This window comes from Psychrobacillus sp. NPDC093200, from assembly GCF_050280345.1.
GTDB classification, from domain to species: Bacteria; Bacillota; Bacilli; order Bacillales_A; family Planococcaceae; genus Psychrobacillus; species Psychrobacillus faecigallinarum.
In genome coordinates this window covers 70,383-301,068 of the sequence record NZ_JBNNVC010000003.1, presented here as the reverse complement: position 1 = coordinate 301,068, position 230,686 = coordinate 70,383, and the positions used below count along the sequence as shown (strand labels likewise).

Annotated in this window: 225 protein-coding genes, 1 tRNA gene, 1 other RNA gene and 3 pseudogenes (1 of these 230 running past the window's edge); 159 read left to right on the top strand and 71 right to left on the bottom strand. The window is 36.3% G+C overall.

The annotated features are described in order from the left end of the window. Window positions 1-929: the 3' portion of an MFS transporter gene (locus tag ACQKNZ_RS15040; protein ID WP_427660479.1), read on the top strand. The gene continues 325 nt to the left of window position 1, outside the view; 929 of the gene's 1,254 nt are visible here — the last part of the coding sequence; its start codon lies beyond the left edge, outside the window; its stop codon occupies window positions 927-929. Window positions 930-1,095: 166 nt separating this feature from the next. On the opposite strand, the gene ACQKNZ_RS15035 is transcribed toward ACQKNZ_RS15040, so the two are convergent. The 4 genes from ACQKNZ_RS15035 to ACQKNZ_RS15020 all read right to left on the bottom strand — a co-directional run bounded on the left by ACQKNZ_RS15035 (window position 1,096) and on the right by ACQKNZ_RS15020 (window position 5,557). Then, window positions 1,096-2,820: a GMC family oxidoreductase gene (locus tag ACQKNZ_RS15035; protein ID WP_427660477.1), complete on the bottom strand. Its 1,725-nt coding sequence runs from the start codon at window positions 2,818-2,820 to the stop codon at window positions 1,096-1,098. Between the two features lie 23 nt (window positions 2,821-2,843). Further along, a complete protein-coding gene (locus ACQKNZ_RS15030; RefSeq protein WP_427660475.1) occupies window positions 2,844-3,611 on the bottom strand; it encodes a gluconate 2-dehydrogenase subunit 3 family protein in 768 nt (255 codons plus the stop codon). A 74-nt stretch (window positions 3,612-3,685) separates the two neighbouring features. Continuing rightward, window positions 3,686-3,943, bottom strand: a complete 258-nt coding sequence (locus ACQKNZ_RS15025) for a hypothetical protein (protein ID WP_151112998.1) — start codon at window positions 3,941-3,943, stop codon at window positions 3,686-3,688. A gap of 975 nt (window positions 3,944-4,918) precedes the next feature. After that, on the bottom strand, window positions 4,919-5,557 hold the full coding sequence (locus ACQKNZ_RS15020; RefSeq protein ID WP_144541743.1) for a GntR family transcriptional regulator: 639 nt from the start codon (window positions 5,555-5,557) through the stop codon (window positions 4,919-4,921). Window positions 5,558-6,098: 541 nt separating this feature from the next. On the opposite strand from ACQKNZ_RS15020, the gene ACQKNZ_RS15015 reads away from it, so the two are divergent. Both ACQKNZ_RS15015 and ACQKNZ_RS15010 read left to right on the top strand, forming a co-directional pair. Further along, window positions 6,099-7,517: a YfcC family protein gene (locus tag ACQKNZ_RS15015; RefSeq protein WP_427660472.1), complete on the top strand. Its 1,419-nt coding sequence runs from the start codon at window positions 6,099-6,101 to the stop codon at window positions 7,515-7,517. A gap of 33 nt (window positions 7,518-7,550) precedes the next feature. After that, complete coding sequence (locus ACQKNZ_RS15010) at window positions 7,551-8,726, top strand: M20 metallopeptidase family protein (protein ID WP_427660470.1); 1,176 nt, start codon at window positions 7,551-7,553, stop codon at window positions 8,724-8,726. Window positions 8,727-8,838: 112 nt separating this feature from the next. Here the strand turns inward: ACQKNZ_RS15010 and ACQKNZ_RS15005 are convergent, their stop codons facing one another. Continuing rightward, entirely contained in the window at window positions 8,839-9,042 is a 204-nt protein-coding gene (locus tag ACQKNZ_RS15005; RefSeq protein ID WP_144541784.1) for a YheE family protein, read from the bottom strand. 73 nt (window positions 9,043-9,115) lie between these two features. On the opposite strand from ACQKNZ_RS15005, the gene ACQKNZ_RS15000 reads away from it, so the two are divergent. From ACQKNZ_RS15000 to ACQKNZ_RS14975, 6 genes are all read left to right on the top strand, one after another. Then, the gene (locus ACQKNZ_RS15000; RefSeq protein WP_151113004.1) at window positions 9,116-9,505 is read left to right on the top strand and encodes a ferritin-like domain-containing protein; all 390 of its coding nucleotides are present in this window, start codon (window positions 9,116-9,118) and stop codon (window positions 9,503-9,505) included. Between the two features lie 65 nt (window positions 9,506-9,570). Then, the gene (locus tag ACQKNZ_RS14995) at window positions 9,571-10,713 is read left to right on the top strand and encodes a DUF445 domain-containing protein (protein WP_427660468.1); all 1,143 of its coding nucleotides are present in this window, start codon (window positions 9,571-9,573) and stop codon (window positions 10,711-10,713) included. A 41-nt stretch (window positions 10,714-10,754) separates the two neighbouring features. Further along, window positions 10,755-11,099 carry a YlbF family regulator gene (locus ACQKNZ_RS14990; protein ID WP_151113008.1) on the top strand — a complete coding sequence of 115 codons (345 nt, stop codon included), beginning with the start codon at window positions 10,755-10,757 and terminating at the stop codon, window positions 11,097-11,099. 118 nt (window positions 11,100-11,217) lie between these two features. Then, complete coding sequence (locus tag ACQKNZ_RS14985) at window positions 11,218-11,997, top strand: enoyl-CoA hydratase (RefSeq protein ID WP_191697590.1); 780 nt, start codon at window positions 11,218-11,220, stop codon at window positions 11,995-11,997. A 704-nt stretch (window positions 11,998-12,701) separates the two neighbouring features. Continuing rightward, complete coding sequence (locus tag ACQKNZ_RS14980) at window positions 12,702-13,256, top strand: sigma-70 family RNA polymerase sigma factor (protein WP_427660465.1); 555 nt, start codon at window positions 12,702-12,704, stop codon at window positions 13,254-13,256. After that, window positions 13,243-14,259: an anti sigma factor C-terminal domain-containing protein gene (locus ACQKNZ_RS14975; protein WP_427660463.1), complete on the top strand. Its 1,017-nt coding sequence runs from the start codon at window positions 13,243-13,245 to the stop codon at window positions 14,257-14,259. Before ACQKNZ_RS14980 ends, ACQKNZ_RS14975 begins: the two co-directional genes overlap by 14 nt. A gap of 45 nt (window positions 14,260-14,304) precedes the next feature. Here the strand turns inward: ACQKNZ_RS14975 and ACQKNZ_RS14970 are convergent, their stop codons facing one another. Further along, window positions 14,305-14,490 (bottom strand): YhzD family protein, encoded by a 186-nt coding sequence (locus tag ACQKNZ_RS14970; protein WP_144541759.1) that lies wholly within the window; start codon window positions 14,488-14,490, stop codon window positions 14,305-14,307. Between the two features lie 139 nt (window positions 14,491-14,629). Between ACQKNZ_RS14970 and ACQKNZ_RS14965 the strand changes: the two genes are divergently transcribed. The 6 genes from ACQKNZ_RS14965 (at window position 14,630) to yhaM (ending at window position 20,299) form a co-directional block, all read left to right on the top strand. Next, window positions 14,630-14,830 carry a helix-turn-helix transcriptional regulator gene (locus tag ACQKNZ_RS14965; RefSeq protein WP_144541761.1) on the top strand — a complete coding sequence of 67 codons (201 nt, stop codon included), beginning with the start codon at window positions 14,630-14,632 and terminating at the stop codon, window positions 14,828-14,830. Next, the gene (locus ACQKNZ_RS14960) at window positions 14,831-15,142 is read left to right on the top strand and encodes a DUF3796 domain-containing protein (protein WP_151113014.1); all 312 of its coding nucleotides are present in this window, start codon (window positions 14,831-14,833) and stop codon (window positions 15,140-15,142) included. It begins immediately after the preceding gene. A 17-nt stretch (window positions 15,143-15,159) separates the two neighbouring features. Beyond that, on the top strand, window positions 15,160-15,348 hold the full coding sequence (locus ACQKNZ_RS14955) for a hypothetical protein (protein ID WP_151113016.1): 189 nt from the start codon (window positions 15,160-15,162) through the stop codon (window positions 15,346-15,348). A gap of 89 nt (window positions 15,349-15,437) precedes the next feature. Continuing rightward, complete coding sequence (locus tag ACQKNZ_RS14950) at window positions 15,438-16,643, top strand: metallophosphoesterase family protein (protein WP_427660460.1); 1,206 nt, start codon at window positions 15,438-15,440, stop codon at window positions 16,641-16,643. Between the two features lie 3 nt (window positions 16,644-16,646). Continuing rightward, window positions 16,647-19,364 carry an AAA family ATPase gene (locus tag ACQKNZ_RS14945; RefSeq protein WP_427660458.1) on the top strand — a complete coding sequence of 906 codons (2,718 nt, stop codon included), beginning with the start codon at window positions 16,647-16,649 and terminating at the stop codon, window positions 19,362-19,364. After that, window positions 19,361-20,299, top strand: coding sequence for a 3'-5' exoribonuclease YhaM (gene yhaM / locus ACQKNZ_RS14940; RefSeq protein ID WP_144541771.1), 939 nt, complete (start codon window positions 19,361-19,363; stop codon window positions 20,297-20,299). Before ACQKNZ_RS14945 ends, yhaM begins: the two co-directional genes overlap by 4 nt. Window positions 20,300-20,568: 269 nt before the next feature. On the opposite strand, the gene ACQKNZ_RS14935 is transcribed toward yhaM, so the two are convergent. Further along, window positions 20,569-21,504 (bottom strand): peptidylprolyl isomerase, encoded by a 936-nt coding sequence (locus tag ACQKNZ_RS14935; protein WP_144541773.1) that lies wholly within the window; start codon window positions 21,502-21,504, stop codon window positions 20,569-20,571. A gap of 139 nt (window positions 21,505-21,643) precedes the next feature. Here ACQKNZ_RS14935 and ACQKNZ_RS14930 point away from each other — a divergent pair, with 139 nt between their 5' ends. Then, complete coding sequence (locus ACQKNZ_RS14930) at window positions 21,644-21,757, top strand: YjcZ family sporulation protein (RefSeq protein WP_144541775.1); 114 nt, start codon at window positions 21,644-21,646, stop codon at window positions 21,755-21,757. Window positions 21,758-21,857: 100 nt separating this feature from the next. Here the strand turns inward: ACQKNZ_RS14930 and ACQKNZ_RS14925 are convergent, their stop codons facing one another. The 6 genes from ACQKNZ_RS14925 to ACQKNZ_RS14900 all read right to left on the bottom strand — a co-directional run bounded on the left by ACQKNZ_RS14925 (window position 21,858) and on the right by ACQKNZ_RS14900 (window position 25,132). After that, window positions 21,858-22,043 carry a hypothetical protein gene (locus ACQKNZ_RS14925; RefSeq protein WP_090570160.1) on the bottom strand — a complete coding sequence of 62 codons (186 nt, stop codon included), beginning with the start codon at window positions 22,041-22,043 and terminating at the stop codon, window positions 21,858-21,860. A gap of 68 nt (window positions 22,044-22,111) precedes the next feature. Further along, the gene (locus ACQKNZ_RS14920; RefSeq protein ID WP_144541776.1) at window positions 22,112-22,657 is read right to left on the bottom strand and encodes a DUF3267 domain-containing protein; all 546 of its coding nucleotides are present in this window, start codon (window positions 22,655-22,657) and stop codon (window positions 22,112-22,114) included. A 121-nt stretch (window positions 22,658-22,778) separates the two neighbouring features. After that, window positions 22,779-23,312 (bottom strand): HTH-type transcriptional regulator Hpr, encoded by a 534-nt coding sequence (locus ACQKNZ_RS14915; protein WP_144541778.1) that lies wholly within the window; start codon window positions 23,310-23,312, stop codon window positions 22,779-22,781. A 273-nt stretch (window positions 23,313-23,585) separates the two neighbouring features. Further along, window positions 23,586-23,963 carry a YtxH domain-containing protein gene (locus ACQKNZ_RS14910; protein ID WP_144541780.1) on the bottom strand — a complete coding sequence of 126 codons (378 nt, stop codon included), beginning with the start codon at window positions 23,961-23,963 and terminating at the stop codon, window positions 23,586-23,588. 105 nt (window positions 23,964-24,068) lie between these two features. Further along, window positions 24,069-24,593, bottom strand: a complete 525-nt coding sequence (locus tag ACQKNZ_RS14905; protein WP_191697595.1) for a tryptophan transporter — start codon at window positions 24,591-24,593, stop codon at window positions 24,069-24,071. Between the two features lie 110 nt (window positions 24,594-24,703). Continuing rightward, window positions 24,704-25,132: an HIT family protein gene (locus ACQKNZ_RS14900; protein ID WP_151113022.1), complete on the bottom strand. Its 429-nt coding sequence runs from the start codon at window positions 25,130-25,132 to the stop codon at window positions 24,704-24,706. Window positions 25,133-25,279: 147 nt separating this feature from the next. Between ACQKNZ_RS14900 and ACQKNZ_RS14895 the strand changes: the two genes are divergently transcribed. Continuing rightward, window positions 25,280-26,029, top strand: coding sequence for an ABC transporter ATP-binding protein (locus tag ACQKNZ_RS14895; protein WP_144539150.1), 750 nt, complete (start codon window positions 25,280-25,282; stop codon window positions 26,027-26,029). Next, window positions 26,013-27,209, top strand: a complete 1,197-nt coding sequence (locus ACQKNZ_RS14890) for an ABC transporter permease (protein ID WP_191697597.1) — start codon at window positions 26,013-26,015, stop codon at window positions 27,207-27,209. Before ACQKNZ_RS14895 ends, ACQKNZ_RS14890 begins: the two co-directional genes overlap by 17 nt. Before the next feature lie 317 nt (window positions 27,210-27,526). Here ACQKNZ_RS14890 and ACQKNZ_RS14885 read toward each other — a convergent pair whose 3' ends face one another. Both ACQKNZ_RS14885 and ACQKNZ_RS14880 read right to left on the bottom strand, forming a co-directional pair. Next, the gene (locus tag ACQKNZ_RS14885; protein ID WP_427660452.1) at window positions 27,527-27,832 is read right to left on the bottom strand and encodes a 2TM domain-containing protein; all 306 of its coding nucleotides are present in this window, start codon (window positions 27,830-27,832) and stop codon (window positions 27,527-27,529) included. A 658-nt stretch (window positions 27,833-28,490) separates the two neighbouring features. Beyond that, window positions 28,491-28,979 (bottom strand): antibiotic biosynthesis monooxygenase family protein, encoded by a 489-nt coding sequence (locus ACQKNZ_RS14880; protein WP_144539144.1) that lies wholly within the window; start codon window positions 28,977-28,979, stop codon window positions 28,491-28,493. 293 nt (window positions 28,980-29,272) lie between these two features. Here ACQKNZ_RS14880 and hemE point away from each other — a divergent pair, with 293 nt between their 5' ends. From hemE to ACQKNZ_RS14845, 7 genes are all read left to right on the top strand, one after another. After that, window positions 29,273-30,325: a uroporphyrinogen decarboxylase gene (gene hemE / locus ACQKNZ_RS14875; protein WP_144539187.1), complete on the top strand. Its 1,053-nt coding sequence runs from the start codon at window positions 29,273-29,275 to the stop codon at window positions 30,323-30,325. 17 nt (window positions 30,326-30,342) lie between these two features. Next, window positions 30,343-31,275 (top strand): ferrochelatase, encoded by a 933-nt coding sequence (gene hemH / locus ACQKNZ_RS14870; RefSeq protein WP_144539186.1) that lies wholly within the window; start codon window positions 30,343-30,345, stop codon window positions 31,273-31,275. A gap of 163 nt (window positions 31,276-31,438) precedes the next feature. Then, a complete protein-coding gene (locus ACQKNZ_RS14865; protein ID WP_144539142.1) occupies window positions 31,439-31,918 on the top strand; it encodes a FixH family protein in 480 nt (159 codons plus the stop codon). Window positions 31,919-32,011: 93 nt separating this feature from the next. Next, on the top strand, window positions 32,012-32,581 hold the full coding sequence (locus ACQKNZ_RS14860; RefSeq protein ID WP_151113030.1) for a TetR/AcrR family transcriptional regulator: 570 nt from the start codon (window positions 32,012-32,014) through the stop codon (window positions 32,579-32,581). 67 nt (window positions 32,582-32,648) lie between these two features. Continuing rightward, complete coding sequence (locus ACQKNZ_RS14855) at window positions 32,649-34,838, top strand: YhgE/Pip domain-containing protein (RefSeq protein ID WP_151113032.1); 2,190 nt, start codon at window positions 32,649-32,651, stop codon at window positions 34,836-34,838. A 301-nt stretch (window positions 34,839-35,139) separates the two neighbouring features. Then, window positions 35,140-35,880, top strand: coding sequence for an alpha/beta hydrolase (locus tag ACQKNZ_RS14850; protein ID WP_225216120.1), 741 nt, complete (start codon window positions 35,140-35,142; stop codon window positions 35,878-35,880). A gap of 105 nt (window positions 35,881-35,985) precedes the next feature. Next, on the top strand, window positions 35,986-36,540 hold the full coding sequence (locus ACQKNZ_RS14845; protein WP_225321642.1) for a GNAT family N-acetyltransferase: 555 nt from the start codon (window positions 35,986-35,988) through the stop codon (window positions 36,538-36,540). A gap of 360 nt (window positions 36,541-36,900) precedes the next feature. On the opposite strand, the gene ACQKNZ_RS14840 is transcribed toward ACQKNZ_RS14845, so the two are convergent. After that, window positions 36,901-37,953: an LLM class flavin-dependent oxidoreductase gene (locus tag ACQKNZ_RS14840; RefSeq protein ID WP_427660448.1), complete on the bottom strand. Its 1,053-nt coding sequence runs from the start codon at window positions 37,951-37,953 to the stop codon at window positions 36,901-36,903. Window positions 37,954-38,143: 190 nt separating this feature from the next. After that, window positions 38,144-38,269, bottom strand: a complete 126-nt coding sequence (gene yhfH / locus ACQKNZ_RS14835) for a protein YhfH (protein WP_144539133.1) — start codon at window positions 38,267-38,269, stop codon at window positions 38,144-38,146. Between the two features lie 122 nt (window positions 38,270-38,391). Between yhfH and ACQKNZ_RS14830 the strand changes: the two genes are divergently transcribed. Further along, complete coding sequence (locus tag ACQKNZ_RS14830) at window positions 38,392-39,384, top strand: lipoate--protein ligase (RefSeq protein ID WP_144539131.1); 993 nt, start codon at window positions 38,392-38,394, stop codon at window positions 39,382-39,384. A 531-nt stretch (window positions 39,385-39,915) separates the two neighbouring features. After that, a complete protein-coding gene (locus tag ACQKNZ_RS14825) occupies window positions 39,916-40,167 on the top strand; it encodes a DUF3006 family protein (protein WP_144539129.1) in 252 nt (83 codons plus the stop codon). Window positions 40,168-40,238: 71 nt separating this feature from the next. Here the strand turns inward: ACQKNZ_RS14825 and nadR are convergent, their stop codons facing one another. Both nadR and pnuC read right to left on the bottom strand, forming a co-directional pair. Continuing rightward, window positions 40,239-41,318: a multifunctional transcriptional regulator/nicotinamide-nucleotide adenylyltransferase/ribosylnicotinamide kinase NadR gene (gene nadR, locus ACQKNZ_RS14820; RefSeq protein WP_191697602.1), complete on the bottom strand. Its 1,080-nt coding sequence runs from the start codon at window positions 41,316-41,318 to the stop codon at window positions 40,239-40,241. Further along, window positions 41,296-42,018, bottom strand: coding sequence for a nicotinamide riboside transporter PnuC (gene pnuC, locus ACQKNZ_RS14815; RefSeq protein ID WP_144539126.1), 723 nt, complete (start codon window positions 42,016-42,018; stop codon window positions 41,296-41,298). The genes nadR and pnuC overlap by 23 nt, the downstream gene beginning before the upstream one ends. Before the next feature lie 222 nt (window positions 42,019-42,240). Here pnuC and ACQKNZ_RS14810 point away from each other — a divergent pair, with 222 nt between their 5' ends. The 6 genes from ACQKNZ_RS14810 to ACQKNZ_RS14785 all read left to right on the top strand — a co-directional run bounded on the left by ACQKNZ_RS14810 (window position 42,241) and on the right by ACQKNZ_RS14785 (window position 50,607). Next, complete coding sequence (locus ACQKNZ_RS14810) at window positions 42,241-42,945, top strand: response regulator transcription factor (RefSeq protein ID WP_144539124.1); 705 nt, start codon at window positions 42,241-42,243, stop codon at window positions 42,943-42,945. 1 nt (window position 42,946) lies between these two features. After that, the gene (locus ACQKNZ_RS14805) at window positions 42,947-43,972 is read left to right on the top strand and encodes a sensor histidine kinase (RefSeq protein ID WP_144539122.1); all 1,026 of its coding nucleotides are present in this window, start codon (window positions 42,947-42,949) and stop codon (window positions 43,970-43,972) included. After that, window positions 43,953-44,723: an ABC transporter ATP-binding protein gene (locus ACQKNZ_RS14800; protein WP_144539120.1), complete on the top strand. Its 771-nt coding sequence runs from the start codon at window positions 43,953-43,955 to the stop codon at window positions 44,721-44,723. Before ACQKNZ_RS14805 ends, ACQKNZ_RS14800 begins: the two co-directional genes overlap by 20 nt. Window positions 44,724-44,761: 38 nt before the next feature. Next, complete coding sequence (locus ACQKNZ_RS14795; protein WP_144539118.1) at window positions 44,762-46,696, top strand: FtsX-like permease family protein; 1,935 nt, start codon at window positions 44,762-44,764, stop codon at window positions 46,694-46,696. Between the two features lie 176 nt (window positions 46,697-46,872). Continuing rightward, window positions 46,873-48,426, top strand: a complete 1,554-nt coding sequence (locus ACQKNZ_RS14790; RefSeq protein ID WP_151113042.1) for a fatty acid--CoA ligase family protein — start codon at window positions 46,873-46,875, stop codon at window positions 48,424-48,426. A gap of 204 nt (window positions 48,427-48,630) precedes the next feature. Continuing rightward, a complete protein-coding gene (locus ACQKNZ_RS14785) occupies window positions 48,631-50,607 on the top strand; it encodes a S9 family peptidase (RefSeq protein WP_151113044.1) in 1,977 nt (658 codons plus the stop codon). 324 nt (window positions 50,608-50,931) lie between these two features. On the opposite strand, the gene ACQKNZ_RS14780 is transcribed toward ACQKNZ_RS14785, so the two are convergent. Further along, complete coding sequence (locus tag ACQKNZ_RS14780; protein WP_144539114.1) at window positions 50,932-52,299, bottom strand: amino acid permease; 1,368 nt, start codon at window positions 52,297-52,299, stop codon at window positions 50,932-50,934. Window positions 52,300-52,425: 126 nt separating this feature from the next. Here ACQKNZ_RS14780 and ACQKNZ_RS14775 point away from each other — a divergent pair, with 126 nt between their 5' ends. Genes ACQKNZ_RS14775 through ACQKNZ_RS14765 form a run of 3 tightly spaced genes read left to right on the top strand, consistent with a single transcriptional unit; the run spans window position 52,426 to window position 54,417 of the window. Continuing rightward, window positions 52,426-52,971, top strand: a complete 546-nt coding sequence (locus tag ACQKNZ_RS14775; RefSeq protein WP_225216122.1) for a GNAT family N-acetyltransferase — start codon at window positions 52,426-52,428, stop codon at window positions 52,969-52,971. Continuing rightward, entirely contained in the window at window positions 52,955-53,674 is a 720-nt protein-coding gene (locus tag ACQKNZ_RS14770; protein WP_427660441.1) for an ABC transporter ATP-binding protein, read from the top strand. The genes ACQKNZ_RS14775 and ACQKNZ_RS14770 overlap by 17 nt, the downstream gene beginning before the upstream one ends. Continuing rightward, window positions 53,671-54,417, top strand: a complete 747-nt coding sequence (locus tag ACQKNZ_RS14765) for an ABC transporter permease (protein ID WP_427660439.1) — start codon at window positions 53,671-53,673, stop codon at window positions 54,415-54,417. The genes ACQKNZ_RS14770 and ACQKNZ_RS14765 overlap by 4 nt, the downstream gene beginning before the upstream one ends. A 418-nt stretch (window positions 54,418-54,835) precedes the next feature. On the opposite strand, the gene ACQKNZ_RS14760 is transcribed toward ACQKNZ_RS14765, so the two are convergent. Beyond that, the gene (locus ACQKNZ_RS14760; RefSeq protein WP_144539106.1) at window positions 54,836-55,837 is read right to left on the bottom strand and encodes a S66 family peptidase; all 1,002 of its coding nucleotides are present in this window, start codon (window positions 55,835-55,837) and stop codon (window positions 54,836-54,838) included. Between the two features lie 143 nt (window positions 55,838-55,980). Here ACQKNZ_RS14760 and ACQKNZ_RS14755 point away from each other — a divergent pair, with 143 nt between their 5' ends. The 8 genes from ACQKNZ_RS14755 to ACQKNZ_RS14720 all read left to right on the top strand — a co-directional run bounded on the left by ACQKNZ_RS14755 (window position 55,981) and on the right by ACQKNZ_RS14720 (window position 63,590). Beyond that, window positions 55,981-56,484 (top strand): GNAT family N-acetyltransferase, encoded by a 504-nt coding sequence (locus ACQKNZ_RS14755; protein WP_191697610.1) that lies wholly within the window; start codon window positions 55,981-55,983, stop codon window positions 56,482-56,484. Window positions 56,485-56,668: 184 nt separating this feature from the next. After that, window positions 56,669-58,513, top strand: coding sequence for an SLC13 family permease (locus ACQKNZ_RS14750; protein ID WP_154310067.1), 1,845 nt, complete (start codon window positions 56,669-56,671; stop codon window positions 58,511-58,513). A gap of 51 nt (window positions 58,514-58,564) precedes the next feature. Then, a complete protein-coding gene (locus tag ACQKNZ_RS14745; protein WP_154310068.1) occupies window positions 58,565-59,047 on the top strand; it encodes an NUDIX hydrolase in 483 nt (160 codons plus the stop codon). Window positions 59,048-59,310: 263 nt separating this feature from the next. Continuing rightward, window positions 59,311-59,952, top strand: coding sequence for a class I SAM-dependent DNA methyltransferase (locus ACQKNZ_RS14740; RefSeq protein ID WP_154310069.1), 642 nt, complete (start codon window positions 59,311-59,313; stop codon window positions 59,950-59,952). A gap of 13 nt (window positions 59,953-59,965) precedes the next feature. Then, window positions 59,966-60,436 carry an S-ribosylhomocysteine lyase gene (locus ACQKNZ_RS14735; RefSeq protein ID WP_427660435.1) on the top strand — a complete coding sequence of 157 codons (471 nt, stop codon included), beginning with the start codon at window positions 59,966-59,968 and terminating at the stop codon, window positions 60,434-60,436. Continuing rightward, window positions 60,437-61,366: a PLP-dependent cysteine synthase family protein gene (locus ACQKNZ_RS14730; RefSeq protein WP_144539093.1), complete on the top strand. Its 930-nt coding sequence runs from the start codon at window positions 60,437-60,439 to the stop codon at window positions 61,364-61,366. Between the two features lie 3 nt (window positions 61,367-61,369). Beyond that, window positions 61,370-62,503: a bifunctional cystathionine gamma-lyase/homocysteine desulfhydrase gene (locus tag ACQKNZ_RS14725; RefSeq protein ID WP_154310072.1), complete on the top strand. Its 1,134-nt coding sequence runs from the start codon at window positions 61,370-61,372 to the stop codon at window positions 62,501-62,503. A gap of 334 nt (window positions 62,504-62,837) precedes the next feature. Further along, window positions 62,838-63,590 carry an SDR family NAD(P)-dependent oxidoreductase gene (locus ACQKNZ_RS14720; RefSeq protein WP_427660432.1) on the top strand — a complete coding sequence of 251 codons (753 nt, stop codon included), beginning with the start codon at window positions 62,838-62,840 and terminating at the stop codon, window positions 63,588-63,590. A gap of 374 nt (window positions 63,591-63,964) precedes the next feature. On the opposite strand, the gene ACQKNZ_RS14715 is transcribed toward ACQKNZ_RS14720, so the two are convergent. Next, complete coding sequence (locus tag ACQKNZ_RS14715; RefSeq protein ID WP_144539087.1) at window positions 63,965-64,216, bottom strand: hypothetical protein; 252 nt, start codon at window positions 64,214-64,216, stop codon at window positions 63,965-63,967. 163 nt (window positions 64,217-64,379) lie between these two features. Here ACQKNZ_RS14715 and ACQKNZ_RS14710 point away from each other — a divergent pair, with 163 nt between their 5' ends. After that, on the top strand, window positions 64,380-65,228 hold the full coding sequence (locus tag ACQKNZ_RS14710) for a DUF2268 domain-containing protein (protein WP_342577354.1): 849 nt from the start codon (window positions 64,380-64,382) through the stop codon (window positions 65,226-65,228). Between the two features lie 7 nt (window positions 65,229-65,235). On the opposite strand, the gene ACQKNZ_RS14705 is transcribed toward ACQKNZ_RS14710, so the two are convergent. Continuing rightward, a complete protein-coding gene (locus tag ACQKNZ_RS14705; protein ID WP_154310074.1) occupies window positions 65,236-65,940 on the bottom strand; it encodes a class I SAM-dependent methyltransferase in 705 nt (234 codons plus the stop codon). Window positions 65,941-66,070: 130 nt separating this feature from the next. Here ACQKNZ_RS14705 and ACQKNZ_RS14700 point away from each other — a divergent pair, with 130 nt between their 5' ends. From ACQKNZ_RS14700 to ACQKNZ_RS14665, 8 genes are all read left to right on the top strand, one after another. Continuing rightward, window positions 66,071-66,616, top strand: a complete 546-nt coding sequence (locus tag ACQKNZ_RS14700) for a GNAT family N-acetyltransferase (protein ID WP_151113062.1) — start codon at window positions 66,071-66,073, stop codon at window positions 66,614-66,616. 13 nt (window positions 66,617-66,629) lie between these two features. Further along, window positions 66,630-67,034 carry a hypothetical protein gene (locus tag ACQKNZ_RS14695; RefSeq protein ID WP_427660428.1) on the top strand — a complete coding sequence of 135 codons (405 nt, stop codon included), beginning with the start codon at window positions 66,630-66,632 and terminating at the stop codon, window positions 67,032-67,034. A 236-nt stretch (window positions 67,035-67,270) separates the two neighbouring features. After that, window positions 67,271-68,578 carry an aspartate aminotransferase family protein gene (locus ACQKNZ_RS14690; RefSeq protein ID WP_427660426.1) on the top strand — a complete coding sequence of 436 codons (1,308 nt, stop codon included), beginning with the start codon at window positions 67,271-67,273 and terminating at the stop codon, window positions 68,576-68,578. Between the two features lie 22 nt (window positions 68,579-68,600). Continuing rightward, entirely contained in the window at window positions 68,601-69,401 is an 801-nt protein-coding gene (locus ACQKNZ_RS14685; RefSeq protein WP_144539075.1) for a transporter substrate-binding domain-containing protein, read from the top strand. A gap of 46 nt (window positions 69,402-69,447) precedes the next feature. Beyond that, window positions 69,448-70,104 (top strand): amino acid ABC transporter permease, encoded by a 657-nt coding sequence (locus ACQKNZ_RS14680; protein ID WP_427660424.1) that lies wholly within the window; start codon window positions 69,448-69,450, stop codon window positions 70,102-70,104. Further along, window positions 70,097-70,819 (top strand): amino acid ABC transporter ATP-binding protein, encoded by a 723-nt coding sequence (locus ACQKNZ_RS14675; protein ID WP_144539071.1) that lies wholly within the window; start codon window positions 70,097-70,099, stop codon window positions 70,817-70,819. Before ACQKNZ_RS14680 ends, ACQKNZ_RS14675 begins: the two co-directional genes overlap by 8 nt. 185 nt (window positions 70,820-71,004) lie before the next feature. Continuing rightward, the gene (locus tag ACQKNZ_RS14670) at window positions 71,005-71,424 is read left to right on the top strand and encodes a DUF2262 domain-containing protein (RefSeq protein ID WP_144539069.1); all 420 of its coding nucleotides are present in this window, start codon (window positions 71,005-71,007) and stop codon (window positions 71,422-71,424) included. 53 nt (window positions 71,425-71,477) lie between these two features. Then, window positions 71,478-72,236, top strand: a complete 759-nt coding sequence (locus ACQKNZ_RS14665) for a hypothetical protein (protein ID WP_144539067.1) — start codon at window positions 71,478-71,480, stop codon at window positions 72,234-72,236. A gap of 129 nt (window positions 72,237-72,365) precedes the next feature. On the opposite strand, the gene ACQKNZ_RS14660 is transcribed toward ACQKNZ_RS14665, so the two are convergent. After that, window positions 72,366-72,737, bottom strand: coding sequence for an MFS transporter permease (locus ACQKNZ_RS14660; protein WP_427660421.1), 372 nt, complete (start codon window positions 72,735-72,737; stop codon window positions 72,366-72,368). A 234-nt stretch (window positions 72,738-72,971) separates the two neighbouring features. Continuing rightward, complete coding sequence (locus ACQKNZ_RS14655) at window positions 72,972-73,955, bottom strand: C39 family peptidase (protein WP_340844768.1); 984 nt, start codon at window positions 73,953-73,955, stop codon at window positions 72,972-72,974. 212 nt (window positions 73,956-74,167) lie between these two features. On the opposite strand from ACQKNZ_RS14655, the gene ACQKNZ_RS14650 reads away from it, so the two are divergent. The 5 genes from ACQKNZ_RS14650 (at window position 74,168) to ACQKNZ_RS14630 (ending at window position 78,041) form a co-directional block, all read left to right on the top strand. Next, window positions 74,168-74,863, top strand: a complete 696-nt coding sequence (locus ACQKNZ_RS14650) for a response regulator transcription factor (protein WP_154310080.1) — start codon at window positions 74,168-74,170, stop codon at window positions 74,861-74,863. Between the two features lies 1 nt (window position 74,864). Next, entirely contained in the window at window positions 74,865-75,800 is a 936-nt protein-coding gene (locus tag ACQKNZ_RS14645) for a sensor histidine kinase (protein ID WP_427660418.1), read from the top strand. Window positions 75,801-75,900: 100 nt separating this feature from the next. Further along, window positions 75,901-76,821 carry an ABC transporter ATP-binding protein gene (locus tag ACQKNZ_RS14640; protein WP_427660416.1) on the top strand — a complete coding sequence of 307 codons (921 nt, stop codon included), beginning with the start codon at window positions 75,901-75,903 and terminating at the stop codon, window positions 76,819-76,821. Then, window positions 76,814-77,509 (top strand): ABC transporter permease, encoded by a 696-nt coding sequence (locus tag ACQKNZ_RS14635; RefSeq protein WP_340844765.1) that lies wholly within the window; start codon window positions 76,814-76,816, stop codon window positions 77,507-77,509. Before ACQKNZ_RS14640 ends, ACQKNZ_RS14635 begins: the two co-directional genes overlap by 8 nt. 49 nt (window positions 77,510-77,558) lie before the next feature. Further along, a complete protein-coding gene (locus ACQKNZ_RS14630) occupies window positions 77,559-78,041 on the top strand; it encodes a DMP19 family protein (RefSeq protein WP_427660414.1) in 483 nt (160 codons plus the stop codon). A gap of 39 nt (window positions 78,042-78,080) precedes the next feature. On the opposite strand, the gene ACQKNZ_RS14625 is transcribed toward ACQKNZ_RS14630, so the two are convergent. Further along, window positions 78,081-78,713, bottom strand: a complete 633-nt coding sequence (locus ACQKNZ_RS14625) for a GntR family transcriptional regulator (RefSeq protein WP_370455706.1) — start codon at window positions 78,711-78,713, stop codon at window positions 78,081-78,083. 226 nt (window positions 78,714-78,939) lie between these two features. Between ACQKNZ_RS14625 and garR the strand changes: the two genes are divergently transcribed. The 4 genes from garR to ACQKNZ_RS14605 all read left to right on the top strand — a co-directional run bounded on the left by garR (window position 78,940) and on the right by ACQKNZ_RS14605 (window position 83,814). Further along, window positions 78,940-79,833 (top strand): 2-hydroxy-3-oxopropionate reductase, encoded by an 894-nt coding sequence (gene garR / locus ACQKNZ_RS14620; protein ID WP_340844763.1) that lies wholly within the window; start codon window positions 78,940-78,942, stop codon window positions 79,831-79,833. Between the two features lie 2 nt (window positions 79,834-79,835). Beyond that, window positions 79,836-81,275, top strand: a complete 1,440-nt coding sequence (locus ACQKNZ_RS14615) for a four-carbon acid sugar kinase family protein (protein ID WP_427660411.1) — start codon at window positions 79,836-79,838, stop codon at window positions 81,273-81,275. Between the two features lie 15 nt (window positions 81,276-81,290). Continuing rightward, on the top strand, window positions 81,291-82,127 hold the full coding sequence (locus ACQKNZ_RS14610; protein WP_427660409.1) for a class II fructose-bisphosphate aldolase: 837 nt from the start codon (window positions 81,291-81,293) through the stop codon (window positions 82,125-82,127). Window positions 82,128-82,494: 367 nt separating this feature from the next. Beyond that, complete coding sequence (locus ACQKNZ_RS14605; RefSeq protein ID WP_144539045.1) at window positions 82,495-83,814, top strand: gluconate:H+ symporter; 1,320 nt, start codon at window positions 82,495-82,497, stop codon at window positions 83,812-83,814. A gap of 84 nt (window positions 83,815-83,898) precedes the next feature. On the opposite strand, the gene ACQKNZ_RS14600 is transcribed toward ACQKNZ_RS14605, so the two are convergent. The 3 genes from ACQKNZ_RS14600 to ACQKNZ_RS14590 all read right to left on the bottom strand — a co-directional run bounded on the left by ACQKNZ_RS14600 (window position 83,899) and on the right by ACQKNZ_RS14590 (window position 86,554). After that, entirely contained in the window at window positions 83,899-84,684 is a 786-nt protein-coding gene (locus ACQKNZ_RS14600; RefSeq protein WP_427660406.1) for a M15 family metallopeptidase, read from the bottom strand. 69 nt (window positions 84,685-84,753) lie between these two features. Continuing rightward, window positions 84,754-85,836 carry an ATP-binding protein gene (locus tag ACQKNZ_RS14595; protein WP_427660404.1) on the bottom strand — a complete coding sequence of 361 codons (1,083 nt, stop codon included), beginning with the start codon at window positions 85,834-85,836 and terminating at the stop codon, window positions 84,754-84,756. A gap of 19 nt (window positions 85,837-85,855) precedes the next feature. Then, window positions 85,856-86,554 carry a response regulator transcription factor gene (locus tag ACQKNZ_RS14590; protein ID WP_427660402.1) on the bottom strand — a complete coding sequence of 233 codons (699 nt, stop codon included), beginning with the start codon at window positions 86,552-86,554 and terminating at the stop codon, window positions 85,856-85,858. Between the two features lie 345 nt (window positions 86,555-86,899). Here ACQKNZ_RS14590 and ACQKNZ_RS14585 point away from each other — a divergent pair, with 345 nt between their 5' ends. Continuing rightward, entirely contained in the window at window positions 86,900-87,775 is an 876-nt protein-coding gene (locus ACQKNZ_RS14585) for a DMT family transporter (RefSeq protein ID WP_427660400.1), read from the top strand. A gap of 98 nt (window positions 87,776-87,873) precedes the next feature. Further along, window positions 87,874-88,962, top strand: coding sequence for a mechanosensitive ion channel family protein (locus ACQKNZ_RS14580; RefSeq protein ID WP_427660398.1), 1,089 nt, complete (start codon window positions 87,874-87,876; stop codon window positions 88,960-88,962). A gap of 37 nt (window positions 88,963-88,999) precedes the next feature. Here ACQKNZ_RS14580 and ACQKNZ_RS14575 read toward each other — a convergent pair whose 3' ends face one another. Further along, window positions 89,000-89,539 carry a 2'-5' RNA ligase family protein gene (locus ACQKNZ_RS14575; RefSeq protein WP_427660396.1) on the bottom strand — a complete coding sequence of 180 codons (540 nt, stop codon included), beginning with the start codon at window positions 89,537-89,539 and terminating at the stop codon, window positions 89,000-89,002. 338 nt (window positions 89,540-89,877) lie between these two features. Here ACQKNZ_RS14575 and ACQKNZ_RS14570 point away from each other — a divergent pair, with 338 nt between their 5' ends. The 3 genes from ACQKNZ_RS14570 to ACQKNZ_RS14560 all read left to right on the top strand — a co-directional run bounded on the left by ACQKNZ_RS14570 (window position 89,878) and on the right by ACQKNZ_RS14560 (window position 91,428). Beyond that, window positions 89,878-90,054, top strand: coding sequence for an asparagine synthase (locus ACQKNZ_RS14570; protein ID WP_144539033.1), 177 nt, complete (start codon window positions 89,878-89,880; stop codon window positions 90,052-90,054). Between the two features lie 76 nt (window positions 90,055-90,130). Continuing rightward, window positions 90,131-90,520, top strand: coding sequence for a DUF378 domain-containing protein (locus ACQKNZ_RS14565; RefSeq protein WP_427660394.1), 390 nt, complete (start codon window positions 90,131-90,133; stop codon window positions 90,518-90,520). A 137-nt stretch (window positions 90,521-90,657) separates the two neighbouring features. Next, window positions 90,658-91,428, top strand: a complete 771-nt coding sequence (locus ACQKNZ_RS14560; protein ID WP_427660392.1) for a class I SAM-dependent methyltransferase — start codon at window positions 90,658-90,660, stop codon at window positions 91,426-91,428. Between the two features lie 219 nt (window positions 91,429-91,647). On the opposite strand, the gene ACQKNZ_RS14555 is transcribed toward ACQKNZ_RS14560, so the two are convergent. From ACQKNZ_RS14555 to ACQKNZ_RS14545, 3 genes are read right to left on the bottom strand one after another with little or no spacing between them, the layout of a single operon-like run. Continuing rightward, window positions 91,648-93,204 carry a YndJ family protein gene (locus ACQKNZ_RS14555; RefSeq protein ID WP_427660390.1) on the bottom strand — a complete coding sequence of 519 codons (1,557 nt, stop codon included), beginning with the start codon at window positions 93,202-93,204 and terminating at the stop codon, window positions 91,648-91,650. After that, window positions 93,194-93,802: a DUF4166 domain-containing protein gene (locus ACQKNZ_RS14550; protein WP_427660388.1), complete on the bottom strand. Its 609-nt coding sequence runs from the start codon at window positions 93,800-93,802 to the stop codon at window positions 93,194-93,196. Before ACQKNZ_RS14550 ends, ACQKNZ_RS14555 begins: the two co-directional genes overlap by 11 nt. A gap of 11 nt (window positions 93,803-93,813) precedes the next feature. Beyond that, on the bottom strand, window positions 93,814-94,716 hold the full coding sequence (locus ACQKNZ_RS14545; protein WP_427660386.1) for a DoxX-like family protein: 903 nt from the start codon (window positions 94,714-94,716) through the stop codon (window positions 93,814-93,816). Between the two features lie 90 nt (window positions 94,717-94,806). Here ACQKNZ_RS14545 and ACQKNZ_RS14540 point away from each other — a divergent pair, with 90 nt between their 5' ends. The 6 genes from ACQKNZ_RS14540 (at window position 94,807) to ACQKNZ_RS14515 (ending at window position 97,986) form a co-directional block, all read left to right on the top strand. Beyond that, window positions 94,807-95,280, top strand: coding sequence for a GyrI-like domain-containing protein (locus tag ACQKNZ_RS14540; RefSeq protein WP_427660384.1), 474 nt, complete (start codon window positions 94,807-94,809; stop codon window positions 95,278-95,280). A gap of 10 nt (window positions 95,281-95,290) precedes the next feature. Then, on the top strand, window positions 95,291-96,310 hold the full coding sequence (locus ACQKNZ_RS14535; RefSeq protein ID WP_427660382.1) for a serine hydrolase domain-containing protein: 1,020 nt from the start codon (window positions 95,291-95,293) through the stop codon (window positions 96,308-96,310). A 7-nt stretch (window positions 96,311-96,317) separates the two neighbouring features. Next, window positions 96,318-96,848: a GNAT family N-acetyltransferase gene (locus ACQKNZ_RS14530; RefSeq protein ID WP_427660380.1), complete on the top strand. Its 531-nt coding sequence runs from the start codon at window positions 96,318-96,320 to the stop codon at window positions 96,846-96,848. After that, window positions 96,841-97,008 carry a hypothetical protein gene (locus ACQKNZ_RS14525; RefSeq protein WP_191697627.1) on the top strand — a complete coding sequence of 56 codons (168 nt, stop codon included), beginning with the start codon at window positions 96,841-96,843 and terminating at the stop codon, window positions 97,006-97,008. The genes ACQKNZ_RS14530 and ACQKNZ_RS14525 overlap by 8 nt, the downstream gene beginning before the upstream one ends. A gap of 181 nt (window positions 97,009-97,189) precedes the next feature. Then, window positions 97,190-97,516, top strand: a complete 327-nt coding sequence (locus ACQKNZ_RS14520; protein ID WP_427660378.1) for a hypothetical protein — start codon at window positions 97,190-97,192, stop codon at window positions 97,514-97,516. After that, window positions 97,513-97,986, top strand: coding sequence for a GNAT family N-acetyltransferase (locus ACQKNZ_RS14515; protein WP_427660376.1), 474 nt, complete (start codon window positions 97,513-97,515; stop codon window positions 97,984-97,986). Before ACQKNZ_RS14520 ends, ACQKNZ_RS14515 begins: the two co-directional genes overlap by 4 nt. A gap of 53 nt (window positions 97,987-98,039) precedes the next feature. Here ACQKNZ_RS14515 and ACQKNZ_RS14510 read toward each other — a convergent pair whose 3' ends face one another. The 3 genes from ACQKNZ_RS14510 to ACQKNZ_RS14500 form a co-directional block, all read right to left on the bottom strand. After that, window positions 98,040-98,576: an MFS transporter gene (locus ACQKNZ_RS14510; RefSeq protein WP_427660374.1), complete on the bottom strand. Its 537-nt coding sequence runs from the start codon at window positions 98,574-98,576 to the stop codon at window positions 98,040-98,042. Beyond that, window positions 98,573-100,009, bottom strand: coding sequence for an FAD-binding oxidoreductase (locus ACQKNZ_RS14505; protein ID WP_427660529.1), 1,437 nt, complete (start codon window positions 100,007-100,009; stop codon window positions 98,573-98,575). Before ACQKNZ_RS14505 ends, ACQKNZ_RS14510 begins: the two co-directional genes overlap by 4 nt. Window positions 100,010-100,076: 67 nt before the next feature. Then, window positions 100,077-100,853, bottom strand: coding sequence for an enoyl-CoA hydratase-related protein (locus tag ACQKNZ_RS14500; protein WP_144539011.1), 777 nt, complete (start codon window positions 100,851-100,853; stop codon window positions 100,077-100,079). Between the two features lie 151 nt (window positions 100,854-101,004). Here ACQKNZ_RS14500 and ACQKNZ_RS14495 point away from each other — a divergent pair, with 151 nt between their 5' ends. Together ACQKNZ_RS14495 and ACQKNZ_RS14490 are read left to right on the top strand one after the other, a co-directional pair. Further along, window positions 101,005-102,237 (top strand): EAL and HDOD domain-containing protein, encoded by a 1,233-nt coding sequence (locus ACQKNZ_RS14495; protein ID WP_144539009.1) that lies wholly within the window; start codon window positions 101,005-101,007, stop codon window positions 102,235-102,237. 121 nt (window positions 102,238-102,358) lie between these two features. Next, the gene (locus ACQKNZ_RS14490; RefSeq protein WP_144539007.1) at window positions 102,359-102,712 is read left to right on the top strand and encodes a hypothetical protein; all 354 of its coding nucleotides are present in this window, start codon (window positions 102,359-102,361) and stop codon (window positions 102,710-102,712) included. Here ACQKNZ_RS14490 and ACQKNZ_RS14485 read toward each other — a convergent pair. Then, window positions 102,709-103,218 carry a competence protein ComK gene (locus ACQKNZ_RS14485; protein WP_427660527.1) on the bottom strand — a complete coding sequence of 170 codons (510 nt, stop codon included), beginning with the start codon at window positions 103,216-103,218 and terminating at the stop codon, window positions 102,709-102,711. The two genes, ACQKNZ_RS14490 and ACQKNZ_RS14485, sit on opposite strands and share 4 nt — an antisense overlap. Before the next feature lie 212 nt (window positions 103,219-103,430). Here ACQKNZ_RS14485 and ACQKNZ_RS14480 point away from each other — a divergent pair, with 212 nt between their 5' ends. The 4 genes from ACQKNZ_RS14480 (at window position 103,431) to ACQKNZ_RS14465 (ending at window position 110,213) form a co-directional block, all read left to right on the top strand. Beyond that, window positions 103,431-103,661 carry an IDEAL domain-containing protein gene (locus ACQKNZ_RS14480; protein ID WP_144539003.1) on the top strand — a complete coding sequence of 77 codons (231 nt, stop codon included), beginning with the start codon at window positions 103,431-103,433 and terminating at the stop codon, window positions 103,659-103,661. Between the two features lie 463 nt (window positions 103,662-104,124). Then, window positions 104,125-106,107: an excinuclease ABC subunit UvrB gene (gene uvrB / locus ACQKNZ_RS14475; RefSeq protein ID WP_427660371.1), complete on the top strand. Its 1,983-nt coding sequence runs from the start codon at window positions 104,125-104,127 to the stop codon at window positions 106,105-106,107. Between the two features lie 6 nt (window positions 106,108-106,113). Next, window positions 106,114-108,984: an excinuclease ABC subunit UvrA gene (gene uvrA / locus ACQKNZ_RS14470; RefSeq protein ID WP_144538999.1), complete on the top strand. Its 2,871-nt coding sequence runs from the start codon at window positions 106,114-106,116 to the stop codon at window positions 108,982-108,984. A 101-nt stretch (window positions 108,985-109,085) separates the two neighbouring features. Further along, window positions 109,086-110,213: a DUF4097 family beta strand repeat-containing protein gene (locus ACQKNZ_RS14465; RefSeq protein ID WP_144538997.1), complete on the top strand. Its 1,128-nt coding sequence runs from the start codon at window positions 109,086-109,088 to the stop codon at window positions 110,211-110,213. Window positions 110,214-110,357: 144 nt separating this feature from the next. Here the strand turns inward: ACQKNZ_RS14465 and ACQKNZ_RS14460 are convergent, their stop codons facing one another. Next, on the bottom strand, window positions 110,358-110,909 hold the full coding sequence (locus tag ACQKNZ_RS14460; RefSeq protein ID WP_191697631.1) for an N-acetylmuramoyl-L-alanine amidase family protein: 552 nt from the start codon (window positions 110,907-110,909) through the stop codon (window positions 110,358-110,360). A 119-nt stretch (window positions 110,910-111,028) separates the two neighbouring features. Between ACQKNZ_RS14460 and hprK the strand changes: the two genes are divergently transcribed. The 20 genes from hprK to ACQKNZ_RS14360 all read left to right on the top strand — a co-directional run bounded on the left by hprK (window position 111,029) and on the right by ACQKNZ_RS14360 (window position 128,102). Then, window positions 111,029-111,958 carry an HPr(Ser) kinase/phosphatase gene (gene hprK, locus ACQKNZ_RS14455; protein ID WP_144538993.1) on the top strand — a complete coding sequence of 310 codons (930 nt, stop codon included), beginning with the start codon at window positions 111,029-111,031 and terminating at the stop codon, window positions 111,956-111,958. A 28-nt stretch (window positions 111,959-111,986) separates the two neighbouring features. Then, the gene (lgt, locus tag ACQKNZ_RS14450; RefSeq protein WP_144538991.1) at window positions 111,987-112,796 is read left to right on the top strand and encodes a prolipoprotein diacylglyceryl transferase; all 810 of its coding nucleotides are present in this window, start codon (window positions 111,987-111,989) and stop codon (window positions 112,794-112,796) included. A 23-nt stretch (window positions 112,797-112,819) separates the two neighbouring features. Continuing rightward, window positions 112,820-113,758 (top strand): nucleoside recognition domain-containing protein, encoded by a 939-nt coding sequence (locus tag ACQKNZ_RS14445; protein WP_144539179.1) that lies wholly within the window; start codon window positions 112,820-112,822, stop codon window positions 113,756-113,758. Further along, window positions 113,755-114,411 carry a pyrophosphatase PpaX gene (gene ppaX, locus ACQKNZ_RS14440; protein ID WP_154310098.1) on the top strand — a complete coding sequence of 219 codons (657 nt, stop codon included), beginning with the start codon at window positions 113,755-113,757 and terminating at the stop codon, window positions 114,409-114,411. Before ACQKNZ_RS14445 ends, ppaX begins: the two co-directional genes overlap by 4 nt. Next, window positions 114,408-114,917, top strand: a complete 510-nt coding sequence (locus tag ACQKNZ_RS14435) for an acyltransferase (protein ID WP_144538987.1) — start codon at window positions 114,408-114,410, stop codon at window positions 114,915-114,917. The genes ppaX and ACQKNZ_RS14435 overlap by 4 nt, the downstream gene beginning before the upstream one ends. Before the next feature lie 202 nt (window positions 114,918-115,119). Next, entirely contained in the window at window positions 115,120-115,554 is a 435-nt protein-coding gene (locus tag ACQKNZ_RS14430; RefSeq protein WP_151113113.1) for a MarR family winged helix-turn-helix transcriptional regulator, read from the top strand. A gap of 62 nt (window positions 115,555-115,616) precedes the next feature. Further along, entirely contained in the window at window positions 115,617-116,243 is a 627-nt protein-coding gene (locus ACQKNZ_RS14425; RefSeq protein ID WP_427660366.1) for a nitroreductase family protein, read from the top strand. A 347-nt stretch (window positions 116,244-116,590) separates the two neighbouring features. Next, entirely contained in the window at window positions 116,591-117,778 is a 1,188-nt protein-coding gene (locus ACQKNZ_RS14420; RefSeq protein ID WP_427660364.1) for an ATP phosphoribosyltransferase regulatory subunit, read from the top strand. Next, a complete protein-coding gene (gene hisG / locus ACQKNZ_RS14415; protein WP_154310100.1) occupies window positions 117,771-118,400 on the top strand; it encodes an ATP phosphoribosyltransferase in 630 nt (209 codons plus the stop codon). The genes ACQKNZ_RS14420 and hisG overlap by 8 nt, the downstream gene beginning before the upstream one ends. Before the next feature lie 11 nt (window positions 118,401-118,411). Beyond that, window positions 118,412-119,698 carry a histidinol dehydrogenase gene (hisD, locus tag ACQKNZ_RS14410; protein WP_427660362.1) on the top strand — a complete coding sequence of 429 codons (1,287 nt, stop codon included), beginning with the start codon at window positions 118,412-118,414 and terminating at the stop codon, window positions 119,696-119,698. Continuing rightward, window positions 119,691-120,287, top strand: coding sequence for an imidazoleglycerol-phosphate dehydratase HisB (hisB, locus tag ACQKNZ_RS14405; protein WP_151113122.1), 597 nt, complete (start codon window positions 119,691-119,693; stop codon window positions 120,285-120,287). Before hisD ends, hisB begins: the two co-directional genes overlap by 8 nt. Window positions 120,288-120,299: 12 nt before the next feature. After that, entirely contained in the window at window positions 120,300-121,037 is a 738-nt protein-coding gene (hisA, locus tag ACQKNZ_RS14400; protein ID WP_191697637.1) for a 1-(5-phosphoribosyl)-5-[(5-phosphoribosylamino)methylideneamino]imidazole-4-carboxamide isomerase, read from the top strand. A 29-nt stretch (window positions 121,038-121,066) separates the two neighbouring features. Continuing rightward, on the top strand, window positions 121,067-121,693 hold the full coding sequence (hisIE, locus tag ACQKNZ_RS14395) for a bifunctional phosphoribosyl-AMP cyclohydrolase/phosphoribosyl-ATP diphosphatase HisIE (RefSeq protein WP_144538971.1): 627 nt from the start codon (window positions 121,067-121,069) through the stop codon (window positions 121,691-121,693). Between the two features lie 76 nt (window positions 121,694-121,769). After that, window positions 121,770-123,299: a tetratricopeptide repeat protein gene (locus tag ACQKNZ_RS14390; protein WP_229654023.1), complete on the top strand. Its 1,530-nt coding sequence runs from the start codon at window positions 121,770-121,772 to the stop codon at window positions 123,297-123,299. 68 nt (window positions 123,300-123,367) lie between these two features. After that, complete coding sequence (gene trxB, locus ACQKNZ_RS14385; protein WP_144538969.1) at window positions 123,368-124,318, top strand: thioredoxin-disulfide reductase; 951 nt, start codon at window positions 123,368-123,370, stop codon at window positions 124,316-124,318. Between the two features lie 196 nt (window positions 124,319-124,514). Continuing rightward, the gene (locus ACQKNZ_RS14380; RefSeq protein WP_144538967.1) at window positions 124,515-124,985 is read left to right on the top strand and encodes an NUDIX domain-containing protein; all 471 of its coding nucleotides are present in this window, start codon (window positions 124,515-124,517) and stop codon (window positions 124,983-124,985) included. 3 nt (window positions 124,986-124,988) lie between these two features. After that, the gene (gene rapZ, locus ACQKNZ_RS14375) at window positions 124,989-125,873 is read left to right on the top strand and encodes an RNase adapter RapZ (protein ID WP_144538965.1); all 885 of its coding nucleotides are present in this window, start codon (window positions 124,989-124,991) and stop codon (window positions 125,871-125,873) included. A gap of 4 nt (window positions 125,874-125,877) precedes the next feature. Next, the gene (locus ACQKNZ_RS14370) at window positions 125,878-126,840 is read left to right on the top strand and encodes a gluconeogenesis factor YvcK family protein (protein WP_427660357.1); all 963 of its coding nucleotides are present in this window, start codon (window positions 125,878-125,880) and stop codon (window positions 126,838-126,840) included. A gap of 43 nt (window positions 126,841-126,883) precedes the next feature. After that, window positions 126,884-127,825 carry a DNA-binding protein WhiA gene (gene whiA, locus ACQKNZ_RS14365; protein WP_144538961.1) on the top strand — a complete coding sequence of 314 codons (942 nt, stop codon included), beginning with the start codon at window positions 126,884-126,886 and terminating at the stop codon, window positions 127,823-127,825. Window positions 127,826-127,844: 19 nt separating this feature from the next. Next, on the top strand, window positions 127,845-128,102 hold the full coding sequence (locus tag ACQKNZ_RS14360) for an HPr family phosphocarrier protein (protein ID WP_144538959.1): 258 nt from the start codon (window positions 127,845-127,847) through the stop codon (window positions 128,100-128,102). Window positions 128,103-128,513: 411 nt separating this feature from the next. On the opposite strand, the gene ACQKNZ_RS14355 is transcribed toward ACQKNZ_RS14360, so the two are convergent. Both ACQKNZ_RS14355 and clpP read right to left on the bottom strand, forming a co-directional pair. Further along, complete coding sequence (locus ACQKNZ_RS14355; RefSeq protein WP_427660355.1) at window positions 128,514-128,798, bottom strand: hypothetical protein; 285 nt, start codon at window positions 128,796-128,798, stop codon at window positions 128,514-128,516. A gap of 57 nt (window positions 128,799-128,855) precedes the next feature. Further along, on the bottom strand, window positions 128,856-129,452 hold the full coding sequence (clpP, locus tag ACQKNZ_RS14350) for an ATP-dependent Clp endopeptidase proteolytic subunit ClpP (protein ID WP_144538955.1): 597 nt from the start codon (window positions 129,450-129,452) through the stop codon (window positions 128,856-128,858). Window positions 129,453-129,627: 175 nt separating this feature from the next. Between clpP and ACQKNZ_RS14345 the strand changes: the two genes are divergently transcribed. Next, window positions 129,628-129,699, top strand: a tRNA-Arg gene (locus ACQKNZ_RS14345). 98 nt (window positions 129,700-129,797) lie between these two features. On the opposite strand, the gene ACQKNZ_RS14340 is transcribed toward ACQKNZ_RS14345, so the two are convergent. Further along, the gene (locus ACQKNZ_RS14340; protein WP_427660352.1) at window positions 129,798-130,739 is read right to left on the bottom strand and encodes a catalase family peroxidase; all 942 of its coding nucleotides are present in this window, start codon (window positions 130,737-130,739) and stop codon (window positions 129,798-129,800) included. Between the two features lie 198 nt (window positions 130,740-130,937). Between ACQKNZ_RS14340 and ACQKNZ_RS14335 the strand changes: the two genes are divergently transcribed. The 3 genes from ACQKNZ_RS14335 (at window position 130,938) to ACQKNZ_RS14325 (ending at window position 132,316) form a co-directional block, all read left to right on the top strand. After that, on the top strand, window positions 130,938-131,597 hold the full coding sequence (locus tag ACQKNZ_RS14335) for a TPM domain-containing protein (protein ID WP_427660350.1): 660 nt from the start codon (window positions 130,938-130,940) through the stop codon (window positions 131,595-131,597). A 66-nt stretch (window positions 131,598-131,663) separates the two neighbouring features. Further along, on the top strand, window positions 131,664-132,110 hold the full coding sequence (locus ACQKNZ_RS14330; RefSeq protein WP_191697643.1) for a GNAT family N-acetyltransferase: 447 nt from the start codon (window positions 131,664-131,666) through the stop codon (window positions 132,108-132,110). A gap of 59 nt (window positions 132,111-132,169) precedes the next feature. After that, window positions 132,170-132,316: a hypothetical protein gene (locus ACQKNZ_RS14325; protein WP_427660348.1), complete on the top strand. Its 147-nt coding sequence runs from the start codon at window positions 132,170-132,172 to the stop codon at window positions 132,314-132,316. Between the two features lie 72 nt (window positions 132,317-132,388). Here the strand turns inward: ACQKNZ_RS14325 and ACQKNZ_RS14320 are convergent, their stop codons facing one another. Both ACQKNZ_RS14320 and ACQKNZ_RS14315 read right to left on the bottom strand, forming a co-directional pair. Beyond that, window positions 132,389-133,141 (bottom strand): hypothetical protein, encoded by a 753-nt coding sequence (locus ACQKNZ_RS14320; RefSeq protein ID WP_427660346.1) that lies wholly within the window; start codon window positions 133,139-133,141, stop codon window positions 132,389-132,391. Beyond that, window positions 133,119-133,640: an RNA polymerase sigma factor gene (locus tag ACQKNZ_RS14315; RefSeq protein WP_144538800.1), complete on the bottom strand. Its 522-nt coding sequence runs from the start codon at window positions 133,638-133,640 to the stop codon at window positions 133,119-133,121. The genes ACQKNZ_RS14320 and ACQKNZ_RS14315 overlap by 23 nt, the downstream gene beginning before the upstream one ends. Window positions 133,641-134,053: 413 nt before the next feature. Here ACQKNZ_RS14315 and ACQKNZ_RS14310 point away from each other — a divergent pair, with 413 nt between their 5' ends. The 8 genes from ACQKNZ_RS14310 (at window position 134,054) to ACQKNZ_RS14275 (ending at window position 141,971) form a co-directional block, all read left to right on the top strand. Continuing rightward, window positions 134,054-134,287: a glutaredoxin family protein gene (locus tag ACQKNZ_RS14310; RefSeq protein ID WP_154310109.1), complete on the top strand. Its 234-nt coding sequence runs from the start codon at window positions 134,054-134,056 to the stop codon at window positions 134,285-134,287. A gap of 136 nt (window positions 134,288-134,423) precedes the next feature. After that, window positions 134,424-135,461 carry a sugar-binding transcriptional regulator gene (locus ACQKNZ_RS14305; RefSeq protein ID WP_427660344.1) on the top strand — a complete coding sequence of 346 codons (1,038 nt, stop codon included), beginning with the start codon at window positions 134,424-134,426 and terminating at the stop codon, window positions 135,459-135,461. Between the two features lie 13 nt (window positions 135,462-135,474). Then, window positions 135,475-136,482 (top strand): type I glyceraldehyde-3-phosphate dehydrogenase, encoded by a 1,008-nt coding sequence (gene gap / locus ACQKNZ_RS14300; protein ID WP_144538794.1) that lies wholly within the window; start codon window positions 135,475-135,477, stop codon window positions 136,480-136,482. Window positions 136,483-136,661: 179 nt separating this feature from the next. Next, window positions 136,662-137,828, top strand: coding sequence for a phosphoglycerate kinase (locus tag ACQKNZ_RS14295; RefSeq protein WP_427660524.1), 1,167 nt, complete (start codon window positions 136,662-136,664; stop codon window positions 137,826-137,828). 16 nt (window positions 137,829-137,844) lie between these two features. Further along, entirely contained in the window at window positions 137,845-138,606 is a 762-nt protein-coding gene (tpiA, locus tag ACQKNZ_RS14290) for a triose-phosphate isomerase (protein WP_427660342.1), read from the top strand. Next, entirely contained in the window at window positions 138,599-140,137 is a 1,539-nt protein-coding gene (gene gpmI / locus ACQKNZ_RS14285; protein ID WP_340863631.1) for a 2,3-bisphosphoglycerate-independent phosphoglycerate mutase, read from the top strand. Before tpiA ends, gpmI begins: the two co-directional genes overlap by 8 nt. Window positions 140,138-140,139: 2 nt before the next feature. Next, window positions 140,140-141,432, top strand: a complete 1,293-nt coding sequence (gene eno / locus ACQKNZ_RS14280) for a phosphopyruvate hydratase (RefSeq protein ID WP_144538786.1) — start codon at window positions 140,140-140,142, stop codon at window positions 141,430-141,432. A 71-nt stretch (window positions 141,433-141,503) separates the two neighbouring features. Continuing rightward, entirely contained in the window at window positions 141,504-141,971 is a 468-nt protein-coding gene (locus ACQKNZ_RS14275; protein WP_427660339.1) for a hypothetical protein, read from the top strand. Between the two features lie 141 nt (window positions 141,972-142,112). Here the strand turns inward: ACQKNZ_RS14275 and ACQKNZ_RS14270 are convergent, their stop codons facing one another. Further along, a complete protein-coding gene (locus tag ACQKNZ_RS14270) occupies window positions 142,113-143,627 on the bottom strand; it encodes a hypothetical protein (protein WP_427660337.1) in 1,515 nt (504 codons plus the stop codon). A gap of 196 nt (window positions 143,628-143,823) precedes the next feature. Between ACQKNZ_RS14270 and secG the strand changes: the two genes are divergently transcribed. From secG to ACQKNZ_RS14230, 8 genes and pseudogenes are all read left to right on the top strand, one after another. Further along, window positions 143,824-144,051 carry a preprotein translocase subunit SecG gene (gene secG, locus ACQKNZ_RS14265; protein ID WP_144538782.1) on the top strand — a complete coding sequence of 76 codons (228 nt, stop codon included), beginning with the start codon at window positions 143,824-143,826 and terminating at the stop codon, window positions 144,049-144,051. Between the two features lie 147 nt (window positions 144,052-144,198). Next, the gene (locus ACQKNZ_RS14260; protein ID WP_427660335.1) at window positions 144,199-144,945 is read left to right on the top strand and encodes an alpha/beta hydrolase; all 747 of its coding nucleotides are present in this window, start codon (window positions 144,199-144,201) and stop codon (window positions 144,943-144,945) included. Window positions 144,946-144,988: 43 nt separating this feature from the next. After that, window positions 144,989-147,301: a ribonuclease R gene (gene rnr, locus ACQKNZ_RS14255; RefSeq protein WP_427660333.1), complete on the top strand. Its 2,313-nt coding sequence runs from the start codon at window positions 144,989-144,991 to the stop codon at window positions 147,299-147,301. A gap of 51 nt (window positions 147,302-147,352) precedes the next feature. Beyond that, complete coding sequence (smpB, locus tag ACQKNZ_RS14250; RefSeq protein WP_144538776.1) at window positions 147,353-147,820, top strand: SsrA-binding protein SmpB; 468 nt, start codon at window positions 147,353-147,355, stop codon at window positions 147,818-147,820. 272 nt (window positions 147,821-148,092) lie between these two features. After that, window positions 148,093-148,447: a transfer-messenger RNA gene (gene ssrA / locus ACQKNZ_RS14245) on the top strand. A gap of 985 nt (window positions 148,448-149,432) precedes the next feature. Continuing rightward, a complete protein-coding gene (locus ACQKNZ_RS14240; protein ID WP_427660331.1) occupies window positions 149,433-151,205 on the top strand; it encodes a diadenylate cyclase in 1,773 nt (590 codons plus the stop codon). 885 nt (window positions 151,206-152,090) lie between these two features. Continuing rightward, a pseudogene (locus ACQKNZ_RS14235) lies at window positions 152,091-152,357 on the top strand (IS21 family transposase); the annotation flags it as partial. After that, window positions 152,354-152,560: pseudogene (locus ACQKNZ_RS14230) on the top strand (ATP-binding protein); the annotation flags it as partial. The pseudogenes ACQKNZ_RS14235 and ACQKNZ_RS14230, both read left to right, overlap by 4 nt. A 2-nt stretch (window positions 152,561-152,562) precedes the next feature. On the opposite strand, the pseudogene ACQKNZ_RS14225 reads toward ACQKNZ_RS14230, so the two are convergent. Then, window positions 152,563-153,199, bottom strand: a pseudogene (locus tag ACQKNZ_RS14225) (ATP-binding protein); the annotation flags it as partial. A gap of 394 nt (window positions 153,200-153,593) precedes the next feature. On the opposite strand from ACQKNZ_RS14225, the gene ACQKNZ_RS14220 reads away from it, so the two are divergent. Together ACQKNZ_RS14220 and ACQKNZ_RS14215 are read left to right on the top strand one after the other, a co-directional pair. Beyond that, window positions 153,594-154,742, top strand: a complete 1,149-nt coding sequence (locus ACQKNZ_RS14220) for an FRG domain-containing protein (protein ID WP_427660329.1) — start codon at window positions 153,594-153,596, stop codon at window positions 154,740-154,742. Beyond that, entirely contained in the window at window positions 154,743-156,869 is a 2,127-nt protein-coding gene (locus ACQKNZ_RS14215; RefSeq protein ID WP_427660327.1) for an AIPR family protein, read from the top strand. A gap of 203 nt (window positions 156,870-157,072) precedes the next feature. On the opposite strand, the gene ACQKNZ_RS14210 is transcribed toward ACQKNZ_RS14215, so the two are convergent. From ACQKNZ_RS14210 to dndB, 5 genes are read right to left on the bottom strand one after another with little or no spacing between them, the layout of a single operon-like run. After that, window positions 157,073-158,191 carry a cysteine desulfurase family protein gene (locus ACQKNZ_RS14210; protein ID WP_427660325.1) on the bottom strand — a complete coding sequence of 373 codons (1,119 nt, stop codon included), beginning with the start codon at window positions 158,189-158,191 and terminating at the stop codon, window positions 157,073-157,075. A gap of 9 nt (window positions 158,192-158,200) precedes the next feature. Then, window positions 158,201-158,572: a DNA sulfur modification protein DndE gene (gene dndE, locus ACQKNZ_RS14205; RefSeq protein WP_427660323.1), complete on the bottom strand. Its 372-nt coding sequence runs from the start codon at window positions 158,570-158,572 to the stop codon at window positions 158,201-158,203. A gap of 3 nt (window positions 158,573-158,575) precedes the next feature. Continuing rightward, a complete protein-coding gene (gene dndD, locus ACQKNZ_RS14200; RefSeq protein ID WP_427660321.1) occupies window positions 158,576-160,582 on the bottom strand; it encodes a DNA sulfur modification protein DndD in 2,007 nt (668 codons plus the stop codon). Further along, a complete protein-coding gene (dndC, locus tag ACQKNZ_RS14195; RefSeq protein ID WP_427660319.1) occupies window positions 160,579-162,171 on the bottom strand; it encodes a DNA phosphorothioation system sulfurtransferase DndC in 1,593 nt (530 codons plus the stop codon). The genes dndD (ACQKNZ_RS14200) and dndC overlap by 4 nt, the downstream gene beginning before the upstream one ends. Before the next feature lie 4 nt (window positions 162,172-162,175). Continuing rightward, window positions 162,176-163,273 (bottom strand): DNA sulfur modification protein DndB, encoded by a 1,098-nt coding sequence (gene dndB / locus ACQKNZ_RS14190; protein ID WP_427660317.1) that lies wholly within the window; start codon window positions 163,271-163,273, stop codon window positions 162,176-162,178. A 198-nt stretch (window positions 163,274-163,471) separates the two neighbouring features. Between dndB and dptF the strand changes: the two genes are divergently transcribed. The 3 genes from dptF to dptH are packed head-to-tail and all read left to right on the top strand — an operon-like array spanning window position 163,472 to window position 172,493. Continuing rightward, the gene (dptF, locus tag ACQKNZ_RS14185; protein ID WP_427660315.1) at window positions 163,472-165,805 is read left to right on the top strand and encodes a DNA phosphorothioation-dependent restriction protein DptF; all 2,334 of its coding nucleotides are present in this window, start codon (window positions 163,472-163,474) and stop codon (window positions 165,803-165,805) included. A 3-nt stretch (window positions 165,806-165,808) separates the two neighbouring features. Further along, window positions 165,809-167,224 (top strand): DNA phosphorothioation-dependent restriction protein DptG, encoded by a 1,416-nt coding sequence (gene dptG, locus ACQKNZ_RS14180; RefSeq protein ID WP_427660313.1) that lies wholly within the window; start codon window positions 165,809-165,811, stop codon window positions 167,222-167,224. Then, window positions 167,205-172,493, top strand: coding sequence for a DNA phosphorothioation-dependent restriction protein DptH (dptH, locus tag ACQKNZ_RS14175; protein ID WP_427660311.1), 5,289 nt, complete (start codon window positions 167,205-167,207; stop codon window positions 172,491-172,493). Before dptG ends, dptH begins: the two co-directional genes overlap by 20 nt. A gap of 52 nt (window positions 172,494-172,545) precedes the next feature. Here dptH and ACQKNZ_RS14170 read toward each other — a convergent pair whose 3' ends face one another. The 4 genes from ACQKNZ_RS14170 to ACQKNZ_RS14155 form a co-directional block, all read right to left on the bottom strand. After that, on the bottom strand, window positions 172,546-172,914 hold the full coding sequence (locus ACQKNZ_RS14170; RefSeq protein WP_427660309.1) for a hypothetical protein: 369 nt from the start codon (window positions 172,912-172,914) through the stop codon (window positions 172,546-172,548). Between the two features lie 5 nt (window positions 172,915-172,919). Then, window positions 172,920-174,932 carry a DNA sulfur modification protein DndD gene (dndD, locus tag ACQKNZ_RS14165; RefSeq protein ID WP_427660307.1) on the bottom strand — a complete coding sequence of 671 codons (2,013 nt, stop codon included), beginning with the start codon at window positions 174,930-174,932 and terminating at the stop codon, window positions 172,920-172,922. Between the two features lie 3 nt (window positions 174,933-174,935). Further along, entirely contained in the window at window positions 174,936-175,133 is a 198-nt protein-coding gene (locus ACQKNZ_RS14160) for a hypothetical protein (RefSeq protein ID WP_427660305.1), read from the bottom strand. 287 nt (window positions 175,134-175,420) lie between these two features. After that, on the bottom strand, window positions 175,421-177,349 hold the full coding sequence (locus ACQKNZ_RS14155) for a DNA/RNA helicase domain-containing protein (RefSeq protein ID WP_427660303.1): 1,929 nt from the start codon (window positions 177,347-177,349) through the stop codon (window positions 175,421-175,423). Between the two features lie 679 nt (window positions 177,350-178,028). On the opposite strand from ACQKNZ_RS14155, the gene ACQKNZ_RS14150 reads away from it, so the two are divergent. After that, window positions 178,029-178,319, top strand: coding sequence for a T7SS effector LXG polymorphic toxin (locus tag ACQKNZ_RS14150; RefSeq protein ID WP_427660301.1), 291 nt, complete (start codon window positions 178,029-178,031; stop codon window positions 178,317-178,319). A gap of 198 nt (window positions 178,320-178,517) precedes the next feature. Next, entirely contained in the window at window positions 178,518-178,940 is a 423-nt protein-coding gene (locus tag ACQKNZ_RS14145) for a T7SS effector LXG polymorphic toxin (protein WP_427660299.1), read from the top strand. Between the two features lie 146 nt (window positions 178,941-179,086). Here ACQKNZ_RS14145 and ACQKNZ_RS14140 read toward each other — a convergent pair whose 3' ends face one another. Further along, on the bottom strand, window positions 179,087-179,671 hold the full coding sequence (locus ACQKNZ_RS14140; RefSeq protein WP_427660522.1) for a 2OG-Fe(II) oxygenase: 585 nt from the start codon (window positions 179,669-179,671) through the stop codon (window positions 179,087-179,089). Between the two features lie 599 nt (window positions 179,672-180,270). Next, on the bottom strand, window positions 180,271-180,657 hold the full coding sequence (locus tag ACQKNZ_RS14135) for a hypothetical protein (protein ID WP_427660297.1): 387 nt from the start codon (window positions 180,655-180,657) through the stop codon (window positions 180,271-180,273). A gap of 391 nt (window positions 180,658-181,048) precedes the next feature. Here ACQKNZ_RS14135 and ACQKNZ_RS14130 point away from each other — a divergent pair, with 391 nt between their 5' ends. The 5 genes from ACQKNZ_RS14130 to ACQKNZ_RS14110 all read left to right on the top strand — a co-directional run bounded on the left by ACQKNZ_RS14130 (window position 181,049) and on the right by ACQKNZ_RS14110 (window position 184,830). Beyond that, a complete protein-coding gene (locus ACQKNZ_RS14130) occupies window positions 181,049-182,050 on the top strand; it encodes an ABC transporter substrate-binding protein (RefSeq protein ID WP_427660295.1) in 1,002 nt (333 codons plus the stop codon). 14 nt (window positions 182,051-182,064) lie between these two features. Continuing rightward, window positions 182,065-183,054: a FecCD family ABC transporter permease gene (locus ACQKNZ_RS14125; protein ID WP_427660293.1), complete on the top strand. Its 990-nt coding sequence runs from the start codon at window positions 182,065-182,067 to the stop codon at window positions 183,052-183,054. 1 nt (window position 183,055) lies between these two features. Then, window positions 183,056-183,835, top strand: coding sequence for an ABC transporter ATP-binding protein (locus ACQKNZ_RS14120; RefSeq protein WP_427660291.1), 780 nt, complete (start codon window positions 183,056-183,058; stop codon window positions 183,833-183,835). A gap of 34 nt (window positions 183,836-183,869) precedes the next feature. Next, window positions 183,870-184,379 carry a heme iron utilization protein gene (locus tag ACQKNZ_RS14115; protein ID WP_427660289.1) on the top strand — a complete coding sequence of 170 codons (510 nt, stop codon included), beginning with the start codon at window positions 183,870-183,872 and terminating at the stop codon, window positions 184,377-184,379. Window positions 184,380-184,473: 94 nt separating this feature from the next. Continuing rightward, complete coding sequence (locus ACQKNZ_RS14110) at window positions 184,474-184,830, top strand: DinB family protein (protein ID WP_427660287.1); 357 nt, start codon at window positions 184,474-184,476, stop codon at window positions 184,828-184,830. A gap of 248 nt (window positions 184,831-185,078) precedes the next feature. On the opposite strand, the gene ACQKNZ_RS14105 is transcribed toward ACQKNZ_RS14110, so the two are convergent. Then, window positions 185,079-185,465 carry a hypothetical protein gene (locus ACQKNZ_RS14105; RefSeq protein WP_427660285.1) on the bottom strand — a complete coding sequence of 129 codons (387 nt, stop codon included), beginning with the start codon at window positions 185,463-185,465 and terminating at the stop codon, window positions 185,079-185,081. A 311-nt stretch (window positions 185,466-185,776) separates the two neighbouring features. On the opposite strand from ACQKNZ_RS14105, the gene ACQKNZ_RS14100 reads away from it, so the two are divergent. From ACQKNZ_RS14100 to ACQKNZ_RS14080, 5 genes are all read left to right on the top strand, one after another. Continuing rightward, window positions 185,777-187,132 carry a spore germination protein gene (locus tag ACQKNZ_RS14100; RefSeq protein ID WP_427660520.1) on the top strand — a complete coding sequence of 452 codons (1,356 nt, stop codon included), beginning with the start codon at window positions 185,777-185,779 and terminating at the stop codon, window positions 187,130-187,132. Further along, complete coding sequence (locus ACQKNZ_RS14095) at window positions 187,129-188,223, top strand: GerAB/ArcD/ProY family transporter (protein ID WP_427660283.1); 1,095 nt, start codon at window positions 187,129-187,131, stop codon at window positions 188,221-188,223. Before ACQKNZ_RS14100 ends, ACQKNZ_RS14095 begins: the two co-directional genes overlap by 4 nt. Then, window positions 188,223-189,326 carry a Ger(x)C family spore germination protein gene (locus tag ACQKNZ_RS14090; protein ID WP_427660281.1) on the top strand — a complete coding sequence of 368 codons (1,104 nt, stop codon included), beginning with the start codon at window positions 188,223-188,225 and terminating at the stop codon, window positions 189,324-189,326. Before ACQKNZ_RS14095 ends, ACQKNZ_RS14090 begins: the two co-directional genes overlap by 1 nt. Before the next feature lie 307 nt (window positions 189,327-189,633). Then, window positions 189,634-190,368, top strand: a complete 735-nt coding sequence (locus tag ACQKNZ_RS14085; RefSeq protein WP_427660279.1) for a glucose 1-dehydrogenase — start codon at window positions 189,634-189,636, stop codon at window positions 190,366-190,368. Between the two features lie 231 nt (window positions 190,369-190,599). Then, window positions 190,600-190,833: a hypothetical protein gene (locus ACQKNZ_RS14080; protein ID WP_144538729.1), complete on the top strand. Its 234-nt coding sequence runs from the start codon at window positions 190,600-190,602 to the stop codon at window positions 190,831-190,833. Between the two features lie 116 nt (window positions 190,834-190,949). Here ACQKNZ_RS14080 and ACQKNZ_RS14075 read toward each other — a convergent pair whose 3' ends face one another. The 5 genes from ACQKNZ_RS14075 to qoxA all read right to left on the bottom strand — a co-directional run bounded on the left by ACQKNZ_RS14075 (window position 190,950) and on the right by qoxA (window position 196,084). Then, a complete protein-coding gene (locus ACQKNZ_RS14075; protein ID WP_427660277.1) occupies window positions 190,950-191,405 on the bottom strand; it encodes an AraC family transcriptional regulator in 456 nt (151 codons plus the stop codon). Window positions 191,406-192,240: 835 nt separating this feature from the next. Beyond that, window positions 192,241-192,522 carry a cytochrome aa3 quinol oxidase subunit IV gene (qoxD, locus tag ACQKNZ_RS14070; protein WP_144538725.1) on the bottom strand — a complete coding sequence of 94 codons (282 nt, stop codon included), beginning with the start codon at window positions 192,520-192,522 and terminating at the stop codon, window positions 192,241-192,243. A 1-nt stretch (window position 192,523) separates the two neighbouring features. Continuing rightward, window positions 192,524-193,120: a cytochrome aa3 quinol oxidase subunit III gene (gene qoxC / locus ACQKNZ_RS14065; protein WP_427660274.1), complete on the bottom strand. Its 597-nt coding sequence runs from the start codon at window positions 193,118-193,120 to the stop codon at window positions 192,524-192,526. Beyond that, window positions 193,117-195,066 carry a cytochrome aa3 quinol oxidase subunit I gene (gene qoxB, locus ACQKNZ_RS14060; protein ID WP_144538721.1) on the bottom strand — a complete coding sequence of 650 codons (1,950 nt, stop codon included), beginning with the start codon at window positions 195,064-195,066 and terminating at the stop codon, window positions 193,117-193,119. Before qoxB ends, qoxC begins: the two co-directional genes overlap by 4 nt. Before the next feature lie 61 nt (window positions 195,067-195,127). Then, complete coding sequence (gene qoxA, locus ACQKNZ_RS14055; protein WP_427660272.1) at window positions 195,128-196,084, bottom strand: cytochrome aa3 quinol oxidase subunit II; 957 nt, start codon at window positions 196,082-196,084, stop codon at window positions 195,128-195,130. Between the two features lie 1,523 nt (window positions 196,085-197,607). Between qoxA and ACQKNZ_RS14050 the strand changes: the two genes are divergently transcribed. Together ACQKNZ_RS14050 and ACQKNZ_RS14045 are read left to right on the top strand one after the other, a co-directional pair. After that, the gene (locus tag ACQKNZ_RS14050) at window positions 197,608-199,062 is read left to right on the top strand and encodes an aldehyde dehydrogenase family protein (RefSeq protein ID WP_427660270.1); all 1,455 of its coding nucleotides are present in this window, start codon (window positions 197,608-197,610) and stop codon (window positions 199,060-199,062) included. Window positions 199,063-199,080: 18 nt separating this feature from the next. Beyond that, window positions 199,081-199,920, top strand: coding sequence for a methyl-accepting chemotaxis protein (locus tag ACQKNZ_RS14045; RefSeq protein WP_427660268.1), 840 nt, complete (start codon window positions 199,081-199,083; stop codon window positions 199,918-199,920). Between the two features lie 81 nt (window positions 199,921-200,001). Here ACQKNZ_RS14045 and ACQKNZ_RS14040 read toward each other — a convergent pair whose 3' ends face one another. Both ACQKNZ_RS14040 and ACQKNZ_RS14035 read right to left on the bottom strand, forming a co-directional pair. Continuing rightward, entirely contained in the window at window positions 200,002-201,018 is a 1,017-nt protein-coding gene (locus tag ACQKNZ_RS14040) for a zinc-dependent alcohol dehydrogenase (RefSeq protein WP_427660266.1), read from the bottom strand. Window positions 201,019-201,167: 149 nt separating this feature from the next. After that, window positions 201,168-201,740, bottom strand: a complete 573-nt coding sequence (locus tag ACQKNZ_RS14035) for a TetR/AcrR family transcriptional regulator (RefSeq protein ID WP_427660264.1) — start codon at window positions 201,738-201,740, stop codon at window positions 201,168-201,170. 145 nt (window positions 201,741-201,885) lie between these two features. Between ACQKNZ_RS14035 and ACQKNZ_RS14030 the strand changes: the two genes are divergently transcribed. The 4 genes from ACQKNZ_RS14030 to ACQKNZ_RS14015 all read left to right on the top strand — a co-directional run bounded on the left by ACQKNZ_RS14030 (window position 201,886) and on the right by ACQKNZ_RS14015 (window position 204,006). Further along, window positions 201,886-202,365: a hypothetical protein gene (locus ACQKNZ_RS14030; protein WP_427660262.1), complete on the top strand. Its 480-nt coding sequence runs from the start codon at window positions 201,886-201,888 to the stop codon at window positions 202,363-202,365. Window positions 202,366-202,568: 203 nt separating this feature from the next. Further along, complete coding sequence (locus ACQKNZ_RS14025; RefSeq protein ID WP_427660260.1) at window positions 202,569-203,087, top strand: hypothetical protein; 519 nt, start codon at window positions 202,569-202,571, stop codon at window positions 203,085-203,087. A gap of 37 nt (window positions 203,088-203,124) precedes the next feature. Beyond that, window positions 203,125-203,664, top strand: a complete 540-nt coding sequence (locus ACQKNZ_RS14020) for a hypothetical protein (protein WP_427660258.1) — start codon at window positions 203,125-203,127, stop codon at window positions 203,662-203,664. 132 nt (window positions 203,665-203,796) lie between these two features. Next, window positions 203,797-204,006, top strand: a complete 210-nt coding sequence (locus ACQKNZ_RS14015) for a hypothetical protein (RefSeq protein ID WP_144538705.1) — start codon at window positions 203,797-203,799, stop codon at window positions 204,004-204,006. Window positions 204,007-204,178: 172 nt separating this feature from the next. Here the strand turns inward: ACQKNZ_RS14015 and ACQKNZ_RS14010 are convergent, their stop codons facing one another. Continuing rightward, complete coding sequence (locus tag ACQKNZ_RS14010; protein WP_427660256.1) at window positions 204,179-205,066, bottom strand: zf-HC2 domain-containing protein; 888 nt, start codon at window positions 205,064-205,066, stop codon at window positions 204,179-204,181. Then, window positions 205,056-205,538 (bottom strand): RNA polymerase sigma factor, encoded by a 483-nt coding sequence (locus ACQKNZ_RS14005; protein ID WP_427660254.1) that lies wholly within the window; start codon window positions 205,536-205,538, stop codon window positions 205,056-205,058. The genes ACQKNZ_RS14010 and ACQKNZ_RS14005 overlap by 11 nt, the downstream gene beginning before the upstream one ends. Window positions 205,539-205,794: 256 nt before the next feature. Between ACQKNZ_RS14005 and ACQKNZ_RS14000 the strand changes: the two genes are divergently transcribed. Next, on the top strand, window positions 205,795-206,646 hold the full coding sequence (locus ACQKNZ_RS14000; protein ID WP_427660252.1) for a hypothetical protein: 852 nt from the start codon (window positions 205,795-205,797) through the stop codon (window positions 206,644-206,646). Between the two features lie 60 nt (window positions 206,647-206,706). On the opposite strand, the gene ACQKNZ_RS13995 is transcribed toward ACQKNZ_RS14000, so the two are convergent. Together ACQKNZ_RS13995 and ACQKNZ_RS13990 are read right to left on the bottom strand one after the other, a co-directional pair. Beyond that, the gene (locus ACQKNZ_RS13995; protein WP_427660250.1) at window positions 206,707-209,724 is read right to left on the bottom strand and encodes an efflux RND transporter permease subunit; all 3,018 of its coding nucleotides are present in this window, start codon (window positions 209,722-209,724) and stop codon (window positions 206,707-206,709) included. Window positions 209,725-210,678: 954 nt separating this feature from the next. Beyond that, entirely contained in the window at window positions 210,679-211,110 is a 432-nt protein-coding gene (locus ACQKNZ_RS13990) for an N-acetyltransferase family protein (RefSeq protein WP_427660248.1), read from the bottom strand. Between the two features lie 151 nt (window positions 211,111-211,261). Here ACQKNZ_RS13990 and ACQKNZ_RS13985 point away from each other — a divergent pair, with 151 nt between their 5' ends. The 14 genes from ACQKNZ_RS13985 (at window position 211,262) to ACQKNZ_RS13920 (ending at window position 225,374) form a co-directional block, all read left to right on the top strand. After that, entirely contained in the window at window positions 211,262-211,726 is a 465-nt protein-coding gene (locus ACQKNZ_RS13985) for an SAM-dependent methyltransferase (protein ID WP_340863572.1), read from the top strand. Window positions 211,727-211,791: 65 nt separating this feature from the next. Further along, window positions 211,792-212,142 carry a VOC family protein gene (locus ACQKNZ_RS13980; RefSeq protein WP_427660246.1) on the top strand — a complete coding sequence of 117 codons (351 nt, stop codon included), beginning with the start codon at window positions 211,792-211,794 and terminating at the stop codon, window positions 212,140-212,142. Window positions 212,143-212,204: 62 nt separating this feature from the next. Further along, window positions 212,205-212,693, top strand: a complete 489-nt coding sequence (locus ACQKNZ_RS13975) for an MgtC/SapB family protein (RefSeq protein ID WP_144538689.1) — start codon at window positions 212,205-212,207, stop codon at window positions 212,691-212,693. A gap of 491 nt (window positions 212,694-213,184) precedes the next feature. Continuing rightward, window positions 213,185-213,766: a sugar transferase gene (locus ACQKNZ_RS13970; RefSeq protein WP_427660244.1), complete on the top strand. Its 582-nt coding sequence runs from the start codon at window positions 213,185-213,187 to the stop codon at window positions 213,764-213,766. Window positions 213,767-213,816: 50 nt separating this feature from the next. Continuing rightward, window positions 213,817-214,575 (top strand): YveK family protein, encoded by a 759-nt coding sequence (locus tag ACQKNZ_RS13965; protein WP_340863569.1) that lies wholly within the window; start codon window positions 213,817-213,819, stop codon window positions 214,573-214,575. After that, entirely contained in the window at window positions 214,544-215,236 is a 693-nt protein-coding gene (locus ACQKNZ_RS13960; RefSeq protein ID WP_340863568.1) for a CpsD/CapB family tyrosine-protein kinase, read from the top strand. Before ACQKNZ_RS13965 ends, ACQKNZ_RS13960 begins: the two co-directional genes overlap by 32 nt. Before the next feature lie 93 nt (window positions 215,237-215,329). Beyond that, window positions 215,330-216,367, top strand: a complete 1,038-nt coding sequence (locus ACQKNZ_RS13955; protein ID WP_427660241.1) for a glycosyltransferase — start codon at window positions 215,330-215,332, stop codon at window positions 216,365-216,367. 43 nt (window positions 216,368-216,410) lie between these two features. After that, window positions 216,411-217,685 (top strand): hypothetical protein, encoded by a 1,275-nt coding sequence (locus tag ACQKNZ_RS13950; RefSeq protein WP_427660239.1) that lies wholly within the window; start codon window positions 216,411-216,413, stop codon window positions 217,683-217,685. Between the two features lie 51 nt (window positions 217,686-217,736). Next, window positions 217,737-219,245, top strand: coding sequence for a murein biosynthesis integral membrane protein MurJ (gene murJ / locus ACQKNZ_RS13945; protein ID WP_144539160.1), 1,509 nt, complete (start codon window positions 217,737-217,739; stop codon window positions 219,243-219,245). Further along, a complete protein-coding gene (locus ACQKNZ_RS13940; RefSeq protein WP_427660236.1) occupies window positions 219,233-220,942 on the top strand; it encodes a GNAT family N-acetyltransferase in 1,710 nt (569 codons plus the stop codon). The genes murJ and ACQKNZ_RS13940 overlap by 13 nt, the downstream gene beginning before the upstream one ends. A gap of 27 nt (window positions 220,943-220,969) precedes the next feature. Continuing rightward, complete coding sequence (locus ACQKNZ_RS13935; RefSeq protein ID WP_427660234.1) at window positions 220,970-222,067, top strand: glycosyltransferase family 4 protein; 1,098 nt, start codon at window positions 220,970-220,972, stop codon at window positions 222,065-222,067. A gap of 144 nt (window positions 222,068-222,211) precedes the next feature. Further along, window positions 222,212-223,624: a hypothetical protein gene (locus tag ACQKNZ_RS13930; protein ID WP_427660232.1), complete on the top strand. Its 1,413-nt coding sequence runs from the start codon at window positions 222,212-222,214 to the stop codon at window positions 223,622-223,624. 24 nt (window positions 223,625-223,648) lie between these two features. Further along, window positions 223,649-224,383 carry a hypothetical protein gene (locus ACQKNZ_RS13925; RefSeq protein ID WP_427660230.1) on the top strand — a complete coding sequence of 245 codons (735 nt, stop codon included), beginning with the start codon at window positions 223,649-223,651 and terminating at the stop codon, window positions 224,381-224,383. A gap of 34 nt (window positions 224,384-224,417) precedes the next feature. Continuing rightward, a complete protein-coding gene (locus tag ACQKNZ_RS13920; RefSeq protein ID WP_427660228.1) occupies window positions 224,418-225,374 on the top strand; it encodes a polysaccharide deacetylase family protein in 957 nt (318 codons plus the stop codon). Window positions 225,375-225,473: 99 nt separating this feature from the next. Here ACQKNZ_RS13920 and ACQKNZ_RS13915 read toward each other — a convergent pair whose 3' ends face one another. After that, window positions 225,474-226,688 carry an NAD(P)/FAD-dependent oxidoreductase gene (locus tag ACQKNZ_RS13915; protein ID WP_427660226.1) on the bottom strand — a complete coding sequence of 405 codons (1,215 nt, stop codon included), beginning with the start codon at window positions 226,686-226,688 and terminating at the stop codon, window positions 225,474-225,476. 99 nt (window positions 226,689-226,787) lie between these two features. Here ACQKNZ_RS13915 and ACQKNZ_RS13910 point away from each other — a divergent pair, with 99 nt between their 5' ends. Next, entirely contained in the window at window positions 226,788-227,669 is an 882-nt protein-coding gene (locus ACQKNZ_RS13910; RefSeq protein WP_151113284.1) for a 5'-3' exonuclease, read from the top strand. Here the strand turns inward: ACQKNZ_RS13910 and ACQKNZ_RS13905 are convergent. After that, window positions 227,662-228,180, bottom strand: a complete 519-nt coding sequence (locus ACQKNZ_RS13905) for a C39 family peptidase (RefSeq protein WP_427660224.1) — start codon at window positions 228,178-228,180, stop codon at window positions 227,662-227,664. The two genes, ACQKNZ_RS13910 and ACQKNZ_RS13905, sit on opposite strands and share 8 nt — an antisense overlap. 221 nt (window positions 228,181-228,401) lie before the next feature. On the opposite strand from ACQKNZ_RS13905, the gene ACQKNZ_RS13900 reads away from it, so the two are divergent. Next, window positions 228,402-229,658 (top strand): GNAT family N-acetyltransferase, encoded by a 1,257-nt coding sequence (locus ACQKNZ_RS13900; protein WP_427660222.1) that lies wholly within the window; start codon window positions 228,402-228,404, stop codon window positions 229,656-229,658. Window positions 229,659-229,697: 39 nt separating this feature from the next. On the opposite strand, the gene ACQKNZ_RS13895 is transcribed toward ACQKNZ_RS13900, so the two are convergent. Then, on the bottom strand, window positions 229,698-230,174 hold the full coding sequence (locus tag ACQKNZ_RS13895; protein ID WP_260866628.1) for an STAS domain-containing protein: 477 nt from the start codon (window positions 230,172-230,174) through the stop codon (window positions 229,698-229,700). Window positions 230,175-230,686 lie beyond the last annotated feature (512 nt).

The following is a 230,686-nucleotide window of genomic DNA, read 5'->3' as shown; positions in this document are numbered from 1 at the left end:
TCTATGCAGCTTTTTTCACCGGCCTTTTTATGGCACTCGTCCAAGTATCAGGAGTTCCTTTTTTGGCGGAGAACTCCAAAGCGAGTGAGCGGATGCATCTCTTTAGCATTCATTTTTCTCTTATGACGGTAGCTGGTGTTATCGGAAGTCTTGGTGGAGGGATTATGGCAGATATGCTCCATACTTTTGGAGATATTTCAGTTGTCAATTCCATTAAATACGTGTTAATTTTAGGGGCTGTTATATTCACACTTGGTCTCTTGCCACTCCTACGATTACAGACAGTGAAAGAAAAGGAAATGGCTGCTGACCTGGTAGCGGATAGCAAAGAAGGGCCAAGTGGCTTTCGTAAAAATTTAAAGATAATCATATTGTTTGGCTTTGCCAATCTACTAATTGGTACCGGCTCTGGATTGGTTATCCCGTATTTAAATTTATATTTTTCTAATCGTTTTGGAGCATCCAATTCGTATATAGGTCTTATTTTGTCGTTAGGTTCTGCTATGACTGCCATAGCTATGTTACTAGGGCCAGCTTTAGTCAAACGGGTGGGTAAGGTAAAGGCATTAGTTATCTTTCAACTGTTATCTATTCCCTTCTTATTTATAACTGGCTACACTAATTCTCTTGTGATTGCTTCTATTGCCTTTCTCATGCGCCAAGCGCTTATGAATGCTGGAAATCCTATACAGAGCGCAATAGCGATGGATTTGGTCCAGGATAAATATAAAGGTCTGGCGAATTCGGTAAACCAAATGGTCTTTAATGTTGGGTGGGCCAGCACAGGGGCAATTTCAACAGGATTAGTGATGACCTTTGGATTCTATTGGGGCTATGCCTATACATTTACAATTACAGGCATTTTGTATTTAATCGCCTCCACTTATTTTTTTATTGTATTTGGAAGAAAAAAACTAGATAGTACATAAAATAAAACAACCTATGGAAATTTCCAATAGGTTGTTTATTCTTTTTATTTTAATGAGGCATTGTTAAAGGTGAGGGAGGCAGCTCTTCGCTCGAACGTTATTTTGTAGAAATATAAAAAGCCCCTGAGCGCAAATTGTATGCGAGTCAAGAGCATATTTATAGTTATTATGCTTTAACTAGTATTCCGCCTTCTTTTAGGTATTTTTGAATTCCTTCAGATGCACGATACGAAAGAGCACCAAGTGTGCCAGTTGGATTGAAGCAACTATTATGTGGGAATGCAGATGAACCTACCACAAATACGTTTTCAGCTTCCCACATTTGTAGATATGTGTTAAGAGCAGATGTTGCTGGGTCAGCACCCATAATAACACCGCCTGTGTTATGTGTATTGGTATCTTTGTTTACGTTAAATGGAGCTTGTTCTTCACTTGTATCAATAATATCTGCACCAATTTCTTCTGCAATTTTGCGCGTGATTGTTGACATGTATTTACCCATCGCACGATCATTATCTGTATACTCATATGTCATACGTAGTAATGGATATCCAAATTCGTCTTTAAATTCTGGGTCGAGATCCAGATAATTTTCTTTATGTGGTAAAGAAGCACCTTGTGTTTTAACTGGGAAGTTCGAGTTAGCGTATTTAATAGATTTTTCTTTAAACTCCGCACCCCAGGTTGGTGTTCCAGCAGGTACACGGTTTACTGCAATTGGACGGTCCCCATATTGTGTTGAACGAATGCCAGCACCGTGTATGAAGTCCACTTCAGAATGGTCAAAGTTATCACCCATATATTCAGCAATCTCCATGCCTAATGCTCCGGCACCACCGTATAGATTAAACTCTCTGTCCTCAAAGAATAGCTGAGAACCTCCAGCTGTTATTTGATAACAGTAGTTTTTACCAATTGTTCCTTTACCTGTTTTTGGATCATAAGGAGTACCTAGACCAGAATTTAGAAGTAAACGAGCATTGTTGAATACATAACTTGCAACTACAACTACATCGGCAGGCTGTTCAAATTTTTCTCCCGTTAGCATATCAACGTAAATAACTCCGGTTGCTTTGCCACCATTATTGGTTAATTCTAAGACATTGGAATGTGTACGAAGTTCTAGCTTACCTGTTTGTTTTGCAACCGGAATCACTGTTACAGCAGGGTCACCTTTTGCTCCATATTCACATCCAAAGTTTTCACAATATGCACAGTATTGGCATGCGCCACGAGAGATACCATCTGGATTTGTATATGCTTCAGAAAGGTTGGCTGCAGGCATAACAAAAGGTTTGTATCCTAAGCTTGTTGTTGCTTTTTCAAATTCCTTCATTAAAGGTGTTTTCACTAAAGGAGGGGTTGGATATGGATTAGCACGTTTCCCCCATAGTTCTACTGTTTCCCCTGAAATACCAGCCATTTTTTCGAATGTATCATAATATGGTTCCATCTCATCATAAGTTAGACCCCAGTCGCTTAGACCTTCCATCCAAGCAGGAATTTTATCGATTCCGTAACGCTCAATTGTTTTCGTACGAATTTCGAAATCATAGGGTAGGAAGCGATAAGTTTGTCCATTCCAGTGACTACCTGCACCACCAACTCCGTCTCCTACTATGAAAGTACCGTATTGACGCATCGGTAAAGCTTTTCCTGCTAATGTATTACGATAAGTAATCGTTTCTTTTGAAAGATCCTGCATTAGCTCTGTTCGATGTTGGTAACGAAGTTCATCATGTCCCATTATATAATCAGCTGTTGTCCGGTCTTTACCACGTTCTAATCCAACAACACTTATTCCTGCTTTCGTTAGTTCAGCTGAGACGATTCCACCAGCCCATCCCATCCCTACTACTACGACAGGTACCTTAGGTAATTTTGTAACCATTTATATGTCAATCCCTTCAATTATTAATGTCCCATATGAGAATTTAAACTTTGTGGTTCAAGTTCGATAAATTTGTCATCTTGTATTTCAGCCACGTATTGCATACGAGATCCTGGATACTTACGCATACTCCAGCCCTCCATTTTATTATTACCACCATACATTGGGTCTGCATATACACCCTCAAGAGTTAATGTACGTAGCAAACTGAAAAACTGGGAAGAAGAAACTTTTCCGTATAATTCAACTTTACCTTCACTAAAAGCAAGAAGAACTTCATCTTGTTGAATAGCTTCTAAATCTTTAAAGTCAACTTTATATTGTTCGTTACTATAGGTGTTTAAGCTATTTAAACCAGCTAGGAATAGATCTTTACGAAGAATCTTCGTTTGTGGACCTTGGTTTTCTTCAGCTTTATAAAAAGCACCTAAACGATAATCTTTTACGTTAGAACCCCATGGACCAGCCAATTGGTGATCAATATAAATAGCAGCGTTCAGTTCTTTGGCTCCAGGGCCATTTGCATCTTCAGGGAAAATACGTTCCACAGCTGCTTGAGTAACTTGGTATTGGTTTGGTGTGAAGAACATTAGAGCTACATTTGGATTAGCAGTAGGCGTTGCTGCGTGATTATGAGTTTCAGTAGTTGTTGATTTATCATCTTTTATTAAAAGACTTCCTAAAGCTCCACCTAAAACAACACCACCAACCGTCAAACCAGAATTTTTGATAAACGTACGTCTAGAAGAACGTTTGTCTAAAACGGAATTTTTATTTTCTTGTTCTGACATAATAATACCTCCCATAAATTTATGATTTTTTATTTAACTAATTAAATAAAAAAAGTGCAAAAATTATTCTTCTTTTAATGCACAATAGAGCTCCAATTATAAACAATCGTATGAAGAGCTGAAAAAACAAGTAATGAAGCTATAAAAATAGTGTATTTTCTTCCTGCCCAACAAAAAACAATGATGGCTAAACCAATTCCAGAACCTATTAGGGCAAACCAAGGGAATGGACTATTATAAAAAAAGAGTAAAAGTGCAAAATCAGCTACGAGAAAAAGGGCAAGTAGCACTTGATTGAGCATCCTCAATTCTTCTAAATTGTACTGCGTCATACTTATTCTCCTTTCTTATGCGATAATTAGCACTAATTAAAAAAGATATTTTTGCATACAAAATAAACTTTTTTGTATGCAAAACAACATTATTCATTCTACTACAATCTTTAGTTGTTTGTACACATTAAAAATTATACATATGAGGATATATAATCATTAACTATTTTTGATCATCAAATTGATTGTTAATAAGAAATGTTGAAGAAAAATAAGTTATTCTTAATGACTGAGACAATAAATTAAGTTATTCCAGTAAAGGTCGCATTTCCAGAGTATGGCTCAGCTTTTTTTGCAATGGCCATTTTCTTAGAGGAATAGATAATTTAGAAGAGGTGAAGGTTACTTAAAAACCTTTTAAAGGGGGACTATTGCTTTGGAATATAAAGAAGTGAACTGTGAATATGAATAAGAGATTTTATAGAAAATTATTAAAGGGATTTAGTTTGTTATTTATCGAATTGGTCGGGAAGGGGTTTATTGGCATCCTATGATGTGAATAGGTTACCGTAGAAGAATAGTTCACGGAGAGACATCAACTCTGTAAAAGGAAATGCGATAGAGGTGAATTATCGAGAAAGTACTGCAAATATAACTTGGACGGGCAATGGTACAGTAATGCAACAGACAACATTAGATGTACCAAATGATCAATTTGATTTTAGCAATCAATAACAAGTTACTCAATTAAAGCTCTCTTTTTTCGATGGCCCTTTAGTAAATTAAACAGACTATTTTTATACGAATATTGTCATTAATTCTTATTGATTTTAAGGTATCATTATAAAGATATTTTTCGAAGGACTCGAAACATTAAACTATAATATTTCATTAAGAAGTACAGAATTTTAAAGGGATATTTTGAAGGTAAAGAGCCATTCCATAAAGATAAGCATTTGAATATTATTGTCAAAGACATTTCAAATAATATCTGGCTTTGATAGAGCGATTCAAGCGTTTAAAGTTTGAATCGCTCTAATACTGTCCTTTTCTGCCGATAATCTCCAGTGTGAAATTCATGTCTTTATATAAATGTTTGGTCATGAGTTCACCGGCAAGTTGTTCATTCTTATTCTTAATCGCATTGTAAATTTCTTCATGCTCATCTATTAAATGCGGACGATTATATATATCAAGCTTTAGGCTAAACAAATAGAAAACTGTCTGGGCTTTTTCTAATCTTTCAATCATTAAAGGATTTTGGCATTCATGTATAATTAGTTCATGAAAGCGTTGGTTTGAAGTGTATATTTTTTTTGACTGCCCTTCCATAAGCGAATTACGAGATTGCTTTATGGTGTTCTCGAGTTCTATTAACTTTTCTGTTGTCATATTTTTCGCTGCTCTTTTTGCTGCAAAACTTTCTAGTACAATGCGCATCTCATATATGTATATTAAATCTTGTGCAGTAGGACTATAGATATGTTTATTTTTAATTAAACCTTCTTGCTCTAATCTTTTAATTGCTTCACGAATTGGTGTGCGACTAACACCGATCTCTTCTGCAAGACGTTCTTCTACGAGTTTCATGCCGCCTTTATAAGTACCATCCAGCATACGTTCTTGAATGTACTCATAAGCCAGTTTTTGTGCATTCATTTTGTTGGAAACCATATCTTAACCCCTTGAAATTAATTTAATTAATACACATCTATTATACTTTATAATTTATTTTTTTTGAATAATATTACATCCTCCGGTACAAATTGCTTTTTTAGACTAGCGTTGAGTTACATAAGTATTGCAAGAAGGTGCTTATTTGCTATTTATTGCTTGATGGAGTTTATGTTTTTTTAAATAGATACCTTAACTAGATTAAAGAATCTCCTAATTTTTTCATTTTACTAAAAAACAAATTTTCTGTACAATTTGAAAAATAACATAATTTCATCAGGGTAAAATTTTGGTGTAAAAAGGAGGGATGCGATTTGATTAGATTAGCTGCAGTCAGTTTATAAAAAGCAAATGATCAAATCTTTTACTAGGTTTAAGGCTAAAATAGTTTTGCCCAACGGGATAGTATATAAATTATTTCTGTCACTATGGGTACATGTATATCGCTTTATTCCCCAAAAAATTTTGGAATTCCATCTTAGAAACTTTGCTCATTTACTAAAGAAACGAATATTTAAATTATATTAAAGGGGAATTAGACATGACCACAGTTATTAAAGAAGAATCGGTTAAAAAGAAAAAATTTAGAGAAGCGCCACATCCATTTGTCATTCTGTTTACAGTTGTTATTATTATGGCTGCTTTAACTTACCTCATTCCAGCAGGGCAATACGACCGAGTAGAGGATGCGGATGGTCGGACAATTGTTGTAGATGGTTCTTACCAAACAATTGATTCAAGTCCAGCAGGTTTTTTAGATATATTTAATGCTATACATAAAGGAATGGTTCAAGCTGCTCCAATTATTTTCTTTATTTTTATGGTGGCTGGCTCATTCAATCTATTTAGAGAGTCCAAGGCAATTGAAGGTGCATTTGGTTCCTTGTCTACTAAAATGAAAGGGAAAGAAATGCTAATTATCCCGGTAGTGATGATGTTTTTTGGAGTTGCTGGGGCAGCTGTAGGAATGTTTGAAGAGGCACTTCCCTTTATTATGATTTTAGTACCAATTGCAATAGTTATGGGATTCGATTCAATTGTAGGAGCAGCAATGGTTATTGTTGGCGTATCTGCTGGTTTTACAGCAGCATTCATGAACCCATTTACAATAGGGGTTGCTCAAGGAATTGCAGAGGTTCCAATTTTTTCAGGAATGGGCCCACGTATAGGCTTTTGGGTTGCTTTCATGGCTATATCCATTGGATACGTTATGATTTATGCAAATAAAATTAGGAAAGATCCAACGAAGAGTATTATGTATGAGGAAGACAAAAACAGAAATATTGATATAGAAGCTATGCAACAGGATAAAATTACTAAAACACAGGGAATTATTATAGGGGTTCTAGTGTTAACACTGATAGTTCTGGCATTTGGAGTATTAAAATTTGGATGGTTTATAACGGAGATTTCAGCTTTATTTTTGATAATGGCAATTGTTATAGGTTTAATTAATCGATTGAATTTTAATGAGATTACTAAATCCTTTGTTCGAGGCTGCGAAGAAATAGTAGTAGGGGCATTAGTGGTTGGTTTTGCTTACGGGGCATTAGTCATTTTAAACGATAGTAACACCATTGATACTATCTTATATGGAATTACTAATTTAGTAGAGAAATTTCCTTCAAGCTTAACAGCAATCGGTATGTATATCATGCAGACCGTGTTAAATCTTATTGTTACGTCCGGGAGCGGTCAAGCAGCATTAACTATGCCGATTATGGCGCCTCTTTCTGATTTGTTAGGTGTGAGCAGACAAACTGCAGTATTAGCTTACCAAATGGGAGATGGCATCACGAATATTATCGCACCAACTAGCGGACTTATATTGGCAGCCTTAGCTATGGCTAAGATTTCTTACGGTAAATGGGTTCGCTGGCTATGGCCACTAATTTTGATTCAATTTATAATGGGAGCAATATTTATAACTGTGGCACATATTTTCTTTTGGCCAGCTTGATGTAGTGCGTTTGTTATTTAGGAGGATTAAGAAATGGAAAAAATATTTAATAGATTAGAAGAGATTTATCCTGAGTTAGTTGATTTTCGAAGAGATTTACATATGCATCCAGAGCTTTCTCATGAAGAGGTAGAGACACCAAAAAAAATTGCTGCTTACTTAAGAGAACTAGGGTTAGAGGTTAGAACCGAAGTGGGCGGAAGAGGAGTTTTAGGCTTTTTAAAGGGAGGTAAACCGGGTAAAACTATTGCACTTAGAGCAGACTTTGATGCTCTTCCAATTCAGGACGAAAAAGAAGTAGCATACAAATCGAAGGTACCAGGGGTTATGCACGCATGCGGGCACGATCTTCATACATCTGCTCTTTTAGGTGTAGCAAAGGTACTAAGTGAGCGGAAAGAAGAGGTTCCAGGTACTGTTGTTTTCTTACATCAATTTGCTGAGGAGGTCACCCCAGGCGGCGCCGAATATATGATTAAGGATGGTTGTTTGGATGGTGTGGATGTTATCTATGGAGCACATGTAATGTCATTGCAGCCCTATGGAAAGTTTAGCGTAATAGAGGGGTATGCTTCCTCTGCCCAGGATGATTTTTATATAACTATCCATGGGAAAGGAGGACATGGGGCTTCTCCTCATGAAACAATTGACGCCTTAGTGACAGGGAGCCAGCTAGTAGTAAATTTACAACAAATAGTAAGCCGTAGAGTCGACCCTTTAAAGGCTGCAGCTATCACAGTAGGTTCATTTCAAAGTGGAAGCACTACCAATGTTATTCCCGATACTGCCTTTATCAAAGGTACAGTTAGGACCTATGATGAGGATGTTCGTGTCATGATAGAGCAAAAACTAGAACAGATAGTAAAAAGCACATGCGAGGCTGCTGACGCTACATATGAGTTAAAATATGTGAAGGATTGCCCTTCCATCTACAACGATCCAGCCGAAACAAAACGCGTGGAGAAAGTGGCAGGCTATGTCGTCGGAGAGCAAAACATTATTCCAGGAAAACCGATGAATGGCAGCGAGGATTATGCCTACTATCAACAAAAAATTCCGGGAGCCTATTTTATCATTGGCGGTGGTAACGAGGAACTGAAGGCAACTTACCCACACCATCATCCTAAATTTGATGTGGATGAGCGTGCAATGATAGATATAGGAAAGATGTTTATTGGAATAATTTTCGAACAATCGGACAAAAAATAAATCATATTAAAAGCCTATGCGATAAAAAGCATAGGCTTTTATATAGACCAGAAAGGAAGTCCTAACTTTCCCCTTTTGTATTTCGGAATAGACATAGGTGCTTGTGCTTTTCTTAGTCGTATACGTGGAAGAGCATTAGCTCGTGAATCATTTTTTTTACTGTTTCTTCATCAGATGGTGTCTCACCATTCCACTTAATAGAACCATCTGGCTCGTAGTTTGCTGAATATCTTTTTTGTTTGTAGAAGAAAGAAAGTGACCAGCCAGGTAGTTGTTTGTTTTCATAGAGTGGCTTAAAGCTGAAATGCTGTAACAAAGAAATCATACCTTTCATGTGAGTGAATTTGCGCGCATATACTAGTATAAATGACTAGTGAAGGAGCATCTAATTGTTTATTGAAAAGCTTGAACAAGCAATCAAGAACGAGTACGCTGATTATCATCATTATATGGATATGTATAAGCTGACAGACGATCCGTATTGGAAGGAATTCATCGAGCATGTTTATGAGGATGAAAAAAGCCATTACGAAATGTTTCAACAACTCTATTATATGCTTACAGGGAGTTTTGTTCAAAACTTACAAAAAGTACCCCCATGTACAGAATTAAAATCCTGTGCCAAGCAGTCTGTGAAAGATGAATTGGAAACAGCAGAAGTATATAAGGAAATGCTGCTTCAAATTCCTATTCAACAAGCCTATGCTCCTCTATTTTGCGCTATGCATGATGAGACGGAGCACGCAATCCGATTTTCGATGATGTACAATGCACTCTAATTGTTTTTGTGTTTCATACTCCTCTGCTATAATAATCTAGAAGCTAGAGGAAAAAGGTGAGATAGATGGGTTTTTTATGGACAATCATATTCATGGCAGTCGTTGGAGCAGCAATTGGAGCGGTTACAAATCACCTCGCCATTAAAATGCTTTTCAGACCTCATGAAGCAAAGTATATAGGATCATGGAGAGTACCGTTCACTCCAGGCTTAATACCAAAGCGTCGGGATGAGCTTGCTAAACAATTAGGAATTACTGTTATCAAGCATTTACTGACACCTGATATTTTTAAAAAGAAATACTTCAATGATTCGATGAAAATGAAAGCTAATGATTTCATTGTAAAACAGCTTAATAAAAATATATTTCAGTCAGAGAAGACGATAGACGATTGGCTAAAGCTTGCAGGTATAGAATCTGTGCCTTCTCTTGTAAATGAAAAAATAGAAGAACAGGTTGATATACAATTTAATCGGGTTATGACGAAGTTTGAAAAGGAAACAATACGTCAAATTGCTCCACTAGATTGGCAGCTGAAGGCTGATAGCAAGGTCGGAGATATTGTTTCCTATATTCTTCAAAAGGGCGAGGAATTTTTTCAATCAGATGAAGGTAAAAGTGCAGTTAAAAAACTGATTGATGATTTCCTATCTACCAAAGGAACATTAGGTAACATGATTCAAATGTTTATGGGAGAGTCTTCTTCACTTGCTGGGAAGGTACAGCCTGAAATATTAAAGTTTCTTCGTGCCCCAGGAACAAAAGTAATGCTTGAAAATATTGTTCAAAATGAGTGGGAAAAGCTTAAGGACCGACCTTTGGCTGAGATGATGGCAGGCTTTGATTTTGATCCATTGGTGGTCAATGTAAAAGCATACTTAAAGGAACAACTTGCAATTGAAGAAAGATTAAATTATAGTTTAAACCATTACTTCCCTGGTGCCTCAGATTGGTTAGAGACTCAAATGGTACCAAAAGTAACTAATTTTGCTTTTGTCGAAGCAGAGGCAAAACTAGAGGAAGTATTAAGTAAGATGAAGCTTGAGGAAATGGTTAAAGAGCAAGTTGACTCTTTCCCAGTAGCGCGATTAGAGGATATCGTACTTGGAATCTCCAAAAGAGAGTTCAAAATGATTACTGTTCTCGGTGGTGTGCTCGGGGGGCTTATAGGAATCATTCAAGGCCTAATCGTATTTCTAACTAGCTAACAAAAGGCTAGGACAATGCCTAAATAAAGGAGCTTACAAACATGATTAACATTTACGATGATATTAACAAACTAGAGGCATCACTTCGCCAGACCGATCAATTCGCAAACGTAAAAGATGCAATAGAATCAGTAAAGGCCGACCCAGAAGCACTTGCTTTATTTCAAAGCTTCCGTAAAATTCAGCTTTCTTTACAAGAGAAACAAATGCAAGGTGAGGAAATCTCTGGTGAAGAGATCGAATATGCTCAAAAAACAGCACAGCTTGCTCAAACAAATGAAAAAATATTCCACATGCTACAAGCGGAAATGGCACTTAGCCAGATGATCGAAGAGATTAACCGTGTGTTGCTTAAACCTGTCCAAGAAATGTATGAAGGAATATAACATGAGAAGGCTCTAAGCTCTTTAGCTTAGAGCTTTTTTTATTAGCTTAAAAAGAAGGAATATATGAATAAATGCCGAATTATAAAAATGAATGACTATTCACAAAGGGGATTTAATTATGTATAAAACTTTATTATTTGAACAAGAGGGTCGTATTGCAACATTAACTTTAAATAGGCCAGATGCTATGAATGCAATGGATGAAACTATGATGGAAGAATTAGCGGAGTTATTGGAGGATTTAAAAGAAAATAAATCTATTCAAGTCCTTATCATTAAAGGGGAGGGTCGTGCTTTTTCAGCTGGTGGCGATATTAAAGCAATGCTTAACGATGAAAATCCTTTAGACATAGATGCAGCAATGGATTATTTAACTCGTATCGCACTAAACCTTTATACTTTGCCTCAAATCACCATTGCTTCCGTTCATGGAGCTGCGGCAGGTCTTGGATTTAGCATGGTTCTAGGTTGTGATATTATAATCGCTGAAGAAAATAGTAAGCTAGCGATGAACTTCATAGGAATCGGACTAATACCTGATGGAGGGGGCCACTTCTTCCTAAAAGAACGAGTAGGGATACCAAAGGCAAAGCAGCTTATGTGGAGTGGACAATTGTTTAACGGCAAGGAAGCACAAAAGTTAGGACTAGTAGACGAGGTAGCACCAGACGGAGCTGGTCATGCAACAGCCGCAGCCTATGCACAAAAACTTATTGAATCACCGGTTGCAGCAATGATCACCTCTAAAGAAATTTTACACTTATCCAAAATTCATGACTTACAAGCAATATTAAAAGGAGAATCAAAAGGTCAATCGGCAATGCGTAAAACAGCAGATCATAAAGAAGGTATTCAAGCATTCGTTGAAAAACGTAAACCGACGTTTAAAGGAGAATAATGAGTGTGAAAGAGTCAAGGTTAGCTAACCTTGGCTCTTTTTTATTGGAGAGCTTGGTTACGGGGAAATGTTTCGCCGCTAAACGGTTGAATGTGTGAGCATACGCTCGTAAAAAATGCGAATGCGCTCCTAAAAGTAGAATAGTGTCTCCTAAAGTGAGCGAACCCGCTCCTAAACGGGTGAAAAGTGCCCGTAAAGTGTATTTCCGCCCCTAAATCATCAAAAGGCGCTCCTAAAAGTAGAAAATTGTCTCCTAAATGAAGAGGAACCGCCCCTAAACGGGAGAAAAGTGCCCGTAAAGTGTACTTCCGCCCCTAAAAGATCAAAAGGCGCCCCTAAAAGTAGAAAAGTGTCTCCTAAAGTGAGCGGGCCCGCCCCTAAACGGGTGAAAAACGCCCGTAAAGTGTACTTCCGCCCCTAAACGATCAAAAGGCGCTCCTAAAAGTAGAAAAGTGTCTCCTAAAGAGAGCGGAGCCACCCCTAAACGGGTGAAAGGCGCCTCCTAAAGTGTACTTCCGCCCCTAAATCATCAAAAGGCGCTCCTAAAAGTAGAAAAGTGTCTCCTAAATGAAGCAGAAGCTCCCCTAAAATACTATCAAATCCGCACCACTTAATCCCAACACCTATATATTTTACAAATAAATTAATTTAGACTGTAACAATATGCATGTCTAAACGTTTTAGGTTAGAAGGGAGGCAAGGAAGTGAAGAAACAAAGGAAAGATGACTTAGAAACAGTCTATTTAGCTTATGCTAAGCCTCTCTACTTCTACTTACTTAAGCTAACGGGATCCGATTCCATTGCGGAAGAGCTTGTTCAGGAGACCTTTTATAGAGCGACTTTGTCCTTGGATTTATATGACGGCAGGCAAGTTAAAAGCTGGCTATATAAGGTAGCAAGAAATACATATATGGATGAATGGCGAAAACGGAAGAGGTGGAAGTGGGTACCGCTCTACGATTATCTCTCTAATTCCGAGGAATATGTTAGCCCATATGGAGTGCCAGAGGAGGATTTATTGAATCAAGAAAAATCCGGTGAAATTCAAGATATATCACTGCTCCTTCCGGAAAATTATCGGACTATATTATATTTAAGAGAGTATGAGGAGTTTTCATACGAAGAAATTGCAAAGACATTAGAGATTACATTAGATCAGGTTAAAGTAACAATACATCGGGCTAGACAGAGATTTAAACAGCTGGCAGATCGCCTTGGAAAGGATTTTGATAGGAGTGGAAAAGATGGAATGGAATGATGAGAAAGCAAAAGCAATTGTACAAAAGCATAAAAAACGTTTTTCATGGAAATTATCTTTCAATGTCATTCGTGTACTTTTAGGGATTTTTCTTGTATATGCTGTTTATATGATCTCAGTATCAATCATTTATGAAGCTACTAACGTAGGTAAGCGAACGGAATTTTATCAGAAATTAGCCGTTGATTGGACTTATCCAGGATATATCTCCACAAATTCAAGAAGTGGGACAAATGAAATTACTCCCTTTTTAACACAGAAGATTGACTTCCCTTTGATGAAAATAATAGGTAAAGAGGAGTTTGCTATAACAAAGGTTAGCCTAAATAAACCTCTTATAGACGCTTATAGCACGACTACTGTTAATGAGTATTTTCCCTATAATAGTGACAAGGGCTTTAATTTTTCTTTACCCTATAATCCTGTAACGAATGAGAAGTTAGACGAAACTCAGACACCGAATGTTTGGAATCAGTTAGAGCAAATACATGAAGGAAATGTGGCTCAACTAGCTTTTTCCATAAACGATTACTACTCTCCAGAGGAATTATTAGAATTAATTTCTCCTTATCAAATAGATGTTTTATGGATGCCAATTTATATGGGGGAATTAAAGAATTTCACTGAAGGCGGCTGGAGTGGCAGTGAAAACGATATATCATTAGCAAAACCTTGGGGATTATCAGGATTTAAAAAGGTAGATGCAGACTTTAATATCAATTATTCAACTAGCATTTTAAACAATCATTCAGTAAGGGAAAGCCAATCATCAATGCTTAGAAATATGAAAATGATGCTCGACAAAGATAAAAACCTAGCAGAAACATTGTTAGCAACAGATTATCTTCAAGAAAGACATGATTATCTTCAAAAAGAAGGATTCCAAGCTTACGGAGCAGTGGTGACAGGACCTGTGAAAGAGTTACTGAAGCTTAAAGAGGTAGAGGGCATTCATAGTGTTCAGCTAGGAGAAATTAAGCCGTGGAATTGGATCGAAGAATAGGAAAAGGGACTTAAACCGTTATATCGGGTTAAGTCCCTTTTTATATTACACATGAAACAATATAAGCTTGCCGGAGCTGTTAACTAAGCGATGTGTTTTGTTTCCGTAGCCTTTTTCGTGTATTGCTTCTTCCCCTTGTTTCTTTGCTTCGTCGTCGTTTTCATAATTCCATGTTTCCTCGACGATTAGTTCCCCTGTTGGTTCAAATGCTGTGAATTTGTATGCTTTCATGTATCATACACCCCTTATGTATTCTTAAAATTCATTATACAACAAAAATTAAAAAAAAAAAGTAAAGTCTGCTTGACATTTATTTAATAAGTAAAGTATACTTTACGTAAAGTTAGCTTTACTAAAAAGGAGGGTAACAGTGAAAAATTATGTTCGGGATAAACGAATGGAACTAGGGATGACACAGGACGAATTATCGGAAAAGTTAGAGGTGTCCCGGCAAACTATAATTTCTTTAGAAAAAGGAAAGTATAATCCATCTATTAATTTGGCTTTTAAGCTTTCCAAATTGTTTCAGTGCCATATAGAAGACATTTTCATTTACGAAGGGGAAGATTAAATGAGTGGAGAATTTGATTGGTTTACGTTTTTAATTGGATTGCCAGCGGCGATAGCAATCATGGGGATTACTTTTTTTATTTTTCGTAGAGTCGGAAAGAAGAAAAGATTATTTGATGAACGGTATAATCAAGTGCATTCAACTGCAAGATCTTATTCTTGGAAAGTCACAACAGCAGCCTTATTAGTAGCATGGATGATTATCATCATTGTGGAGGGGCCAGGATTATCATTTTTTATTATGACTGGCCTCTGGATTACACACATCGTCTCTTATGGAATAGGTGCTGCAGTAGCGGAAAAGAAAAACTAGCAAAGGAGGAATAAATCATGACTAAAGCTAAGTGGGCACTAGTGGCATCAATTTTTGCTTTAATCGGTTTACCATTAATTTTCTTAGGAATCTCTCTATATACAGGACAGTGGTATTACTTCCTATTTAGCCTACCAGCAGGGTTAACGGCAGGGATAACTGGTTTAGTTACATCTCTAGTACAAATACAAATGGAAAAGAAATAAAAAAGGGCTATTACACATTTATTTGTGTATAGCCTTTTCTATATGATAAAATAAGAACAAATATTCTATTTTTAGTGAGGTGTAGTAGAATGGCAGCTATTCGGTTTTTACATGTGGCAGATTTACATTTAGACAGCCCCTTTAAAGGATTATCATCTATCCCTAAAAATAGATGGCAGGAAATTAGAGAAAGTACATTTCATGCCTTTAATAATGTTATTCAGCATGCTTTGGCAACTAATCCGGACTTTGTTTTAATAGCCGGTGATATTTATGATGGAGAAAATCGTAGTCTGCGAGCTCAGCATTTGTTTCAAAAGGGAATGGAAGCTCTTGGAGAAGGCGGGATACCGGTTTTTATTTGTCATGGAAACCATGATCATTTGAGTGGAAGCTGGGTTCGTTTTCAGATGCCAGAGAACGTAGAGGTATTTGGACGAGATGTAGAAACAAAAACACTTAATGTTAAAGGCGAGACTGTACACATTTCTAGTTTTAGCTATAAGGAACGCCATATTCGAGAAGCAATGCATACCTATTTCCCAAAGGCAAATGGTCAGGACTTTCATATAGGAATGCTACATGGAAGTTTAGAAGGAAATAAAGAGCATGATGTCTATGCGCCGTTTCGTCAAAGTGATTTAATCGGGAAGGGGTATGACTACTGGGCGCTTGGGCATATACATAAGCGACAGGTTTTACATATGGATCCAGCAATCGTCTATCCTGGCAATATACAAAGCAGACATCGCAATGAAAGAGGGCTGAAAGGTTTCTATGAGGTAACTCTGACAAAGAACAATACAGACCTGCAATTTATCCCTTGTAGTATGTTTATCTACGATCAGCTAGAGGTTTCCTGTAAGGATATTGTCCACGCCAATGAATTGATTAGTCGGGTAGAACACCAGCTAAAAGATTATGTGGAAAGCAATGGAAACGCCATTATAGAATTAACGCTAACCGAAATTACAGAAGAGACCTTTGAAATGCTTGATACATCCTCGAGGGAGGAATGGCTAGCCATCTTTCAGGAATCTATGGATCAGCAAAATCCCTTTATCATCCTTAAGGATTTAGTTATTGACTTACCTATTAACCAACTCAATGAAACGCTGATGTTGACGGATATATGGGAAGAGTGGGACTTTACACATTGGAAGCTGGCTGTGAAGGAGTTATATCAGCATCCAAAAGGCAGTCGCTACCTTCCAAGCATAGATGAGGATTTTATTGAAGAGGTAAAAATGGAATCTAAGCAATTACTGAACAAGGCTGTAACGAGGGGAGTGTAACATATGAAAATAGAAAAGCTCCATATATACGGTTTTGGAAAGCATGAAAATATAGAAGTGGAACTTCATAAGGGGATAAATGTATTCTTTGGGGAGAATGAAGCAGGAAAGTCTACGATTCAGCAGTTTATACTGCATATTCTTTTTGGATTCCCACAGCGAAATGCACAGCTCCTTAGGTATGAGCCAAGAAGCAACACCACTTATGGCGGAAAGATACAAATCCAATCAGATGAAGGTAAGAGAGTCGTGATTGAGAGGGTAAAAGGGAAGGCGAGTGGAGATGTCACCTTATTTTTCGAGGATGGTACTCGTGGAGGAGAAAAGGAGCTTTCCACTATACTTCATTCCTACAGTCGAGTAGATTTTGAAGCTATTTTTTCATTTTCTCTGCTTCAGTTACAGGGCTTTGAAAAAATGACAGAGGAAGAGCTGACTCGTACACTACTCTCCTCTGGAACAACAGGAATGGATACGTTATCCAATGTGGAAAATCAGTTTGCAAAAGAAATGGGAGAGCTCTACAAGCCGACTGGTAGAAAGCCACTCATCAATCAAAAATTGGAAGAGTTAAGGCAGCTTGAAGTTGGGTGGAAGGAGCAAATGGAACAGGTGGAGAAATACGAGCCATCTATCCAGCGTCTAAATGAAATAGAGCAGCTCTTAAGTGAAATGATAGAGCGTGAGAAGGAGCTGGCGGGGCAACTACAGAATTATTCTCGTTGGAAACAATTAAAACCACTAAAAATAGCTGAAATCGAGCTTATCGAGGAGTTGGATAAGCTTCCAATACAATTATTTCCACCGGAAGGGATTCGCCGCTATGAGGCTATTAAGGATAAGCAGACAAATACACAAATTGCTGCAGAACAACTAAACCAGGAGTTGCAGCTAACGGTTCATGCTACTGAAACAATTTCACTAGAAAAGCTGAATGAAATTCAGGGATTTTTGAGTCAGGAATCTCATTGGCATCAGTTACGTGCCAAGCGAGTTCAGTTAGAGGAAGAACAGAACAAAACTCTACAGCAACAAATGCAACAGCTTAGCCTAATTGGCATGGAGTGGGAAAAAAGTTTAGTCAGTATTATTGACGCAGATATGTCTATGCAGCAAGAGGATCGGCTCGTGACAATGCTTCAAGAACAAGAGCAACTGGACCACCAACATCAGCAAGAAAGCCGTTTATTGAATTTGAAGAAACAGGATTCGGAGCAGCTACAAAAAAGGATACAGGAATCGAAACGCTCTCGGTCATCATCTAGTGGCCAAGGTAACTCAATGGGTATCTTATTTTCGGTAATAGGATTTATATTAGTTATTGGCGTTATCTTTAGCTTTCTTGCCTCTAATTGGTTAATTGCTCTCCTTGCTATTATTATAAGCGTTGTTGTCTATGGAGGCTTTAAATTGCTCGTTAGAGGGCTGAATAAAGAGAATGATGTCCGTCAATATACAAGCTTACTAGAAAACGAGCTAAGCGGACTCACTGAACAAATTACTCTGCTAGAAGAAACAGTGATAGAAACAGAACAGAGGAAGAGGGGCCTGAAACAAAGAATTTCAGCATTTTTAAAGAAATATCATATTAGTGAGGAGCTTTCTCCTAATTTATTAACGGACCTGTTTAATCGTTTGAGAATGATTCAGGATTACCAAATTCAACTGGACCAAATGGAAGGTAAGTTAGAGGAAGTTAGCAGAAGCTTGCGAGACTTGAAAAATCGTGCCCAACATTTAACGAACTTCCAGTTAGCAGATGACCTTCTATTCCACCAACTACGTGAAATTTATTTAACAGAAAAGAAAAAGTTAGAGGAAGAGCAGACGACTATTAATAAAATAACGAAACTCAAGGAAAAGCTTAAGGAGCTACAATTGTTATTAAAAGCTCAGGATCAACAGATGACATTGCTTTTCCAAGAGACTGGGGTTACAACAGAAAGTGATTATTATCAAGCTCATTTAGTGTCTCAGAAGAGAGCTACATTAGAAAGAGAATTAGAGCAAGTTAGGATACAATTAGGCGATAGTCAAGTAGGTATCGATGATTTTGAGGAAGGCTTTGAAGAAACAGCAAGAAAATCTCTAAATGAGATGAAAGAAAAAAGTCAGGTTCTTTTAGAGGAAAAGGCATCATTGCTATATGAAACGAGTCGCTTGCTCGAAAATGAGAAGCAAAGTGAAAAATTACAAGAATTAGAAGAAAAAAAATCCGAGCTGTATGAGCTAGTTAAAAAATGGGCTGCTTATAAAACAGTGACAGAAGCTATTAAACAGACATTGTTACAACTAAAAGAAGAAAGACTTCCGGAGGTTCTTGAAAAAGCAAAATGCTATTTTCGGATATTAACTAACGAATCCTACGAGCAGTTAGAGTTTACGCCTGACGGTCTTTTCGAAGCAGTCAAGCCTAGCGGAGAACGATTTAAGATAGCAGAGATAAGTCAGGCCACAAAGGAGCAGGCATATATTGCCTTAAGAGTTTCCTTAGCAGTTTCGTTAAAGAATAAAATTTCTTTTCCTATTATTCTGGATGATCCTTTTGTACATTTCGATCGAAACCGATTAAAACAAGTGGTACAATTAATGCAAGAGCTACAAGATGAACATCAACTATTGTATTTTACATGTCATGAGCATATGCGTCTTAGTTGGAATGAGGCTCATATAATAGAGGTAGCGACATTACAAGTTGGAAGTGGAGGGGTTTTGAGATGAAGGGAATTACACAGCTACGAGTAGGAGATCCTGTCGATCATTTCTTACTGATTAAACAATCAACTAAAGGTGTTACAACAGTTGGAAAACCATTTATGTCACTTGTACTGCAGGATAAAAGTGGAGATATCGAGGCCAAGCTATGGGATACCAACGAGGAGCATGAAAAACAATATGCTGCTAGTCAAATAGTGCGCGTTGGGGGAGAAATACAAGATTATCGTGGAAAGTTTCAGCTACGTGTAAAGAGTATTCGACCTGTTAAAGCAGATGAGACGATAACCATTCACGATTTAGTTCCATCAGCAGAAAAGTCAAAAGAAGAATTGATGGAGGAATTACTACAATTTTTCTTCGAGATGAAAAATCCTTTGATACAACGAGTAACGCGCCATTTACTAAAAAAACATCAAACAGCGTTTATGACTTATCCAGCAGCTACTAAAAACCATCATGATTATGCTTCTGGTTTAATTGATCATGTCGTTTCTATGCTAAAGCTTGGAAAATCCCTATGCGACCTTTACCCAACATTAAACAAAGATCTTCTTTATGCAGGAATCATCTTACATGATATAGGGAAGGTATTAGAACTATCGGGGCCAGTAGCTACTACGTACACAGTTGAAGGTAACCTGTTAGGACATATTACGATTATGGTGAATGAAATATCAAAAGCAGCAGAGGAGCTTCAAATTGATGGAGAGGAAGTAATGCTACTTCAACATATGGTGCTTTCTCATCATGGAAAAGAAGAGTGGGGTAGTCCGAAGCGACCGATGGTGCGTGAAGCAGAAATACTGCATTATATTGATAATATTGATGCTAAGATGAATATGCTTAATCGAGCATTGGATAAAACGAATCCGGGAGAATTTACAGAGCGTTTATTCCCGTTAGAAAATCGTTCTTTCTATAAGCCTACTTTTGAATAAAGAAAATCGTAGAGGCCATTGAAGGCCTTTACGATTTTTTTATGGAAAAAAAGCTCAAAATGATTATTAATAGTAGTGTTTAGCACAAGTTCCACGGTCTTGAGGGCAAATGGAGATGTACCCGAAAGAGAAACCTCCATACTTCCGTGGGTCATGTGTACACGATATTTTTATAGGTTTAACGTTTTTCATGTTTGTAGATATAAAAAAGGGATCACGGCATGAGCCGCGATCCCTTATAGCAAAATAGTTAATCCTGCTAGTTTGAATTATTTTTCGCTTTTTTCAGTAGAAGCATCGTCTTTTGTTTTTGATTCATCTGTAGTATCGGCAGCTTCACCAGCATTTAAAAATTCATCAAGGGCAGCTTCTAAATCTTTATCCTTGATATCAATTTTAGCATCCTTTAATAGCTTAGCGATTTTTGGTAGTAATGCAGATTGGTCTGCTTTTTCAAGCTTCAAGTTTTTCTCTATTTCAGCTTTTTTGTCTTCATATGATTCTTTAACTTCACGCTTGTCCGTTACTTCGATAATATGGTAGCCAAAGCTAGATTTAACTGGTTCACTAATTACATTAGGCTCTAAAGCAAATGCAGCTTTTTCAAATTCTGCGTCCATAGCACCTTTACCGAACCATCCAAGCTCTCCGCCGCTTTCTTGTGCAGCAGGTTCTGTAGAGTAAGCTTTTGCAACTTCAGCAAATTCTTTACCAGAATCTAATTCAGCTTTAACTTTTTTAGCTGTTTCTTCATCTTCTACAAGAACGTGGCGAGCATTAACTTCGTTTTTGGTATTTTCATATTCCGCTTTAATTTCATCTTCAGAAACCTTTACATCTTCGATCATAGCAGCTTCTTGTAAAAGATTAAGGCGTAAATATTTTTTGTATGATTCTTCTGTGTATCCTTGTTGAGCTAGCAACGTTTCAAAATTTTCTCCTAGCTGTTCTTTATCAGCTTTTAGCTGAGCGTCTACTTGTTTATCGGTAACATCGTACTTAGAGTCAAGTACTTTTTCAATCATAAGAAGTTGGAAAGCTTGTTCTCCAATGGAAGCTTTCATTTCTTCATATAAATCATTTTGCGTGATGTCGCCTACTTTAGATGTTGCAATTACTTCGCTGCTATCTGCAGAATCATTGCTACATGCTCCTAATGCAAGAACAGATGCTGCTAATGTTAATGATAAAACTGTTTTTTTCATGGAAATCTCTCCTAACTTCATCATGTTGCAAGTGTAACTATAACATAAACGAAACAAAAACAAAAATAGTTCCCGTTCATTTGCCTACCATATTTTGAAACCACAGCATAGGATAAATTAGAAAAGGGAGGTGTTCTAAATGGGTGGACAATATAACAACTATGGCGGTGGCTATGGATCAGGTTCAGGCTTCGCTTTATTAGTAGTTCTGTTTATTCTTTTGATTATCGTTGGCGCTGCATTCATCTACTAACGAAATCAAGAACTGAGATCGCTTAGGCGATCTTGGTCTATATTTCTTTCAGAAATAAGAAATGACCCAATCATTTTAATGATTTGGGTCAATTTTTCTCTTAAACTGCGTAAACCAACTCAACATAGAAAGATACAAGAAGAATCGTAATTAATATATTAATGGTTCTAAAAATCTTAGGATGTTTTTCTTCTGGGATTTCTTTTGACATTACAAGCGCATAAGTCATTCGATTAATTTGTAGCAAGTAAAATGCCGAGAATAGAACTAAAGTAAATATAATCATGTCTAAACTCCCTTCATATACACTAAGCATATCAAATAAGGAGCAGTAGTTACAAGTGTAACATATTGCTAATAATTCGAAACAGCTACTAAAATTTGATAACCAGCGTCAGTTTCTTCAATAAATGCACTTTTAGGTGACTTGCTTAAATTCTTTACATAAATTAAGTCTATAAAACACATTCCGCAGTGATAGGCAAAGAGCATCGTAAAATAATGTGCAAAGGTTGGTGCTAGCAATGCCCCTATTAAAATAGCAGAATTGATAAATATAAAAGGAGCAATTAATGAAAATAAAAATCTATTCTTATTGATTGGATCGCACACTCTAATAGAAACGATTGGAAGAATACCATACCGTCTCTTTACGGTAACTTTAATATTATTTCGAATTGTAAACAATGGAATAAAATGAATTATTTTATGAAGCGGATAAACCATTAATACCCCTATAGCGAATAGCCAAAAGAAGTCATCAGATTTATGAGAATCATTTATAATTCCTAGTAAGGCATATGCGATAGAAAAAACGGCAATTACCATAATAGATGATAGAAGAAATAAACGCTCCATGCCGTATTGTTTTTTGACATTAATGGTTTTCCAGCAATGCAAGATAGATGCATCTCCTATAAAATAAATTATATTTCAGATACATACAATACGATGTTTCTATAAAAAATACAAGCTTAATAAATATTAAAATTTATAGAGCGCTTACATTGCTGGTTTAACGCTATTCTGCCTTAGTAAAAGAATCATCAATGTTCTGAATAGAACGCTCAAATATCTCCATAAAATCGTCGCCATATATATTTCGGATTACAGCCATCACATCCATGAACTCTGGGAACCTTCCATAAAGATCCTTTACAGGACGAGAGCCTTCAATAACAGAATGAGGAGTTTCATGATAATTTTCATACATTTCCTCTAAAAGCTGCTGACCTTTTTCAGTTACATCTACGTATGTGTTACGCTTGTCCGTATCTCGTTTAGAAAAAGAAAGTAATCCTCTTTCCTCTAGCTTTTTGGAAAAGTTAAAGGCAGTAGACACATGCATTACTCCAAATTTTGCAACATCGGAAATAGTAGCGCCTTTAAGGTGATAAGAAATCCATAAAATATGATGCTCATTAATATTTAGATCATAGGGCTTAATCCAAGTTTGCCAATCTTTTTCGACTGCCTTCCAAAGAGCTTTTGAAAGTTGAGCTATTCGCTGACTATATAGCATTGCTTCCTTCATCGTATAAAATTGATCAGTCATCTCGTATGCCTTCTTTCTGAGTTATAATCTTTACACATTATAGCAATAAAGTAAGGAAGTTGAAATAAAATATTTAAAAATATTATTAATTTTATAATAATTTAATATAGAAAGAGACAAAGAGAAATACGATTTCGCAATGCCGAACAATCTATTAAAAAAGATCTTCCTATGCTTACAACAGAGAAAAATGAAAAAAGGAGGGGAAAGCACCTCCATATTCTTTTAAAAAAAGTATGCCTTTAATCTAAAAGACTAAATGCATACTTCTTTTTAGCGGGTTTCTGCAACCTCATTTTTCTTAGGAAGTGCTTGCTCAAGCTGTTCAATAGCTGATTGGATAGAAGAAATTTCATTTTGTAGTTGTTGCTGGAGAGGCAGTGTACCATTTTGCCACTTTTCGACGCTTTCTTTTACGTCCTTTACTGTTCTTGGAATCATTACCTGTGATTCTGCCTTTAAGCTTTGTATGGATACTTTTACTTTACGTAGCTGATCGTTAATATCAGAGAGCTTTTCTTTGTAATCGGCAGATACGGTTTTAATATTTTCCCTAACTTCTGTACCACTTTTAGGGGTGGATAAAAGTACGGTCGTAGCTCCTGTTAATGCTCCAAGAGCTACACCAATTAATAATTGTGATACTTTCATTCAAATCACTCCTTATATGTATATATTATTCCTTTCCTTTCCATTATTAAAACATAATATTGAATACAAAAAAAGCTTTCCTTGTAAAAGGAAAGCTTTTGGTATTTAAATAGTAAGTGCTGTCTTAAAATTGGAGCGTCTTACAAGTTTTCCGACAATCGGATAAATGATAAAAAACGCTATACCGTTTATAAAGACCGCTGGTAAAACGACAATTACGAAAAGTTCTGTAAAGACTGCGCCTGCATTGAAGATGAATATAGCAGTAGATAGGAATACAGTACCAGAGACTAATGTTCCAATACACGTTAAAACAATTGCAGTCGCTAATTTGTTTGCTAACTTTTTAAGTAATATCACTAATCCGAAGAAAACTAAAGCAGTTATTAACTTGTCAATAATATTAGGAACAAATCCTCCAGGGAAGGTAGAAAACAATCCCGATATAATTCCTGTAGATAGCCCTAGTAAAAAGACATTTTTAATTTCTGGGAATAATAATATTCCAATAAACATCATCGTCAACATAAAATCTGGCTTCATACCCCCATTAAAACCTGGAATAATAATATAAAGCACAGCTCCCACACCGACTAGCAACGACATTAGCACAAGATTTTTCGTATTCATTTCTCATCTCTCCTCAACTTTTCTCAACTATTTGGTTCTTCTAACGTATCCTCATGATCGTTAGCAAGAATCTTATTTATGATTGTAAGGCTTTTTCCTTATAAAAGCAATTAGTTGGACATTAATTTATCTGATAGTTCTTTGGCTAACTCTTGAATCATTTCTGATGAATAAGTTTTTTCTTTTGTGTTCCAAGTAAGCTTCAGTCCGTCTGTTTGATCGTAGCGTGGAATGAAATGCAAGTGAAAATGGAAGACGCTTTGCCCAGCTGGGGCACCGTTATTATTTAATAAGTTCATCCCAACGGGTCCGAATGTATCCTTCAATACAGTCGCGATTTTTGGGACTACCTTAAACAAGTTGCTTGCCTCTTCTTCACTTAAGTCATATACATTTTCCTTGTGACTTTTAGGAATAATTAAAGTATGTCCTTTAGTTAAGGGCATAATATCCATAAAAGCATAGACATACTCATCCTCATAAATTTTTGCACTTGGAATGGAACCATCAATTATTTTACAAAAAATACAGTTAGTCATGAAAAAACCTCCTATTCATTGTTAGGATGAGTTTAACATATAATAGGACAAGTTTGTTTTTCTTTTCTAAACATTGATTGAAATTGAAAGGAGATTTTTAAGGCAGGCTTTGGTAAAATTATAAATAAGAAGAATAGAGGTGTAGAAATGACTGTATTAGAAGTAAAAAATGTAACAGGAGGATACACAAGAAAGCCTGTATTACATGATTTAGACTTTTCCATTAATAAAGGGGAATTAGTTGGATTAATCGGATTAAATGGAGCAGGGAAGAGTACAACAATCAAACATATAATTGGAACAATGAATGCTGCAAAAGGGGAAATTCTACTTAATGGTAAATCATTAAAGGATGACCCAGCACTTTATCGCTCTTCTTTTTCTTATATTCCTGAAACCCCAGTGTTGTATGACGAGCTAACGTTAAATGAGCATTTAGAGCTTACAGCAATGGCCTATAATTTAGATAAGGACGTATTTGAGGCAAGAAAAGCATCTCTATTAAAAGAGTTTAGAATGGAAAAAAGGTTGAACTGGTTTCCAACCCATTTCTCAAAAGGGATGCGACAAAAAGTAATGATTATGTGTGCATTTTTAGTTAGCCCATCCTTGTATATTATTGACGAGCCTTTTGTTGGGTTAGATCCCCTAGGAATTCAGTCGTTGCTTGATCAGATGAAGTCAAGAAAGGACGAGGGCGCTTCTGTTCTAATGTCCACTCACATATTATCAACTGCCGAAAGATACTGCGATCGTATTCTTCTTTTGCATAACGGGAAAATTCGTGCACAAGGGACTATGACAGATTTACGAGCAGCATTTAAAATGCCTCATGCAACTTTAGATGATCTTTATATTGAAATGACAAAGGAACAACAAGATGAACAATTTGCGTGAGGTATGGAGTAAACGATTTGTTTTCTATATAAATGAGCTGCAGAAATATTTGAAGTTTATTGTTTCTGGTCATTTGGCTATTGTCATCGTATTTGCAATTGGCGCTTTAGGTTATACGTATAGCGAATGGCTAAACTCAGCTCCTAAGGATTTTCCCGCATATTTGGTTGTAGCTTTAATATTAAGCATCTTAGTTACATTAAGCACGCCGGTTACACTTTTGAAAAATGCGGACAGCGTGTACTTTTTACCATTGGAGACCAAGTTAGGGGAGTACATACGACTTGCTCTTCGATGGACTTATTTCTCCTCAATATTTGTCACCCTAGCAGCATTTGTCGTTGCTATACCTTTATTGACAAGAGTGGCAGGTAGTACAAAGGAAGAAATCATTGCTCTATTAATTTTTTTATTAATATTCAAGTATTGGAGTATCCATACTGAATTCAACTTTCGTTGGGCTTCAAATGGAAGAGGAGTATGGGGAGATCGTTTTCTTCGCTTCCTACTAATATTGGTATCATTGTACTTCCTATTGAATGGAAGCTATTTATTTATGATTTTAGTAGTTATTGTGCAATTCGTTTACACAATGGCATGGGTTAAAAAGAAAAAAGAAGTTCCATTTCCTTTCGAGCATTTTATTGTAGTCGAGCAATCTCGTATGATGAGATTCTATCGATTTGCTAATTACTTTACAGATGTTCCGCACATCCGCGGAATGACGAAAAGAAGAAAATGGTTAGATGCATTCTATAAACTTGCCGGATATGGACAAAGGAATACACAGCTTTACCTAGTTATGAGAACTTTCATCCGTACAAATGACTTCTTCTATTTATGGCTGCGTTTAACTGGGCTTGCAATGATTGGAGCTATATTCATCCCATTCCCAATCGTGTCTATTATATTTGCGGCTGCCCTTGCGTTTGCTACCGTTATTCAGATAAAGCACGCTTTATTGTCTGGACATGAGTTTAGAATGGACCTATTGTTTCCTATTGAAAAGGATGCAAGAAAGCATGCAGTAGCTCGTATGATTCGATTCCTTCAGTTAATTCAGGCGGTTGCTGTTTTAATAGGTGTTTTAATCCAAGGTGATTATGCTTCTGTAATGTTCTTAATACCAGTAGCAGTGCTAGGAATATCAGAAGTGACTTTACGTATGACTAAAATTTAAATTAAAACCTCAAGTAATTGAGTATACTGCCCCGTAAATGTTAGACACCAAACTAACAATTGCGGGTTTTTTTTGTTTATATTTTTTTACTAGATTCCTTATTAGTAACAAGTTGAGGATGAACAGCAGACAGCTTAAGATAGAGAAACTTCACTTTAATAAAATGGGTGTTTGTAATTATGTAGGAAATAAAAATACAATGAGCTGGAAAATGTATATTTCCAAGCTCATTGTATTTCGCTTTCTTTAAAGAACACAGCCAGTTTTAATGTAATCATTTACAAATTAAAAGTTGGTTAATTTCAAAAAATTTAAAACTACCTAAACTTACATGTCTTAAAAACATAGGTTTCAGATTTTATCTTCTCTATATACTCTTTAATCTTACGTTCTTCCCACTCTGCTCCTAGCTTCCCAAGGGAAAGAGTTGTAAAACCATGTATAGCAACACCTATTCCCCAACCTCCAAGAGGATATAAAAACCATAAATAACTTGGGTCAGATATTATATTTATCAAAAAGAGCATTAGGTTAACTAGTACATAGACCGTTAAATGAATATAAAACGATTTTAAATTCTCTACCTTCTTTTTAGCTCGTAGATAAATCTCATCTTGTTCCATTTTCTCATTTCCTCCATTACTGCATATTTATACCTAATTTAAATTTACCATAAATACCAAATATTAAATGGATTTTTAAAAATTATATATTCTCGTAAATATACAACTGTGGGGGAATCAGTATGATTTTTATCGGGGAGGTATGGCTATGTATTTTCCTCCCATCTACTTCTTTATAATCTCTTCTATATTAAAAGTAGGAATACTTTACTTAATATCAATTATTACCCGAACAGTTTGATATGGGGGTATAAATCTATGATAAAAATAAAAAAATTTTATAACTCAAAGTTCGGAGTGAAAAGAATGAGAAATGAACAAACTGCTAATAAAATTGAGACTTTGTAGTCCGAGGGAATATCAGCTTATGCTGAAAAGTATATGCAAATTACGTAATTAATGAAGCTACTCAGCTTACTAGCAAGATATATAATGGTAATTACTATTCATAGATTCTTTAAGGACCGGAATTCTTGGAACTCGGGAGCTTAAGTTAAACTGTGTAGGACAATGTGTGGAATATAGACTATTATCTTGTTGTTAAAGATTTATATAAGGAAACGCTAATTACTTAGGTGGTAAACTAATAATGCCAGTTACCACCTAAATAAAAACTTCTATAAGTACTCGCCTTCTCATTAATTTGCCTAATCGTTTATTACTCTTCCTCTGATTTGGAACGATAGGTAGATTTATATGGGGCGCTTGTGAAAAGCTGTTGCTTATCTGCTACGCTTGTGAAGTCTAGAGTAACTGATTTTTCCCATGTTTCGTAGCTGCTTGCTCCTGTCCATTCTGATAAAATGATGTACGTGTCTGATTTTAAAGGCTTTAGCACTCTTAATGCTATAAAACCGGGATTTGATTGCACTGTAGGGGATAAATTTGTATATTGGTACTCAAAAATAGACTTACCTTCGTCCGATACTGGTACATGCTGAAGGACAAAGTAGCCATTCTCACTAAAATTACCGAGCGTTTCTAAAATTTCATAAACACGAGGGACTTGGAAGACGGACTTTCCAGATGTTTCTTGTATGAGGACAGAGTTTCCTGCACCATGTAAAATATACAAATCCTCTTTTGGATTTTTATCTTTAATGGATTGCATGAATTCAGGTGTTCCAGATGTCATGTATAATTTCATATAATTTCCTCCTAAATATTTTGTATTTATACTTTTCCCCAATTTTGCAAATTTAAAAACTTTCATTTCAAAGTAAGGTTTGAAATCAGGACAAATTTATGACAATTACCGTATATAACTATACATTAATTAAAGAAACGTCTATAGTTGAATCGTATATTTGAAACGGGATGTAATCGTTATCAAAGCAATTAAAAAGATTTTTTTTTTACATTGTAGTAAAGTATGAAGAGAATTCATCGTAAAAACATTAGGTCTAAAATAACATGTTATCAAGAAAGGCAGGAAATGAAATGACGACTTTTAATGACACACTTTTACGTGCAGCGCGCGGGGAAAAAGTGGAACATACTCCTGTATGGTATATGAGACAAGCAGGCAGGTCCCAACCAGAGTACAGAAAAATTAAAGAGAAATACTCTTTAGAGCAAATTACTCACGAGCCAGAGCTTTGCGCGTATGTAACACGCCTACCAGTAGAAAACTATAACGTGGATGCAGCGATACTTTATAAAGATATTGTAACTCCGCTTGTAGGAATTGGAGTAGATGTAAAAATAAAATCAGGTGTTGGGCCGGTCATTTCAAATCCAATACGCACAGTGCAAGACGTGGCGAATCTAGGCGAGTTCTCTCCAGAAGATCACGTACCATTTGTACTAGATACTATTAAGTTATTGACTACTGAACAATTAAGTGTTCCTCTAATTGGTTTTGCTGGTGCTCCATTCACATTAGCGAGCTACATGATTGAGGGAGGACCTTCCAGAAGCTACAACAAAACGAAAGCATTTATGGTGTCTGAGCCACAAGCATGGTTTGCTTTAATGGACAAGCTTGCAGATATGATTGTTGTGTACATAAAAGCACAGGTTAAAGCGGGAGCTAAGGCTATTCAAATTTTTGATTCGTGGGTTGGTGCATTAAACGTAGCAGATTATCGTATTTTCATCAAACCGATTATGACACGTATCTTTTCAGAACTGCGTGAAACAGGCGTTCCTTTAATCACATTTGGTGTAGGAGCAAGCCACTTAGCAATGGAATGGCATGACCTACCTGTAGACGTGGTGGGAATCGACTGGCGTTTATCCATCGAAGAAGCCCGTGCAAAAGGACTAACTAAACCTTTAATGGGTAATTTAGATCCTTCTTATCTAATTGGGGAATGGGCGGAAATTGAAAAACGTGCAAAACTGATTATTGAACAAGGTGTGGCTCATCCAAGTCATATATTTAACCTTGGACACGGAGTATTCCCTGAAGTAGATCCTGATGTCTTAAAACGCTTAACTGCTCTTATCCATGATTATAGTAGAGAACTTATTTCAGCGAAATCTAATTAAAAAATTTAGAGGTGAGAATTATGAAGAAAACAATGGGACTATTAGTAATGGCATATGGAACACCATACGAGGAAGCGGATATTGAACGTTACTATACGCATATTCGTCATGGTCGCAAACCAAGTGAAGAACAATTAGATGATTTAACAGGTCGCTATAAAGCAATTGGAGGTATTTCTCCACTTGCAAAAATCACGGAAAACCAAGCAAAAGGTCTTTGCAACCGTTTAAATGAAGTACAAGATGAAATCGAATTTAAACTATATATAGGTTTAAAGCATATTGAGCCGTTCTTAGAAGACGCAGTTGCAGAAATGCATAAAGATGGAATTACAGAAGCAGTTTCCATCGTATTAGCTCCACATTTCTCTACGTTCTCTATTAAATCCTATAATGGACGTATTAAAGAAGAAGCAGAAAAACTTGGCAACCTAAAAATTACTTCAGTAGAAAGCTGGTATACAGAGCCTAAGTTTATCCAGTATTGGAGCGATAAAGTAAGCGAGGCATTTGCAAAAATGTCAGAAGAGCAACGTGAAAAAGCTTGTTTAATCGTATCTGCTCACTCTCTACCTGAAAAAATTAAGACAATGGGAGATCCATACGAAGATCAACTAAAAGAAACTGCAGAACTAATCGCAGAGGCTGCTGGCGTGAAAAATTATGCAGTGGGCTGGCAAAGTGCAGGTCAAACACCAGAGCCATGGATTGGGCCAGATGTGCAAGACTTAACTCATGATTTATACAAGGAAAAGGGTTACACAACATTTGTTTATACTCCAGTAGGATTTGTTGCAGAACACTTAGAAGTTCTTTACGACAATGATTACGAATGTAAAGTAGTTTGTGATGAAATTGGTGCTAATTATGTGCGTCCTGCTATGCCGAACGACCAACCTCAATTTATTGATGCGATGGCAGATGTAGTACTTAAGCATTTAAAAGCTTAGTCGAAAAAACGATAAGTAAATAAAATGCTCTAAAAGTTGATAGCTTTTAGAGCATTTTTAATAAGTGGAGTAGAAGAAACTACATATAACGGTATACGATCACTGGGGTAAAAAGAACAGCTGCTGTAAATAATTATATTGCCAATCTAGGAGGATTATACGAATGAAAAAGACAATTATGGTGCTTGCGCTACTAGTAGCTTTCACGCTAGTCGGATGTGGAGAGAAGGAAGAAACTCATACAAGTACGAGCCATCAAGGAACATTGGATGAGGTTATTGTAGAAATTCAAACACCTGAGAAGTTACAGGTAGGTGAAGAGGTAGTTCTTTCTGCAAAAGTGACACAAAGTAAGGAAGCCGTGAATGATGCAGACTCTGTGGAGTTTGAAGTTTGGGAATCAGGATTGCGTGAAGAAGGACATATGGTAGAAGGAATACTTACAGAAGATGGTGTTTATGAAGCGAATTTTACCTTTGATCATGACGGAGTTTATTATATGTTTGCTCATACAACAGCAAGAGGTCTTCACGTAATGCCAAAACAAGAGCTTACCGTTGGAAATCCAGATATGAGTAAAGTGTTACCAGATGATAGCGATAACTCGATGAATCATATGGAGCATAGTGATGGAAATCATTAAATAATACTTGCATAAATAAAAAATAGAGAGTATTATAATGACTAGTTGACCGAAATGGTTTTCTAGTCATTTTTTTAGTGAGGGGGTAACCAAATGGACCGTAAACAGGAAATTTTACTAGCTGCCAATAAGTCCTTTTCTCTTTTCGGATATAAAGCTACTACAATGGAGCAGATTGCAAAGATTGCAAATGTAGGAAAAGGTACTATTTATAATTTTTTTGAAAATAAGGAAGTCTTATTTCAAGAAATTGTTCTCCGCATGATCGAAGAGATGAAGCAGGAGGCTCTTAATGTAATTATTGAAGAAGCACCTTTCCAACAAAATGCTCATGCTGCTCTAATGAAGATGCTTGAGTTCCGAGAAACTCATCAATTATACGCTAAAATAATTGACGAAGAAACACAATGGAAAACCCCAGCAGTAAAACAAGTAATTGGACAAGTCGAACAAGCTATTGTTTCGTTCATAGGCGAAAAGATTAATAAGTATGTACAAAAAGGTGAAATCCGACAAGTAAACGAAGAACTTGTAGCATATTTATTATTAAAGGCATACGTTGGATTTGTGAATGACTGGAATTTAACCCATGATAATTCTTTAACCGAAGAAGAGATAGCTAACTTCTTTCAAGACACAATTTTTCGCAGTCTCGCAATTTGAGACTCATTTTTTTAGCATAAAATGACCGAATGGACATATCGGTCATACAGTATTAGGAGGTATTTAAATGATAAAATCGGAATGGAAAAGTATTTTTAAAAACAAAAAGTTATTGATTTCAGTAATTGCTGTTTTATTTATTCCAGTGATGTACGCTGGAATGTTCTTGTGGGCATTCTGGGATCCGTATGCTAATCTAAGTGACCTGCCTGTAGCGGTCGTTAACTCAGATGAGGGAGCGGAATTCAACGGGACTGAGCTTTCCCTTGGTAAGGAACTAACAGATAAGCTCCGAGAAAGTGGTCAATTTAAATTTGTATCTGTGTCTGAAAAAGAGGCTGATGAAGGCCTATTAAACCAAGATTATTATTTATTAATCGAGATTCCAGATAACTTTTCTGCACATGCAACAACTTTGTTAGATGAGAAGCCAGAGAAAATGGTGATCACTTATAAAGCAAATGAAGGATATAATTTCTTATCTTCGCAAATAGGAGAAACAGCTATGGATCGAATCCGAGCTGAAGTAAATGAACAAGTATCGGCAACCTATGCAGAGCAATTATTTGATTCCATTACTAAGCTAGGGGATGGATTTGCAGAGGCATCTGATGGTGCTGGTCAACTAAAGGACGGGGTAGTAGAAGTTAATAATGGTGCCTCCAATTTAAAAGGTTATCTTGAACAATTAGCTAGTAGCACGATTGAGTTAAGAGACGGCACTAGTACGGTTGTAGAGGGTATCCAGTCGGCTGCTAATGGTTCTGTAGATTTAAACAAAGGTTTAGCAACGCTTGCTGATGGATCTTCCCAGTTAACGAATGGTGTTAGTCAAACAGCATCAGGGGCTACTGCTTTAAATAGTGGTATCCAAGACTATACTGCAGGTGTAGATAAATTAAATGAAAGTTATCAATTACTAAGTGAGAAAGAAAAAGGTCTACTTGATTCTTTAACTAAGCTACAAGCTAGTAGTTCTAAATTGAACGACAGTACAAATCAACTTGCTCAAGGTTCTGCTAATGTAACAGCTGGCATTCAAGCATTGTCTCAACAATTAGGCCAAATAACAGCTGCTTTACCACCAGAACAGTCTGCTGCAATTACAGAAACCTTGGCAAAACTAGAAGCTGGTAGTACTTCTGTTTCCTCTGGCTTAGAGCAATTGGCTGGTGGAACAAAAAATCTAACTAGTGGAACAGCTCAAATAGTTAGTGGAGCAGAACAATTGAGTGGAGGTTACTCACAAGCTCAACAAGGGGTATCAAAATTAGCCTCATCTTCCACAGCTTTATTAGAAGGTTCAGCAAGTCTTGCTGGCGGTACTAAGACTTTAGAAGAAAAAATGAACGAATTTAACGCAGGTATCAATCAGGCATATTCTGGCTCATCAAGTCTAGTGAATGGCTTGAACGAATTAGCATCAGGTTCTTCTCAATTGAAAGAGGGAACAGGTACACTTGCTGAGAAGTCGGGAGAATTAGCGGATGGATCTACTAAACTAGTAGAAGGTACACAGTTATTAGCTGATGGAACTGACACTTTACAATCTAGTTTAAAAGAAGCGAGTGAACAAGCAGGAGAAGTAAATGCATCTGAATCTACTTATGAAATGGTAGCTTCTCCGGTAGATGTTGATGTTATAGGAGTCAATGAGGTACCTAACTATGGAACAGGATTCACACCTTATTTCTTATCACTTGGTTTATTTGTAGGTGCTTTGTTAATTTCTATCGTATTCCCATTTGTTCAGCCTGTTATTGCTCCTACAAGTGGGGCTAAATGGTTTACAAGTAAAGTAACAGTTCTTGGTGCAGTAGGGATTATTCAATCGTTGTTTGTAGTAGCAGTGGCACTATTTGTTTTAAAACTAGAAACTCAAAGTGTTGGATTATTCATCCTTTCTGCAGTTATTACAAGCTTCACATACTTAGCGCTAATACAGTTGTTAGTTTCTATACTAGGCGATCCAGGTCGATTTGTTGCAATCGTAATCTTGATTTTGCAGCTTACTACAAGTGCAGGTACATTCCCATTAGAACTAATACCAGCACCGTTACAATTCTTTAATAAATTGCTGCCAATGACTTATTCTGTTCAAAGCTTTAAAGCATCAATTTCTACAGGTGATTTAAGTCATTTCTGGCAAAATAACAGCTTCTTGCTTGGATTTATGGTAGTCTGCTTGGCGATAACATTTGGTTACTTTATGTTATTGTTTGCAAAACGCTATTCTAAACAACCAAAAGAAGCATAATATGAAAGCCCATCTCTGTAATGAAGATGGGCTTTTTCTTATTTATTGAATCAATTTCATAATTTCTATTTATGTGAAAAGATACGAACAATAATACCGCATAAGTCGTGTCCTGTCGTTCCACTCAACAGAGTGACAAATGTACATGTATTAATAGTATATGAAATTAACAAATATATGCTATGTTAAATGGAAAAGGTTTTTATCGTAAAATGGAACGGTGACACCTACACTATATTAGTTTCCGCTCTAATAGAATATTTAATAAAAATAAAAATAAGTTAGTGAGGAGCTCAAAATTATGATGAAAATAATACCTCCTAAGCCTTTTTTCTATAAAAGTGGGGACAAGGCAGTTTTACTATTGCATTCTTTTACAAGCAATACGAATGATATGAAAAAGTTAGGAAGGTATTTGCAAAAGAACAATTATTCTTGCTATGGACTATTGTACAGTGGGCATGGTTTAACAGCAGAAGAACTTCTGACATATAGACCATCAGATTGGTGGCAAGATGTGCTAAACGGCTACCAGGTATTAAAGGATGAAGGTTTTGAAAAGATTGCTGTGATTGGTCTCTCTCTTGGAGGTGTGTTTGCATTAAAAGTTAGTCAAGAGTTGGAGGTAAATGGTGTTGTGACAATGTCAGTTCCAATACATAGGGAAGCTAATTTTCTACAAAAGCGTGTCTTTCATTATGCAAAGAGATACAAACAACTAGAAGGAAAGAAAGAAGCCCAAATAAACTTAGAAATAAAACACCTTCAAAATATGTCTATCGATTCATTAGTTGAGTTCCAGCAGCTAATTGATATAACGATGGATAAATTATCACTTATAACGTCACCAATCAGTATTTTATATGGTGAATTGGATGAACTATTGTATAAAGAGAGTGCAGAGGTAATTTTTCAAAGCGTAGCGACGAACCAAAAAATAATGAAGGGATATCCGAACTCTAAACATTTAATGACATTAGGCGATGATATTAACGAAGTTAACAAAGATATTCTTACATTCTTAAATGATTTAACATGGTAGTTTTAATGAGCCTTCAACTTAACAGTAGCTTTCCTTCTAGATGGCGGGTGGAGTGCTTTATGTATTGTTTATTAAAAGAAGAATAGCTTAGAAGGGATATTTTATATGCATCCAGATAATATGAAGATAAAAAAGATTATAGAGTGCGATATTGACAATGAACTGACTGAAAATATTCAAGAGTTATTGACGGAGTGCTTTAAAGATATTTATCCAAATAATAGAATTTATTTTAAACAAGTGCCTCATTTTAGATTTTTAGTTTTTAATGAGGAGAAACACCTTCTGGCACAGGTAGGGTTAGATTACCGAGTGATGAATCTTAATGGAAAACGTATAAAAGTGCTAGGTATAATTGACTTATGTGTTTCACGAGAATACCGCTCCAAAGGAATTGCTTCGCTTTTACTTTTAGAAATTGATAAATACTGTGTAAAGAAAGATATTGATTTTTTACTTTTATTTGCCGACAACAAGACATTGTATTTAAATAATGGATACAAATCTGTTAAGAACAAATGTAAGTGGTTAAAAATCGATGACAGAAATCAAACTATTTTGGGTATAGGCTATGAAGAAAGAAGTGACTTGATGGTAAAGAATATTAGTACAAACGAATGGACAGAAGGAGACTTAGATTTTCTAGGATATCTCTATTAAATCTCGGTTCTACTTAAATTAAATTATTTTTATTACATATGAAAAGAGATTCGGATTTTGCGTCGCCTGTGCTAGGTTGTTATTGTACTAACCAGTAAAAAAACGATTGCAAATGTAATGAGCTTGGAAATATATTCCCAAGCTCATTAGTACTTTTAGAATTATGGTAATACTAAATTTTCAACAAGAAAGGAGAAATAGTAAAATGATTTTCGCTCTAGGCGAATGTGTTCAGAGGGAGAGCAATTAGCTAATCCATTATCCTAGCTCGGAGTCTTGTTTGTGAGTGCTAATTTGTCTCTCTTAATCCACATGAGTCATACTCAAGTATGAGTTGGTTTTTTATGAAGTCTTCAACTGTCAAACTTCTTGCTTTTCTCTCTTAAATTTCTCTACTAGCGGCATTACTTGTTCTGCGAAACGCTTCATTTCCGTAAGTTGAGGGGAAAATTGGAGAATTAATAGGTTTACGCCTATTTCCTCAAAGGCAATAATTTTCTTGGCAAGTTGTTCAGGAGTTCCTATTAGGTCTGGTCGCAATCCTCGGTTAGATACAGAGTAATCCTTGAGCTGTACTTCAACGTTAAGATGAGACTTGCTAACAAAATCCTTGTAACCATCATAACCCGGAGATCCTTCTTTTACTTCTGTGATACGAGCAAGCTCCAGTTGTACTTCCTCCTCAGTATCTCGACAAATAACATAAGCAGACATTCCAAATGATTCTAAAGGTTTATCGCCAAGCTTTTGACGTCTTTGTTTCATGTCCTCAATCTTTTCAGCGACTTCCTCTACTGTGCCCCCATGCATTACATAGGAATCACACGTTTTAGCAATTGTTTGCTTTCCAGTTTCGCTTTCTCCCCCGGCATATAAGGGAATATGTTGTTTCGTTGGCTTGGGTGATAAATAAGTATTTTCGTACTGATAAAACTGGCCTCTATAGGTAAAAGGGTTTTCCTTCCATAACCCTTTTAAAACGGCTATAAATTCCTCAGTTCGGGCATAGCGTTCATCATGTGCCGTGAAAATTCCTCCATATTGCTTAGCTTCACCCTCCCACCATGCAGATACAACATTAAGTGAAAAACGTCCACCGCTTATCTGATCAATATTAGTGGCAGCTTTGGCTGTTAAAGCAGGATTATGAAAGCCAGGTCGGATGGCAGTCAAAATTTCTAGACGTTTAGTTACCGCTGCAATAGCTGCTGCAGTTGACCACGCATCTAAGGAAGGGGATTCAATCCCTTTGATATCATTTAGATTTAACTCAGCTATTAGTGTTAAGTCATAGCCTAAAAATTCCGCTTGTTGTGCTAAGTCTTTGACATATCCAAATGTTGCCGGCATTTCTTCATCTTGTACATTACGTAACCATCCACCGAATACAGGTAACCAAAAGCCATATCTCATTTAATATCCAACCCTTCTTTAAATATTGTTAATTCAGAAAATTGTTAATATCATTAATCCTAGCATATTGCTTGGTTATAAACAATAATTCATTTCACTAAAGCGTTAAAATGATTTATTAGTTTCAGAGATCAAAGAACGCAAAAAAAACAGCTAGAAAGGGGAGTTTCTAGCTGGTAAATAAATAAAATTATAAGTTGTTGCATTTATCACAGTGGTTCCCATAGCATTCATGTTGCTCTTCAATTGGCTCGCCGCATGTAGCGCATTTCTTTTTGGGCAGGTTACGGAAAAATTCTAATACGTTTTCTAACATATAAATTCCACCTCCATCTGTTATATAACTGTTTGAATTGAATTCATTGTAATATAACACAGAATGTTTTGTCAACACATTCCCTTGAATTTTGTTAAAATAGGAATAAAGGAGTGATAATGATGTATTTTATTGATAATAAAGGAATTACAGATCCACGCATCAACCTGGCGATTGAAGAGTATGCCTTAAATACAATGGATGTAGAGAAGGATTCATTTCTTCTTTTTTACATAAATCAGCCATCGATCATCATTGGTAGAAACCAAAATACAATCGAAGAAATTAATACAGATTTTGTTGAACAAAACGGTATTATTCCAGTACGTCGACTTTCTGGAGGAGGAGCAGTTTACCACGATCTTGGAAATTTGAATTTTAGCTTCTTAACAAAGGATGATGGAGACAGCTTCCGTAACTTTAAAAAGTTCACACAACCCGTGGTAGATGCACTAAAAAAAATGGGTGTAGACGCAGAACTTTCAGGCAGAAATGACATCTTAGCTGAGGGGAAAAAAATCTCCGGTAATGCTCAATTCTCCACCCGTGGTCGAATGTTCAGCCATGGAACATTAATGTTTGATACAGAGATTGATGCTGTTGTATCAGCACTAAAAGTAAAAAAAGAAAAAATTGAATCTAAAGGGATTAAATCAATTCGCAGCCGCGTTACAAATATTGTTGATTTATTAGATGAACCGATGACAGTAGAGGAGTTCCGTTTAGCAATACTTTCTTCTATTTTTGGCGGAGAGGACAAAGTTCAATACTGGGAATTAACAGAAGAGGACTGGGCTAATATCCATAAGCTATCTGAGGAAAGATATCAAAAATGGGAATGGAACTATGGTAAATCACCGAAGTTTAATATCCAGCATTCCCACCGATTCCCTACAGGCAGCGTAGACGTTCGTTTAGAAGTGAACAAGGGAGTTATAGAAGAGGTTAAATTCTTCGGCGACTTCTTTGGAGTAGGAGAAGTAGAAGAGGTAGAGGTTTTACTAGTAGGAAAAAATTACAGCAAAGAAGCAATTGAACAAGCATTAGAGTCTGTAGACGTACCTAAATATTTTGGTGGGATTACCAAGGAAGAGTTAGTTCATCTTATATATTGATTATGTAGCTTGAAAATATCGATTAGTTTTAAGGGGAAAGCAGTCTATTTCTGACATGAAATAGACTGCTTTTTTTGGTACACTTTGAATCATCTCTGCAACAGTTCCGAGATTTCCCGCAACACTTCACCCCTTTAGCGCAACACTTTGCACCCTCTCCTCAACAGTTCTGAGATTTCTCGCAACACTTTTCGTAAACGCAACACTTTGAGCTATCTCTGCAACAGTTCCGAGGTTTCCCGCAACACTTTTCGTACCCGCAACACTTCGAACCATCACTGCAACACTTCACCCCTTTAGCGCAACACTTTGCACCCTCTCTGCAACAGTTCTGAGATTTCCCGCAACACTTCGAATCATCTCTGCAACAGTTCCTAGATTTCTCGCAACACTTTTCGTACCCGCAACACCTGGCTAATTCTCTGCAACATTTCTCCTCTAATAACGATGCATCTATCGTAATGAAATTAACATATAAAAATATTTCATTTCTCTTAACAGGAGTTGCAGATACTCAGGGAGTGAAGGTAAGTGAGCTCAAATAAAAAATATACACTTGATCGAATTGAAGAAGGTATGTACGTTTTTTGGGAATCACCAGAGGAAATGAATCAACTGGTTCTGCCAACTACTACTTTTGATGTCACAGTAGAAGAAGGAGATATTGTCTGTATCACCTTTGATGGCATCAAATATCACTTGGAAGTTTTCAAGGAAGAAACATTAGAAAAGCATAAAAAAGTAAGTGCTTTATTAGAGAAACTAAAAAATAAAAGTAATTAAACAAATCCCATTCCAATTTGGAATGGGATTTTGGATTTTACTTATTGTAAGAAGACTTTAGAGCTCTATGGTCATAACTTCAAAGAATTATTTACGATTTCTATACATTTCTGCAGGCGTTCTGTACGATTTTGTTCATCCACTATATGCAGGGTTATACCATAATCACGAAACAAAGCTTTTAAATAATCATTATCTCTTAATCTCATTTCTTCTTCCACAGGCAATCTCGTTCCATCCATTTCATAATCATTATGAGGCTCTAAGTATATATAAGTGTCAATTTGATTGACCTTATTTTTAATCATTTCCTCTAATACTGTGCTTTTTTCACCAAGTCCTTTCATCCGAAAAAATTGTGTATAAGTTTCCTCGGTATCGATGAATAGTACTTTATTGGAGGTTGGTATGGCTTGTTGAATAGCATGGCTATGTCCAAATGCAATTTGATGAAAATCCTCTGGCATATCAATATCGAAGCAACCGTTAATGTCATCGTAGAAAGTTCTACCATATTCTTCTATAAAGTTCGTAAGATAATGAGCAGCGAGCAGCTTGGTCATAGTGGATTTTCCGGTAGATTCTATTCCACATAAACAAATCCTTTTCACATACGATTCTCTCACAGCAGAAGGGAGCATATCCCAATATGAATAGACACCACTTGCTCTTATTTCTGTTGCTGAAATAGGAAACGGACTATTATTGCGGTCGAAAATAATATGCTGGCTAGCTGGAAAGTACTTGTTAAAGTATGTGTCATATTCTTGTTCGCTGCTAAACACATAATCTAGCCTTCCTCCAAGCTTTTGAAGCAAACTATCATTGGCTTGCTTAACTAAAGGGTCTGTCATATGATCAGGTGAGCGTCGTTCATAGTGAGATAACACTCGAACATTGGGCAAATTCTTAGTAGCTTTTGTTACCCAGCGCTCTCTTAGTCGGGAAGATACCCATTTAAATTTACTATGTTGGCAAAGCTTTTGCTCATACCCTTCATCATAACCAACTACCACGAACAGCACATCTACCATAGATGCTGCCTTAATAATGCAGCTTAGATGGCCCATGTGAAAAGGGAGGAACTTGCCTCCGTAATAGCCAAACGTTAAATTTGGATCATACTCACTAATTTGAATGCCGTAATTCATAAGCTTCTCCTTGTATATTATGCTGTTGCTTGTGCATTTTCAGCCAGTTTACATACCCATAAATGGAGTTAACTAAAAATGCTGACCACATAACAAGCATAGCCCAGTCATTACCACCAGTTTGTAATAACACAATAACCCATAACACAATGGTCAATCCATTTACCATAATCCATAAAACCCATTGCTCAGCAAAGCGTTTAAGCATCAAAATCTGAGCGATAACAGATAACACGACTGCTGCTGAATCCAAACGTACCTGTTGTCCGCCAATAGCATTTAGTAGGTACGCATATGCGATGGAACCTACTACGGCAGTCCCAATTACATATATCCAACCTTTTTGGTCGAGCCTTTTAACAGATACATCCTCCCCAATCGTCTGAACCTTTGTTAAATTCTTCTTCCACAAATAGATTCCGATAAACTGTATTGGAAAATAGAACAGCGCATTTAGCATAGACTCCCCATACAATCCGTACGTATAAGCAATATAAGCATAGCTCGAAGTTTGAACAATACCAAAATAATAATTACTGATTTTCCCTTTTGCGACTAATACAACGCAAAGCATACCTGTAATAGAGCTTATAAATCCTAATAACGAGTCTTTGAAAGCGAAAAAAAGATAAATATTTACTAAAGTAAATACACCCAACCAAACTTTTTCAAACAAAGTCCAGTCCTTGAACATTCCCATCACGCTCTTCCTTTTTAAATTTATAGAACAATAAAACAATAATTTATTTTGGAAATAAATTCAATATGCATACTAAAATGAAAATATTTGGGAGCAATACTAAAGACATTTATAGCTTGTAAAAGAAGAATATTATTATTGTATGAAATATTAGAGTGTATAAAGAATAATAAAGGTATTTTTGATATGATAAAGACAGAAAGATATAGGAGGAGGATTCCTGTGGAAACACACCGCGTGCTAGTAGTTGAAGATGACAAAAAAATTGCAGCTCTACTAGCTGATACTTTAAGAAAATACCACTATGAAGTGCATACAATAGAAGACTTTGATCAAATTTTGGAGGAGTTTACTGCCTTTAACCCTCACATCGTATTGCTGGATATAAACTTGCCATCCTATGACGGCTATTACTGGTGTCGTCAATTAAGACAGCTGACTACTTGCCCAATTATTTTTGTTTCTGCGAGATCTGGCGAGATGGATCAAATATTCGCTCTTGAAAATGGCGGTGATGATTTTATCACCAAACCTTTTCATTACGAAATCGTCCTAGCAAAGATAAAAAGTCACTTAAGAAGAACCTATGGTGAATATGCAACAAAACAAGAGGAAAGAGTAGTTAAGACAGGTAAGCTACAGTTGTTTTTGGAGCGCATGGAGCTACATATTGGAAACGAAGAAATTCCTTTACAAAAGAAGGAATGTACGATATTAGATTTACTTATCAGAAATCATCCAAAGGTCGTAACACGGGAACAGCTTCTGGAGGAACTATGGGACGATCAATCATTTGTGGATGAAAATACGCTGAATGTGAATATGACACGTGTTCGAAAAAAGCTAGCGGATTATCATGTTATTTCTACGATTGAAACTGTACGAGGAGCAGGTTATCGCTTAAACCTAAGTTCGGAGGAATCATAAGATGTTTCGTTTATTTATAAGAGAGCATTCCATCTTTATTATATTTCAGTTTTTTCTTGTGCTATTTATTATGCTCCTCTACTGGTTGGACGGCTTTCGCAACATAGATACTGCAGTTTATTCCATTGTTATTAGTACAATCCTTACACTAACCTTTTTAGGGACCCTTTTTGTAAAAAGGATGTCTTTTTATAAAAAGATTCTCTCTGTTCCCAACAAAATTGAGGTTGTCCTACAAAAAGAAGCTCATTCACCTGAGGTAAAGCAGGTTGAAATCTATTTACAGCATATTTATCGCTTGTACCAAAAAGAGGTCCAGCTCCTTTACGCTACTCAAAATAGACATCTGCAATTTATGAACAGTTGGGTGCATCAAATGAAAACCCCAATTTCAGTATTAGAAATGATGAGCCAAAATGGAGAGCAGGTAGATTCAAAAAGTGTTCTAGAAGAGACCGACCGGTTGAAGCGTGGATTAGAAGCGGTTCTCATGAATGCCAGACTAGACACATTTGAAGAGGATATGCATATCGAACAGGTTAATTTGAAGGAAGTTGTGACAGAAGAGGTTTCTAAAAATAAACGATTATTTATTAGTCATCGTGTTTATCCTGTCATTGAAATGGACGAGAACTGTGTAATAGCGACAGATGCCAAATGGATTCGTTTCGTAGTGGCTCAATTTTTGACAAATGCCGTTAAATATACGATGAATGAAAATAAAAAAATATTTTTTGAAACAACTATTGAAGACGACAAAGTAATACTGTGTGTAAGGGATGAAGGAATTGGCATACCGGCTTCAGACATTAAACGAGTAACCAAGGCTTTTTTTACTGGAGAAAATGGACGAAAAAGTGGAGAATCTACCGGTATGGGATTATATCTTGCGCAAGAAATTTGTAATCGTTTAGGCCATAAAATGAAAATTAACTCTAACGTAGGTGAAGGGACGACTGTTTCTATCCTGTTTGAAAAGCTAGAATCAATAGAAAGGACTGAAATGGATGTCGATATTAGTACTTGATGATATAACAAAGGTTTATGAAGGGAAAGTGGCTCACCTCGCCATCAATCAGCTGAGCTTTGAAGTGGAAAAGGGAGAATTTCTTGCGGTAATGGGACCTTCAGGAAGCGGAAAAACCACACTACTCAATATAATATCCACCATTGATCGCCCTACTTCAGGTGACCTTCTTATTAATGGTTTAAATCCTTTAGAGCTTAACAAGGATGATTTATCTCTATTTAGAAGAAGACAGCTTGGCTTTGTATTTCAAAACTTTAATCTGCTCCCAGCGCTCACTGTGGAGGAAAATATGGTCTTGCCTTTAACATTGGATGGGCAGCCAGTGGAAAAAATGAAGGAGAAAGTAGAAAAAATTGCGGAATCACTAGACCTGATGAATATTCTGGAGAAGAGACCAGCCGAAATATCTGGTGGTCAAGCACAAAGAACTGCAATAGGTAGAGCTTTGATACATAGACCTTCTATTATTCTTGCTGATGAGCCTACCGGGAACTTAGATTCGAAAGCTGCACGAGACGTGTTAGAAGTATTGACACAGGTTAATAAACTGAGTGACACGACCATTATTATGGTGACACACGATCCAATAGCGGCAAGCTACTGTGATCGAGTGTTGTTTATCAAGGACGGAGAATACTTCAATGAGATATACAAGGATGATCGTAGACAAACGTTCTTCCAAAGAATATTGAATGTTCTTTCTCTGTTAGGTGGAAACGTGAATGACCTGAATTCATTACGAATCTAATTTAAATTCTTGGAAATAAAAAATAGGTGGAAATGTAAATGACTTTTCAACAATTTGCTTATCATAATGTCATAAGGAACAGCAGAGTATACGCGGCTTTTTTTCTAGCTAGTAGCTTCTCTGTCATGGTGTTCTTCGTCTATACGATGCTAATGTTTCATCCAAAGATAGAAGACCAGTTTTTACGTGATATAGCATTTGGTGGGATGCTTATTGCCGAGATTATATTAATCATTTTTACTTTGTTCTTTTTGTTTTATTCGATGAGCGCATTTATTCAGGCTAGGTCACATGAATTTGGCGTCCTATTGAATCTAGGAATGCAAAAGCAACAGCTGAATCGTATGATTTTCATAGAAACGATGCTGTTAGGGCTAATATCAGTCACAGTAGGAATATTTTTTGGATTCTCCTTTTCTAAATTCTTTTTTATGGTTATCCGTGAGCTTTTCTTGCTGGATAGTTTGCCTTTATATTTGTCGTGGAAACCATTTGCACTGACAATTATTGTTTTTGTCACGTTGTTTGTTGTAATATCCATCAGTAGTGTAGTGTTTATTCGAAAAAGAGACATTATACAGCTGCTCAGAGGCTATAGTAATGATGAGGGACCTACCTCTTATAAGAAGTGGCGAGCAGTTTTAGGCTTTGTGCTCATTTTAACTGCGTATGGTCTAGTGATTTACTCCGCATTTCAAATGCATATTGCACTTAGCTTTGTTATAGTGATTCTCGCATTTTGGGGGACCTATTACTTTTACACGGACAGCATATTATATTTGTTACAGGTTATTAGGAAAAAGAAAAAACTATACTGGCATCCCTTTCGATTAATCGCTTTTGCAGATGCATCCATTAAAATACGAGAGAACGCTAAAATGTTCTTTGTAGTAACAATCGTTTCCTGTATAGCCTTTCTTTCAGTGGGAATAGTAACTTCTTTTACTTCTTTCACGACACAGTTTAGAGAGCTGAATCCCGTAAGTATCTTCTATTCAAGCGATTGGGACAACCCCTTTGAACAGCAGCATGTGATGAAACTTACAGGGGAACTGCAACGAGAAGGACTTTCCTATGATTTAGTTAAGTTTCATTTGAAAATACAGACTTCTTCTAGCACTAGAGATCCTATAAACATTATTAAAGAGTCTGAAGTGAATAGTCTAGCACTCGCTCTCGAGATTCCATTTATTGATTTACAATCGGGGCAGGCCTTGCTAGTGCCGAATACGAAAGAGGATTTTGGTAGCGTGCAGGTCGAAAATGAACAGACAGTCCTTGAGGAAAGTAATATTCCTATTCGCATTCAAGGCATTTATACAAAGCTAATATTCCCATCATTGGCTATTAAGAATAGATCCATAATAGTTAGCGATGAGGATTATATGCTTATAACCGAACCACTTACGGGCTATGGGATAAAGGAATCATCGATGACTTTTTATGCTTTTCACGTTTCTGAATGGCTTCGGACCAAGGATATAGGTACGGATCTTGATCGAATTATGAATGAGACGGTAAATGCAACAGGAACGAATCCTAATCCATTTTATTATGTAAATCCAGGTTTAAACTATTCTATTATTCGTGCAACCTTCTCCTTGCTTCTTTTTACGGGACTGTTAGTAGCAGCAGTGCTCATCCTTGCGGCAGGTAGCTTTGTCTACTTTAAGCTCTATACAGACTTAGAAAGAGATAAAAAGCAATATGATGTACTGAGAAGAATGGGAGTAACAGATCAGGAATTGGTTAAAATCGTCAATAGACAGCTTATTCCGCAATTCTTCTTACCATGGGGATTGGCAATGATTCATAGCACCTTCTCTTTTTTATTTTTACAGGCATTCTGGGTAGAGCTAGCTGCCGTATCTATAGCTAAAGAAATGCTATTAGTGTTAATAGCCTTCACGATTATACAGCTCTCCTATTTTTACTTGATCAGATGGAGATATATCGCGCATATTCTAGAATAAAATTGAAGTGGGAGTAAGGGGGATTTCCTTGCTCCTCATTTGATTAGTTGGCATATTAGATATCGCTCAAATGGTGCAAACCTTCATTTTATATTGAATTGTCAAAACTTTTCTTATATAATTAATATTGGGGATTATGAATGACCATTCATTCAAAATAGATGGGAGTTGTAAAAATGAGTTTAGTGACACACGTTCAACAAAGGGCATTAAAAAATCCGGACAAAATTGCATATCATTTCATGGGGAAAGATACAACATACGCAGAGTTCAATCAGTCCGTAGAACGTTTTGCGGCAGCTTTGAAATCATTAGGGGTAGAAAAAGGAGACAATATTGGCTTCTTGCTCGGAAATTCACCCCATTTTTTAATATCTCTTTATGCTTCGATGCGTTTAGGGGCAACTGCAGTACCGATCAATCCAATTTACACACCAGATGAGATTAGCTACATCGTAAAAAACAGTGACGCTAAAGCTATTATTGCGTTAGATGCTTTTATACCGTTAGTAGAAAAGGCAGCTGGTGTTTTTTCATCCGTGGAGAATTATATAATATGTGAGACTGATCCAACTACAGCTGAGAAGCTAGCGGCTCTTCCCTCTCTATTAAAGCCAAAGGTGAAATCGTTTACATATTTGATATCTACTCCGGCTGAAGCAGTGCCTCTAGTGGATGTAGATTCGGATGATACAGCTATTATTTTATATACCTCTGGGACAACTGGTCATCCAAAAGGTGCCATGCTGACATTTGACAATATTTATTCGAATGCTCGTGACGTGGCTGAGTATTTAAACTTTAGCACGGACGATCGCATAGTTGCGACTCTTCCAGTGTTTCACGTTTTTGCACTGACAGTTGTTGTGAATGCGCCATTATTAATGGGAGCTACTATTTTATTAGTTCCTAGATTCAGTCCACAGGAAGTTTTCCAAATCATTAAAGAGCAGAAGGCAACTGTGTTTGCAGGTGTGCCAACGATGTTCAACTTCCTATATCAATTCCCAGAAGGAAAAGTGGAGGATTTCTCTACAATCCGTTTAGCCATTTCCGGAGGTTCTTCTTTACCGGTTGCTCTTTTACACAATTTTGAGGACAAATTTAAAGTTCGTATTTCGGAAGGGTATGGTTTATCCGAAGCATCTCCAGTTACTTGCTTTAACCCAATCGATCGTGACCGTAAGGCGGGCTCTATTGGTACTTCTATCGTTAATGTAGAAAACAAAGTGGTTAACGAATTAGGGGAAGAGGTACCGGTGGGAGAGGTTGGCGAACTGATTGTACGTGGACCAAATGTCATGAAGGGCTATTATAAGATGCCTGAGGAAACGGAAAATGCAATCCGAAACGGCTGGTTATATACTGGAGACCTAGCTCGTCAAGATGAGGAAGGGTATTTCTATATCGTAGACCGTAAAAAGGATATGATTATCGTAGGTGGCTACAATGTTTACCCTCGTGAGGTTGAGGAAGTGTTGTTTGCGCATCCGGGTATTGTGGAAGCGGCAGTCATTGGAGTTCCAGATCCTAACTTTGGTGAAGAGGTTCTTGCTTTCGTTGTGAAAAAGGATGAATCCTTAACTGAGGAGCAACTTCATGATTATTGTGCTGAAAAACTAGCAAAATACAAAATACCAAAGAGTATAGAATTTTTAGAGGAGCTTCCTAAAAATACGACAGGTAAAATATTGCGTCGTACTTTGAAGCCAACATCTAAAACTAAATAAGCTGCCAAAGTGCCTCCTAAATAGGAGGCATTTTTTGTTCAATGAAATGCTAGAGTACTAGACACATAGTAGAATGTACTCTTAGTTTTCTTTGATATAATGTTAGGAAATTAAAAAATGATTCATTTTTAAGGTGAAATAAAGGGTATTGATTTCGAATGTCGAAATAAATGGAAATACAGAAATGAAAGAGAGGAATAATGAATGAATAAAAGAAAGCTAGAAGCAAAGGATTTATTCAAGCTACAGTCCATCACTAATCCTGTAATTTCTCCATCTAACAAGGAAGCAGTGTTTATCCGTACGGAGATGAGTGAGAAGGATAACAAATATTATGCATATTTGTATCATGTTAATTTAGAAACAGATGAGGTGACCCAGTGGACACACCAAAAGGAAAATATTTCGTCCCCTAGATGGTCCAACGATGGAAAATACATAGCCTTTTTGTCTAACCGAGAAGATAAAAATCAACTGTTTTTATTATCAACCAAAGGTGGAGAATCAAAAAAGCTAACTAATCTAGAAAAAGGAGTTACTAGTTTTAATTGGTCCCCTTGTGGCAAGAAAATATGGTTTGTTGCACCTTTAAAAGAGGGAGCAAACTGGGATGATGAGCCTAAAAAAGAAGAAAACAAGAAACCAGAAGCATACGTAGTAGATAAAATGAAATATCATGCAGACGGTGTTGGATTATTACCTCAGGACGTATATAGACAAATTGGAAGAATCGATCTTGAAACAGAAGAAATCGAACAGTTTACAAAAGGTAATCATCAACATAGCCTTCAGGCAGTCTCTTATGATGGCAAAAAATTAGTCATTGGAGTTAATAGAGAGGAAAATCAAGACTTTTCATTTAAGCAACCGATTTATTTGGTTGACACGGAAACAAAAGAAGAGAGCTTATTAGTGGATGAGGATGGATATTTCGGCGGAGCTTCTTTTTCCTATGACAATCAGTATATTGCTTTTGTTGGAGCGAATAGAACTTTTCAAAATGCTACCCATGCGGAAGTGTATGTATATAATACTCAAACTGGTTTAAAAGAAATACTAACAGAAGGTATTGATGCGCCAGTCGGTGATTATGCTGGAGGTGATTTACAACAAGGTTCCAGTGCACCGAATGTTGTGTGGACAAAGGATAACCATTTATATTTCCAGCTTTCTTCTATGGGAGATGTGCGGCTCTATTTTGCTTCTTTAGAGGGTGAACTATATCCAGCAACACCTGAAAATGAGCATGTATACGGCTACGATATTGCAAATGATGGCACTTTTGCGCTTGGTACAATTAGCAATTCAGTATTTCCCGGGGAATTATTTAGGCTTAATTTGACGACTGGTGAAAGAAAAGCACTTACTTCATTCAATGAAAAGCTTTTAGAGGAAGTAGAGCTTGTCGAACCGGAAGCGATTGTTTATAAAGGAGCGAAAGAATGGGATGTCCATGGCTGGCTTATTAAACCAGCAGGCTATGTAGAAGGGAAAAAATATCCGCTTGTTGTAGAGATTCATGGTGGTCCACATACGTTGTACGCAAATACATTTTTTCACGAACTGCAGCTACTGGCAGCCAAGGGATATGGTGTTTTATATGTAAATCCGAGAGGAAGCCATTCATATAGTCAAGAATTTGTAGATGCCGTAAGAGGTGACTATGGTGGAGGGGACTATGAGGACATTATGGCAGGTGTTGACTATGTATTGTCTGAATACGATTGGATTGATAAGGAACGATTAGGGGTGACTGGAGGAAGCTATGGTGGTTTCATGACTAACTGGATTGTCGGACATACGAATCGCTTTAAAGCAGCCGTGACCCAGCGTTCTATCTCCAACTGGATTAGTTTTTATGGAGTTTCCGATATAGGATATTACTTCACACCTTGGCAAATTGGTGCGGACATGACAGATATTGATAAGCTATGGGATGCATCTCCTTTAAAGTATGCTGTGAATGTCGAAACTCCTTTGCTTATTTTACACAGCGAAAATGATTATCGTTGTCCAATCGAGCAGGGGCAACAGCTCTATATCACTTTAAAGGGAATGGGGAAAGAAACAAGCTTTGTCCGTTTTCCTCAAGCAGATCATAATTTGTCGCGTGTTGGACTACCAAACCTTCGTCAAACAAGACTCGAACAAATTACTGGCTGGTTTGAAAAATATATCTAGAAGTAAGAAAAAGAGGCTGGGACGTAAGTAGATTCAGCAAGGTAAAAATGCTGTGAGTAGATTGATACTTTATTCTGAATGAATTTCGTTTTGGTAAATATAAATTTAACTAAAGATGTCCTCTTTCACTTGATATCGAAGAAATTTTAGTTGTTCGGAGCGAAGGTGCGACTCCTAGGGGATAAGCGCGTGGGAGACTCAACATGTACCCACAGGATAGCGTCTGCGGTTGCGGAGAACAGCGAAAAGAGTCCCGGAAATTTACTATTAGTAAATTTCCGGGACTCTTGAATTTATAAGGTGGGTTTTGTCCCGGCCTCTTTTTTACCGTTGATTTGACTTTTTATGAAAACCATTTTTGTAATAACTAAAAACTAAGCCGATGATCCAAATCGGTCCAACTATTACAGCAACTCTAGTGTCAGGAAAATATGCCATAAGACCAAGCACTAATATTAAAAAGGCTAGCACAATGTACGAACCATATGGATAAAATAATGCCTTATAGGAAAGCCTTGAGACTTCACCCTTAGTTAAGGATTTGCGGAATTTTAATTGGGATAATAATATAATTCCCCACGTCCAAACAGCTCCAAAGGTGGATATGCTCGTTACCCAAATAAATACCTTTTCCGGTACTAAATAATTTAATAATACGCCTACTAATAACAGCGTAGCTGAAAAAATAATCGCTTTAGAAGGAACGCCCGTGCCACTGATTCTTTTAAAGGATGCAGGAGCTTGCTTTTGCTCTGCCAGATTAAAGAGCATTCTTCCTGTGCTAAAAATTCCACTGTTACAGCTTGATAAAGCAGCAGTCAATACGACAAAATTAATAATACCCGCTGCAGGTCCAATACCGATTTGTTCAAACATTAAAACAAACGGACTACCATTATTTCCAACTTCGTTCCAAGGATAAATCGACATAATGACGAACAATGCTCCAACATAGAACAATAAAATACGCCAGAATACTGTATTGATAGCATTAGGAATAACTTTTTTAGGATTTTTTGCTTCTCCTGCAGTTACCCCGATCATCTCTACGCCTAAATAAGCGAACATGACCATCTGAAGGGACATGAAAATGCCGGAAATCCCATTCGGTGCAAAGCCACCGTTTGTCCATAGATTGCTAATACCTACGGCTACACCGCCATTCCCGATTCCAAAAATAATAACTCCAAGTCCGACGAAGATCATAGCAAGGATTGCTATGATTTTAATAAGCGCAAACCAAAACTCGAATTCTCCATATGCTTTAACCGCTATCAAATTAACTAATGTCATGATAACTAAAGCTGCTAATGCCCAAATCCATGATGGGGTATCTGGAAACCACATTTTCATGTATACACCAACCGCTGTAATTTCGGCCATACAGGTAACTACCCATAAAAACCAATAATTCCATCCGGTTATATATCCTGCTAGTGGACCCAAATAATCCTTTGCGTATCTGCTAAAAGATCCCGATACTGGGTTATGTACTGCCATCTCCCCAAGGGCACGCATGATGATGAAAATAGCTAGACCGCCAATAATATAGGAGATTAGGATGGCTGGGCCAGCTAATTGAATGGCTGTTGCGGAGCCTAAAAATAACCCCACACCTATTGCAGCACCTAATGACATTAAGGTGATATGCCGTTGTTCTAAGCCTCGTTGTAATTGCTGATTTCCACCCAAGAGAGTAGCACTCCTTTTACATATGTACTTTTTTACAAATAACACTCTACCACAATAGAAACTATTTAGGAAATATTCTTTAAAAAGAATAGTGTGATAAAATTATATGCAAGTATGTTAGGGGGCATGAAAGTGCAAGAGATTATTATAAGACCTGTAAAAGAAGATGAATTATATCGTTTATGGGAATTGAGCCTAAAAGAGGATTATCCAGAATGGAAAAAATGGGATGCCCCCTTTGAGCCCTACACTTCCATGACATATGAACAATTTATCCAGAAAAAAGACTATTTCATGAACCAAGAGGATTTTTGGGGGATATATGTGAACGACGATTTAGTAGGTTCGCTTTGTTATTATTGGGAGCATGAGGCTTCCCTGTGGTTAGAGATGGGGATCCTCATTTACGATCCAATGTTCTGGAATTCAGGCATCGGAACCAAAGCGCTTAAAATGTGGATTGATCATCTTTTTCACGAAATGCCCCTGATACGTGTTGGTTTTACAACATGGTCGGGCAATGAACGAATGGTCAAGGTTGGAGAAAAGTTAGGAATGACAATGGAAGCGCGCATGAGAAAGTGCCGTTTACATAATGGGGTCTATTATGATTCTATCCGTATGGGATTATTAAGAGAAGAATGGGAAGAACAAAATGAATCATTTACTTGAACTAAATAGTGTAACTAAAAATTACTGGAAAACAGAAGGGGATAGTCATCGTCCATTTTTGTTTGAAAATATCACTACTATTATTACCTCTCCGCAACGGGTGGTTTTATTGGGTAAGTCAGGTCAGGGAAAAAGCACTCTGCTACGCACAATTGGTTTAATGGAAGAATTTGACCAAGGAGAATTAAAGTATAAGGGTAATTCCTCCAAATCTCAGGATGCTCGTGAATGGAGAATGAACATCGCTTATGTGTCTCAGCATCCGGTTATGCTTCCAGGAACTATAGAGTATAACTTGAAAACAGTAAGTCGTTTACATGATAAACCCTTCGCAGAGAAATATGCAAAAAGTTTAATGGTGCAGTTGGGGCTCCAGCATCTCAGCTGGGACAAGCAAGCGAAGGATTTATCAGGTGGGGAAAAGCAACGAGTGGCTCTTATCAGATCACTTCTGTTAAGACCAACTATTCTATTATTAGACGAAGTAACCGCTTCTCTTGACCAGCAGAGTAAGGAATACGTGGAGGGTCTACTTCTAAAGCTTCACAAGGAAGAAGACATTTCATTTATTCTTGTCACGCATGATACCCAGCAGGCAAAGAGTATTGGTGAGCGGATATGGCTAATGGAGGATGGCAAGCTATCAATTGATACTGATGCTCGTTCATTTTTTGATGTTTCGATGGACGAGGTGTTCAAATGAGTTTTTTAGCGCTTAGTTTTACTCTTTTATTCGTGATTATTACGATGCTAGTTTCAGTTTGGCAAAAGCTTGATTTGGAGAAAGATATTGCAGTAGGAACGGTTCGTGCTGCAGTCCAATTATTAGCAGTCGGTTACGTCTTACAATTTGTGTTTCAGTCCGAGAATATATTTTTTATCATTTTAATAATATGTGTGATGATCGTAGTGGCAGCTATGAATGCGGCAAAACGTGCTAAGGGAATGACTGGCGTTGTCTGGAGAATCATTTTGTCGATCGCGACAATGGAGATATTAATGATGGGGTTGCTACTCAGCCTACATATTATTGAGGCGACTCCTCAATATATCATTCCACTAAGTGGGATGACCATCGGTAATGCAATGGTTGCTTGCGGGTTATTTTTAACTCAATTAAAACGGGAGACAGATACTTCAAAGGGAGAAATAGAAGCACTTCTTTCACTCGGAGCTACAAGCAGGCAAGCTGTACAAGACGTGCTAAAGCGTTCAGTTAAATTCAGTATGATTCCAACTATTGATGCCATGAAAACAGTGGGGCTAGTCCAGCTCCCAGGGATGATGACAGGAATGATTATTGCCGGAGCAGACCCAGTTGAAGCAGTTCGCTATCAAATATTAATCATTTTCGTATTTACAAGCTCCTCTGCCATCACAAGCATAATGCTAAGTATGCTTTGCTACAAAAACTTATTCACGAAGGACTTACGCTTGAAGAGTTAATATACTGGAAAATATAGAAGACATTGAAGGACGGGGAAAAGTTAGTGAACTTTGTGAATAAAACAGCATTAGTGCAAGGTTCGGCTCCGTCTCTGCAATGTTTCAATCGATTAGTGCAAGGTTCGGTCGCAACTCTGCAATGTTCTACTCCATCACCGCAAGGTTCTCTCAAGTCTACTTAATATTTCATGCTCTCTGCAACACTAAGCACCTTCTGCGCAACACTTGTCCACCTCACTGCAACACTTTCCGAGTTACACGCAACACTCCCCAAAGTTTTTCACAACACTTACTTCCATCTCCGCAACAGTGTCATTTCCCGTAACACTACGTCCCATCCACATCCACGGTCTCCACATCTGTACCTCCTAAAAGACAAACCCACACTAAAAGGGTGTAGCTCACGGGCTACACTCTTTTAGTTAATCCATTGTTCCATAATTGTTACTTCTTTGTTCGTAGCATCTAGCTTTACCTTGCGACCAATTGGCATCGTTAGCATCGGATGAGTGTGACAGCAGTCGAAGTCTGCTAGGATAGGGATGTTTAGGTCCCCAATGGTTTCTAAGAGAATGTCGTATGGTTGTCTTGCCGTTTCGGAATCATCAAATAGCTCATGCTTCCCTAAAATAATGCCTCCGACTCGGTCGAAAACGCCATTGACCTTCAATAAATTGAAGTTTTTTTCTACTATGGAGGCTGATTTCATGGTGTCCTCAATCATTAGGATATCGCCTTCTTTAATGCTTGGCATATAGGGGCTTCCCCAGAATCCATACATCGCGTTCAGGTTGCCACCGATGAGTCTTCCTTCGGCAATTCCTTTATTTATGCAGATCCATTGGTTGTCTCGCTGCTCTTTATCCTTTGTTTTATCCTCCCAATTGGCCATTTCGTCTGTCCAATACGGAGGAGTTGGAATAATGTACGGAGCTTGTTGCTGCTCGATTAGCATTTGAGAGAAGTAATCATATGTATAATCGACGAAAGGCTCAAATTCTCCAAAGGAAGGTACGAGTGCAGGTCCATAAAAGGTTGGTATTTCTGTCTTGGCATAGAGCGCCAAAAGGACGGCTGTTGCATCAGAATAACCGATTACTATTTTTGGATCCTTCTTAAATGCTTCATAGTCTATGTATGGAAGAATTGCATTCGAGTTCGTACCGCCAATAGTGGACATGATGCAACGGATTTCCGGATTTCGGATTAGCTCATTTAATTCCTCTGCACGATCCTTAATACTTCCTGAGCGATAGTGGTCGTGCTTTCCGGTCAAGCTTCCTTCAACTATCTCAAAACCCTTTGAGCGAATAAAAGCCTTTGACCTTTCGAAACGCTTAGGTGAGGAATAAGTAATAGGCGACGAGGGAGAATAAATTCCAATTTTATCTCCTTTTTCTAATCTGTTTAATAATGTCATTTAACTTCCACTCCTTTATACATACTATAAAAGAAATATAGAACGCTAACTATAACTTTTTTAAAATTTAGACAAGTATTTACAATTATATTTGGAAAAGAGTATATTTAAATGAAAATGAAGAAAATGGATGTGAATGAATAATGTTACATATTAAAGAGGCTATATTGATAGAAAAGAATGGTTTTTATATTAGTACGGATAAGAGTTTATTAGATATAGACGTCATTTATAATTTTTTAACGAATGATTCCTACTGGCTCAAAGGAGTAACAAAAGTTTTGGTCGAGGCCTCCATTGAGAACTCAATTTTATGCTATGGAATTTATGAAGGAAATCCTACATCTGGAACAGCGAAACTGGTCGGATTTGCTCGAGTAGTTTCTGACTTGGTTAGACATTCATGGCTAGGGGATGTTTTTGTTCTACCTGATTACAGAGGGAGAGGGCTTAGTAAATGGCTAATGAGCATTATTGTGAACCATCCATATTTGAAGGGGACAAACTTCCATCTGGCAACTAAGGATGCGCATACCTTGTATGAACAATATGGATTTCAGCCATTAGAAAGCATAGAAAAGAGAATGGCTAGACCACATGATTGGGATGCCATTCATGCGGCCTATAACAGTGTAAATAAAGGTTAGTAGAGATGTGAAAACGCTGGTTAGTTGGTAAACAAATCATTTTGCTCTTTCCCATCATTATTATTTACTCCTTCTTTAAAGCTCTGATATTAATTTGTAACAACCTTTGATTTATTTGGGGGTTACTTCGTCCATACTTTTTATATAATAAGAGGAGACGAAAACAGAAGGAGCTCACTTAGATATGCAGTTAGCAATAACATTTAGTATATTGGCGATTAGTATCGTTTTATTTATAAGCAATCGAATTCGAGCAGATTTAGTGGCGCTACTGGCACTATTGGCATTTGTTATTACGGGTGTATTAGACCCTTCAGAGGCGCTTGCAGGGTTTTCTAACTCCGTTGTAATTATGATTGCAGGATTATTTGTCGTTGGAGCAGGAATTGTAAGAACGGGACTAGCCCAAAGCGCAGGTAATCTTTTACTCAAGTGGTCTGGAAAAAGTGAACAAAAATTATTTATTTTGCTGTTACTTATTACAGGAAGTGTTGGGGCTTTCATGAGTAATACAGGAACGGTTGCATTAATGCTACCAATTGTCATCAGTATTGCAATCAGCATCAATAGCAGTCCGTCCAAGTATTTAATACCACTTTCTTATATAAGTAGTTTATCGGGTTTGCTAACCTTAATAGCGACACCGGCGAACCTGATTGTTAGTCAAGTGCTTGTTGACAATGGCTATGAAAAGCTTGGTTTCTTTGAAATAACTCCAGTTGGTGTGATTGCTATTATTGTAGGTATCTTATACTTTGTTGTGGCAAGAAATTGGGTTCTACCAAGAGCAAGTAAGAAGGATGCAGTCAGAGATGGTCATAAGCTTTCACCTAAACAGCTAGCTGTCGATTATGAGCTTGGGGGCAATCTGCATCGCTTGAAGGTTCCTGAGCATTCTCTAATGATTGGAAAGAAATTAACGGATTTAAAGCTACCTGCGAAATATCATTTAGCTATTTTAAAGATTGATCGTAAATCGATGGAAGGGATGAATCTTTTGCCAATGACGTACCAAGAGATGGCAGGTCCTCTAAGTACGATTCAGGCGAAGGACGTTCTCTATATTCAAGGTTCTTTGACAAACACCGAGGATTTGGCAAAGGATTATTTGCTGGAAGTGGATGATGACGATTCGATGCCAGACTTGCTAGTTTCTAAGCAGCTTGGAATTGCAGAGGTATTATTGACTCCACATTCTAGTCTGATTAATGAAACAGTTGCAAGCATCGGCTTCCGTGAAAAATATAATCTAAATATATTGGGGATAAATCGTAAGGGTGACTATGTATTGAGTGAGATGGCAAACGTACGACTGCGATTTGGAGATGCCTTGCTTATTCAAGGAGCCTGGGAGGAAATTGAGCTTTTAGCCAAGGCAACAAATGACGTAGTAGTGGTAGGACAGCCAAAAGAACACGCAAGTATGGCAGCAGCAAGCGGAAAGGCTCCTATTGCAGGAGCAATTATGGTGCTAATGATTGTATTGATGATTTCAGAAATATTCCCTGCCGTAATTTCTGTTTTAATAGGAGCAGTATTAATGGTCGTAACAGGATGCTTGCGTAATATGGATGATGCTTACGGGAAGATGAACTGGGAAAGTATTATTCTTATAGCAGCTATGCTACCTATGGCTACAGCTCTAGAAAATACAGGTGGTATGGTCATTCTGTCTAAAGGAATAATTGACCTCCTTGGTGGTTTAGGTGCATTGGGTGTATTGGCAGGTATTTATTTTATTACAATGGTATTTGGTCAGTTTATAAGTAACACAGCCACCGCCGTTCTTTTTGCTCCAATTGCAATGAATGCAGCACTTAGTATGGGTGCAAATCCTTATACTTTCTTAATAGCCATTGCCGTTTCATCTAGTATGGCGTTCGCAACACCTGTTGCGTCTCCGACTAATGCTTTAGTGATGACAGCCGGAGGTTATAAATTCTTCGATTTTGTAAAGGCAGGTATTCCTTTACAGTTAGTCATGTTCATCGTCATGATGATTTTTATTCCTATTTTCTTCCCACTGTAACATGGTAAAATACCCTTATATAGAAATTTTTTTCAAATAGGGGGTATGAAGATGAATATGCCAACGCATATTTTAGCTGCAGGCGGAATTGTAGAAGATGAAAAAGGCAACATTCTTTTAGTGAAAACAGAGCATGGTGGATGGGTTTATCCAGGGGGGCAAATCGAAAACGGAGAAAATGTTATCGAAGGCTTAATCCGAGAGGTAAAAGAGGAAAGCGGTATAGATGTGGAAGTATTAACGCTATACGGTGTATATTCCAACACAGGAACCTACAAATGGCATGATGGGGTAACAGATGTTCCGACTAAAATCATGATGGACTTTGTTTGTAAACCAATTGGTGGAAGTCTTTGTACCTCTGAAGAAACGTCTGAGGTAGCATGGGTGCCGAAGGATGAGGTACTAACTATGATAACTGCAGATGCAATTCGGTTAAGATATCAAGCTTATCTAGAATTCGAAGGAAAAGTAATTTACAAGGAATATGTAACCAACCCAACCTTTGAATTAAAACTAAATAGATATATTTAATGATTAGCATATTTTTTTGAGTTGATGTTTGTTGAAATTGTTTTAAAACATCAGTCAGCGATAGCTAAAATAAATTTACATTTCTATAAAAATTCTAGAGCAAACCTTTACATGGTTTGCTCTTTTTGTTTTTTTGTATAGAGAAGGGGTATAAAAATAGAAACATCTTCCTTTTATTCGTCTGCTGAATATGATATAAATAAAAGTGTTAAAACAAAGTAAACAACTTGGTTTAATATACTTATTAAAAGGGGTTTTAACGAATGGGTAGAGAATTTGTAGATATTTTTGATGGATGGGCAGATTCATACGAGGCTTCGGTTTCAGGAAAGGATCCCGAGTATCGTGATGTTTTTGAAGGCTATGACTCTATTTTAAATGAAGTAGTCAATCGTGTTTCTGGGAATTCTGTCGTTGAATTTGGTACAGGAACTGGTAACTTGACAGCAAAGTTAGTTGAAAAAGACTTTTCTGTCATTGGCATCGAGCCGAACGAAAAAATGAGAGAGATGACAGCAGAACGTTTCCCAAAAAGAGAAATAATTGATGGTGACCTATTACAGTTTGAAATAGGGAAATCTCATGTGGATTCTATTGTCAGCTCTTTTGTATTTCATCACCTGACGGATGAAGAAAAAGGAATGGCTCTAAAGCTATATTCAGCGCTTCTGAAGGAAAATGGCAAAGTCGTGTTTGCGGATACCGCATTTATCACAGAGGAAGCAAAGCAGGACCAGATAAAAAAAGAAAGATCTAGAAATTTTCATAATGTAGCGGATGATTTAGAACGAGAATACTATACGACCATTCCAATTTTAACGAAATTATTTGAAGAAGCAGGATTTCAGGCACACTTCTCGAAGATGAATGATTATGTCTGGATCATGGACGCAACGAAAAAATAAGGAGCGAATAATGATGAAAAAAATGAACGTAGAAAGCTTTAACCTAGACCATACAAAAGTAGTCGCACCATTCGTACGCCTAGCAGGAAAAAAAGAAGGTATCAATGGAGATGAAATATACAAATATGATATCCGATTTAAACAACCAAACAAAGAGCATATGGAAATGCCGGGATTGCACTCACTTGAGCATCTGATGGCTGAAAATATTCGCAATCATACGGAACAAGTGGTGGATTTAAGTCCAATGGGCTGTCAAACAGGATTTTACCTCTCTGTGATCAACCATGAGAATTACGAAGAAATTTTAGAAATTCTTGAAAAAACATTAGAGGATGTTCTTCAGGCGACCGAGGTCCCAGCTTGTAATGAGGTACAGTGTGGATGGGCTGCAAGTCATAGCTTAGAAGGGGCAAAAGAAATTGCTTCTGAAATGCTAGCGAAAAAAGACGAATGGCGACAAATTTACAAAGAGGAAGCATAAATGAATATTTATCGAAATGTCCAGGAGTTAATAGGAAATACGCCACTAATAGAAATAACAAACATTTCAATTCCAAACAATTGTCGTATTTTTGCAAAATTAGAATACTTAAACCCTGGAGGAAGCATAAAGGATCGATTAGGTTTGTCTTTAATAGAGGATGCCGAGAAATCAGGTAGACTTGTGCCGGGTGGGACGATTGTTGAGCCTACAGCTGGAAATACAGGGATAGGACTTGCACTCGCTGCCATTGGAAAGGGATATAATGTTGTATTTGTCGTTCCAGAAAAATTCAGCCAAGAAAAGCAAACGCTGATGCGGGCGCTAGGTGCAGATGTCATCAATACGGATACATCATTGGGTATGCAAGGAGCCATTAATAAAGCTCAGGAGTTGGTAGAGAAAACAGCTAATGCATTTTCACCGTCGCAGTTTTCCAATCCAGCTAACCCGAACACTTATGTTCAAACTCTGGGCCCAGAGCTTTGGAGGGATTTAGAAGGTCAAATCGATGTGTTTGTGGCAGGTGCTGGTTCAGGAGGTACCTTTATGGGTACTTCCATCTTTTTAAAGCAACGGAATGAAAAAATAAAAACAGTAATTGTTGAGCCAGTTGGATCCATCTTGAATGGAGGAGAAGCTGGTTCTCATACAACGGAAGGTATCGGTATGGAATTTTTACCGAAGTTTATGGATTCATCCTACTTCAATGCAATTCATACTGTAAGTGATAAGAATGCCTTTTCCGAGTTACGTAGACTATCGAAGAAAGAGGGTTTACTGGTTGGAAGTTCCTCTGGCGCAGCATTCTATGCAGCCATTAAGGAAGCGGAGGTAGCTAAAGAAGGAAGCCATATCGTAACCATCTTCCCAGATTCTAGCGAACGATATTTGAGTCAGAAGGTATATGAATTATTCAAGGAGGAATAAAATATGCGCGCAAAAACAAAGCTTATTCATGCAGGGATCGTTGGAGATGAAGCAACAGGGGCAGTGTCTACACCGATTTACCAAGTAAGTACGTATAAGCAAGAGGCAGTAGGTAAATTTAAGGGATACGAATATTCACGTACTGGTAATCCGACTCGTCATGCATTAGAAGTCTTGATTAGTGATTTAGAGGGAGGGGCAGCAGGTTTTGCTTTTTCCTCAGGCATGGCAGCAACAAGCTCTATAATGATGCTCTTTAGCAAGGGAGACCATGTCATATTAACAGATGATGTTTATGGTGGGACTTTTCGAGTTATTTCTAAAGTATTGAACCGTTTTGGAATTGACGCAACATTCGTCGATACTGGAGACCTTGCCAATGTGGAGGCTGCTATTACAGATAATACAAAGGCTATTTTCTTAGAAACCCCAACAAATCCTTTGCTTAAGGTTACTGACATAGAGGCAGTCGCAAAATATGCAAAGGAGAAAGGGCTGTTAACTATTGTCGACAACACGTTCATGACACCTTATTTCCAACAACCAATTTCTCTTGGTGCCGATATTGTTGTGCATAGTGCTACAAAGTATTTAGGCGGTCATAGTGACGTAGTGGCTGGCCTAGCTGTAGTTAATTCTGAAGAGTTAGCTAACGAACTGCATTTTGTTCAAAACTCAGTTGGAGCAGTATTAGGTCCACAGGATTCATGGCTATTGATGCGTGGTATTAAAACATTAGGGCTACGCATGGAAGAGCACAATGAAAGTGCCCAGCGAATTGCAGAATTTTTAAGTGAGCATGAGGCGGTTGGGAAAGTATTTTATCCTGGACTCTCTACCCATTCAGGGCATGAACTAATGAAAAAACAAACTACTGGCTTTGGAGGAATGATTTCCTTTGATGTCGGAAGTGCTGAAAAGGCAGATGAACTTTTAGCGAAGCTTCAATACTTTACACTGGCCGAAAGTTTAGGAGCAGTTGAGAGTTTAATCTCTGTGCCTGCTCGTATGACTCACGCATCAATACCGAGTGACCGCAGAGCAGAATTGGGCATTACCGATGGGTTAGTTCGTATTTCTGTAGGCATCGAGGATGTAGAGGATTTAATTGAGGACTTAGAGCAAGCATTAGCTTAAGTAAATAAAAAAACATACCACCTTTGTTATGAACTGCCCCGTAAAAGTTAGACACTAATCTAATTTTTACGGGTTTTTTTTATAGCACTTTGCCAAGAAATTAATTAAATTATAATTTTAGAAAATATTGCATATATAATTGTTCTCTTCTTAATTGTTCGTATGTCTTCATAAAAATAGGTGTTATGAAATTAACTCAAGTATGATGAAGGAATTTTATATCATAATAATACGAGAGACTTTATAGTTTCCCTACTATATTGAAATAATGTTTTATGAGTTTAGTTTAGGGAATTTAATAAGTGAAAGCTAACGTAAGAAGGGAGTTATGTATATGAGTACAAGTAAGACAGCAATCATTACAGGTGGCGGTGGCGGGCTGGGTCGAGCAACAGCCTTAAAACTTGCAGAGTCAGGCGTCAATATTAGCATTATTGATGTGTCAGAGGAGCAAGGGAACGAAACTGTTCGTTTGATTGAAGAAAAAGGAGCTAAGGGCATCTTTATCAAGGCAGATGTTACTAATGCTGAAGAGGTTAAGCAGTACGTAGACAAAACAGTGAGCACCTTTGGCTCGGTAGATATGTTCTTTAATAATGCAGGAATCTCAGGGCCAGGTAAAAAATTCTTGGACAATTCGATTGAGCAAATTGATCTTGTTTTGGATATTAACTTAAGAGGTGCCTTATACGGCCTATATTACGTACTACCGGATATGATTAAAAATGGGGGAGGTAGCATAGTTAATACTTCCTCTACGGCTGGATTGGTAGGACAGGACAGTGTAGTAAGTTATTCAGCAACAAAGCATGGTATAGTCGGTGTTACCAAATCTTTAGCAGCCGAATATGCAAATCAGGGAATTCAAATTAACGCAGTAGCTCCAGGATCTACTGAAACCCCTATGGTTAAACAATATAGAGAAATGAATCCAGATGTATTTAAGGCAGTTTCCGCTACAATTCCACAACGTCGTTTAGGACAACCAGAGGAAGTTGCTGAATTGGTTTCCTTTTTATTGATGAGCGAGGCTAAATACATTAATGGTGCTGTCGTACCAATTGATGGAGGATTTACTGCTATCTAGGTAACTTATTTGGACAATTGCATACTATAACATTAAGGCATACCGCTTATGTGGTATGCTTTTTAAATTCAAGAACATCTGTATCTTAAACGCCTTAAGATCAGCAACATCACTGTTCGGCAAACAGGAAGACATACTAATTAAGAGTATTCGAGTCAACAGCACTTTACCGGTAAAGCACTAACATTTATTAATATGTAATTGTAGTGGCAGGCATCAAATCCATCGGTATAAATCCGCGCGTAGAAAGCATTTATCACAAGAGAATCTGAATTTTCTTTTACATGCAACGGGCATTTAATACAATTTAATCTAAAATGAAAAAGGAATAGGTCCTAGCCCATTCCCTTTTTTAGAAGTATAAAAAAGAAGTATTACCAGAAAAAAGCCCCAGCTAAAGCAATTCCAGTAATTGCACCTAATGCAATACCGTAACCAAATCCTGGTCCGAATCCCCAGCCCCAACCTAAACCATATCCTCCAAAGTTATTGTTAGGCCGAATCCATACCATATCCCGATCAACCTTTGTAATTTGTCCTACATGTGTTCTACCTTGGTTGTCCGTAATTCTTACTCTTTTTCCATGGTATCTACAGCATAAATCATATGTTTGTGATTGATTCATTTTTTGTCCCCCTCTCTCAAAAAATTACATACAAGTATGTTCTATAACATATGCCGTATGGAAGTTTTCACAGTAGACAATCGTCTATGAATACTAGGCTTAATAGTTTTAAGATTTATACAAAACCTGAAATGATAATAGGAAATGAGAAAGGAATGATAGGTTGGCTGTTATCAAAACTTCTAGTTGGTTATATGAATTTATTGAATCCTGCGAAAAAGAAGAGAGGAAAGATGTCTATCAGCTTCAGGGTGAATTTCTATGTGAGCCGCTGATGGATATTTTTCCTAAGACAAATAGAGAAGCAATTCATTATGAACTTCTACGATTTGGATTATTTGAACCAAACGAATGGCAGGAAGTGAAAAGCATTGTAGAAAAAATGGAGGAAAGGAAAGTATGGGAGCTAGTAAATAATGAATATAAGCAGTTAAGAAAACTGTGGAATGGTCCCAAGGTGCCGATTTATATCTTCCCTATTAAAACAAGAGGCACAGGCCAGGCAAGAGAGCCCTTACCAGTTAAAAATGGCGTGGCATATAAAAAGGCATTGTTTTTATTTGTGTCTAAAGATCTTTCTGATGAGGAAATCAAAGCTTCCCTGGTACATGAATATAATCATGTTTGCAGGCTCCAATTTTTGAACCTTTCTCCTTTAAAAACAACCTTGGAGGATTCTCTCATAATTGAAGGTCTGGGGGAATATGCAGTAAAAGAGGTTTGTGGAGCAAAAAGGTTAGCCCCATGGATTGAACTCTATTCACACGATGAAGCACTAGAAATATGGAAAAAGCATTTTATTCCCTCTTTAAAAGTAAGGGATATAAAAAATCATCAGATCTTTCTATTTGGCCAACCTAGAAGTCCCTTTCCAAAATGGATAGGGTATCATATTGGCTTTCATTTAGTGGACTCCTTTGTAAAAAAACAGGGGCCATTCCCAAACGGGGAACTATACCGGAAAACAGCAAAGGAAATTATTGCAGGATCTAGTTTTTCAATTAAAGGTTAATAGATATCTATAGACGACATCTAAAAATCCGGTAGCCTACTACGTCACTATATTCATTTAGAAATTGGTTATGCTCATCCCAAAGATCATAAAGTGACATATCTATTTCGCTGGATGGATTTATGTCGTCGATGTCTATTTGTTCCATATTGACTGGAGGCTCAAGCATTTCAATATGCTGAAATCCTGCCTTTTGCAAACAATCTTTCCACTCTTCCTCACTAAATAGCTGTTGAACGCCATAGAGCTCCTTCACTTTCTCCTTTACTTGCTCCGAAAGATTGGAGGTGCCAGTCATTTCAATCAATAGTAGCCTGCCATCCTTCTTTAGCATTCGAGCTATTTCACTTAAGGTATTGCCTATGTTAGTAAATACAAGGACTGATTCGGAAATAATGACATCATAAGAATTCTCTTCTAAATTTAAGTGTTCGATATCCCCTTCGATTAAATGAATGGTACCCTCCAGTAAATCCAAACGCTCCCGAGCTTTTTTTATCATAAGTGGATGGTTATCAACAGCTGTTACACTGCAACCATACTTAGTAGACAAAAAAGCAGAGGTTTTTCCTGTTCCACAACCAATATCTAAAACAGACTCAGACGCTTGAATTTTCTCTTTTCTTAAAAGAAATTGTGTTAATCCAAACCCACCTGGATGAGCACTTCCAATTCCAAAATATGATAGTAAATCTAGGTATTTGTTTGACATGAAGCAACCTCCCGTTTTCATTATAAATAGCATATGCGTCAAATAACTAATTAGCTAGGTAGATTAAAGGGAAAATAACGTATAAAGGAGAATAACATAAGAAAGTAAATAGAAATAGGAGATTCCTCAAATGGAGAATGGACTAGAAAACAACACCATATACTTAACTGAAATGACAGATGGCTTTCTCATGGATATTCATGGTTATGCATCTAACGAAGAGGTTTGCAAATACCAGCCTTGGGGACCAAATAGTATCGAAGACACTAAAACTTACTTGAAGGAAGTCTTAGCTGACGTTATGAAAGATAAAAGAACTAGGTATGTGTTTGCTGTTGTAGAAAAGACAAGTAATAAGATGATTGGAGCTGGAGAACTATTTCATGTAGATTACGCCAATAAGAATGGAGAAATGGGCTATATAATACATCCAAACTTTTGGGGTAACGGTATAGCTACACAGGTTGCGCATTTACTACTTGATTTTGGATTTAAAGAGCTGAAGCTAAACCGTATTTCTGCTACTTGTGATGTCCGAAATATTGCATCAGAAAAGGTTTTAAAGAAAGTAGGTATGATACAGGAAGGATTATTAAGAGAAAATATTTTATTGAAGGACGGCTGGAGAGACTCTTTTCTCTATAGCAGTTTGAGCCGGGATAGGATGACAAAATAATAGGGGGGATTTGATGGCAGATGTTTTTCAAACGTCCGTAGAACAGTTCACACAAGTGCATGATGACTTTATTCAAGCATGGAATGTAGCAATGTCTACCGGTAAAACTGAAGGTCTTGAAATTATGACTCAAAATTACTATGTTACTTTTTTTAATGGTCATGTTGAAAGGCCAGAGTTCTTTGACCGTCCAGAAGCTGTACAGGGGATGAGGGAGTCAGTGGAAGCCTTACAGGGCGCCAAAAAAAGATTTGAATATCGAATTATTAGACAGCGTGATGCAGGTAGGTTCGTAGTATTTTATGAGATGATTATTGAAAAGAACGGACAAGAGTTAACTCGTTTTTTTACGTTAGAGGATTGGGAAGAGATAAAGGGACAATGGTTGTTGACACGAGAAATTACGGAGCATATTTGAGGTAAGCACTCTCTTCAGTAAGAAGAGAGTGTACTCTTGAAAATACTAATTATTTTTAATTTGAAAATTCGACATATTTAAACTTTTATTTTGCATAAATTTACTATTGTATAATTATACATAAAGGCATATATTATATAAATATTAGAAAAATCCATTAGCTAATAAATATTTAAATATATATTCTATGATTCTATCTGGAAAATGATAGTAGAAGAAAAGCGAAGGTGAGCAATATGAGTAATTGGTTGAATTTATATGATAATATGGAAGACTTTCTGGCACCTAGTATGGCAAAGGACCATCCTAATATCCCAATAGTCAAGGAAGAAGGCTGTTATTATTTTGGTGCAGACGGTAAAAAATATTTAGATTTTACTTCAGGTATAGCCGTAACGAATACTGGGCATCGTCATCCTAAAATCGTTCAAAGCATCAAGGATGCTGCCGATCAATTAGTACATGGTCCGTCAGGTGTCATCATGTATGAATCCATTCTCCAGCTTTCCAAAAATCTTGGTGAAGTGTTGCCTGGAGATTTAGATTGTTTCTTTTTTGCAAATAGCGGAACCGAAGCTATTGAAGGGGCTTTAAAGCTAGCGAAGTTTGTCACTGAAAGACCTTATGTGGTTTCGTTTACAGGCTGTTTTCATGGACGTTCACTTGGTGCATTAAGCGTTACAACATCCAAAAGCAAGTATCGGAAATTTTTACAGCCATCGCATTTATCCTACCAAATTCCTTATGCAGACGCGAAGAGCTGTCCAGAGGGTATGGACCCGGAAGTATACTGTGTAGAGCAGTTAGAAAAAGATTTCAAGCGGCTCTTTAAGCATCAGGTAACTCCTGAAGAGGTTGCATGCGTTATTTTAGAACCAGTTCTAGGCGAGGGCGGCTACATTATCCCTCCTAAATCTTGGGTAAAGAGAATCCGAGAGATATGTGATGAACATGGAATACTATTAATATTTGATGAAGTTCAAACTGGATTTGGTCGAACTGGTGAATGGTTTGCTTCCCAATATTTTGGAGTAACTCCCGATATCATGGCCATCGCTAAAGGAATCGCCTCTGGGCTGCCACTTAGTGCAACTGTTGCTTCTAAAGAGTTAATGAAGAAATGGCCAATTGGTATGCATGGAACTACTTTCGGTGGAAATCCGGTAGCGTGTTCTGTGGCATTGACCACATTAGAAATTTTTCACGAGGAAAACTTAGTTGAAAACTCTAAAGTGGTAGGGGCGTATGCAACGAAGAAATTAAATGAGCTAAAAGCAAAATACGCGATAATTAGTGATGTTCGCTCTGTCGGCTTAATGATCGGAATTGAAATCTCCAACCTTGAAACAGGAGAGCCAGATGGACAGGCAGTCATGAAAATTCTCGATTACGCATTAGAGGAAGGCGTGCTCTTCTATCTCTGTGGAAACGTGGGCGAAGTTATTCGTATGATTCCTCCATTAACAGTAACAAAGGAACAAATTGATGATGGATTAAAAATGCTTGAAAAAGCAATTATTCGATATACAAATGAAACAAAATAAAATAGAAAAAGGAGTAACAATCATGAAAAATAAATTACTTTTAGTTATATTAGCAATGATTATAGCAATTCTAGCAGCATGTGGAACAAAAGAGGATACGGCGAAAGATTCTGGTAATGCATCATCTCCTTCAGAAGAAAAACAAGTTTTAAAAATGGGTACTTCAGCTGATTATCCACCATTTGAATATGTGGACACTGCAAAAGGTGAAGAAATTATCGGTTTTGATATTGATCTAGCAAATTTAATCGGGGAAAAACTAGGATATGAGATTGAAGTGGAAAACATCGATTTTAACGGTTTAATCCCAGCGATTCAAGCAGGTAAATTAGACTTCGTATTATCAGGAATGACACCAACAGAGGAACGCGACAAAGTAGTTGACTTCTCTGTTCCTTATAACGAAACAGTGCAAATGGTCGTAACTAAAAAAGATAGTGGCATTAAATCAGTGGAAGATTTAGCTGGTAAAACAGTTGGTGTTCAAATTTCATCTATTCAAGAAGAGCTAGCGAATGAAGTAGCGCAAACAGTAGATATGAAAGTGGAGAGCCGCAACTTAATACCAGAGGTTATTCAAGAATTAATGACAAAGCGTTTCGATGGTGCAATCATTGAAGATATTGTTGCAGAAAACTATGTAAAGCGTAATGATGACCTTACATTCTTCCCAGTAGTAGTAGATGAAATCGATTATAAGGCAGCTGTATTTCCAGAAGGCAGTGAACTTAAAGAGAAATTTGATAATGCTATCAATGAGCTAATTGAAGAAGGAAAAATTGATGAGCTTAGAGAAAAATGGTTTGTAGTAGAAGCAGAATAATTTAGCATAAAAAATATAATAGTTAGATAGAAAGGAGGGTAACGATATGTTAGATTTTTCTGCAGTCGTTCCCTCTATTCCTTATATTGCAAAAGGAATAGGTGTTACACTTCAAATAGTTGTTGGAGCCACAATTATCGGATTAGTTTTAGGTATTTTATTGGCTCTATGTAAAATTGGTAAAATTACCGCATTGAGATGGTTTGCAGACTTTTATACGTCCATTTTTCGAGGAACTCCACTCGTTTTACAATTGATGATTATTTATTATGCAATTCCTAAGCTTTTTGATATTAATATTGAGCCAATGCCTGCAGCAATAATTGCATTTGGTTTAAACTCTGGTGCGTATATCTCAGAGATTATTCGTGGAGGTATCAATGCTGTTGATAAAGGCCAGTTGGAAGCTTCATTAGCTTTAGGCATTCCATACGCAAAGATGATGAAGGATATTATCCTGCCACAAGCTATGAAAAATATCATGCCTGCTCTTATGAATGAATTTATAACTTTAACGAAGGAATCTGCAATTGTAACAGTGATCGGGGCTTTAGATATAATGCGTCGTGCTTATGTCGTTGGTGGTTCTTCTTATCGTTATTTAGAGGCATTAATGATTGCCGGAGTGATGTACTATATTCTTACACTTATTTTATCATTCCTTGGCAAGAAGCTAGAAAAGAGGATGAGTAGAAGTGATTAAAGTAGAAAAATTATATAAATCATTTGGAAAAAATGAAGTCTTAAAGAACATTTCCACGGAAATAAAGGAACAGGAAGTAATTGCAATCATTGGACCATCCGGTTCTGGTAAGTCTACCTTTTTGCGTTGCTTGAATCTTTTAGAAATCCCAACAAGCGGTGTTATTAGTATTGGAAATGATGTCGTGACGGATAAAAAAACAAATATTATGAAGGTACGTGAAAATGTAGGAATGGTCTTTCAGCATTTTTATCTGTTTCCTCATAAAACGGTATTAGAGAATCTAACTTATGCACCAATGCAGGTTCAAGGGAAATCAAAGGCAGAGGCGACAGCCACTGCTGAGGACCTTTTAAGAAAGGTTGGACTCTTTGAGAAACGTTCAGAATATCCAAATCGCTTGTCAGGAGGACAAAAGCAACGTGTAGCTATTGCCCGTGCCTTAGCGATGAACCCTTCTGTGATGCTATTCGATGAACCGACATCTGCCCTAGACCCAGAGATGGTAAAAGAGGTTTTGGCGGTTATGAAGGATTTAGCTGAATCAGGAATGACGATGATTATCGTGACACACGAGATGAACTTTGCCAAAGAGGTAGCAGATCGTATTTTATTTTTGGATGGTGGAGTATTAGTAGAGGACACACCACCAAATGAATTCTTTAGTTCTCCAAAATCGGAGCGTGCAAAAGAATTCCTAGAAAAGGTTTTATAAGAAAATATGTATTCAAACGGCAGCAAGCTCAATAATTTGGAGCTTGCTGTCTTTTTTAGCATTAATAAATTGCAAGGATGACTGAAAAAGGTATTAGCGCTGTATTTGTAGAATTAAAGAGAATATTGTTATACATAAACTGAGTAGCTGTTAGATAGGGAAGAGTAATAATGGGAGGTAAAAATGTGGAAAATAAATGTATTTTTGATGTTCTAACCTTTGATATAGATAGGGGTAATTATGAGGGAAAAGTCGAAATACAGAAAGGTTATTTTATAGATGTAACTATATCTGTTGAGTCATTTGATAAAGATTTAGTATTTGAAGTAGCTGAAAATACCTTTGAAACAATAAAAGTCTCTGAGGAATTATATAAAGAAAAAATAGCAGAGGATTTACTGCAGCTACATAACGAAGTGTGGAATGAAGGAAGAATGACCAATAAGGATGAATTTAAAAAACGAATTAAAATGCAGGGAATGTTAATCTTTTGTGAGGGAAACGCAGAATTATATTATGACGATGGAGACTTATTTTGGGGACACACGATAGTAGTAGATATTGATGAGAACGGTTTATATCAAGATGCTCAAATTTTTGGATGAGATTAATTTGTTGTTGGGCGAGATGAATAAATAACTGAGAATAGAGGTTACATATGGAGGTTTTCGATAATATTAATTTAGAAAAGATACCTACAAATATAAGGATAAATGTTTTAGATAAGCAGGTAGATTTACCAGGAGAAATAAGAACAAAAATAAATCAATACTGGGAGAATATTAACAGAAAAGGCATATTCAATCGAGGAAAGGTTTTTAGTATTGAACGAGTTCAAGAGAATGAAAAGAATCTACTTATTTCCCTTACCCATACTGATTATGCCCATTTTCTTTATAGTAGGAAAATGGAATTACAATCTCAGTATGACTGTATTGTTGTCTACCCCGCTACACTCATCCTTACTTCGGACCAATATATAGTTTTTGGTCATATGAATGAAGGAACAGCTAATCCAGATAGAATTCAATTTGCCGCTGGTGGATTAGACGAAAATGATTTAGAAGAAGGGTATATCAATATACATAAAAACATTGAAAGGGAGATTCAAGAAGAGCTAGGCATTGACCTAACTAAAACGAAATGTAAATCTCCATTAAGACCATGGTTGATCAAACGCGGAGGAAAATCATTGGTTTTACTATATCAAGTAACTATCGATTTAACCTCTAAAGAAGTAAAAGAAATACATGAAAAATACAAAAATGATTTATATAGTTTAGGGAGTACTCCAGAGTTTAAGAGACTAGAAACTATAAAATATAACCGTACGGAGTTAACTAGATTGTTGTTAAGTGAACATCCAAAGGCCGATTATATAGACCCACTTTGTACGTATTTACTAAAACATTTATAAAAATAACAAGCTCTGAACATGAAAATAGTAAATGTTGAAGTTTGGAGTTAACGACCCACATAATCCTTTAAAAAATAGTAGAAGCACCTTCATTCACTTATTTGGATGATGGTGCTTCTTTTTTTTAGCTTACTCGACTATTTCAACTTGTGTCTGACGTTTTTTAGCTAACAGCATCCCGAAAAGGAAGGTCATGAAAATAACTCCCATAACAGTAATGACAATGCAGCGAAGGATATAATCAGAATCCATGGCAAAAATCACATCTTTGCGGAACCAGTTTTGGAAAGGTAGACCAAACCCTAGGAGAACAGCGAAGAATAGGAGTTTAGTCCAAATGCTTTTCCTCTTCATTTTTTTGATAGCACTATTCACTAATAAACGCAGTAAAGCTAGCCCTAATCCTACACAAAAGAATATCATTAGATAAGACACTATGTCGTCGTTGGTAATTACGGCTGCAAGGATCAATCCAATAGTTATAATTAATGAACCAAACATAAAAATATATTTTTTATTCATTTTACATTCTCCTTTACTTAATTACTGAACAATGTGTTGTCTATTTGCTTTATTATCATATAAAAACAGGATAATGAAAGCAATCGACAGATTTTTAGAAACTGTTCAGTGGTTAGTAGGAAGACCTTCGTATAGATGTATGGATGTTGATTTTGGAAGTTGGGGTAGCAAAAAAAAGAGAGCTTTGACGGTAGTCATTGCTCTCTTTATTATTTATTTTTTATAATCTACAACGATGTAAGGCTGTAATTGGAATGGTTTAGGTGCAATATTGCGATCATTCCATTGTCCAAACCATCTTTCTAAAGGATAGAAGTAATATCCATCCTGCCAATGGTCTGATGTATCATACGGGTCAGCAAAGATGAGCATGTCATCACCAATACCAGGTGTACCATTATTATCATAGCCAATGATTGCTTGCCAATGTCCGTCCCAATCTGCCCACTCAACCATAATTGGACGATCGTTGGAAAGGTGGCTAGTTAACCACTTAACAAAATAGCTATCCTTTGCATCTGAAACCCAAGCTTCGGTTGTATCGCTGTTTTCAGAAGCATATAAGCTATTCCACGTGAAGGTAGCAGGTAGGTTTCCTACGTTGTTTCCAGTTGCTCCATCTGTTTCTTGAATAATATCCTCTGTTGAATAATTCACTTTATAGCTTGTCTCAACAACTTCAAAGCCTTCTAAACTAGTAAAGAAGTTGTGAAGCTGGCTAACGTCAGTTCCATATTCAGGGAAGTTATTTGCTGAACCAGGTTTAGCCCCCGGAGTGTCTAAGTCGGTCATTGCTTTCATCTGCTCTGCAATATCCATCTCCGTCATTTCCGTATATCCAAAATGATTAGCAACCATTAAAGCTGTTGCTGGTCCACAAGACCATTCCGTTGTTTGCTGCATCGTTTGAAAATTTTCGATTAGTAGTAATTGATCATCTGATTTTATGTTATAAAAATCAGGTGCTTTGAAGTAACGAGACTCTGCATTGTCGCCTGCTTCTGCATATGCATCAGCACCGCCCATTTCATCATAGTCTTCGCCTTTAATCATTGTTGGTTTAACTGCCACAGTAGTTTCGGCTGACGCTTTTGTGTCTACTTCCTTGTTAACCTCCGCTTGTAAATCTGTGTTCTCTGAGCACGCAGATAATAATAGCATTGCGGATGCTAAAACTGCTGTAAGGGTTCTTTTCATTTATCCCCATCCTTTTCATATTTTTTTGAAACACAAGAATTTATTATATAGAAAGTAGGATACAATTCAATAGATAAATTTATATTATTTTTTTACTTTATTTTGAAGTGGCTTATTAAAATAAACATGGAGAAAAATTAGTTTATATATATATTTACTTCCATTAATTAGATATGATTAAGAGAAAAAGCGTATATAAGAGGTGTAAAGGAATGCCTAAACGTATTTTATTAGTGGAAGACGATGAATCTATTTGTGAGATGGTAGAAAAGTATTTAAGAAGTGAAGGTTTTCTAATTACTACTGTAAATAACGGAGAAGCTGCAGTCCAACAAAATGTGGTGTCAGCCTATGACTTAGTTATCTTAGATATTATGATGCCCAAATTAGATGGCTTGGAAGTGCTGAGAATTATTCGTGAGAAAAGCGCTGTACCTATACTAATCATGTCAGCAAAGGATAGCGATGTGGACAAAGCATTAGGACTGGGATTAGGGGCAGATGATTATCTTGCCAAGCCTTTTTCGTTACTCGAGCTTTCTGCCAGAGTTAAGGCTGCTATAAGAAGAGCCACAAAATATTCAAAGGAGCTAAATGTAAGCGAGGATGTCCTTATAATAGGAGATTTAAAAATAGATGTTAAGAATTTTACTGTTACTAAAGGAAATGAAAATTTAAAACTAACTGCAAAAGAGTTTGCTATCTTAAAGTTATTTGCTGCCAATCAAAACCGTGTATTTACTAAACAACAAATTTATCAGCTAGTTTGGAAAGATGAATATTATGGGGATGAAAATATTATTAATGTGCATATGAGAAGGCTTCGGGAGAAAATTGAAGTAGAACCCTCTAACCCAAGGTATATAAAGACTTTGTGGGGGATTGGCTATAAGTTGGAAGGTTTCTGATATGGTGCTTATATTATTTATCATAATTGCATTGTTAATTGGTCTCATTTTTTTCCAATACAAAGAAAAAAGAACTCTTACCTCTAACATTTCCTACGCACACCAAAAGCTTCAAATGATTGTTCAAGAAAACACTATAGAGAAAGTATTGGCACATACAGAACATAAAGAACTCATGCAATTGTTAAATATGATTAATGAGCTATTAGTCGAAAAACAAAAGGTTCTAGTAACCCATACAAGGTTAGAAGAGTCCATGAGGAAGATGCTCTCAAATGTATCCCATGATTTAAAAACACCGTTAACAGTGATTCTTGGATATATTGAAATGCTAGAAATTGACCACTCCTTGAATGAGGAGGAAAGAAGACAATTACTTTTTAAACTACATACTAAAACAAATGAAGTACTTAAAATTATTCATACATTTTTTGATTTAGCTAAAATAGAAGCGGGCGACCAGCACTACCCACTATCTAAGGTAAACATAAACGAAATATGCCGTAAGAACATTCTAACCTTCTACGATATGGTAACAGCGATGAATATGGATATTAAAATTGATATTCCAGAAGCCCCTCTTTATGCATTTGGTAATGAAGAGGCAATTGATAGGGCTTTGAACAATCTTTTATCTAATGCTCTAACATACGGTGCTGAAGGCAAGATAATTGGATTAGCTTTGAGAAATGACGAAGCTTTCATCTACATTGATATTTGGGATAAAGGAAAAGGAATTGATGAATACCATGTGGATCGGGTCTTTGAAAGAACATATACCATGGAGGATTCTAGAAACAAATCCTTCCAAGGCAGTGGTCTTGGCCTAACGATCACAAAGCGACTTCTGGAAATAATGGGAGGTTCTATTCAGCTTTCAAGTATTCCTTATGAAAAGACTGTCTTTACAGCTACCTTGAAACGAATAACATATTAAAAAAGCTAGAAGAACTTAAGAAATTCGTAAGATTGTATTAATAAAAAAGAGAGGTTCATTTCCTATACTAAGGATAGTAAGAAATAGGGAGAGGGTTCTAATGTCGTATATATTGAAAACCAATCATTTGACGAAAGTATTCGAAGGAAGGGAAGTTGTATCTTCTGTTAACATGCATGTGCAAAAGGGAGAGATTTATGGGTTTTTAGGTCCTAATGGTGCTGGTAAAACAACTGTCATGAAAATGATTACTAATCTTATAAAGCCAACAAATGGGGAAATAGAGATTTTTGGTGAAAAGCTAACAGATCGGTTATATGAGGTACTTAAAAGAATCGGATCAATAATTGAGTACCCTATATTTTATGAGAAACTAACTGCTAGAGAAACACTGGATCTTCATTGTGAGTACATGGGCTTTTACGACAAGAAGGAAATAGAGAAAGTATTAGAAATGGTGAATCTTCATACAGGAGGTAAACGAGTAAAAGAGTTTTCCCTTGGAATGAAGCAACGTTTAGGAATTGCGCGTGCCATCATCACAAAGCCAGAATTGCTTATTTTAGATGAACCAATAAACGGATTAGATCCCATTGGCATTAAAGAAATGCGAGAATTATTTGGAATGCTTTGTAAGGAATACGGAATTACGATTCTCGTCTCTAGTCATATATTAGGTGAAATAGAACAATTAGCAGATACAATTGGTGTTATTAATAATGGAAAGCTAATAAAAGAAATCTCTATGAATCAGTTAGCTCAAAGTCAATCTGACTATATAGAATTGGTCGTTCAGGATGGAAAAAAAGCCGCTTTTCTATTGAGCGACAAATTACAGCTAGTTAACTTTAAAATGGTTGATGATCATTGTATTCGAATATATGAATCGTCAGTCTCTCAACAAATGATTTCCAAAGTATTGTACGAACATGATATAGAAATTGAGGCCATTAGTAAAAAAACGAGCTCTTTGGAGGATTATTTCATGAAGCTTATTAATGGAGGTGTAGTAAGTGTTTAAACTGATGAAGCTAGAAATGAAAAAGTTTAAGTTGTCTTCCTATTCACGCAACGCGATAATTGCTAATTTTGTTATTCTCGGTTTTATGTTTCTTATTTCCTTTATATCTAAAATGGAGGGAGATACTGACTTTGTGAATTATCAGGAGGCTATAGGAGTTATCGAATCCTTTGTTCGAGCGACCTTTATCATCTTTGCCTCCACTCTAATAGCTAAGCTAATAATAGGAGAATTCAAAAAGAAAACGATTACTACTTTATTTATGTATCCAATAAGCAGAAAGAAACTTATAGCAGCAAAGCTGACAATTATAATTATTTTTACCTTTACATGGATTATTATTTCTAATGTTTTTATTACAACTGTCTACTACTTTCTAACCGTAAACTATCAGCTAATTCCAGGTTCGTTAACAGCTGACTTTTTGAAAGAACATAGTGTGAGTGTATTGATGAATGCAATTTCTGCCTCATGTATGGCGCTAATTCCGCTTTACTTTGGAATGAAGAAATATTCAATTCCCACTACTATTATCACTTCGATATTAATAGTAATGATTGTTTCCAACAATAATGGTAGCTTTTCATTAAACGATATAATTGTAATTCCGTTATCCTTGGCAGTGATTGGCCTAACCGTTGCGTATCTTGCTATTCGAAATATTGATAGGCTGGATATAAGAGTATAAGTAAAGCTTGAGAAGATATAGTTCAAAACCAAGTCAGGGGGCTCCAAACATGAAAATCAAGCGAAGTGAGATACTCACTAACGATGACATTTGGAATGCAGTTTTAGCCGCCTATGGAAACTACTCTTTTCCGACGGAAAATGAAAAAATGAATGATTTCTTTATTTTATTTAATTATTTTTGTGAGATGGAAAGCGGTGGACATGAAAGCTTGCTCAATTGGTTTTCACAGCCAATCCAACAGATGGGTACTCACGAATACTTAAGACGACTGTCTATAATGTTGGAGCAGATTGGCGCTAATGATTACGCTGAGATTGAGAAGGCTTATTTGAAAGAAATGGTGAATATTTTTGAGATAATAGAAAGCTGTGGATTTGAAGGTCCTAATTATGAAAGTCTAGAAGCAGATTTCATGAATATAATTGAAAAAGCCGATGAGGAATATAGAAGTTTAGATGAGCAAATAAATGTTCAAATATACAAATATGCCTTGATTATATATAAAGAGGTACTTGAGTTTGATAATTGATGGAAAAAGGATGGTGTGACATTGTCACAACCATCCTTTTTAATTTCTTGAAACATTGAGAATATGGAGACAAAAGTCTAAATCTGCTTGTAAATGCTTCTCCATCAACTCTTTTGCTTGTTCGGTATCCTGTTGGGAAATAGCCTTGTAAATTTCCTCATGCTCATCTATCAGTTGTGGTCGCTTATATAATACTACAGTTTTTCGGAACAAATAAATAATAGATTTCATCCGATCAATTGTTTCAATCATATGAGAATTACCACTAGAATTAACAATAATTTGGTGAAAGAGTTCATTTGCCTCCATAATTTCTTCGGGAGTTCCTTCCCTGCCAACCTTAATACAGTTTGCTAAAGTCTCCAAATCTTGCTCTGGTAAATAGGTAGCTGCTGTCTTTGCAGCAAAGCCCTCTAATAGAATCCTCATTTGAAAAAGGTTCCGTAGGTCCTTTTCGGAAGGTTGAACGACTTTTTTGTTTACGATGAGGCCTTCGTTCGTTAGCTGGCGAAGAGCCTCGCGAATAGGAGTGCGACTAAAGCCTGTTTCCGTAGCAAGTTTTTCTTCAACTACTTTTGTGCCTCCAGTAATTTCTCCATTTAAAATCCGATCCCTTATTTCCTCGTATGCTTGCTGGGAAGCTGTCCGACTATTTGAATGTAACATTCCCATTTAATTCACTCCTATAGTCCATTAATTCTCTACCATAAACTTAACAAAAATAAGGAAAGAAAGATAGTTTAGAAAAAATCTTGATTTTTTATGGATACAATTGTGTCTAAAATGTATACAAAAATAAAAAAAGAGTATACAATAGCTTTATTGAAATAACCTGCAAGCGGTTTCAATTATAAAAACTTAATAATTATTACAAAAACACTAGGAGGAAATATATATTATGGCTAAAAAAGTTGGCTTTATCGGATTAGGAATTATGGGAAAACCAATGGCGATAAATTTATTGTCTAAAGGTTTTGAAGTAATGGTAAATGATTTAAATAAAGAAGCAGTGCAGGCCTTAGTTGATGCCGGGGCAACTGCGGGAGATTCAGCAAAGGTCATTGGGGAAAACAGTGAAGTGATTATTACAATGCTTCCTGCATCTCATCACGTACAGCAAGTAGTGCTAGGAGAAAATGGAGTACTTAGTGGAGCTAAAGAAGGCTCTGTAATTATAGATATGAGTTCTATTTCTCCTGTAGTTTCTAAAGAAATTGCGGAGAAGGCGAGAAAACAAGGTGTAGAAATGTTAGATGCGCCTGTAAGCGGAGGAGAGCCAAAAGCAATCGACGGTACACTTGCAATCATGGTTGGTGGGAAAGAAGAAGCTTTTGATCAAGTGAAGGACGTTTTATATGCAATGGGAGCTGAAGTTACTTTAGTTGGTGGGAATGGTAGTGGTACTACTGCAAAATTAGCAAACCAAGTTATTGTGAACTTAAACATTGCAGCAATGTCCGAGGCATTAGTGCTAGCTGCTAAAGCAGGAATCGATGTAGAAAAAATGTACCAAGCAATCCGTGGTGGATTAGCTGGAAGTGCAGTGCTAGATGCAAAGGTTCCATTAATTCTAGACCGTAACTTTGTTGCTGGAGGAAGAATTGACATTAATCTTAAGGATATGACAAATGTGATGGAAACAGCGCACGAAATTGGTGTTCCTCTTCCATTGTCAAGTCAGCTAGTCGAAATTTTCCATGCTTTAAAAGTAGATGGAAAAGCAGCAGATGACCATGGTGGAATTGTTCAGTATTACGAAAAACTTGCGAATGTTGAAGTAGGGAGAGCGTAATGATGATAAACAGTAAAGAAGCACGCAATGCACAAGAGGTATTAGCATCTATTCCTTCAGTAGATACAAAATTAGTTCAACAAATGCTGAAAGATGAATTACGTGATTTAAATAAAAAAATTATCGTTTTAGATGATGATCCAACCGGTGTTCAAACCGTACACGGAATTTCTGTTTATACAGATTGGTCTTTAGAAAGTATTGAGATGGGCTTCAAGGAAGACAATACAATGTTCTTTCTATTAACCAATTCTCGAGGCTTTACTGCGGCAGAAACGGAACAAGCTCATATAGAGATTGCTGAAAATATTGTAAAGGTAGCCAATAAAGTAAACAAAGATTTTATTGTTATTAGTCGAGGAGATTCCACTCTAAGAGGTCATTATCCACTTGAAACGGAAGTATTAAAAAATACGGTTGAACAGAATTCAAATGTTCAATATGACGGTGAGGTAATCCTTCCTTTCTTTAAGGAGGGCGGCCGTTTCACAATAGACAATATTCACTATGTGCAATATGACGAACAATTGATTCCTGCGGGAGAGACAGAGTTCGCAAAAGATAGAACCTTCGGATATAAAAAATCTCATTTAGGTGAATGGGTAGAAGAAAAAACGGAAGGTAAGTATACTGCTGAAAATACAACTTATATTTCATTAACTAGCTTACGAGAATTGAATGTAGAAGGTATTACAAATCAACTGTTACAAGTTAAAAATTTCGATAAGGTAGTCGTGAATGCAGTAGATTACGTAGATGTAGAGATTTTTGTTATAGCCCTAGTGAAGGCCATGAAGGCTGGAAAGCAATTTATGTTTAGAAGTGCAGCAGCGCTCACAAAGGTTATTGGAGGAGTTAGCGATAAATCACTTTTAACAAGAGAAGAATTGATTAAGGAAGAAACAAATCATGGCGGGTTAATTTTAGTGGGATCTCATGTGAAAAAAACTACCGAGCAATTAGAAGTGTTGAAAACAAACGAATCTATTGAATTTATCGAGTTTGATTGCCATTTAGTTTTAGAGGCAAATAAATTCCAACAAGAAATTGATCGTGTGATTGAAACAACCGAAAGCCTTATTAAAGAAGGTAAGACAGTCACAGTTTATACAAGACGGGAACGACTAGATTTAGGCGAAGGTAAAAAGGAAGAAGAGCTAAAACTTTCTGTTCAAATTTCAGATGCAGTTACTAGAATTGTTCAACGTCTAAGTATTCGCCCGAACTTCATAATCGCTAAAGGCGGTATTACTTCGAGTGATATTGGTACAAGAGGTTTAGAAGTAAAAAGAGCTACAGTAGCTGGGCAAATCAAGCCAGGTATTCCAGTGTGGCTCACTGGTGAAGAAAGTAAATTTCCAGGAATAGCTTACGTTATTTTCCCAGGAAATGTGGGAGCGGTAACAACGCTAAAAGAGACAGTAGACATGTTGAATAGATAAGGGGAGATTCTAAAGATGATAGTGGATACAAAAAAAATACTAACAGATGCTCAGCGCAATCAATATGCTGTTGCTGCCTTTAATGTATATAGCTTAGAAACAGTCCAAGCAGCGATCAAGGTAGCAGAACAAGAAAATCAGCCTGTCATCATTGCATTAGGAGAAAGATACTTCCCGACAGTTGATGTAGAGGGATTTGCAGCAATGGTTAAAGCGATGGCTGAAAAAGCAACAGTGCCGGTTGCTTTACATCTAGACCATGCCTATGAAAAAGAATCTATTATCCGCGCTATTAGATGTGGTTTCACCTCAGTAATGTTTGATGGTTCTGCACATCCATTCGAGGAAAATGTCCGCCTGACAAAGGAAATAGTTGAAATTGCGCATATGGCAGGTGTATCTGTAGAGGCAGAAATAGGATCTTTAGCCAAAGGAGAATTTTCTGATGAGGAAGAGGGAACGGGAACTTTAACCGATCCAAAGGCTGCCAAAGCGTTTGTGGAAGCTACAGGAGTAGATTTCCTTGCTGCAGCGATAGGTACGGTGCATGGTATGTATAAGGGAGAGCCAAAGATAGATCTACCCTTACTAAAGAGAATCCAGCAAGCAGTAGATCTTCCGTTAGTCTTACACGGGGGCTCTGGTACTCCAGAGGCTGTAGTAAAAGAAGCAGTCCAACTTGGTATATGTAAAGTGAACGTCAATACAGAAGTATCAATGGCTGCCGTTTCATTTATGCAAGATTACTTAGCTTCTAAAGATATGGTTCATCTATCAATTGTTATGTCTGAAATGCAACAAGCAATGGAACCAGTAATGACGAAATTTGTTCGTCTATTTGCAAATAAATAAGTTTGTAAACTTTATAAGTAGTACTTTATCTATTTATTTCTAAAATTTTATCTTAATTAAGTTAACCTGAGCACTTTACTGATAAAAAATGTCTATTTAACACATGGTTGATTGTAGCGGCAGGCGGCGACTCCGGCGGGATGAGTGAGACAGATGAGACATCACACCCGACGCGTAAGCGACGGTGATGGCTTATCGCTCCCCCCGCGGAAAGCGTCCGCTTAGAGCGAAAATCAATTATACTTTATGATTAAAAATTATGTATTTCTATTTTTTATTTCCGTATTATCATTTTATATAATTATGACTTTTGAAATTGATTCAAATAAATAGAATTTAAATAACATATATAGGAATGAGGATTACAATGCCAATAGTATCTATTTGTATAGGGGTTGCCCTATTACTTTTATTAATGATTGTATTCAAGTTGAACGCTTTTATCTCATTGATTTTAGTTGCTTTAGTCGTTGGGATATTAGAAGGTATGACCCCTTTAGAAGCTATGACATCTGTTCAAGGCGGGCTAGGGGGAACACTCGGAAGTCTGACGATGATTATTGTATTTGGAGCAATACTTGGTAAGCTAATGACAGACTCAGGTGGTGCTCAGAAAATAGCCAATACTCTGATAAACTCTTTTGGTAAAAAGAGAGTCCAGCTAGCTGCGGTACTTACAGCTTCTGTAGTGGGAATTGCGTTGTTTTTTGAAACAGGAGTAGTAGTACTGATTCCTTTAGTATTTACAATTGCAACTGCCGCTGGAGTACCAGTCTTATACATTGGTATGCCGGTTATAGCCGCACTAATTACTATGCATGGCTTCGTACCACCACATCCTGGACCAACTGCTGTGGCAAGTGTGTTTGATGCCAATATAGGTAAAACAATGCTATATGGAATTTTAATTGCGATTCCAGCGATTATTCTAGCAGGTCCTTTATACACAAAGTTATTTAAAAAGGATTTTTTAGAGGTAGAGATTCCAAAGGGTTTATTTAATCCTAAAGAGTTCACGGAAGAAGAGATGCCAGGATTTGTTACAAGTATTATTACTTCTCTTATGCCGGTTATTTTAATAGGCTCTCAGGTAGTGGTCGAAATTATTGCACCTGATTCAGCTGTTATGCCGTTCTTTGATTTTATCGGTAATGCAAACGTGGCATTGCTATTGTCAGTAATTTTTGCATTCTTTACATTTGGTATAAACAGAGGCAAAAAGATGAAGGATATAATGCAATCTGTTTCTGATGCAGTTGGTGGGATTGCTATGATTCTTCTAATTATTGCTGCAGGCGGTGCGTTCAAGCAAGTGCTGATTGATAGTCAAATTGATGTGTATATCTCAGATATAATGGCTGGTTCTACTCTTTCACCATTGTTAATGACGTGGTTAATTGCTGCTATCTTAAGGATTTCAGTTGGATCTGCTACAGTTGCTGGTATGACTGCTGCTGGTATAGCAGCGCCTTTAGTTGGTATTACTGGTGTAAGTCCAGAGCTTATGGTATTAGCAGCAGGTGCTGGTAGTGTAACTTTCTCTCATGTAAATGATGCAGGGTTCTGGATTTATAAAGAATACTTTAACCTGTCTATCGGGAAAACGATTAAAACATGGTCTGTAATGGTAACGATTATCTCCTTAGTTGGATTAGCAGGAGTCTTAATATTAAATATGTTTGTTTAAGTATGTTAAAGGTTCTTAAAAAAGTGAAGACAAGCCGATTTTGGCTTTTCTTCACTTTTTTTTATTTTATAACCATGAATCGCATTAATTAATAACAGAAGTAATGATATACCCAGTATGATTGTCTCCAGAAATATTAACTTGATCAGTATTTGGTATGTGAGCAACCTCCATGTTTTCAACATACTGTACATAATAAGTAATACCTTTTATTTGTTTTTTATAATGTCGCTCTTCTTTTAAAAATAACAAATATTCCTCCAACGCAAAATCCTTTTTCTCCATCATGACACTATGAGGCAGACCAACATAGCGGAAATGCCAGGGCTCAAAAGCAATGCCCGTAACGTCTACTTTGTTTTTGGGGTAACGTAATATAAAGCCGTAATCAGCAGCATTCTTTGCCAGCCATTCACCTTCTAGCGTTTTCTCCATCGTACCTTGAGTGGATCCAATATCTAAGGAAAGGCCACTTTGATGTTCGCTATATCCTGCAGGAAGTGCATAACTAGCACCATTTTCCTCATAAAGTTGCTGTTGTAGATTTCCGCTTCGGTATGCACTATTGATTTTAAAGTGATGAATACCATCTTTAGCAGCTTCTTCAAACATTTTCTGTAAAGGTTCAATGACTTTCTTTTCAAGCAGGTACTCTGAATCTACGACGACATTACTCGATAGGTTTGATGGAATAACAGCTAAGTTTGTTGGGTCTTGCTGTAGTTTTGTTTCTTTATTGACTAAGATTAGCTCTCCATTGTGGACAGATTCATTATGCAACGGGATTTCCTGCTCTAGAGCTGGAGAATTCTTTAAAAAGAATTGAAAACCAATAATTATCAATACAATGGCCACTAATATTTTTTTCATGTAAACTCTCTCCTTTTCTAATAGTTCCTAGCTTAAGGAAGAGAGTTTAAATAGAAAGTGGGTAAAAGCTTAAATATTTCTTAAATCGAGAGGAAGCGTTACCTCAAAATGAATTCTCTGCTCTCCATTCCAAACATGGATGGACCCATGATGTTTTTCCACTATTGTTTTGGCTATATACAAACCTAGCCCCGTTTGCTTTTTTTGTAAACTTCTCGATTGATCTACTGTATAAAACATATCAAAAAGGTGAGGCAGGTCATCCTCAGAAATTGGTCTACCGTGGTTACTGAGGCGAATCTCGATTGTCTTGCTAGTTTTTTTGGCTATGATTTGTATAGGCTCTGTCAAGTCACCGTATCGTAGGGCATTACTTAATAAATTTTCAAAAACACGTGCTAGTTCCTTTCCGTTCCCCATAGTGAATAGATTCGGTTCAATACTTTCTTCGATTTTGGCATCCCTCTCATCAATGAGGGGATACATTTCATTAATCAATTGAAGAAGTAATTGTTGTATATTAATAGTCGTTTGTTCCGTTGTGTTTAAAGTTAAAGATAAATCTAATTTAGAAATATCAAATAATGTTTCAATGAGCTCCTCTAAATATTGTGATTTATTATAGGCAATTTTTGTGTATTCTTCTATTTGTGCAGGCGTTAAGTTGAGTTGATTTTGCAATAAGTTTAAATAACCAATGACAGACGTTAATGGTGTCCGTAAATCATGCGCTAAATTGGCAATCAATGTTTCTTTACTACTCTGAGACAATGCTTGTGATTCAATTGCTTGTTTCAATCGGGTGCTTGCCTCATCAATATCCTTCGCAATGTATTGGAATTCATCATTTGAGGAAATTTGTGTTTTGTAGGAAAAGTCACCATCTGCTAAATGACGGATGCCCTCAGAAATCTCCTTAAAATATTTTGTGTACGTCCTTGTTAACAAATAGAAAATGATAATGGCCAACGGTATATAAATGATCATGAATACATAGACATCGCCGATTTGTCGCATCAATTGACGGTAATACATATAGGTGTCACCGTAATAAACATTTTTTCGGTAATAAAGCTGCAATAGCTTATAAATAGAAAATGTAATAAATGCTGCAATGAGTAAGCTTTTTATAAACAAATAAATAATGCGCATGCGGAAGCTGTGTATAAATTTATTCATTGATTTTATAGCCTACTCCCCAAACCGTTTCGATGATTTTTTTAGCTTTGTTCGAATCATTTAGTTTTTTTCGCAACGTGCGAATATGAACCATGACTGTATTAGCCCCCTCAAAATATTGCTCCTTCCAAACCTTTTCAAAGATTTGCTCAGAACTAAATACTTGGTTAGGGGAGCTTGCTAACAATAATAAAATATCAAATTCCTTTGGGGTTAAATCAACTTTATCATCATTTACCGTGATGGTTCTTTCATTTGCTTTGATAATGAGATTTTGAAGTTGAATAATATCCTTCATGTTTGTCTGTTCAGTTTGACTCCACTGAAAGGCTCTTCTTAATTGTGCTTTAACCCGAGCGACTAACTCTAAAGGATTAAAGGGCTTTGTCATATAATCATCTGCGCCGATGACAAGCCCGCTGATTTTATCGAAATCTGATTGCTTGGCGCTTAAAAAAATGATCGGTGTTTGATGTGTTTGGCGTATTTGTGTAAGCACCTCATGACCATTTAAATGAGGCATCATAATATCTAAAATGACGAGATCAATAGGATTATTCTTAAATATTTCAAGACCTTCAAGGCCATTATGTGCCTGTAAGGTTTTGAATCCTTCGTTTTGCAAATGAATCGAAACAAGTTGGGCAATTTCTGTTTCGTCATCAATTATTAGTATTGTTCTTGTTTTCAAGGTGAAAATGCCTCCATTTCAATATTAATTGTTATAAATATAGGTCAATCTTAGCAAATATAATTATTATAGACGATAAATCTTAAATTTTTATGAAGTAAAGAGCTTAACATTTATTAGAAGAATTTGTTGCATCAAGCTGTACAGAGTGAGACAGATGAGCCATCACAGGGGCGATGGCTCATCGCTCACCTCCACGGAACGCGTCCGGCTAAAACGGAAATCAACCATTTTTTTGTAAACTATTCCTGCAAGAACTTGACTTGTTTTTTAAAGTAAAATAGTTATTTATTCAATCCATACGATATACTTACAGGTATGAAATTGGTTAGGTTGGTGAAGAGAATGCAAAGATACATAGGAGAAATATTGTTAATTGTTACCGCTATTATTTGGGGGAGCGGCTTTGTAGCAAGTGCGGTATCGTTGGAGCACTATACACCCTATCAAATATTGGCAGTGCGTTTTTTAATGGGCGCATTATTATTAAGCGTTTTGTTTTTTAAAAAGTTCAAAAGACTTACAAAGCGTTCTTTGTTAAGCGGAATAGTGCTGGGGGTATTTTTGTATGTTGCATTTGCTTTACAGACGGTGGGGCTTCAATTTACAACTCCGTCCAAAAATGCATTTTTAACCGCTGTAAATGTTGTAATTGTACCTTTTATCGGTTTTTTAATATACAAGCGGAAAATCGATATGTATGAACTAACAGGGGCAATATTAGCAATAGCTGGTGTTGCAGTTCTATCTTTAAAATTGTCTGCCGAGATTAATGTGGGAGATTTGCTAACGCTAGGCTGTGCAGTTGCCTTTGCATTTCATATTTTTTACACTGCTATCTTCGTTCAGAAAGAGGATCCAGTTGTATTAACGATAGTACAAATGGGTACATCGGCTTTAATTGCTTGGATTATTGTATTCTTTAGGGGAGAGACGACTTTTTCTGTTGAAACAGAGGGAGTTCTTTATTTGTTATACTTGGGTGTTTTTTCAACAACGATTGCTTATTTAATGCAGACGGTTGCTCAAAAGTACATAACAGAAACAAAAGCGGCTATTATATTATCAACGGAATCATTCTGGGGAATGGTATTCTCGGTCATCATATTAAGTGAAGTATTAACAGTTAAGATGCTTGTGGGAGCGATACTAATACTATTAGCTATTGTTATTTCAGAAACAAAGTTTAACTTATTGAAAAAAAGGCGAACCTCCATATAAGGGACATTTTCAATCTATCTAATAACAGCAAATCATTAAATTTTAGTAAGAATTTGTGTTATGATATGGATTGATTTTGTTAGGAGGTATTTTGTTTTATGGATTGGTCTATCTTTATCACGTATATTTTTTGGAAGAACCTTAGTATATCTATTGGTATACTATTAGTGTTTCTTATTTTGAGGAAAATTTTCTCAAAATATGTATTTAACCTGTTAATCAGGCTAAGCGATAAAACTCCGACCGATACATTGACTAATCTTTTTCGTTCTTTTGAAAAGCCTATTCAGTGGATGTTTATTACAGTCGGTATTTATGTAGCAGCTAGCTTCTTTCCACACTTTGATGAAACTAATAAATTCTTCCTGGTGCTTATAAGAGTTTCCTATATTATTCTTATTAGCTGGGGATTATATAATATGTCATCTGATTCTTCTACTTTCTTTACTAAAATGAGAAATAGATATAACCTCGATATCGATGATATACTCATTCCTTTTCTTTCAAAGGCTTTACGAGTTATTATTGTTGTCATTAGCTTTAGTGTTGTTGCTGAGGAATTTGGTTATAACGTAAGTGGATTTGTAGCAGGACTAGGTTTAGGAGGAGTAGCTATTGCTTTTGCTGCAAAGGATGCTCTTTCTCATCTATTAGGTGGTTTTGTTATTATCACGGAAAAGCCCTTCAGAATAGGGGATTGGATTTTAACTCCTGATGTTGAGGGAACAGTGGAGGATATAACTTTCCGAAGCACAAGAATACGAACCTTTGCACAAGCAGTAGTCACGTTACCGAATGCGACTATTGCAAATGGTCCTATTACAAACTGGAGTAAAATGGGTAAAAGACAAATTAATTTTAACCTACGAGTATCTCAAGAGACGCCTAAGGAAAAATTAGAGCTAGTAGTAAAAGAAATTGAAAAGCTAATAAATAAGCATTCAGGAGTTCACCCAGAAACGATTTTCGTAAAATTTGATGCATTTAAAGAAAATGGGTATGATATTTTCTTATATTTCTTTACTAATACAACTGTTTGGGCTGAGTTTTTAAAGGTAAAAGAAGATATTAACTTTAGTATAATGGAAATTTTAGAACGCGAAGGAGTTTCCATTGCCCTTCAAAGTCGAAAAGTTTATGTGGATTCTGAATTAGTACAGAATGAAACGATGAAAACAGAGGAATAATATATCCGCCAGAGATTATCTCTTGGCGGTTTTTTCTTTATATAATTTTTAATTTTTTGGAATATAAAATAGGTGCATATCCTACCATCGATGTGTCAATCAAGGCAATTTCTTTTATAAAACCAGAAATGGATGTTTGGTTATGTGAGCAATGATGCATGGCCTCTAATAGTTTTTCCTTAGTCAAACGATTAGCAATTGTACAATGGGGAATCCAACGACCTGGATTGTATAACGAGTCTTCTTCTTGAATTTTTTTGAAATGTTCGTGATAGTCCATATGAAAATCCATTAATTCTTTAGTAACTAGGGGAGAATAAAAAAGTGCTCCAGAATTGATAAATGACCCAATCGTTTCAAAAGAAATAGTTAATGAAACCTTCTCTTCCAAATAGCGATCCATTTCTTTTATATATTGTTCAACATTTAAGTTTTTATAGCTGGCAATAGTTATATGTGGTTTTCGGTCTTTGACTTCAGATGCATAGGAAGAGATGTTTTGATCTTTCAAATCATTCCATACCTCGATAATCTGTTGTTCGGTTTCTTCATCAAATAAAGCAATTATTCCATACATAATACACACACCTTTTTATTAGTTAACGCTCATTTCTTAAGCGTTCTACTTCTTTTTCTAAATTGTCCAGTCGTTTATGTATTCTATAAAAGATTGGTAAGTATGCCAATGCCATTATTACCAACAAGCCCAATCCTGTCAGCCTCTTCATATAGAGTATTTATTTGCACAATTATATCATATAGATACTTACTGAAAATCCAAAAGATGTAAAAATTTTAGAGCAAATGAAAACCATTCAAAATCATAATTTCCCTTGTATTCGATGAGTTGTATAAACAGATAGTTATTGCGAAAGATAAGAACGAATCATAGCAATTAATGAAAGGAGTGTTTTTATGGAGAGTATTCGCGAGGGATTAATCCCGACAGTGTTAGGGACAGCAGTAACTACAACTGGAGTAGCGTTGAGGAACAATAGAAGCATCTCACCATTAATAACGAGTTCAATTATCGGTTTTGGCCTGGCACATATAGTGTTAGGAGCAATCGATTTAGTTGAACACCGTCGCTAAGATTCAAATGGAGGAATTCGTTTTTCCTTTCTTATTACCTAGCTTCACATACACAAAATGAAGGAGGTGTTGGTCCATGTCAGTAATATCCCGAATTGCTTTAGCATTAGTTATTATTGGTGCATTAAACTGGGGTTTAATCGGATTCTTTGAGTTTGATTTAGTAGCATCTATCTTCGGTGGACAAACTTCTGCGTTTGCTCGAGTAGTGTACGCACTTGTTGGCTTGAGCGGAATAGCATGTATACCACTTCTGTTTGCCCAAGAGGACGAACAAAACAGTACGAGTTCTTCCAAAGACGGTAATCGTCAAGCTTACAGAAATTTAAGCTATGATACGGAATTTGCAGAAGAAGAGGAAATTATTGTTGCAGCAGATCCACAAACTAAAGCTTCGACTGGTAATTCAACAACAAACCCTCAATCGAATTATTATAAAAAAACTTCTAAGAAAAAGAAGAAATAATTCTGTATGAGAACTAGAACTAGGAAAACTGACGAACGTTTTAACGTTCGTCAGTTTTTTTATATGCAAACAAAAGGATAATAGGAGCAAATAGCGAATATTAAAAGAAAATAATTTGGATTATATGGAGGAAAAAGATGAATATTGAGTCATTGAAGATAAATAAAGAAAGCTGGGAAAAATCAGCAGAACGTTTTTATGGAAGAAACCCTCTTCCAGAGTATGGACCAATGGCTCCGCGTGAGGAGCAAATGAATCTTTTTGGAGAAGTAGCAAATCTCAAAGTATTGGATATTGGCTGTGGAAGTGGCCATTCCTTGCTGTATATGGGAAGGAGAGGCGCTGGAGAGCTTTGGGGTATAGATTTATCGGAAAACCAGATTAACGCTGCAAAAAAATTGTTAAAGACACAAGAAGTTTTAGTGAGATTATTCCAGTCACCAATGGAAACGAATCCTGGATTGCCACTAAACTATTTTGATGTAGTATATTCTATTTTTGCAATTGGTTGGACTACAGACTTAGATCAAACGTTAGAGAATGTCCATTCCTATTTAAAACCAGGAGGTATTTTTGTTTTTAGCTGGGAGCATCCTTTACATAGTAGAGTGAAACATGAAGAAGGAAGCTTTATTTTCAACAAATCCTATCAAGAGGAAGGTCCGTATGACCATGAATTTTGGGATACTCAAGCAATCATGCAACAATTTAAAGTTAGTACATATATCAATAAGCTTATAAACGCTGGTTTTAAAATCGAAGAAGTTATAGAAGAGGTGTATTCGGAGGAGGCAGATTTACAACGCCATGTGAATAGATGGTACTCATTTGAAAAAGCACAGCTTATACCGACTACTCTCATTATTAAATGTAGCAAATTACAATTCGATGAAGAACTTGAAAAGTAGTAAGTTTAATATATAGAAAGATAGTCTTTCATTCTCAACCTTCTATTATTTATTAATTGAAGCGACAGGCGACTCCAATGTGATGAGTGAGACAGATAAGACATCACCATACAACGCGCATAGCGACGGAGATGACTTATCGCTCTCCCAAAGGAAAGTGTCAGTATATAGTGGAAATTAAGCATGTATTGTCCCGTCAAAGGGAGCTTGCGCTTTTAACTATTTCCAAATAATTTTATATTTGATTGTCAGAAAGGGAACAGAAAAGATTCGCATCTGATGTCTTGCAGTTAGTACATCACTGTTTTCTTCTAAAAGAAATTGTTCCTCCAGAGGAAGCTTAAAGACATTATTGCTAAAGGCGAGGTAAATTCCAGCGTCAGAGGTTGATGCTCTCTTACTAGTTAACAGCAGCTTCCCGTTCTTTTCATGTAATTCCAATATGCCAATCATAGTCGACCAAGGGAGTGGTAAGGCAATATTCATATAGCTTTTGTCGCCTTTTTGGTGCAAGGAATATAAAGCGACAAAGATGACATCCTGCTCAACTTTGCGAATCCAAGCTCTCGTCTTCATTCGGCCATCTTCTATAGCTACAATGTTACCTGTCATTTCCATTTGTTTAGAGGAAATCGGTAGATTCAGCTGTTGCATTTTTTTACTAAAGACTTTGTAAATAACTGCAAAAGGCTTAAACCATGTATGCCAACTGACTTCAGAAAACAAACGATAGCGCTGAGTGTTTTCATAAAAGTCGATAATCCTTGAAGGTAGTGCTTTACTGTCCACATATACATTCATATCATCTACTAGTCCACTATAGCTGGAGTTTCCTTTATGGTTGGATAGTATTTTTTCTCCGACATTCCATTTCCCTCTAATATTGCTTACTGGAAAGCTCCAGCCTAAATGTCTGGTAGGAGGAGTCCAAATAGACCATCCGACGACTCCAATCGCGGCAAAGACCACACAGTTGAGAAATCCGTGAAACTTCAACATGAAGTCAATCGTGACTCCAAATAACCCAAAGGCATTTCCCATTGTATAGAGAAGAGAAAAAATAATAGTAATTCCTAAAGCTCCGAATGATGTCACGACACAACGTTTCTGTAAGCTATTTTTATATGTTGTCTTTAAGGACAAAATTATGAATCCGTAAATTCCAATGATATAAAGAATGACAGAGACAAATTCTATTAAGATGGAAAAAGTAATGCCAATCGCCACTACCATCGGTGATATTAAAATAATCGTAGTGAGTAGTTTATAGCCAATTGGTTTATATATTCTTCCTAAAAACCCGATGAAAATAGGCAAAAGAAAGGAGGAATAATGAAAGTGGATGCCTGTCAGCCAAGTCAAAATTGGTGAAAATCCTGTATCTAACTCGACTATAGAGGCAAAAAACCAAAGGCCACCGATAAATAAATACATGAACCCCATATCAATAGCAAACTCTTCTATGTGGGAAAATCCTCTTTGAACAAAGCGTTTAAATCCATGGGTAGCTACTACAAAAGTAAAAAGTAAATATATAAATGCTAGTAGAATATCAAACTTTGTTTCACCTATCATCTGTAACAAAGAAACTGCAATAATAGCAGGTATGACTAAAAAATAAATTCTCTGCTCTGTTCTTAAAACTAATCTCAATACAAGCGGCACAAATAAAATTTGTGCCACGGTCAACATTAGAAAATACCATGGAGTTACACTAAAGGTGGCGACAAATAGAAATAAAATAGTATGTAGAATGGCGGTCCATTTATAGGTCATCTGCCTGAAACACTCCTTCATATTCAAACAAGGTGCCTAGTATAGGATTGGTAATTAAAACATGGATGGAAAACGCATCTAGTTTTTCTAGATAGCTTTCTTTCACAAGAACATTCCCTTTTAATAGTTTAGGTAAAGAGACTTCTAGTTTTCCAATAACCAAGCGCTGTTTCCTAGATTCTATTTGCATACTACCTTCCTCTGTTACAAGGAAAAAAAGTTCAGAGTAGAACAAGCTAGGCTCGCCTAGATAATCCTTTACAAGACCATTTGGATCTAGGCTCATCAATGCATTAAAATATCTTGTTTTTTTCGGGAAAAAAAATGTTCTTTCCCAGACGACCTGTTGTTCTCCATTTGGACCAATTTGAACTTTGTTTACAATTCGAAATGGTATGTTTTTTCCTTGCTCGGGAAATAAAAACTTCCAGCGAGTAGCTAAAAGAAAGAAGGGGGATAGCCATCTAGGCCCACCCTTTATCTTCGTCATCACTCCTGTAGCCTTAAAGGTTGTATGGGGTGCAATAGTATATCGACTTTTAAGCATAGGATGGAGTCTATGAAATTGTTCTCCTAGCATTTCTTTGTAGATGGACATATTTAAGCTCCTCATCTTGAACGTTTACAGTTTTTTGCTGTAGGTATATCGTTGCTAACGAACAAACCGATAATCGTTAACGCAAACAAGGATAGGTTAAACGTTAATGGGTTAAATGGATCTCCGAAAACTGTAGCGTCTCCTATTATTGTAGTAAGCGTGAGTAAAGGAAAAATGATTAACTGGATTTTTAATAATCTTCTTTTATTTTTATATAGTAACCATAGGAGACCAAATACAATTTCTATTACCCCAGCTGTTGCTACTATATTTTGCGCTTCATTGAAGGTAAAGGGAAGCAAGCCTTGGGTCATCGATACTTCTTCAGGGTGCATTAGGATTAGCTTAGGAATTAGACCATGATATACCCACACTAAGAAGAACAAGATGGTGATAATCCAGTGACTGAAAAATCGTATAAACTGTCCAGATGGTGCATCACCTTTTTCTAGCCACCTCTTTAATACATCGAAGCTAAGCGCTGTTGCCCATCCCATCATTGGTCGAAAAAGCAGCCGATCGATTACTTTTCCTAGTCCTCCAAACCGTACATCATAATCATATTGAGTCAGAAAGGTAATCCCCTGTTTTTCTGGAATGTACTTCCAATAACCCTTTCCCTCGCTAATAGGAGAGATCCATTGATCGGTACCGAAATGGAGGGAGGATGTTCTAGAATCATCATTAGCATGAAAGGTACCGACACTTTTTCCCCAACCGGCAACGGCTAATCCAAATCCAATATTCGTTTTATATTCAAACAATTGTGGTTCATCTTCTTCTTTAGGTAAATAAGTGATAGAGGAAAAACGCAAATCCCATTGCTCATGTAGTGAGGGATCTTGAGATGCCTCCCATAATCTGTCCATATCTGTGTAAATTGTAGTCTCTACATAAATTGGTTTATTTTTCATATTACCACCTCTCCTTTAGAATATCATAAAGGACTTTGTACGAGGTATATAGAATAGGGATAATATATGGGCTTTCAAAGGAGGATCTAGATGACAATAGTACATGAATGGGTTAAGGATTTAAGGGAGCTGAAGTTAATCGGACTTCGCGTATTGTGTCCTGGAGAAGAATTTGGTAAAGAAATCCCAAAAGCTTCTCTAGAGCTAGACCGAAGAATAGGAGAAATTCGACTGGTTAAGAACCCATCAGTCCAAATAGGGGCATTCATAGTAGATGCTCAATCTGAGGAGGAAGATGGTTATTGGGTATGTGTAGAAGTAACGGATTTTGTGAATGTTCCAGAAGATATGATGGCTTTAACAATTCCTCCTCAAAGATATGGATCATATAGACATAGAGGACCGAATCATGAAATATTTAATTCCTATAACGTACTCCATAATAGAATAGAAGAAACAGAATATGAGAGAGCAAAGGAAAAATGGCATTTAGAGATATTTACTAGCTGGAAGGATAGTCACAACTTAGATGTAGAGCTATTAGATACATTGAAATGGAAATGAGGATAGAGGAATGCAACTAATAAATAACCTAACTAATCAATTCAGTTTAGTAGAGGAGCATGTTCAGCATACATATGAATCGGTTTTTGCATCTGGAGCAGCTGCTATCGTCATTTATAAGGATGAAATTGTATTAGAAAAATATTGGGGTACTCAATCGACTAGAACTAATTCCAGAAATATTCAAGTAGATACACAATTCCATGTAGCTTCTGTTCGAAAGAGCTACATAGGTTTCGCGGTAGCATATGCCGTACATCATGGCTATATCGCTTCGATTGATGACGAAGTGACAAAGTATATTGCAAATCTAGAGGAAGAGATTTTTCGTGGAACGACGATTAGACACCTATTGACACACACGCATGGGTTAACCGAGCAGGACGGGAAAATCGTGCGAGAGTTTTTATCCGGGGAAAGCTGGGCATATCGACAGACTAATATTAAATTACTAGCCGAATTAGTAAAAATAACGACAGGACAAACAGTAGCTGATCTACTAACGGAGCAGGTGTTTCGGCCTTTACAGTTAAACGAGACTGGCTGGTATACGGAAATCGGTCCAAAAATCGCCGAAGTAATTAGTGAAACCGGTCAACCAAAAAAAGTAGCTACAAGCAGTGCAGAAGGTGATCAAATCAATATGTTCATTTCAGCAAGGAACCTATCTTATTGGGGGTACCTTCATCTAAAGCAAGGATTTATAGACGGCAAGCAGGTTATACCAAAAGAAATTATTCAACTATCCACTTCCCTTATAAGTCCAGGTACAATAGATAAGGATCTGCCTCAGCACGGATTCCTTTGGTTTGTGAAGGATTTATTGGCGAAAAAGACGGAGATTGGGGAATTGGTCCCGCGTGGCTCCTATCAAATTTTAGGGTTTACAGGCGTTGCAGTGCTTGTGATACCCGATCACGATATAGTGGCAGTCCGAATGGTTAATAGCTACGGTTCTCCAGAAAACCATGATTTTCTAGCGGATATAAGGTCCTTTGGCGATAGTGTGATGAAGAGTTTAAAGGAGTGAACAATAAATGATTATTTTTAAGCAATTTGATCATAGCGTACATACCGCAGAGGAAATGGCTATGCTTTATCAAGTAATATGGAAAAAAGAAGAGGATGACTTTTTCGAACGAATTCAAAGGCATGCAGATTACGAAGGTTTTTTAGGAATTGTAGCTTACAGCGATACAAACGAGTGTGTGGGATTTGCCTATGGCTACAAGTCGGAGAAGGGGCAGTATTACCGCGAGCTTCTAGAAAAGGAGTTTACTTCTGATGAAATAGAAATGTGGTTAAGTGATTGCTTTGAATTTGTAGAGTTAGCGGTTCATCCCTCTTATCGGAAAAATGGTTTCGGTAGGAAAATGGCCGATAAATTGGTAAACAATTCTCATAGGAAAACGTCTATATTGACTACTCAGGTAATTAATTTAGCCGCTCAGACATTGTATACAAGCCTAGGTTGGGTAGTGGTAAAAGATAATTTTATTCCTTCTCCAAATGATGAGCCATATGTCATTATGGGGAAAGTGCTAAAAGGAGATAGATTTTATGAATAATTGGATATATATTTTGTATTTTATTGTGTTAGGAGTTGTTTCATTTTTTACAGGAGAAATTGTTACATTTGTTATGCTAGGGTTTATAATAATCAGTCTCACTAACATCCACAACACTTTAAAAGAAATTTTACACAAGAAGAAAACAGAAGATTATTAAGGTATGATGTGGCTCCTTATAATCATTCCGTTGCTTGGGGTTTGGTGGTTTTTAAATTTAATAGTGTTACTTGAGAAATTGAAGACAGGAAAAAACTATCAAAATCAAAAATTGTTGGGAGCAGTATGTACATTCTTTTTGTTGCTGTTCCTTATCTATTTCCTAATGGGGAGTGCCTCCTATGTATAGTTTTGAAGCTTTTAGTACGTTTACATTAATGAGACCTGTCTTTATCACGTTTCTACTTTTGTCTGTGATGTTATTTATAATAGTAGTTCTCCCTATACAAAGAAAATGGTTAACGAGCTTCACTATTTCTAGCATTTCTCTTGTTTCTATAGTTGCGTGTGCCCAAATGCTTTATATAGAAGGAATTATAGTAGATAAGCTTAATTTAGGAGGTGATATAGTTTCGACCTATATGTTCCTCGCTATAACTTTGTTGAGTTTATTAAACCCTATTATTTATTTTGTAAGACAGGGTAAGAGGGGAGGAAAAAGTGCTTGAACTATACACTTCAACCAATGACTCAAGATCAGGCGAATGTTATTGCCTATAGCTGGCATTATGAGGAACCATATTCCTTTTATAATATGGAGGCTGATAAAGAAGATTTGGAAGAATTTCTAAATCCGATAAGCCGCGGTGATTCTTATTTTGTCGTTTTGGAGCATGATGAAATCATCGGCTTCTTTGGCTTTACTTCCGTATCCCCTGGGGAAATTGATATTGGACTAGGCATGCGTCCAGATTTAACGGGTAGGGGAAGAGGATTAGATTTTTTGCAAGCAGGCATGCAGTTTGCACTAAATAGATTTCAACCGACAATCATTACTTTATCTGTCGCTGCCTTTAACAAGCGAGCTATAGCTACCTATAAGAAAATAGGTTTTGAAAAGGTTAGTAATTTTTCACAGGTTACTAACGGAGGAAGCTATGAATTTGTCAAAATGATTTATAAAACAGCCAAGGAGTAAATCTCTTTGGCTGTCTTGCTGTGGTTTTTCGTTGAAGTCTCACCAGTTAACTATTATTCTATTTTGAGCTTAAGAATATATAGACCGCTCCATGCAAAAATAATAGAGGCTAGGTAAAAGATAGTACCGATAGTTAAAAAGTCGACAAGATAGCCGGTGGCAATTACGGCTACTGCTGCAGCGATAGATGTCCAAATATGGTACGTACCAATTTCTTTTCCAGCAGATTCTTTTTTTACATTCCGAGCAAGTACTGTTTTTTCAGAGTTCTTCTGAACGGCGCCGAATATTCCCATAAAAATTTGAAGCATATATACATGCCATATCTCGTAGGCTAATGGGAAAATTAACAAAATAACAGCCATTCCCCATGAATACAGAATAAGCAAAAGCTTATCTCCAATTTTATCTGCAAGTTTACCGACAAATGGATAGGTTAATGCTGCAGTAAGAGCAAATAATCCATAAGCCCAACCGAACTGAGAATAGCTTCTTCCAACATTGTTTAATAGAAGAACATAAAAAGGAAAGATCATACTGGATGCCATTCCGATGATGCCTTGGTAGAGGATGAATTTTTTGTATTTCATTGGTGGTACTCCTTATAGAACATATTCATAAATTTATTTTCAGGGTCATATTTTTCTTTCATATAAAAAAACTCTTCTGTTCTCGGATAGGCTTCTATTAGTTGTTCCCTTGTTGGGAAATGATAATAGGGTAAATAATAGCTTCCATCATGAGCTAAAGTAATATCAATGATACTTCGAACGACGCGTGTCGTTTCCTGCATACTTTCCTCGTCTGTTCCCTGATTAACCAACAGGACAAGTGCGAACATATCATCCTTTGAGTAGGACATGACAGCCTCTTCGTTTTTCTTCACGTAACGAATAGTAATATTAAGAAGGTTAAAATCTTGTTCATCCTTTAAAATATCTCTCAAATCTTCAATATAGGTGCTAAACTCATCTATTGGTATAAAATATTCCTGTAATACTTCCGTTTTGCTATGGTTATCATACTCCATAAATGCCGACTCAGAGCGCATAACGTTGTTTCTGGAAATATACGTATCCTCTAATTTTTGGTTATACGATTCTTGAGTATTCCAAAATATATTCTTACCCCAGTCATTTATTCGGGAGAGACCCAGGAAAAACTTAGGGATCGCAATTATTGTTTCTCTTTTTAACTTTGAATGGCTTTCCAGTAATGATTGATTGTCTGCTAAGTAGTAATCAGTTACATACATATCCTCTAAAAAATTGTTGGGTGCAACAGAAATTCTGGCTAAATGCATTTTGACACGTTTATCCTGTAAAATTTGTTCACGGAAATAGGAGCTGTATTCATCAAAGGCAAAGGAATTGGTACGTATTTGATACAGCTCATCATCCGTTAAATGCAATGTAACGTCCAAAATGATTCCAAATAATCCGTAACCCCCTATAACCAAAGGAAAAAGTTCAGCGTTTTCTTTTCGGCTAACATGAAGAATTTCCCCATCAGCATTCAGTAGTCGGAAAGATTCAACTGTATCGATTAAGGAGGTATACTCAATATTCCTTCCATGAACATTTACGCTCAATGAACCTCCAACAGTAAAAATATTCTGAGACTGGCTGACCTTAAGAGAGAGCCCATAGGGATTGATATAGGATTGAATATCTGCCCATGTTACTCCACTTTGAACTGTTATCATTTTGTTTTTTTCATCTAGCTCTAGTATTTTGTTATACCCCTTCATATCTAGTAAAATCCCATTCGGATATAAGGTTTGTCCCCCTTGGCTATGCTGCATACCTGCAATAGAAATAGTCTCTTTATTGTGGCTCGCTTCTTGCACAATTCTTTGAATATCCTCTACTTTCCCAGTAGATTCAATTGACTTCATTTTGACTGGCAATAAACCCCCAGAATCTTCAACGAGTTGGGTAGCTTGTTTTGTTTGAAAAAGTGTGTAAGATGCGACGAACAAAACTATGTAAATGACACTAAAAAGGATACGAGATTTATTAATGATTTTTCTCCTCCTAATATAGATAAAAAAGAGATAGTGCCATTAAGACAATATCCCTTTTGTTGTATTATTTCCCCTTAAAAACAGGCTTTCTTTTTTCGTTAAATGCATTTAATGCCTCTACACGATCCTCGGTTGGAATAGTGACCTCATAAGCCTTACGTTCAATTTGTAAGCCGGTTTGTAAATCTACGTTCATTCCTTTTTTTACGGCAAATTTCGCTTGCTGAAGTGCTACAGGGCCATTTGCAAGGATAAGGGCTGCGAAGCTCTCGGTTTCCTGCTTTAACGTTTCACGACTAGCAACTTTAGTTAAAAGTCCATATGTGAATGCTTCATGTGCTGTTAATCTCTTAGCTGTTAAGATAAGCTCCAGCGCCTTCGACTCTCCAATTAAACGTGGCAAACGCTGTGTCCCACCAGCCCCAGGAATGATGGCCAAGCTTGTTTCCGTTAGTCCCATTAGAATGTCATCTGCTGCAATCCGGAAATCACATGCGAGTGCCAGCTCAGTACCACCTCCAAAAGCATAACCATTTAACATGGCAATGGTTGGCTGTGGCAGGTTTTCAATCATAGAAAATACTTCACCTATTTTATATATATTTCGCTTTACTCGTTGCTCTGTTAATGTTCTACGCTCTTTTAAGTCAGCCCCAACACTAAAGGACTTTTCGCCAGAGCCTGTAAAGATTACTAGTCTAATGTCAGGATTAATGCGAATGGATTCGGCTATTTCTCCAAGCTCGCGTAGCATGTCGTAATTGAATGCATTCAATGCCTCGGGTCTATTTAATGTCACATATCCAATATTACCTTGTTGTTCATAAGCAATGGTTTCCACTATATCTCCCCCTAAAATACGATAAGTTCCTCATATCTTAACATATCATTTTATGATTATTCTGTCACTAAAGGAAAAAATAGGTCGTTTTTCCTTACTTTTTTTGATACAATAGTTATAAATTACATTTCTTAGAACAAGAGGAATTAAAATGGATATCTTTATTGCAAGACAGCCAATTTTTAATATAAACGAATCGTTATTCGGTTTTGAATTGTTATATAGAAACAACGAAGACAATTCTTTCCCAGAAGTGGATGCAGATATGGCTACGATTGATGTACTAACGCATTCATTTCTTACTATAGGTATAAATGAGCTTGCAGGTGATAAGCTATGCTTTATCAACTTTACTGAAAATCTTCTCGATAAGGAAGTTTTAAAAAGATTTCCTTCCAACAGAATTGTGGTGGAGATTTTAGAGGACATTATAATTACCCCAAGTATTATACAAAATATTAGACAGATAAAAGCAATGGGCTTCCTCTTGGCATTAGATGATTTTGTACTGAAAAATAATGTCCTTTACTATGAAGAATTATTTAGTATTGTTAACTTCATCAAAATAGACTTTCTTTCTAGCTCAATAGAGGAGCGAAATGCTGTTGAAAAGATTGTTCAAACTAATTATCCTCATATAGTTTTGCTTGCAGAGAAGATTGAAACCCGTATCGATTTCTATGAGGCAAAGGCAGCAGGCTATAAATTGTTTCAAGGCTACTTTTTTGCCAAACCTGAAATCATTAAGTCCACGGAGATTCCAGGTAATATAATGCAGTATTTGAGACTGATTAGTCTTTTGCGCAATGAGGAAGCCACTTTGGATGAAATAGCTATTGAAATTGAACGTGATGTTTCTTTGACCTTTAAGGTGCTCAAATTGATTAATTCATCAGCTATTAAAACTCGCTCCAAGGTTCGATCGATCAAGCAGGGTGTATTGATGCTCGGGCTTGAGGAAATCAATCATTGGATTCATGTATTAATGCTGCGTGAAGCACATAACACACATAACGGAGACGGACTAGCTATTATAGAGGCATCCTTGTTTAGAGCGAAATTTTGTGAGCTGTTAGCGAAAGAAAAGCGTCTACATAATTCCTCTGAATATTTACTGGTAGGGATGTTCTCCTTAATGGATACATTATTGCATAGAGAAATGGAGCAACTAGTAAGAGAATTACCTCTTTCAGATGAAGTAGCAGCGACTCTGTCTGGTACTAAAACAGACCTGACGGCTTTCTTAGACTTAACTATTGCTTATGACGAGGTACGCTGGACTGATATGTTTGAAGGTGCTGAGACAATTGGTATTGATTTCCCCTCACTTAATAACTTTTATAAGGAGGCCCGTCGATGGGCTTCTGAAATAGTTACTCAATAATACTACTGCCAATTTTCGGATTGGCAGTTTTTTTATTGAATTTCTTTTCTTTCCATTGCATTTTCTTTGATAAGTTGTAATATAATAAGAACAAGTGTTCTTAAAAAGAAAGGTGATTAAGATGCCATTAATACCTGAAGAGGCAATTCCTTATTTTGAAAATATGATTTATCTTCCTATGGTATTTACCATCTTGGAAAAGGATCGGACGATTTTTGAAAAGGCTCCCTTCAAATTAAACAGACCATATATAAACATTGTCGAAGAAGCAGTGAAGCAGGTACAAAAAGAGTTAAAAGACACACATATTTACATGAGGAGGCATAGTATGAAAGTGCTCCGAGGAGAAGGAGATGATATGTTCACAGAATATGTATTTTTTCATGGTGGCTATGAGGAGCATCGACGTTATTTGAATGTCCGTCTTCGTAACCGCGTAGAAGAACTACTTACAATGTACTTAACCATTTCCTAATCGATTGGTAACGTTTTTCGAACCGCATGTCTGGAAGTTATAAAACCGTGGTTTAAAAGATGGCTCATTCTTTTAAGGAAATGGGTACTTAAGATATTGGAATAGGCAATCTGACGGCTGATAGTATTCGTAGAAACAGGAACATCAATTGTATCACCGTTCGGTAAGACGATAGTAGAGCCTTTTTGAGTAGGGTAGAATGCTTCAATTGCTTGAAAGGAAAACCAGATATTTAAATCAGATTTAGGAGAAAGGATAGGAAGCAAAATACAAGGCGAACCATAGTCATGCGCAAGTACAATTGGAAGCTTAAAGTGGTTACCAATGGTTTCTCGAGACAAGTTTACAGCATGTTGAAAGGAAGAACCGTAGAAAGCACAGGAGTAGCGAACAATTTCATATGGCTTTTTACTTACAATGAAAGACTCGCCAGAAAAATTAATAACTTTCGTGTAAACTTTGTTATTTACTACTAAAGGTTGAAGGGACGCTGTTTCAAAGGAAATAAGATGGGATTTATTCTCATATTTTTTTGCCAGAAAATTTCACTCCTTAGTATAATATAATTTAAATTATAGTTAAATTTGGAAATAAATCAAGTTAATATATCTAATTATTAAAATATTTGATGTTTACTATATAATCTAAATTTTCTTAAAATGATTGCAAGTAGCCTTTAGCTTTTATATAATATAAAAAAGGCATCGGGGTGATTATAATGGACAAACAATATTCATATACAGATTTTATGAAAGCAATGGGACAAACAGGGAAAGAAAGCTCCGCAGAAAAATTGTTAAACGAAATTTATCTTGATATGTTTTTAAATGTTGTCCACCGGGAGCAAAGGAGTTATCGATTACTAGAGTTGATAGATGAGGCGTTGGATCGTAAGGACAGAAAAGCATTTAACGAATATACAAATGTTTTGCTCCAACTAAAGAGTTAAACAAAAGCCGCTTATGCAGAGCGGCTTTTTTCTATTTATGGAGTTGAATTTAAAAATGAGTTAATTTCATAAATAGAGCCTTGCCATTAAAAATGAACAAGTTTCACTTAGTTGTTTGGATGATGGTCATCGCGCAGAATGCGTAAATCAATGTAGGCAGTAAGATTCATCGTTTAAAACGATTTCTTCAAATAAGTGGACTTCAATTTTTCTAAGATAGTAAGGGCTTCTTGTAGAAACAAAAATAAAAATTATTCCTTTACTCTTTGACAAATTAGAATCTTATGTAGCTTTTTCTTGAAAAGAGGGTAGTAATACAAGGAGTAATATTTTATTCAAACGTTGCTACATCAATAGTCCAACATCCTCAAAATAAAAAGTTTTAAAACGTATGTTCGTTTTAATAGTGTTAGAAAAATGATTATGTTACACTAAATTTATTAAGCACACGGGAGGCAAACATATGGAACAAATCTTTGATTTACAATCTCCGTATGAGCCGGCAGGGGATCAAGTAGAAGCGATTAAAGAACTAGTTAAAGGAGTAAAGAAAGGTAAAAAGCATCAAACATTACTAGGGGCCACAGGTACCGGTAAGACCTTTACTATTTCTAATGTAATTCAACAAATCAATAAGCCAACCCTTGTAATGGCCCATAACAAAACACTGGCAGGACAACTATATAGTGAGTTCAAGGAATTCTTTCCTAACAATGCAGTAGAATACTTTGTTAGTTATTATGACTACTTTCAACCAGAGGCATACGTACCACAAACAGATACTTATATAGAGAAAGATTCAAGTATAAATGAAGAAATAGATAAATTACGACATTCTGCCACTTCCTCATTATTTGAGCGTAAGGATGTCATTATCATCGCTTCAGTTTCCTGCATTTATGGTTTAGGGAATCCAGAAGAATATAGAGAGATGGTTGTGTCTTTAAGAACAGGTATGGAAATCGATAGGAATCAGCTATTAAGAAAGCTTGTAGATGTTCAATATGAACGTAATGATATTAATTTTACTCGTGGAACATTCCGTGTCCGTGGAGATGTGGTGGAGATATTCCCTGCTTCCCGAGATGAGAGATGCCTAAGGGTAGAATTTTTTGGTGATGAAATAGATAGAATTCGTGAAGTAAACGCATTAACAGGAGAAATATTAGGAGAGCGTGACCATGTAGCTATTTTCCCTGCATCCCACTTCGTAACTAGAGAAGAAAAAATGAAAATAGCGATTAATAATATTCGTCAAGAGCTAGAAGAGCAACTAACTATCCTTCGCAGTGAGGATAAATTGTTAGAAGCTCAGAGATTGGAGCAACGGACCAATTATGATTTAGAAATGATGGAGGAAATGGGATTCTGCTCTGGAATAGAAAACTATTCTCGTCACTTAACATTAAGAGAAGCAGGAGCGACACCCTATACATTATTAGATTATTTTCCAGAGGATTTCTTGCTCGTAATAGATGAAAGTCACGTTTCGTTACCTCAGGTTAGAGGAATGTATAATGGGGACCAGGCTCGTAAATCAGTATTAGTGAATTACGGCTTCCGTTTGCCATCAGCTTTAGATAATAGACCTCTAACATTCCAGGAATTTGAGGGACATGTAAAACAAGCAATCTATGTATCAGCAACACCGGGACCATATGAATTGGAGCATACACCAGAAATGGTTGAACAAATTATTCGCCCAACTGGTTTATTGGATCCAATCATTACCGTAAAACCTATTGAAGGTCAAATAGATGATTTAATCAATGAGATTTATGAAAGATCGGCAAAAAATGAACGAGTACTGATAACTACTTTGACGAAAAAGATGTCCGAGGATTTAACGGATTATTTAAAAGAAATAGGCATTAAGGTGCAGTATTTACATTCTGAGATAAAAACCTTAGAACGAATTGAGATTATTCGAGAGCTTCGATTAGGTACTTATGATGTTTTAATCGGCATTAACCTGTTGCGAGAGGGGTTAGACTTGCCAGAGGTTTCACTAGTTGCTATTTTGGATGCCGATAAGGAAGGATTCCTACGTTCGGAGCGTTCATTGATTCAAACGATTGGTCGAGCAGCCCGAAACTCCAACGGAGAAGTTATTATGTATGCAGATAAAATGACAGATTCCATGAAAAAAGCAATCGATGAAACGAAGCGTCGTCGTACAATTCAAATGGAATATAACGAAAAGCATGGCATTACACCTAAAACAATTGTGAAGAAGATAAGAGAAGTAATTAGAGCCTCTCAAGTGGCTGAAGAAGAGGAAAGCTATGCACAGCAATTAACTAGTGGAAAAGTCTTAACTAAAGAGGAAAAGGGTAAACTACTAGAAAAGCTAGAAAAAGAAATGAAAGATGCTGCAAAGGCGCTTAACTTTGAACGAGCTGCTGAATTACGTGATGCAATTCTGGAGCTCAAGCTGGAAGGATGATGATTGGTGAAAAACCAAGAGATTAATATTCAAGGTGCTCGTACAAATAATTTAAAAGATATAAGTATCAAAATACCAAGAGATAAGCTTGTCGTTATGACAGGTTTGTCTGGTTCTGGTAAGTCTTCCTTAGCCTTTGACACTATCTATGCTGAAGGACAACGACGTTATGTAGAATCCTTATCGGCATACGCAAGACAGTTTCTAGGCCAAATGGATAAACCAGACGTTGATTCAATAGAAGGGCTATCACCGGCCATTTCGATTGATCAAAAGACGACAAGTAAAAATCCAAGATCTACAGTAGCAACTGTTACAGAAATTTATGATTATATGCGATTGTTATATGCTCGGGTAGGGAAGCCAATTTGTCCAAACCATGGAATTGAAATATCCTCGCAAACAATTGAGCAAATGGTTGACCGATTAAGCGAGTATCCAGAAAGAACTAAAATGCAGATTCTTGCTCCGATTGTTTCTGGTCGTAAAGGAACTCATGTGAAATTACTAGAAGACATGAAAAAGCAAGGATATGTACGCGTTCGCATTAATGGAGATTTAATAGACTTAGATGACGATATAAACTTAGATAAAAATAAAAAACATAATATTGAAGTAGTCATCGACCGAGTTGTATTAAAAGAAGGTATAGCTGCACGATTAAGCGATTCCTTAGAATCTGCGTTGCGACTCGGAGATGGACGAGTTCTAATAGATGTGATGGAACAAGAGGAGCTACTATTTAGCGAGCATCATGCATGTCCAATATGTGGCTTTTCCATTGGCGAGCTAGAGCCGAGAATGTTTTCGTTTAACAGTCCATTTGGTGCGTGTACAGATTGTGATGGGTTAGGCACCAAGTTAGAGGTCAATCCAGATTTAGTTGTTCCAGATAAATCATTAACTTTGGAAGAGGGAGCCATTGTAGCATGGCAGCCTACGAGCTCTCAATACTATCCGAAACTATTAGAGGCAGTGTGTAAGCATTACAAAATAAAAATGAATGTTCCAGTTGAGAAATTACCTATTGATCAGTGGAACAAAATTATGTACGGTTCAGGAAAGGACAAAATTCGTTTCCGTTATCAAAACGAATATGGCCAAGTAAGGGACAATTCGATTCAATTCGAAGGTGTACTTGCTAACATCGAAAGACGTTATAAAGATACGTCCTCTGATTATATTCGTGAGCAAATGGAAAAGTATATGGCAGAGCATGATTGTCCTACTTGTAAGGGCTACCGTTTAAAGGAAGAAACGATGGCGGTGAAAATAGATTCATTGCATATTGGCCAAGTTTCTAGATTTTCGATTGAGGAAGCAAATAAATTTTTCAGTGAACTGACATTGTCAGAGAAGGATATGCAAATCGCTCGATTAGTTTTAAGAGAAATTGATGAACGACTTAGCTTTCTAGATAATGTGGGACTAAATTATTTGACTCTGAATCGGGCATCTGGGACGTTATCTGGAGGAGAGGCTCAACGAATTCGTTTAGCGACCCAAATAGGCTCTCGTCTTACGGGTGTGCTTTATATTCTTGATGAACCTTCTATCGGTCTACACCAAAGAGACAATGACCGTTTAGTAGCAACTCTGAAGGATATGCGAGATATAGGAAACACTTTAATCGTTGTAGAACATGATGAAGATACGATGATGGCTGCTGATTATTTGATTGATGTAGGTCCAGGAGCAGGAGTACATGGTGGACAAATAGTAGCTGCCGGAACTCCTGAAGAGGTAATGAAAGATAAAAATTCTCTTACAGGACAATATTTAAGCGGGAAAAAGTTTATCCCTCTTCCTCTAGAAAGAAGAAAACCGGATGGTCGTTTTATTAAGATTAAAGGTGCTAAGGAAAATAACCTGAAAAATGTTAATGTCGATATTCCACTAGGGGTATTTACAGCTGTGACAGGTGTATCTGGCTCTGGGAAAAGTACATTGGTCAACGAAATTCTGTATAAATCATTAGCACACAACATTAACCGAGCTAGAACGTTGCCAGGTGCACATAAAGCAATAGAGGGAATTGAAATGCTAGATAAGGTGATTGATATCGATCAGTCGCCGATTGGACGCACACCTCGCTCAAATCCTGCCACTTATACTGGCGTTTTTGATGATATAAGAGATCTCTTTGCAACGACTAATGAGGCTAAGATTAGAGGATATAAAAAAGGACGCTTCAGCTTTAATGTAAAAGGTGGACGCTGTGAGGCTTGTCGAGGCGATGGAATTATCAAAATCGAGATGCACTTTTTACCGGATGTTTATGTACCTTGCGAGATATGTCATGGTAAACGCTATAATCGAGAGACACTGGAAGTATTATATAAAGGAAAAAGCATTTCGGACATTTTGAAGATGACAGTAGAAGAAGGGGTTGCTTTCTTTGAAAACCATCCGAAAATCAGTCGTAAAATACAAACCCTTTTTGATGTGGGGCTAGGTTATATGGAACTTGGTCAGCCCGCAACCACTCTTTCTGGTGGAGAAGCGCAACGTGTGAAACTGGCTTCAGAGCTACATAAGCGCTCTAATGGTAAGTCATTTTATATTTTGGATGAGCCAACTACAGGGTTACATGTCGATGACATTGCAAGATTACTTATTGTTTTACAGCGCTTAGTTGAAAATGGAGATACTGTTCTAGTCATTGAACATAATTTGGACGTCATTAAAACAGCTGATTACTTAATTGATTTGGGACCAGAGGGTGGCGATAAAGGTGGAACAATCCTAGCATCTGGAACACCAGAAAAAATTGCAGAAGCCAAGAATTCCTATACTGGTAAGTATTTAAAAACTATATTAGAGCGTGACCGTAAAAGAATGGAAGAAGGCATTAACAAAGCAACTACAAAAAGTTAAAAAACTCAAAAAGCTTCAATGAAACTTTTTGACTCATAGAACGTATAACTAATAGGAAGAAATTTGCAATACACTTTTAATTTATGAGGAGGCCTTTCACTATGCAAGAGGAACGTAAACGTATTTTAGATATGGTTGAAAACGGCACGATTACTGCACAGGAAGCACTAGCACTTTTAGAAGAGCTCGGTAAGCAAGCAACAATAGTCACTCCCCAAGTAAATGAGCAGAAGTTTGAAGAAAAAGAAAAAGAAAAAACGCACCAAACGAGACAAGGAAATACTGATTTTATCGAAGAGCTGAAACGTGATTTTACTATGGTAGGAGATCGCTTCATGCAATTCATGCAAGGAACTGTAGATAAGATGAAGGATTTCGAGTTTGAAGTTAAATTAAGTGATCCGGTTACGTTTGAAGAAAAATTTGTAAAAGAAGATATACAATTTGAGGATATCGCGATTAATCTTGCAAATGGTAAAGTGGAAATTCATCCATCTGAGGAGCCTTTTACCCACGCTACAGTGAAGGTAAAATCCTTTAAAAATTCTACAGAGGAAGAAGCAAGAACAAGATTCCAAAATGAGTTTATCTTTACTACTGAAGGAAATAAATTACGTGTTTATAGTGATATGAAAACGGTAGCCGTACAAGTAGCACTTTATATACCAGAAAAAGAATATAATCATATTTCTGCGCGTTTGTTTAACGGTGATTTCATTGCGAAAAACCTAGAATCTAAAACCTTTAAGATTAAGACAACAAACGGTAAGGTGGAATTGGAAGATAGTAAGTTCCATAGAGCAGACATAGAAACTGTAAATGGCTCAGTCCAGGTTCAAAATGTTGAAGGTGACACCGTTGAGGTAGAAACGATGAATGGCCGCATTTACGTAGATGGAAAATTGAAGGACATAGAAGGCTCTTCGGTTAGTGGGCATGTAATTCTGACAACGAAAGACAAAGAAGCACGTAAAATCGAAGGAACAGCGGTAGCAGGTACTGTTGAAATTTATGTACCTAAAAACGTTTCTTTAAAAGGCGAAACTTCTACACAGTTAGGGCGTATAGATGTGCAGCTTTCTGATGTAACTCAGTTAAACCAATCTGAGCAGCTTCTCAATAAAAAAGTAGGCTTCACAAAAGTAGTAGACTCTGAGGGAGAGCCGTTACGAGTATATGGAGATGCTAAAACAGGATCCGTTTTAGTTAGATATACAACGGAAGCATAATAAACAACTAAGACCAAGTCATTTGTTGACTTGGTCTTTTCTTTATAAAGTCCTTCAAAATTATATAGAGTTGGTACGCTTAAGAAAGTGCAATAGGTAGGAAAAAGGTAGAAGGGGATGTTCACAAACACCCTTCTACTTTTTTTAGTTTTTATTTTTTACCCAAATCTTTATTCCAGTGGCAATTCCTTGTGCACATTTTAAACGATATTCTTCGGATTGCAGAAGCCTTGCTTCCTCTTTGTTCGTCATAAAACCACATTCCACTAGAACTGCTGGCATGATAGTATCTCGTACAACAGCTAGATCCTTCTGTTTAACCCCCCGATTTTTCCGTTCCACAGAGATACAGAGGGATTCATGAATATGCTTTGCTAGTAAAATAGAATCGGCGGAAGGCTTCAAATACGTGAAGGTTTCTATACCGTTCACTTCATTCCAATTGCTCCCATATGCATTGGCGTGGATGGAAATAAAAGCTTGTACTTTTAATTTGTTCGCAAGGGAAGTTCGCTCTCGTAATGGTACATCGACATCATCAGAATGACTAAAAATAACTACGATTCCGGTGTTATCTAACTCTTTCTTAACTAATCTTGTGACCGCACTGTTAAACTCAAATTCCTTCATCTTACCATCGGGGGTTCTTTTTCCTGCTGTTTCTGGGCCATGACCTGCATCTAATATAATCCTCAATACGCTTCACTCCTTTTAACTAATAAATAGGAAGAGAAAAGATAAATGGATACTAATTCAATGTTTATTCATGCTAAAATAAGAACTAAGTTTATCAGAGGGTAAAAGGAGTGGAAAATGTGTCTCATGTTACGACAAAAGATATACAAGAGAAATTTAATTTGTCCTTAGTTAGCGGACAAGAGGGTATTGGACGACACATTTCTATAAGTGATATTTCAAGACCTGGTATAGAAATGGCTGGTTACTTTATGCACTATCCTTCCGATCGCATTCAGTTAATGGGAAAAACGGAAGTTTCTTTTTTTGAATTACTCAAACCTAAAGAAAGATCTGACCGGATGATGAAGCTTTGTGCACAGGACACACCTGTTATTATTGTTGCTCATGGCATGGAGGTTCCCAGTGAGTTAATTATAGCATCTAACGAGAACTCGGTGCCTGTTCTAACTACTAGCATGCCGACCACTAGATTTTCTAGTATGCTTACGAATTATTTGGAAAGTATGCTAGCACCTACTACTGCTGTTCACGGAGTATTGGTAGATATATATGGTGTAGGTGTATTGATCACTGGAAAAAGCGGTGTAGGTAAAAGTGAGACAGCCCTAGAATTAGTGAAAAGGGGACATCGGTTAGTTGCGGATGATTGCGTGGAAATCAGACAGGAGGGCGAGGACACTTTAGTAGGAAGCGCCCCAAAATTGATTGAGCATCTTTTGGAGATTCGTGGATTAGGTATAATAGATATTATGACACTGTTTGGTGCTAGCGCCATTCGAAGCTATAAACGAATTACTCTTGTAATCGAGCTAGAAATCTGGGATGAAAAGAAAACTTACGACAGACTAGGTCTTGAGGAAGAGAAAATGGAGATTATTAATACTGCGGTGACTAAGCTAACGGTCCCAGTTCGACCAGGTCGAAATTTAGCGGTCATCATAGAAGTTGCTGCCATGAATCACCGATTGAAAAAAATGGGTGTTAATGCAGCAGAGGATTTTGCAAAGCGATTAGACGATGTTATAAACCAAAATGGAGAATTTTAAATAATATATTTGGTTGAGAGGAGCTTTTATGAATATTCTACAGGCAATTGATCCGGTCGCTTTTTCATTAGGACCGCTAGAAGTAAGATGGTACGGTATAATTATTGCGTTTGGAATCGTACTTGCATTTATAGTTGGACAGCGTGAAATGGTAAAAAGAGGATTTCATCCGGATTATTTAACCGATTTACTTCTTTGGGCAGTTCCAATCGCTATTATTAGTGCACGTATTTACTACGTAATTTTTAAGTGGGATATCTATAGTCAGCACCCAGAGAATATTATTAAAATATGGGAGGGTGGTATAGCGATTCACGGTGCCTTAATTGGATCGTTCTTAACTGCTTACTTCTTTACGAGAAAACGTCGGAGTTCTTTCTGGAAGGTTACGGACATATTGGCACCAAGTATTTTGATTGGTCAGTTAGTTGGCCGTTGGGGTAACTTTATGAACCAGGAGGCACATGGTGGAGAGGTAACGAGAACTTTCTTAGAAAACCTATTCCTTCCAAACTGGATTATAGAGCAAATGTATATTGAGGGAAAATATTATCACCCGACATTCCTTTATGAGTCTATTTGGAACTTGATTGGAGTCATTATTATGCTGTTCCTTCGTAAGGTGAACTTGCGTCGCGGAGAAATGTTCCTCTTCTATTTAACATGGTATTCAGTTGGACGTTTCTTTATCGAGGGAATGCGTACAGATAGTTTATATTTAATAGGTGATTTGCGTACTGCACAGGTTGTATCACTAGTGACTATTGCAGTAGCAATTATTATATTTGTTTATAGAAGAATAATGGTTAAGCCAGTTGTGCGTTATCAAGACAAGTAAGAAAGATGGGATTGGGTATGGAAATGGGGACTCTTAAAAGGGGATTGTCTGCCGGTCTAAAAACAACGTGGACGTTAAGTAAGGTTATCTTTCCAATAACATTAATAGTAGTGATTTTGCAGCACACTCCTGTTTTGCCATGGATAATACAATTTATAGAGCCTTTTATGGGGTTAATAGGCTTACGTGGAGAAGCAGCTATTCCACTTGTACTAGGAAATGCATTAAATCTTTATGCAGGTATAGCAGGAATATTGTCTTTAGAGTTAACCGTGAAGGAAGTATTTATATTAGCAACCATGCTATCGTTCTCCCATAATATCTTTATTGAAACAGGAGTTGCTTTAAAGGTTGGAGTGAAGCTATGGATCGTATTAGTTGTCCGATTCGGACTCGCTATAGTTTCAGCGGTTGTTATTAACTTAGTATGGCAAGGTGGTGGCGAGGTAGCAAAGTATGGGGTAGTTACCGCAACACAAAACATACCGGATGGCTGGTTTGAAATTATTTTACTCGGTCTTCAAAAAGCCACATTTGGTGTTTTGCAGCTTGCTCTAATTGTTATTCCACTTATGGTGATCATCCAATTTTTAAAGGACCGAAATTACTTACAAAAGTTTTCAGATAAACTGGCACCTTTCACCAAAGTAATTGGTGTGCAGCCAAATGCTTCCATGACTCTAGTCGCTGGTCTAGTGATTGGCCTTGCTTATGGAGCAGGAGTAATGATTCAAGCGGTTCAGGAGGACGGAGTAAGTAAGAAGGACGCAACTTTAGCATTCATCTTTTTAGTGGCATGTCACGCCGTTGTAGAGGATACGTTAATTTTTGTTCCATTAGGAATTCCAATTTTACCTCTCTTGCTCATTCGATTGATTACGGCTTTTGTCTTGACGATTATTGTCGCCTATATTTGGCGAAAATCAGAACAGAAAAGAACCAAGGAAGTGTTTACAACATGAACGTAACAACCTATAAAGCGTTGCTTTTTGATCTTGATGGAACGTTGTTAAATACTAATGAGCTCATAATTGAAAGTTTTTTACATATTTTAGGAGATAAATTTCCTGGGAAATATGATAGAGAAAGTGTAATACCTTTTTTAGGGCCATCACTTCGGGAAACCTTTGATGGCATCGATCCATTGTTAACTGAGTCACTTATTTTGTCATACAGGGCGTGGAATGAGGAACAGCACGATCAAATGGTTACAGCATTCGATGGGGTTGTCGAAACCCTTCAAAAATTAAAGAATCAAGGCTATAAGTTAGCAATCGTTTCTACAAAGAGAAGATCCATGATTGATAGAGGGCTTCAGCTTGTTGGATGTCAGTCATTATTTGACACAATCGTGGGTTATGAAGATGTATCAAATACTAAGCCTGATCCTGAACCTATTCTGCTTGCCCTAGAGCAATTGAATGTCAGTAAGGAAAACGCCCTCATGATTGGTGACAATTTTCATGACATAGTTGGTGGGCAACGTGCTGGAGTAGATACTGCCGCTGTAGCTTGGTCTATAAAGGGTGAGGCATTCTTGGCAACATTTAATCCAACCTATATGCTGCAGCATATCAGTGATTTACTTTCTATAAAAAAAGGACAGCACTTATGAGAAAAACGGAGAGATACCCTGTAAAGGGAGCTAATTCCCTGTGGCATGTGTACGATACGGTACCTTTCTGGAAGGTGATAAAAAATTTTATTTTTATCCAGGCAGCGAGATATTCACCTTTTTTAAGCTGGAAAAACTTTTTTTATCGTACTTTTTTAAGAATGGAAGTTGGAAAGGAAACTTCTTTTGCTTTAATGGTGATGGTAGATGTTATGTTTCCTGAAAGAATTAAAGTAGGAAATAATACGATTATAGGATACAACACAACGATATTGGCACATGAATATTTAATTGATGAATACCGAATTGGCGATGTTATTATCGGAGATCGCGTATTAATAGGCGCTAACTCCACTATTTTACCTGGGATAACAATAGGAAATGACGCTATTATCTCTGCGGCAACACTAGTAAATGCTGACGTGCCAGAGGGCTGCTTCGTAGGAGGCAACCCAATGAGTATTATTTATACGAAGGAACAAATGCTAGAGCGTAATGCAAAGTAAAAAACTATTTAATGTTAGAAAAGAGCTGCACCTCCCCTGTTAGATTTTAACTAACAAGGGGAGGTGTAGTTTTTATATGATAAAAACTACCAACTAATTCTCTCAAGCAAAATACTTGATTAATATTTTTACTGAGATATAATTGACGAGTCAATGATTGATTAGTCAAGAGTTGATTCGTCAAGGGGTAAGGAGGGGAACGATGACTAAATCCTTTAAAGAAATAAAACAAACATTGCTTATGCTTCAAAGTATTGATAGACGAGTAGCGCAAAACTTTGAAAAAAGAACTGGTATTAGTTTCACCAGGTATGAAATGTTACACACATTATTCGAACGAGCACAGCTTTCCCAAATAGAGTTACAGCAAACGTTGAAAATTGATCAAGCAGCAATTACAAGACACTTAAAAATACTGGAAGAGAAGAACTTTGTTGTTCGCAATCGAAATAAGCAAAATAATAGAGAAGTGATTGTAGAGATTACAGATGCCGGTATAAGCACTTTAGAGAACTGTGATTTAGATAAAAATCAATTTATTGATGAATTATTTAATGGATTTACAGATCAAGAGATAAAGCAACTTCAAATATTAGTGAAAAAGTTAATTGATAACACAGAAATGCTAAATAGTTAAAAGGAAAAATACACGACATTCCTTGAAACTTCGAAATAATTCATTTGAAAGGGGTATCTAAGATGCCAAAAACACAAACAACAATCGACCAATTAATCCACGAAAGAAAGTCAGTTCGTAAATATAAAGAAAATGTCGTTATTCCTCATGAAGAAATACAAATTTTGTTACAAAAAGCGATTACAGCGCCTTCTTCAAGCAATATGCAGCCATGGCGTTTTATAGTAATTGAAGATCAACAGGTAAAAAAAGAGTTACGTGTGATTGCTAATAATCAGGAACAAGTGGAGACTTCATCAGCAATAATAGCTGTACTCGGAGATTTAGAAATGTACAAAAATGCAGAAAAAATATATGACGCTAACTATGAACAAAAATTTATGCCTAGAGAATTAGCTGATTTAATGATAAAAAATTCTCTTGCCTTGTACGGAAACTTACCTCAAGAAACAATGAAAAATATTGTACATTTTGATGCAGGACTTATATCCATGCAAATTATGTTATTAGCTAAAGATATGGGCTACGACACAGTCCCAATGGGTGGCTTTGATAAAGTCAAATTTGCTGAAAAATTTAACTTACTTCCAAATGAAGTACCAATTTTACTTATTGCTATAGGAGAAGCAGCTGCTCCTGCATACGGATCTTCACGCCTTCCTCTTGAACAAATCGTTAGGTATATTTAATAGAAGTATTGGAAAAATAAAATCTAAGAAGTATCTGCTTAATCATTAAGCAGGTACTTTTTTTCTTTTTCAAATATTTGTCGCTGAGTCGAGCAAGCTCTTAGTATCTCTACACTACAAATCAGTCTTCGGAAGCGATTCACAAAGCATTAGTACAAATAATATAAATAGTAGATTGTCCTCCAATCTCAAGCTTTTTATTACTTATTGAATGAAGCTGTAAGCTTGTTCAAAATCCTACTGATTTCGATAACGTTCTGAAGTTGACGAATAGTATGAAATAGTATAAAATTTACTTAATTTATTATATTAGCACTCTAGCATAGTGAAGTATTTAATAATAAGAGGTGAAACCATTGAGTAAAATTCAAATGTTTGAAAAGCCGCTTGGGATGCGAGACTCATTTCCAGAGGTTAATGAGCAAAAAGAATACATAAGATCTATAGCGAGAGAATTTATTCGAAACAAAGGATATGACTTTATCAAAACGCCATCGGTAGAGTATTTTGAAACCATTGGGAAAGCATCTGCAATCGATGAATCCTCATTATTTAAGTTGGTGGACAATCAAGGTGAGATGCTTGTTCTTAGACCTGATATGACAACCCCGATTGCTAGAATTGCAGCATCAAAGCTTTTAAAGGAAAAAAATCCATTACGTTTAGCTTATTATGCTAACGTCTTTCGTGCACAGCAACGTGAAGGCGGAAGACCAGCGGAATTTGAACAGCTGGGCCTAGAGCTGATTGGTGATTTTAGTGCTTATGGAGACAGTGAAATTATCTATACCGCAGTAGAACTCATTAAAGCGTTAGGCGTGGAGAACTTCCAAATTACTATTGGTCATGCTGGAATACTGACAGCAATTCTTTCTAACAATGCTAGCAAGCTAGAGCAAGTCGAAACACTTAGACTGCTCCTAGTAGAAAAGAACTTTGTAGGATTTGTACAAATGCTAGATGACTTGAAGCTGACAGACACACAAAAGGAGAATTTGACAAAGCTTGTAGATTATACGCTAGAGTCTAAATCATGGGAAGATTTTAGACAGCTTTTGACAGACGAACAACAGTATTTATTGGATCAGATTGAACAACTGGAGCAGCTTTTAGAAATACAATTGAGTGATTCTGCTATTTACTCGTTTGATTTTTCATTGGCGAGTCATATGAGCTATTACACAGGTATGTTATTTGAAATTCATGCAGCAGGAAGTGGTTTTCCAGTTGGCAATGGGGGAAGATATGACGAGCTATTTAGGCAATTTGAACAAAGCGTGGGAGCTACGGGCTTTGGAATACGGGTTGATCGCTTGTTAGAAGTATTGCCTAAAAAGGCAACTGATGAAAAGCATACGCTTCTTTTATTTGATAAGGGTTCATTCCTGAAGGCTAATGTGCTAGCGGAGGCAAGAAGAAATAATGGAGAGCGTGTCACCCTTCAATATAAGGACAGTGTCCATGACATAGAAGCCTATCAAGATAGTTTTCATGAAATAATTAAGGTAGTAGAAGGTGGTTCTGCAAGTGAATGAATTAACGATTGCAATGCCTAAAGGACGTATTTTTGAAGAAGCATATCAATTATTTATCGACGCAGGATTTAACTTACCAGCCGAAATTAGTGATTCTCGTAAGTTGATCGTAGAGGCACCGGATGAGAGGATACAATTTATTCTGGCAAAGCCCATGGATGTTCCGGTTTATGTGGAGCATGGGGTTGCCGACATTGGAATAGCGGGGAAGGACGTTTTGCTAGAGCAGCATCGGGACGTGCATGAACTATTAGATTTGCATATTAGTAAATGCTATATTGCGACAGCAGGGTTGCCGAATACTGTTATGAATGAGATAGCTCCTCGTGTTGCTACTAAATATCCAACGATTGCGACCAATTTTTATAAGGAAAAAGGGGAGCAGGTGGAGATCATTGAACTGAACGGTTCTATTGAGCTAGCTCCAATGATTGGCCTTGCCGATCGTATCGTCGACATTGTATCTACAGGACAAACGTTAAAGGAAAATGGATTAGTAGAATATGAAAAAATTGTCGATATATCATCTAGGATAATCGTTAACCCGGTAAGCTATCGAGTAAAAAGCGAGCGAATTCGAGCGTTCGTTGCGAAGCTAAATAAAGAACTTCTAAAAAGGTAGGGAATGCCACGATGAAAATAGAAAAGCTTACAGACACCATTTCTTTACAGCGGTCTATGGAACAGGCAAATATCGATCATGTGACAACTGTACGTGAGGTGATTTCCGATGTGAAAGAAAACGGAGATCAAGCGTTATTCGCTTATACAGAAAAATGGGATGGGGTAAGGCTTTCAAATTTGAAAGTGTCCGATGAGGAGATGGAAGAGGCATTCTTCAGCTTTGAACCTCAGTTAGTAGAAGATTTAAAGGAAGCGACAGATAACATTCGGCTGTTTCACGAGAAGCAAATCAGACAAAATATTGACCTTGCTTTAGAAAAAAACTCGTATATTCAATATAGAATTTCCCCACTAGATGCTGTTGGGTTATACGTTCCTGGAGGAACAGCAGCGTATCCATCCTCTGTTCTCATGAACGCCATTCCAGCACTAGTCGCAGGAGTAAATCGAGTAGTCATCGTATCTCCACCCTCTAAGGACGGGAAGCTACCTGCTTCGGTTTTAGTTGCAGCTAAAATCGCAGGTATTACCGAAATCTATAAGGTAGGAGGAGCCCAGGCGATTGCAGCACTTGCATATGGAACGGAATCCATTAAGCCTGTCGATAAAATCACAGGACCTGGTAACAGCTATGTGGCACTTGCGAAAAGAGAAGTGTTTGGCAAGGTAGCTATTGATATGATTGCAGGACCTAGTGAGATTGCTATTATCGCTGATGATACAGCCTTTGCCGATGAGGTAGCTGCCGATTTACTAGCACAGGCGGAGCATGATCCATTTGCAAGCTCTGTTTTAATAACCACTAGTGAGCGATTAGCACAAAAAGTGTCAGATGAAGTGGAAAGACAGCTACAACTGCTGCCACGTGAAGAAATTGCTCGAGCATCTATTGAAAACTATGGACGCATCTATTTGGCTGAATCGCTACAACAGGCGGTTAAAGCAACAAATGAATTAGCTCCTGAGCATTTAGAGATTATCACAGAAAATGCAAAAGAGCTAAGCGAGCAAATCAGGCATGCTGGGGCTATTTTCATTGGTCGATATAGCAGTGAGCCAGTAGGTGATTATTTTGCAGGAACGAACCACGTACTGCCGACTAATAGTACTGCCCGTTTTTCAAGCGGGTTGAATATAGATGACTTTGTTAAAAAAACAAGCGTAGTTTATTATTCGAAGGAAATGTGGCAGGAGCAATATCCTAAAATCGCTCGCTTGGCTAGACTAGAGCAATTAGAGGGCCATGCACGCTCTGTTGAATCAAGAAGCTGGGAAAAGGAGTTATTAAATGATTAAACAAAGAAACGCTCAAATAGAAAGAATGACAAATGAGACAAAGGTGTATGTAGATATTAACCTAGATGGTGAGGGGAAGGCTGAAATCGAGACAGGTGTTCCTTTTATGGACCATATGCTAGACCTGTTCACTAAACATGGATTGTTTAACGCTAAGATAAAAGCAAATGGTGACACGCATATTGACGATCACCATACGACAGAGGACATAGGCATTGTTCTCGGCCAAGCAGTAAAAGAGGCATTAGGAGATAAAAAGAGCATCAAACGCTACGGTAATGCATTTGTTCCAATGGATGATGCTTTAGCTCAGGTTGTTATCGATATTTCGAACAGACCTCATTTAGAATTCAGAGCACAATTTCCGACACAAAAGGTTGGTACGTTTGATACAGAGTTAGTCCATGAGTTTTTATGGAAGTTTGCACTAGAAGCACGTATGAATGTCCATGTAATTGTTCATTACGGGGCAAATACTCACCACATGATTGAAGCAATCTTTAAGGCGCTGGCTCGTGCCATTGACGAAGCTATTACAATAGATGATCGAGTGAAGGGTGTACCTTCCACAAAAGGTCTACTCACATAAAGGAGGTATATCATGAGTTCGATACAAGTGTATCCTGCAATAGATATGAAGGGTGGTAAATGTGTACGCCTTTATCAAGGGGATTATGACCAAGAAACGATTTATGGAGATTCTCCATTTGAGATGGCAAAAAAGTTCGCAAATGAAGGAGCTACATGGATTCATCTTGTTGATTTAGACGGAGCAAAGGATGGAGAAAAGATTCATGCAAATGAGGTCATTCGAATTGCCAATGAGCTTCCAGTTAAAGTTCAAATAGGTGGTGGGATACGCTCGAAGGAGGATGTTAGCTACTATTTGGATAACGGTGTAAGCCGTGTCATTATTGGAAGTCTTGCTATTTCACAGCCTGAGCTTGTTGCCGAACTGATCGAGGAGTATGGTGGAGACAGAATTGTCATTGGCTTAGATGCAAAAGATGGTATGGTAGCAACTCATGGTTGGCTAGAAACCTCTGGTAAATCTGCAGTTGAAGTAGGCCAATACTTTGCCTCCAAGGGAGCAAAACATGTCATTTTCACGGATATTGCAACAGATGGAACACTACAGGGCCCAAATTTAAAAGCCAATAAAGAACTTGCCGAGGCGACAGGTTTGTCCATTATTGTTTCAGGTGGCATCAGCTCCTTAGAGGACATTGGAGCAGTTGCCGAGTTGGCTAAAATTTCTAGCGTAAGTGGAGTAATAACAGGAAAAGCGTTATACAATAACCGTTTTACACTATCAGATGCGTTACAAAAAATAAATTAACAAGCAATCCTTGAAGGGGAGTTTTTAACATGGCTACATTAACATTTGACGATAAAGGACTAATCCCAGTAATTGTACAGCACGCCGTTACAAGAGAGGTTTTAACGCTTGCGTATATGAATGAGGAGGCTTATGAAAAAACGGTTGAGACGAAGGAAGCATGGTTCTTTAGCCGAAGCAGACAAGAGCTTTGGCACAAGGGAGAAACGTCTGGAAATACCCAACATGTCGTATCGATTCAAACAGACTGTGACTCAGATGCACTCGTACTAGAAGTGCTGCCTAGTGGACCGGCTTGCCATACGGGAGAAGAGACATGCTTTCATAAGAGCTTAGAAAAATTCGAAGAGGCATCTGGCTATAATGTACTTACTAACTTGATAAAAACTATTGAAGAACGTCAACAAACGATGCCAGAGGGAGCCTATACAACTTACCTGTTTGAAAAAGGTGTAGACAAAATATGCAAGAAGGTCGGAGAGGAAGCATCAGAAGTAATTATAGCCTCTAAAAATAACGATGCAGAGGAGCTGAAATGGGAGGCCGCAGACCTCATCTATCACTTGCTTGTTTTATTGCAAAACCAAAATGTAAGCTATTATGATTTATTACAAGTATTGCAAAAAAGACATGAAACGAAATCACATAAAAAATAATACTTTATGATATACTGAGATTATACTGATAAGGGACGTTGTGATAACGTTCCTTATTATTTTTCGGAGGATTATCTTGAATAATAAAAGAAAAAAGAAAATAGACAAAGAAAATATAATTTCATTCTTGCCGACTGGCGAATATTACTATAAAAAAGCATTAGATGAACTTCAAAAGGATGAGTATCAAAAAGCTCATAAGTATTTAAAAAGAGCATCTGATTTAAGCCCGGATGACCCAATGATTTTACTCCAATACGCCATTTTGCAAATGGAATTTGATAAATATGATTATGCTCATGAATTATTAAGAAGTGCCCATGCGCTTGACCCAAACGAAGGGGATATTATATTCTTCTTAGCTGAGGTAAATGCTCATTTAGGAAACTTCATAGAGGCAAATCGCTTTGCCAAAATGTATTTAGAAAAAGAAATAAGCGGAGAATATATGGAGGAAGCGATGGAAATCGTCGACTTTACCGAGCAGGAGGATATCGTATCTCTCCAGCTGGATACTCCATCAAGTGAAGCCTTGTTTTTACAGGAAAAGGCGAGACGTTTAATGGAGCAAGGAAAGTTTGAGGAAGCCGTGGAGCTACTTGAATCTATAATTGCTGATCATCCTGATTTCTGGGCTGCCTTTAATAATCTGGCCCTTGCCTATTTTTATATAGGGGAAGAGGAGCAATCGAAGGCTTTACTGCATCAAGTTCTAAGAGAAAACCCAGGGAACATCCATGCGCTATGTAATCTTGCGGTAATTCATTATTATGAAAAAAATACCGAGGAACTAGATGAAATCATCGAATTCCTGTCCAAGATTAATCCATATTTTATCGAGCACCGATACAAATTAGGTGCTACCTTTGCGTTGATTGGTAAATATGAACAAGCCTTCAAATGGCTGAGAAGCTTACAGAGAAAAGGTTTTGAAGCAGACCCTGGATTTTACTTTTGGCTCTCGCACTCTGCATACTTTGCAGGGCATGAGGAAGTTGCCCGCAATGCTTGGAAGGCACTTTTAAAACTTGACCCTGAAAAAGCAGGCTTCGAGCCTTGGCTACCGCAAATGAAGGATTTAGTGGAGCCAGATAGTGATGAACAAAAGAATTTGATATTGGAAAAGCTACAGGATAAACATATTAGTGAACGTATATTTGGATTCTATCTTTTAGGGAAATCTAGACATCGCCAGGAAATTATTGCCCATCCTAAATGGATTGTAGTGGATGAGCTAACTACTATGGAAAAACTGTTTTTGGCCAATTCATTAGGCCATAAATTTGATGAAAAGTCTCCAGCTGAAAAAGCTTTTTTAAGAGCAATTTCTGCATCTGACTTACTCTATGACGCTCATAAACCATTAGAACAGTCAGATACCTTCCTGTTCCAAATGTGGTTTGTTTTAGTAGAGAGAGCATTAGAACGTGCTTACGCATTTAAAAATCCACGTGCTTTGGCAGCCGCTACGGAGTATATGTTTGCTTCGTCTCGTATGAAAAACGTGACGAAAAAACAGTTTGCCGAGCAATATGGGATTACAACTGCAACACTCACGAAATATGTCAACGAACTCATCCAATTTTTACCTTTTTCTGACTCCTAAGCATATTAGTTGATGAAGGATATAAAATTAGTTAGATTGTTGGTATGTAGTAAGTAGGAGGAATTTAGATGACAACTGAAAAAATATATGACGTAATAATTATAGGTGCCGGTCCAGCAGGCATGACAGCTGCTGTTTACACTTCACGAGCAAACCTTTCCACTTTAATGATTGAGCGTGGAATTCCTGGCGGCCAAATGGCCAACACAGAAGAGGTAGAAAACTACCCAGGGTTTGAAACAATTTTAGGACCTGAGCTTTCCACTAAAATGTTCGACCATGCAAAAAAATTCGGTGCAGAATATGCTTACGGTGACGTGTCCGAGGTAATTGATAATGGAGACTATAAAACAGTTAAAGTAAGCGGAAAAGAATATAACGCGTTAGCAGTCATCATCTCTTCAGGTGCCGAATACAAAAAAATGGGTATTCCCGGTGAGACAGAGCTTGGTGGTCGTGGCGTCAGCTATTGTGCAGTATGTGATGGTGCATTCTTTAAAGGTAAAAACCTTGTAGTGGTTGGAGGAGGAGATTCTGCTGTAGAAGAAGGAGCCTTCCTAACTAAATTTGCTAACAAAGTAACGATTGTTCACCGCAGAGATAAGCTTCGTGCTCAAAAAATCCTGCAAGATCGTGCCTTTGCAAATGAAAAAATTGATTTCATCTGGAATACAACATTAAAAGAGATTCATGGAACAGATGGTAAGGTTTCTAGTGTTACTCTAGTCTCTACAACGGATGGTTCAGAAAAATCATTTGATACAGACGGCGTCTTCGTATATGTAGGAATGCTTCCATTAACTAAACCATTTACTAATCTTGGTATTTTAAACGAAAATGGTTATATCGTGACAAACGAAAAAATGGAAACAACTGTACCTGGAATCTTTGGCGCTGGTGATGTTCGAGACAAGATGCTTCGCCAAATCGTTACAGCAACAGGTGACGGAAGTGTTGCAGCATTATCAGCTCAGCACTATATCGAGCACTTAAAAGATAAAAATACAACAAATGTGTGATTTAATTTTATCTTAATTTAACTGTAACTGTACTGAAATATTAAAGGTGTATATTAAAGTATATAAATTGACCCCCTTTTTATATATGCAAGATTTTGAACAGGCTGTTTTGCGATTTAAGTCGTGAAGCAGTCTCTTTTTGTGTAAGTTCATGTATAATAGAATGTAACTAAAGTGAAAGATGGAGTGACCATACGTGCAAAGAATCGCTAACTTACTTATATGTAAAGACAACAAAGTTCTTTTATTAAAGAAACCACGTAGAAATTGGTACGTAGCGCCAGGTGGCAAGATGGAGGAAGGAGAATCCATTCTAGTTTCTGCGGTACGTGAATTTACGGAAGAAACAAACACAGTGCCTATCAATCCTCATTTAAAAGGTATTTATACTATGGTGATTGAAGAAGACGGTAAGCGTATAGATGAATGGATGTTATTTACCTTTATCGGAACAGATATAGAAGGAACACCATATAAAGAAACTAAAGAAGGTGTGCTTGAATGGCACCCAGTTGAATCCTTACAACATCTTCCGATGGCTGAAGGAGACCGTACTAATCTATTGTTCGCTGTAAAAGAAAAAGGTATGCAGTATGGTACCTTCGTTTATACTCCAGAATTTTCATTGATAAGTGAAACTATTCAGCAATCAGGGGAGGAAATATAAACAGTGGAAGCACAACCAAAGCAAGAAACAGAAGTCGTTATAATAACGGGTATGTCCGGAGCAGGAAAAACAGTAGCTATACAAAGCTTTGAGGATCTAGGATATTATTGCATCGATAATCTTCCACCCGAACTATTAAGTACATTTATAAAGCTAATGATTGAGTCAAACCAGCAACCTCGAAACATTGCTGCTGTCATGGATATGCGAGGCGGAGAAATGTTTCACTCATTGGTGGATTCAGTTAATCATCTTCAGGAAGCAACTTCTGTAACTCCGAAGGTCCTGTTTTTAGATGCACAAGATGAGGTACTTGTCAGAAGATATAAGGAAACTAGACGTTCCCACCCATTGGCTAATGCTGGATTGCCTTTAGAGGGCATCAAAAAAGAAAGAGAGCTTCTCTCTGATTTAAAAGGCAGAGCTCAATTCATTTATAATACTTCAAAGATGAAGCCTCGAGAGCTACGTGAAAAAATTCAAGAGGAATTTTCTTCGAATGGAAGCAAGGTCTTTACGGTGAATGTCATGTCGTTCGGGTTTAAGCATGGAATTCCCATTGATGCTGATTTGGTTTTTGATGTGCGTTTCCTCCCAAATCCTTATTACATAGAGGAGCTTCGTTTGAAATCAGGGTTAAATGAAGAAGTTTCTAGCTACGTTCTAAAATGGGCAGACACGAAGACTTTAATAGAGAAGCTGACTGATCTATTCAACTTTATGATACCGCAGTACAAAAGAGAAGGAAAAACGCAGCTTGTAATTGCCTTTGGTTGTACGGGCGGTCAACATCGTTCTGTTACACTGGCAGAATATTTTGGTAACCTTTTGAAGGCGGATGACGAAACTATAATTACGCATCGAGACGTTACAATTAGGAAGGAATGACTAAATGGGTCGTACAAAACACCGAAAAAAAATAGTCATTTTAGGTGGAGGTACTGGCTTATCAACCTTACTCCGAGGTCTAAAAAAGCTTCCACTAGATATTACAGCTATCGTTACAGTAGCTGATGATGGAGGAAGCTCTGGTAGATTGAGAGATGATTATGATATTCCACCACCAGGTGATATTCGTAACGTTTTAGCAGCATTATCAGAGGTAGAACCGCTAGTAGAGGAAATGTTCCAGTTTCGATTTGCACATTCCAGTGAGCTAGAGGGACACTCCTTAGGAAATCTCATGATAACAGCATTAACCTCTATTACAGGGGATTTTGCTCATGCAATTACTGAAATGAGCAGAGTGCTTAATATACATGGCAAAGTATTGCCGGCTGCCAATCAGCTAGTGACATTACACGCTGAATTTGAGGATAAAACCATTATTACAGGGGAATCTAAAATACCGGACTATGGGAAAAAGATAGAAAAGGTATTTATTACTCCCGCTGATGTAAAGCCTTTACCAGAGGCTGTAACCCTTATTCGCCAAGCGGATATTATAGCTATTGGACCAGGTAGCCTTTATACTAGTATATTGCCTAATCTATTAGTAGAAGATATTCGAAAGGCTGTCATTCGTTCTAAGGCGAAGAAGGTGTATATTTGTAATCTCATGACGCAGGCTGGAGAAACAAATAACTATACTGCCTATGATCATGTAAAGGCGCTTATTGACCATGTAGGAGAAGACTTCCTAGATACTCTTCTTATAAGTAAGGAAGAGATTCCTGAAAACGTTCAATATTTATATAAGCAAGAGATGGCATCACCAGTTAAAATAGATTTAGATAAGCTAGAGACACTAGACATAGATATCGTGAAGAAAGACATTTCCGTCGTATATAATGGCGCAGTGCGACATGATGCAATCGAAGTAGCGAAATGGCTTTTCGAATATGCAGGACAATGAGAATCTAAGAAGATAGGTTCTGCAAGAAAGGGGGAAACGTTATATGTCGTTTGCTTCTGAAACTAAAAAAGAAATGACGCAGGAGGAATCAAAGCCCTGCTGTTCAAAAGCAGAGCTATCTGCGCTCATCCGAATGAACGGATCTCTGTCATTTAGCAATAAAATGCTAAGCCTGGATGTTCAAACAGAGAATGCGGCAATTGCCAGAAGACTGTATACTCTTATCAAATCAATGTATAAGTTAGATGTGGAATTGCTCGTCCGCAAAAAAATGAGATTAAAAAAGAATAATGTGTATATTTGTCGTGTCAGAGAAGGGGCAAAAAGCTTACTAGAGGATTTAATGATTTTGAAGGAAGGTTTTCAATTCGAATACTCCATCTCCCCAGAGCTTGTCAAAAAGAATTGCTGTAAACGAGCATACTTACGAGGTGCTTTTTTAGCAGGTGGCTCTGTAAACAATCCCGAAACTTCATCTTACCACTTAGAAGTATACTCATTATATAAAACACATAGCGACGCATTAGTCGATTTAATGAATTATTATGAATTAAATGCAAAAACAATTGAACGTAAAAAAGGTTTTGTGGCATATTTAAAGGAAGCAGAAAAAATATCTGACTTTTTAAGCATTGCTGGAGCTCATCGTGCCCTCTTGAAATTTGAGGATGTGCGAATCATCCGAGATATGCGCAACAGTGTCAATCGTTTAGTCAATTGTGAAACTGCCAATTTAAACAAAACCATCAGCGCAGCCATCCGACAAGTGGAGAACATCCGCTTTATCGATAACGCAATCGGCTTAGACCAATTGCCAGAGAAGCTACGAGAAATAGCTCGTCTGCGAGTGGAGTATCAGGATGTTACACTAAAGGAACTAGGAGACATGGTGTCCACTGGAAACGTAAGTAAATCTGGTGTCAACCATCGTTTGCGCAAATTGGATGAAATAGCAGATGCATTAAGAAGAGGCGAATCAATTTAAAGAAATGGGGCTAAGGATTATGGCGGAACAACAGGTCGAGGTAAAATTACAATCAGGACTTCAAGCAAGACAAGCAGCATTATTTGTACAAGAAGCTAATCGTTATATTGCAGATGTGTTTTTAGAAAAAGACGATAAAAAAGTAAACGCTAAAAGTATCATGGGTATCATGAGCTTAGCGATAAGCAAGGGTGCTACCATCACTTTAAGTGCTGAGGGCTCTGACGAAGCAGAAGCAGTAGAATCACTAGCTAAATTCATTTCTAAAGCAGAATAATTAATCGTAAGGCTGTTGTATGATCCAGTATGGATTGTATGGCAGCTTTTTTAATATTAATTTTTGGTAGATTTCCGCTATAGGCGGTCGCTTTCCAAGGGGGGTGCGATAAGCCATCACCCGTCGCTTACGCGCGCGGTTGTGATGTCTTATCTGCCTCACTGATCCCACTAGAGTCGCCGCCTGCCGCTACAATCATAGGTTGTGTAGGAAAGAGAAAGTCGTATGGGGAAAAATAAGATATCTAATTTCCGTCATGCTTCACTATTCAATTTTAAGAGAATATAAAGTAAACTCTTTTATGAAGTGATTATAATTTCATTTAAAATTTTTAGGCAATAGTCGGGAGTTGAAAAAATAGATTGCTTTATCTATAAAAAAAACGTGTTCGAAGAAACGAACACGCTCATACTAGGAAGAAAAATCGTTGTTAATGATCTTATCTACGTATTTTTTTGCAGGAACTAGCCCTAAATTTGTTTCATTTCGAACGAATTTGACCATTTCCACTAGGCTACTGCCGTTATTATTCATCTCTAGAATTTGTTTTTCTAAATCCTCGTCACCGGTAAAATGAAGGTCCTGCTGTTCTTCTAATTTTCTAATTTTTCTTTGTAGGCTGAAGGTATAGATGACTAAAAATAGAATGATTAATAAAGAAGTTATTTGATATAGAATAGTTACACAACCTTTCATTACTAAGTTACAAAAAAATCCAAGCGAACAGGAGCTCGCTTGGATTTCATGGCATTATTAGTCTTTTTTCATTTCGCTGCGTGCGATGATATGATCGATTAGACCATATTCTTTTGCACGTTCTGCTGTCATGAAGTTATCGCGGTCTGTGTCTCTTGAAACTACTTCAAGTGGCTGACCAGTGCGCTCAGACATAATATGGTTTAATTTATCGCGTAAGAACAAGATGCGTTTAGCAGCAATCTCGATTTCTGTTGCTTGCCCTTGAGCTCCACCAAGTGGTTGGTGAATCATTACCTCTGCGTTTGGAAGTGCATAGCGCTTGCCTTTTGTTCCAGCAGTAAGTAAGAAAGCACCCATTGATGCTGCCATACCGATACAAATAGTTTGTACGTCTGGTTTGATGAATTGCATTGTATCGTAGATAGCCATACCAGCAGTGATACTTCCGCCTGGGCTATTGATGTAGATGGAGATATCCTTTTCTGGATCTTCCGCTTCTAGGAATAAAAGCTGAGCAACAATAGAGTTTGACACGTTGTCATCAATCGCACTACCAAGCATGATGATGCGGTCTTTTAACAATCTTGAATAGATGTCATAGGCACGCTCACCGCGATTTGTTTGTTCAATAACTGTAGGAATTAAATTCATCCTGGATTGCCTCCTTCAAAGGTGGTTATATTTTTTATTTTTATTTGTGTACTGAGAAATTCTACCTCAGTTGTAACTTTATCATACATGGAATGGTCAAGGAAGGTCAAATATTAAGCTTAGAAATGTTGACTTGAATTATTCCTATTCCATTTGTATAATAGAAAGGTCGCTTGCCCCTGTAGTTTAATGGATATGACGTAAGATTCCGGTTCTTGAGATGGGGGTTCGATTCCCTCCAGGGGCGTCCATAACATTTAGAAACACTCGAATTCTTCGAGTGTTTTTTTATTTACAAGATATGAAAGTATATGCTTTGTCGAGCTTTAGTGCCCTGCATTTTCCTTACTCATTTTTACTTCTCCTTTCATATGATTCAGCATATGCGCCACTACGAAAGTGTAGTATAGGATCATCTGTTAGCTCTATGCCCTCCGGTACAATCGTTGGATCAAAAACAATGTCTTCCTTAGGATGTATTTTATTTTTGATTTCCAAACGACCAATATTCACTTTTCTTCTTTCCTCTGGCCACATATCTGTAGCATCGTTTGGATTATCTCCATCCTCCGCTAAGCGGATAAAGAGATCAAACTCGACTGGCGCCTGGTTTAATCTGTTATCTAGTTCCTCGGTCAAATAATTAGCTGAAAGAGATTTACTTGTCAAAGCAGGGTCCTTTGTTTCTTTAACAGGAACCCATTCATATTTAATCGCCTGACGAACACCGTCTTTATTGACGAAATAGAAGGCATGTATAGGATAATAATGGAGCTCTGCGTAACTTATTGGCGGCTGTTTTGCCTGCTCTTTAATGATTTGTATTACGTTTTTGCTATGTGGATATTTTTTAGAGAGCAGCTCTACCATGGCAAGACCTCTATCAATAGTTTTGATTCCTGTTTTTTCATCAGTGAATATTTCAATCATATCTATAAATTCTCTAGGGCTGCTAGTGACAAACATAGGCACAGTAGCACTCACTAAATTGGTGATACTGCCATCTGCTAGCTGAAATTGAACAGCCAGTCCTTTTGCCGGGGTAAGATAATCTATCGAAGCAGGGTTAGGCGGGCTATTGGAAAAACGGATGGTTGCGGAGACAGCTTCTCTATGAAGGTGAGGCGCTACAGTGTAAGGTACCGCATTGCCATTCGGATGAAATACCGCTTCATACATATCTCCCTTTGCATGGGCTCTTCTTGCTCCAGGAAATTTTCCTTGAATTTGTTCGAGTGCATCCACCGCTTCCTTTGGAGTTAAATCCTCTTTATGTAATTGTTCCATGTTTTTACCTCCTTTTTTATTGCAGTCTATTCATCATTACCACTCTTTTCCTATATTAAACCCACAAAACGGGAAGAAAGCTTTCGGGGAAACTTCTAAAGATAGTTTTTATAATTAATGAATTAGATTCGCATATTCGGAATAAAGTAATAATAGAAACTTAGAAAAGATAAAAGGGAGGGGGTGAGAGAGTTGCTAATGAAAAAATCCATACACCTGCTAGTTAGTATAATATTTGTTTCTCTATTATTACCGGTAACGACAGGAGCCGCATCTAACATTCCTAATGTTCCGAGAGATTCCTATTTAGTAGATTTAGAAGGTTATCTAGCTGATGAAACTAATCTAGAAATAGAGCGATTAGGAAGCAGATTGAAACAAGGAACCACTGCTCAAATGGTTGTCATGATTATCGATAATATAGGTGATCAGTCAGCAGAACAATTCAACATGGAGGTCATACGTGAAAATAAAATAGGAAGTGTTAGAAAGAAAAATGGAATTGTTATTTTGATTGAGGCAAATCCTATCAATCAAGGAGGGCCGACAGTTGAAATAACAGTAGATCGCGATTTAGAGGAAGCGATATCGTACGAAAAAGTAGACCGTATAATTGATCAATATACTATGCCTTATTTGAATCAAGGCTTTATCGACGAGGCAGTTCTCTACACATACCAGGCTTTATACAATGAAGTAATAGGAGAATATGGTTTGAAAGAGGAAACTATACAACCACAAGTTTATACAACTAGCAATACTAATCGGTTGTCTATTCCTACTGTTGTGGTAATTGCACTAGTAATCTTTCTCCTTTATAGGATGATAAATAGGAACAGGGGTCACGAGCACAAATAGTAATCTATACTGCATATCCAATTTTTTATTATTCTGATAAAATATAAAAAGAGAGGGGATGTAGAGATGAAACTAGTAGAGATAAACGAGGATAACTGGCGTAAAATTGTCTTTCTATCAACTAACGAGGACGGCAAAGCAACTATAGTAGAAAAATTTGTAGCATCCAATGCATTATCCATCGTTCAATCAGTCTATGAAACTGGTTGGATTACAAGAGGGATAGAGGTTGAGGACAAGCTTATTGGCTTTACGATGTACGGATTAGATGAAGAAACTTCAAACTACTGGCTATGCCGATTTATGATCGATCATCAGAGTCAAGGTAAAGGCTATGGCAGAAAAGCAATTGAGCTAATCTTGAACGAAATAAAGCAGCTTGATGGTTGTGAAAGCATCTATTTATCAACCGAGCCAGATAACGAAGCAGCCATCAAGCTATACGAAAGCCTCGGCTTCCAAAAAACAGGCAAGCTTAATGAGGGAGAAGCGGAGTTTATGCTAAAAGTCTAGGACAAGGGGAGAGCGAGGGCTCTTCTTTTTTTGTTGAGGGGATTGTAGTAAACTAGGCCATGATTGTAGTAAAAAGTGATGGGTTTGTAGTAAAAACGGAGAGAAGACTGATCGAGAAAATGGATTGTCGTAAAACACGAAGGCATTGTAGTAAACTAGGCTGTGATTGTCGTAAAACATCAGGCGATTGTAGTAATCTAGAGTAACATTGTCGTAAAACAGCTCCCGACAACAAAAAAACCAACAAAGAGTTGGTCTTTTTGTGCAATTTCATTGGTCTACTTGTCAGTGGTTACATATGCATCGAAATTTTCTATTTTATCACGTAAAGGTATGCCATCTGAATCACTCAGAACGTTGTATCTCCCTATTTTTCCGGGTTCTGTTTTCGAAAAGATAAATTCCTCTTTTAATGTATGAAAGATTTTTTCTCCTTTGCTGTTTGTTAAGGAAACTTCAATGATAGGACGATAAATATTTGGATGATCCTTTTCCTGTTCAATTTGAACTTTCTCTAAATGTATGGAAATGTCGTTATCTAATAGAAAATGATTATATTTGAAGACCATGACAGTATTAATAGCTTGTTTCAACTCATTTTCCGTAAAGTATTCACTAAAGCTAGAATAATAATAATTCATATAGTCTTTGTATTCCTTTGAATCTAATAGTTTGTCGTACTCTTCTTGGCTCTCCGCGTTTGTTTTGCTCTGCAAATCAAACCACTCCTGCATTAAACGTTCAAGCTCCTCATCTGGTCCATTGTATTCTCTTTCAAGTACCGCCATAATAACTTCTTCATTAGTGAGAGACTTAGCTGTTTGCTCTGGTTCGGAGGGCATGAGATACGTAATGATTAGAAAGGAGGCTATCGCAACTATTGCTAATGAAATGATGGCTGGAAATACTCTTCGTTTTTTCTTTTCCATTCGTCCCTTCACTGCTAGCCATGTGTTGCGTCTTGCTTCATTAGAACGCTCGACATTCTTCATATCCGCGAAAAGCTCATCAAATTCCTTTGACGGTTCCATCTGCATAACCTCCTTTTTGGTGAAATTCCTTTTTTAGTGCCTCAAGTGCACGCATCATTTTCATCTTTACCTTTGCCTCGGTCCATCCAAGTATGAAGGCGGTTTCCTGGATCGAGCACTCCTGAACCTTTCGCAGGATGATAACCTCTTGATAGTCTTTTTTTAGCAATCGTAAGGAGTCGTACATTCTCGTAAGCTGTTCTTTTTGTTCAAAGCTACCTTCGGGTGAAAGTGCTTTAGTTTCTAAATCATGCTCTTTTTCAAATGAAAAAAATTGAATCACTCTTTTTCTTCTAAAATAATCATAGGTAACATTGCGAGCTATCTTTAATATCCATGTAGCGGTAGAAGCCTGCTTATTAAAGGAATCAACTCCTTTAAATGCTTTATAAAATGTTTCTTGTGTTAGATCCTCCGCACATTCCTTATGGCGGACAAGCAAGTAAATGTAGCCGTAAACCCGGTCGCTGTGGTCTCTATATAGCTGTTCCATTTCCATCTTCTGACCTCCCTTAAAGCAATAGACGAAGGAACCTTTAAAAAGTATCGCTTTTAAATAAAGATAAAGGTAAATGATTCTTCCAAGTAGACTTTTGTGAAGTGACGAAATAATTTGAAGTCAATACATGCAATCTAGTTATTTATTGATTGAAGCGACAGGCGACTACTCCAGCGGGAGTTGGGAGACAGATAAGACATCACGTACGACGCGTTAGCGACGGTGATGGCTTATCGCTCCCCCGCGGAAAAGCGTTCGCCTAAAGCGCAAATCAAGCATATTTTGTGTTATTTTCTATATTACTATTTTACCTATTCAGGAATAATTTGTACGCATAACTTTACACACGCTTTTGATATCTAATAGGATTATAATGAGTGAAGGTAAATGTTATTGGAAGGAGGTATAGAAAAATGATAGTCCATTTCTATACAAGACCGGGGTGTCATTTGTGTGATGATGCGAGAATGATGCTGAAGCTAGTCCAAGAGGACGTGCCATTTCAAATAGAAGAGCATAATATAGAAGAGGATGATCAGCTGCATGAAAAGTATATGCTCATGATTCCCGTTGTGGAATATCAAGGGGAAATCATACAGTATGGGAATGTAGACTATGTGACGCTGATGGAAGCATTAGAAAATTGATGCTTCCAAACACAAATATTGCTATTTTGAATATATTAAAGTATTATGATTATAGAAATTAAATTTTTTTGAGTAGATGGGACATTTTTGGTGTAAGTGGGACAAAAACGTCACCACTAAGGTTGGGATGTGACAAATGGATTCTTTTCTAGGTGCGCAACTAAAGCTTATGCCAGAGATGAGTGACCTGCTTCAGAAGAGGTATCGTATTCTCCAAACAATCCAGCTGACCAAAGGTATTGGCCGAAGAGTTCTAGGTGAACAGCTAAGCTTAACCGAGCGTGAAACTCGTAAGGAATTGGACGCTTTAAGGACTCAAGGCTTGATAGAGGTTTCTCGTGAGGGAGCTTCGATTACAGCTGAGGGCAATGAAGTATTAACAGAGTTAAAAGAAGTAGTTCGTTTGTGGTCAGGTCGATCGCAGATGGAGCTAATGTTAAAAAAATATTTAAATATAAAAGATGTGATTATAGTTCCGGGAAATGTAGATAATGATACAAATACATCTATGCTTTTATCGCAGGAGGCTGCAAAGTATTTAGAAAGTATTTTACTGAATGAACACATTATCGCAGTTACCGGTGGGTCCACGATTGCATCCATCTCCCATGCAATGACGGAGTCGTCCAGATGGAAGGACTTGTTGTTTATTGCAGCTAGAGGAGGGGTAGGGAAGGATGTCCGGCTACAAGCAAATACAATAGCGTCTTTGTTTGCTAGTAAGATGAATGGATCCTACCGCACGTTATATATACCTGACCGCTTAAGTGAGGAAGCATATATGACGATGAAGAAAGAGCCTTTTATTCAAGAAATGATGGACCTTTATGAAAGGACGAACATCATTATTCATGGAATAGGCGATGCTTTAGAAATGGCCAAAAGAAGAAATTCTAGTGACGAGGAGATTGAGCTTCTGAGAAGTAGAGGAGCGGTCAGTGAGTCGTTTGGCTATTATTTCAACAACCAGGGTGAAGCAGTTCACCATATTCGAACAATTGGCGTTCAGTTAAACCAGCTTCAACATATAGAGCATCTACTTGCGGTTGCAGGTGGGGCAAAAAAAGCCAATGCACTTATTTCTTATTTCAAGCAGGCACCATTGCAAACTGTCTTGGTAACAGATGAAGGTGCGGCAAACGAAATGATGAAAGTAATTCAAAAAAACATTTAGGAGGAATTTTATTATGACAGTAAAATTAGCTATTAACGGATTTGGACGTATCGGACGTAAGGTTTTCAGAGAAGCTTTAGAGCAAAAGGATTTAGAAGTAGTAGCAATCAATGACTTAACAGATGCAGCGATGCTTGCTCATTTATTGAAATATGATTCTGTACACGGTATTTCTAATGCGGACATCACTTCAGAGGGTGAATACCTAGTAGTTAACGGGAAAAACATTCAAGTATTCGCAGAAAAGGATCCTTCAGTGCTTCCTTGGAAAGACCTAGGAGTAGACATCGTAATCGAATCTACTGGCGTATTCAGCACAGTAGAAAAAGCAGGCAAGCATTTAGAAGCAGGAGCTAAAAAGGTTATTCTTTCTGCTCCAGCGAAAGACAATATGCCGACATTCGTTATGGGTGTAAATGAAGAAAAATATAACCCAGAAACAGATCATGTAGTTTCAAACGCTTCTTGTACAACAAACTGCTTGTCACCAGTAGCAAAAGTATTACAAGATAACTTTGGTATCAAACGTGGGATGATGACAACAATTCACTCATTCACAAATGACCAACGTATCTTAGACTTACCACATAGCGACTACCGTCGTGCTCGTGCAGCATCTGAGTCTATGATTCCAACAACAACTGGAGCAGCAGCTGCAGTAGCGAAGGTTCTTCCAGAGCTAAAAGGTAAATTAGATGGTATGGCTGTTCGTGTACCGACACCAAACGTATCACTAGTTGACTTTGTAGCAGAGCTAGACAAAGAAGTAACTGTAGAAGAGTTAAACAAAGTGCTTCGTGAAGCTTCTGAAAATGAACTAAAAGGAATTCTTGAATACAACGAGCTTCCATTAGTATCAATCGACTACAATGGTAACACTGCTTCTTCAACTGTAGACGGACAATCTACTATGGTATTAGGAGACAACCTTGTAAAAGTATTAGCATGGTATGACAACGAATCAGGCTACTCTGCACGTTGTATCGACCTTGCATTATTAATGGCAAAAAAAGGGTTATAATTTAAAGCACTAAGCCTTTCAAAAGCCGAGGAACATTAGTTTTTGAATAGCGTTAAAGTATAATAACCTCTATAATAAAAGAGGGTAAAGGAGCAAAGGTTACCCCTTTTGCTCCTTCTTTTTTTAAGTAGGCAATTCAATTACATAAGGAGGCTTATTTTATGAAGGAAAAACAAACAATGAGCGATGTAACGTTAAAGGGAAAACGCATCTTTTGTCGGGTAGACTTCAATGTACCAATGGAAGACGGTGCAATTACAGATGATACTCGTATTCGTGCAGCACTACCTACGATCCAACACTTAATCGAGCAAGGAGCTAAAGTGATTCTTGCAAGCCATATGGGTCGCCCAAAAGGGGAAGTAAAGGAAGAGCTACGATTGACAAAGGTTGGCGAGCATTTAGCAAAGCTATTGAATAAGCCTGTCACTAAATTAGATGAATCAATTGGAGAAAAAGTGGAACATACTATCTCTGAAATGAACGAGGGAGACGTTGTTCTTTTAGAAAACGTCCGCTTCCACGCTGGAGAAGAGAAAAACGATCCAGAGCTAGCAAAAGCATTTGCTTCGTTAGCGGATGTATATGTAAATGACGCATTTGGTGCTGCTCACCGCGCACATGCCACAACAGAAGGTATTGCTAAGCTACTTCCAGCAGTTTCTGGATTGTTGATGCAAAAAGAATTAGATGTATTAGGAAAAGCTTTATCTACACCTGAACGACCTTTCACAGCTATCATCGGTGGAGCGAAGGTAAAGGATAAAATCGGTGTCATCGATCATTTATTGGACAAGGTAGACAACATCCTAATCGGTGGTGGACTGTCTTATACATTTACGAAGGCACAAGGCCATGAGATTGGAACTTCTCTTTTAGAGGAGGACAAAATCGATTTAGCTAAGTCTTTCCTTGAAAAAGCGAAGGAAAAAGGTGTGAACTTCTATTTGCCAATCGATGTGGTTGTTGCAGACGAGTTCTCCAAGGATGCAAATACGAAGGTCGTGCCAATCGACCAAATCCCTTCAGACTGGATGGGCTTAGACATTGGTCCTGAAACCGTAAAGCTTTACGATCAAGTCATTAAAGACAGCAAGCTAATTATTTGGAACGGACCGATGGGTGTGTTTGAAATGGATGCTTTTGCCAACGGAACGAAGGGTGTTGCCAATGCAATGGCGGAAACCTCTGGATATACAATCATTGGCGGAGGAGACTCAGCTGCAGCTGTAGAGAAATTTGATGTAGCAGATAAAATGGACCATATATCAACTGGTGGAGGAGCTTCCTTAGAGTTTATGGAAGGTAAGGACTTACCAGGCGTATCGGCACTAAACGATAAGTAAATGGAGGAGATTTTATATGCGTAAACAAGTAATCGCAGGAAACTGGAAAATGTACAAAACGCTTTCTGAGGCACAGCAATTTGCTAGCGAATTAAAAGCGAAGCAACTGGACACTACGAATGTAGAGGCAGTCATCTGTGCGCCTTCTCTATTTTTAGAGTCATTAGTTAACGAGACTAAGGGATCTTTTATTTCAATCGGTGCTCAAAACATGCATGAAGAAAAGGAAGGAGCGTTCACTGGTGAAGTGAGCGGTCAACAATTACAAGATATAGGCGTAAGCTATGTCGTAATTGGTCACTCCGAAAGACGCCAATATTTTAACGAAACCGACGAATCAGTCAACAAAAAAGCAAAGGCTGCATTTGAAAATAACCTAACGCCAATCATTTGTGTTGGAGAATCGTTGGAGCAGCGTGAGAGCAACGAAACAGAAAGCATTGTTTCTGCTCAAACAACAGCAGCGCTAGAAGGTCTTACAGAGGAACAAGTGAAAAACACAATTATCGCATACGAGCCAATCTGGGCAATCGGAACTGGTAAAACAGCTACGGCTGACGATGCAAACGATGTATGTCGTGCCATCCGTGAAACGATTTTAGATGGTTTTGGAGAAGAAGTTGCAAGTGCAGTCCGTATCCAATACGGCGGCAGCGTGAAGCCTGAAAATATTGAGGAATTGCTTTCTAAGGAAGATATTGATGGTGCATTAGTAGGCGGGGCGAGCTTACAGGTAGATTCGTTTGTGAAACTACTGGAGGCTGGTGCAAATGTCTAAAAGTCCAGTTGCATTAATCATTTTAGACGGTTTCGGACTAAGACCTGAAACTTATGGTAATGCAGTTTTTCATGCGAAAAAACCAAACTTCGATCGATATTGGAACGAATTCCCGAACGCAACCTTGATCGCTTCTGGAGAGGCGGTTGGCTTGCCAGATGGACAGATGGGTAACTCAGAGGTTGGCCATTTAAATATCGGTGCCGGAAGAATTGTTTATCAAAACCTTACTCGCATTCATAAATCTATTCGTGATGAGGAATTCTTTAAAGAGCAAAAGCTTCTAGCTGCGATTGAGCATGTGAAGCAAACGGGTGGAAAGCTACATCTTATGGGCCTTCTATCTGATGGTGGAGTTCATAGTCATTATTCTCATTTATTTGCTTTATTGAAGCTTGCTAAAGCACAGGGGCTGAACGATGTTTTCGTACATGGCTTCTTAGATGGACGTGATGTTGGTCCACGCACAGCGGTAGGATACGTAGAGGAAACAGAAAAACAAATGAAGGATATTGGTATAGGCCAGTTCGCATCTATTAGTGGCCGCTACTATGCAATGGACCGTGATCGTCGTTGGGATCGTGTTGTCCTTGCATATAAGGCGATGGTAGATGGAGTCGGTAAAACGGCTGAAACGGCAACTCAGGGAGTACTTAACTCTTATGAGGAGGATATTGCAGATGAATTCGTCGTGCCATTTGTCATTGAGAAAAATGGACAGCCGGCTACTACTATAGATACTGGTGATGCAGTCATCTTCTTTAATTTCCGTCCTGACCGTGCAATTCAGTTATCGATGGCGTTAAATACTCCATCGTTCGATAGCTTCCCATTAAGCGAAAAGCATCCGAAGAACCTTAAATTCGTGACATTCACTCATTATAGCGATGAGGTAGTGGCGGATGTAGTATTTGAAAAAGTAAATTTATCTAACACGATCGGCGAGGTTCTTGCAGCTCGTGATAAAAGACAGCTTCGTATAGCCGAAACTGAAAAATATCCGCATGTGACATTTTTTATGAGTGGTGGTCGAGAGGAGCCATTCCCTGGAGAACAACGAATTCTCATTAATTCTCCTAAGGTGGCAACGTATGACCTTAAGCCAGAAATGAGCGCTTATGAGGTAACCGACGCTTTAGTAGGAGAGATTGCATTAGACAAATTTGATGCAATTATCTTAAACTTTGCAAATCCCGATATGGTAGGTCATAGCGGAATGCTAGAGCCAACCGTTAAGGCAATCGAGGCAGTGGATACTTGCCTTGGCAAGGTGGTAGATGCAATTTTAGCAAAAGGCGGCCAGGCAATTATTACTGCTGACCACGGAAATTCCGATGAGGTAGTCACAATCGAGGGTAACCCGATGACCGCTCACACGACCAATCCTGTTCCAGTTATAGTGACTGAAAAGGGAGCAACACTTAGAACAGACGGAATTTTAGCCGATTTGGCTCCAACCATGTTACACTTATTAGGTATAGAAGCACCGCCTGAAATGACAGGTAAAACATTAATCGAAACGGAGAGTTGAAAATGCCAATTATTACACAAATTCAAGCTCGTGAGGTATTAGATTCACGCGGAAACCCAACAGTTGAAGTAGAAGTATTCACAGAAAGCGGAGCATATGGCCGCGCAATCGTACCATCTGGTGCATCTACTGGTGAATACGAAGCAGTAGAACTTCGCGATGGCGACAAGTCAAGATACCTTGGAAAAGGTGTATTAAAAGCGGTAGAAAACGTGAACAACGTAATCGCGGCAGAATTAGAAGAAAATTTCTCAGTGTTAGACCAAGTTGAAATCGACCATGCAATGATCGAGCTAGACGGTACTGAAAACAAAGGTAACCTAGGAGCTAACGCAATTCTAGGAGTTTCTATCGCAGTAGCACACGCTGCAGCTGACTATTTAGATGTACCTTTATATCAATACCTAGGCGGGTTTAATGCAAAACAACTTCCAGTTCCGATGATGAATATCGTAAACGGCGGCGAGCATGCTGACAACAACGTAGACATCCAAGAATTCATGATCATGCCAGTAGGAGCAGAATCATTCCGTCATGCTTTACGCATGGGCGCAGAAATCTTCCACAGCCTAAAATCAGTATTAAAAGATGCTGGCTTAAACACAGCTGTTGGTGATGAAGGTGGATTCGCACCAAACTTAAAATCAAACGAAGAAGCACTTTCTACAATCATGACCGCAATCGAAAAAGCTGGCTACAAACCAGGTGAAGAAATCCTTCTAGCAATGGACGTAGCATCTTCTGAGCTATTCAACAAAGAAGACGGCAAATACCACCTAACTGGTGAAGGCGTAGTCAAAACTTCAGAGGAAATGGTTGATTGGTACGAAGAGCTTTGCAATAAATACCCAATCATCTCAATCGAAGACGGATTAGACGAAAACGACTGGGCTGGCCACAAGCTTCTAACAGAAAGACTTGGCAAAAAAGTTCAGCTAGTTGGAGACGATCTATTCGTAACTAACACGAAAAAACTAGCACAAGGAATTGAGCAAGGCGTAGGCAACTCAATCCTAGTAAAAGTTAACCAAATCGGTACACTTACAGAAACATTTGACGCAATCGAAATGGCAAAACGCGCTGGCTACACAGCAGTCATCTCCCACCGCTCTGGTGAATCCGAGGACGTAACAATCGCTGACCTAGCAGTAGCAACAAACGCTGGCCAAATCAAAACAGGAGCACCATCCCGCTCCGACCGCGTAGCAAAATACAACCAACTACTACGTATCGAGGACCAACTATACAACACAGCTCAATACCTAGGCAAAAAAACATTCTATAACCTGAAATAAATAATGGTAGATAACTACTTAACACTTTTGTGTTAAGTAGTTTTTTTGTGTGGAGATTTGGGTGGAGTGTTGTGTGGAGCGTGGGAAGTGTTGCGGGAAATGGAGAAAGTGTTGCGGAAAATGGGCAAAGTGTTGCGCGAAAGAGAGGGAGCATTGCGGGAAATAGAGAGAGTGTTGCGGAGATAGGGAGAAGTGTTGCAGAAAATGGGCAAAGTGTTGCAGAGAAGTGGCAAAGTGTTGCACAAAAGAGAAGAAGCATTGCGGGAAATAAAAGTGTTGTGGGAAATAGGGTAAGTGTTGCAGAGATAGGGAGAAGTGTTGTAGAGACGGAGCAAGGTGTTGCGCGAAAGAGAGGAAGCATTGCGGGAAATAAAAGAGTTGCGGGAAATAGGGAAAGTGTTGCAGAGATTGGGAGAAGTGTTGCAGAGATGAGGCAAGGTGTTGCACAAAAGGTGGTGAACATCAGGGAAATGCGGAACGTTGCAGAGAAGGAGCGGAACCTTGCACAGATTGCGTGCAACATTGCGGAGATAGAATAAAACCTTGCACAGATGGAGTGAAACCTTGCGGAGACGAGCAGAAACATTGCAGAAATCACGAAACTCTTGCAGACACATCATTAATTTGCTAACGAGTCTCACAAAAAAAGAGAGCAGGTACATCGCCTGCTCTCTTTTCTATTAAAATATATACGGGCCAACCAAGAAAAACAGGACGGCTAAATTCATAAAGGTCGCGTATAAAATCATATACGTGTAATCTTCCTCTTCTGGGTTATAGCGGGCAAGGAATAATGGAACGACCGATAGCACAGTTCCTACGACTAATAAACCAACAAAATGCCAGCTTTCCGTAATGAATGGAACATTTGCAATGATCGTTTCTACCTTCGTAAAGCGATATAAGAAAAAGATTTGCAACGCTAATAGCGAGATGACATGGATAACAAATCCTAAAAGGTAGGTTTTTTCATATTTAAATCGGTTTAAAATAACTGTGCTCAAATAGGAAATCCCAAATGCAAGGATGATCCATGCAAAGGCAAACAGTACTAGCATTAAGCCGTTAAAGGATTTACTAAACTGGGTGTAGGCTGCTTGCTTGTAGTCCTCCTTGGAAATTTGTTTGCTCTCTTCTATTTTGATTGGGTCAGAGGAGGTGTAAACTAATTCTCTTTGAGATCCATTCATTTTTAAAAAGGCGACGGTCTGCTTGTCTAGTATGACAGGGCGCTCGTATCTGATACCTGATTTGGACAACAATGTAGCCTGAATCGTGCCATTAGTTAGCGGCCCCATGAACACTTGGTTTTTATTACCGGCATAGGTTGCGGTAAAGGCTATTAACGTTTGTCCGTCCTGCTGAAGTACAGTTGGCTGGGTAATGTCATCTAATGTGCGACCGTCCTTTTCATGCTCAAATTTTAGCTTCGTCAGCTGAATGGTTTGATTTGGCGAAAGATTAAAAGATGCTTGTTGAATCACCTTCGATTTTGCACCGCCAGAAACAATGGTTGCATCCATCAGCAGCAAGTACTCCTCTTTTGACTGCTCAATAATATTTAAGGAGGATACTAGGCTTGCTGTACTAGTGAACTTAAACAATTGGTTAGGCTCGTTCGTTAGAGTATATACGGCGAAGCGGTCTCCCTGAGTATCCTTTGTTATAGCAAAGATGTTATTATCAAAGATTTTAACATCATAGATTGGCTCATCCATCACATAAGCTTGCTCTTGACCATCCTTCAAAACCGTTAATTGACGGTCCTTTGTCCAGTAGACTAACGTATCGTCCGATTTTACGAAGTCCTCGACATTTTGGGCAATTTCCTGGTTGCCGTTCTTTGTGTTGAAATGAAGTAAGGAATAATTTTTAATATAATAAGAGTCCGTTTCATCACTCCAGGCGTTAGTGCTTGTACTAGTTAAGGCCAAGCTGCGAGCTTCCTTACAACTTAAGTCTAAATCACAGGTGACGATGGTTTGCTGCTTGAAATTTCTAAGAGCAAGTATGTAGCTATTCTCCTTATCTAATACTTGAAAATTCGAATAATTAGAAGCAGGGATATCGACCGAAAAAGTTCTGCTCCAATTCTCTGATGGTAGTTTCGTTTCTTCCTTTAATGTAAACCAATAGACGGTAGCGATTAACGCTAAAAGAATGATGCTGGTCATTGCAAATAATTTTTTGTTCACAATCAATCTTTCCTATTCATTATGTATTTTTACAAAATAAACCATTAAATCTTTCCTATTTCATTTTACCGCTAGATTATGAGAAAATATATGATATTATTTAGATAACTACTTTAAAGTTTATAGACTGTTGTCAGTTCTATTTAAATTTGGTAAAATTATAAGTGTTGTGAAGTTCTAATCAGGAGGTGTAACAATGAATACATTATTAATGACATTATTAATCATCGTCTCACTTGCTTTGATTGTAGTAGTATTATTGCAGTCAGGTAAAAGTGCTGGACTTTCAGGAGCCATCTCCGGAGGAGCTGAACAACTCTTTGGAAAACAGAAAGCTCGTGGTATGGATTTAATCTTACATAGAGCGACTGTCGTACTTGCAGTATTATTCTTCATTTTGACGATAGCTGTTACTAAATTTTAAAAAACGAATGTATACGCCTAACCATACTTTCATTTGGTTAGGCGTTTTCTTTTATATTTGGGCATACATAAGATAAAATTAATAATGGTAAGATATATATATAGTAGAAAAGAAATGCTGTTTTTGGATATAGGAGGTTTTATTGGAATGCGTATCACTACACCAAAGCCGTTTTTCTTCGAGGCAGGAAAACGAGCAGTATTATTATTACATGGTTTTACCGGCAATTCGTCCGACGTCCGGATGCTTGGTCGGTTTTTAGAAAAAAATGGCTACACTTCCTTGGCGCCACATTATAAGGGACATGGTGTACCACCGGAGGAGCTGCTAGAAACTGGCCCAAAGGACTGGTGGAAGGATGTTATGAAGGCATACGACCGGTTAAAGGCAGCTGGCTATGACGAGATTGCCGTTGCTGGATTGTCGCTCGGAGGCGTATTTTCATTGAAATTGGGGTATACAGTGCCTGTAAAGGGAATAGTAACTATGTGCTCTCCAATGACGATGAAAACGACCGACGTCATGTTTGAGGGCGTCGTAAAATACGCGAAGGAATATAAGAAATATGAAGGTAAAAGCGAGCAACAAATAGAAGAAGAAGTAGAGGAGATTCGCAAAAATCCGATGCAAACATTAGGTGAGCTGCGAGAATTCGTCTATGAGGTCCGCGATCATGTGGATCATATATATGCTCCACTTCTCGTTACACAGGGCAAAAAAGACTCGGTGATTGACATAAACTCTGCGAACTATATTTACGAGCAGTCAGAATCACTGGAGAAAAAGCTGAACTGGTACGAGGAATCTGGCCACGTCATTACGCTTGGACCAGAAAAGGAAACGTTACATGAAGATATATTAAACTTTTTAGAATCGCTGGATTGGAATGTGTAAAACAGACCAATTCCGCACAATCTGAAAAGGGAGGGATGTTTAGATGGAGAATATGAAAGAACAATTACTGGAGTTAATGAACTCAGAAGAATATAAACCGATGACCACCAAGGAATTAGAGGACCATTTCGGACTAACCGAGGCTGACGACTTCAAGGAGCTAGTAAAAACACTAGTTTCCATGGAGGACAGCGGAGCGGTTGTACGCTCAAGATCTAATCGTTATGGTGTCCCATCTCGCATGAATTTAATCGTCGGGAGCTTCATCGGTCATGCAAAGGGCTTTGGATTTGTTACACCCGAAGAGGCTGGAATGGATGATATCTTTATTCCCCCAACGGAAATTAACGGGGCAGTAAACGGTGACAAGGTGCTTGTTCGCGTATCGAAGGAATCATCAGGAGACCGTAGAGAAGGTACGATTATTAAAATCACTCAGCGCGGGATCTCTCAGGTTGTTGGTACGTTCCAGGATAATAAAGGCTTTGGATTCGTTATACCAGATGACAAAAAAGTACCGATGGACGTATTTGTCGCTAAAGGCGACACGCTAGGAGCAGTAGATGGTCATAAGGTAGTTGTCGAGATTACTGATTGGCCGAATGAAAGAAAGTCTGCAACTGGGATTGTCACGAAAATCCTTGGACATAAAAATGATCCAGGTGTTGATATTCTATCAATCATCTACAAGCATGGAATTACGATTGACTTCCCGAAAGAGGTAATCGACCAAGCAGAGGCTGTTCCAGATCAAATCGCAGAAGGTGAACTAGAAGGACGCAGAGATCTTCGTGATGAGGTTATCGTCACAATTGACGGAGCAGACGCGAAGGACCTGGATGATGCAGTAACAGTAACAAAATTGCCTGACGGTACATATAAGCTTGGCGTACATATTGCAGACGTAAGCCACTATGTAACAGAAGGATCAGCTCTTGACCGCGAGGCATATGACCGTGGAACAAGCGTGTACTTAACCGACCGTGTTATTCCAATGATTCCACATCGTCTATCAAATGGTATTTGTTCACTTAACCCACAGGTGGATCGTTTAACGCTTTCCTGTGAAATGATCATCAACGGCTCTGGTATGGTGACTTCCCATGAGATTTTCCAAAGTGTGATTCGCACAACAGAGCGAATGACTTACTCGGATGTGTATAAAATTCTAGAAGAAAAAGATGAAACATTAATCGAGCGCTATAAAGACCTAGTGCCGATGTTCGAGAACATGGCTGAGCTTGCAGCAGTGCTTAGAAAGAAACGTGAGGAACGCGGTGCAATCGACTTCGATTTCCCGGAAGCTAAAATTCTAGTAGATGAGGACGGCTGGCCAACAGACGTTGCTATCCGCGAGCGTACGGTGGCAGAGAAGCTGATCGAGGAATTCATGCTAGCTGCCAATGAAACCGTTGCAGAGCACTTTAAATGGATGGATGTGCCGTTCATTTACCGTATCCATGAGGATCCTAAACCAGAAAAGCTTCAGCGCTTCTTCGGCTTCCTAACGAACTTCGGTTTAGTAGTAAAAGGTACGGGCAATGACATTCACCCGAAAGCACTTCAAGAAATCATTGAAAGCATCGAGGGAATGCCTGAGGAGCCAGTTATCTCAACAATGCTTCTTCGCTCCCTACAGCAGGCAAAATATTATGGAGAATGCCTAGGACACTTTGGTTTATCGACCGAGTTCTATACGCATTTCACATCTCCGATCCGTCGTTACCCTGACTTAATCGTACATCGTCTAATCCGTACGTATTTAGTGAATGGGGATGTATCATCCGCAACTATCAACCATTGGGGTGCAATCATCGACGACATCGCAGAGCATACATCGAAACGCGAGCGTCGTGCAGTAGATGCAGAGCGTGACACGGATGCACTGAAAAAAGCGCAATACATGGCAGATAAAATCGGTGAGGAATTCGAAGGTATCGTTAGCTCGGTTACGAACTTCGGTATGTTCATTGAGCTGCCAAACACAATTGAGGGTCTTGTCCATGTGACGAACATGACAGACGACTACTATCGCTTTGACGACCGTCAAATGATGATGATCGGTGAGCGATCTGGCAAGCAGTTCCGTATCGGGGACGAGGTAACGGTTCGCGTTTCAGCCGTAAAACCAGAGGAAGCCGCTGTAGACTTCGAGGTTGTTGGCATGAAGAAATCCTTTGGCCGCAGCACACGTAAGGAAAGTCCAAAGGTCATCCATGCATCTAAAAAAGGCACTGCCAAGGATAGAAAAGACAAATCACAGCCAGGCCCGAAAAAAGGAACGAATCAGAAAAAGAAATTCTATGAGTCCGTTGCGAAGAAATCCCAAAAACGCAAACGACCAAAGAAAAAATAAAGAGGGAGCGGCCTAGGTCGCTCCACCTAGCTTTAGACAGGGGTGAATAGAATGGCAAAAAAGCATGACGACAAGCCACTAGCACAAAACAAGAAGGCCAATCATGACTATTTTATCGAGGAAACAATCGAGGCAGGTATCGTCCTACAAGGGACCGAAATCAAATCCATTCGTAACGGAAAGGTACAGCTAAAGGATGCATTCGTGCGTATTCGCAACAACGAGGCATGGATCTCCAATATGCACATCAGTCCATACGAGCAGGGTAACCGCTTCAACCACGATCCGCTGCGTTCTCGCAAGTTATTGCTACACAAGAAGCAAATCAGTTCACTAATTGGAGAAACAAAGCGTGAGGGCTATACAATCGTACCGCTCAAAATGTACTTAAAGAACGGCTACGCAAAGGTCCTAATCGGCATCGGTAAAGGGAAAAAGGATTACGACAAGCGCGACACACTAAAGAAAAAAGAAGCAAAACGCGACATCGAGCGAGCATTCAAGGATGCCCAACGATAATAGCAGCTTCCTAGTTCCCTGATAGTGGAAGTATGTATCACTTGAATTTTGACCTAATTTGATGTATAGTTATAACTGTAACTTCTTACTGAGATGCATACCTTTTATCTAAGTGGCACCTTCAGACTGACTTGAAAACGCTTGTCAGTCAAGGCGCGAAGCACAAGGCGGAAGTGAATTGAACTTAGGTTCATGAGCTGACAACGAAGTGCAAGCAACGAAGAATGAAAGCGTTTGTCAACAGTCTGAAAAGCTTACATTATTCCATAAACGGGGACGTTATGGATTCGACAGGGATAGTCTAAGCTTGAGTTGCGCGTCAGAGGCTCGGCTCTGTAAAAACGGACCTTATAATAACAGGCAAAACAAACAACAACTTAGCATTCGCAGCGTAAGCTCGGATCTGCTTTATCTATCCATCGCCCATGTGGCTAGGTAGAGCTCACTCTTAGTGGGATACGGTTGGCAGTGCCACTTGAGCTGTCAGCAAGAGATTTCCAAGTTAGCGTACAGGACGCCCGCTTATCGGCATAATGCTACGCGAAACTTCAAATAGGTAAGATACACGCGTAGAAGCTTAAGTGTTAGAGTTTCTGGACGCGGGTTCAAATCCCGCCGTCTCCATATTTAAATAACTGATAAATTCAGTCGTATCAACGGTTTAAAAACACAAGGGATATTGGACGGGATAAGAACTTTTTTTATAAGTTTCCCCTACTTTTATCCCGAGGAAATCAATCTTCTAATCATAATGATTAGGAGGTTTTTTTATGGCAAGAAAAAGAGGAGTATTCTCTGTACCTAAATTTAGATGGTGTAATTATCAAGAATCACAAAATTTCTAAGATTGCCTATTAATGAAGAACTTGCAAATTTGTTAACCCTGATCCATCAAAATAATTTAATACGAGAATATTACAGCATCGAAAATAACAACATTTTCATTACACAAAATGGATTTCCAAATCAATAATAGTAAATCATCCAATAATGCTATCTCCAAACAATTACACAAATATTCTGTTCTATATGATTTAGTATATATCAATCCAGATATACCATTTTTGTTTAAACTCTTGTTTATAACGTTTTTTTTTCATTTCGGACACGTCCTCTCTATTTTATGGGATAGAGAATTAACTAACTTTTATCCATAAATCCATACTAGCATCAAATTTAAACTAATATCCTTATTTTTGCTACTACATACGAACTTGATTATAACCCTTCTGATTCCAATTTGGATTAGGAGGTTTTTTTAGTAGAGGTGAACTGAGCGGTTTAGTTGACGGAATCAAGCCGCACGGGCAGGCATGTTATACCCTGGCTACTGATAAAACCATATAAAAAATAGTCAATTAAATTTCTCTGGCTGACCTTATAATATTTAGAAGAGATTGCGAAATAAAAGTGCTTAAAGTAACGTGAAGAATCCTAATAGAAGATGAATTTATAATGGATATTTATGTTAATATAGTTATAATGATTGCGAAGGAGTCTTTGAGTTAAAGAGCTAATATAATATAAAGAAGATAATGGTAAAAATCAAAAATACTATAATTAATATGGAGTAGAGTTTTCTTTAAAGATGATGTAGAGGAGAATAAGGTGAATGAGTGGTTATACAACTGAACAGTTAAAAGAACTAGAAGGTAGGTTTGACATTTTTTTTAAGCTGATAAATAAAAATACTGAAGTAAAAATATTAGAAATAGATGAATCTGTACCAAAGGAAAAATCAATAATCGATGATATTAAGTTTATAAAAGTATATGATGATAAAAGATATTCAATTAAAATTAAAGATTTAGTAGATAATACAGATTCAAAAATAAGCAAGGAGTTTTCAATTATTTATTTCTTCGTAAATAAATTATGGGATTTATATCAGGATAAAAATTCTACTAGTTTTAGATTAGGAATGACTAAAATAGTGGAATGGGCTAATGATTTTTTACTTGAACTTATTGATAACCGAATTGATGAATCTCACTCAGAAAAAATTAATGATGAAGGGATCATTTCTCATTTGGATTCTATTTCTAATAGCCAATATGAAGGAGGTTCATTAGAAGCTAAATTGTTATTAATCAGTAATCAAAATATTAGCGAACATATCAATTTAGTTATAGATTTTAAAGAGCTGATACCTTATCAAGAAATCAAAAAAATTAGAAAAGTAATGGAAATGTGTAGTGATGTAATTTTTGCGGTGGGAGATAAAGAAGGTATTTACGGTTTAGGATATTTTAAAGATTATGGTGAAGCATTTAAATATAAATTACAAGATAAAATAATTTTTATACATTTCAATAGTAAGTTAGACTATGACGTTAAAGAAGTATCATTTATAAAGAAAAAAAATATTTCCTTCACGGAAGAAAAAGAAATTGTCAATTGGAGTTATAGAGAAAGTTTGATTTATAAAATTAGAGATAATGCGATAATGTTGAGCGATAGAGAGTTTCCAAAAGGCAAAATAAGATACTTTCTAAATCGAATTTTTTCTGATATCCCTGATACTAATATCGATGTACTAATAAATATTGTCCAAATAGCATCTTATCAAAAACACGGTACAATGTTAGTTGTAGGGACAAAGGATTTAGCGGAAGAAGAGACAGATAGACTTTGCAATTTTCAACAAGCAATAAAAATAAAAAAAATTAATTTGATTGATATGGAGGAAAGCAAGAGAAATATAATTCTTAATCAAATTTCAAGTATAGATGGTGCTATCTATTTAGATTCGGATGGAGATGTTCATGGGATTGGGGTAATTCTTGATGGTCTGGCAAATGAACTAGGAGATAGTTCTAGGGGATCGAGATACAATTCGGCTATAAAATATAATAACTCACGAACAGAAATTAAAAATAATACGTTAATAATTGTGGTTTCAGAAGATGGATATATTGATATAGTTGTTAAAGAAGATGAGAAATACAAACATTTACTAGATAGTTTATGGGGAAAATATCACGATGAAAAATATAGACAAGTTATTGATGAGATTAATAAAAATAAAGAAGATGTTACGGGGATTTTTGATTTTAACATTTTACATGCAATAGCACATTTACAATTAAAAGAGTATAAGGAAAGTATTGAATTGTTAAAGGAAAATTTAAATACAGTCCCTGATCATTACTATACCTATGCTTATTTATCTATAAATAAGGAACTTTTGGAAGAATATAAAGAAGCTTTAGAATATATAAATAAGGCTATAGAATTAAAGAATATAAAAAGTTTTATGCTTATAAAAGCAAGAATACTTAAAAGATTAGGCCGAGTGGAAGAGTATAAAGAGTTTGTTGAAGACCTATATAATAATAACCCTGACGATTTTGATTTTAAAAAATTAATAGAGAAAGTAGAGTAAGAATTAATATTACTTAATATAGAGATATGTTTCGATAATGTGTAATCAAAATTTATATGTATATGCATTATTTATCTTTTAATAATTTGGCGCTATCCTTGAATAAGGATACGCGCTTATTTTCATTCGAGGGCCAGATTGTTGAATAACATGTATCCAGTTCACAGGCTCAAAGGAAGCACCGAACGTTTAGAATATTTAGTTGTGTTGTAAGTATTTGGAAATTAAGGGAGTTAAATCTTTGACTGTCACCTGAAACGGTTGCTATAAGCGATTTTGCGAAATACATTTGTCCTTATGAGGACAGGGGTACGACCTGTGAAACCTCTGTAATGGAGTTGGAGGAACAGTCCCAAGTCTAGTGATAAGTAATAAATCATTTTTCCAGGTGCATTGCAACGAACGGGTAAGGACTTCTCCAATGGAACTCCCCTTTTAGCATTTAATATTTATTTATCAGTATTTAAGCAAATAATTTAAAAAGGAGGTGTATAAGATTGTTAACCAATGTGTTATACAGCTCAGTTTATATTGATTGATTACTTTAGTCGTTTTATTAATTTCTAGATCCTTCATCCAAAAATTCTTTATATAATTATACAGCTCTTTTGATTTGAGGCTTAATAAAAACACTAAATTTAATAAAATCATTATTCTCATCTAAGTTCTTTATAATTTTCTCATATGATTCTTCTTTATTAAAACGGGCTTTATGATAATTAGGTTTTAAAACATTTGGAATCTCATTATTTTCGAGATATTAAAGAACTTCATAAATATATAAGTGACTATTACAAATGCTAAGATGTTCATGTACAAAAGCACTCACTTAAAGATGTACACTTTTGACCCGTTTTCTTGCATACTAATCTTGAGGTGATTGGTGTGTACATAACGCTAGATGTTCAAACGAATTTTGAGATTAACAGTCTTGCAGACTTACCAAAATTCAAACAGTTAATGGAGAGTTTAAAAATGAAAATTAACAAGATCCAGTTAGCACGAGGGCTGGGTGTCGATCGACGTACCGTTGATAAATATTTAAATGGATTTACACCGAAGGAGACAAAAGAAAAGGTATCTATATTAGATGATTATTATGAGGTAATAGCTGCCCTATTATCGGAGGATTCAAAGCAGGTGTTTTATTATTCTTCCAGCTGATTGATATGCGCTATGAAAAACGCAGTACCATTTTTACAACAAACGTTAATTTTAAATCATGGGGTGATGTGTTCCAAGAGCCTAAGTTAGCAAATGCGATTTTAGACCGTATTTTACATCACGCAACGGTTGTCACAATCGTTGGCAATTCCTATCGTTTGAAGAACCACCTAGCTCCAGAAGGTGAGTAATTTTATACACCATTAAGTGAGCGGTTTTGTACATAGATTAGTTGACATTTATATAATTTTTCATAAAACAAATTCTGTCGGTTTTTCATTCGATAACTGTCACCATTCATGTGTACTATCTAGAACTGCCGTAGTAATTCCTTCATCTACCATTAATTCTCCCCATTGATCAGGAGTCTTATTAAAAATTAAGATAATTGAATTTTCTTCATAAAGATGATTGATCATTTGGAAGAACGGATTGGCCTCATGTTGATCTCTCGCCATATACATCAAATCATCAATAATTATTAAATCAGAAGCTCTTAATCGTTTCATCTGTACCTGTGATTTATGCGTAAATTCCTCCGTTTTCAGTAATTGAATTAATTCTCCCATTGTCACAAATTAAATAGATAACCTTTGTTAATCGCCTCGATACCTAAGCCTATGGATAAGTGAGTTTTCCCCACTCCTGGAGGACCTAATAAGATCAAATTATACTTTTGCTCCAGCCAATTTATTTCTTGTAGTTGAGTAAATTGACGTTCACTTAAAAGAATTTTGTGCTTCAATACTAAATTCCACCAAAGTTTTCTAATAAGGGAACCGTGCCCATATAAACCGTCTTTCCCCACTCTTAGCTTCTCTTTTCTTTAATTAAATTGGGTAATGGCCTCTAGGAAATCCCATCTTCAAATTGTTGTATCACCTCTTCAAAGTTCCACTCCAAATTTTTATTCACTGTCGTTCGTATACTTTAAACTGATTGCAATTTGAGAAACTGAAGTTTCTTTTGGCTAGTGATGAATTTCTAAACAAAGCACTAATTTTCCTTCCATTTGTCTGACCCCAATAAACGAATATATAGTTTACTTAAAATCTATTAGAATTAGCGAAAGTGTTCAATGTTATTTAGCAGAAGTTATCCATTTTATTATAGCGTTTACAACAATTGTGTGAAAAAGATGATAAAATAAGTAAGTATGCTAAAATAGTTAAAGTTTTACATATATTTTTACTAAACTATATTTCATGAAAACGGGGGTTTAAAGTGGTTAATTTAAGTTTAATTGAAGAAAGTCTTCATAGCGATTCTGAAAGTATTGAAGAAATAAAAGTAACTTCAGTCACAGATTATTTACAAAAAGTTCAAGAATTAATTGGTGAGGGTATGGGTGGAAGAGTTGTTTATAGGGGGGAACCAAAAGTTTATCCAACAAGGTGTCTACCAAACTTATTTAGAAATAAATATCAATATACCCATCCCAGTTTTGAAAAAAATGTAATAGACAAAGTTCGATCAGAAGGTCTTGACAACAAAAAAGAATATTTGTTAACTGCCATTGAGGCACAACATGGAGGCTTTCCTAGCAGATTACTAGATGTAACTTATAATAGTTTAATTGCTCTTCACTTTGCTGTAACCCCATTCTATAAGGAACCAAATGATAAATATGATGATGAGGATGGGCTAGTAGTTCTAATAAAAGTTGAAAATATGTATTTTCCTTCATCAGATCAACTAGAAGATTTTTATTACAAAGAACTATTGAATCCAGATTCAATGTTTAATAATTATCCTATCTTTTCTAATCACTTTAAAATGTTAGATTTTTATAGTAAAAATGAAAGGATCAGAGCACAACAAGGTGGTTTTATATTATTTTGCGGGAAAGAATATAGACCACTTCCTAAGTATTTAACTAAAAGCTTAATTATTTCGAAATCTGATAAATCAAAAATCAGAAACGAACTATTTTATCTTTTTAATATTTCCAATGCATATGTTTATCCTGAAGCAAATAATATTGTTGAGCCTTTTATAGATGCTACAGATATATACTCACAATCCAAGAAAATTGATATAAAAAATGAGCTAGGAGAAATTTTTGATAGAGTTAAGAAACAGTTTGATTCATATATAATGGAGCTAATTTCATTAGTTGATATTGTAAAATGCGATAAAGAAATTCTTGAACTTATTAAGGAAATGGAAGGTTATTTGAAAAGTTATTATCTAGACATAGCAATGTCCAAAAATTATTTCCAAAGTTTCACTGAAGAAGAAAATACAGGTTTTATAAAATTTGAGGAAAAATTAGATAATTACGTATTAAAAAAATCTTCTATAATAGATTATATTTTATGTGATAAAAAAATAAATTTTAGTAGTTTAGCACAAATAAGAGGAGAACTATAAATGGAAAATGACTATTTAAATATTGTAATGGAAAATATATTATATCATGTTCAGGATTTAGGATATGAAACTGCTGGAATAATTAATGAAAATTTATTAGGAAGTATTGCTAAAGCAGTTGGGAATGACTGGACAATATTTTCTAATTACGAGTTAGGCTTTGATTTGTTTGAGTTATCAAACACAGATGAAAAAGGAAAAGAGTATTATGACTTGCTATTTATTATTCAAGTAAATGAAGATTTAAAAAGATTTAACCAAAAAGACAAGCTGATTAGAGATATAATTAGCAAATATAAAGAAAATGTTAACATGTTTATAAAAAAAATTTTATCATGTGGTGAAGTTATTAACTCAAAAATAATTAAAGATATTTTTCAACAAATTATACATAGTAATATTAAGATTGTCATTATATCAAAATCCGTTTCTAGTTCTTTATTAACTGAAGAGATTTTAAGTTACTCTGATAGTAATTTGAAATTGAAAAATATTAAATCATTAATTATTAAAGAGATTAAAGAGATTGTTAATAACTTTCCTAGTTGGGTTGATAGTGAATGTAATAGTAACATAGTAGAAGAATTAAAAAAGGAAAATCTAGAATATATAAAAAAAATGCCTCGTTCTAGAGTTGAGATTGTATACGATTTTTATACTTTAGATTTTAAGCCGGAAACTAAACCAATTACAGTTATTAGTAGAACCTTTGCTACCAGCACAAAAAAAGTTGATTATCCAGAAATGGTTGGTAATGTGTATTCTGCTAAATTATTCGATTTAGTCGAGTTGTATAATAAAAAAGGTAAAAATTTGTTTTTAAAAAATATTCGACTTGGTATTGAAAACTTAAATGGAGTAGATACCGCTATAATGGATACATTAAGTACTAACCCTAGAGAGTTTTGGTATTTAAATAATGGTGTAACAATGTTAGTAGCTAGAAATTCTGTGATAAGTAATTATAATAACACACTGTTTATCAAAGACTCAGGAAAAACAGAACAATCGGTAGGGATTACTGTTATTAATGGAGCTCAAACTATTAGTTCTGCCACTAAATTTTTTGTTAAGAATAGTTTTCATGAAGCTGTAAAAGAGTATGCAGAAAAGTATTTCCCAAATATTTCAAGAGATTATAAAGTGAAATTTGAAAAATATAATAAACAATATTCTAATGCAGTTGATGAGGCATATGTTATGTTGAAGTTAGTTGAAATAAACATGAGTAATAATAATACTGAAATCGATAAAAAAATCAATGCTATTACCGTATCATTAAACAGACAAAAACCAGTCGGACCTGTCGATTTGGCGTATACTTTGCCAGTTATATCCGAAATTAATAAGTTTACAGCAATAGATAATAATAAGTTAGAGGGCTTTACTTTCACTGTAGTTAGAAGAGGCGATGCATCATCCATCAATAATAACCGGTATACCTTAAATATCTTACCTAGAATTATGATGGCTATTTTACGTGAAAAACCTGGAAAAGCCATGTCTGTAGGTATTAAAACTTTATTGAATCTAAATCAACAGAATGACCATTTTCAAGAAAAAGATTTATTTCCCATTAAAAACGTCGCAGAAGTAAAAATGGAATCATCAAACTTTTTTGGTGAAATGAATGAGGAATTTGGAGATTTATTTATCGATGAAGAATTATTTTTATCAAAATATAAATTTGTAAATTTTTCCATGAAATTGTATGAGGAAATTGGAAACCTACAAATTAACTTTGAACTAAATTATAAAGACAATGATGATAACTTCAAATATATAAAGAAATTCAATTCGTATAGTAAATATCTTTTAATCTATATTATTGTATATTCTCTATTAGGAGAGGGGAAAGAGATACAAGCCACATCTAAGGATTTCACAAACTGGAAGTTTAATAGTAGTAGTGTTGGCGAAGTACTTGATAAAAATAAATATCTAAAATTAATGAAATTTCTTACAAGTAAATGGAAAGCACTTTTGGAGGAAAAAAATGTTCATGAATTAGATACTTGGCATATTAATAGTTTTAAAAAAGATGATTATATAACAGACCTATTAAAAGAAACTAAAGAAGAAGTACGGGAAATATTATTAAAAAACGATGAAGAAAAGTTACATTAAATATGAAACTAAGAGCTATAATCCCTAGGTTTCCTCTAGGCTCTATTCACTAATAGGAAATCGGTGGTGATCATTTTCCATTCTTATCACCATCACTCTTAGATCGCTTTAACAGAGTGCTAATTTTCAACTTAAAACCAAGAGAATTTGTCAAAAAAAAGCAACCCCAAAGTTTCAAATACTAAACTTTGGGGTTTTATTTTCTATAGTTCCCTAAAAATATTTAGATCTTCTTTAGATATGTTAGGGGATAATGAAAATCTAACTGTATTTCTTATTTCTTCTAGCGAAAGGCCGATTGCATCTAAAACATGTGATGGCTTACTCGAACTGCATGCGGAACCTGTAGAAGCAGCAATTACGGGAGCCAATTGTTTTAGTAACACTTCATTATTAATTCCTTTGAACTGGACATTAATGATACCTGGAATTTTATTTGTTGTATCATTGTTAAATACTACAGTATTTTTAAATTTATTTTTTAATATTTCTACCAAATAATTCTCGATATCTTTAAGTTGAAGAATATTTGTAGGCATTTTTTCTTTTGCTAGATCTGCTGCTTTACCCATTCCTACAATATTGTGGACAGCTAATGTACCGCTCCGGATATTTGATTCTTGTCCTCCTCCATGGAATAGTGGAGTGATCGGAGTTAGTATATCATATTGGTCTTTTCTTATAAAAACGGAACCAACCCCCTTGGGGCCATGAAATTTATGAGCTGAACAAGATAGAAAACTTATTCCTGGATATTCTTCTAAATTAATATCTACTTTTCCGATTACTTGTGTTGCATCAGTATGAAAGAAAACATTTTTTGACTTACATAGTTCAGCAATTTCTTTAATATCATTTAAAGAACCTACTTCATTGTTACCCCAAATAATTGAAACTAGAATGGTGGTAGGTTTAATGCTGCTTTTTAACTCTTCTAGATCGATTCTTCCATATTTATCAACTGATAAATAACTTATATCAGAACCCCTAGATTCTAAGTAACGACACGTTTCTAATACGGAAGCATGCTCAGCAACGGATGTAATTATATGATTTCCTTTGTTCGAGTAATAATCGGAAACCCCTTTAATGATCATGTTATTGGCTTCTGTAGAACCACTTGTGAAAATAATTTCTTTAGTCGAAGCCCCTAATAAGTTGGCGATATTCTTTCTAGCAGTTTCAACTGCCTTATGGGAGTTGGTTGCTTGAGAATAATATTTGCTAGAAGGATTACCGTATTCTTCTTTTAGGAAAGGTAGCATAGATTCAAATACTTCATCTTCAATTTTTGTAGTGGCACTATTGTCTAAATAAAGCATATAAAACACCTACACTTCCATGGTTAGTAAACTTAAAAGAAACTTCTCATAATTACCTGCATACTTATATTCATTGTCTAAAAGTGCTATTCCTCTTTCTAAATGAGCATTAAAGAGATCGGGAAAGTATTCCTCGTCAGAGATATTTTGTTTAGCATGCTGTCTAATAAGAGCTTTAAAAATATAATCATTTTCGCCTGTCATAGCATTTCTATGAATTTCAAGGCCTGTTTTGTCGTCTACAAGTGTAGGCATTGTTGGATCTTGAAGAGACAAAGAAACTGCAAGCCTAGATAATATATTCCAAGTGAAACCTGTCGTTGATTGTAAAGCTACTAACTTTTCACCGGTTTGAAAGGAAGTTTTTAGTCTGAAATTCATTGGTTAAACCTCCTGCGTTATAAAAGGAAAGTATTCCTTGTATATATTTGTAGAGATATTTTGTACATTAAAGTCTAGCATATATTCTTTCGCCAACTTATCCTTCAATAGATTGTAATGAAACTCATCTATTTCTGTATCAGTAGATAAAATAATTGCTTGTTCACCTGTATTTGGGATGAAATCTCGTAAAATAGATGCTTTATGTGTTTTATCTAGTCTGCCTAGTAATGTGTCGAATATAAAAGGAACTCTTCTGCCTGAGCATTTAAATATAGCCCAAATAATCGCAATGAGTAAAATTTGCTTTTCACCTGAAGATAGGGTGCTTTTTTCTAAGTATTCTTTATGAGTATCTAATAGATTTACTTCGTAAGTCTTCGGATCAATAGTAATAGAAGAAACATAGTTTTGTTTTCTTAAGATTTTTCTCAGCATTTTAGAAGCTTCAAATTGTACTTGCTGTAATTTTTTTTGCAATTGAATTTCTCTAAATCTTCTACTTAAGGCAATAATTTTTTGGGATTCTAAGAAAGAACTTGATGTTTTCTCTGAATCTTTTAACTGACTTCTTACCTTTTCTAAAGAAAGATTATTACGGTCAAGTTCCGAATTTAGACGGGCTAATTCTAACTCTTCTATTTTCAATTGGTCATTCAAAGCTACAACTTGACTTTGAATTTTTTCCATAGATTGGATCATATTTGAAAACTCATTAGTAGTATCATTAATTTTCAATTTTTCTCTTAGTAAATGTAATTCTTTTAACTTGTCACTATTTTCGAGTAGCAACGCTTTATACTCTTCACGACTATATTTTTGAATTTTATTTGAAGCATTTTCAATTAAACTGCTCTCAGAGAATGAAGCTCCATGTATTAATGAAATTTCTTCCTCTGGTTTTAGTGAACTTAAAAGGCTATTTTTTAGTGTGTCTCTTGAAATGGCATCTGTCGAATGTGATAAAGAAGCTAGTATTTTAGTGAGTTGGCTATCATTTAATTTGTTTTCTAAAATACTTGTAAAATGTAAAGCTTCTTCACTTGATAATTGACTTCTAACTTCTCCCAGTAAAGAGGAAGTTAAATGTAGTGGCAATAAAGTTGCTACAAACTCTTTAATTTTTTCCGAGTTCTGTTTTCTCTGCTGTTCTAAGATATTAATATTTTTCAATATTTCTTCTCTAGCAGTTTTAACCAATCCACCATTATTTTCAAAGTCGTTTTTAAATTGTCTGTACTCGTCATTTAGTTTTTCAATGTTGAGTTTTAAAGTATTTACTTTTTCTTCATTAGCAAAAAGGCTGGCTTTCAATTCTTTTTCTTTAGAATTCAAGTTTAATAAATCTTTTTCCGCTGCGTCTAACTTTTGAGGGTCCAGCTTTTGGTTAGAATAAGATTCTAAATCAACTTCTAAAGTTTCAAAAATATCGAGGTTAAAAACAACCCTAGCCAATTTCTTTAGGTAATCCGATAGGAGATCTTCATTTACAATTCTAGCTATTTCTTCTCCATCAAATAAGCAAAAGTCTAACAGTTGAGGGGGCATAATCTCTTTAAGTTTTGAATTAAAGAATTCCATATTTTGATCGGAAAGTTTACTACCATTAGCCGTTATTTCGTAGCTTTCTTTTAACACATTATTTTTAACTCTCCAACGACGATAGAGGACATAGTCTGTCTTTTCATAGCCATCTACTAGAGTAAAGTTTAACTTAATATTAAAGTTATTTTCACCTATTTTTTTAGCTGTATTATTTAAAAGGTTGTTAACCTTCTTAAAGTACTCGTTGCTGTCACTTTTATATCCAAATCCAAATGAACCGAATAATCCAAGTTTAATCGCATTTAGTAACGTAGTTTTTCCAGCACCGTTTTCTCCACCAATTAAAATTACATTTTGTTCATCATTTGTTCTTAAGTCAAATGTATTTATTCCTCTATATGCCCCTATATTAGTTAATTGGACTTCATTTAATATCATAATTTCACCTAAACTTTCATCAATCAAAGATGTAAATAATCTTCTTTTAGTGCTTTACCTATTTCGTCCATTAATCCACGTCTTACTTTGTAACCGGCATATTCTTTTTCTATAGATACTAACTTTTTAATAGTATTTATATTTACTTTATATTGCTCTGAAAGAAGTTCTAAGTCAGAGATTTGTTCTTTATCGAAGAGAGGACGATCGTTTAATTCCCAGTCTATTGAATAGCCCATTACTTCACTAAACAAAGCTGGAATTTGATCTTCCCAATCGCCTTTTTGGAACCAAATTTTTCTGATCTCTTTCAGTTCTTCTACTCTAATTAACTCGAAAGAAGGGTCATCTGGATGTTGTAAGTCTCTCTGAACAATTAGTAGTCTTTTTAAAATTTCTTTTCTTGCTTCTAAAGTGTATGGGCCTAATCCAAGTTGAGAGTACTTCAATACAGACTTGCCATCTAATGTTTGTTCCGTTTCTTTTACTAATATTTTGTGATCTCCGTTTGCACTTAAATCTATATTGTTTTTTTCAAGATATGGATTAAGTTCATGTTTTTCTAAAATTGTATATTGGTCAATAGGTATTAAATCTTTTGCTCTACTAGACTTTTTAGGAATAAGGACAAATTCTTTGCCATCAATTTCTTCCACTTTAACGGTATTGAAATATACTTGTCCTTTCATTCTATGTTTCATACGCATGGAACGATCATCTCGGATACTAGCTAGCCAATTTCTAAAATCTAAAAGTGGCTTCATCCAATCATGTCCGCTTTGAATAAAACCGTTGAGTGCCTTATCTTCATTAACTACTGTACAAACCCAACAACCAAATCTACTATTTCCACATGAACCAGCACTTTCTTTTGTGGAAGAATCCACAATTAGAGGACATTCACCACTATTAGAGTCTTGGTATAGTTTGTGTAACTCATGGTTGTCATCGCCCCACGGGGAAGGGTAGTTTAGTAAATAATCCCACACATCATCTAAAGTAAAGTGACGAATTGGTGCGTAAACAAATGCATTTGATAAAGTAGAGTGTTTCATGAAAGTTTTACCATCTACTGAATGGGATCTTATAGTATTTCCTCGAGTAGCACTTTCATCTTCTCGTACTCCTAATACCATAGTTACTTCACCAAAAGAAGAGACTTTGTCTTTTATAAATTGATTTGCTGGGTCTATTTTAAGACGGTCTGTACACCATCTAAATTGTTGATTTGGAGAAGGATAGCCTTTTCCAATAATATTAACCCAAAAAGATTGGCTCATAATAGGTTTTACCTTATGTGTCTCAATAGGTAGATTTCTTAAAAGGGCCTCATCTTGAATACGTCTTAACGTTTGGTTAATTGAATTTATAATAAGTGGTGTCTCAACAAGAGTATCTGATGAGATGACATACACTTTTTTGTGAAGTTCATCCTTATGAAGTTCGTCCAACGCTTCAAATACTAATTGAACTACAACTGTCGAATCTTTTCCACCACTATATCCTACTACCCATGGGCGCCCATCTTCTTTATAAGCATTCTTAATATACTCTTTTGTATCCCTGATAAAAGATTGCTCTTTATCTAATAGGTTACTTATTATTCCTTTGCTCACTATATCAAGCACCTCCGTTTAAAAATTTTCTTTCAAGTTGCATTTCTGATTCAGTTAAAGGCAATTCAAGAAGTTCTTTTATTTTATTTGATGTTAATTGAACTGTATAAGAAGTTTTTTGTATTCTACCGTTAGTGTTAAAAGCTCTTCCTAACCAATCAGTAGTATTACTTCTATTCCAATCGATCTGGGAGAGTTTTTCAATATACTGTTTCCATTCAGAACAATAATTGTTTATTAAGAAATTGCCTAGTACACCAATTGCCTCAATAAAAACTCCATGCCCGTTTATATAATTGGCTCTTAAATCTCTAGGAGTCAGCTCTTTCTTATATACCATTTGCCATTCAATAATTGAGGCACATAGGGTTTTCCAAAATTCTTGCAGGAATGCTTCTTCGTCATTTGTCACATCATCACCCTTGCTTTTACCTAACAATTTTAAATTAGCATTAAAAATGTGATTTAAAGCGAGAATTTTAGGAGAATTTTTAGAGAGTGACACTCTCTCTTTATCTGTATATCTAACTAGTAAAGGTATAGAAGCAATTACATCCTTTGTAACTAAAGCCAGCTTATCTCTGTAATCATATAAAATTCCAATAGAAGAAGTAGTGTTTACTGCATGTCTATTTAAGTCGGAGAACATCTGTTGGGAATGTTTTAAACCAACATCGTGAAAGAATACGACTGAAATTGTTTCATTACCCAACTCTGGTGAAATCTTTAGTGCTTCTTCAATAGCAGCACGGCGATGTTGTCCATCGTTTATTAAAAAACGAGAGTCAAGTGACACTTTAAGATTTCCTAAATCTTTAAAAGGTGAACTTTGATCAAAAGGTATAAATTCTATGTCACCATCAATAGATGCGGTAATAGACGAAAAGACATAATCTTTTTGGTTCTCAATTATGTAATTAGTCATCTCAGGAATACGAGATTTATTTAAAATACGTTGAGCACGATGCTCAGGAGGTATTTCTTCCTCATCAAAGAGGAAAATTTTTGGTATAATTCTTAAAGGACACATTACGACATAATATTCTTTGTCGGCTTGTACTCCTTTAAGAGCAGGAAAAGTATAACTAAAGTTAGAATTCATATAATTACCCCCTTTTACGTACGTAAATTACTTCATTTATTATATAGTCTTCTCTTTAAGATTACAATTAATAAAACTGAAACTGAATCTAGTAAGAAAGCCACTACTTGGTACTAGTAAAATTGTTGTATACGCATACTAATTTCATGTGACTATGTTAAAATAATTTGAACGATAATTAGGACGGAGCTGATTTAATTGCAAGAACAAAATAATAGTTTCCTATTTAGCTTTTTAGATAGTTCTATTTTAATAGCATCTGAAACTGCTTATAAGATGGAACAACTAATTTTTGAAGATGCAGCAAGTGCAATTATTAAGGCAAGAGTATTTGCTGAGGAAATCTTAAAGGAAGTCTATAAGATTGAAAAAATTGAAATGCCATATATATCTACATTGAAAGATCGTATCTTCTATTTAACGCAGCACGGTTATATAAAGAATGATATTCAATCTTCTTTTGAAAATATTAGAAGGTCTGGAAACAAGGCGGCCCATGATGCTGAGTTTGAGGATATTACGGTTGCTTTCCAATTACACAAAGAAATGTTTAATATTGCCGTGTGGTTTTACGAATTGTATTCTTCAAGCGAGTATGAGTTACCGAAGTATAGAGTACCTAAACCTAAACTTAGCTACGAAAACCTTGAAGAAATGATGAAGAATCTTATAAAAAGAGAAACCGCAGCAACTAGTATTACAGAGCCTTCAACTAGTATAGAAGTAGAAGTATTGGATAAAGAAGATCCAAAGGACTTTGTAGAAACTAATGATATAGTAAATAATACTACTTCTGAAATACCTAACGTTGAGATTAAACAAGTCGAACAGGATTCTACTGAAGGAAGTTATTTACTTAAAGAGATATCAAGGTTGAAAGATTCAGCAAAAGAAGCAATTGAAAACGCAAATGAATTTAGTGATTTTAAAAAGTACCTTCATGTGGAAAGAAAAATCCAAAGAGATTTAGAAGCTATCTTAAAAAGGAATGCTACCATTAACACTGCCAATCTCATTTTACTTTGTGGGAGTGTAGGAGACGGAAAGTCTCATTTACTTGCCTATATAAAAGAAAAACATCCAGAATTGATGGATCGATATCTAATCCATAATGATGCAACTGAAAGTTTTTCACCAAGTAAAAATGCATTAGAAACATTAGAAGAAGTACTATTACCTCTATCTGATGAAAATATTGATGAATCGAAAGACAAAATTATACTAGCCATTAACTTAGGAGTACTTCACAATTTCATTAACTATGATCATCAAAAAGCTAACTTTGAGAAATTGAAAAAATTTGTTGAAGAAAGTGAAATTTTTTCTCAAAAGATTATTACCGACTACGAGAAAGAACAATTTAATTTACTAAACTTTACGGATTATCATCCATACGAACTTACCGAAAATGGTCCTACATCTGTTTTTTATCAAACGATTTTAGACAAAATTTGTGTAGAAACAAACAATAATCCTTTTCACCGAGCTTTTATAAAAGACCAACTCAACTCGAAAAAAATAATGGTCCATGAAAATTATCTCTTCTTAAAGGAGCCTATCGTTCAAAAGCAAATTATATCGTTGGTAATACAAACAATTATTAAACGTAAATTAGTGGTGTCAACGAGAACATTTTTAAATTTTATCGCTGATATTTTAATAGGAAGAAATGAGAAGAATTTAATAGAGATGAATCATTTTGATATATTACAAAATACGTTGCCATCATTATTATTTAATAGTCCAGATCGGTCTAATCTATTAAAAGCTATTCATGAATTAGATCCTATTCATCGTCGCACAGAAGCTGCGGATCGATTGATTATAGAGTTGAACACTATGAATGATTGGACCACTATAAATGAAAAGTATTTAGGCGAGAATGTTGGGCGTGCGTGGGTTAAACACTTTGAAAATAACAATGATCTTTTAAATGAACAATTTTCTGCATACACTGAAGGGTACTTAAGGCTGGTTTTTCTATCAAATAGTAAATTCGCTAGAATGCTAGCAGACCCTGCATATGAAAGCTATATGAACTACTTATATGATTTTAATAAAGTAAATAAAGAGAGTATTAAAGAGTTTTATGAAAAATTGAAACAAGTCATCTTTATGTGGAAAGGTAAATTAAAAAAAGATTATATTTTATTAAGTCATCCTTTAGATAAGTATAAACTTGCACAAAGTTTTACCGTTAAACCCCATATAAATCATCTAGAAATCAGAAGTGAAACGATTTTAGAAACCTTCAAAAATACTTTTGTTGTTGGATATAAAAAAGAGATAAATTCACAACCAATTTATTTAGAAATAGACTATCCGTTATTTTCGTTACTTCAAAAAGTGGAGTCTGGTTATAGACCTACTAAAGAAGACGAAGAAGAAGCAATTAATTTCATTGAATATTTGGAGAAGATTATGCAATTTGGGAACAAAGAAAAAGAATTGCTTATTAATTTCCCCCAGGAAAATAAATTTTACAAAATACTACGTGATGATTTTGGATCATTAGTTTTTGAGAGGGAGTAATGTATGACAGAGATTATTCGTCGCCAAGAACTGAAACAGCTTTTAAGTAAAGAAAAACATGTTACTGGTAATGTGGTTGATATTTTACCGTTCCTAACAAAGAGAACAAATAATATAAACAAGCACTTTCATCGAATGATCGGAGAATATGTTAGACATATTACGAATTTACAAGTCGAGGAAAAGTCTATTTCCCAAGAGATATTAGAATTTGAAACTGGGAAAAATATACTTAGTCAACATATTGCACAACAAATTCAGTTTTCCGATCAAGAATCAAAAGAAGATTTTATTAGATTTGTAGATGAGTATCTTTTTAATCAAGAAAGAATTAATACGTTTCATCCTTATTTATTTAACTTCATTCCAATTGATAAAGCACTTACCAATGAATTTGGTAAATATGCTTCTTTTATAAAACAAACTATTTTACAGGATAATAAAGAAACCGAAAGTTTTTTTAAGAATAAAGAGACAGATGATATTCTAACCGAAGTTATTATTAAGAATCTCGATATATTGGTTAAAGAAAGAAAAAATAATGATAATAAAAGTGAAAATTATCAACCCTTAGTAAATAAACTTTCAGATTTATACCAGGAAGATCTATTATTCTTAAGTAAGTATAAAGAGTACTTTATCCAGTCATTTCCTCTTCTAACTCACTATTATACTTTTATGTATGTATGCCAGCTAGTTTATAATTTTGAACAGTTTGAGAAGGGGCATATGGAAGAAGTATTTCCATTCTATTTTGCTTTCGAATGGGAATCTATAACGAAAAGAAGAAAAGTAGCAGATCCAATTCAAGGATTTAAATATGTTCAAGATAATGAAATTAATCTATTTCCTCATATCCATACGCTTTCCCAACTTAGTCATAATGAGTTGAATAAAGCGCGGGGGGTAAATTTATCATTTATGACATATAGTGATATATACAAGGCTGTAAATACTAGGGGGCCCATATACGCAGCAGAATTCTTAACTGATCTAAATTCATGGATAAACGACTATAGCAATTTAGAATGGACTAAAGTAAATAATCCACCGTTGTCCAGTACAATAGAAGAAGGATTTAGAACTTTATTTGCCCTATTAAAACAAGGGACAAACTCTACAGTAAGTGCAAAGTATGGTAAGAACATTGAAGACCTTGGTTCCTCAACCTTTTTAAAAAGACGCGGTAGCATTGGATATATCTTTAATTTACAACATGATTTCATCTTGCTGTTAGTGGCTGTTTGTGTGAAAGACAAGAGAATACCATTAAATCAATTATATAAAGAACTTGAAAAGAGGGGAATTGCTTTGGATCATTATTCCAAACAAGAACTTTTAAATGTTTTAGATTCACATAATATTCTTGAGAAAAAAAGTGATAGTGGGGATGCACAGTATGTCAAACCTATTTTATAAATATATTTCATCTCTCTTGGTAGATTATTTCTCTTCTAGAGAGTTAATACCAGGAGATCGTTTCTTTTTAAGATTAGATCAAATAAGAGATGTCGAAGATCTTGTGGAAATTTTAAGTAGTGATAAAAATGCGGAAGACTTCCAATATAAGCATGAGCTTGGAGAAGTATACAAAACATTCTGCCTTAATCTAAATAACGTTAAATTAGTAGTTGCTAACACAAATGTTAATGTCAAACCAGATTTTTTAGTAACCCTACGCAATCTTGTAGGCGAACAAAAAAATGTGTGGCAGAATACAGTACTTTTAAGTATTGTAACTGAACAATTAGACTCTATTCAAGGCGGTAGTAGTGATCTTCAAAAAGAAGGGATGCCACTACATCCAAACTACATTTTTGATGATCTGAAAGATAAGATTGAAGAAAGTGAATTAGAAGTAATAGAGAAAATTATCTTAAAGAACAATTTGGATAATCTAAAAAAAGAGAACCAAGTCCAAAATATTTCATTTTTGGAATTTGAAGATATATTTATGATTCTTCAAAAGAGCAAAATTGAACGGGAAGACTATGCTCGATTTGGATTATTTCAAGATCCGGATCTTAACACCTTCAAAGGTAGAGAATTAGATAAACGATTAAATGAAAATAGAAGAATGTTTGAATTTGTTAAAAACGTTCATGATTTTAACTTAGGTGAAGAAACGCTACAAAGAATGTTTCTACCCAACGACGTCAAAAAATTTCAAGATGATGAATGGGCAGATATTCCTTTTACAAAAGTAAACCAACATCATCAAGAGTATATGAATTCTTTAAAAGGTAAAAAAATTGTCTTTAAAGAGATTAAGACTAATAAAGATTTGATAGCTTGGGATCGTTCTCAATCCGAATCTGCTGCTGGTAAAAGAAAAAGAAACATAATTATATTTAATTCTGAGAAGAAAAACGAACTTGAGTTTAAACTTTCATTTGAACTATTTGGTGAAATTACAAAAATGGAAGGGCGTTTCACATCAGGGGATTATGGTAATTGTGAAATTAAGACAGGTAAAAACTATATTTCTGTTGATTGTAGAGAGGTAAAGGAAGAGGCAACTTTTCTTTACATTAAGTATCAACATGAAGATAAAGTATCTTTAGGATCAGAATTTAATATTGTTATTTTACCTTTTAACCCTAATTATCTTAATGATATAAATACTAAATATACTGTTTCTGCTAGAAAAAAATATTTATCCATAGCATATGAAGAAGGAGATATTAGTTTAGGAACAGGGTACTCAGATGACAAAATTAATATTAGTCAGATCAATCAAGAAATAAATCTGGATGTCGAACAAAGTGTTAAACTTTCACCCCAGCCAGAGGCATTTAATGATGATGAAAAATTACCTTTTACTTTAATAATAGATCAAACAAAATTAAATCTTCAACTAGAGAATACTCTTCAATCCTCGGTTCCAATAACTGGGGCAAAAATATGGCAACAGATAAGAGAAACAGGTAAAGATATTAAATGGGTAAAAGAGAGTAATCGATTGGAAATAGGAAATCGTCAATTTTATATGCATCCTGAATATAAAGAGTTTTTTATGTGGGAACAAGAATGGGTTGAAAATGGATATAGATCTGCTTATGTAGAAGCAGAAGTCATGCATTCACAAGATATACAACTTAATGAAGAATTAGAAGAAGCATATAGTCGTTATATTAATATATTTAAGATGAAAAATTCTATATCGAGTTTAACAACTATTTCTACAGATTATAAAGAGAGAGCTATCCAGTATTTAAATGTTTATAACAAAGCAATTTCTCAATTTACTGATGGAGAACCTATAGGATCTAAAGGTTTAGATTTATTTAAACTTGGAACCATTCTATCTAATGGAACTATATACTTTACTCCATATCACCCAATTATGGTTGCATATAAATTAAAGACATTTGAGATATTGGGGCAAGAAGAGGTAGGAAATAATATTAGTGTTCGATTGAGTGCAGACCCTCTAGTTCCCTATATATATCAACCAAGTACGACAAATTTATTTAAATCGGAACACCAAAGAGCAATTCCCGAATGGCTGGTATTTAAACCCGTTGATAAAGTCAATGTTTCAAATGCAAACCAGTATCTGGCTAAAGTAATTTCGGACAAACTAAAACAGTTTAAAGAACATTTCTCTTATTTGTTTTTAGAACAGTCAAGTGCGGTCGTACTTATTAATGTAATAAATATTGAAAATGATTTTGAAGTTTTAAGAGGCATTATAAACTGGATGATAAGTGAGCTATCCTCAAAGAATTTACTTAAGCCTATACAAGTTACTTTATATAAAAATAATGACTTAGAATCAGCTTTTGATTCGTTTGCTTATATAACATCTGCCAGTGAATTTACAGAGAAGTTTGATGTCAAATTGAATAAAATTGACGGCCTTGAGGATGAAGAAGTTCTAAGATTGATAAAAAATAACCTATCATATTATAAAAAGACTCGTTTTGAAGAGATAAATTATGCTCATATATCATTTTATAAAATGCACGCTGAGCAAAGTATAGCGATCCAAGCAATGAGCAAAATGAATACAGGAATATCCTTAGAAGGTTTGTATTCAAGTGTACCGTCTATGAAAGATATAGAAGTTTATAAGAGTGGCTTTGGAATTAAGGGATATAGCATTGAAAATGAAAACTTATTGTTAAATACAGCCTATCATTTAAATGAATTAGCATCTAATCTTCGTAATAGCGGAAGTGATAGTTATAGAAAAGGTGAGGTAGTATTATCTACTACAACTACAACTGAAGTAGATAAGTTGGAGAAAGTTTTTAATGCTTCCAATTGGGTTACTTTTATAGATCCGGCAGTGGATCTTGAATTTTTTAATAAAATCAATGAAGATTTGGTAGTTATCCATTATAGTGATCAATATTCTTCCTCAAGCAGATTTGATGCTATTACTGTAACTAATAAATCACAACAATATTATGAGGTAATAAAAGAATTTTTAAATCAAAAAGAGGTAGAAGGAACAGAGGAAAATGTCCTCAATGCGATAAAAGCTTTTAATAACTTCAATGGAGAATGGCTCCTAAGAATTATTGGTAGTAAAGGTCACTATGATCGAGAAAAATTAAGTATAATTTCAGCAATAAAGTATGCAATCTCTTATTTCGATCATCAAGATATATTGTGGATTCCTATTTCAATGGAAGAGATTTTAAGAGTGGCAGGGGCTGTAAGTTTAAATAAAAGTGATGGCGTATTTACTGCAAAAAATTTAGGCGTAACTGGAAGCCAAAGTGATGATCTCTTGTTATTAGGGTTGGAATCTATCGGCGAACAAGTTATCGTTCACTTTTACCCTGTTGAAGTTAAAATAGGTATTAATAGCAATGCTGTAATTGCTAAAGCTAACGAACAAGTTTTGCATACAAAGAAAATTTTCATGGATACGTTAACTGGTGAAACTGGACAGAGTTTTACAGGAACCTTTTATAAAAACTTCTTCATGCAATTACTATTATCTAATGCAAAAAAATTAGAACTTAGTAACTTCTGGAATGAAAAAGGATATGAAATAGTCGATAGTAAATTGGAAAAATTATTAAAAGGACAGTATGTAATAGGTACCCACCTTGACCCGTTAATCGGAAAAGGGGCTATTCTTTCCTTCAAAAAAGATTTATATCATAGAAGTGTAGAAAAAATAGACGATGTCTTACTAATTAATTTAACTGCTCAAGATGGTTATGAAGGATTAGTAAAAGAAATGGACGCTTTGTGGGGATGGATTCAAAAGGAAAATAATGATTTTGTTAAGGAAAATATGTTATCTTCTCGTACAAATCTGTTATCACTAAGTGATTACAATGAGATTTATTCAGTAAACACGGTTGTTAGTCCTAAAGTTGATACTGATCTTGTGGAAAAAGAGAGAGATGAGACTACCGTAGAAAAAAATGATGAAGAAAAAGAAATTCATGGAACAGAATCTGATCAAACCATTACAATACCAGAGCCAGAGCCAGAGCCAGAGCCAGAGCCAGAGCCAGAGCCAGAGCCAGAGCCAGAGCCAGAGCCAGAGCCAGAGCCAGAGCCAGAACCAGAACCAGAACCAAAGTTTGACAAAGTTAAATTAGAAGAAACAAGAATTATGCTAGGGAAAGCTGAAAACTCAAATAGGTCAATTTATTGGGAGTTTGGCCATAAGGGATTAGCTAATAGACACCTGTTAATTTCGGGGGGATCAGGTCAGGGTAAGACATACTTCATGCAATGTCTTTTATTAGAAAAAGCCAAACTGGGTTTATCAAGTATCGTTATTGATTACACAGAAGGTTTTTTACCTAACCAATTGGAACCAGAATTCGTAAATTACCTGGGAGACAAGCTAAAGCAACGGGTAGTAATTAGTGAAAAGTTACCAATTAACCCTTTTCAAAAAAATATAAGAAATATAGGTGGACTTGAACTTCCTGAATCCAATACGGATATTGCAGAAAGAGTAAAAAGTGTATTTAGTTCAGTTTATAAGAGTTTAGGGATACAACAACTAAATGCTATATATGAAGCTGTTTCTGAAGGACTGGATCGATTTGGAGAAAATATGGATTTCAAAAAGCTAAAAGATCTTTTAGAAGAGGCTAATACATCTTATTCGAAAACAGCACTTTCTCAAATAAGACCCTTAATAGACAGAGACCTTTTTGATTTTAATAATGCGATAGATTGGAATAACATTATAAATGCAGATGGTGAAGTTTATATAATTCAATTAACACTTTTTCCAAGGGACGTTCAATTAGTGATTACTGAGTTCATCCTTTGGGATTTATGGAACTATTCTGTGCGTTATGGGAATAAACATAACCCTATGCCAGTTTTGATGGATGAGGCTCAAAATTTAGATCACTCCGAAAAATCACCGTCTGCTAGAATATTAACGGAAGGGCGAAAATTTGGCTGGTCTGGTTGGTATGCAACACAATTCTTGAAATCGCAACTAAGTTCAGATGAATTAGCACGATTGCAAAACGCTGCAGAAAAAGTATATTTCCTTCCGCCAGAACTAGAACTTTCTAATGTAGCTGCAAGTTTGTCAAAAGACAATCAAGATAAAAAGAATTGGGAACATAAACTATCTAATTTGAAAAAAGGACAATGTATCGTTTATAGTCCGATTTTAAAAGACAATAATGAATTAACAACCCCAACACCTATTATTGTAAATATTACACCATTGTCAGAAAGAATATAAGAAAAGGCCATAAAGGTAGTGGGATAACCCCCTTCCTTTATGGCCTTGTTTTTTATAATATTAATAAACGTAAATCTTCTAAAGAAGATTTATTTTTTTGTATCATTTGGATAACTCTTAATCCATACTCGATATATTGAATCATTTCTTTATGAATTTCCTCGTCGGTCAAACTTTGATTAGCTTTTTGAATGATCAAATGTTGAAACAATAGAAACTCCTGGTCTTTTATAATATTGTCTGGGATTGTCCACCCATTCTTTGAATCATATGATTTGCTAGGATCTTTAATAGCATGAGTAGCAATACCTTTTGCTAAAGCGATTCTAACTACTAGAGGCCTTTCTAAACTAAGTGCATCCTTTACTTCGTCCAATATGATCTTACCTTCTTCTGAAAGGAGCATTCTTCTATTTGCCACCTGGGTTAACCTCCTATTAAATCGAAGTATCCTTTACTAATAACTGTATATTTTTTATCTTCTTTGTAATCTAGCATATACTGGTTATAAGAATACTTTTTCATAATGTCTATATAATCTTTAGTAATTTCAGTATCGGTAGATAAAATTATTACTTGATGACTTAATTGAGTGTAATATTGATTAATTAATTGGTTACGATGATAACTATCCAAACGACCCAATGGGGTATCTATAACCACTGGAAGGTCCAAATCAGAAACTTTTATTAAAGCCCAAATTAAAGCAGAGGAGATCATTTGCATTTCACCAGCTGAACGATCGCTTATATTAATTTCCTGCATTTTGTCATTATACAGTCTCACGGAATAATTATTTATATCAAATTCTATTTTTCCGAATTCATCTTGCTTTCGGAACAATTTTAGTAACATGTTGGAAAATTCTTCTTTTATAAAATTAGCTTTTAATTCTGTTACTTGGATTATATATTGATTAATAACAGTAATAACTGATTCAGTTTGTTTAAGCTGGGTTTCTAGAGTATTGATATCATAATTTTCTTCAGAACTCCTTGTAACTTTTCCTAAAAGATTAGAGCGACTTTCTTTTAGTTTATATAGTTTATTATTGTAAGAACTAAGTATTGTATTATGTTTGCCAAGAATTTGCATGAGTGAATCTATTTTTTCGCTTTCTACTTTAGTATCCTTAAATTCAGGAGCATTAAGGAATTCCACTTCTATTTTTTCTATTTCCTCTTCCAGTTTCTCAATTTTATTAATATAATTTTTGATAATACTCTTATCCAATGTTTTGTAATTTCGTAAGGTATTTAAATCTTTTTGTGAAATATCATGTATTTCATTGGTTTCATTTTCAGTTGATTTTATTTTATATTGGTTGACCCAGATTTCTTCTCCGATTAGATTAATTTGATTAATTTGATCTTCAGACAAAGAAGGTTCGATCTTGTTTTTAAATAATTCATTTATAAATTCTCTATAAGGTTTAAGGGATGCATTCCTTAATAATTTATTATTTCTATTTTCCTGTTCTTTAAGAAGTTGAATTTTTAAATGTTCAATATCTTCTTTTAGAATAATAGATATAATATTTTCATTTAAAGTTCGTTCTAACATGTTTTTTTCTTGATTTAATTGATGTTCGAGAGAGGATTGTCTTTTGATAATTGACTCTCTAGATTGCGAATTCTGAGTAAGTATTTTATTTCTAACATCTTTGAGGCTGGTTATTGAGCTTTCTGTCGTTTTAATTTTTTCTAATAAAGTATTCTTTTTCTCATTAATATCATTGATTTCTTGATCTAATTTATCTAGATCCTTCTTTATACTATGAATCTGACTATTTCTTTGGGCTTTTGAAATCTTAGATTTAATATCCAAAGTGACATTATATAAATCTTTAACAAGTTGCTTATAGGAATTCATACCGGTAATTTTATGTATTGTTTCCTTCATTTCATTGCTTTTTTGCCTTAAAATAATTTCTTTGACTTCTTCTCCGTCGAATATAAAAAAGGGAGATGCATAAAAGGGCATAATTTTATCAATTAATCTATTATATGCCTCAATATTTTCGATTTTCTTGTATTTTTTTTGGGTAGAACCTGGGGACTTTATAAACAGTTCTCTTTCATCATGAGTCATAGTTTTATTCGAATCAAAGTACCACTTAACTTTTAAATTCCATTCTTCTCCCGAATCTACCTCAAAAAATAAGGATACGGCACATGTAGAGCCACCTTCACTATAGTAAGTATTGTTAATCACATTGGAAAAGGTTTTCTTATATTCGGCTTCTGTTATCCCGCGCTTACCGTAAAGGACGTCAGTAATTGCCTTTAAAATAGTGGTCTTGCCTGCTCCATTAAGACCTCCAATTAGTATAATATTTTTCCCTTCTTCTTCGACTACATTTTTAGGGATATATAAATCTATAGTTTGAGTTCCATAAAAAGTTTTATAGTTATCAAATATTATTTTTTTAAATTTCATAACTTATTTTCCCTCATTTCTTTTACTGAAATGATGATTAATTAGAGCTCCATATTGTTTACTTCTTGTAGAGTCTGTTGTTTTTTGATAAGAGAATAATTCTGCGTCTTTGAGTATTTGTTCAACTAAAGAGAAGGGGACTTTATGTTCTCGGCAAAGTTCTATTAGTAATATTTTTTCTTTTCTTTTAATGTCTGACACTATTAAACTAACTCCTCTTTTTTTATTTTACTGAGTATTACTTTAGCGATTAATAACTCGGGTTAATTACAAAGTGATTATTCTTTAAAATGATTGATAGTATGTAAATATATAGTCACTAAAAATATTGTACTATAAAAATAGGTAAAAAAGGATAGTTCTTGTGGCATGTAAATAATAAAAACCTACTGAACTAATTATTTTTAGTTCAATAGGTTCTCTATATTTTATTATGGTGTGTGATAAAATTCCTTCTTATTGTCAATGAACGGAATTTCTGGTGGATTTCAGTAAGTTTCCTTATTTTCAGCAACAAGTAACGTCCTAACTTCCAATTGTTCCTCATATAACCGTTTAATTCGTTCTCTTAAATATCCAGCAAGTGCATCATCAGTACAATATACATAACACCCTTTTTGCCCTCGTGTCATTAGAGTGCGATAAGTGTTCCTTATAATTTGGTCAACTTGTTTAGTAGCAACTTCCGGAAATTCCTTCATTTTTTTCTTAATCCCTTTAATGGATTGGTCTGTTTTTGCTCGCTTTGTATAGTCTGTAATAACTTGTCCATTTTCATAGCGAAGATCATCGCCTATAATGACCCCTACATAGTCAAATTCTAAGCCTTGGCATGTATGAATGCAGCCTGCTTCATATATAGAAGTATCGCTTAGGGCCCATATATCATTTCCAAGATTCCAACTAATGGAGAAGTTATGATTTGGTATTACAATATCATGGACGTCCTGACTGTTCTTTCCGTCCGATATCCAATCCCAGCAATAGCCAGCGACTACACGGGCTTTATTGTTTACTTTATTTTTTTCTACTATTATATCTAATAGTTTGTTTGGAGTATCTAGGACTTGGAAGTCGTAATCCATTCCTAAGTCATTTTCATTTGCTGTTTCGCGTATTTCTAGAACATCATCTAGCCAAGCGATATACCCATCTGAACCATCACAACGGAATTGAGAGGCTAGCTCTCCTTCAAATACTTTTACTCCTAATTCATCTGCAAATTTCTTGATTAACTCCAAACTACCTATATCCTTCATCGTTACCTTTTGGGCTTCATCTATAAAGAAGACGCTAATTTTTGAGCTATGCATTAGCTCCTTGACTTGGTTCTCTCCAAGATTGCTAAAAAGACCTGATTTTTCGTTTAGTCGATGAGCCTCGTCAACAATTAACATATCAAATTCATTTTTATCTGCAGCATGGAAGCTACCTGATCCTTTAAATAAATTATCAATGCTCTTTTTCTTCATAGTCCCTTTAAGCCTAGCTGCATAGACGTCCCGAGGAGCGCTATTTTTGGTTACATACATCGCAAAGTAATCATCTTGTATCATTTGCACAAGTAAGTTGATAGCTAGGACTGACTTTCCAGTGCCAGGTCCGCCCTTAACGATAAATACACCCTTTTCGTTTGTGGTAATACAATCCTTCGCATAATGTAAAATCTGTTCGTAAACGACCTTTTGATCGTCAATCATTACAAACTCTTCATTGCCTTGGAGCATGCTTGCCATACTATCCTGAAGTGATTTGGAAGGTTTAATTCGACCATTATCAATTTTAAAAATGATATTATTTTTATCTCCATACTTAATATACTTTTTGATATAGGAGCGAAGCTTGTCCATTTCACCTTTACGGAATACAGGTGCTTTTTCTATATGTTCCGCATAATGGTTGTCGGTAAGCGGATCATTTTCCTGTATTAAATAGTTATGAAGGTAAGCACAAGGTTTTAGGTTTATGGGTATTTCTCGAACGTCTTGATTGAAATCTTCAATTAGGGAAGCATAGCTCCATGCTTGGTAGGAGGGGTGGGTAGTCTGACGTGTGCCACCACCAACAAAAGTTTCGACAACTACGGCATCCAATCGTTCATTTTTTTGAACGGTTTCCCATTGTTTCAGCTCCACTATAACTGCATGATCATTATTCCCATCGTTCCCAGCAATTATAAAATCAACGCGTTTTCCAGTATTCGGTATTTTAAACTCGATAGCTACTGCAGCATCACGGGGGATCTCTCTGTCTCGAAGAACATTTGACATACGTTGGAGAGAATGATCCCAAGAACGAATCTCACTGCGCGAGGTTCTACCTATTTTCTTTTGATAAACATCATATAATCGATCGACAATTTTTTCATTTTCAACATCTGCTAAAAAACCGGTTGTAGTCGATTCGTAAATAATCATTTTAATACCGCCTTTATAATTAATTCAATAAGTGTTTTATGAGTAATAGTAACTGCAAATGATGAAGCTTTTTCAATTAAGTATTATACCTCAATTTTATTGTTAGGATATCTAACTGTCCTAACTTTAGAGTATATGAAGTAAGGCATAGAATGCAAAGACTCACGAACAAAAGGCAAAACTTGATGAGAAAATAGATTCACTTCTCGATAGATAAAAAATAAGGAAGTAAATACGAATAAAATACATGGTCAAAAATTTTCATTGATAGCAAGTGGAGTAGTTACAATTCTCGCGAGAAATGCTTCTTTTCAGATAGTTAATATTGAAAGGACAATTTCTACTGAATTTCAGCATCCAATATCCATATTTCCCCTCTTTCAAAGATGATTTATTAATGACAATAGTAATAAAACTTTTTATTCATCTCTGCCAATTTAACTATCGTTACTTTTGGTTAATAGTGGAAGATTATCAGGGAATTTTATGCATATTAATTCGAAAGGTTTATTTTCGCTATTATTATAACTTATCCCTTTACCTCTTTGTACGAAAATGGAATATTATAACTATTGATAGTTTGCTAGAGGGGGAGAAGAATGTTCACCTATGTGGCATTATTGTATACTAAAGAATATTGTGAAGTGAACTTTACTAAACAAGTGATGAGGAAAAGCCTATGAAGGTATTGGATGTAGATTTATTTCAAGATGGGCTACATCGAAACATTACTATGTTAGAAAGATTAAGTACTGAAATAGAAACGATTCACCGTGCAGTGGAAGGACTAATTCAGATGGAGGATCAATTAAAAGGGGCAGGAGGAAATGCCATTCGCTCCTTTTATGAGGAATGTCATTTACCATTTCTTCAGTTTTTTCAATTGTTTTCCCACCATTCTCAACAAGTGCTTTATCAAATTGGCAAAGCTCTTCACTCACTTGAACCGGACCCACAGGTTACATATTAGAAGAATTCTTAGAGGGAGAACTGGAGCAGGGATTGACACTTATAGGCAAACTTACCGCTAATCTAAGAGGCTTTTATAAAAAGTATCAATATAGGAACCCCAGAAAAACCAATAATTCTAACGGATGAAGAAGCTAGGAAATGGTTGCAAAATAAAAGTTTGAACAATGAGTAGAATTTAAGGAATGCACTAAGCTATGTGGATCAGAGATTGACTCTTATAGGCCAACTTACCAGTGTCATGGACCAGGTGAGTTATCTTGTAGCTTTGCCCTATCTAGATGATAGCGCAGTACAAGATGGAGTTTTTAGTTCTAAGAGAAAACGAGATGATACCATCTCACAACTTTATGAATTTGTTGCAATACAGACTACCACTTTAAACACCATTGAGCAGGATATTCGGACAATGGAAATATGGCTCTACGATATAGAAGGGATGTTTAATACCGGGCTTACTGATGTTCATTTCCAAGCAGATAATTGGGTAGCATGCACTGCTAAAAATAATTTGAAGACAGAATTGGCATATAGTACATATCCAATTGCTGTACTTTCCTCCATATTAAATAGAGAAAACCAGTTGAATACTAATAATCGAAAACCGAAATATGATTTTTGAAATTGAACTGAGGTACCTGAAAAAATGCGTTTGGGGTTACGTTTACTTATCAGAATTACAAGATTACCAGAACTAAAATAATAAAGGAGCCGATTAAAACGGCTCCTTTATTATTTCTTTGGAACTTTCATTTCAGTAAACCAAGTTTACCTTATCTTTTGTTTCCTCATCCATTGAGTAGCAACCCACTTTTCACCAGTTATCACTGGTGCTCCGCCATGCAAGGTTAATTCATTTAAAGCTGGATCGTTATAGAAATACTCGAAATACACGGCCATTCCTTTTTTAGGCGTTACGGTAAAATTGAGATTAGGGAAAAAAGTTTCTCCACCTAGTTCTACATCATTTAAGTACATAACGAGAGTACTAATTCTATTATTATTTGCTAATTTACTTGTTGATGAAAAGAAATCATAATGTGCTTTATACTCTTGGCCGGGAGTATACTGAAGGATTTGAAGGCCTTCTCCGTGTTCAATGGGTATATTCATAATAGAGGAGATCCTTTTTTCGACTCTAGCAACAATAGCGTTTTCACTTTCTTCAATAAACGAACTACTACTTGTTCTCTGCTCATTTACTTCGCGTGTCATTCCAATTTTAGAACGTTTCATTTTATCCTTAGACAATCTGATCAGTTCATCACACTCTTCGTTACTTAACACATTTCCTAAAACCACTATTAATGGTTCTTCTACTCTAGCGACTATGTCAATCTCTCTATCTGTCATTATTTTATTTCCAACGTGATCAAATATAGTTTGCTCTTTATTTACCGTTATCAACTTCAAACCACCTTTTAATCTATTAAATTTTCAACACGAGTACGTTTTTGGATAATGTTTAAATGTGTTAACAATCTTCTTTTTACTTCAAAAACTTGCATATCAGAGTATGCTTTTACACTTTCTTCTGGAATAAATTTCATTTTATTTTATCATAAAATTTTTATAAATCGCAACTTTGTGAAAATTATAGCAAAAATAATTTTTCAGAGGTGTTGTTGCTAATGGAGGAAGAAAATAATGATAAATAACTTCGCATCATTGGTTCAAATTATAAAGTATGAGAAGTAATATTTAGCCAACGGCTGCGTTGATTCATCGATAGTTATTGGGGAGGTAAAAAGGTGCCAACTTATCAGGAGCGGATAGACTACACTATGTTGGTATACATCTTAGGCGCACCTTATTTTATTTATCTACTGATCAAGAGTGTTTGACCATGTAGCTATTTGTCTTTACTCAGATTTAATGGCAATAATGTAAGCATTAAACAACGCCCACCTATATGCAGGTGGGCGTTGTTTTGAATTAATACATAATATTTACTAGTCTTGTACACTCATAGAGTTAAAAAGTTCCTCTATAATCGGTTCAATATCCGGCTCGGTATTATAATAGTTATCACCAATTTGATTTAAACCGAATTGGAGGGTTGCTTTGTCGCCTTCATAGAAAGTAATGGAGTACAGAAATCCATCTCTTTCACTTTGATCCTCGTCTGGAATAAATTTAATATCCTTTACTTCTTTTATAAAAGACATTATTTCCTCTTTATTTGTGGTTGCACGACTACTACCATTACTACCATCAAAAATTTCTATTTCGGATACATCTTCTAAATCGTTTTTATAATAATCTTCAATTGTTAATGTTTCAAGTCCACATCCTGTAAGAAAGATTGTAAAAACAATAGTTAATAAAATGCATTTCATATGTTTACCTCCAGTTTTAAACGAGTATTACATAATAGCTTAAATGAAAGAGCTAAGTTCAACAATTTGATTATGTAGAGGATATTAATACTAATTCGATTTATAACTATTTGGAGTCCTTAAAAGTATCTAATCAAACAAAACTAATTAGCTCGAAGTCAATCAAAGTACTGCTAGGTAATTCGTATTAAAGGTTGTCAGTCTGTAAGGGTTTTCTCTTTAATCGCTTATATTTCTCTTGTATGAAAACTGGAAAGGAAAAAGAATTAAATACTTATTGACATTTGTAGTTGAGAACGATTATCATTGTGAAGAGAATGAAAATCATTATCAATTAGTTAGTTTTTAATGATTATAAAGTAATTCACATACATATACAGGGGGAAGCATGATGAAGAAATTTTATTTAGCACTATTTATTGCAGTAGTTACATTAATGGTAGCTTGCGGGGCTAATACAGACGAGGATGCTAAAGGGAAAGAAGAAGTATCTGATACTGAAACGAAGGACTCTAGTAAAACAGAAGAAACTAGCGATGTTTATACTTTAGATAACGATGGAATTGATCAAGCGTCTATGGAAGAAGCTCTTAAAGACTTTCCAAAAGAGGTTCCAGAACGTGTAATAACAACATCAGTGCCGTTAACAGAGATGTTACATTTACTTGGAGTTACACCAGTAGGCGTGCCTACTTCTACTAATCCAATTCCAGCAGACTTTGACTCTATTGAGAGAATTGGTTCTCCAATGGCTCCAGATCTTGAGGTAGTAACAAATCTTGAGCCTGATTTACTTATTGGTTCGGAAGCACTTCGTAGTACATTAGACAAAAGTCTAGAAGGTATGAATTTAGAAACAGCATACTTACCAACTGATTCTTTTGATGACTTAAAATTAAGCTTTAAAACATTAGGAACTTATTTCAATAAAACAGAAGAAATGAATACAGTATTAAGTTCATTATTGAACAAGGAAAACGAATTAATTGCACAAGCAGAAGGAAAAGAATTACCTAGTGTTATGTTAATGATTGGTACTGCAGATTCATTCATGGTTATGAGTGAAGGTTCTTATTTAGGTAGTTTAGTGAAGAAGCTAGGTGCTGATAATATTGCGACTTCTGCTTTGAAAGCTACGGAAACTTATTCACCTCTTAATATGGAGGACGTTGTAGTTGCTGACCCAGATATTATTCTTGTATTGGCTTCCAGTGATCATGGAGCATCTGAGGATATGTTCCAAAAAGAAGTAGAGAGTAATAGCACTTGGACTAAACTTTCGGCATATAAAAATGATAACATCCATATTCTAGACTACTCAACTTTTGGAGTTACATCGATTAATAATGCAGAGAAAGCATTGACTGAAATAGCAAATTATTTTTATAAATAAAAGAGGTTTTTCAAGTGATTAGTAAAACTAGAAGCGGAACAATCGTATTCATTACTTTCTTGTGTATGATTGCTGCTGGCATCATCGCCATCGGATTAGGTAGTGTGACTATTTCAGTTCCAGACATTTTAAAGACTATCTTTAGTTCTTCGACTACTGATGTGCATAATACAATCATTTGGGATATTCGTTTACCTCGAGTTGTACTCGCTTTAATTATCGGTGCAAATATCGCAATTTCAGGAGCTTTACTACAAGCTGTTATGGGGAATCCGTTAGCAGATCCCGGTTTAACAGGTGTAACTAGTGGGGCAGCAGTTTGTGTCCTTCTTATCATGCTTGCTACTCCTGAATATACGCAATTCATCCCAATTGCAGCTTTTGTAGGAGGAGTTTTTGCTGCAACGATTGTCTATGCTCTAGCTTGGAGAAGAAATGGTATTTCGCCAATAACAATTATTTTGTCGGGTGTTGCAGTTAATGCATTATGCGGCGGTATTATTGGCTATTTGTCCATTATTTACAGTGATAGACTTCCCTCAGCAGTTCAATGGCTGAACGGTAGTTTGGCTGCAAAAGGTAATAGTGCTTTATTTATGGTCTTGCCGTATGCAATTGTTGGTTGGATTCTATCTGTCTTTGCTATACGTAAGGCAAATATCATTCGACTGGGTGATCAAGTTGCGTCAAATCTTGGTGAGAATGTTCATCGAATCCGCATAGTGCTTTCTTTATTAGCGGTATTTCTAGCAGCAATTTCAGTGGCTGCTATAGGTATGATTGGCTTTGTTGGCCTGATCGTGCCACATATGGCTAGATTGCTAGTAGGCTCTAATTATAAGTATATGCTGCCTATGAGTATGGCACTTGGAGCGCTTGTTTTGTTAGTAGCTGATACAGGTGGAAGAACTTTATTTGCGCCAATGGAAATTCCAGCTGGAATATTAATGGCTGTAGTAGGCGGACCTTACTTTTTATACTTAATGAGGAGGAGGACATTCTAATATGTTTCGTGTAAATTCCGTGTCGATTCGGTATGAACAAAAAAATATTGTTAGTGACTTCTCTTTTCATGTAAACCAAGGAGAAATAGTGTCCATAATTGGTCCGAACGGTTCGGGAAAGTCAACTCTACTGAAAGCAATAGCACGTGGTATTCCATACCATGAAGGTTCAGTGGAATTCGATGGGACTAATTTGAAATCAATGAACGCAAAACAAGTTGCTCGTAAAATGTGTATGTTAAGTCAGAAAAATCAAGCACCAAACGATATGACCGTGATTGATCTTGTTTCATATGGAAGGTACCCACATAAAAGGTGGTTTGAGAAATTAAACAACGAGGACATGGAAATTGTTCATTGGGCACTCGAAAAGACACATCTGACTATGTATAAGGATCGAACTGTTGCTTCCTTATCCGGGGGAGAATCTCAGCGAGCATGGATAGCCATGGCACTTGCCCAAAGACCAAAAGTTCTGTTGCTTGACGAGCCTACCACTTATTTGGATATTTCTCATCAGCATGAGGTACTGGAGCTTGTTCGAGAGCTTAATCAAGAGATGGGTATGACGGTTGTCATGGTATTACATGATCTCAATCAAGCATCTTATTACAGTGATAATATAGTTGTAGTTCAAGCTGGTGAAAAAGTAATGAGCGGTACGCCAAATGAGGTAATGACGAAGGATCTGATTCGGCAAGTCTACCGAATGGATGCTGAAATTCAATATATGACAAATGAGAATAAGCCACGTATTCATTTGTTAAGCACGGTTAGATAGTAAAAACATAAAAAAGTTATTGGGGGAAATAGTAGTGAAAAAACCTGTTGATATAGAGAAAAATAAAGAAAAGTATTTACAGTTTGTTGAAAGTCGAAAAAATTTGATATTGAGCTTAATAGATGGAGAAAGAAAACCCTTTACTAGTTATGCACCATTTGTTAAAAAAGATGGAAAGTTATACATATACATTAGCCAAATAGCAGAGCACTATGGCTTAATGGAAAAAAATGAGTTTGTCGATGCATTTTTACTAGCTGATGAGTCACAAACGGTCAATAAATTCGCCACAGAGCGAGCACGTTGGACATGCACCTCGATCAACCTAGGTAATGAAGGAAATGAAGATATCTTTGAGCTATTTAACACAGCTCATGACTCTAAAATGTTAGATGTATTACGTGGATTAGATTTCTCACTTTTCGAACTGACTCCATTGCAAGGACGTTATGTAGTTGGTTTCGGAATGGCGTTCGACACAGATATCAATGCAAATGTATTTACGCATGTAGTTGTGGATAAGAAAAAGGATGCTGAAGCTTAAAATCAAGGAAAAGGAGGAATAGTTGAAATGACATATACTACTATAACCAATCTGGAATGCTACTAGAGGACGTTTTCAGAAAACTGCTGAGGGATTGCCTAAAGAAGATATAACTTTACAATTAGGGAAATCTTCTATTGGTACTTTAATCCATCATACGGCAGAAGTTGAGTATATGTTTGCTGAATGGTTTTTTGGAAAAAGTAAGCCAGAGGAGATAGCTAAGCCTTCTTTAACGGATTTAGAAGAGCTAGTTAAGCTGCTATCAGCTTCAAACGAACATCTCCTAGAAGCGATGAAAGATTTACCTGAAGATGAGTGGCATAAAAGTATGGAATCTCCTATTGGAGCATCAACACCTTTAGAGGCTGTAGGAAGACTTATGTATCATACGGGGATTCATGCAGGGCAAATTTCATTCATTCAAAAACACGGGATTAGCCAAGATTAATAGATAGTAAAAAGAGTACCAAACAATTTTACATTGTTTTGATACTTTTTTTGGTTAGTTAAATATATTGAACATAAAGCTTGGAGATTCACGTGCTTTAATTGTGAATAGAAGTGAACCGTAGTGGAGCAGATGGATTCTTGGTAGGCAAGTTACAAGCAATTATATCTGTCTGATTTTATCATATACGCATGTATGCATGAACAAGAGTCGAATCAATCTATTGCAGAATTAATACTTACTATTTACTAGTCTTGTTCACTCATAGCGCTAAAAAATTCCTCTACAATCGGTTCAATGTCAGGCTCGGTATTATAATAGTCATCACCAATTTCATTTAAAACGAATTGGAGGGTTGCTTTGTCGCCTTCATAGAAAGTAATGGAGTACAGAAATCCATCTCTTTCACTTTGATCCTCGGCTGGAATAAATGTAATATCCTTTACTTCTTTTATAAAAGACAGTATTTCCTCTTTATTTGTGGTTGCACGACTATTACCATTACTACCATCAACAACTTCTATTTCGGACACATCCTCTAAATTCTTTTTATAATAATCGTCAATTGTCAATGTTTCAAGTCCACATCCTGTAAGAAAGATGGTAAATACAAAAGATAATAAAATGCTTTTCATATGTTTACCTCCAGTTTTAAACGAGTATTACGTATAGCTTAAGCGAAACAATTAAAACCAAATTTTAAATTGCCCGTCTTCAAAAAAGGCTCCTTAATGATTAGACGGATATAGAAAATCGTTGTTACAACAATTGAATCCGGAGAGTAGAATCCCTCCAAACTAACAACCTCATTTCAATAGAAATGGGGTTCTTCATTTTTTCTAATGACCTACATAATTAAAGCCATTAATTGGTTAGAATTTTGTGCTTTCGGTTAACCTAAATGTATTAAAAATATTCTTATATGGAGGTTATGAGCTTGGATAGTATGTCGAAAACGAATCCTCCTGCGTTGATGAACGAGCTATCTGAAAAGTTTAGCCCTTCTAATGACATAATCTTTAAGCCTCTGCAAATGGAAGGCAATACGGTGTATATCTTCTATTTAAAATCAGTTATAGATGGTGCGAAGCTGCAGGGCATGATTATTAAACCTTTTTTTGAAATGAAGTCTAATGTTAACTTTAAATCCTATATTGAATCGCTGCCTGATTTGAATGGTATGAAATCAGGGGATGAGCTGCTTGTTGAAATAACTAAGGGAAATATCCTAATAGCTATAGAGGATGAGTTTTATCTAATCGATCTTAAATTAGTGAATTCAAGTGATGTGCAGCAAACATTAATGGAGCCTACTGTATATGGACCACAATTAGCCTTAAGTGAGGATCTTGATACGAATCTTAATATTATTAGACAGCGTTATCATGAGCCTACACTAAAGTTTGAGATGCACCAATTGAAGGATAAAGCTCACCAGCCAGTGGCCATTATTTATGATGAGAAGACAGTGAAGCAATCTGTTCTTAAAAAGATTAAAGAGAATTTAAACGATATAGATGTGACACTGATACAGTCTGCTGGAGATTTGCAGCTACACTTAAACGGTTCTAAAATTACCCTTTTCCCAACTCTGATTTTGACGGAACGACCGGATCGAATATCCTATAATCTGGCTGCAGGAAAAGTTGTGATCATGATAAATGGGAGTCCGCATGCATTGATAGCTCCCGTTGTTTTCTTTGACTTTATGCTATCCATGGAGGATAACTATCACACGTTTTGGATTACTACGTTTACATTGGTTCTGCGGTATATTGGTTTAATCATCTGTCTCATTTTGCCTGCTATGTATGTTGCAGTTACATCGTATACTCCGGATGTACTTCGAACGGAATTGGCACTTACTGTTGCGGGAAGTAGGCTCGGAGTTCCTTATCCGTCATTCATCGAAGTAATATTCATGCTTATTTTCATGGAGTTTCTTACGGAGGCAAGTATACGTCTGCCTAAGGCGATTAGCGCTACAGCTACGACAGTTGGGGGACTGATCTTAGGAACTGCAGCTACTGAAGCTGCATTAACTTCTAATATTATGATTATTATTGTATCTGCGGTTGCTATCACAAGCTTTGTCATCCCGATTAGCGAAATGAGCTTTTCCATTCGTATTTGTAGGTACCTGCTGATTATCTATACAACGCTGTTTGGAACGTTAGGTTTAATACTAGGGTCTTTAGGGCTTGTAATGTTCCTTGCTAACAAAAGAAGCTTTGGTGAGCCCTATCTAAAAATGTATTGGAGGGGAGAAAAGGCGGAAGTAAAGGGGCAAACAAAAGAATGAGCAGATATTTATACTACTTAATAATTGTAACGATGGTTACTAACATCATAGCCTCTGTGCCAAGAATTTTAATGAGCGAGAGTAAAAATGGAGTCATATTGTCCATGATTATTGCTGTTATAGTTGGAGTATTTCTTACTATCACTGTTATAAACCTATTTAGACATTTTCCTAGTATGACTTTTCCAGAAATATTAAAGAAGTATACTTCTAAGTGGTTTTATTACCCAGTTTTATTTTACTTTGCAATATCCTGGTATGCTGCGGGTCTTATAACTTTAGCAACTTATGTAATGCTCTTTAATACTTTTTTGTCCTATGAGACCTCTATTACTGTAACAACTCTTGCCTTTATATTAATCATTTCCTTTGGTGTGTTAATGAAGGAGAAAAGTGTTCTTTACACGATGGAGCTTGTGTTAGTTTTGTTTATACCAGTTATCTTATTCCTATTAATAAAAGTATATTCCGATCCAAAATTAGATTGGGATTTTGTAAAGGTAGCTATTACACACATCAATGAATTACCAAGCTATAATGCCTATTCAGCATCTACGTATATTTTTATAGGTGCCGCGAACATAATTATCTTCAACAAATATATAAAATTTACGAAGAGAGCAGGGTTTAAAGAAATAGTAATATTGAGCCTGACAGGAATCTTCACCTTATTTACAACATATTTCATCCCTATAGGGTTTAATGGCTTTGAACAAATTGAAAATTTCACTTTTCCATGGGTAACAACGAGCGATGCTGTACGCATGAAATTCGGAATTATTGAGCGGGTCATTTTCATTTTTATCATTGTATTTTTAGGAGTAGCTTTTATTAGCCTCTTGCTCAACTGGCATGTCTCACTGAAGATATTTGAAAGCATCTTTTTGTTTAAAAAGTTGAAATGGAAAGAAAGAAATCTAACGTCTTATCTATTTGTTTTTCTATTCGGGATTATCGGAATAGCTGTGACGAAAGAAATTAGTGAATATCAATTAACAAAACTCTCTACTTTTTTTTATAATATACTACCAATATTTTACATCATACTGATTGGTAGCCTATTAATTGCTAAAAGGAGGCTGAAGTCATAATGGCTTACATTAAATATCTAGCAATGTTAATAGTCGTTATGAGCTTTCTCTCAGGTTGTGGATTTAAAGACATTGATAATCGTATTTTTGTCACTGGAATTGGGATTGATCCTTCTGAAAAGGAAAGCGGTGAATATAAAATTACTTTGAAGCTAGCTATTCCTGTTTCCTCCATTAAGCAAGAAAAAGAACCGAGCTATCAATATTTAGTGCATGAGGGGGAAAATGTGGAAGAGGCGGTTCGAATATTAGAAACACATACCGACAAGGTTCTAGAATTTGGGCATACAAAAATAATACTTATCAATGAAGCTTTGTTAGAAGAAGAGATAAAGGATTTTATGGATTATTTTGTGAGAAGAGGAGACATACAGACCATTGCTTGGGTTGCTGCAGCAAAACCATCTGCGGAAGCCATACTCAGAACTCAACCAGAAGGAGAGGCTGCAGTTGCATCTCCCCTTACTAGATTTTTTGGGAATACAGGGACTGAAAGCCCTTATATAGTTTCCACTTATTTATATGAATTTAGAAGAGATTTTCACGGTGAAGGTGTTGATCCAATTATACCAATCGTGGAGTCAAACGAATCAGGTACTCAGCTAATCGTCAATAAATCCGTTGTAGTGAAGCAAAGAAAAAAGCCACTTGAATTATCGTCAAGTCTAACAAGAGACTATAACTCATTGGCAAATAGTATTAGTGGATACAGCGTTAAAATAGTAACCGACGATTTAAAGCTAGTACTAAATATGGGAACCGTTAAGATGAAATATAAAGTAATAAATGATAATGAACGACCTACATCTATCAAGATAGACGTAAAAATGACAGGTGTGATTAGCCAGTCAAATAAACAATTGCCCCTAAACAACTTAGACAAATATAATAAATTAGCTTCCAAAGAGATAAAAGGGCATTTGGAGAAATTACTCACCACGCTTCAAAAGGAAGAGCTAGATCCCTTTGGATTCGGACTTAGATATCGAACAATGCAGCTATATGATAAAGGTACGTTTAAAAAATGGGAAGAGGCATACCCAAACTTACCTTTTGATGTAAACGTAGATATCGCATTAAAAAGTACTGGAACGATCCAATAGAATAACTTATTACAGGGGGAGTATGAAAGCTTTGCTGAGTAGTCTACATTTGTTTTATTTTCTTCCTTTCATAAAGTCAAAATCCTGTAGCGTTATCGACTCAAATTTGCAAGTCTTAACCACTGTTTTAAGGACGGTTTCATAGGAGAAATTAAGTGTTTTAGCTTAGACTTTTCGTTAACACTAATTACTTCATATCATAATGTTTAAACTCTATTGTATCTATTTGATTTAGGATAAAATAGGTATATAATGGAATTGTAACCGTTTGCAAAAAAGAAAAAATATATTAGTGGGAGGAATTTGAATGGGTCGTTTAACAGACAAAGTTGCTATTATAACTGGTGGAGCACGTGGTATGGGTGAATCTCATGTACGTAAATTCGTAAGTGAGGGTGCGAAGGTTGTCTTCACAGACTTGAACGAGGAAGGCGGACAAGCTCTAGCGAAAGAACTAGGAGAGAACGTATTGTTTGTAAAACAAGACGTAACAAAAGAAGCGGACTGGACAACTGTTATTGAAGAAACAGAAAAAGCTTTCGGTCCAGCTAACATCTTAGTGAATAACGCTGGTATCAGCATGAGCAAGCCTTTAATGGAAATGACTGAAGCTGACTACCGCAAAATTGTGGACATCAACCAAGTTTCTGTATTCCTTGGAACAAAAGCAGTTGTTCCTTCTATGCTAAAAGCAGGTGGCGGTTCTATCGTCAATATCTCTTCTATGAACGGTTTAGTTGGTGGAGCAGTCGGATATACAGATACGAAATTTGCTGTTCGTGGTATGACTAAGGCAGCAGCTCTTCAATTAGCTCACTTTGGCATTCGCGTAAACTCAGTACACCCAGGTGTTATTGAAACACCAATGGTTACTCAAGGAGATGCGGTAGAAATGATTAAAGAGTTCGCTAAGCATATCCCACTTAAACGTGTAGCTCAATCTGAAGAAGTTTCTAGCCTTGTTCTTTACCTAGCATCTGACGAATCAAGCTACTCTACTGGATCTGAATTCGTTATCGATGGTGGATTAACTGCACAATAATAAATTTGTTGGAAGAATAAAACTTCTATTATTATAGAGAACTCCTCAGTAAGTTTGAATCTGCTGAGGAGTTTTTTTGTTATATGTGTTCCGCTAATAGAAGCTAGAGAGGAAGCAGATAATTGAGGAAACCGGCAGATCTATCTATTCACAGTCGTTCACATTTCGGACAAAAAGTATTGACAAAATTGTGAACGAGGTGAATAATATATGTTAAGAGGGGTGTTTCGAATGGAATCATACGTAAAAATGTTACACGCTACAAAAATTGTAGGTGCAGCCTTGTTAACTATAGGAATTGCTGTCTTTTTATATGGAACATTAATAAGTGAGTATAGTACAGTTATGGGCGTTGGAATCGGAATCGTCATGGGAGCAGTCTTCACATTTATCATTGGGATGATATTAGTTGCTTCAGAGGAAATGATTTTGAACTCCAAACAATTGAAAAAAGAGAGCATCTAAACAAGATACTCTCTGTGAACAAGGTATTTAGAGAAGCTACTCTAGATGCCTTTTTTTTATTGGTTAAGTGTAAGTAGTGACTCCTCATGCGCACAGTCCAGAAAGGCACAGCTTTCTTAACCAATCTGTAATGGTTTTACCGGTACACATATTTCACAATAATGGTTGTTTACCATATCCTCCGTGTACCTTTCTAAAATGGGTTTGTTGTCAACTTGATATCCATTGTCTTGGAAAGAAGGGAAAATGCTAGCATATGCTATTTGAATGTCCTCTGCTGTATGTTTAACCTTGTAAAGAAGATATTCTCCTGCAGCTAGTTCGCCTTCACAAATCGAATCATCTAATTGATAATCCTCTGAAATCACTAAACAAGCATCAAATCTACAGTTTTCGGGAAGTGTTGTCGTAGGGTTATCTTGTTGGATACCAAGTATAGTTCCCGAAAGCTCTTTCTCTTTAGCCCAATTTTTTAACTTCTGCATAACTTCAATATTTGCAGAGCCATATGGACCAACCCGTCGTACATAAGCAAAGCGATAGTTAGGTAGCGTTTCAACTTCAAACTTCATCGATTCTTACTTCCTTTCTTCTTTTGGAATTGTTTGGTACATTTCGAATGTAACATGCTTAAAAAATATATACACGAGTTAATTTTATAAATAGCAATTTCTTACAATATTTGTAACTCACATGAAATTGTTTTTAGATATATACTATTGAATTCAGTTTGTTCCAGCCTCACAAAATTTTCGCTGCATACAATTTATGATTGTAGCGACAGGCGGCGACTCCAGTGGGATGAGTGAGGCAGATAAGCCAACACAACCGCGCGCGTAAGCGACGGGTGATGGCTTATCGCTCACCCCACGGAAAGCGTCCGCCGAAAGCGGAAATCAACCATCTATTTTTTGAGATTTATAATGAGGTTTATTTTGAAACATTTATCGATTTTAGTTTGTTTCATCGTCACAAAATTTTCCTTGCACACAACCTATAATTGTAGCGACAGGCGGCGACTCCAGTGGGATGAGTGAGACAGATAAGCCATCACAACCGTGCGCGTAAGCGACGGGTGATGGCTTATCGCTCACCCCACGGAAAGCGTCCGCCTATAACCGAAAATCAGCCATCAATTTTTTGAGATTTATTTTTGATACAAACTGCCCAAACTGAATTTGATTTTATCCTAACTACTTTCTCATCACACAACCTATAATTGTAGCGGCAGGCGGAGACTCCAGTGGGATGAGTGAGACAGATAAGCCATCACAACCGCGCGCGTAAGCGACGGGTGATGGCCAATCGCTCACCCCACGGAAAGCGTCCGCCTAAAGCGGAAATCAACCATCTCTTTTATAAATAAGCAACAAAAAAAGAGCGCCTAATAGACGCTCTTCTTCGTTATTACATATCCCACACCATTACAAGTAACGTACCTAAAATCGTTAATAATGCGAGCAATAAGCCGTAATAGACATTGACATAAATGGATTTTTTATCATCCGTTTCGCCAGCATGCATGAATACAACTAGCTGTAAACCGGCCTGTGTAAACGCAGTCAGCAGTAAGATAGTCATTCCAACTCCAAAGGACATATCCATAAAGTACACCAATAATGCTACTGCTGTTAGGACCAATGAAAATGCAAAGCCCATTACTTGCTTGAGAGGGAATAATTCTTTCATATTACATCATTCCTTTCAAGTAGATGAAGCTGAAGATGAAAATCCAAATCACATCTAGGAAATGCCAATATAGAGAGAAAATAAATGACTTATTAGCAGTTTCCGGAGTTAGGCCACGCTTCTTGATTTGTAGGAGAATGAACAATCCCCAGAAGAAACCAAATGTTACGTGCAAACCATGTGTCCCTAACGTCGTTAATAAAATCGCCGTAAAGGCACTAGTTTGAAGTCCTGCTCCAACATGTATATAGTGTGTAAACTCGTAAATCTCGACTCCTAGGAAAGCAGCTCCTAGAAGAAGTGTAATCCCAAAGAAAGCCATTGTTGCTTTTGTACGGTTCATTCGCATTGCATGAATGGCAAGACCGATTGTAAAGCTACTCGTTAAAAGTAAAAGTGTCTCAATTAACACTGGTGTTATTTCAAAAATATCTGCACCAGAGGGACCGCTACCTATGCGATTCTCTAAGGTGAAGTAAGAGGCGAAAAGTGTTGCGAAAAGCATAATCTCCGCCCCGATGAAAATCCAAAAGCCTAAGACTTTTAAGCTGTTTTCCTCTGTGCTGTATTCAAGTGGAAGTGACTTATCTACCTTCATTTTTTAGCACCTCGCAATTTTCTTTCCGTTTCTTCGATTTCCTCTACCGAAATGTATCTTCCATGATCCTGCTCAAATGAACGGTATGCTAGACAACCTAAAATACCAATCAATGAAACGATGGCAAGTGGCCATATGCTGAAAATCATTGCAAACCCAAGGGCAAAGAAGATACAGCTCATGATAAATGGTAAACCGCTATTATTCGGCATGTGAATTTTCTCGATTTTTCCTTTGAATATTTCATGACCGTTTTTCTTAGAATCCCAAAACGCTTGTGTAGACTCGACCTGAGGTGTAACAGCGAAATTATATTCAGGTACTGGTGTATGTGTAGCCCATTCCAGTGATCGTGCATCCCATGGGTCATCCCCAATATCGCGAGAAGCATAACGGATACTGTAATAGATGTTATAAACAAGTAACGCGAAGGCTACTGCCATAATACCTGCTCCAACGAAGGAAACCATATTCCACATTCCGAAACCTGTAGACTCAGAGTAAGTGTACATACGACGCGCTTGACCGTCTAATCCCGTAATATACATTGGGATGAAGGCTAGGACGAAACCGATGGATAATAACCATGCAGTCCATTTTCCTAGTCGCTCGTTTAACATAAAGCCGAATATTTTCGGCCAATAGTAAGTAAGACCAGCTAGCATTGCGTAAACAACACCAGGGATAATTACGTTATGGAAATGGGCAACTAAGAACATCGTATTGTGATATTGATAGTCAGCTGCTGACATTGCAAGCATTACCCCTGTAACCCCACCTAAAGTGAACAGTGGAATGAACATGATGGAGTAAAGCATCGGTGTCGTAAACTCGATTTTCCCCTTCCATAGGGTGAACAGCCAGTTAAATATTTTAACCCCTGTCGGAATAGCGATCGCCATCGTAGTGATCGAGAAGATACTATTTGATAATGGACCTTGACCCATTGTAAAGAAGTGATGCGCCCATACGACAAAGGATAGGACAGAAATAACTACCATGGAAGCAACCATTGACTTATAGCCATATAGATTGCGTCGAGCAAAGGTTGATATAATCTCACTGAATAAACCGAATGCCGGTAGTATTAGAATGTATACCTCCGGATGTCCCCAAACCCAGAACAGGTTAGCCCAGAGCATATCCATTCCGCCATTGTCCGTTGTAAAGAAGTTTGTCCCAAACAGTCTATCCATTGTTCCCATTGCTAGTAATACAGTTAATACTGGGAAAGCGAAAACGATAATGATGTTTGCGATAAACGCTGACCATGTGAACATTGGCATTTTCATTAAAGTCATACCAGGTGCTCTCATTTTCAGGATAGTTGTAATAAAGTTAATACCAGTCATCAATGTACCAAGACCAGCTATTTGAATAGCAATCATGTAATAGTTCGTACCAACAGATGTACTGAACTCATTGCCTGCAAGTGGGAAATAAGAAGTCCAACCTGCATCAGGCGATCCACCTACGATGAAGGAAATGTTGAATAATCCCATACCCATAAAGAACAGCCAGAAGCTAAGTGCATTTAAACGTGGAAACGCTACATCTCTTGCTCCAATTTGTAATGGAATAACATAGTTAAAGAAAAAGATGATAAACGGCATTGCCATAAATAAAATCATTACTACTCCATGAGTGGAGAAGACTTCATTATAATGCTGTGAATCTAAAAATGTGTTTTCTGGCATCGAAAGCTGATAGCGCATCATAATGGCGTCAACGCCACCACGGAACAGCATCAATAATGCTGTAAGCAAGTACATAATACCAATACGCTTATGGTCTACTGTAGTAATCCATTCACGCCAGAGGTATCCCCATTTCTTAAAGTAGGTAATACCTAAAACTATTGCAACCATCGTAAGGCCAATTCCGACCATGGATGCATATATCAAAAAGCTTGGATGTGGTACGGCAAAGCGATCAAAGAAATCCATACTTTTGTTTCTCCTTTCAGGAATCTATAGCTTTTACTATAGTAATCTTGTAATCCTTCAATTAATGCTGAGAATGATCTGATTCCTCAGTTTCATTAGTTTGTCCATGATTCTCATGCTCGGACTTCTCATCCTTATCAGTTGATTCATGGTGCTCGTGTTCAGATTCCTCTGCATTATCGCCATGGTCATGACTAGGAGCAGGTGAGAATTCTAAATGTGTTCCTGTATAAGTTGAACGGCCAAGATGACCTGGTTCTAATAATTCCTCAAACTTCTCTTCTGTAAGAGCAGGTGCAGTTTCATGTACTTCCTCTACCCAATCCTCAAAATCGGCATTAGACATAGAGGTAACATCAAAGACGTTTTCTGCAAATCCAGATCCACTGAAGTTCGCATTTCTACCCATGAACTCGCCTTCAACATCGGCAGCTAAGTGTAACGTAGTCACCATATCAGACATCGCATACTTTTGCCCGCCTAGCTGTGGAATCCAAAAGCTAGTAATTGGTCCGTGGGAGTATAGTTTAAACTCAATCGCACGGTTAGCTGGGATATATAAGTAGTTAACCGTTTCAATACCTTGTTCAGGATAACTAAAATGCCATTTCCAGTTAGAGGAAGATGCATAAATGATTAATGGTTCCTGATCTTCATAGCCTTGAGGCGTCGACTCTACAATATAGTTACTTCTAACAGAAACGATTGAAAGAAAAATAACTATTATAATAGGAATACCGATACAAATTGCTTCCACAATCGGACTTCCTTCTATATGAGGTGGCTCGTAATCCGCGCTTTGTTTAGAAGCACGGTATTTTATTAACACAAAAACTAAGATAGCTAAAACGACAATCACAATCCCCGACATTAGGAAAATAGATAACATAATATCATTTGCCTGTGCCTCGGCTTGAGGGCCTTTAGGGTCTAAAACAAGTAATGGCTCACATCCTGTTAACACAGTGACAATAGTGAAAATCATCGTCAAGAGAGCCCACTTCAATTTTAATTTCATCGTTGTACCCCTTTCCAATCTATTATAAAAAGCTAAGGTAACTAGTGTTGCTTTCAAAGAATTCCTCTCTGTGCCTCTATCTTATTACCATGCCTTCAAAAAAACGAATATAAAAACCGGACTTCACGAATTGTTCAAGAAGATTTGAACGTTCTTTAACACAATTGTGAAATATTTAAGAAAGTGTCAACTTCGTTCATAATTATGGGCTTAATTGGTATTTATGTACTTTTTGTTTGAGCAGTTTCAAGTAATGTTGTTCATTTTTTATCGTGGAAAGGGCTCTAAAACGAAGAAGTAGGATGTCTTATTAGAGATAGAAAGGACATAAATTGGTAGCCATATTGAGGTTAGCAGAACAAGCATTAATAACTAACGGAGGACCACAAAGTAAATAAAATTCTAAATATGCCATTAACAAAGTTATATCTACATAGCAAGCTAATGGAATTCTAAATAATATTTTATCCTGTTGATTGAAGCGACAGGCGGCGACTCCAGTGGGATGAGTGAGACAGATGAGACATCACAAACGACGCGCAAGCGGCGGTGATGGCTCATCGCTCACCCCACGGAAAGCGACCGCCTAAAGCGGAAATCTATCATCTATATTCAAAATTTAAGTGTAAATTAATTCGATTTAATGGCTAAATATATCGGTATAATTTTTCATTCTAACTTATCAAATTCATCCTCCACCTGTGATTGAAGCGTCAGGCGGCGACTCCAGTGGGATGAGTGTGACAGATGAACCATCACAAACGACGCGTAAGCGACGGTGATGGCTTATCGCGCACCCCACGGAAAGCGACCGCCTAGAGCGGAAATCTACCATCTATATTTAAGTGTAAACTAATTCGATTTGATGGCTAAATATATCGGTATAATTTTTCATTCTAACTTATCAAATTCATCCTCCACCTGTGATTGAAGCGTCAGGCGGCAACTCCAGTGGGATGAGTGTGACAGATGAACCATCACAAACGACGCGTAAGCGCGGTGATGACTTATCGCGCACCCCACGGAAAGCGACCGCCTAGAGCGGAAATCTAACATCTATATTCAAAATTTAAGTGTAAATTAATTCGATTTAATAGCTAAATATAACGGTATAATTTTTTTCATTCTAACTTATCTAATTCATCCTCCACCTGTGATTGAAGCGTCAGGCGGCGACTCCAGTGGGATGAGTGAGACAGATAAGACATCACAAACGACGCGTAAGCGACGGTGATGGCTTATCGCTCACCCCACGGAAAGCGACCGCCTAAAGCGAAAATCAGCCATCTATATTAATAGTTCTTATTAACTCAGATATAACTCTTGCGCTTTTCTTATATATTAGATTAGGTAATAATGTTTGTTTGTCTGAAAGAATCGAATGGGTGTATGGGACTATTTTTAAAACTTTTCAGTAACTATTAGATAAATTATTCACAATACATTTCTATTTCAGTAAAGATTTTACTAATCCTGACGATAATCAAAGAGTTAATAAGAATATTATCCTGGAGGTTAAAAAGATGAACTTAGAAATGTTAGGCAAACAATTTATCGCTGGTGAATGGAGAGACGGAAACAGTAGTCTCGTGTTAAATAATACAAACCCTTACAATGACAAGCCTATTAATACATACAAGCTAGCAAATGTAGAAGATATAGATTTAGCTTACAAGGCTGCACATGCAGCGAAGCTAGAATGGGACAAAGTAAATCCTTATAAAAAACGTGATATCTTAGAAAATGCAGTAAAATATATGGACGAGCATGAGGAAGAAATCACCTCTATTATTATGGAAGAACTAGGTGGTACTAGACTGAAGGCTGCATTCGAAATCGGTCTTGTTAAAAACATCATTAAAGAGGCAGCTACCTTCCCATTAAGAATGGAAGGGAAAATTCTACCTTCTACAATAGATGATGTGGAAAATAGACTATACCGAATTCCTGCAGGCGTTGTAGGAGTTATTAGCCCATTTAACTTTCCATTCTTCTTATCGATGAAATCTGTTGCACCTGCACTAGGAGCTGGAAATGGTGTCGTATTAAAACCTCATGATGACACACCAATTATGGGTGGAACGCTAATCGGAAAAATCTTTGAAGAAGCAGGCGTACCGAAAGGACTAATAAATGTCGTTGTGACAGATATCAAAGAAATTGGCGATGCATTTGTGGAGCACCCAATTCCAAGAATTATCTCCTTCACTGGTTCTACACAAGTAGGAAGCTATATTGGTCAGGTTGCTATTAAAAACTTCAAAAAGCCATTACTTGAGCTAGGCGGAAACAGTGCTTTTATTATATTAGAGGATGCTGATCTCGAGTATGCGGTAAATGCAGCTACCTTTAGTAGATTTACCCACCAAGGACAAATTTGTATGTCAGCAAATAGAATTCTTGTTCAACGATCTATTTATAAAGAGTTCACTGAAAAATATGCACAAAAGGTTTCTTCTCTTAAAGTCGGTGATCCATTAAATCCTGAAACAATTATTGGGCCAGTTATCAATGATCGCCAAGCTCAAACACTGCAAGCCTTGATCGAAAAAGGGATTGAAGAGGGTGCTACACCTTACCTTAAAGGGAATGTCACTGGAAGATTGCTAGAGCCAACCATTTTAACAGATGTTACAACTGACATGAGTGTTTCTCAGGAAGAGCTTTTCGGACCAGTAGTATGTGTTATTCCTTTTGATACAGAGGAAGAGGCAATTGATATTGCTAACAATACTCGTTTTGGGCTAAGTGGCGCTATTCATACCTCTAATCTAGAACGCGGAGTGGAAATGGCTAAGAAGGTACACACAGGGATGATTCATGTTAATGATTTAACGATTAATGATGAACCGATTGTAGCCTTCGGTGGTGAAAAGCAATCTGGCTTAGGTCGCTTAAATGGCCAATGGAGCTTAGATGAATTTACTACTTTAAAATGGATTTCAGTGAACTACGGTCAAAGAAACCTACCATATTAATAGAAAGAGTGAAAATTGATGGCAGAACATGATTTAATAAAAGCATTTGTTAAAGTTGCTCCACTGCTTAATGAGCTTGTCCAAGATGATATAACTGTTGGAATTTATGATACCGAGAAGCTGATCATTAATATTCCTGGTAAAACCTTTGCTTTGAATGTAAATCCAGGTGACCCATTAATGGAAGGGGATATCGTAACAAATGCGATTAGAACCGATTCTTCTTTATCGGCGGTCCTTCCAAAAGAGCTTTTCGGATTTCCGTTAATAGCTCGTGCACTACCTCTTCATGATGATGAGGGTAATGTAATTGGTGGTGTAGGAATCGGAACAAGCTTGGAAAAGGCAAACAAGCTATTTGAAATGGCTGAAAGCTTTTCTGTAATTGTGGAGCAAACAGCAGCAGGCATTGAAGATATAAGTGAATCGGTGACTTCACTTGCCGATCGAGTGACAGATATTACGTCTCAAATGAAAGCCGTAAGCTCTAGTGCAGAGCAAATCGGTGAAATTTCTTCCGTAGTTAAGGGAATATCAGACCAAAGTAATCTGCTTGGTTTAAATGCAGCGATTGAAGCGGCAAGAGCAGGGGATGTAGGGAAGGGCTTTTCCGTTGTAGCGAATGAAATACGTAAGCTAGCAACCAATTCGAAAGAAAATGTAAATCAGATTAACGACATAACAAAAAATATTCAAGGGCTTCTGTTAACGTTGAACCAAGCTTTCTCAGAGGTAAATACATTGACTGACAACCAATCCGGTTCCATTCAAGAATTTTCTGCAACTATTCAAGAAATAAGCTCTAAGGCACAAGAGCTAGCAACACTTGCACAAGAATCACTTAGTCAAGATAACTAAAATGAAAAGAGCAAACTGTCTTCATGACGGTTCGCTCTTTTTTTAAAGCTAGATTTAAGAGAGATATCTTTTACGAAGCTATTAACTTAAATCTACCATAATCTTGATAGCACCTTTTGCAGCAATTGCTACATCAAATGCTTCCTGGATATCGTCTAGCTTATACACTTGTGTAACGATAATTCCAATTTTCGTTGCTGGGTTAGATAGGTGTTCTACTACTTTAGAAATATCCTCGTGTGTGTATCCGCTTGCGCCAACGATTTGCACTTCCTTGGACATAATTTGAGACAAGCTTACTGGTACCTCCTGCTTGTACACAGCAATGATTGCAATTCTAGCCTTTGGTTTAACGATTTTCATCACATTTTCAAAAAGAATAGGTGCCCCTGCAGCATCTACAAATGCATCTACATCTGGCATCAGTTGTCCGTATACATTTACCTCGCCGAAGTGTTTCTTCAAGCCTTCCGCCAAGTCTTCGTTTAATGTATTGACTGTAACTGCACCTAGCTCAACTGCTTTTTCTAAACGCCATTCATCGATATCTACGACACATACATGTTGAATGCCTTCTGCGAGTAGACTTGCTGCAGCAGAAAGTCCGATTGCTCCAGCACCTAGCACAACGACCTTGTCTGAAGGCTGAGGATTTACACTGAATGCACCGTGACGACCAACGCTCATTGGTTCCATTAGGGCTGCAGTCTCTGGAGATACAGAAGAGTCGATCTCATATAGGTTCACATTTAATGCAGCATCCTCAATCGATACATATTGAGAAAATCCACCACATTCAAGTGATTTTCTTCTTCCTGCACGTTTTGCCGTGATAGGGTTTACTCCAACCATCATACCGATTTTAATATCAGAAGAAACCTCTGAACCTACTTCTACCACTTCACCAACCATCTCGTGTCCAAATTCAGCCCCGAAGGAAATGCCCATTTCAGATCCAACCTTAACGATGTTGATGTCTGTACCACAAATACCTCCACGAAGATTACGGATCAATACATCATTGCTACCAATTGTTGGAATTGGTCTTTCCTCTACACGAACGTCATTTTTCCCATGGTAAATGGCTACTTTCATCATAATATTCTCTCCTTTTTGCTTCTATAATCTATTCTATTTCATCGTATAGGAGCAAAAAGTGTTTCGCAAACTACAATATATAGACATATGTAAAGTAAACAACAGAATGTCAGATAATGTAGTTTATCTTATTGAAATTAATAGGGAAATTAGCGAAAAGGATTCAGTTTGACCATTATTTGAGCTAAATATTGGGGAGTGTAGGGCATATCCTCACCGAGCCAAAGAGCAATTGTTCCGACCATAGCGGAGGTTCCATACCAGGCTGCAATATCTCTTGGAATGTCCTCCATAGCAGGAAAGGCTTGCTCCTGGTTGCTGTTTTGAAGGATTAGCTTTCTCAATAACTCCATGAGCTGCTGGGTAAAGCTAGGAATGTGCTTCGTCACTAGGAATACTTTAAAGAGCTTAGCATTTTGGGCGATATGCTCAAGCAATTCTATTAATGTTTCTAATTCGAAGCCTGGAGAGTAAGGTTCATCGTACTTATCCAGAAAGATAGTTTCGATAAATTTAATTCGTTCATCTACCATCTTTTCCACCATATCTGGTAAATCCTTATAGTGTAAATAAAAGGTCACTCGATTAATACCGGCACGTTTAGTTATGAGATTTACTGTAATTTTATTGAAATCCACTTCCTGCACTAATTCTAGAAAAGAATCTCTAATGAGCTGTCTAGTTCGAACAACTCGTGGATCTAATGGGTTCGATTCATGCAATGTTATTCACCCTTTACCTAAGTTAATATCAATGTGTATATTATACTCCATCTAGTAAATCCTCGAGTAGTTGTAGAGAAGAATTCCACAACCATATCGAAAGTTAGATATAATTAACATACGTAATTAGATTAGGGGGAGAAGTATGTATAAGCTGCTTAAAAAGTTGCCTAATGAAACACACTACTGGGAGGTGTGGAAATCCGGAAGAAGTCTACATTTTACCTATGGAGTACTAGGAGTGAGCAATAAAAGTGAGGAGCAACCGCTGAGTTTATTTGAAAGAGCCAATAAATTAATGAAACGGTTAGTAGAGGAGAAAGAAAGTCAAGGATTTGTCCAATGCCATGAGGATAAGGAAATAAAGGTGGATATTTCGTATCGTGAAGATGCAGCTGAATATGAAACTTATAGACAGGCAAGCTATGATTTACAAGATAAGATAAATGATAGTTTATTGTCTACAGGTATAGGCTATACGGAAGGGATCAGGATTAATGAGAGCGGAGCTACTATTTATTTCTTTGTAGTAGATGAAGATTTAGGTATTGAAGCAATACAAAAGATTTTACTTGAACAGAAGCTATTAAACGAGAGCAGTATCTCTTTATTTCAAGATGACTGAAACTACATAAGCGCAAATACATACCAAGCCAAAAACTAATTGTTTAAGCATTGGTTGGACACTGGAATAAATTTTTACATAATGAATACAATTGTTCTTCCGTCCTTTTAGTAGAAGGGAATTTAAAGCGACAATCTATTAAAATAAGATATAATCATAATATTATTAATAATTTAATAATTCGACAAAGGAGTTTTTATTATATGTATGAACTGTCCAAAAAGCTAGCTCATGAAACGCATTATTGGAAAGTGTGGAAGCATCAGAAAAGAATTTGCGTCGAATATGGAGTTATTGGGATCAGCAAAGAGTCTGAAGAAATCCAGCTTAAACTTTTTGACAACGGAAGTAAGCTGATGAAAAGATTGGTAGAGGAAAAGCGGAGCCAAGGCTACGTAAATAGCGATGAAAAAGAAGCAATAGATATTGTTATCCACAATGATAACGGAGTAAGTGAATACGACGTATTGAAAAAAGCTAGCTTCGAATTATATGAAATGATCGATAAAGAGCTTATGGATACTAGTATAGGATTCACGGATGGTGTTGATATTAACGACGAAACAAGGGTTATTATCACTTGCTTTGTTGGAGACATGGAAATAGCCATCCAAAGAATTCGACAAGTAATATCAGACCAGAAATTGATAAACGTTAACCAAATATCTTTGGACAATGGTGGGGAGCCAATTGATGTAATGGTAAAGGATATTAAATCATAAAAGCACATCTAAAGGAAAACAAAGGGGACCGGTTAAGATGATGATAAGAATGATAAAGAAGAATGGTAAGGAAACGCTATATTGGCAGGCATGGAATTATAAATTTCCATTAAGTATTTTAACTGGTACATTAGGAAAAGTAGGAATAGAGGAGAGGCCGTCCTTAAGGTTTTGGGAAAGTCCTAAAAAAATTGTGAAAAAATTAGCCAAGGAAAAAGCAAATCTGGGCTATGAATTTGTGAATGACAAAGACATGAACAAACTAGTTGTCCAGTATCGCTATGAAGAAGCTGATGAAGCTCAGTTTGAAGCGACAGAGAAAAAGTGCTTTGATGTTGAGGATATTATAGAGGAGGCTCTCCTTTTCACAGGAAATGGGGACGTAAGTGGTTTGGAGGTCGGAGCAGGGGCAGGAACAATTACAATTTTTGTCGTAGATGTAGAGATTGGTTTTAACACTATCTGGAAGAAGCTATCTGAACACGAATTGACAGAGGGTGTTGAAATTGCTTACGAGCAGGAGCGGGATAGCTATGTTTCGTTGTATCCCGAGGATGCTGAATTTCAGCTAGTGTAAATGGTAAAGGAAACAATTCCTATGATATAATAGTGACCTTAGGTAGATTAGGAGCAGATGATCCCGATTGAAAGGAAGTTTCCGAAGCTTCTTCCTGCATGTCTATTCGGAAGCTATGTCGGAGGTGTCATGATGAATAAAAAATGGACGATTGAAGAAATCCGTGAGTATGTTAAAAAGAATTCAACAAGTGAATTACTTTCTAATGAATATAAAGGTTTCTCCCAAAAATTACAGTTTAAATGTTCCTGTGGGAATCTTTTTGAAAAAACATTTACGAAGTTTAAGGGAAGTAATCAAAAAAGCTGTACGGAATGTGCCCCAATTAAACCATCACGTTAATTAGCAAAAGAGCTGCCCTTAGGACAGCTCTTTTCTTATGGTAAAAATATTAAATCCAATAATTTATTAGGCAGTTTTCAACTTTTCAATTAAAAAAGTGTTCCATATAGTTGATTCTTGCTATCAAGCAAACTATATATTTAGCAATAAGAGGGACTACTAATTTTAAAGACTAATCCAACATATTATTCACTGGTTTGGTAATTCGTTTTTGAAAGATCCAGTTCCCTAATATAAATAATGTGATGACTAGTAATATAAGTGGTAGCTGAAAGATTATCCAATTAGACGGCCCATAATATTTAGATTGATGTGCCCTTTCCACAGTATCAAAATATGCTTCCCTATATTCAAATTGGAGGATCCATTTTTCATTGGCCATTGCCACGGTACCAATATCATAATCAGTCGGTATGATTAATTCTGTAACTGTACCACCTTCTCCAACAACTAACTCCGCTTGAGAATAATTAATGGGGTAAGCGTTAGAAGGTCCTTCTTTTAGCCGAGAAAAATCAATAGAATAAGGATGTGTTATCCCTTCACGGATGAGTGTGAAGTCATTTATGTGATCGGTAGAAAATACGGCTAAATGTTGCAGATGGTCGCTATATTCCTGAAATATTTTTTGAAGTGCTGTTTCATCTAGATTAGTAGATAAGGCTTCAAATGACTTTTCCATGACCTCTTGCTTTTCCTGCTCCACCGATCGTGCTACTTTTCGTTCATCGTTTATATCATTTAATACACTCAGAGAATATATGAAAAATCCAACGGTTACTATGAGTGAAATCCAAAATGCTGCACGTAAAAAAGCTGTATAACCTCTTTGTGCATTAAAAAAGTGTGCAAGTTTTTTTAATGGTTTCTTTTGTTCCATATTAGCCGTTATGTCCACGTTTTCATCTATATCGAATTCAGCACGCATTTGTTTTGCGATTTGTGCACATTTGTCACATGTGGCAATATGTTGATCTACAAACTCTGCACTCTCTAGACTACAAAGCTTATCTATGTAAGTGGGTAACAAATCACATACAATATAGCATTCATTCTTCATCTAAAATTCCTCTCTCCCTTAATTTTAACTTCGCTCGGTAAAAACTAACCCTTGCCCAATTTTCATTTTTTTTGTGTATTTCACCAATCTCCTTAAAGCTAAGGCCACCTAACATACGCAGCAGCACAATTTCTTTAAATGGCTCCTCCAACAAATGAATCGTACGATAAAGCGCAATTTTATTTTCGTTCTCAATTAGGTTGCTTTCGAGTGAAGGCACATGGTTTGGTGCATGGGCTTGTTTTGGCTGTTTCACTTGCTTATCTACATATTTATAATATGTATGCTTGGCAATTTGACAGAGCCAAACTGACATTTTGCACTCACCATTATAATTATCGATTGATCGAACTGCCTGATAAAAAGTCTCCTGTGTTAGCTCCTCTGCAACGTCTGTATTGTTGCAAAGAACCATCAAATATTTAAATACACCATCCGCATATTGCTTATAAATTTCCGTAAGCTCCCCCAATGTTCAACCTCCTTTCACCCTATATATCTATAAAATTATTATTTCGTTACAAACTTTTAGAATTTATTTTTTATACTCTATCTTAGCATGAGAAAAGGAGGTGATTGGGAAGTAGAATAAGAGAATATTTAAAGATGCCTTTTTTAATAAATGGAAAATATATGAAAATAATATTTTAAAATTACAAATTTTATTATATTTAACCAATATCAACTATATTTTCTGATAGAATAAGAGGGAAGGGAGAGATTTAAAAATGATTAAGAAATTTAGTAAAGCAGTACTAGTAGGTGTTTTAGCTTTGGGAATTATGGCGACAGCTAATACATCCGCAGAGGCAGCCACACACAAGGTGATGTGGGGTAAGACGGAACTAAAAGTAGGACAAATTGGTAAAGTTACAATTCTAGCGGACACCGACTTAGTAAAAATCGGAGCTAAAGGCTCACTTAGCAAAGTGAGAACACTTAAAAAAGGTGAAGAATATAGAGTCTACACCTATAAGAGTTCAAACGGTGGCTTATATGGATTAGGTGCAAGTAGCTTTGTTCAAAAGGGGTCAAAAGTAAAATATGAAACTCCTTCAAAAAGCAAACTTGCTTTGCTTAACAAAGAGGTAAACGGTGGGCTAGTCCCAAAAGCGGGTATGAAGCTTACTTATTCTCCAAGTTTTACAGAGAATACTAAAAGAGATTTTGTTACTACTGTTATAAAGGAAGATGGTTATATTCAAACTATTTTAACCGTTCCAGGTAAGCAATATGAGAGTTATGTATATAATGAGATTAAAAATGACGAAGGTAAACAGATTTTTTCTTTTGGTGTGAATCATACAGATTGGGGATTATTTGCTATTGAATTTCCTCTAATTGAAGGCAAGCAAACAAAAGAAATTTTCTATGATGAAGAAAACAACAGAGTAACACAAAATATAGATGTTATTAGTACAACTAGTACTGTAAAGGTCAAAGCAGGGACATTCCAAAATGTTGTCATATTCAAAAGTAAAGAATATGGTGTTACGTTTTATTTAGCCCCAGGTGTTGGAATTATTAAAGCAGTAGGTAATGATGGAAATACAGTGGGAGAACTAATTTCTTTCAAATAAAAAAGATAAAACCAGATCTAGTCATTGAGCTAGATCTGGTTTTATTTATGATTAACATATTTAGCTTCTTTCTTTCGCCATTCTTTGCTTTTTAGATTTTCTATAATAGAGTAGCTCATAAATACATGGCACAACTATTAAGGTTAGAAGCGTTGCCATTGCAAGCCCGCCAATCACGACGATTGCAAGACTTTGAGATACAAGGCTACCTGTTTCCGCTTGCTTTAACAACAGTGGAAGCATTGCACATATAGTGGCGATTGCTGTCATGAATATTGGTCGCATTCTTGTAGAGGTTGCTTCTACTAAGGACTCGCGAATGGTCATGGTTTTTTCATTTTGCTTTACTCTGTCCAATAATACAATAGCATTGGTAACAACAATTCCGATTAACATCAAAGCACCTAGTAATGCGGTGATATCTACAGAAATCCCGCTAATCACTATTCCTAAAACTGCACCGATTGCAGCTAGGGGTAGGGAGCAGAGTATGGCAATTGGGGTTCTTATAGATTTAAAGGTAATGACCATTATTAGAAAAACTAGGCCAATAGAAACGAGCATGATTAAAAATAAATCTTCAAACTCCTCTGCTTGTTGACTGCTGGAGCCACCAATGAAAACCTGTGTGTCCTTTGGAATGTCTATACCTTTTTCCTTGTCTTTATCTCCAAAAATAGCAATATTCATGTCACTTGCTACCTTTGAAAGCTTAGCTGGATCCACAGATGCCGTTACTCGGAGATAAGTCTTCCCATCCTTATGCAGCTGAATAGTGGAGCGTTGCTCAGTTTGTAGCGTAGCTATAGAAGATACAGGAACAGGACCGTCGCTTGTCATTATCTGGATAGCCTTTAAATCCTCTGGTGTTTTAGTATCTAATATTGGTTCTAGAAAAACTGTTTTTTGCTTATCCTCTACCTGGATTGTTCCGATAGGTGTCTTGTTCAACATAACACTTAATTGCTGTGCAATTTGCTCGGTGTTTCCTTTAGATGAATCGACTACCAAGGAGTGTACTGTTTTCTTTTCATCCTGATTCGTAGTTACCTTTTCGATTCCTTCAATAGGCTCTATCTTCTCTTGAATAACTGGTGCCAGCTTTTCCAGACTTGCTAAGTCATCTCCCACAATATCAATGTTAATACTAGTGCTAGTTCCTCCCATCATAAAGGAAGCAGCAGTAATTTCTAATTCAGCCTTTGGAAACTGACTGCGTTTTTCTTCTATAGCCTCTATGACCTTATCTATATCTTTTTTGTCGTCCAATAAAATGCTAAAAAGTGCCTCGGTCTGAGATCCTACAGATCCATATTGTGCTGCTTCGGGAGGCGTACCAACTTGTGCAAAAACAAAATCGACTTCCTCCATCTCCCGAATAAGGGATTCCATTTCAATCGTTTTTTCCTTAACTTCCTCTACAGGTGTATTAGACGGATAGCTTAAGGAAGCCGTAATAAAATCCGCAGAAGAATTATCCACTGCTCCTTTAGGAATTAAAAAGTAAGTGCCAATTGAGCCAGCAAACAGGAATAAAGAAACTACAAAGATAACCCACTTATGATTTAAAGACCAGGTTACAGCCTTTGGAAAACGGACAGCGGGTTTATGCTCCGGAAGCTTCGTGTTTTTCAATAAGCCTGCGCTCATAATAGGAACGACAGTCAGCGCTACTAACAAGGAGGCTAATAGAGAATAGGTTACTGTTAAAGCAAACGGAAGAAGGAAATCCTGCAGGGTGCCATCCAATAAACTCATAGGAAGGAATACTGCCACTGTTGTAAGCGTTGATGCGGTAATCGCAACCCCTACCTGCTTTGTAGCATCTATGACCATCTGAACAGAAAACTTCTCCGTTTGCATCTTCCGGAAAATATTTTCAATAACGACAATACTGTCATCTACTAAACGGCCAACCGCAACAGCTACACCACCTAGTGTTAAAATATTGAGCGTAACTCCCGAAATCCAGAGTAAAAATAGCGTTAAGCAAAGGGATAACGGAATAGAAATAATTGTTATGAAAGTAGAGCGGATATTGCGTAGGAAAATCATAATAACAATGGTTGCAAAAAGTGCGCCAAGCAAAACCTCTTTCATCATTGTGTGAACAGAATTTTGAACCAAATCAGAAGAGGATACATAAATAACCGACTTCTGCTGCTTATATTGTTCATTCAATTCTTTTGTCACTTGCTCGATTTCCTTGCTGATTGTAACAGCATTCGATGTGCTATCCTTTGTAATGCTTATATCTAAGCTTTCCTTGCCATTAAATCTACTAATAAAGCTGGAGTCAATTGTCTCTTCAATTACTGCAATTTCGCCTAACGTCACATCAGGGACTATCGAAAGATTTTTTAGCTTTTCTATACTAGTTAAGTCACCAATCACTTTGATATTGCTCGTCTTCCCATCGATATTTTTCTCACCAACAGAAACAGCCGTATTTTGCCCCTGGAGGACTGTCATTACCGATTGAAGAGGAATTTGATAATCCGCTAATTTGTCCTCATCTAAACGAATCGAAATGGTGGATTCAGTAATCCCATACACATCAACATTTGCAACTCCTTTAACCTCTTGAAAACGTGACTTCAGCTCATTTTTCGCAAGCTCCATGTTTTCAGAAGTGAGGCCGTCCTCAAATGTGATCGCAATATTGATAATTGGGATCATGGATGTGTGAAGCTGGGAAACAACTGGTTCGGATATAGAAGGTGGCAAAGGTACACGGGTCAATGCCTCCTGCACTTCTTGTTTTGCTTGTTTCATATCATAGCCAGATTCATACACAAGATCTACATGGGAATACCCATCCCCGGTTCTAGAATAAACCGAAGACTTACCGTTCAATCCAACAACAGCCCTCTCAATAGGACTGGTCACTTCGCTCTCCATCGTTTTCGCATCTCTACCAGGTCCCATAGTGATAATGGTTACCTGCGGATTATCGGCAGAGGGTAAAAACTCCATCGGCAATCTAAAATAACTAAACACTCCAATTACTAATACTAAAACGGTTAATACCGCTACACCCGCTTTATTGCCAAATGCCCATCTGGTAAAACTCGACATCTTCCAACTCCTCCTTTGAATTAAGAACAGTACGTATGAGTGCATCTTGATGTTATAATTTTCAATTAATTTGCAACACTAGTTACTCCTTTCATTGCTTTACCATTTCATTGTAGAAAATAGAAATGATTTCCACATTGAGCGAGAGGATTAACTATTGCTAGGTCTGGAGGCTGATAAGATTATAGGGCTTAAAGAAGGAGTTTTTTATAGGGAGATAATGGGCAAATGAGTGCGAACGGTCATAAAATTTTCTATCCGGTCATAAATCCGGCTTATGCGGTCATAAATTTTCCTATCCGGTCATAAAAAAATCTATCCGGTCATAAATGTGCTCTGAACGGTCATAAGTTTGTTTTTCTGCTTCAAATGTCTATGCTGGAGCTTGCTTTCTAATTAAAAAACACTAAATAGGGCCGGATTAGCCTTAATTACATGATGAATCTGTCCAAAAGGTTGATTTTGTTGCGAACGGTCATAAATATATCTATCCGGTCATAAATGTACTCTGAACGGTCATAAGTTTGTTTTTCTGCTTCAAATGTCTATGCTGGAGCTTGCTTTCTAATTAAAAAACACTAAAATAGGGCCAGATTAGCCTTAATTACATGATGAATCTGTCCAAAAGGTTGATTTTGTTGCGAACTGTCATAAAATTTTCTATCCGGTCATAAACCCGGCTTATGCGGTCATAAATTTTCCTATCCGGTCATAAAAAAATCTATCCGGTCATAAATGTACTCTGAACGGTCATAAGTTTGTTTTTCTGCTTCAAATACTATGTTGGAGCTTGCTTTCTAATTAAAAAACACTAAATTGAGCCGGTTTAGCATTGATTGCATGAATAATCTGTCTAAAATTTTATTGCGAACGGTCATAATCTTGCTATACAAAGGAAAGGGCTCTTGAAAGATTCAAGAGCCCCATAGGTGTGTATGTCATTACTGAATCTATTTATAACTTTGCTTTCATGATGAAGTTGACCTCTTCGAAGCCCATTTTTTTATAAATTTCCTTAGCGAAATTGGAGGCAAAGACATTTAGACGAACCTCGTCGTAGCCCTGGCTCTTCCAATAGGCGTTTCCTTCGTTTATTAGCAACTTAGATAGACCTTTCCCTCTGTGCTCGGGTAGTACATAAATTTCATAAATAAAACCATATGTTTGATCCGTAAAGTAATCTGTGTTTTTCCCTAGCAGTATCCATCCAGTAATGGTACCGTCTTCTTCTTTGGCAATTAAGTAGAACCCTCCTTTATCTAAAACTCCTTGGAGCATTGCGACTGCCTTTTCTTCACTAATTTCCATTTGAGTTGCATCATAAGTAGAGCTTACTGCATGAGAAATAATATATTCGACTTCCTCTTTAGTTGCTTGTGTAATCATTTCATTCCCCCCTTTATGCTATTTTATTTCCACAAGGTTTGATGAGAATCCTTTAATGTCCTCATTTGAATTATCTATCACCTCATATAACAAATAAGTAATGTTTCGTTTAAGAATGATTTGCTATGCTTGTCTAAAGGGGGAGAATATTATGAATACATTTAACGTTAGTTCTATTGGAACGGTACATAACACTAGAAAAACTCCGGAGGATGATTATTGGGGACAAGTAGTATCTGAGATAAGATTGAACAATGATTGGGACGTGACAAGTTTAGATGGTATTGACGCATTTAGTCATGTAGAGATTATTTTTTTATTTCACCTTGTATCAGACGATAAGATTCAATATACTGCTAGGCATCCGAGAAATAACACGGACTACCCGAAGGTTGGTATATTCGCGCAACGTGGTAAAAATCGTCCAAATAAAATAGGGCTTACTACTGTGGAACTCATTAAAAGGGAGGGATTATCAATCTTTGTAAAAGGGTTGGATGCCATAGATGGAACTCCGGTTTTAGACATTAAGCCTGTCATGAACGAATTTCTTCCAAAGGGAGAGGTAAAACAGCCAAACTGGTCAGTTGACTTGATGTCGAATTATTGGGAGTAACTTAAAAGGAAATGAGCGTTCTTTCGCGAATAAAACATAAAATATCTTTTTGGGGAGGAGAAACTATGAGCTTAATTGAACGAATTGATACTGTCTGTTTAAAGGTCCGTGAGATTGAAAAGGCAAGTCGATGGTATCAGGAAATGTTAGGACTAGAGGAGCATTACAAGGAAGACCACTACGTTATTTTGAAAATTGGAAAGAGCAGTGTCCCATTGACGTTAGAAAAGGGAGAGCCGGCTGCACAAGATAATGCTACATATCCAATCTTCTTTTCTTCAAGCATTGATGAGACCCATCAGCTACTCTCGGCTCGCGGAGTCCGAGTGTCGTCGATACAAAAGGATGGCATTAATACTTATTTTGAGTTATATGATTTAGATGGCAACAAGTCACAGATCTGTTTTTGGGAATAAAGACTTTCCAAAGAGCAATATACTGTAGAATTAGACTAACCTGTTAAGGGAGGTAATGCTCAATGGATTTTATCACTTCATTATTTAACTCACATGTTGATCTGTACATTAGATTAGCTGTTGCAACGTTTATCGGATTGCTAATTGGCCTGGAGAGAGCTATTAAGCATAAGCCTGCCGGTATACGGACACATATTTTAGTTTGCTTAGGCTCTACATTAGCCATGAGCTTATCCACGTTAAACCAAGGGCCATACATGGACCCAATGCGCTTAGCTGCTCAAGTCATCAGTGGAATTGGGTTCCTTGGAGCAGGGGTTATTTGGGTAGACAAGGATAATGTAAAAAGAGGACTAACTACTGCAGCAAATCTTTGGATTACTGCCTGCGTTGGCTTAACGATTGGCTATGGCGCTTACGACTTAGCAATAATTACTGTTGTGTTTATGTTTGTAGCGATGAATCTACCTAAACTATTAGAGAAAATGGGCATGCTTCCACCAAGAGGAAAGGAAGTTGATGATAAAGATAGTGATAGCGATGGTGAATAATGAAAACAAAGAAAAATTTATTTACATAGAAATGTTTTAAATTTTTCTCTCGTCTACCAATTTATATTATCAGCTTTTATATCTTATCGTTTTCTTTGAGCTTTGTTAAACAAGTACTCTATTGAAAGTTTCACTAATAATGTTCAAAACACCAGTTAAGGCACAACTGGTGTTTTTTTGTCGTGGATTTTCTTAAAACAATCATAAATTTTTGTTCTTTATTGCTTGTCTAAGTGAATATACTCTATTAAGAAAAATTATGAGGTCAAATTTCAAGTAACTTCAAAACAAAAGAGGTAATTAATTGCTAGAAGGTAATTTATAAGCGTTTGATTAAGTATATTATTTTAAAATAATACTTTTAGTTTTTTTTCATATATTTCTTTAGTATTACGAATTAATCCAGAATGAATGTAAAAGAACTAGTACAGAATAATAATTATTTTTGAAAGGAGGAATCTGTAATTTATCAAAAATATGGAAAGCGATTATTGGATATTTTAGGGAGTTTTATTCTTCTAGTTATTCTCTCTCCATTTCTCTTAATTTTTTCTATAATTTCATATTTTGTCTCAGGTTTTCCTATATTTTTTTATCAGCTAAGGGGAGGACGACATGAACGGATTTTTTTTATATGGAAGTTTCGAACAATGGATTCATCAGATGTAGATTCTCCAGGTCATTCGTATCAGTGGGGCTACGAAGTGCCTCAAAACTTTACATTTGAAAAGCCAGACCATATTAAAATAACGAAGGTAGGAAAAATTTACAGGAAATATAGCATAGATGAATTGCCCCAATTATGGAATGTGTTAATTGGAGATATGAGCTTAGTTGGACCAAGGCCAGAAATGATTGAGATTACTACACATTATTCTCCTATACAAAAAAAACGCTTACTTATGAGACCGGGAATTACTGGATACGCTCAAATTCGAGGTAGGTCAACCATTACTCATGGTGAAAAATTAAAATATGATTTGTATTACGTAGAGAACTGTTCCTTTTTCTTAGATTTAAAAATATTAATAAATACATTTTGGATAGTTGTAACAGGAAAATGGTCCTCATAGTCAAAAGACGAAACTTAATTGATAGTTGTAAATAGAGGGAGTAGATAAACATGGATAAGGATATGAGTCTCAATGAGTTCTATCTACTGTTAAGGAAGAAAAGAATATTGTTAATAACAGTCTTTCTTTCATTTGTGCTAATAACAGGTGTTGTTAGCTACTTTTTTCTAACACCTAAATATGAAGCTACCACTCAACTTCTTATTAATCAAAAAGAAAAAAGTAGTAACCGTTTAGAAACTCAAGATATTCAATCAAATTTACAAATTATAAATACTTATAATGTCATTATTAAAAGTCCTGTCATTTTAGATAAGGTCATTGAAAATCTTTCTTTGTTAACGACATCAGATCTTCTTGCTGAAGAAATATCTGTAACGAATGAACAAAATTCTCAGGTATTAAATATTTCTGTTGAGCATGAAAAACTTAAAACAGCCGTAGCAACAGCCAATATGACTGCAGATGTATTTCAAGAAGAGATAAAAAAAATTATGAGCATTGATAATGTCACTGTTTTATCTCCAGCACTAGAAAAGAAGAGCGTTAAGCCTATTAAGCCTAACCTACCATTAAATTTAATAATTTCTAGCATCCTAGGAGTTGTTTTCGGAGTAGGTTTAGCTTATTTTCTCTACCTCATTAATACTACTGTCAAGACTGAAGAGGATATAGAAGAACTTATTGACTATCCCTTGCTGGGTATAGTTAGTCCAATAAATACAAATGTGATGGATGTTGTAGGAACACAAAGAAAGAGGAGGAGGAGGGAAAAAAGTGATCCAGAAAAAGACCATTCCGAAGGGTAAAAGACTAGTATTGAACTCTCATCTAAATTCAATAGTTGCTGAGCAGTTTCGTACCATAAGGGCAAATATTAAGTTTGCAATGAGAGATAGGGAATTTAAAACTCTTCTTATTACCTCTCCTTCTGTAGGTGAAGGAAAGTCGACAATAGCCTCCAATTTAGCTTTGATCTTTGCACAAGCAGGAAAAAAGGTATTGCTGGTAGATGCCGATTTAAGAAAACCGACAGTCCATTATACATTCAATAAACATATCTCCAAAGGACTAAGTTGTTTCCTGCGGAATGAGGAGAGCCTTCCAAGTATCATTAAGAATTCAGGTAAAGAGTATTTGGATCTAATAACCTGTGGTACCATCCCATCTAATCCAAACGAAATATTAGATTCAGCTGAAATGGATAATTTTATAAAAGAAACAAGGAAACTATACGATCTTATCATTTATGATGCTCCTCCAATACTTTCAGTTTCAGATGCGCAAATATTAGCCAATAAATGTGATGGAACATTAATAGTGATAAGTGCAGGTAAAACAGAAAAAAAGACGTTAAGCAAAGTAAAAGACGCACTTGATAACTCTCAGGCAAAGGTTATAGGTATGATTTTGAACAATTACAAAATAGAAAAAGATCATTATTACTATCAGTATTACGGAGATAAGTAAACTAACCCCACTAGAGGTAAGTTGTTTAATTGTTTTCAAATTAAATTTCTAAAGTGAAGTGGATCTTACTTTTAAAATACAAGGGGGGTTGAAATGAAAAAAAGAATATTACATGTATTAAGTTCTAATGATTTGGCTGGAGCAGAAAACGTAGCAATTGGAATTATCACCACTCTTTCAGATTCATATGAAAGTGCTTATGCTTCTCCGAGTGGGTTAATTGAAGACGTTCTACAAAACAGAGGTATTGAGCATGTAGAAATGAAACAACTATCTATACGGCAACTCAGAAAAATTATTAGAGAATGGAAACCCGATTTAATACATGCACATGATTTTACTGCAACTATAAAATGTTCGTTAGCAACTTTTACTATTCCAGTTATATCCCATATTCATCAAAACCCACATTGGCTTAAATCTGTAAATAAATATTCTATCGTATTTTTTCTAGCATGCTTAAAAATCCAAAAAATAGTTGTAGTATCTCCTATCATAAAAGAAACTTCATTCTTAAATAGATTTCCTTCTAGATGTATCTCAATAAAAAACATAGTAGATATAAATGCGATAAAGAAAAATGCCCTTTTAGTGGAGGATAAAGATTTTGATATAGCATTTATCGGTAGATATGAAGATATAAAAAATCCGCTTCGATTTATTGGTATATGTGAAAAGGTGATTGAAATAATTCCAAATCTTAGAGTAGTCATGCTAGGTGGCGGGTCTCTAGAGCAAGTATGTCAAAAAGTTATTTTACAAAGAAATTTGCAAAAAAATATTGAAATAAGAGGATTCCAAATGAATCCTTACCCAGCACTTTTACACTCTAAAGTTTTTGTAATGACATCCAAATCAGAAGGTTTGCCTATGGTTCTAATGGAAGCACTAGCTTTAAGTAAGCCTGTGATAGTGCCTCTTCTACCAGGCATAGACAATATAGTAGATGATTCATGTTCGTACATTTGTGAAAATGATTTTGAGTTTGTAGAGGCGATAATCATACTGTTAAATTCTGTAGAAGAATACCAAAGGTTAAAAAAAGGTGCATATCAAAGAGCGGAAGAGTTAAGTGATATTGCTCAATTTAAATATCAACTTGGACAGGTATACAGTAGTGTTCTACAGTAGGCCACAATCTCAAATTCCAAATTTTCTATTTAAAAACAGCTGGATGATTTTAGATGTTTTTTTTACTATTTTCTGTCTGATTGGTGACCAGCTGTTGAATAGTGGTCTTGGGATGTATGTACTTGTAATTTACTTTATTGCTCGTATATTATTCTCTACTATTGATCAAAACTTTTCTATATTAGTCTTTTTAATTCCTAATTTAGGGATAATGCATTTTACAGCAAGTACTGTGTCAATTCCTTCTTTGAACATTCTTATTTGTATATCTCTTGTTAAGCTAGTGATTAAATGCAGAAATATTGATATATCAAAATGGTATTTATTTTTTATTATTTTTATTATTTTTTATGAAGCATTACATTTATTTTCGTATAATTTAAAATCTATCTTTTTACTTTTTAGTTGGATAGGTGCAGTTTTATATGCTGCTTTGTACTTAATCTATTCAAGGAACACATATAATCATTTAAATACGATTAAGTACTTTCTTGTAGGGTTGGTTATTTCTATATTGTACGGAATTGTAGAGTTCTATCAGCTATACGGATCAATTTTGAATCAAAATGCGACGATTCGTTTTCGAGGCGGAGCTGGAGATTCTAATTATTTTTCTATGTATATTATGGTAGCCATGTTTTCGATGCTTCATCTTGTTATTAGAGGAAAGGGTATAGGTAAAAATATATTTTATCCTCTTTTATTTGTCTTTTTCGCAGGCTTTGGAATATTGAGTCTTTCCAGAATGTTCATATTGGTTGTTACGATCACTTTAATGTTCTTGCTCCTAAAACTTCTGCTTTCGCTTAGGAAGAGTAAGAAGTTAATACAGTTTATTGTAATGATTATTATCCTCACGACGATACTTTCTTTTTTTTATCATGAAGAAATTCTTTCTTTGTTAGATTTGCTTTTTTCAAGGTTTACAAATTATATTAATGACCCTGATGCTTTGACAAGTAATAGGAATATTATTGCCGAAAGTTACTTCACACTTATGAATTCAGATTGGAAGCTAATAGTTTTTGGTATGGGAATTCAGGATTACCATATAAGATCTGGAGTTTATCTTGAAACGCATAACATTCTTATAGAGCTATTTGTTGTATGGGGATTATTAGGTTTTATCATTTTCTTCCTGTTTTTAATGGTGTTAACTGTCTTTGCCTCTTCCAAGAAGCTTAGAAGAACAGGGTTCATCAGCTGGCTGCCTATTTTAGCTATGGGTATTAGTTATCTGTCAATAAATGCACTATCAAATGAAAGCTTCTATTTATTATTACTATTTGCGATAAAAAATATCTACGAATATGAGTAGTGGTTGGATAAATATAAATTCTTGAGAAAAGAAGGAAATTCTATTGATAAGATGAAAAAGACAGCAGTATTTTTAATGATTATAGCAGTTTTATCAAAGGTCACAGGCTTTCTACGCGATATAACTTTATCTTATTTTTATGGAGCAACTGCTATTAGTGATGCGTATATCATTTCCATCACTATTACCTCCGTTTTGTTCAGTCTTATTATTGCGGGTATTTCGACTGCATATATACCTATGTATAAACAAATTGAACATGAGGACGGAAAGAGATCGGCATTGGGTTTTACTAATAATTTGATAAACATAGTTCTTATCATTACTACAGGAATAATAGTGATAGGTTTGCTATCTTCTAACCTACTTGTAAAAGTGTTTGCCTTAGGCTTCGATGGGGAGACATTGAAAATAGCAGTGATGTTCACTCGCATAGGCTTGATAGGGATATATTTTACTAGTCTAACTCAATTGTTTATAGGATATCTGCAAATAAACGAAAAGTTTACTGCCTCAGCAATGGTAGGTTTACCATTCAATTTCATCATCATTTTGTCCATATATTTTAGCGTACATTCGAATATAGTTGTTTTAGCTATAGGAAGTGTTTTAGCTGCCTTTTTTCAAATGCTGTTTCTATTTCCTGCACTCAAGAAAACTAATTATAAATATGAGCGTATTGTAAGTATCTCAGATAAAAATATAAAAAAAATGGCTACTATTGTTTTTCCAGTAATGATTGGAATATCCATTGATCAAATAAACTTAATGGTTGATAAAACAATTGCATCCATGTTGGTAGAAGGCGGAATATCGGCGTTAACATATGCAAGTCGTTTAAATGATTTTGTTCAAGGGATTTTTGTACTCTCCTTTGTTACAGTTATGTTCCCTCTCATCTCAAAGATGGCGGCACAAGACAATCAAAAGGACTTTAAAAAGTCTATTAGTGAGGTAATATCCAGTGTAATAATTATTGTGGTTCCAGCTAGTGTTGGAATAATGATACTTGTTAATCCAATAATCAAAATATTATTTGGTCATGGACATTTTGATGGTCAAGCAGTGGAAATGACTTCTCATGCATTATTTTTTTATTGCATTGGAATGATTGGTTATGCAATTAGAGAAATTCTCAATAGAACATTTTATTCATTACAGGATTCTAAAACGCCTATGTATAATGCTGCTATTGCAGTTGGATTAAATATAGTTCTTAATTTAATCCTTTCCAGATTTTTAGGCATAAGTGGTTTAGCGCTAGCTACGAGTATTTCAGCATTATTTTGCTCTTTTCTTTTAGTTATTCATCTGAGAAAAAAAATAGGACCTTTTGGTTTAAAGGAATGCCTCATCACTTTTGTAAAAGTATCTATTGCAGCGGGAGGTATGGGAGGGGTTGTCTATTTCTTAAATCAATCTTTAGTTATGGGTGAATTATTAAAACTATCAATTGTTGTATTAGTAGGAATAGTTATATATATATTACTGATCACTTTATTTAAAGTATCTGAAACAAAAACAATTATAAATTATATAAAAGAGAAATGGATCAATTAGAAGAAAGGATTGAGCTACTGAAAAACTTGGAGCTGCATACAATTGTCTGTTTTGAGGATTTGGCACTTGTTGAAAAGGAATGGACAAAGATACTAGATACTAAGCAAAACACAAATCCGTTTATAGAATTTATGTGGATATATGAATGGTGGAAGCATCTGGGGGGAAGTAAAAATATTGAAATTTCCGTTGTAAAAGAAAATGGAAAGATAGTAGCTATATTTCCTTTCCTATATACAAAAAAAGGTGCTTTATATGAATACTCCTTTTTAGGTCTAGGTCAAGCAAATTATATGGAAATTATCGCTTTTAATAGAAAACTAGAAGCCCTTATTAGATTTGTAATTGACTCAATTATAGAAAAGAAAAAGCATGTAGTTTTTAAATTGCATGGCATACTTGAAAGCAGTGACACCTTTCGTGCGTTAAATAAATTTCTGCAAAAAAATAATTATCCTCATACTAAACATCGTGTAATTACTCCATACATTAATTTAAAGAAAATTGAACTTGAAGAATATATGAAAAAGCGGAAAAAAATACACCGATTAGATAGAAGAGAAAAACGTATAAGGGAAAATGGGAATGTTGATGTATTAGTAACAGGGCCAGATAAAATGGAAGAAATATTTGATATTCATCATAAGAGATGGAAAAAGAAACATGATACGAGTCGTTTTACTTATAAACAAGAAAGAGAGTTTTATAAGAGTTTAGCCACTCGAACTACTGGAGATTGTCAAACTGAGATAGATGGCCTTTACTTGGATGGTAAAATGATTGCCTTTAACTATGGATACCGATGCAGAGGAAGATATATCAGCTATGTACTAGGATTTGATGATGATTACGATGTATTTAGTCCAGGTAGAATTCTAGAAAAAGAAAAAATCCTTCAATGTAGTGAACGGGACATAACAGTTTTCGATTTAAGTATTGGATATGAAACGTATAAATTTGAGTGGAATACAGATGTGGATCATACGACTAAAATGATTTTTTCATCTAGTACACCTTTAAGTCGAATGTACAGGAGAATCTTATCGGGTAAAGAAGGTTTAATCTCAAGAGTAAAATTAAACCAAAAGATAGTGTTATTTAAAAGAAACAAGCTAGGTAAAGCTGTATACATCATAAAAAATATTTTCCGTAAAGGTGAAGCAAAAGAAGCTAGGAAAATAATATTAGAATTTCTTGCAATGCAATTTAGAAAAATATTCCATATGAAAAGTTACTATATATATGAAATACCAAGAAAAGATGTAAAAGCAAGAGATGGAATTAAGTCATATACGGAACTTACTATAAAGGATTCAACTTCTAAGTACTCTATATTTCAGCCATTTATGAGAGATATTTGTACAAAAATTTATGGAGGAAGTAAAGGGTTTTATGATAGTGAAGAGGTTAAATACGAGAATGTTATTTGGTTAAACGAAAAGGTATTTCGTATAGATGAGATATCCTATTTGAAGGACTTTAGAAAAAGCTCTATTTCAATAGAAAATTGGAGAATAGAAAATATAGCGGAGATTTGTTCCTATATAAAAAAGAAAAGTAATGTGAATAAGCTATTCGTTTTTGTTAAACGACGGGAAAAAAAGAAAATAGCAGAGTTAGAAAAACAGGGTTTCATATTAAAAGAGAAGATTGTTAAAAGAACTGTTTTCGGTGTTACTAAGATGATGATTACTTAAATTACCCTATGTAGAAGAGGGAGATAAATGCGCATTGTTCAATTGATAACCCATATGAATGAGCTTGGAGGAGCCCAAGTCCACGTACGGGATTTATCTAGACAGCTTTTAACTGATGGTCATGAGGTTACTATAATGTCGGGTGGTGAAGAAACTACCGATTCGGATTTAGTTGTAGATGGTATTGCATATGTTCGAACAAAGTTTTTAAAAAGAAATATTAACCTATGGAAAGATGCTCAGGCTATCTTGGAGATTAGGAAAAAGCTAAAGGAACTGAGTCCAGATATCGTCGCTATCCATTCGTCTAAAGCTGGTATATTAGGAAGAATTGCTTGTTGGTCTCTGCGGCTTCCATTTGTTTTTACAGCACACGGCTGGGCATTTGCTGAAGGGGTTGAAACAAGAAAAAAAATGTTTTATAGATTGGTTGAAAAACAAATTGGAAAATTATCACGAACTGTTATAACTGTGTGTGAACAAGATCGGCTGTTAGCCATAAATAATCGAGTACTTCCTTCGGAAAAACTAGTAACAATTACAAACGGAGTGCATGATAACAGCATTTTAAGTAATAGGACCATAAAGGATGAAGTAGTAATAGTAATGGTTGCACGTTTTGAAGCCCCCAAAAAACATCTAGATGTAATAAAAGCTTTAGCTCAAATAAAAGACCTGCAATGGAAAATGATTTTTGTAGGGGATGGATCATTAAAGCAAGAAGTAATGTTAGCAGCTGTAGAAAATGAGCTAGATAATAGAGTCTTATTTTTAGGTAATTGCTCTGATGTCTCTTCTGTATTGAAAAACTCTGACCTGTTTGTGCTCACTTCTTCATGGGAGGGATTACCATTAAGTATATTAGAAGCTATGATGCACAGTCTTCCTGTGATTTCTTCAGACGTAGGGGGTGTAAGAGAGGCGGTTTCTAATAACAAAAATGGATTTCTTATTAAGGACAATCTCTCGGACCTTTTAAAAAGATTGATCGAAGATGAGGAACTTCGATTAAGAATGGGGAAAAAGAGCAGAAATATTTACTTAGAATCTTTTACGTTTTCAATTATGTATGAAAAAACGTGTTCAGTTTATCATAAAGTGATTAATAAAAAAGAACTACTATAACGTAGGAGGCTGTATATGAAAAACGACTCCGTCACAGTACAAACGCTTATTGCTCTTACTGGAGAAGTTTTCTATGACAAAAGCATAATCATATAGTTTTTTTACTGACGATTTGGTTTAAATAAAAAAAGAAAGGAGTTTTATTTGGAACTTTTCGTTATAAAAAGTCCAATGCAATTGCAGATGTATAAGAAGGAATGGTCCTCCATTCTAGAATTAAACCACAATACTAACCATTTTTTTGAATATGAATTTTTTATAAATTGGTGGAAGAACAAAGCTTCTAACCATAATGTAACAGTATTTGGGATTAAGGAAAATTTAAAAGTAATAGCTTTTTTTCCTTTTAATATATCAATAAAATATAATATACCTATTTATCAAATGTTATCTCTTCCTGGAATATGTAAATTAGATTTTATAGTACAGCATTCTAATCTAGATAGAGTGCTTATGTTTTTGATGGATAAATTAATAGAAAATCATAAACATGCTGTGTTTCATTTTACAGAAATGAGTGAAATTCTTTTCTTAAAGCTCTCTGCCTATTTAAAAGCTCGAAATTTACTAAGTAAAGTAACTGTAAGCTTGAATGCCCCCATCATAGATGAGGGAAATAATATATTAAGAATAGAAAGATTACAAGAACTAGGTAATGTGGCTATTCATGAAATTTCCTATTCTCAATATAAGGAATTCATTTGTAAATCTAGAGAGCCTTTCTGCTTTTCTTCTTCTTACGATCTTACTTTTTTAGAAAATTTATCACAGGAGCTCAAAATAGCAGCACTGGAATTGAAAGTGATTACTGTAGCAATTGAGAAGGAAATTGTCGCTTTTTCCTTTGTATTGAAATGTAGAGGGACATATGAAGAATACGCATATGGATTTCACCCAGACTTTACAATTTACGAACTTGAAAAGGTACTAAGCCATCACATAAAAGTCGTTAATAATAGTTTAATGCATTCATCTTCAGCTAATAGTATTGTAGTTTCGACTAAAACTTTAAAGGCAAGGTTCACCAAAAAAATCTTTTTCTTAAAGAAAAAACAATTAGCAAGAAAAAAGGTTTTATTCAAAAAGAGTAAATCTCTTAGTGTAAGAAAATATAAATACCTTTTAGCTAGGCTTACTGATACTCAAGTAAAGGCAGTAAGTGATTTTAAAGGTGTGACTAATATAGACATACTGACTTCAGAAAATAATAGAAGGGAATCGCTGGAGAAGGCTTTTAGGAAAAGCAAAGGTTATTATTCAATAGATCCTTCTAAGGCATTTTGGGTAAATGAAAATTTTATCTTTAATGAAGATACGGTTTTTCTCAAGGAATTACCAGCAAGGTCCGTATATTTAAGTTCGTGGAATAGACAAGAACTTGAAAAACAACTCTCTTTTATACAAAAAATCTATCTTCCAAATAATATCTATGTATTGGTCGATTTTACAGATAAGGTGAGTCAAGAAAAACTAAAATTGTTTGGATTTCAAATTATTGAGAGATTAAAGCTGGACCAGGCTAATAGTGCACACAAGATGAGAAGAAAAGTAAAATAAAGAGAAGGTGCCTTTATAATTGTTTTGGAAAGAAAATTTTTGTTTTTTAAAATGCACAGCTACTATTTTTCTGAAAAAAACCAAGAGTTGCAATCAAGCAAAGATATAGAAGGGTTTTCTCATTCCACCTTTTCAACGGGACTTTCAAAGGTGGAAACAAGCTGTATTGATTTAACAAGAGAGGAAGAATTATTATTCTTTGATTTAAGATCTAGCAATAGAAAACAAATTAGAAGAGCAATGAATAGGGAATTTATAATAGAAGAATTAGATAATCCTACAATTAGAGACATATATGATTTCCAGAGGTTTTATAATTCATTTGCTAAAACAAAGGATACCTATTCTTGTAATGCTTTTCATATAAATACAATGAAAAGACTTAGAGATCAGAATGCTTTAGTTATTACAAAAATATTAAATAGCGATAATGAAACTCTATGTTATCGAGTATATATTTCTGATGGTGAAAACGTGCTGTCGCTATACTCTGCTTCTTATTATAAGGAATTTAAAAGCGCAATAGAAAAAAGAATGTTAAGTGAAGCAAGTAGATATTTGCTGTGGCATAATATCCTTTACTTTAAAAGGACTAATCATAAACGTTATGACATGGGTGGGCTTACGGACAATGAAAATATACGAAACTTTAAGCTAGAATTTGGGGGGGATATCGTAGAAGTATATTCAGGTTATAAGGCAAAATCCTCTGTTGGTAAGATAGTTTTGTGGGGAAGAAATTTATATATGAGGAGGTGAAGAGAAACTGGGTGTTCTTGTAATTTCTTTAGACATGGAGATGAATTGGGGAGTACATGACGTTCTTTCATTGGAAAAGTATAAGGGAAATTTATTAGGGTCTCGGATTGCCATTCCTAGAATGCTGCAGTTGTTTAATGATTATGAGATCCACGCTACGTGGGCGATCGTTGGGATGCTATATTGTAAAAATAAAAAAGAGCTGTTACAAAGACTGGATAATTTAGATCTTCCATACGAACAAGAGGAATTTTCTCCTAAACACATATTATCCTATGTTGGAGAGGAGGAGAGTGTAGACCCTTATCATTACGCAGGTTCATTGATTGAAATTATTAAGACAGCTCCAAATCAAGAAATCGCGACACATACATTTTCTCATTATTACTGTTTAGAATCTGGACAAAGTATTAAAAACTTTGAAAAGGATTTAGAGAACGTGGCAGAACTACAGGAGGGTGTTACTTCTTTAGTATTTCCAAGAAACCAAACAAATGAAGAGTATTTGAAAGTTTGTAAAATGTACGGTATAAGTGCCTATAGAGGAAATGAAGATAGCTGGATCTATAGGCCATATACAAGCAAAACTAATTTGCCGATTAAGAGAGCAATGCGTCTGCTAGACGCCTATATTATGGTGACTGGTCACCATACTTACAGTATAAATAGTATAAAGGCAACTTCCGTTTTAAATATAAAATCTAGTAGATTTCTGCGTCCATATAACAAAAAACTTCGTGTATTAGAAGGGCTAAGACTAGAAAGAATAAAAAAAGGATTAACGGAAGCAGCAAGGGAAGATAAGGTGTTTCATCTCTGGTGGCACCCACATAATTTCGGGGTAAATATAGAAGAAAACCTACGCTTTTTAGAGGAAATCTTAAAGCATGTAGAAATTTTGAGGGATAAATATAGTTTTGAATCCCTAAATATGAAAGAGGTAGCCGATAAATTCTTGGCTGAACAAAGAGAAGTGGATAGTATCACCTAGTACTCCAACCCAAAGGTTTAAAGTAACTAAAAAGCAAGAATGTGTTACAACATTCTTGCTTTCCATAAATAAGACAGCACTTGCCTCATTATTTTAAAATTATCGAACCCCGTATTTCTTCTCCAATTGAACAATCTCAGCATCATCATTCTTTTGACCAGTCAATAAATCTCTTAATATATGAGAGCCTAGCATACTGTAAACAGTTCCGTTTCCACCGTACCCTAGTAAATAATAGTGTTTTTCCTTCGTTGGGTGCTGACCGATGAATGGGAGGTTATCAATTGATTCTCCGAAACTAGCCGCATAGGCATAATCGATACTTAAATCGTATTGAGGAAATAACTCTTTTATTTGTTTTAAGAGATTTTCAGCTCTTTTCATGATTAGCTCATCTGATTGAGGTGCCTCTGGTTTGTCCTCGTCTAATCCACCGACGATTATACGTCCTTCCTTACACGTCCGAGCATACAAATAGGGACGCTGTGTCTCCCATATTAAAGCCTGCTCATGCCAATCGGATAAATCTTTCACTACATTACTCACCATTACATAGGAACGATTAATGTCTGCACCAACACGTTTTCCTACCGGCGTTGTTTCATAACCGGTTGTGTAGACAATGTTCTTAGCAAAGAAGTTTTGACCAGAAGTGCGAATGTCTAAATGGTCACTTACATCTAATACATCTATCACTTCCGTATAAGGGAACAAGTGAACACCTAGATTTTCAGCTTTTCTTAGAACTCCTTGAACAAATTTCAAAGGGTTCACCTCTGCATCTCCCAGCGTCAGTAGGGCACCATCCTTCTCAAAGGAGAATTTGCTCGCTATCTCATTTCTTCCTAGATAATCACATGGAAAGTTATACTTTTGTAGAGTTATGTACTCCGCTTTCAGTTTTTCTACGTCATTTTCCTCACTTGCAAAGCATAGGCTCGGTCTTCTAATAAAGTCAGGATCTTCATCTAAACTTTTAGCGACAAGCTCTAAATGGTCCATTGCCTCGTAGCAAAGCTGATAGAAACGAACTGCATCTTTTTCTCCAATTTGGTCGATTAGCTCATGTAACATAATGTCATTTGAATATTGTAGCAGGCCAGTGTTTGCACTTGTACTGCCTGAGCCCATTACTCGTTTATCTAATAGAGCTACCTGTAAGCCTGCTTCCGCGAGAGCCAAGGCAGTCAAAGAGCCTGACATTCCTGCACCAACGATCACAACATCATATATTTCTAATGGATTTACCGCTATTTTAGGTTCAAATGCTTTTGTAGTAGTTGGCCAATAAAGAGACCCGTTATGAATATTCATATATTATCCTCCGATTATTTTTATAGATTATATACCCAAAATTTTGGAGTTCAATCCATGGTATACTATAAGCTAATAAAATTAAGAAGGATGTTATATATGAACCAAGATAAACCACATGTATTAGTTATAGATGGCATGGCACTTCTGTTCCGTTCTTTTTTTGCAACAGCAATGTCAGGCAATTATTTTAAAAATGACAAAGGTATTCCAACTAATGCGGTACAGGGCTTTGCAAGACATGTACTAGCGGCACAAAATATTATGCAACCGACTCATATGGCTATTTGCTGGGATAAAGGGATGAATACATTTCGCAATGAGCTTTTTGACGGATATAAGGCGAATCGACCTAAACCTGCTGTTGAACTTGTTCCACAATTTGATATGGCCCAGGAGCTTTCCGAGCATTTAGGGTGGAAAAACTTTGGGTTAGTAGGGATGGAAGCAGACGATACAATTGCATCCATTACGCATAAATGGCAGGATGACGCACGCTTTACGATTGTGAGTGGGGACAAGGATTTACTTCAATTATTACATTCCTCTACAGAAATTGCCTTTACTAAAAAAGGCTTCACAATATACGATATGTATACCGAGGACAGATTTCAGCAGGAGTATGGAATTTCCCCGTTACTTTTCCCTGATGTTAAGGCATTTATGGGGGATTCGAGTGATGGTTATGCAGGGGTAAAGGGAATTGGACCAAAGACAGCATTGCAGCTTATTCAAACTTATGGATCTGTTGAAAATGTAGTAGAATCTCTCCACCTGCTAAAAACAGGCCAACGAACAAAAATAGAAACGGATTTAGATATGCTTCATCTTTCAAAGCAACTTGCTACTATTAGAAGAGATGTGCCAATTGATGCTGAGCTTGATCATCTTCAGCTTCAAAATATTGGGTCTGATAAATACGATTTCTTATATGATCAAGGATATACCATTTTGGCAAGACAGCTGCAGTCTACTAAGTAATCTGTGGAGGAACCATTTTTACGAAGGTGAGTATAGGAGCATTTACCTCATACTTTATTTTTCGAATGGTGCTCGCTCGATTTCTTCCTCCGTTATCATGAACGATTAAAAAAAGGCCACTGCTAGTCTGCTCAAAGCCGATCAGAGGAACCCAGTGATAGGAAAAAGAAAATTTTTTTCTCCACTGAAAGGTGAAATACTTATCAAATTTCAATGCGACCGGACGCCCCTGACGTAGTTCCTCTATAGCTTCGTCAACGGAGCATTTGTCTATTGTCCAACTAGAGCCAAGCATCTTTCTCAAATATTTTATAAAGCGATAGGTAAACAGGCCAATTCGAGTACCCTTCAGATTTTTATATAATTCGTTAGGCATATAAGCATGTTTATCTGGTTTTAGATAATTTAAGAGCACATAAACGGTAACAGGCCCGCAGGCGGAGGCCTGGAATTTAGCATCCACTGCTGCATCGTATTGAGAAAAACCTTTAACAGGCAATTGGATTTTCATAAAATAACCTCCTGCATATTTTACGTTTCTAATGCGTTTATTTCATAATAGTACTTTATTAGCTGAAACTGAATATTTATGACTTGTTATATGAATAGGTTGAAGCTTCTGGAATTAGCTATATCTAATTCAAGAAAATAATTTATAATACATTTATATTACCCAAAAAGTTGTGAGTAAAAGCAAAAATTGTTTTGACGTGATGGAAGGGGATGGATGGATTGATTAGAGTTCTAGAGGAAAAGGATTATGCAGCTACAGCAGATTTAGTTTCAATGGCTTACCCGGGGATGGGAATTCAGTCATCGGAGAAAAAACAGGAACTTGTAGAACGATTCATAAGAGAACAGAAGGAACATAATGGCATCCAATATTATGGCTGTTTTAATGAAGCGGACCAATTAGTAGGTATATACAGAAGAAGCGATTTCGAATGCAATATAAATGGACAGTTTCAAAGAATTTTCGGCATTGGAATGGTAGCTGTACATATTTTACATAAAAAAGAAAAGGTGGCTTTCCAATTGCTTTCTCATTTTCATGAGGAGGCCCGGAAGGAAAAGGTTACACTTGTAGCTCTTTATCCATTTAGCTCAAGCTTTTATCGAAAAATGGGATATGGCTATGGTCCAATAAAGTATGAATTTAAAATAAAACCAGGCTCTTTTAACAGCAATGGTAAGAAGGATCATGTTCAATTGCTATCTCCTGCGGACGAAGAAGAGATTGTAGCTGCATACAATAAGTTTGCAGAAAAGCATCATGGAATGATGAAACGAACATGGAATGAGAGACAGCACATAAAAAATGCAAAGACCCGCTATGTAGGTGTAAGAGAAGAAGGTCAACTCATTGGTGCATTAGCGTTTACCTTAGATCCAGTGAAGGATAGCAATTTTTTACACCAAAACCTAGTAATTCATGAATGGGTTTGGTTAAGTCAGAAGGCGTATAAACAGCTAGCGGCGTGGGTTCATTCACAGCAAGATCAAGTGGATCGTGTTATTTATAGTACTAACAATCCCGCTTTTATTTATAGCCTAAACAATCCACCGAATGATTCCAATCATCTAATACCTAGTGTCTACCACGAGGTTGCGAGGACTGGTTCTGGTCTAATGTACCGTATTACAGAAATTTTTCAGTTTATAGAAAATATGAATGATCAAGCTCTTCGTAAACCTATACAAAATACTAAAATAGTAGTAAAGATTGAGGATAGTTTTATTTCGGAACAAAATGGCCTCTTCGAGCTTGCCTTTTCAAATGAGAAATGGCTGGCAAGAAAGCTTGAATCAGAAATGGAACAACCAAATATCCAAATCACTATTCAGGACCTGAGTGCCTGGTGGATGGGGTGTGTCACAATTAAGGAATTAAATAACTACGGGGAAGTAGAGCTTCACAATATTGTTGCCGACGATTTAGATGATTGGTTTATGCCAAGAAAAGGCCCTATTTGTATGACGAATTTTTAAGAAAAAAAGAAAGGCTTCAAATTTCCGAAGCCTTTCTTTTTAGTATTTAGAAGTAATCGTTTTGTTTGCTTCTGCTAAGAGATGATTCAGAGCTTCACGGAAATTTTTATAGGTTTCAATATTCACATGTAAATCCGCATGAACAATTTCTCGGATAAATTTAGGATTGAAGCCTACGTAAATAGGTCGAATTCCCATTAAACGTAAAGAACTGTTCAACTGTGAAATGGATACAGCCAAATCATTGTAGTCAAACTCCTCTATATGTTCAACGCTAACACCAGTAAAGTCGAAAATGGCATGCTCAACTTCTTTATGCTCTCCAATATATTGCAATGTTTGTGTCTCAATATTTTCAAAGCGTTCCTTGTACATGTATCCAGCAATTGGCATTAAAATTGTTTTTGGGACAATGGATGGAATAATCGGAGTAGACATAGTTTTAATAATGCGCTCATAGTGAGCAATTTTCTCTTTTAATTCAAGAATCTCATTTTCTTGCGACAAATAAAACACCTCTGACTTTTTTATTCTGTAGCCTTAGAAAAAAATAGGGACCCTCTATTAGAGCAGCCCCTTTTAACGGTAAATAATTTATAATGCGAAAAATATCTTCTATAGAAAGAATAAACTATTTATTCTAATCGTGCATCTTTTATGATGTACTTCATAGTACTGCTCGTCGCAGTATGAAAGATAAATACTCTGAATAGTAGACAGCTTCTAATTAATTTTGTGCATCAAAAAATTCAGTTACCTGCTCCTGCGCGCCTTGCTGCTCGTCGCAGTATGAAAAGTAGATGCTTTGAGTTGTAGATACTTTATTATTTGCTTTGTGCATCTAAAAATTCAGTTACTTGCTCCTGCGCGCTTCGCTGCTCGTCGCAGTATGAAAGGTAGATGCTTTGACTTGTAGATAACTTCTAATTAATTTTGTGCATCTAAAAATTCAGTTACTTGCTCCTGCGCGCTTCGCTGCTCGTCGCAGTATGAAAGGTAGATGCTTTGACTTGTAGATAACTTCTAAT

What these genes read in the sequence shown, in the direction of transcription:
- ACQKNZ_RS15035 (WP_427660477.1), bottom strand. Translation starts at nt 2,820, where the DNA reads ATGGTTACAAAATTACCTAAGGTACCTGTCGTAGTAGTAGGGATGGGA.
- ACQKNZ_RS15030 (WP_427660475.1), bottom strand. Translation starts at nt 3,611, where the DNA reads ATGTCAGAACAAGAAAATAAAAATTCCGTTTTAGACAAACGTTCTTCT.
- ACQKNZ_RS15025 (WP_151112998.1), bottom strand. Translation starts at nt 3,943, where the DNA reads ATGACGCAGTACAATTTAGAAGAATTGAGGATGCTCAATCAAGTGCTA.
- ACQKNZ_RS15020 (WP_144541743.1), bottom strand. Translation starts at nt 5,557, where the DNA reads ATGGTTTCCAACAAAATGAATGCACAAAAACTGGCTTATGAGTACATT.
- ACQKNZ_RS15015 (WP_427660472.1), top strand. Translation starts at nt 6,099, where the DNA reads ATGACCACAGTTATTAAAGAAGAATCGGTTAAAAAGAAAAAATTTAGA.
- ACQKNZ_RS15010 (WP_427660470.1), top strand. Translation starts at nt 7,551, where the DNA reads ATGGAAAAAATATTTAATAGATTAGAAGAGATTTATCCTGAGTTAGTT.
- ACQKNZ_RS14995 (WP_427660468.1), top strand. Translation starts at nt 9,571, where the DNA reads ATGGGTTTTTTATGGACAATCATATTCATGGCAGTCGTTGGAGCAGCA.
- ACQKNZ_RS14990 (WP_151113008.1), top strand. Translation starts at nt 10,755, where the DNA reads ATGATTAACATTTACGATGATATTAACAAACTAGAGGCATCACTTCGC.
- ACQKNZ_RS14985 (WP_191697590.1), top strand. Translation starts at nt 11,218, where the DNA reads ATGTATAAAACTTTATTATTTGAACAAGAGGGTCGTATTGCAACATTA.
- ACQKNZ_RS14975 (WP_427660463.1), top strand. Translation starts at nt 13,243, where the DNA reads ATGGAATGGAATGATGAGAAAGCAAAAGCAATTGTACAAAAGCATAAA.
- ACQKNZ_RS14970 (WP_144541759.1), bottom strand. Translation starts at nt 14,490, where the DNA reads ATGAAAGCATACAAATTCACAGCATTTGAACCAACAGGGGAACTAATC.
- ACQKNZ_RS14960 (WP_151113014.1), top strand. Translation starts at nt 14,831, where the DNA reads ATGAGTGGAGAATTTGATTGGTTTACGTTTTTAATTGGATTGCCAGCG.
- ACQKNZ_RS14955 (WP_151113016.1), top strand. Translation starts at nt 15,160, where the DNA reads ATGACTAAAGCTAAGTGGGCACTAGTGGCATCAATTTTTGCTTTAATC.
- ACQKNZ_RS14950 (WP_427660460.1), top strand. Translation starts at nt 15,438, where the DNA reads ATGGCAGCTATTCGGTTTTTACATGTGGCAGATTTACATTTAGACAGC.
- ACQKNZ_RS14945 (WP_427660458.1), top strand. Translation starts at nt 16,647, where the DNA reads ATGAAAATAGAAAAGCTCCATATATACGGTTTTGGAAAGCATGAAAAT.
- yhaM (WP_144541771.1), top strand. Translation starts at nt 19,361, where the DNA reads ATGAAGGGAATTACACAGCTACGAGTAGGAGATCCTGTCGATCATTTC.
- ACQKNZ_RS14935 (WP_144541773.1), bottom strand. Translation starts at nt 21,504, where the DNA reads ATGAAAAAAACAGTTTTATCATTAACATTAGCAGCATCTGTTCTTGCA.
- ACQKNZ_RS14930 (WP_144541775.1), top strand. Translation starts at nt 21,644, where the DNA reads ATGGGTGGACAATATAACAACTATGGCGGTGGCTATGGATCAGGTTCA.
- ACQKNZ_RS14925 (WP_090570160.1), bottom strand. Translation starts at nt 22,043, where the DNA reads ATGATTATATTTACTTTAGTTCTATTCTCGGCATTTTACTTGCTACAA.
- ACQKNZ_RS14915 (WP_144541778.1), bottom strand. Translation starts at nt 23,312, where the DNA reads ATGACTGATCAATTTTATACGATGAAGGAAGCAATGCTATATAGTCAG.
- ACQKNZ_RS14910 (WP_144541780.1), bottom strand. Translation starts at nt 23,963, where the DNA reads ATGAAAGTATCACAATTATTAATTGGTGTAGCTCTTGGAGCATTAACA.
- ACQKNZ_RS14905 (WP_191697595.1), bottom strand. Translation starts at nt 24,593, where the DNA reads ATGAATACGAAAAATCTTGTGCTAATGTCGTTGCTAGTCGGTGTGGGA.
- ACQKNZ_RS14900 (WP_151113022.1), bottom strand. Translation starts at nt 25,132, where the DNA reads ATGACTAACTGTATTTTTTGTAAAATAATTGATGGTTCCATTCCAAGT.
- ACQKNZ_RS14895 (WP_144539150.1), top strand. Translation starts at nt 25,280, where the DNA reads ATGACTGTATTAGAAGTAAAAAATGTAACAGGAGGATACACAAGAAAG.
- ACQKNZ_RS14890 (WP_191697597.1), top strand. Translation starts at nt 26,013, where the DNA reads ATGAACAATTTGCGTGAGGTATGGAGTAAACGATTTGTTTTCTATATA.
- ACQKNZ_RS14885 (WP_427660452.1), bottom strand. Translation starts at nt 27,832, where the DNA reads ATGGAACAAGATGAGATTTATCTACGAGCTAAAAAGAAGGTAGAGAAT.
- ACQKNZ_RS14880 (WP_144539144.1), bottom strand. Translation starts at nt 28,979, where the DNA reads ATGAAATTATACATGACATCTGGAACACCTGAATTCATGCAATCCATT.
- hemE (WP_144539187.1), top strand. Translation starts at nt 29,273, where the DNA reads ATGACGACTTTTAATGACACACTTTTACGTGCAGCGCGCGGGGAAAAA.
- ACQKNZ_RS14865 (WP_144539142.1), top strand. Translation starts at nt 31,439, where the DNA reads ATGAAAAAGACAATTATGGTGCTTGCGCTACTAGTAGCTTTCACGCTA.
- ACQKNZ_RS14860 (WP_151113030.1), top strand. Translation starts at nt 32,012, where the DNA reads ATGGACCGTAAACAGGAAATTTTACTAGCTGCCAATAAGTCCTTTTCT.
- ACQKNZ_RS14855 (WP_151113032.1), top strand. Translation starts at nt 32,649, where the DNA reads ATGATAAAATCGGAATGGAAAAGTATTTTTAAAAACAAAAAGTTATTG.
- ACQKNZ_RS14850 (WP_225216120.1), top strand. Translation starts at nt 35,140, where the DNA reads ATGATGAAAATAATACCTCCTAAGCCTTTTTTCTATAAAAGTGGGGAC.
- ACQKNZ_RS14845 (WP_225321642.1), top strand. Translation starts at nt 35,986, where the DNA reads ATGCATCCAGATAATATGAAGATAAAAAAGATTATAGAGTGCGATATT.
- ACQKNZ_RS14840 (WP_427660448.1), bottom strand. Translation starts at nt 37,953, where the DNA reads ATGAGATATGGCTTTTGGTTACCTGTATTCGGTGGATGGTTACGTAAT.
- yhfH (WP_144539133.1), bottom strand. Translation starts at nt 38,269, where the DNA reads ATGTTAGAAAACGTATTAGAATTTTTCCGTAACCTGCCCAAAAAGAAA.
- ACQKNZ_RS14830 (WP_144539131.1), top strand. Translation starts at nt 38,392, where the DNA reads ATGTATTTTATTGATAATAAAGGAATTACAGATCCACGCATCAACCTG.
- nadR (WP_191697602.1), bottom strand. Translation starts at nt 41,318, where the DNA reads ATGAATTACGGCATTCAAATTAGTGAGTATGATCCAAATTTAACGTTT.
- pnuC (WP_144539126.1), bottom strand. Translation starts at nt 42,018, where the DNA reads ATGGGAATGTTCAAGGACTGGACTTTGTTTGAAAAAGTTTGGTTGGGT.
- ACQKNZ_RS14805 (WP_144539122.1), top strand. Translation starts at nt 42,947, where the DNA reads ATGTTTCGTTTATTTATAAGAGAGCATTCCATCTTTATTATATTTCAG.
- ACQKNZ_RS14800 (WP_144539120.1), top strand. Translation starts at nt 43,953, where the DNA reads ATGTCGATATTAGTACTTGATGATATAACAAAGGTTTATGAAGGGAAA.
- ACQKNZ_RS14795 (WP_144539118.1), top strand. Translation starts at nt 44,762, where the DNA reads ATGACTTTTCAACAATTTGCTTATCATAATGTCATAAGGAACAGCAGA.
- ACQKNZ_RS14790 (WP_151113042.1), top strand. Translation starts at nt 46,873, where the DNA reads ATGAGTTTAGTGACACACGTTCAACAAAGGGCATTAAAAAATCCGGAC.
- ACQKNZ_RS14785 (WP_151113044.1), top strand. Translation starts at nt 48,631, where the DNA reads ATGAATAAAAGAAAGCTAGAAGCAAAGGATTTATTCAAGCTACAGTCC.
- ACQKNZ_RS14775 (WP_225216122.1), top strand. Translation starts at nt 52,426, where the DNA reads ATGAAAGTGCAAGAGATTATTATAAGACCTGTAAAAGAAGATGAATTA.
- ACQKNZ_RS14770 (WP_427660441.1), top strand. Translation starts at nt 52,955, where the DNA reads ATGAATCATTTACTTGAACTAAATAGTGTAACTAAAAATTACTGGAAA.
- ACQKNZ_RS14765 (WP_427660439.1), top strand. Translation starts at nt 53,671, where the DNA reads ATGAGTTTTTTAGCGCTTAGTTTTACTCTTTTATTCGTGATTATTACG.
- ACQKNZ_RS14760 (WP_144539106.1), bottom strand. Translation starts at nt 55,837, where the DNA reads ATGACATTATTAAACAGATTAGAAAAAGGAGATAAAATTGGAATTTAT.
- ACQKNZ_RS14755 (WP_191697610.1), top strand. Translation starts at nt 55,981, where the DNA reads ATGTTACATATTAAAGAGGCTATATTGATAGAAAAGAATGGTTTTTAT.
- ACQKNZ_RS14750 (WP_154310067.1), top strand. Translation starts at nt 56,669, where the DNA reads ATGCAGTTAGCAATAACATTTAGTATATTGGCGATTAGTATCGTTTTA.
- ACQKNZ_RS14745 (WP_154310068.1), top strand. Translation starts at nt 58,565, where the DNA reads ATGAATATGCCAACGCATATTTTAGCTGCAGGCGGAATTGTAGAAGAT.
- ACQKNZ_RS14740 (WP_154310069.1), top strand. Translation starts at nt 59,311, where the DNA reads ATGGGTAGAGAATTTGTAGATATTTTTGATGGATGGGCAGATTCATAC.
- ACQKNZ_RS14735 (WP_427660435.1), top strand. Translation starts at nt 59,966, where the DNA reads ATGAAAAAAATGAACGTAGAAAGCTTTAACCTAGACCATACAAAAGTA.
- ACQKNZ_RS14730 (WP_144539093.1), top strand. Translation starts at nt 60,437, where the DNA reads ATGAATATTTATCGAAATGTCCAGGAGTTAATAGGAAATACGCCACTA.
- ACQKNZ_RS14725 (WP_154310072.1), top strand. Translation starts at nt 61,370, where the DNA reads ATGCGCGCAAAAACAAAGCTTATTCATGCAGGGATCGTTGGAGATGAA.
- ACQKNZ_RS14720 (WP_427660432.1), top strand. Translation starts at nt 62,838, where the DNA reads ATGAGTACAAGTAAGACAGCAATCATTACAGGTGGCGGTGGCGGGCTG.
- ACQKNZ_RS14715 (WP_144539087.1), bottom strand. Translation starts at nt 64,216, where the DNA reads ATGAATCAATCACAAACATATGATTTATGCTGTAGATACCATGGAAAA.
- ACQKNZ_RS14705 (WP_154310074.1), bottom strand. Translation starts at nt 65,940, where the DNA reads ATGTCAAACAAATACCTAGATTTACTATCATATTTTGGAATTGGAAGT.
- ACQKNZ_RS14700 (WP_151113062.1), top strand. Translation starts at nt 66,071, where the DNA reads ATGGAGAATGGACTAGAAAACAACACCATATACTTAACTGAAATGACA.
- ACQKNZ_RS14695 (WP_427660428.1), top strand. Translation starts at nt 66,630, where the DNA reads ATGGCAGATGTTTTTCAAACGTCCGTAGAACAGTTCACACAAGTGCAT.
- ACQKNZ_RS14690 (WP_427660426.1), top strand. Translation starts at nt 67,271, where the DNA reads ATGAGTAATTGGTTGAATTTATATGATAATATGGAAGACTTTCTGGCA.
- ACQKNZ_RS14685 (WP_144539075.1), top strand. Translation starts at nt 68,601, where the DNA reads ATGAAAAATAAATTACTTTTAGTTATATTAGCAATGATTATAGCAATT.
- ACQKNZ_RS14680 (WP_427660424.1), top strand. Translation starts at nt 69,448, where the DNA reads ATGTTAGATTTTTCTGCAGTCGTTCCCTCTATTCCTTATATTGCAAAA.
- ACQKNZ_RS14665 (WP_144539067.1), top strand. Translation starts at nt 71,478, where the DNA reads ATGGAGGTTTTCGATAATATTAATTTAGAAAAGATACCTACAAATATA.
- ACQKNZ_RS14660 (WP_427660421.1), bottom strand. Translation starts at nt 72,737, where the DNA reads ATGTTTGGTTCATTAATTATAACTATTGGATTGATCCTTGCAGCCGTA.
- ACQKNZ_RS14655 (WP_340844768.1), bottom strand. Translation starts at nt 73,955, where the DNA reads ATGAAAAGAACCCTTACAGCAGTTTTAGCATCCGCAATGCTATTATTA.
- ACQKNZ_RS14650 (WP_154310080.1), top strand. Translation starts at nt 74,168, where the DNA reads ATGCCTAAACGTATTTTATTAGTGGAAGACGATGAATCTATTTGTGAG.
- ACQKNZ_RS14645 (WP_427660418.1), top strand. Translation starts at nt 74,865, where the DNA reads ATGGTGCTTATATTATTTATCATAATTGCATTGTTAATTGGTCTCATT.
- ACQKNZ_RS14640 (WP_427660416.1), top strand. Translation starts at nt 75,901, where the DNA reads ATGTCGTATATATTGAAAACCAATCATTTGACGAAAGTATTCGAAGGA.
- ACQKNZ_RS14630 (WP_427660414.1), top strand. Translation starts at nt 77,559, where the DNA reads ATGAAAATCAAGCGAAGTGAGATACTCACTAACGATGACATTTGGAAT.
- ACQKNZ_RS14625 (WP_370455706.1), bottom strand. Translation starts at nt 78,713, where the DNA reads ATGGGAATGTTACATTCAAATAGTCGGACAGCTTCCCAGCAAGCATAC.
- garR (WP_340844763.1), top strand. Translation starts at nt 78,940, where the DNA reads ATGGCTAAAAAAGTTGGCTTTATCGGATTAGGAATTATGGGAAAACCA.
- ACQKNZ_RS14615 (WP_427660411.1), top strand. Translation starts at nt 79,836, where the DNA reads ATGATAAACAGTAAAGAAGCACGCAATGCACAAGAGGTATTAGCATCT.
- ACQKNZ_RS14610 (WP_427660409.1), top strand. Translation starts at nt 81,291, where the DNA reads ATGATAGTGGATACAAAAAAAATACTAACAGATGCTCAGCGCAATCAA.
- ACQKNZ_RS14605 (WP_144539045.1), top strand. Translation starts at nt 82,495, where the DNA reads ATGCCAATAGTATCTATTTGTATAGGGGTTGCCCTATTACTTTTATTA.
- ACQKNZ_RS14600 (WP_427660406.1), bottom strand. Translation starts at nt 84,684, where the DNA reads ATGAAAAAAATATTAGTGGCCATTGTATTGATAATTATTGGTTTTCAA.
- ACQKNZ_RS14595 (WP_427660404.1), bottom strand. Translation starts at nt 85,836, where the DNA reads ATGCGCATTATTTATTTGTTTATAAAAAGCTTACTCATTGCAGCATTT.
- ACQKNZ_RS14585 (WP_427660400.1), top strand. Translation starts at nt 86,900, where the DNA reads ATGCAAAGATACATAGGAGAAATATTGTTAATTGTTACCGCTATTATT.
- ACQKNZ_RS14580 (WP_427660398.1), top strand. Translation starts at nt 87,874, where the DNA reads ATGGATTGGTCTATCTTTATCACGTATATTTTTTGGAAGAACCTTAGT.
- ACQKNZ_RS14575 (WP_427660396.1), bottom strand. Translation starts at nt 89,539, where the DNA reads ATGTATGGAATAATTGCTTTATTTGATGAAGAAACCGAACAACAGATT.
- ACQKNZ_RS14570 (WP_144539033.1), top strand. Translation starts at nt 89,878, where the DNA reads ATGGAGAGTATTCGCGAGGGATTAATCCCGACAGTGTTAGGGACAGCA.
- ACQKNZ_RS14565 (WP_427660394.1), top strand. Translation starts at nt 90,131, where the DNA reads ATGTCAGTAATATCCCGAATTGCTTTAGCATTAGTTATTATTGGTGCA.
- ACQKNZ_RS14560 (WP_427660392.1), top strand. Translation starts at nt 90,658, where the DNA reads ATGAATATTGAGTCATTGAAGATAAATAAAGAAAGCTGGGAAAAATCA.
- ACQKNZ_RS14555 (WP_427660390.1), bottom strand. Translation starts at nt 93,204, where the DNA reads ATGACCTATAAATGGACCGCCATTCTACATACTATTTTATTTCTATTT.
- ACQKNZ_RS14550 (WP_427660388.1), bottom strand. Translation starts at nt 93,802, where the DNA reads ATGTCCATCTACAAAGAAATGCTAGGAGAACAATTTCATAGACTCCAT.
- ACQKNZ_RS14545 (WP_427660386.1), bottom strand. Translation starts at nt 94,716, where the DNA reads ATGAAAAATAAACCAATTTATGTAGAGACTACAATTTACACAGATATG.
- ACQKNZ_RS14540 (WP_427660384.1), top strand. Translation starts at nt 94,807, where the DNA reads ATGACAATAGTACATGAATGGGTTAAGGATTTAAGGGAGCTGAAGTTA.
- ACQKNZ_RS14535 (WP_427660382.1), top strand. Translation starts at nt 95,291, where the DNA reads ATGCAACTAATAAATAACCTAACTAATCAATTCAGTTTAGTAGAGGAG.
- ACQKNZ_RS14530 (WP_427660380.1), top strand. Translation starts at nt 96,318, where the DNA reads ATGATTATTTTTAAGCAATTTGATCATAGCGTACATACCGCAGAGGAA.
- ACQKNZ_RS14525 (WP_191697627.1), top strand. Translation starts at nt 96,841, where the DNA reads ATGAATAATTGGATATATATTTTGTATTTTATTGTGTTAGGAGTTGTT.
- ACQKNZ_RS14520 (WP_427660378.1), top strand. Translation starts at nt 97,190, where the DNA reads ATGTATAGTTTTGAAGCTTTTAGTACGTTTACATTAATGAGACCTGTC.
- ACQKNZ_RS14510 (WP_427660374.1), bottom strand. Translation starts at nt 98,576, where the DNA reads ATGAAATACAAAAAATTCATCCTCTACCAAGGCATCATCGGAATGGCA.
- ACQKNZ_RS14495 (WP_144539009.1), top strand. Translation starts at nt 101,005, where the DNA reads ATGGATATCTTTATTGCAAGACAGCCAATTTTTAATATAAACGAATCG.
- ACQKNZ_RS14490 (WP_144539007.1), top strand. Translation starts at nt 102,359, where the DNA reads ATGCCATTAATACCTGAAGAGGCAATTCCTTATTTTGAAAATATGATT.
- ACQKNZ_RS14480 (WP_144539003.1), top strand. Translation starts at nt 103,431, where the DNA reads ATGGACAAACAATATTCATATACAGATTTTATGAAAGCAATGGGACAA.
- uvrB (WP_427660371.1), top strand. Translation starts at nt 104,125, where the DNA reads ATGGAACAAATCTTTGATTTACAATCTCCGTATGAGCCGGCAGGGGAT.
- ACQKNZ_RS14465 (WP_144538997.1), top strand. Translation starts at nt 109,086, where the DNA reads ATGCAAGAGGAACGTAAACGTATTTTAGATATGGTTGAAAACGGCACG.
- lgt (WP_144538991.1), top strand. Translation starts at nt 111,987, where the DNA reads ATGAATATTCTACAGGCAATTGATCCGGTCGCTTTTTCATTAGGACCG.
- ACQKNZ_RS14445 (WP_144539179.1), top strand. Translation starts at nt 112,820, where the DNA reads ATGGGGACTCTTAAAAGGGGATTGTCTGCCGGTCTAAAAACAACGTGG.
- ppaX (WP_154310098.1), top strand. Translation starts at nt 113,755, where the DNA reads ATGAACGTAACAACCTATAAAGCGTTGCTTTTTGATCTTGATGGAACG.
- ACQKNZ_RS14435 (WP_144538987.1), top strand. Translation starts at nt 114,408, where the DNA reads ATGAGAAAAACGGAGAGATACCCTGTAAAGGGAGCTAATTCCCTGTGG.
- ACQKNZ_RS14430 (WP_151113113.1), top strand. Translation starts at nt 115,120, where the DNA reads ATGACTAAATCCTTTAAAGAAATAAAACAAACATTGCTTATGCTTCAA.
- ACQKNZ_RS14425 (WP_427660366.1), top strand. Translation starts at nt 115,617, where the DNA reads ATGCCAAAAACACAAACAACAATCGACCAATTAATCCACGAAAGAAAG.
- hisD (WP_427660362.1), top strand. Translation starts at nt 118,412, where the DNA reads ATGAAAATAGAAAAGCTTACAGACACCATTTCTTTACAGCGGTCTATG.
- hisB (WP_151113122.1), top strand. Translation starts at nt 119,691, where the DNA reads ATGATTAAACAAAGAAACGCTCAAATAGAAAGAATGACAAATGAGACA.
- hisA (WP_191697637.1), top strand. Translation starts at nt 120,300, where the DNA reads ATGAGTTCGATACAAGTGTATCCTGCAATAGATATGAAGGGTGGTAAA.
- hisIE (WP_144538971.1), top strand. Translation starts at nt 121,067, where the DNA reads ATGGCTACATTAACATTTGACGATAAAGGACTAATCCCAGTAATTGTA.
- trxB (WP_144538969.1), top strand. Translation starts at nt 123,368, where the DNA reads ATGACAACTGAAAAAATATATGACGTAATAATTATAGGTGCCGGTCCA.
- ACQKNZ_RS14370 (WP_427660357.1), top strand. Translation starts at nt 125,878, where the DNA reads ATGGGTCGTACAAAACACCGAAAAAAAATAGTCATTTTAGGTGGAGGT.
- whiA (WP_144538961.1), top strand. Translation starts at nt 126,884, where the DNA reads ATGTCGTTTGCTTCTGAAACTAAAAAAGAAATGACGCAGGAGGAATCA.
- ACQKNZ_RS14360 (WP_144538959.1), top strand. Translation starts at nt 127,845, where the DNA reads ATGGCGGAACAACAGGTCGAGGTAAAATTACAATCAGGACTTCAAGCA.
- ACQKNZ_RS14355 (WP_427660355.1), bottom strand. Translation starts at nt 128,798, where the DNA reads ATGAAAGGTTGTGTAACTATTCTATATCAAATAACTTCTTTATTAATC.
- clpP (WP_144538955.1), bottom strand. Translation starts at nt 129,452, where the DNA reads ATGAATTTAATTCCTACAGTTATTGAACAAACAAATCGCGGTGAGCGT.
- ACQKNZ_RS14340 (WP_427660352.1), bottom strand. Translation starts at nt 130,739, where the DNA reads ATGGAACAATTACATAAAGAGGATTTAACTCCAAAGGAAGCGGTGGAT.
- ACQKNZ_RS14335 (WP_427660350.1), top strand. Translation starts at nt 130,938, where the DNA reads ATGAAAAAATCCATACACCTGCTAGTTAGTATAATATTTGTTTCTCTA.
- ACQKNZ_RS14330 (WP_191697643.1), top strand. Translation starts at nt 131,664, where the DNA reads ATGAAACTAGTAGAGATAAACGAGGATAACTGGCGTAAAATTGTCTTT.
- ACQKNZ_RS14325 (WP_427660348.1), top strand. Translation starts at nt 132,170, where the DNA reads ATGATTGTAGTAAAAAGTGATGGGTTTGTAGTAAAAACGGAGAGAAGA.
- ACQKNZ_RS14320 (WP_427660346.1), bottom strand. Translation starts at nt 133,141, where the DNA reads ATGGAACCGTCAAAGGAATTTGATGAGCTTTTCGCGGATATGAAGAAT.
- ACQKNZ_RS14315 (WP_144538800.1), bottom strand. Translation starts at nt 133,640, where the DNA reads ATGGAAATGGAACAGCTATATAGAGACCACAGCGACCGGGTTTACGGC.
- ACQKNZ_RS14310 (WP_154310109.1), top strand. Translation starts at nt 134,054, where the DNA reads ATGATAGTCCATTTCTATACAAGACCGGGGTGTCATTTGTGTGATGAT.
- ACQKNZ_RS14305 (WP_427660344.1), top strand. Translation starts at nt 134,424, where the DNA reads ATGGATTCTTTTCTAGGTGCGCAACTAAAGCTTATGCCAGAGATGAGT.
- gap (WP_144538794.1), top strand. Translation starts at nt 135,475, where the DNA reads ATGACAGTAAAATTAGCTATTAACGGATTTGGACGTATCGGACGTAAG.
- ACQKNZ_RS14295 (WP_427660524.1), top strand. Translation starts at nt 136,662, where the DNA reads ATGAGCGATGTAACGTTAAAGGGAAAACGCATCTTTTGTCGGGTAGAC.
- tpiA (WP_427660342.1), top strand. Translation starts at nt 137,845, where the DNA reads ATGCGTAAACAAGTAATCGCAGGAAACTGGAAAATGTACAAAACGCTT.
- gpmI (WP_340863631.1), top strand. Translation starts at nt 138,599, where the DNA reads ATGTCTAAAAGTCCAGTTGCATTAATCATTTTAGACGGTTTCGGACTA.
- eno (WP_144538786.1), top strand. Translation starts at nt 140,140, where the DNA reads ATGCCAATTATTACACAAATTCAAGCTCGTGAGGTATTAGATTCACGC.
- secG (WP_144538782.1), top strand. Translation starts at nt 143,824, where the DNA reads ATGAATACATTATTAATGACATTATTAATCATCGTCTCACTTGCTTTG.
- ACQKNZ_RS14260 (WP_427660335.1), top strand. Translation starts at nt 144,199, where the DNA reads ATGCGTATCACTACACCAAAGCCGTTTTTCTTCGAGGCAGGAAAACGA.
- rnr (WP_427660333.1), top strand. Translation starts at nt 144,989, where the DNA reads ATGGAGAATATGAAAGAACAATTACTGGAGTTAATGAACTCAGAAGAA.
- smpB (WP_144538776.1), top strand. Translation starts at nt 147,353, where the DNA reads ATGGCAAAAAAGCATGACGACAAGCCACTAGCACAAAACAAGAAGGCC.
- ACQKNZ_RS14240 (WP_427660331.1), top strand. Translation starts at nt 149,433, where the DNA reads ATGAGTGGTTATACAACTGAACAGTTAAAAGAACTAGAAGGTAGGTTT.
- ACQKNZ_RS14215 (WP_427660327.1), top strand. Translation starts at nt 154,743, where the DNA reads ATGGAAAATGACTATTTAAATATTGTAATGGAAAATATATTATATCAT.
- ACQKNZ_RS14210 (WP_427660325.1), bottom strand. Translation starts at nt 158,191, where the DNA reads ATGCTTTATTTAGACAATAGTGCCACTACAAAAATTGAAGATGAAGTA.
- dndE (WP_427660323.1), bottom strand. Translation starts at nt 158,572, where the DNA reads ATGAATTTCAGACTAAAAACTTCCTTTCAAACCGGTGAAAAGTTAGTA.
- dndB (WP_427660317.1), bottom strand. Translation starts at nt 163,273, where the DNA reads ATGAATTCTAACTTTAGTTATACTTTTCCTGCTCTTAAAGGAGTACAA.
- dptG (WP_427660313.1), top strand. Translation starts at nt 165,809, where the DNA reads ATGACAGAGATTATTCGTCGCCAAGAACTGAAACAGCTTTTAAGTAAA.
- dptH (WP_427660311.1), top strand. Translation starts at nt 167,205, where the DNA reads ATGTCAAACCTATTTTATAAATATATTTCATCTCTCTTGGTAGATTAT.
- dndD (WP_427660307.1), bottom strand. Translation starts at nt 174,932, where the DNA reads ATGAAATTTAAAAAAATAATATTTGATAACTATAAAACTTTTTATGGA.
- ACQKNZ_RS14155 (WP_427660303.1), bottom strand. Translation starts at nt 177,349, where the DNA reads ATGATTATTTACGAATCGACTACAACCGGTTTTTTAGCAGATGTTGAA.
- ACQKNZ_RS14150 (WP_427660301.1), top strand. Translation starts at nt 178,029, where the DNA reads ATGAAGGTATTGGATGTAGATTTATTTCAAGATGGGCTACATCGAAAC.
- ACQKNZ_RS14140 (WP_427660522.1), bottom strand. Translation starts at nt 179,671, where the DNA reads ATGACAGATAGAGAGATTGACATAGTCGCTAGAGTAGAAGAACCATTA.
- ACQKNZ_RS14135 (WP_427660297.1), bottom strand. Translation starts at nt 180,657, where the DNA reads ATGAAATGCATTTTATTAACTATTGTTTTTACAATCTTTCTTACAGGA.
- ACQKNZ_RS14130 (WP_427660295.1), top strand. Translation starts at nt 181,049, where the DNA reads ATGAAGAAATTTTATTTAGCACTATTTATTGCAGTAGTTACATTAATG.
- ACQKNZ_RS14120 (WP_427660291.1), top strand. Translation starts at nt 183,056, where the DNA reads ATGTTTCGTGTAAATTCCGTGTCGATTCGGTATGAACAAAAAAATATT.
- ACQKNZ_RS14105 (WP_427660285.1), bottom strand. Translation starts at nt 185,465, where the DNA reads ATGAAAAGCATTTTATTATCTTTTGTATTTACCATCTTTCTTACAGGA.
- ACQKNZ_RS14100 (WP_427660520.1), top strand. Translation starts at nt 185,777, where the DNA reads ATGTCGAAAACGAATCCTCCTGCGTTGATGAACGAGCTATCTGAAAAG.
- ACQKNZ_RS14095 (WP_427660283.1), top strand. Translation starts at nt 187,129, where the DNA reads ATGAGCAGATATTTATACTACTTAATAATTGTAACGATGGTTACTAAC.
- ACQKNZ_RS14090 (WP_427660281.1), top strand. Translation starts at nt 188,223, where the DNA reads ATGGCTTACATTAAATATCTAGCAATGTTAATAGTCGTTATGAGCTTT.
- ACQKNZ_RS14085 (WP_427660279.1), top strand. Translation starts at nt 189,634, where the DNA reads ATGGGTCGTTTAACAGACAAAGTTGCTATTATAACTGGTGGAGCACGT.
- ACQKNZ_RS14080 (WP_144538729.1), top strand. Translation starts at nt 190,600, where the DNA reads ATGGAATCATACGTAAAAATGTTACACGCTACAAAAATTGTAGGTGCA.
- ACQKNZ_RS14075 (WP_427660277.1), bottom strand. Translation starts at nt 191,405, where the DNA reads ATGAAGTTTGAAGTTGAAACGCTACCTAACTATCGCTTTGCTTATGTA.
- qoxD (WP_144538725.1), bottom strand. Translation starts at nt 192,522, where the DNA reads ATGAAAGAATTATTCCCTCTCAAGCAAGTAATGGGCTTTGCATTTTCA.
- qoxC (WP_427660274.1), bottom strand. Translation starts at nt 193,120, where the DNA reads ATGAAGGTAGATAAGTCACTTCCACTTGAATACAGCACAGAGGAAAAC.
- qoxB (WP_144538721.1), bottom strand. Translation starts at nt 195,066, where the DNA reads ATGGATTTCTTTGATCGCTTTGCCGTACCACATCCAAGCTTTTTGATA.
- qoxA (WP_427660272.1), bottom strand. Translation starts at nt 196,084, where the DNA reads ATGAAATTAAAATTGAAGTGGGCTCTCTTGACGATGATTTTCACTATT.
- ACQKNZ_RS14050 (WP_427660270.1), top strand. Translation starts at nt 197,608, where the DNA reads ATGAACTTAGAAATGTTAGGCAAACAATTTATCGCTGGTGAATGGAGA.
- ACQKNZ_RS14045 (WP_427660268.1), top strand. Translation starts at nt 199,081, where the DNA reads ATGGCAGAACATGATTTAATAAAAGCATTTGTTAAAGTTGCTCCACTG.
- ACQKNZ_RS14040 (WP_427660266.1), bottom strand. Translation starts at nt 201,018, where the DNA reads ATGATGAAAGTAGCCATTTACCATGGGAAAAATGACGTTCGTGTAGAG.
- ACQKNZ_RS14030 (WP_427660262.1), top strand. Translation starts at nt 201,886, where the DNA reads ATGTATAAGCTGCTTAAAAAGTTGCCTAATGAAACACACTACTGGGAG.
- ACQKNZ_RS14025 (WP_427660260.1), top strand. Translation starts at nt 202,569, where the DNA reads ATGTATGAACTGTCCAAAAAGCTAGCTCATGAAACGCATTATTGGAAA.
- ACQKNZ_RS14020 (WP_427660258.1), top strand. Translation starts at nt 203,125, where the DNA reads ATGATGATAAGAATGATAAAGAAGAATGGTAAGGAAACGCTATATTGG.
- ACQKNZ_RS14015 (WP_144538705.1), top strand. Translation starts at nt 203,797, where the DNA reads ATGAATAAAAAATGGACGATTGAAGAAATCCGTGAGTATGTTAAAAAG.
- ACQKNZ_RS14010 (WP_427660256.1), bottom strand. Translation starts at nt 205,066, where the DNA reads ATGAAGAATGAATGCTATATTGTATGTGATTTGTTACCCACTTACATA.
- ACQKNZ_RS14000 (WP_427660252.1), top strand. Translation starts at nt 205,795, where the DNA reads ATGATTAAGAAATTTAGTAAAGCAGTACTAGTAGGTGTTTTAGCTTTG.
- ACQKNZ_RS13995 (WP_427660250.1), bottom strand. Translation starts at nt 209,724, where the DNA reads ATGTCGAGTTTTACCAGATGGGCATTTGGCAATAAAGCGGGTGTAGCG.
- ACQKNZ_RS13990 (WP_427660248.1), bottom strand. Translation starts at nt 211,110, where the DNA reads ATGATTACACAAGCAACTAAAGAGGAAGTCGAATATATTATTTCTCAT.
- ACQKNZ_RS13985 (WP_340863572.1), top strand. Translation starts at nt 211,262, where the DNA reads ATGAATACATTTAACGTTAGTTCTATTGGAACGGTACATAACACTAGA.
- ACQKNZ_RS13980 (WP_427660246.1), top strand. Translation starts at nt 211,792, where the DNA reads ATGAGCTTAATTGAACGAATTGATACTGTCTGTTTAAAGGTCCGTGAG.
- ACQKNZ_RS13975 (WP_144538689.1), top strand. Translation starts at nt 212,205, where the DNA reads ATGGATTTTATCACTTCATTATTTAACTCACATGTTGATCTGTACATT.
- ACQKNZ_RS13965 (WP_340863569.1), top strand. Translation starts at nt 213,817, where the DNA reads ATGGATAAGGATATGAGTCTCAATGAGTTCTATCTACTGTTAAGGAAG.
- ACQKNZ_RS13955 (WP_427660241.1), top strand. Translation starts at nt 215,330, where the DNA reads ATGAAAAAAAGAATATTACATGTATTAAGTTCTAATGATTTGGCTGGA.
- ACQKNZ_RS13950 (WP_427660239.1), top strand. Translation starts at nt 216,411, where the DNA reads ATGATTTTAGATGTTTTTTTTACTATTTTCTGTCTGATTGGTGACCAG.
- murJ (WP_144539160.1), top strand. Translation starts at nt 217,737, where the DNA reads ATGAAAAAGACAGCAGTATTTTTAATGATTATAGCAGTTTTATCAAAG.
- ACQKNZ_RS13940 (WP_427660236.1), top strand. Translation starts at nt 219,233, where the DNA reads ATGGATCAATTAGAAGAAAGGATTGAGCTACTGAAAAACTTGGAGCTG.
- ACQKNZ_RS13935 (WP_427660234.1), top strand. Translation starts at nt 220,970, where the DNA reads ATGCGCATTGTTCAATTGATAACCCATATGAATGAGCTTGGAGGAGCC.
- ACQKNZ_RS13920 (WP_427660228.1), top strand. Translation starts at nt 224,418, where the DNA reads ATGGAGATGAATTGGGGAGTACATGACGTTCTTTCATTGGAAAAGTAT.
- ACQKNZ_RS13915 (WP_427660226.1), bottom strand. Translation starts at nt 226,688, where the DNA reads ATGAATATTCATAACGGGTCTCTTTATTGGCCAACTACTACAAAAGCA.
- ACQKNZ_RS13910 (WP_151113284.1), top strand. Translation starts at nt 226,788, where the DNA reads ATGAACCAAGATAAACCACATGTATTAGTTATAGATGGCATGGCACTT.
- ACQKNZ_RS13905 (WP_427660224.1), bottom strand. Translation starts at nt 228,180, where the DNA reads ATGAAAATCCAATTGCCTGTTAAAGGTTTTTCTCAATACGATGCAGCA.